Annotated in this window: 211 protein-coding genes and 3 pseudogenes (1 of these 214 cut by a window edge); 83 read left to right on the top strand and 131 right to left on the bottom strand. The window is 54.4% G+C overall.

What is annotated here, in order from left to right:
• Positions 1–196: 196 nt before the first annotated feature.
• A complete protein-coding gene (galE, locus tag H5P17_RS02330) occupies positions 197–1,213 on the bottom strand; it encodes a UDP-glucose 4-epimerase GalE (RefSeq protein ID WP_182821009.1) in 1,017 nt (338 codons plus the stop codon).
• 313 nt (positions 1,214–1,526) lie between these two features.
• On the opposite strand from galE, the pseudogene H5P17_RS02335 reads away from it, so the two are divergent.
• Positions 1,527–1,812: pseudogene (locus tag H5P17_RS02335) on the top strand (transposase); the annotation flags it as partial.
• Positions 1,813–1,904: 92 nt separating this feature from the next.
• On the opposite strand, the gene H5P17_RS02340 reads toward H5P17_RS02335, so the two are convergent.
• Genes H5P17_RS02340 through H5P17_RS02350 form a run of 3 tightly spaced genes read right to left on the bottom strand, consistent with a single transcriptional unit; the run spans position 1,905 to position 6,439 of the window.
• Positions 1,905–3,284 carry a TolC family outer membrane protein gene (locus tag H5P17_RS02340; protein WP_182821010.1) on the bottom strand — a complete coding sequence of 460 codons (1,380 nt, stop codon included), beginning with the start codon at positions 3,282–3,284 and terminating at the stop codon, positions 1,905–1,907.
• A gap of 2 nt (positions 3,285–3,286) precedes the next feature.
• Positions 3,287–4,618 carry an HlyD family type I secretion periplasmic adaptor subunit gene (locus H5P17_RS02345; protein WP_020826026.1) on the bottom strand — a complete coding sequence of 444 codons (1,332 nt, stop codon included), beginning with the start codon at positions 4,616–4,618 and terminating at the stop codon, positions 3,287–3,289.
• Between the two features lie 54 nt (positions 4,619–4,672).
• The gene (locus tag H5P17_RS02350) at positions 4,673–6,439 is read right to left on the bottom strand and encodes a type I secretion system permease/ATPase (protein ID WP_020826025.1); all 1,767 of its coding nucleotides are present in this window, start codon (positions 6,437–6,439) and stop codon (positions 4,673–4,675) included.
• A 658-nt stretch (positions 6,440–7,097) separates the two neighbouring features.
• Here H5P17_RS02350 and H5P17_RS02355 point away from each other — a divergent pair.
• Positions 7,098–10,085 carry a DUF4214 domain-containing protein gene (locus tag H5P17_RS02355; RefSeq protein WP_182821012.1) on the top strand — a complete coding sequence of 996 codons (2,988 nt, stop codon included), beginning with the start codon at positions 7,098–7,100 and terminating at the stop codon, positions 10,083–10,085.
• Between the two features lie 262 nt (positions 10,086–10,347).
• Here the strand turns inward: H5P17_RS02355 and H5P17_RS02360 are convergent, their stop codons facing one another.
• The 18 genes from H5P17_RS02360 to galU all read right to left on the bottom strand — a co-directional run bounded on the left by H5P17_RS02360 (position 10,348) and on the right by galU (position 32,761).
• Positions 10,348–11,682 (bottom strand): cellulase family glycosylhydrolase, encoded by a 1,335-nt coding sequence (locus tag H5P17_RS02360; protein WP_255477850.1) that lies wholly within the window; start codon positions 11,680–11,682, stop codon positions 10,348–10,350.
• Positions 11,683–11,782: 100 nt separating this feature from the next.
• Positions 11,783–13,177 (bottom strand): undecaprenyl-phosphate glucose phosphotransferase, encoded by a 1,395-nt coding sequence (gene wcaJ / locus H5P17_RS02365; RefSeq protein WP_182821013.1) that lies wholly within the window; start codon positions 13,175–13,177, stop codon positions 11,783–11,785.
• A gap of 126 nt (positions 13,178–13,303) precedes the next feature.
• Entirely contained in the window at positions 13,304–14,677 is a 1,374-nt protein-coding gene (cpsG, locus tag H5P17_RS02370; protein ID WP_182821015.1) for a phosphomannomutase CpsG, read from the bottom strand.
• Between the two features lie 62 nt (positions 14,678–14,739).
• Positions 14,740–16,155 (bottom strand): mannose-1-phosphate guanylyltransferase/mannose-6-phosphate isomerase, encoded by a 1,416-nt coding sequence (locus H5P17_RS02375; RefSeq protein WP_220496693.1) that lies wholly within the window; start codon positions 16,153–16,155, stop codon positions 14,740–14,742.
• A 90-nt stretch (positions 16,156–16,245) separates the two neighbouring features.
• A complete protein-coding gene (locus tag H5P17_RS02380; protein ID WP_182821018.1) occupies positions 16,246–17,310 on the bottom strand; it encodes a glycosyltransferase in 1,065 nt (354 codons plus the stop codon).
• Entirely contained in the window at positions 17,307–18,365 is a 1,059-nt protein-coding gene (locus H5P17_RS02385; protein ID WP_182821020.1) for a glycosyltransferase family 1 protein, read from the bottom strand. Before H5P17_RS02385 ends, H5P17_RS02380 begins: the two co-directional genes overlap by 4 nt.
• 32 nt (positions 18,366–18,397) lie before the next feature.
• Positions 18,398–19,732 carry a hypothetical protein gene (locus H5P17_RS02390; protein WP_182821022.1) on the bottom strand — a complete coding sequence of 445 codons (1,335 nt, stop codon included), beginning with the start codon at positions 19,730–19,732 and terminating at the stop codon, positions 18,398–18,400.
• A 2-nt stretch (positions 19,733–19,734) separates the two neighbouring features.
• Positions 19,735–20,871, bottom strand: a complete 1,137-nt coding sequence (locus H5P17_RS02395) for a glycosyltransferase family 4 protein (protein ID WP_182821024.1) — start codon at positions 20,869–20,871, stop codon at positions 19,735–19,737.
• A 30-nt stretch (positions 20,872–20,901) separates the two neighbouring features.
• A complete protein-coding gene (locus H5P17_RS02400) occupies positions 20,902–21,918 on the bottom strand; it encodes a hypothetical protein (protein ID WP_182821026.1) in 1,017 nt (338 codons plus the stop codon).
• A gap of 48 nt (positions 21,919–21,966) precedes the next feature.
• Entirely contained in the window at positions 21,967–22,473 is a 507-nt protein-coding gene (locus H5P17_RS02405; protein WP_182821028.1) for a DapH/DapD/GlmU-related protein, read from the bottom strand.
• Positions 22,470–23,708, bottom strand: a complete 1,239-nt coding sequence (locus tag H5P17_RS02410; protein ID WP_182821030.1) for a lipopolysaccharide biosynthesis protein — start codon at positions 23,706–23,708, stop codon at positions 22,470–22,472. Before H5P17_RS02410 ends, H5P17_RS02405 begins: the two co-directional genes overlap by 4 nt.
• A complete protein-coding gene (locus H5P17_RS02415) occupies positions 23,709–25,949 on the bottom strand; it encodes an N-acetylneuraminate synthase family protein (protein ID WP_182821033.1) in 2,241 nt (746 codons plus the stop codon).
• A gap of 3 nt (positions 25,950–25,952) precedes the next feature.
• Positions 25,953–26,642 carry a cytidylyltransferase domain-containing protein gene (locus H5P17_RS02420; protein ID WP_182821034.1) on the bottom strand — a complete coding sequence of 230 codons (690 nt, stop codon included), beginning with the start codon at positions 26,640–26,642 and terminating at the stop codon, positions 25,953–25,955.
• A 91-nt stretch (positions 26,643–26,733) separates the two neighbouring features.
• Positions 26,734–28,881: a tyrosine-protein kinase Wzc gene (gene wzc, locus H5P17_RS02425; RefSeq protein ID WP_182821036.1), complete on the bottom strand. Its 2,148-nt coding sequence runs from the start codon at positions 28,879–28,881 to the stop codon at positions 26,734–26,736.
• A 12-nt stretch (positions 28,882–28,893) separates the two neighbouring features.
• Positions 28,894–29,328: a protein tyrosine phosphatase gene (locus tag H5P17_RS02430; protein WP_182821038.1), complete on the bottom strand. Its 435-nt coding sequence runs from the start codon at positions 29,326–29,328 to the stop codon at positions 28,894–28,896.
• A 14-nt stretch (positions 29,329–29,342) separates the two neighbouring features.
• Entirely contained in the window at positions 29,343–30,479 is a 1,137-nt protein-coding gene (locus H5P17_RS02435; RefSeq protein WP_182821040.1) for a polysaccharide export protein, read from the bottom strand.
• Between the two features lie 450 nt (positions 30,480–30,929).
• Positions 30,930–31,817, bottom strand: coding sequence for a sugar phosphate nucleotidyltransferase (locus tag H5P17_RS02440; RefSeq protein ID WP_182821042.1), 888 nt, complete (start codon positions 31,815–31,817; stop codon positions 30,930–30,932).
• A 44-nt stretch (positions 31,818–31,861) separates the two neighbouring features.
• On the bottom strand, positions 31,862–32,761 hold the full coding sequence (gene galU, locus H5P17_RS02445) for a UTP--glucose-1-phosphate uridylyltransferase GalU (RefSeq protein ID WP_182821044.1): 900 nt from the start codon (positions 32,759–32,761) through the stop codon (positions 31,862–31,864).
• A 683-nt stretch (positions 32,762–33,444) separates the two neighbouring features.
• Here galU and H5P17_RS02450 point away from each other — a divergent pair.
• Positions 33,445–35,031, top strand: a complete 1,587-nt coding sequence (locus H5P17_RS02450) for a TerC family protein (RefSeq protein ID WP_044549344.1) — start codon at positions 33,445–33,447, stop codon at positions 35,029–35,031.
• A 28-nt stretch (positions 35,032–35,059) separates the two neighbouring features.
• On the opposite strand, the gene dcuC is transcribed toward H5P17_RS02450, so the two are convergent.
• The 4 genes from dcuC to udk form a co-directional block, all read right to left on the bottom strand.
• Positions 35,060–36,418 (bottom strand): anaerobic C4-dicarboxylate transporter DcuC, encoded by a 1,359-nt coding sequence (gene dcuC / locus H5P17_RS02455; RefSeq protein ID WP_044549343.1) that lies wholly within the window; start codon positions 36,416–36,418, stop codon positions 35,060–35,062.
• A 192-nt stretch (positions 36,419–36,610) separates the two neighbouring features.
• Positions 36,611–38,446: an outer membrane assembly protein AsmA gene (gene asmA / locus H5P17_RS02460; RefSeq protein ID WP_182821046.1), complete on the bottom strand. Its 1,836-nt coding sequence runs from the start codon at positions 38,444–38,446 to the stop codon at positions 36,611–36,613.
• 44 nt (positions 38,447–38,490) lie between these two features.
• Entirely contained in the window at positions 38,491–39,072 is a 582-nt protein-coding gene (gene dcd, locus H5P17_RS02465) for a dCTP deaminase (protein WP_012006010.1), read from the bottom strand.
• A gap of 125 nt (positions 39,073–39,197) precedes the next feature.
• A complete protein-coding gene (udk, locus tag H5P17_RS02470) occupies positions 39,198–39,839 on the bottom strand; it encodes a uridine kinase (RefSeq protein WP_020826003.1) in 642 nt (213 codons plus the stop codon).
• Positions 39,840–40,083: 244 nt separating this feature from the next.
• Here udk and H5P17_RS02475 point away from each other — a divergent pair, with 244 nt between their 5' ends.
• Positions 40,084–40,713 (top strand): phosphatase PAP2 family protein, encoded by a 630-nt coding sequence (locus tag H5P17_RS02475; protein ID WP_182821047.1) that lies wholly within the window; start codon positions 40,084–40,086, stop codon positions 40,711–40,713.
• Between the two features lie 53 nt (positions 40,714–40,766).
• On the opposite strand, the gene apbC is transcribed toward H5P17_RS02475, so the two are convergent.
• Entirely contained in the window at positions 40,767–41,879 is a 1,113-nt protein-coding gene (gene apbC, locus H5P17_RS02480) for an iron-sulfur cluster carrier protein ApbC (protein ID WP_182821049.1), read from the bottom strand.
• Between the two features lie 160 nt (positions 41,880–42,039).
• On the opposite strand from apbC, the gene metG reads away from it, so the two are divergent.
• The 7 genes from metG (at position 42,040) to sanA (ending at position 50,577) form a co-directional block, all read left to right on the top strand.
• Entirely contained in the window at positions 42,040–44,067 is a 2,028-nt protein-coding gene (gene metG, locus H5P17_RS02485) for a methionine--tRNA ligase (protein WP_182821051.1), read from the top strand.
• Positions 44,068–44,272: 205 nt separating this feature from the next.
• Positions 44,273–45,496, top strand: coding sequence for an MFS transporter (locus H5P17_RS02490; RefSeq protein WP_182821053.1), 1,224 nt, complete (start codon positions 44,273–44,275; stop codon positions 45,494–45,496).
• A gap of 136 nt (positions 45,497–45,632) precedes the next feature.
• On the top strand, positions 45,633–46,040 hold the full coding sequence (locus H5P17_RS02495) for a CidA/LrgA family protein (protein WP_044549327.1): 408 nt from the start codon (positions 45,633–45,635) through the stop codon (positions 46,038–46,040).
• The gene (locus H5P17_RS02500) at positions 46,037–46,732 is read left to right on the top strand and encodes a CidB/LrgB family autolysis modulator (protein ID WP_182821055.1); all 696 of its coding nucleotides are present in this window, start codon (positions 46,037–46,039) and stop codon (positions 46,730–46,732) included. The genes H5P17_RS02495 and H5P17_RS02500 overlap by 4 nt, the downstream gene beginning before the upstream one ends.
• Before the next feature lie 135 nt (positions 46,733–46,867).
• Positions 46,868–47,752, top strand: a complete 885-nt coding sequence (gene cdd, locus H5P17_RS02505) for a cytidine deaminase (protein ID WP_182821057.1) — start codon at positions 46,868–46,870, stop codon at positions 47,750–47,752.
• Between the two features lie 222 nt (positions 47,753–47,974).
• Positions 47,975–49,672, top strand: a complete 1,698-nt coding sequence (locus H5P17_RS02510) for an NAD-dependent malic enzyme (RefSeq protein ID WP_020825995.1) — start codon at positions 47,975–47,977, stop codon at positions 49,670–49,672.
• Positions 49,673–49,839: 167 nt separating this feature from the next.
• Positions 49,840–50,577 carry an outer membrane permeability protein SanA gene (sanA, locus tag H5P17_RS02515; RefSeq protein ID WP_020825994.1) on the top strand — a complete coding sequence of 246 codons (738 nt, stop codon included), beginning with the start codon at positions 49,840–49,842 and terminating at the stop codon, positions 50,575–50,577.
• A 230-nt stretch (positions 50,578–50,807) separates the two neighbouring features.
• Here sanA and mglC read toward each other — a convergent pair whose 3' ends face one another.
• From mglC to H5P17_RS02550, 7 genes are all read right to left on the bottom strand, one after another.
• Positions 50,808–51,818, bottom strand: a complete 1,011-nt coding sequence (gene mglC, locus H5P17_RS02520) for a galactose/methyl galactoside ABC transporter permease MglC (protein ID WP_012005998.1) — start codon at positions 51,816–51,818, stop codon at positions 50,808–50,810.
• Positions 51,819–51,829: 11 nt separating this feature from the next.
• Entirely contained in the window at positions 51,830–53,338 is a 1,509-nt protein-coding gene (gene mglA / locus H5P17_RS02525; RefSeq protein ID WP_182821059.1) for a galactose/methyl galactoside ABC transporter ATP-binding protein MglA, read from the bottom strand.
• A gap of 164 nt (positions 53,339–53,502) precedes the next feature.
• Complete coding sequence (gene mglB, locus H5P17_RS02530; protein ID WP_020825992.1) at positions 53,503–54,495, bottom strand: galactose/glucose ABC transporter substrate-binding protein MglB; 993 nt, start codon at positions 54,493–54,495, stop codon at positions 53,503–53,505.
• A 254-nt stretch (positions 54,496–54,749) separates the two neighbouring features.
• Positions 54,750–55,787, bottom strand: a complete 1,038-nt coding sequence (galS, locus tag H5P17_RS02535; protein WP_182821061.1) for an HTH-type transcriptional regulator GalS — start codon at positions 55,785–55,787, stop codon at positions 54,750–54,752.
• 129 nt (positions 55,788–55,916) lie between these two features.
• Positions 55,917–57,098, bottom strand: coding sequence for a DUF418 domain-containing protein YeiB (gene yeiB / locus H5P17_RS02540; protein ID WP_304621572.1), 1,182 nt, complete (start codon positions 57,096–57,098; stop codon positions 55,917–55,919).
• A 68-nt stretch (positions 57,099–57,166) separates the two neighbouring features.
• The gene (gene folE / locus H5P17_RS02545) at positions 57,167–57,835 is read right to left on the bottom strand and encodes a GTP cyclohydrolase I FolE (RefSeq protein ID WP_041414357.1); all 669 of its coding nucleotides are present in this window, start codon (positions 57,833–57,835) and stop codon (positions 57,167–57,169) included.
• 247 nt (positions 57,836–58,082) lie between these two features.
• Complete coding sequence (locus H5P17_RS02550; RefSeq protein ID WP_182821063.1) at positions 58,083–59,240, bottom strand: YbfB/YjiJ family MFS transporter; 1,158 nt, start codon at positions 59,238–59,240, stop codon at positions 58,083–58,085.
• Between the two features lie 107 nt (positions 59,241–59,347).
• On the opposite strand from H5P17_RS02550, the gene H5P17_RS02555 reads away from it, so the two are divergent.
• From H5P17_RS02555 to fghA, 3 genes are read left to right on the top strand one after another with little or no spacing between them, the layout of a single operon-like run.
• Positions 59,348–60,265 carry a LysR family transcriptional regulator gene (locus H5P17_RS02555; RefSeq protein ID WP_044549310.1) on the top strand — a complete coding sequence of 306 codons (918 nt, stop codon included), beginning with the start codon at positions 59,348–59,350 and terminating at the stop codon, positions 60,263–60,265.
• 28 nt (positions 60,266–60,293) lie between these two features.
• Positions 60,294–61,421 (top strand): S-(hydroxymethyl)glutathione dehydrogenase/class III alcohol dehydrogenase, encoded by a 1,128-nt coding sequence (locus tag H5P17_RS02560; protein WP_044549308.1) that lies wholly within the window; start codon positions 60,294–60,296, stop codon positions 61,419–61,421.
• 14 nt (positions 61,422–61,435) lie between these two features.
• Positions 61,436–62,278, top strand: a complete 843-nt coding sequence (gene fghA / locus H5P17_RS02565; RefSeq protein ID WP_044549306.1) for an S-formylglutathione hydrolase — start codon at positions 61,436–61,438, stop codon at positions 62,276–62,278.
• A gap of 61 nt (positions 62,279–62,339) precedes the next feature.
• On the opposite strand, the gene H5P17_RS02570 is transcribed toward fghA, so the two are convergent.
• From H5P17_RS02570 to H5P17_RS02615, 11 genes and pseudogenes are all read right to left on the bottom strand, one after another.
• Complete coding sequence (locus H5P17_RS02570) at positions 62,340–62,531, bottom strand: hypothetical protein (protein ID WP_044549305.1); 192 nt, start codon at positions 62,529–62,531, stop codon at positions 62,340–62,342.
• A gap of 425 nt (positions 62,532–62,956) precedes the next feature.
• Positions 62,957–63,184 carry a hypothetical protein gene (locus H5P17_RS02575; protein WP_182821065.1) on the bottom strand — a complete coding sequence of 76 codons (228 nt, stop codon included), beginning with the start codon at positions 63,182–63,184 and terminating at the stop codon, positions 62,957–62,959.
• 27 nt (positions 63,185–63,211) lie between these two features.
• A pseudogene (locus tag H5P17_RS26615) lies at positions 63,212–63,295 on the bottom strand (hypothetical protein); the annotation flags it as partial.
• Positions 63,296–63,353: 58 nt separating this feature from the next.
• The gene (locus tag H5P17_RS02580) at positions 63,354–63,662 is read right to left on the bottom strand and encodes a CcdB family protein (protein WP_182821067.1); all 309 of its coding nucleotides are present in this window, start codon (positions 63,660–63,662) and stop codon (positions 63,354–63,356) included.
• 2 nt (positions 63,663–63,664) lie between these two features.
• Complete coding sequence (locus H5P17_RS02585; RefSeq protein ID WP_182821069.1) at positions 63,665–63,901, bottom strand: type II toxin-antitoxin system CcdA family antitoxin; 237 nt, start codon at positions 63,899–63,901, stop codon at positions 63,665–63,667.
• A 113-nt stretch (positions 63,902–64,014) separates the two neighbouring features.
• A complete protein-coding gene (gene gsiD, locus H5P17_RS02590; RefSeq protein WP_020825982.1) occupies positions 64,015–64,923 on the bottom strand; it encodes a glutathione ABC transporter permease GsiD in 909 nt (302 codons plus the stop codon).
• A gap of 9 nt (positions 64,924–64,932) precedes the next feature.
• Positions 64,933–65,853, bottom strand: a complete 921-nt coding sequence (gene gsiC, locus H5P17_RS02595) for a glutathione ABC transporter permease GsiC (protein ID WP_182821071.1) — start codon at positions 65,851–65,853, stop codon at positions 64,933–64,935.
• Between the two features lie 50 nt (positions 65,854–65,903).
• Positions 65,904–67,442 (bottom strand): glutathione ABC transporter substrate-binding protein GsiB, encoded by a 1,539-nt coding sequence (gene gsiB, locus H5P17_RS02600; RefSeq protein WP_182821073.1) that lies wholly within the window; start codon positions 67,440–67,442, stop codon positions 65,904–65,906.
• 23 nt (positions 67,443–67,465) lie between these two features.
• Positions 67,466–69,343, bottom strand: coding sequence for a dipeptide ABC transporter ATP-binding protein (locus H5P17_RS02605; protein ID WP_182821075.1), 1,878 nt, complete (start codon positions 69,341–69,343; stop codon positions 67,466–67,468).
• A 19-nt stretch (positions 69,344–69,362) separates the two neighbouring features.
• Entirely contained in the window at positions 69,363–70,319 is a 957-nt protein-coding gene (locus tag H5P17_RS02610; RefSeq protein ID WP_182821076.1) for an isoaspartyl peptidase/L-asparaginase family protein, read from the bottom strand.
• 409 nt (positions 70,320–70,728) lie between these two features.
• Positions 70,729–71,265, bottom strand: coding sequence for a DUF924 family protein (locus tag H5P17_RS02615; RefSeq protein ID WP_182821078.1), 537 nt, complete (start codon positions 71,263–71,265; stop codon positions 70,729–70,731).
• A 92-nt stretch (positions 71,266–71,357) separates the two neighbouring features.
• Here H5P17_RS02615 and moeA point away from each other — a divergent pair, with 92 nt between their 5' ends.
• Entirely contained in the window at positions 71,358–72,596 is a 1,239-nt protein-coding gene (moeA, locus tag H5P17_RS02620) for a molybdopterin molybdotransferase MoeA (protein WP_182821080.1), read from the top strand.
• Positions 72,597–72,598: 2 nt separating this feature from the next.
• Positions 72,599–73,354, top strand: coding sequence for a molybdopterin-synthase adenylyltransferase MoeB (gene moeB / locus H5P17_RS02625; RefSeq protein ID WP_182821082.1), 756 nt, complete (start codon positions 72,599–72,601; stop codon positions 73,352–73,354).
• Between the two features lie 99 nt (positions 73,355–73,453).
• On the opposite strand, the gene H5P17_RS02630 is transcribed toward moeB, so the two are convergent.
• From H5P17_RS02630 to cynR, 3 genes are all read right to left on the bottom strand, one after another.
• Positions 73,454–75,046, bottom strand: coding sequence for an ABC-F family ATPase (locus H5P17_RS02630; RefSeq protein ID WP_071827008.1), 1,593 nt, complete (start codon positions 75,044–75,046; stop codon positions 73,454–73,456).
• A 191-nt stretch (positions 75,047–75,237) separates the two neighbouring features.
• Entirely contained in the window at positions 75,238–75,633 is a 396-nt protein-coding gene (gene mchS3, locus H5P17_RS02635; RefSeq protein ID WP_220496694.1) for an MchS3 family protein, read from the bottom strand.
• A 103-nt stretch (positions 75,634–75,736) separates the two neighbouring features.
• Positions 75,737–76,639, bottom strand: coding sequence for a transcriptional regulator CynR (cynR, locus tag H5P17_RS02640; protein WP_182821085.1), 903 nt, complete (start codon positions 76,637–76,639; stop codon positions 75,737–75,739).
• Between the two features lie 114 nt (positions 76,640–76,753).
• Between cynR and H5P17_RS02645 the strand changes: the two genes are divergently transcribed.
• Both H5P17_RS02645 and cynS read left to right on the top strand, forming a co-directional pair.
• Positions 76,754–77,407: a carbonic anhydrase gene (locus H5P17_RS02645; protein WP_182821087.1), complete on the top strand. Its 654-nt coding sequence runs from the start codon at positions 76,754–76,756 to the stop codon at positions 77,405–77,407.
• An 18-nt stretch (positions 77,408–77,425) separates the two neighbouring features.
• Positions 77,426–77,896, top strand: coding sequence for a cyanase (gene cynS, locus H5P17_RS02650; protein WP_044549279.1), 471 nt, complete (start codon positions 77,426–77,428; stop codon positions 77,894–77,896).
• Positions 77,897–77,971: 75 nt separating this feature from the next.
• On the opposite strand, the gene H5P17_RS02655 is transcribed toward cynS, so the two are convergent.
• Both H5P17_RS02655 and H5P17_RS02660 read right to left on the bottom strand, forming a co-directional pair.
• Positions 77,972–78,466: an ATP-binding protein gene (locus tag H5P17_RS02655; RefSeq protein ID WP_182821088.1), complete on the bottom strand. Its 495-nt coding sequence runs from the start codon at positions 78,464–78,466 to the stop codon at positions 77,972–77,974.
• Positions 78,467–78,650: 184 nt separating this feature from the next.
• Positions 78,651–79,544, bottom strand: a complete 894-nt coding sequence (locus H5P17_RS02660; RefSeq protein WP_044549276.1) for a LysR family transcriptional regulator — start codon at positions 79,542–79,544, stop codon at positions 78,651–78,653.
• 129 nt (positions 79,545–79,673) lie between these two features.
• On the opposite strand from H5P17_RS02660, the gene H5P17_RS02665 reads away from it, so the two are divergent.
• A complete protein-coding gene (locus H5P17_RS02665; protein ID WP_182821090.1) occupies positions 79,674–80,408 on the top strand; it encodes an isochorismatase family protein in 735 nt (244 codons plus the stop codon).
• Between the two features lie 36 nt (positions 80,409–80,444).
• Here H5P17_RS02665 and H5P17_RS02670 read toward each other — a convergent pair whose 3' ends face one another.
• Positions 80,445–80,792 (bottom strand): antibiotic biosynthesis monooxygenase, encoded by a 348-nt coding sequence (locus tag H5P17_RS02670; RefSeq protein ID WP_182821092.1) that lies wholly within the window; start codon positions 80,790–80,792, stop codon positions 80,445–80,447.
• A gap of 96 nt (positions 80,793–80,888) precedes the next feature.
• Between H5P17_RS02670 and H5P17_RS02675 the strand changes: the two genes are divergently transcribed.
• The 6 genes from H5P17_RS02675 (at position 80,889) to H5P17_RS02700 (ending at position 87,484) form a co-directional block, all read left to right on the top strand.
• A complete protein-coding gene (locus H5P17_RS02675; RefSeq protein ID WP_182821094.1) occupies positions 80,889–81,572 on the top strand; it encodes a helix-turn-helix transcriptional regulator in 684 nt (227 codons plus the stop codon).
• Between the two features lie 63 nt (positions 81,573–81,635).
• Complete coding sequence (locus H5P17_RS02680; protein WP_044549272.1) at positions 81,636–82,343, top strand: glutathione S-transferase N-terminal domain-containing protein; 708 nt, start codon at positions 81,636–81,638, stop codon at positions 82,341–82,343.
• A 139-nt stretch (positions 82,344–82,482) separates the two neighbouring features.
• Entirely contained in the window at positions 82,483–83,910 is a 1,428-nt protein-coding gene (gene phoA / locus H5P17_RS02685; protein WP_182821096.1) for an alkaline phosphatase, read from the top strand.
• 188 nt (positions 83,911–84,098) lie between these two features.
• The gene (locus H5P17_RS02690; RefSeq protein WP_044549269.1) at positions 84,099–84,653 is read left to right on the top strand and encodes a GNAT family N-acetyltransferase; all 555 of its coding nucleotides are present in this window, start codon (positions 84,099–84,101) and stop codon (positions 84,651–84,653) included.
• Positions 84,654–85,243: 590 nt separating this feature from the next.
• Positions 85,244–86,821, top strand: coding sequence for a malate dehydrogenase (quinone) (gene mqo, locus H5P17_RS02695; RefSeq protein WP_044549268.1), 1,578 nt, complete (start codon positions 85,244–85,246; stop codon positions 86,819–86,821).
• Between the two features lie 204 nt (positions 86,822–87,025).
• Entirely contained in the window at positions 87,026–87,484 is a 459-nt protein-coding gene (locus H5P17_RS02700; protein ID WP_044549267.1) for a helix-turn-helix domain-containing protein, read from the top strand.
• Positions 87,485–87,545: 61 nt separating this feature from the next.
• On the opposite strand, the gene H5P17_RS02705 is transcribed toward H5P17_RS02700, so the two are convergent.
• From H5P17_RS02705 to H5P17_RS02720, 4 genes are all read right to left on the bottom strand, one after another.
• Positions 87,546–88,592 (bottom strand): fimbrial protein, encoded by a 1,047-nt coding sequence (locus tag H5P17_RS02705; protein WP_044549266.1) that lies wholly within the window; start codon positions 88,590–88,592, stop codon positions 87,546–87,548.
• An 11-nt stretch (positions 88,593–88,603) separates the two neighbouring features.
• Positions 88,604–91,219 carry a fimbria/pilus outer membrane usher protein gene (locus H5P17_RS02710; RefSeq protein WP_044549265.1) on the bottom strand — a complete coding sequence of 872 codons (2,616 nt, stop codon included), beginning with the start codon at positions 91,217–91,219 and terminating at the stop codon, positions 88,604–88,606.
• 28 nt (positions 91,220–91,247) lie between these two features.
• Complete coding sequence (locus H5P17_RS02715) at positions 91,248–91,931, bottom strand: molecular chaperone (RefSeq protein WP_044549264.1); 684 nt, start codon at positions 91,929–91,931, stop codon at positions 91,248–91,250.
• A 71-nt stretch (positions 91,932–92,002) separates the two neighbouring features.
• The gene (locus H5P17_RS02720) at positions 92,003–92,530 is read right to left on the bottom strand and encodes a fimbrial protein (RefSeq protein ID WP_012005952.1); all 528 of its coding nucleotides are present in this window, start codon (positions 92,528–92,530) and stop codon (positions 92,003–92,005) included.
• Positions 92,531–93,046: 516 nt separating this feature from the next.
• On the opposite strand from H5P17_RS02720, the gene H5P17_RS02725 reads away from it, so the two are divergent.
• The 3 genes from H5P17_RS02725 to H5P17_RS02735 all read left to right on the top strand — a co-directional run bounded on the left by H5P17_RS02725 (position 93,047) and on the right by H5P17_RS02735 (position 96,181).
• Complete coding sequence (locus tag H5P17_RS02725; RefSeq protein WP_044549263.1) at positions 93,047–93,763, top strand: EAL domain-containing protein; 717 nt, start codon at positions 93,047–93,049, stop codon at positions 93,761–93,763.
• 22 nt (positions 93,764–93,785) lie between these two features.
• Positions 93,786–94,376 carry a LuxR family transcriptional regulator gene (locus tag H5P17_RS02730; protein ID WP_020825955.1) on the top strand — a complete coding sequence of 197 codons (591 nt, stop codon included), beginning with the start codon at positions 93,786–93,788 and terminating at the stop codon, positions 94,374–94,376.
• Between the two features lie 182 nt (positions 94,377–94,558).
• Complete coding sequence (locus H5P17_RS02735) at positions 94,559–96,181, top strand: FMN-binding glutamate synthase family protein (protein WP_182821098.1); 1,623 nt, start codon at positions 94,559–94,561, stop codon at positions 96,179–96,181.
• A 130-nt stretch (positions 96,182–96,311) separates the two neighbouring features.
• Here the strand turns inward: H5P17_RS02735 and betA are convergent, their stop codons facing one another.
• The 3 genes from betA to betI form a co-directional block, all read right to left on the bottom strand.
• Entirely contained in the window at positions 96,312–97,979 is a 1,668-nt protein-coding gene (betA, locus tag H5P17_RS02740; protein WP_182821100.1) for a choline dehydrogenase, read from the bottom strand.
• Positions 97,980–98,203: 224 nt separating this feature from the next.
• Positions 98,204–99,676 (bottom strand): betaine-aldehyde dehydrogenase, encoded by a 1,473-nt coding sequence (gene betB / locus H5P17_RS02745; RefSeq protein ID WP_182821102.1) that lies wholly within the window; start codon positions 99,674–99,676, stop codon positions 98,204–98,206.
• 20 nt (positions 99,677–99,696) lie between these two features.
• Positions 99,697–100,293 (bottom strand): transcriptional regulator BetI, encoded by a 597-nt coding sequence (betI, locus tag H5P17_RS02750; protein WP_044549259.1) that lies wholly within the window; start codon positions 100,291–100,293, stop codon positions 99,697–99,699.
• A 414-nt stretch (positions 100,294–100,707) separates the two neighbouring features.
• Here betI and H5P17_RS02755 point away from each other — a divergent pair, with 414 nt between their 5' ends.
• Entirely contained in the window at positions 100,708–102,747 is a 2,040-nt protein-coding gene (locus tag H5P17_RS02755) for a choline transporter (protein WP_182821103.1), read from the top strand.
• Positions 102,748–102,794: 47 nt separating this feature from the next.
• Here H5P17_RS02755 and H5P17_RS02760 read toward each other — a convergent pair whose 3' ends face one another.
• The 4 genes from H5P17_RS02760 to H5P17_RS02775 all read right to left on the bottom strand — a co-directional run bounded on the left by H5P17_RS02760 (position 102,795) and on the right by H5P17_RS02775 (position 105,124).
• Positions 102,795–103,265, bottom strand: a complete 471-nt coding sequence (locus H5P17_RS02760) for a YkgB family protein (RefSeq protein WP_182821105.1) — start codon at positions 103,263–103,265, stop codon at positions 102,795–102,797.
• Positions 103,266–103,334: 69 nt separating this feature from the next.
• Positions 103,335–103,655, bottom strand: coding sequence for a pentapeptide MXKDX repeat protein (locus H5P17_RS02765; protein ID WP_182821107.1), 321 nt, complete (start codon positions 103,653–103,655; stop codon positions 103,335–103,337).
• Positions 103,656–103,713: 58 nt separating this feature from the next.
• Positions 103,714–104,502 (bottom strand): molybdopterin-dependent oxidoreductase, encoded by a 789-nt coding sequence (locus H5P17_RS02770; RefSeq protein WP_182821109.1) that lies wholly within the window; start codon positions 104,500–104,502, stop codon positions 103,714–103,716.
• 10 nt (positions 104,503–104,512) lie between these two features.
• Positions 104,513–105,124: a cytochrome b/b6 domain-containing protein gene (locus H5P17_RS02775; RefSeq protein WP_182821111.1), complete on the bottom strand. Its 612-nt coding sequence runs from the start codon at positions 105,122–105,124 to the stop codon at positions 104,513–104,515.
• A gap of 150 nt (positions 105,125–105,274) precedes the next feature.
• Between H5P17_RS02775 and H5P17_RS02780 the strand changes: the two genes are divergently transcribed.
• Both H5P17_RS02780 and H5P17_RS02785 read left to right on the top strand, forming a co-directional pair.
• A complete protein-coding gene (locus H5P17_RS02780) occupies positions 105,275–105,988 on the top strand; it encodes a response regulator transcription factor (RefSeq protein ID WP_044549251.1) in 714 nt (237 codons plus the stop codon).
• A 3-nt stretch (positions 105,989–105,991) separates the two neighbouring features.
• On the top strand, positions 105,992–107,458 hold the full coding sequence (locus H5P17_RS02785; protein ID WP_182821113.1) for a HAMP domain-containing sensor histidine kinase: 1,467 nt from the start codon (positions 105,992–105,994) through the stop codon (positions 107,456–107,458).
• 7 nt (positions 107,459–107,465) lie between these two features.
• On the opposite strand, the gene H5P17_RS02790 is transcribed toward H5P17_RS02785, so the two are convergent.
• The 9 genes from H5P17_RS02790 to H5P17_RS02830 all read right to left on the bottom strand — a co-directional run bounded on the left by H5P17_RS02790 (position 107,466) and on the right by H5P17_RS02830 (position 118,472).
• The gene (locus H5P17_RS02790) at positions 107,466–108,131 is read right to left on the bottom strand and encodes a fimbria/pilus periplasmic chaperone (RefSeq protein ID WP_182821115.1); all 666 of its coding nucleotides are present in this window, start codon (positions 108,129–108,131) and stop codon (positions 107,466–107,468) included.
• Positions 108,132–108,141: 10 nt separating this feature from the next.
• A complete protein-coding gene (locus H5P17_RS02795) occupies positions 108,142–109,776 on the bottom strand; it encodes a hypothetical protein (RefSeq protein ID WP_182821116.1) in 1,635 nt (544 codons plus the stop codon).
• Positions 109,766–112,228, bottom strand: coding sequence for a CS1-pili formation C-terminal domain-containing protein (locus H5P17_RS02800; protein ID WP_255477854.1), 2,463 nt, complete (start codon positions 112,226–112,228; stop codon positions 109,766–109,768). The genes H5P17_RS02795 and H5P17_RS02800 overlap by 11 nt, the downstream gene beginning before the upstream one ends.
• 140 nt (positions 112,229–112,368) lie before the next feature.
• Positions 112,369–113,031 (bottom strand): hypothetical protein, encoded by a 663-nt coding sequence (locus H5P17_RS02805; protein ID WP_182821118.1) that lies wholly within the window; start codon positions 113,029–113,031, stop codon positions 112,369–112,371.
• A 79-nt stretch (positions 113,032–113,110) separates the two neighbouring features.
• Positions 113,111–113,698, bottom strand: a complete 588-nt coding sequence (locus tag H5P17_RS02810) for a common pilus major fimbrillin subunit EcpA (protein ID WP_182821120.1) — start codon at positions 113,696–113,698, stop codon at positions 113,111–113,113.
• Between the two features lie 463 nt (positions 113,699–114,161).
• Positions 114,162–114,791: a LuxR C-terminal-related transcriptional regulator gene (locus H5P17_RS02815; RefSeq protein ID WP_182821122.1), complete on the bottom strand. Its 630-nt coding sequence runs from the start codon at positions 114,789–114,791 to the stop codon at positions 114,162–114,164.
• 204 nt (positions 114,792–114,995) lie between these two features.
• Entirely contained in the window at positions 114,996–115,835 is an 840-nt protein-coding gene (locus tag H5P17_RS02820; RefSeq protein WP_182821124.1) for a winged helix-turn-helix domain-containing protein, read from the bottom strand.
• Positions 115,836–116,379: 544 nt separating this feature from the next.
• Positions 116,380–117,804 carry a heavy metal sensor histidine kinase gene (locus H5P17_RS02825; protein ID WP_182821125.1) on the bottom strand — a complete coding sequence of 475 codons (1,425 nt, stop codon included), beginning with the start codon at positions 117,802–117,804 and terminating at the stop codon, positions 116,380–116,382.
• A complete protein-coding gene (locus tag H5P17_RS02830) occupies positions 117,801–118,472 on the bottom strand; it encodes a heavy metal response regulator transcription factor (protein ID WP_020825935.1) in 672 nt (223 codons plus the stop codon). Before H5P17_RS02830 ends, H5P17_RS02825 begins: the two co-directional genes overlap by 4 nt.
• Before the next feature lie 140 nt (positions 118,473–118,612).
• Between H5P17_RS02830 and H5P17_RS02835 the strand changes: the two genes are divergently transcribed.
• From H5P17_RS02835 to H5P17_RS02855, 5 genes are all read left to right on the top strand, one after another.
• A complete protein-coding gene (locus H5P17_RS02835) occupies positions 118,613–119,239 on the top strand; it encodes a hypothetical protein (protein ID WP_044549240.1) in 627 nt (208 codons plus the stop codon).
• 14 nt (positions 119,240–119,253) lie between these two features.
• The gene (locus H5P17_RS02840; RefSeq protein WP_182821367.1) at positions 119,254–119,862 is read left to right on the top strand and encodes a cytochrome b/b6 domain-containing protein; all 609 of its coding nucleotides are present in this window, start codon (positions 119,254–119,256) and stop codon (positions 119,860–119,862) included.
• Positions 119,852–120,619, top strand: a complete 768-nt coding sequence (locus H5P17_RS02845; protein WP_182821127.1) for a molybdopterin-dependent oxidoreductase — start codon at positions 119,852–119,854, stop codon at positions 120,617–120,619. Before H5P17_RS02840 ends, H5P17_RS02845 begins: the two co-directional genes overlap by 11 nt.
• Before the next feature lie 123 nt (positions 120,620–120,742).
• Entirely contained in the window at positions 120,743–121,228 is a 486-nt protein-coding gene (locus tag H5P17_RS02850; protein ID WP_182821129.1) for a hypothetical protein, read from the top strand.
• Positions 121,212–121,412, top strand: coding sequence for a hypothetical protein (locus H5P17_RS02855; protein ID WP_182821131.1), 201 nt, complete (start codon positions 121,212–121,214; stop codon positions 121,410–121,412). The genes H5P17_RS02850 and H5P17_RS02855 overlap by 17 nt, the downstream gene beginning before the upstream one ends.
• Before the next feature lie 24 nt (positions 121,413–121,436).
• On the opposite strand, the gene ygbI is transcribed toward H5P17_RS02855, so the two are convergent.
• Positions 121,437–122,201, bottom strand: coding sequence for a DNA-binding transcriptional repressor YgbI (gene ygbI, locus H5P17_RS02860; RefSeq protein WP_182821132.1), 765 nt, complete (start codon positions 122,199–122,201; stop codon positions 121,437–121,439).
• 283 nt (positions 122,202–122,484) lie between these two features.
• Between ygbI and ltnD the strand changes: the two genes are divergently transcribed.
• From ltnD to H5P17_RS02890, 6 genes are all read left to right on the top strand, one after another.
• On the top strand, positions 122,485–123,399 hold the full coding sequence (ltnD, locus tag H5P17_RS02865) for an L-threonate dehydrogenase (protein WP_182821134.1): 915 nt from the start codon (positions 122,485–122,487) through the stop codon (positions 123,397–123,399).
• Positions 123,399–124,661, top strand: a complete 1,263-nt coding sequence (gene otnK, locus H5P17_RS02870; RefSeq protein ID WP_220496695.1) for a 3-oxo-tetronate kinase — start codon at positions 123,399–123,401, stop codon at positions 124,659–124,661. Before ltnD ends, otnK begins: the two co-directional genes overlap by 1 nt.
• Before the next feature lie 5 nt (positions 124,662–124,666).
• Complete coding sequence (gene otnC / locus H5P17_RS02875) at positions 124,667–125,290, top strand: 3-oxo-tetronate 4-phosphate decarboxylase (protein ID WP_044552851.1); 624 nt, start codon at positions 124,667–124,669, stop codon at positions 125,288–125,290.
• Positions 125,291–125,293: 3 nt separating this feature from the next.
• Positions 125,294–126,070, top strand: coding sequence for an HPr family phosphocarrier protein (locus tag H5P17_RS02880; protein ID WP_182821136.1), 777 nt, complete (start codon positions 125,294–125,296; stop codon positions 126,068–126,070).
• A gap of 105 nt (positions 126,071–126,175) precedes the next feature.
• Entirely contained in the window at positions 126,176–127,546 is a 1,371-nt protein-coding gene (locus tag H5P17_RS02885; protein ID WP_182821138.1) for a GntP family transporter, read from the top strand.
• Positions 127,547–127,597: 51 nt separating this feature from the next.
• Positions 127,598–128,128, top strand: a complete 531-nt coding sequence (locus H5P17_RS02890; RefSeq protein ID WP_182821139.1) for a GNAT family N-acetyltransferase — start codon at positions 127,598–127,600, stop codon at positions 128,126–128,128.
• On the opposite strand, the gene H5P17_RS02895 is transcribed toward H5P17_RS02890, so the two are convergent.
• The gene (locus H5P17_RS02895) at positions 128,123–129,010 is read right to left on the bottom strand and encodes a LysR family transcriptional regulator (RefSeq protein ID WP_182821141.1); all 888 of its coding nucleotides are present in this window, start codon (positions 129,008–129,010) and stop codon (positions 128,123–128,125) included. The two genes, H5P17_RS02890 and H5P17_RS02895, sit on opposite strands and share 6 nt — an antisense overlap.
• A 94-nt stretch (positions 129,011–129,104) precedes the next feature.
• Here H5P17_RS02895 and H5P17_RS02900 point away from each other — a divergent pair, with 94 nt between their 5' ends.
• On the top strand, positions 129,105–130,088 hold the full coding sequence (locus H5P17_RS02900; RefSeq protein ID WP_182821143.1) for a nitrilase family protein: 984 nt from the start codon (positions 129,105–129,107) through the stop codon (positions 130,086–130,088).
• Positions 130,089–130,190: 102 nt separating this feature from the next.
• Here the strand turns inward: H5P17_RS02900 and ompX are convergent, their stop codons facing one another.
• Positions 130,191–130,709 (bottom strand): outer membrane protein OmpX, encoded by a 519-nt coding sequence (ompX, locus tag H5P17_RS02905; RefSeq protein WP_012005917.1) that lies wholly within the window; start codon positions 130,707–130,709, stop codon positions 130,191–130,193.
• Positions 130,710–131,105: 396 nt separating this feature from the next.
• On the opposite strand from ompX, the gene rhtA reads away from it, so the two are divergent.
• Together rhtA and H5P17_RS02915 are read left to right on the top strand one after the other, a co-directional pair.
• Complete coding sequence (gene rhtA / locus H5P17_RS02910) at positions 131,106–131,993, top strand: threonine/homoserine exporter RhtA (RefSeq protein ID WP_044549221.1); 888 nt, start codon at positions 131,106–131,108, stop codon at positions 131,991–131,993.
• Between the two features lie 143 nt (positions 131,994–132,136).
• Positions 132,137–132,604: a YhcH/YjgK/YiaL family protein gene (locus H5P17_RS02915; RefSeq protein WP_182821145.1), complete on the top strand. Its 468-nt coding sequence runs from the start codon at positions 132,137–132,139 to the stop codon at positions 132,602–132,604.
• Positions 132,605–132,640: 36 nt separating this feature from the next.
• Here the strand turns inward: H5P17_RS02915 and H5P17_RS02920 are convergent, their stop codons facing one another.
• Positions 132,641–133,180 (bottom strand): adenylate kinase, encoded by a 540-nt coding sequence (locus tag H5P17_RS02920; RefSeq protein WP_182821147.1) that lies wholly within the window; start codon positions 133,178–133,180, stop codon positions 132,641–132,643.
• Between the two features lie 395 nt (positions 133,181–133,575).
• Here H5P17_RS02920 and dps point away from each other — a divergent pair, with 395 nt between their 5' ends.
• The 6 genes from dps to ybiO all read left to right on the top strand — a co-directional run bounded on the left by dps (position 133,576) and on the right by ybiO (position 139,463).
• Positions 133,576–134,079, top strand: coding sequence for a DNA starvation/stationary phase protection protein Dps (dps, locus tag H5P17_RS02925; RefSeq protein ID WP_020825918.1), 504 nt, complete (start codon positions 133,576–133,578; stop codon positions 134,077–134,079).
• Positions 134,080–134,238: 159 nt separating this feature from the next.
• Entirely contained in the window at positions 134,239–134,505 is a 267-nt protein-coding gene (locus tag H5P17_RS02930) for a DksA/TraR family C4-type zinc finger protein (protein WP_044549215.1), read from the top strand.
• Between the two features lie 359 nt (positions 134,506–134,864).
• A complete protein-coding gene (gene glnH / locus H5P17_RS02935; protein ID WP_020825915.1) occupies positions 134,865–135,608 on the top strand; it encodes a glutamine ABC transporter substrate-binding protein GlnH in 744 nt (247 codons plus the stop codon).
• A gap of 105 nt (positions 135,609–135,713) precedes the next feature.
• Complete coding sequence (gene glnP, locus H5P17_RS02940) at positions 135,714–136,373, top strand: glutamine ABC transporter permease GlnP (protein ID WP_012005911.1); 660 nt, start codon at positions 135,714–135,716, stop codon at positions 136,371–136,373.
• Complete coding sequence (gene glnQ / locus H5P17_RS02945; RefSeq protein WP_020825913.1) at positions 136,370–137,092, top strand: glutamine ABC transporter ATP-binding protein GlnQ; 723 nt, start codon at positions 136,370–136,372, stop codon at positions 137,090–137,092. Before glnP ends, glnQ begins: the two co-directional genes overlap by 4 nt.
• 154 nt (positions 137,093–137,246) lie before the next feature.
• Positions 137,247–139,463 (top strand): mechanosensitive channel protein, encoded by a 2,217-nt coding sequence (ybiO, locus tag H5P17_RS02950; protein WP_182821149.1) that lies wholly within the window; start codon positions 137,247–137,249, stop codon positions 139,461–139,463.
• Positions 139,464–139,466: 3 nt separating this feature from the next.
• Here the strand turns inward: ybiO and H5P17_RS02955 are convergent, their stop codons facing one another.
• The 8 genes and pseudogenes from H5P17_RS02955 to fimA all read right to left on the bottom strand — a co-directional run bounded on the left by H5P17_RS02955 (position 139,467) and on the right by fimA (position 147,489).
• Positions 139,467–140,477, bottom strand: a complete 1,011-nt coding sequence (locus tag H5P17_RS02955; protein ID WP_182821150.1) for a S9 family peptidase — start codon at positions 140,475–140,477, stop codon at positions 139,467–139,469.
• Between the two features lie 308 nt (positions 140,478–140,785).
• The gene (locus H5P17_RS02960) at positions 140,786–141,748 is read right to left on the bottom strand and encodes a fimbrial protein (RefSeq protein WP_182821152.1); all 963 of its coding nucleotides are present in this window, start codon (positions 141,746–141,748) and stop codon (positions 140,786–140,788) included.
• A 17-nt stretch (positions 141,749–141,765) separates the two neighbouring features.
• Positions 141,766–142,269 (bottom strand): fimbrial protein, encoded by a 504-nt coding sequence (locus tag H5P17_RS02965; RefSeq protein WP_182821154.1) that lies wholly within the window; start codon positions 142,267–142,269, stop codon positions 141,766–141,768.
• Positions 142,270–142,281: 12 nt separating this feature from the next.
• Positions 142,282–142,806: a fimbrial protein gene (locus H5P17_RS02970; protein WP_182821155.1), complete on the bottom strand. Its 525-nt coding sequence runs from the start codon at positions 142,804–142,806 to the stop codon at positions 142,282–142,284.
• A 21-nt stretch (positions 142,807–142,827) separates the two neighbouring features.
• Positions 142,828–145,419, bottom strand: a pseudogene (locus tag H5P17_RS02975) (fimbrial biogenesis usher protein).
• 119 nt (positions 145,420–145,538) lie between these two features.
• Positions 145,539–146,210, bottom strand: coding sequence for a fimbria/pilus periplasmic chaperone (locus H5P17_RS02980; protein ID WP_182821370.1), 672 nt, complete (start codon positions 146,208–146,210; stop codon positions 145,539–145,541).
• A 121-nt stretch (positions 146,211–146,331) separates the two neighbouring features.
• A complete protein-coding gene (locus tag H5P17_RS02985) occupies positions 146,332–146,871 on the bottom strand; it encodes a fimbrial protein (RefSeq protein WP_182821157.1) in 540 nt (179 codons plus the stop codon).
• A gap of 69 nt (positions 146,872–146,940) precedes the next feature.
• Positions 146,941–147,489, bottom strand: a complete 549-nt coding sequence (gene fimA, locus H5P17_RS02990) for a type 1 fimbrial major subunit FimA (protein ID WP_182821159.1) — start codon at positions 147,487–147,489, stop codon at positions 146,941–146,943.
• A gap of 683 nt (positions 147,490–148,172) precedes the next feature.
• Between fimA and H5P17_RS02995 the strand changes: the two genes are divergently transcribed.
• Entirely contained in the window at positions 148,173–148,436 is a 264-nt protein-coding gene (locus tag H5P17_RS02995) for a FaeA/PapI family transcriptional regulator (protein WP_182821161.1), read from the top strand.
• Between the two features lie 88 nt (positions 148,437–148,524).
• Here the strand turns inward: H5P17_RS02995 and H5P17_RS03000 are convergent, their stop codons facing one another.
• Both H5P17_RS03000 and rlmF read right to left on the bottom strand, forming a co-directional pair.
• Positions 148,525–149,829 (bottom strand): PAS domain-containing methyl-accepting chemotaxis protein, encoded by a 1,305-nt coding sequence (locus H5P17_RS03000; RefSeq protein WP_182821163.1) that lies wholly within the window; start codon positions 149,827–149,829, stop codon positions 148,525–148,527.
• A gap of 305 nt (positions 149,830–150,134) precedes the next feature.
• Positions 150,135–151,100: a 23S rRNA (adenine(1618)-N(6))-methyltransferase RlmF gene (rlmF, locus tag H5P17_RS03005; protein ID WP_182821164.1), complete on the bottom strand. Its 966-nt coding sequence runs from the start codon at positions 151,098–151,100 to the stop codon at positions 150,135–150,137.
• A 119-nt stretch (positions 151,101–151,219) separates the two neighbouring features.
• Here rlmF and H5P17_RS03010 point away from each other — a divergent pair, with 119 nt between their 5' ends.
• Complete coding sequence (locus tag H5P17_RS03010; RefSeq protein WP_182821166.1) at positions 151,220–151,858, top strand: flavin reductase family protein; 639 nt, start codon at positions 151,220–151,222, stop codon at positions 151,856–151,858.
• A 164-nt stretch (positions 151,859–152,022) separates the two neighbouring features.
• Entirely contained in the window at positions 152,023–152,283 is a 261-nt protein-coding gene (locus tag H5P17_RS03015; RefSeq protein ID WP_182821168.1) for a YdgH/BhsA/McbA-like domain containing protein, read from the top strand.
• Positions 152,284–152,345: 62 nt separating this feature from the next.
• Here H5P17_RS03015 and H5P17_RS03020 read toward each other — a convergent pair whose 3' ends face one another.
• Genes H5P17_RS03020 through H5P17_RS03035 form a run of 4 tightly spaced genes read right to left on the bottom strand, consistent with a single transcriptional unit; the run spans position 152,346 to position 157,368 of the window.
• A complete protein-coding gene (locus H5P17_RS03020; protein ID WP_182821170.1) occupies positions 152,346–154,202 on the bottom strand; it encodes a M3 family metallopeptidase in 1,857 nt (618 codons plus the stop codon).
• 49 nt (positions 154,203–154,251) lie between these two features.
• Positions 154,252–155,211, bottom strand: a complete 960-nt coding sequence (ybiB, locus tag H5P17_RS03025) for a DNA-binding protein YbiB (RefSeq protein WP_182821172.1) — start codon at positions 155,209–155,211, stop codon at positions 154,252–154,254.
• A gap of 39 nt (positions 155,212–155,250) precedes the next feature.
• Positions 155,251–155,883 carry an FMN-binding negative transcriptional regulator gene (locus tag H5P17_RS03030; protein ID WP_182821174.1) on the bottom strand — a complete coding sequence of 211 codons (633 nt, stop codon included), beginning with the start codon at positions 155,881–155,883 and terminating at the stop codon, positions 155,251–155,253.
• Positions 155,884–155,943: 60 nt separating this feature from the next.
• Positions 155,944–157,368, bottom strand: a complete 1,425-nt coding sequence (locus tag H5P17_RS03035; protein ID WP_044549197.1) for an MFS transporter — start codon at positions 157,366–157,368, stop codon at positions 155,944–155,946.
• Positions 157,369–157,468: 100 nt separating this feature from the next.
• Here H5P17_RS03035 and H5P17_RS03040 point away from each other — a divergent pair, with 100 nt between their 5' ends.
• Complete coding sequence (locus tag H5P17_RS03040) at positions 157,469–158,305, top strand: helix-turn-helix transcriptional regulator (RefSeq protein ID WP_182821176.1); 837 nt, start codon at positions 157,469–157,471, stop codon at positions 158,303–158,305.
• 2 nt (positions 158,306–158,307) lie between these two features.
• On the opposite strand, the gene H5P17_RS03045 is transcribed toward H5P17_RS03040, so the two are convergent.
• Together H5P17_RS03045 and H5P17_RS03050 are read right to left on the bottom strand one after the other, a co-directional pair.
• Complete coding sequence (locus tag H5P17_RS03045) at positions 158,308–158,937, bottom strand: LysE family translocator (RefSeq protein ID WP_116690910.1); 630 nt, start codon at positions 158,935–158,937, stop codon at positions 158,308–158,310.
• 73 nt (positions 158,938–159,010) lie between these two features.
• Positions 159,011–159,925 carry a LysR family transcriptional regulator gene (locus tag H5P17_RS03050; protein ID WP_182821177.1) on the bottom strand — a complete coding sequence of 305 codons (915 nt, stop codon included), beginning with the start codon at positions 159,923–159,925 and terminating at the stop codon, positions 159,011–159,013.
• A gap of 112 nt (positions 159,926–160,037) precedes the next feature.
• On the opposite strand from H5P17_RS03050, the gene H5P17_RS03055 reads away from it, so the two are divergent.
• Positions 160,038–161,390 carry an MFS transporter gene (locus tag H5P17_RS03055; RefSeq protein ID WP_182821179.1) on the top strand — a complete coding sequence of 451 codons (1,353 nt, stop codon included), beginning with the start codon at positions 160,038–160,040 and terminating at the stop codon, positions 161,388–161,390.
• Here the strand turns inward: H5P17_RS03055 and H5P17_RS03060 are convergent.
• Positions 161,349–162,263: a DMT family transporter gene (locus H5P17_RS03060; RefSeq protein ID WP_182821181.1), complete on the bottom strand. Its 915-nt coding sequence runs from the start codon at positions 162,261–162,263 to the stop codon at positions 161,349–161,351. The genes H5P17_RS03055 and H5P17_RS03060 overlap by 42 nt on opposite strands.
• A gap of 136 nt (positions 162,264–162,399) precedes the next feature.
• Here H5P17_RS03060 and H5P17_RS03065 point away from each other — a divergent pair, with 136 nt between their 5' ends.
• Positions 162,400–162,834, top strand: a complete 435-nt coding sequence (locus H5P17_RS03065) for an Lrp/AsnC family transcriptional regulator (RefSeq protein ID WP_044549187.1) — start codon at positions 162,400–162,402, stop codon at positions 162,832–162,834.
• Here the strand turns inward: H5P17_RS03065 and dinG are convergent, their stop codons facing one another.
• The 3 genes from dinG to H5P17_RS03080 all read right to left on the bottom strand — a co-directional run bounded on the left by dinG (position 162,835) and on the right by H5P17_RS03080 (position 165,804).
• The gene (gene dinG / locus H5P17_RS03070) at positions 162,835–165,033 is read right to left on the bottom strand and encodes an ATP-dependent DNA helicase DinG (protein ID WP_182821183.1); all 2,199 of its coding nucleotides are present in this window, start codon (positions 165,031–165,033) and stop codon (positions 162,835–162,837) included.
• Positions 165,034–165,095: 62 nt separating this feature from the next.
• Positions 165,096–165,482, bottom strand: a complete 387-nt coding sequence (locus H5P17_RS03075; protein ID WP_044549183.1) for a tautomerase family protein — start codon at positions 165,480–165,482, stop codon at positions 165,096–165,098.
• Between the two features lie 4 nt (positions 165,483–165,486).
• A complete protein-coding gene (locus H5P17_RS03080; RefSeq protein WP_044549181.1) occupies positions 165,487–165,804 on the bottom strand; it encodes a carboxymuconolactone decarboxylase family protein in 318 nt (105 codons plus the stop codon).
• A 380-nt stretch (positions 165,805–166,184) separates the two neighbouring features.
• On the opposite strand from H5P17_RS03080, the gene ompC reads away from it, so the two are divergent.
• The 3 genes from ompC (at position 166,185) to H5P17_RS03095 (ending at position 169,192) form a co-directional block, all read left to right on the top strand.
• Positions 166,185–167,282: a porin OmpC gene (ompC, locus tag H5P17_RS03085; protein WP_044549180.1), complete on the top strand. Its 1,098-nt coding sequence runs from the start codon at positions 166,185–166,187 to the stop codon at positions 167,280–167,282.
• A gap of 209 nt (positions 167,283–167,491) precedes the next feature.
• The gene (locus H5P17_RS03090) at positions 167,492–168,340 is read left to right on the top strand and encodes a GNAT family N-acetyltransferase (RefSeq protein ID WP_182821185.1); all 849 of its coding nucleotides are present in this window, start codon (positions 167,492–167,494) and stop codon (positions 168,338–168,340) included.
• A 33-nt stretch (positions 168,341–168,373) separates the two neighbouring features.
• Complete coding sequence (locus H5P17_RS03095; protein ID WP_370570022.1) at positions 168,374–169,192, top strand: 5'-nucleotidase, lipoprotein e(P4) family; 819 nt, start codon at positions 168,374–168,376, stop codon at positions 169,190–169,192.
• A gap of 100 nt (positions 169,193–169,292) precedes the next feature.
• Here H5P17_RS03095 and H5P17_RS03100 read toward each other — a convergent pair whose 3' ends face one another.
• The 3 genes from H5P17_RS03100 to H5P17_RS03110 form a co-directional block, all read right to left on the bottom strand.
• On the bottom strand, positions 169,293–169,811 hold the full coding sequence (locus H5P17_RS03100) for a GNAT family N-acetyltransferase (RefSeq protein WP_182821188.1): 519 nt from the start codon (positions 169,809–169,811) through the stop codon (positions 169,293–169,295).
• A 2-nt stretch (positions 169,812–169,813) separates the two neighbouring features.
• On the bottom strand, positions 169,814–170,383 hold the full coding sequence (locus H5P17_RS03105; RefSeq protein WP_182821190.1) for a helix-turn-helix domain-containing protein: 570 nt from the start codon (positions 170,381–170,383) through the stop codon (positions 169,814–169,816).
• A gap of 124 nt (positions 170,384–170,507) precedes the next feature.
• Positions 170,508–171,995 (bottom strand): MFS transporter, encoded by a 1,488-nt coding sequence (locus H5P17_RS03110; protein ID WP_370570023.1) that lies wholly within the window; start codon positions 171,993–171,995, stop codon positions 170,508–170,510.
• Between the two features lie 104 nt (positions 171,996–172,099).
• On the opposite strand from H5P17_RS03110, the gene H5P17_RS03115 reads away from it, so the two are divergent.
• The 5 genes from H5P17_RS03115 to H5P17_RS03135 all read left to right on the top strand — a co-directional run bounded on the left by H5P17_RS03115 (position 172,100) and on the right by H5P17_RS03135 (position 175,247).
• On the top strand, positions 172,100–172,753 hold the full coding sequence (locus tag H5P17_RS03115; RefSeq protein ID WP_182821192.1) for a metalloregulator ArsR/SmtB family transcription factor: 654 nt from the start codon (positions 172,100–172,102) through the stop codon (positions 172,751–172,753).
• A 167-nt stretch (positions 172,754–172,920) separates the two neighbouring features.
• The gene (gene yedA, locus H5P17_RS03120; RefSeq protein WP_182821193.1) at positions 172,921–173,835 is read left to right on the top strand and encodes a drug/metabolite exporter YedA; all 915 of its coding nucleotides are present in this window, start codon (positions 172,921–172,923) and stop codon (positions 173,833–173,835) included.
• A 193-nt stretch (positions 173,836–174,028) separates the two neighbouring features.
• Positions 174,029–174,205: a hypothetical protein gene (locus H5P17_RS03125; protein ID WP_162838007.1), complete on the top strand. Its 177-nt coding sequence runs from the start codon at positions 174,029–174,031 to the stop codon at positions 174,203–174,205.
• Positions 174,206–174,505: 300 nt separating this feature from the next.
• Complete coding sequence (locus tag H5P17_RS03130) at positions 174,506–174,844, top strand: hypothetical protein (protein ID WP_255477851.1); 339 nt, start codon at positions 174,506–174,508, stop codon at positions 174,842–174,844.
• A gap of 25 nt (positions 174,845–174,869) precedes the next feature.
• Complete coding sequence (locus H5P17_RS03135) at positions 174,870–175,247, top strand: transcriptional regulator (RefSeq protein WP_182821195.1); 378 nt, start codon at positions 174,870–174,872, stop codon at positions 175,245–175,247.
• A gap of 19 nt (positions 175,248–175,266) precedes the next feature.
• On the opposite strand, the gene H5P17_RS03140 is transcribed toward H5P17_RS03135, so the two are convergent.
• From H5P17_RS03140 to H5P17_RS03175, 8 genes are all read right to left on the bottom strand, one after another.
• On the bottom strand, positions 175,267–176,046 hold the full coding sequence (locus H5P17_RS03140) for a phosphate/phosphite/phosphonate ABC transporter substrate-binding protein (RefSeq protein ID WP_255477852.1): 780 nt from the start codon (positions 176,044–176,046) through the stop codon (positions 175,267–175,269).
• A gap of 9 nt (positions 176,047–176,055) precedes the next feature.
• Positions 176,056–176,832 carry an ABC transporter permease gene (locus tag H5P17_RS03145; protein WP_044549165.1) on the bottom strand — a complete coding sequence of 259 codons (777 nt, stop codon included), beginning with the start codon at positions 176,830–176,832 and terminating at the stop codon, positions 176,056–176,058.
• Positions 176,829–177,764: an ABC transporter ATP-binding protein gene (locus tag H5P17_RS03150; protein WP_044549163.1), complete on the bottom strand. Its 936-nt coding sequence runs from the start codon at positions 177,762–177,764 to the stop codon at positions 176,829–176,831. Before H5P17_RS03150 ends, H5P17_RS03145 begins: the two co-directional genes overlap by 4 nt.
• Positions 177,761–178,915 (bottom strand): ABC transporter permease, encoded by a 1,155-nt coding sequence (locus tag H5P17_RS03155; RefSeq protein ID WP_182821376.1) that lies wholly within the window; start codon positions 178,913–178,915, stop codon positions 177,761–177,763. The genes H5P17_RS03150 and H5P17_RS03155 overlap by 4 nt, the downstream gene beginning before the upstream one ends.
• 79 nt (positions 178,916–178,994) lie before the next feature.
• Complete coding sequence (locus H5P17_RS03160; protein ID WP_020825872.1) at positions 178,995–179,927, bottom strand: ABC transporter substrate-binding protein; 933 nt, start codon at positions 179,925–179,927, stop codon at positions 178,995–178,997.
• Between the two features lie 29 nt (positions 179,928–179,956).
• Positions 179,957–181,024, bottom strand: a complete 1,068-nt coding sequence (locus H5P17_RS03165; RefSeq protein WP_044549161.1) for a fatty acid desaturase — start codon at positions 181,022–181,024, stop codon at positions 179,957–179,959.
• 159 nt (positions 181,025–181,183) lie between these two features.
• Positions 181,184–181,570 carry a cell envelope integrity TolA C-terminal domain-containing protein gene (locus H5P17_RS03170; RefSeq protein WP_044549160.1) on the bottom strand — a complete coding sequence of 129 codons (387 nt, stop codon included), beginning with the start codon at positions 181,568–181,570 and terminating at the stop codon, positions 181,184–181,186.
• Between the two features lie 38 nt (positions 181,571–181,608).
• Positions 181,609–182,517, bottom strand: a complete 909-nt coding sequence (locus H5P17_RS03175) for a LysR family transcriptional regulator (protein WP_044549159.1) — start codon at positions 182,515–182,517, stop codon at positions 181,609–181,611.
• Positions 182,518–182,658: 141 nt separating this feature from the next.
• Between H5P17_RS03175 and H5P17_RS03180 the strand changes: the two genes are divergently transcribed.
• Genes H5P17_RS03180 through H5P17_RS03190 form a run of 3 tightly spaced genes read left to right on the top strand, consistent with a single transcriptional unit; the run spans position 182,659 to position 185,788 of the window.
• Positions 182,659–183,303: a hydrolase gene (locus H5P17_RS03180; protein ID WP_020825867.1), complete on the top strand. Its 645-nt coding sequence runs from the start codon at positions 182,659–182,661 to the stop codon at positions 183,301–183,303.
• Positions 183,304–183,349: 46 nt separating this feature from the next.
• Positions 183,350–183,895 (top strand): antibiotic biosynthesis monooxygenase, encoded by a 546-nt coding sequence (locus tag H5P17_RS03185; protein WP_044549157.1) that lies wholly within the window; start codon positions 183,350–183,352, stop codon positions 183,893–183,895.
• Positions 183,896–183,916: 21 nt separating this feature from the next.
• Positions 183,917–185,788, top strand: a complete 1,872-nt coding sequence (locus H5P17_RS03190; protein WP_182821197.1) for an amidohydrolase — start codon at positions 183,917–183,919, stop codon at positions 185,786–185,788.
• Between the two features lie 104 nt (positions 185,789–185,892).
• On the opposite strand, the gene H5P17_RS03195 is transcribed toward H5P17_RS03190, so the two are convergent.
• The 3 genes from H5P17_RS03195 to H5P17_RS03205 all read right to left on the bottom strand — a co-directional run bounded on the left by H5P17_RS03195 (position 185,893) and on the right by H5P17_RS03205 (position 188,071).
• The gene (locus H5P17_RS03195; protein ID WP_020825864.1) at positions 185,893–187,023 is read right to left on the bottom strand and encodes a Gfo/Idh/MocA family protein; all 1,131 of its coding nucleotides are present in this window, start codon (positions 187,021–187,023) and stop codon (positions 185,893–185,895) included.
• 238 nt (positions 187,024–187,261) lie between these two features.
• Positions 187,262–187,885, bottom strand: a complete 624-nt coding sequence (locus H5P17_RS03200; protein WP_044549153.1) for a glutathione S-transferase family protein — start codon at positions 187,883–187,885, stop codon at positions 187,262–187,264.
• The gene (locus tag H5P17_RS03205; protein WP_182821199.1) at positions 187,886–188,071 is read right to left on the bottom strand and encodes a DUF1127 domain-containing protein; all 186 of its coding nucleotides are present in this window, start codon (positions 188,069–188,071) and stop codon (positions 187,886–187,888) included. It lies immediately after the preceding gene.
• A gap of 179 nt (positions 188,072–188,250) precedes the next feature.
• Here H5P17_RS03205 and H5P17_RS03210 point away from each other — a divergent pair, with 179 nt between their 5' ends.
• The 5 genes from H5P17_RS03210 (at position 188,251) to H5P17_RS03230 (ending at position 192,950) form a co-directional block, all read left to right on the top strand.
• On the top strand, positions 188,251–189,705 hold the full coding sequence (locus H5P17_RS03210) for a PLP-dependent aminotransferase family protein (protein ID WP_044549149.1): 1,455 nt from the start codon (positions 188,251–188,253) through the stop codon (positions 189,703–189,705).
• A gap of 83 nt (positions 189,706–189,788) precedes the next feature.
• Entirely contained in the window at positions 189,789–190,673 is an 885-nt protein-coding gene (locus H5P17_RS03215) for an oxidoreductase (protein WP_182821201.1), read from the top strand.
• Positions 190,674–190,681: 8 nt separating this feature from the next.
• The gene (locus H5P17_RS03220; RefSeq protein WP_182821203.1) at positions 190,682–191,707 is read left to right on the top strand and encodes an AraC family transcriptional regulator; all 1,026 of its coding nucleotides are present in this window, start codon (positions 190,682–190,684) and stop codon (positions 191,705–191,707) included.
• A complete protein-coding gene (locus H5P17_RS03225; protein WP_182821205.1) occupies positions 191,704–192,378 on the top strand; it encodes an epimerase in 675 nt (224 codons plus the stop codon). Before H5P17_RS03220 ends, H5P17_RS03225 begins: the two co-directional genes overlap by 4 nt.
• A gap of 71 nt (positions 192,379–192,449) precedes the next feature.
• Positions 192,450–192,950, top strand: coding sequence for a DUF523 domain-containing protein (locus H5P17_RS03230; protein WP_182821207.1), 501 nt, complete (start codon positions 192,450–192,452; stop codon positions 192,948–192,950).
• Here H5P17_RS03230 and H5P17_RS03235 read toward each other — a convergent pair.
• Positions 192,947–193,363 (bottom strand): NUDIX hydrolase, encoded by a 417-nt coding sequence (locus tag H5P17_RS03235; protein ID WP_182821209.1) that lies wholly within the window; start codon positions 193,361–193,363, stop codon positions 192,947–192,949. The two genes, H5P17_RS03230 and H5P17_RS03235, sit on opposite strands and share 4 nt — an antisense overlap.
• A gap of 103 nt (positions 193,364–193,466) precedes the next feature.
• Between H5P17_RS03235 and sseA the strand changes: the two genes are divergently transcribed.
• The gene (sseA, locus tag H5P17_RS03240) at positions 193,467–194,312 is read left to right on the top strand and encodes a 3-mercaptopyruvate sulfurtransferase (RefSeq protein WP_182821377.1); all 846 of its coding nucleotides are present in this window, start codon (positions 193,467–193,469) and stop codon (positions 194,310–194,312) included.
• Here sseA and H5P17_RS03245 read toward each other — a convergent pair.
• A complete protein-coding gene (locus H5P17_RS03245; protein ID WP_044549139.1) occupies positions 194,309–195,178 on the bottom strand; it encodes a LysR substrate-binding domain-containing protein in 870 nt (289 codons plus the stop codon). The two genes, sseA and H5P17_RS03245, sit on opposite strands and share 4 nt — an antisense overlap.
• A gap of 318 nt (positions 195,179–195,496) precedes the next feature.
• Here H5P17_RS03245 and H5P17_RS03250 point away from each other — a divergent pair, with 318 nt between their 5' ends.
• On the top strand, positions 195,497–196,711 hold the full coding sequence (locus H5P17_RS03250) for an FAD-dependent oxidoreductase (protein ID WP_182821211.1): 1,215 nt from the start codon (positions 195,497–195,499) through the stop codon (positions 196,709–196,711).
• A 62-nt stretch (positions 196,712–196,773) separates the two neighbouring features.
• On the opposite strand, the gene H5P17_RS03255 is transcribed toward H5P17_RS03250, so the two are convergent.
• Together H5P17_RS03255 and H5P17_RS26540 are read right to left on the bottom strand one after the other, a co-directional pair.
• On the bottom strand, positions 196,774–197,412 hold the full coding sequence (locus tag H5P17_RS03255) for an RES family NAD+ phosphorylase (RefSeq protein WP_182821213.1): 639 nt from the start codon (positions 197,410–197,412) through the stop codon (positions 196,774–196,776).
• The gene (locus H5P17_RS26540; RefSeq protein WP_053225530.1) at positions 197,405–198,181 is read right to left on the bottom strand and encodes a hypothetical protein; all 777 of its coding nucleotides are present in this window, start codon (positions 198,179–198,181) and stop codon (positions 197,405–197,407) included. The genes H5P17_RS03255 and H5P17_RS26540 overlap by 8 nt, the downstream gene beginning before the upstream one ends.
• A 105-nt stretch (positions 198,182–198,286) precedes the next feature.
• Between H5P17_RS26540 and H5P17_RS03265 the strand changes: the two genes are divergently transcribed.
• Entirely contained in the window at positions 198,287–198,799 is a 513-nt protein-coding gene (locus H5P17_RS03265) for a GNAT family N-acetyltransferase (protein WP_182821215.1), read from the top strand.
• A gap of 21 nt (positions 198,800–198,820) precedes the next feature.
• Here H5P17_RS03265 and acpA read toward each other — a convergent pair whose 3' ends face one another.
• Together acpA and H5P17_RS03275 are read right to left on the bottom strand one after the other, a co-directional pair.
• Complete coding sequence (gene acpA, locus H5P17_RS03270; RefSeq protein WP_182821217.1) at positions 198,821–200,533, bottom strand: acid phosphatase; 1,713 nt, start codon at positions 200,531–200,533, stop codon at positions 198,821–198,823.
• Between the two features lie 170 nt (positions 200,534–200,703).
• Positions 200,704–201,216 (bottom strand): DUF2165 family protein, encoded by a 513-nt coding sequence (locus H5P17_RS03275; RefSeq protein ID WP_182821218.1) that lies wholly within the window; start codon positions 201,214–201,216, stop codon positions 200,704–200,706.
• Positions 201,217–201,356: 140 nt separating this feature from the next.
• Between H5P17_RS03275 and H5P17_RS03280 the strand changes: the two genes are divergently transcribed.
• Entirely contained in the window at positions 201,357–201,620 is a 264-nt protein-coding gene (locus tag H5P17_RS03280; RefSeq protein WP_182821220.1) for a type II toxin-antitoxin system ParD family antitoxin, read from the top strand.
• On the top strand, positions 201,605–201,904 hold the full coding sequence (locus tag H5P17_RS03285) for a type II toxin-antitoxin system RelE/ParE family toxin (RefSeq protein ID WP_182821222.1): 300 nt from the start codon (positions 201,605–201,607) through the stop codon (positions 201,902–201,904). The genes H5P17_RS03280 and H5P17_RS03285 overlap by 16 nt, the downstream gene beginning before the upstream one ends.
• Before the next feature lie 9 nt (positions 201,905–201,913).
• Here H5P17_RS03285 and urtE read toward each other — a convergent pair whose 3' ends face one another.
• From urtE to H5P17_RS03330, 9 genes are all read right to left on the bottom strand, one after another.
• Positions 201,914–202,612 (bottom strand): urea ABC transporter ATP-binding subunit UrtE, encoded by a 699-nt coding sequence (urtE, locus tag H5P17_RS03290; RefSeq protein WP_182821223.1) that lies wholly within the window; start codon positions 202,610–202,612, stop codon positions 201,914–201,916.
• A gap of 9 nt (positions 202,613–202,621) precedes the next feature.
• Positions 202,622–203,428: an urea ABC transporter ATP-binding protein UrtD gene (gene urtD, locus H5P17_RS03295; protein ID WP_182821225.1), complete on the bottom strand. Its 807-nt coding sequence runs from the start codon at positions 203,426–203,428 to the stop codon at positions 202,622–202,624.
• The gene (urtC, locus tag H5P17_RS03300) at positions 203,425–204,501 is read right to left on the bottom strand and encodes an urea ABC transporter permease subunit UrtC (RefSeq protein ID WP_182821227.1); all 1,077 of its coding nucleotides are present in this window, start codon (positions 204,499–204,501) and stop codon (positions 203,425–203,427) included. The genes urtD and urtC overlap by 4 nt, the downstream gene beginning before the upstream one ends.
• Positions 204,501–206,081: an urea ABC transporter permease subunit UrtB gene (urtB, locus tag H5P17_RS03305; protein WP_182821229.1), complete on the bottom strand. Its 1,581-nt coding sequence runs from the start codon at positions 206,079–206,081 to the stop codon at positions 204,501–204,503. The genes urtC and urtB overlap by 1 nt, the downstream gene beginning before the upstream one ends.
• 64 nt (positions 206,082–206,145) lie before the next feature.
• Entirely contained in the window at positions 206,146–207,414 is a 1,269-nt protein-coding gene (gene urtA, locus H5P17_RS03310; RefSeq protein WP_182821231.1) for an urea ABC transporter substrate-binding protein, read from the bottom strand.
• 107 nt (positions 207,415–207,521) lie between these two features.
• Positions 207,522–208,220 carry a GntR family transcriptional regulator gene (locus H5P17_RS03315; RefSeq protein WP_044549125.1) on the bottom strand — a complete coding sequence of 233 codons (699 nt, stop codon included), beginning with the start codon at positions 208,218–208,220 and terminating at the stop codon, positions 207,522–207,524.
• Positions 208,221–208,274: 54 nt separating this feature from the next.
• Positions 208,275–211,898, bottom strand: coding sequence for an urea carboxylase (gene uca, locus H5P17_RS03320; RefSeq protein ID WP_182821233.1), 3,624 nt, complete (start codon positions 211,896–211,898; stop codon positions 208,275–208,277).
• A 2-nt stretch (positions 211,899–211,900) separates the two neighbouring features.
• Positions 211,901–213,733 (bottom strand): allophanate hydrolase, encoded by a 1,833-nt coding sequence (gene atzF / locus H5P17_RS03325; protein WP_182821235.1) that lies wholly within the window; start codon positions 213,731–213,733, stop codon positions 211,901–211,903.
• 215 nt (positions 213,734–213,948) lie between these two features.
• Complete coding sequence (locus tag H5P17_RS03330) at positions 213,949–215,835, bottom strand: sigma-54-dependent Fis family transcriptional regulator (RefSeq protein ID WP_182821237.1); 1,887 nt, start codon at positions 215,833–215,835, stop codon at positions 213,949–213,951.
• Between the two features lie 273 nt (positions 215,836–216,108).
• Here H5P17_RS03330 and ssuD point away from each other — a divergent pair, with 273 nt between their 5' ends.
• From ssuD to H5P17_RS03350, 4 genes are all read left to right on the top strand, one after another.
• A complete protein-coding gene (gene ssuD, locus H5P17_RS03335) occupies positions 216,109–217,269 on the top strand; it encodes an FMNH2-dependent alkanesulfonate monooxygenase (protein ID WP_182821238.1) in 1,161 nt (386 codons plus the stop codon).
• A gap of 16 nt (positions 217,270–217,285) precedes the next feature.
• Positions 217,286–218,377 (top strand): dimethylsulfone monooxygenase SfnG, encoded by a 1,092-nt coding sequence (gene sfnG / locus H5P17_RS03340; protein ID WP_044549117.1) that lies wholly within the window; start codon positions 217,286–217,288, stop codon positions 218,375–218,377.
• Complete coding sequence (locus H5P17_RS03345) at positions 218,370–219,764, top strand: FAD/NAD(P)-binding protein (RefSeq protein WP_182821240.1); 1,395 nt, start codon at positions 218,370–218,372, stop codon at positions 219,762–219,764. The genes sfnG and H5P17_RS03345 overlap by 8 nt, the downstream gene beginning before the upstream one ends.
• Positions 219,765–220,246: 482 nt before the next feature.
• On the top strand, positions 220,247–221,893 hold the full coding sequence (locus H5P17_RS03350; RefSeq protein WP_044549114.1) for a methyl-accepting chemotaxis protein: 1,647 nt from the start codon (positions 220,247–220,249) through the stop codon (positions 221,891–221,893).
• A 103-nt stretch (positions 221,894–221,996) separates the two neighbouring features.
• On the opposite strand, the gene H5P17_RS03355 is transcribed toward H5P17_RS03350, so the two are convergent.
• The 7 genes from H5P17_RS03355 to H5P17_RS03385 form a co-directional block, all read right to left on the bottom strand.
• Complete coding sequence (locus H5P17_RS03355) at positions 221,997–222,461, bottom strand: DUF1456 family protein (RefSeq protein ID WP_044549113.1); 465 nt, start codon at positions 222,459–222,461, stop codon at positions 221,997–221,999.
• A gap of 189 nt (positions 222,462–222,650) precedes the next feature.
• Positions 222,651–225,218: a putative mucin/carbohydrate-binding domain-containing protein gene (locus H5P17_RS03360; RefSeq protein ID WP_182821242.1), complete on the bottom strand. Its 2,568-nt coding sequence runs from the start codon at positions 225,216–225,218 to the stop codon at positions 222,651–222,653.
• Positions 225,219–225,490: 272 nt separating this feature from the next.
• Complete coding sequence (phnE, locus tag H5P17_RS03365) at positions 225,491–226,390, bottom strand: phosphonate ABC transporter, permease protein PhnE (RefSeq protein WP_182821243.1); 900 nt, start codon at positions 226,388–226,390, stop codon at positions 225,491–225,493.
• Positions 226,387–227,250 (bottom strand): phosphonate ABC transporter, permease protein PhnE, encoded by an 864-nt coding sequence (gene phnE / locus H5P17_RS03370; RefSeq protein WP_044549108.1) that lies wholly within the window; start codon positions 227,248–227,250, stop codon positions 226,387–226,389. Before phnE (H5P17_RS03370) ends, phnE (H5P17_RS03365) begins: the two co-directional genes overlap by 4 nt.
• Before the next feature lie 58 nt (positions 227,251–227,308).
• Positions 227,309–228,241: a phosphonate ABC transporter substrate-binding protein gene (gene phnD / locus H5P17_RS03375; RefSeq protein ID WP_020825829.1), complete on the bottom strand. Its 933-nt coding sequence runs from the start codon at positions 228,239–228,241 to the stop codon at positions 227,309–227,311.
• A gap of 51 nt (positions 228,242–228,292) precedes the next feature.
• Entirely contained in the window at positions 228,293–229,126 is an 834-nt protein-coding gene (gene phnC / locus H5P17_RS03380) for a phosphonate ABC transporter ATP-binding protein (RefSeq protein WP_182821245.1), read from the bottom strand.
• Positions 229,127–229,247: 121 nt separating this feature from the next.
• Entirely contained in the window at positions 229,248–230,273 is a 1,026-nt protein-coding gene (locus H5P17_RS03385; RefSeq protein WP_182821247.1) for a zinc-binding alcohol dehydrogenase family protein, read from the bottom strand.
• 141 nt (positions 230,274–230,414) lie between these two features.
• Here H5P17_RS03385 and H5P17_RS03390 point away from each other — a divergent pair, with 141 nt between their 5' ends.
• Positions 230,415–230,686, top strand: partial view of a GntR family transcriptional regulator gene (locus tag H5P17_RS03390; RefSeq protein ID WP_182821249.1) — the 5' portion only. Its footprint extends 634 nt past the window's final position; the window shows 272 of its 906 coding nt (coding positions 1–272); it begins with the start codon at positions 230,415–230,417; its stop codon lies beyond the right edge, outside the window.

Here is a 230,686-nt window from a genome sequence, read left to right on the forward strand (position 1 = left end):
TAAAAGAAAAAGATAAAATCTAAAAATGATAAATCCCATGATTGAAAGTAAAACACAAAATTCCAAATTTCACTTTGAAACACAATGTAAACAAAAATAATAAAATTATATTATTCGTACCTTCTTATAAAGATTACATCCTGATTGAAATATATATTGGCGCGATAAAATAATTACCGCACCAATTAAATTTATGTTAGTTGCGATATCCTTTTGGATTATTTTTTTGCCAATTCCAAGCATCACGCATCATAGTGCCCAGATCACGTTTCGCTTTCCATCCCAGCTTTTCAGCCGCCAATTCAGGAGCAGACCAACATTCGGCTATATCCCCGTCACGGCGCGGTACGATCTGATAGCTCACCGAGCACCCTGAAGCATTCTCAAATGCATGCAACATTTCTAACACTGAGTAGCCGATACCGGTCCCCAAATTGTAAACGGTAAAGCCTTTTTGATCATCAATATGATCGATTGCCTTGAGGTGGCCTTCAGCCAAATCCATCACATGGATATAATCACGCACGCCGGTACCATCAGGCGTTGGGTAGTCATCACCATAAACAGACAATTTTTCCAATTTACCGATCGCCACCTGAGAAATATAAGGCAACAAATTATTAGGAATACCGTTAGGATCTTCACCGATCATGCCAGACTCATGGGCACCGACCGGATTGAAGTAACGCAGCGCAGTAATTGAAAACTGAGGTTCCGCTTTCGCGAAGTCTTGCAGCATCTGCTCTGCCATCAGTTTCGACGTTCCGTATGGGTTTGTGGTTCCGCCAACACGGGAAGTTTCAAGCAACGGGACATGCTCCGGCATGCCATAGACCGTCGCGGAAGAACTGAAGATAAATTTAGTTACGCCGGCACGACGCATTTCGTCCAGGAGCACCAAAGTGCCGGAAACATTATTCTGGTAGTATTCGAGCGGTTTACGAGTCGACTCCCCCACCGCCTTCAATCCAGCGAAATGTATGACGGCAGAGATATCATGCGCATCGAATATGCTACGCAAAGAGTCGCCATTTTGGACATCACCCTGATAAAAAGTAGCCGCTCTGCCCATTAACTTTTCGACACGATGCAGTGATTCTTCTGACGAGTTCGACAGATTATCCAGTACGATCACTTCTTCACCGCGTTCCAGCAAGGCTAATACCGTATGAGAACCAATATAACCGGCGCCACCGGTAACTAAAATTGCCATTCACCACTCCTTATGCGCGCCTGCAGCGCTAACGACATAAATTCTATCACTATCTCAAACCGATTGCCTTGGGGGGTTCCAGCCCAAAATGGACAAGACAGCAAAGTTGATAACACTAACTGCCATCGAAGTCATTGTCTTTAGGATAAATCATATGTGCTCGATAGCAACGCCCATTATTGAGCCCGTATTCATTGATTACAGTTCTGCTTATCAAACTCATTCAATCCACAGGGCTGCGAAATGCAGCCCTGTGGATTGACCCAGAGCCCGTAGACAAATCTGGCCTATATTTTGAGCATAGGAGGAGTCTATGGTCACACCACGATTCTCCCCTGAATTTAAAGAAGAAGCTATCCGCCAGATCACTGAGCGGGGCGATTCTGTTGCCGATGTTTCAGAAAGGCTTGTCGTGTCGGCACACCGTCTTTATAAATGGTTGCGCTCAGTAAAACCTGATAACAACGGGCACCAGGCCAGGATTTACTGGATGCCAGAACGGAGATCCTTAAGCTGAAAGCGCAACTTAAACGATCTGAGGACGAACGAGATATTATGAAAAAGGCAGCGCGGTACTTTGCAAGAAAGCCCGACTAAAGTAATAACGTATTGAGACAAAAAAGAGCAGCTTGAGGCTGCTCTTTCAGACAAATACTCATGGTGAGTATTTGAACCATTTATCCCTACCCGGTCAGCGATTCATAGAGAAATACTGCGCCACTCGTTTCACATCCTTTTCGTCAAGCGTTCCTGAGTCGCTCAACAGGGTGATCCAGGACTTTATGTAGGTATACTTGGCCGAAGCCAGGTCTCGCTGCGCGCTGTAAAGTTGTTGCTCGGCATTCAGCACATCGACGTTGACGCGCTGCCCTGCCAACACGCTCTGGCGGGTGGCCGTTACCTGCGTTGTCGCCGATTTTACCGCCAGTTCATACGCCGCTAATTTTGCGCGACTACTGATGCAAAGATTGAACTGCTTACGCAGATCGTTCAGCGTGGTACCGACCTGCGCATCCATTTCATACATCGCCTGCCCATAGCGGGATGCCGCCTGGCGAGTCGATGCTGACACACCACCGCCGGCATAGATCGGCACGCTCACCTGCACGCCGATACTGTCGGTGCGGTATTTTTGGTTAACCGTGTTATCACTGCTGGAATCATTTTCCGAGTGCGAAGCATAGAGCTGAACCTGCGGCATGAAGCCCGCACGGTTTCTCTCCACCTCATACTTGGCGGCATCAACACCATGGCGCGAGGCAGCCAACATCGGGTTATTCTCCAGGGCAATTTTTTGCCACTCTTCAAATTTGGAAGGGATTAGCGGCGCCACCTGGAATTTACCGGGGCGCAGTACCTGCAGCTCGTCCAGTTGATCGAGCGGTACGCCAATTATTACCTCCAGCTCGCGTTGTGCCGCATCCAGGGCATCACGTGCCTCGATTTCCTGCGCCTCTGCCAGACTGTAGCGCGCCTGGGTTTCTGAAACGTCGGTAATGGTACCTTCACCCGCGCTCATTAATCGATCGTTCAGCGCCAATTGCTCTTTGTAAGCCGCCTTTTGCGCTGAGGCCAGCGCAATCTGGTCTTTGGAGTAAGCCACTTCAACATAGGCAGATATCACCCGCACAGCCAGATCCAGATACTTACTGCGGTAACGCTCATCCGACATCAGCGTTTGCGCCACGCCGGCCTTGTAACGCGCGTAGGCTTCGTAATCGAACAACGGTTGCGTCAGCGTTATCGAGCTGGAATGGCTGCGATACTGTTGCCGCTTGGTCGCCTCACCAAGGCTATTGCCAAAAATGTCACTCGCCGGATACTTTTGCGTCTGCCAGTTACGCGGTGAATTCTGGTAATTGGCCGACACCTTCGGCAGCAGCCCCGCTCTGCCGATGTTTTCGTTTTCATCCCCCGCTTCTTTCTCTTTTATAGCCGCCCGAAAGGTCGGATCTATTTCAAGTGCCAGCGAATATGCGTCTAGAATCCCTATCGAATGAACCGGCGCAGCTATCGCAAACAAGAGGGTACTGATAGCAAGGCCAGCAACCTGTCGTTTAAATTGAATCAAAATTATTCCTCGGTTAATGAAGTATGAGCGCGATCCAAAATAGGTTTAAACAAATAGCTCAGCAGTGAGCGCGACCCCGTCTTCACAAACACCTCAACAGGCATGCCCGGCTTAACATCCTCCCCGCCCAGCATTTTCATGCCTTCAGGAGAAACCGTAACCTGCATTTGGTAGTAGGGTTCACCATTGGCCTTGTCCACCAACCGGTCGGCAGAAACCAACGTCACCGTCCCCGGGATTTTCGGGGTTTTGTTCTGGTTGAAAGCGGTAAACATCAAATCCACCGGCAACCCGTTGTACACCTTGTCAATCAGCTCCACCTTCAGGCGGGAATCCACCACCAGCGTAGCCTGACTGGGTACAACGTCCATCAGGTGGTCACCCGCTCCCACGACGCCCCCCTGAGTAAAGATATTCAATCCGACTACGGTGCCATCCACCGGCGAAGTGATAGCGGTGTTGCCGAGATCAAAATTCGCCATTTCCAGCTTGTTTCTGAACTCGCTGGCATCCATCTGCGTTTGCGCCAGTTGGGTTCTAACCTCGCGCTGATAGTCGGCAAAACGCTGATCGATCCGCTGCTGAGATTCCTGCAGCTGTTTTTGTACCTGGCCGATCCGCCCGACGGTTTCATCGATGCTGCTGTTAACTTCCGCAAACTGACGCTGCACTTCAAGATAACGGTTACGCGGTAAATAGCCGTCGGCAGCCAGTTGTTTCATGCTGTTCATCTGCTCACGCAGGCTGGAAAGCTGGATCTGTTTATTGACCCTGGAATCCTGCAGGCCTTTCAACTGGAAACGCATACCGTCCATCGACTGTTTATAACCGTCGACTTCGCTTTGCAGCCCCTGACGGCGCGAGGAGAAGAGCTGGGTTTGCAGCGCGATGATCTCGGCAACCCGCGGCTGAGCCTGAAGTTGTTCGAAGACCGGCGAGAAAGTCACTTTGCTTAATCCATCACGTTCAGCCAGCAGGCGGCCTTCAGTGGCCAGGGTGGTGTAATATTGATCGCGCAGAGAATCAACCTGCGCCTGCGCCTGTACCTGACTCAGTTGCACCAATACTTCACCGGCTTTAACCCTGTCGCCTTCTTTTACGGTGATGCTTTTAATGATGCCGCTGGCTGGCGCCTGCACGGTCTTGCGGTTGCCGGAAACGATCACCGAGCCTGGCGAAGCAACCCCTTTATCCAAAGGCGCAAAGGCAGCCCAGGCGAAAAAACCAAACAGGCCCAGCCCCACCACCAACCACCCCATGCGGGTAAAACGCCGCTCGTCTTGTGGGATCTCTTCTGAATACGAGTCTTGCGGCTCGCCAATGTGCGTAGACATACCAACTCCTTCGACTGCAGGCGGCGCTGTTGCCCCGCCCGGCAAGTTCACGGCTTAATTAATTTGAGTTTTTGGGATATTGCCTTCGTCCGGCTCGGAATTGACCGCACGTACGGCTTGCTGTGGAGTCTGCGCTTTTTGCGCATTGGCCAGGGCTTGCAGAACCTGCTGCGTTGGGCCAAACGCATTGACGCTACCGTTGACCAACAGCAGCAGCTTGGTGGTCATCGACAGCAGGTTGGTGCGATGGGTAATCAGAATCACCGTTTTATTACGCTGCTTGAGGAACAAAATGGCCTGATTCAGCGCTTTCTCACCGGCGTCATCCAAATTGGAGTTAGGCTCGTCCAACACAATCAGAGATGGATCGCCATACAGCGCACGCGCCAGGCCAATACGCTGCTTCTGCCCGCCGGATAACCCGGCCCCGCCATTACCGATGATCGAGTCGTAACCATTAGGGAAACGCAGGATCAGCTCATGCACCCCAGCCAGCTTGGCAGCTTCAATGACTTTCTCGGAGTCGATATCGTTAAAGCGAGCTATGTTTTCGGCGATGGTGCCGGCAAAGAGCTCGATATCCTGAGGCAGGTAGCCAATGTAGGGCCCCAGTTCATCTTTATTCCACTGGTAGATATCAGCGTTATCAAGGCGCACAATACCCTCACTGACCGGCCAGATGCCGACCAGTAAACGCGCCAGCGTAGACTTGCCGGAAGCGCTTGGCCCGATAATCCCCAGCACGTCGCCCGGTTGAATAGCAAAGCTGACATTGTGCAACACCGCATCGGCTTTTGATCCCGGAGGGGTGGCGGTGACGCCTTCGACCGAGATGATCCCTTCAGGACGGGGAAGCGACATCCCCATTCCGCGCGGAGGATGCTTATCAAGCAGTTTGACCAAACGCTGATAGGACAGTTTGGCTGAGCTCCAGCTTTTCCAGACGTTAATCACCTGCTCGATGGGCGCCAGAGTACGTCCCATCAAAATAGAGCCCGCGATCATCATGCCGGGGGTGATATGCCCATCAATCGCCAACCATCCCCCGAGCCCCAGGACCAATGACTGCAAAGAGAGACGAACAAATTTGGTGATGGAACTGACGGTGGTCGCGCGCTCGCTGGCAACACGTTGGCTATTCAGAAATCGCTGATGCAACCCAAACCAACGTCGTTTTAAATTAGGCAGCATGCCCAAGGCTTCAATCACTTCAGCATTGCGCAAATTGGTACTCGCCAGGCTGCTGGACATGATCGACAACTTGCTCGCTTCGCCCAAAGGTTGCTTGGACACCATTTCGTTGACCACAGCCAACGCAACCAGCAACAACGAGCCAACCAGAGCAAACAACCCCAGCCACGGGTTGAACAGGAAAATCACCAGCAGGTAAATCGGGAACCAGGGCGCATCGAAGAAAGCAAACAATGCGCTGCCGGTCAGGAATTGCCGTACCGTAGTCAAATCGCCCAGCATCTGCCCTGCATCGGAAGAACCATTCTTAAGGTTAGATTCGTACGCAGCCGTATAAACCCGCGTATTCAAACGCATGTCTAATTGGCTACCGATACGGATCACGACCATGCTGCGCACATACTCCAGCAACGCCATCATGCCGAACATTCCCAGCATAATCAGCGTCAGCATCAGTAAGGTGATTTCATTGCGCGAAGGAAGCACCCGGTCATAAACCTGGAGCATATAGATTGAAGGAACAAGCATTAACAAGTTAATAAATGCGGTAAATATGCCAACGGTCCAAAAAACTTTACTGCGTGTCCGTATAACATCCGCAATTTCATTACGCGGTATAAATTGATTCACATTCTGCCCTTACATCATGTGCACTGTCAGCCAAATCCGCATTGATTCGCATAGATAAAACCACACGAAAAATCACCCCAAATATGCTCAGGACTGCAGTCGCATTTTTATTAACTATAGTTACATAAACCCCGTAACGGCAAGGCACGAAGTTAAAAAAAAACACGGACAAAGTCTCATTTTTTCACAATGAAAAACAGCAAGTTAAAACATCCGACATCACAAAAAGAAAAACCATCAGTTATTATATGGTTTTAGCATATCCCATACCCACTTTACCCTATGAAATTTCAACCTGAAAATGATTAGATATCTAATCATTTCACTCTTAAACCAAGCAATAACTAATTATTATAATTAATGAAAAAATATATAACCAACATATACATAATGTAAGTTGTTACTTTGACGAACATTTAAGAGCAATTCAATGGAAAGAAAATAAAAAAATCCTACCGCCTTGACAAAATACCTGTTAACTCCTTTGCTTAAATTGCGAAAACAGAAAATGGCTATTTATGCGTCATCTTTACATGTCGCTGTTTTTGCATGTGTTAACACTAAAATTCCGACCGAATCTCTTCCTGTTAACGGTACTGGGATCAAGGTCACGACATACTTTTGACTACATAAATGGGTACATCCAAAGGGGTAACGTATGGCCACATTAGTATCACAGCAAAAAGCAGCGGCTTTATTTCTAGCCATTTCTGGAAAGAACATTGATACCGCGGGCTTAGATTACTATTCACAAAAAATCGAAACTTCTGCCCTTTCACTTGAACAAGTTGCCCAAAAGTTCATTGCAGGTACTGCCAGCCTGAATGGTCGCACGGCCTCTGAGATCGTCACTACCATCTACACCTCCGTTTATGGCAGTGCCCCTTCCAATCAGGTTCTAACCGATCTGCTAGCTGGTAACCCGACGACCGCATCAGTTGTTGCGAAAGTTATTTCTGATTTACTGGACTACAATGGCTTTGATTCCACTTTATTAACACAACAAACAACTTTCGAAACTAAAGTTGAAAAATCACTGTTCCCTGTAGCCAGCGCATCAGCTACAGCAGGGGCAGGTGATGTTCAGGGGATTTTCCACGTTGTGGGACTGACTCAAACTCAGGATGGGATCAACTATTGGGGTACGGTGTTGGCTCAGGGGTCAAAAACTCTGGCAGCTATCGCACAATCGTTTGTAAACTCCAGTCCATTAAAAACATTGAGTGACAGCGCCTTCGTGAATGCTATTTTCCAAAATAGCTATGAGCGTGCACCAACTACTGCCGAAAGTAACAGCTATCTTGCATTGTTAAGCGGTGGCGCTACCCGTGGTGATATCGTCGCTCAGGTTATTAACTCATTAAAAGGCACGGTAGCCGCCGGTGACACTACCGCGCAGCAACATTTCCAAGCAGCAACCCACGTCTATCAACCAGGTGAACTTCCTGCCTTGAGCTTCCAAGAACAAGCAGCAGCAGTGTTCCTCGCAGTACCGGGCCGAGGGATTGACTCAAGTGGTCTAGACACCTGGAGCAAAGCTCTTTTCGCAGGAAAAACCTACGCTCAGGTTATCACCACTCTAATAAACTCAGCGGAATCACAGCAAAAAGGCGGCCAGTTAACGGGTGATGCCTTTGTTCAGCACGTCTTTACACTTGTGCACGGTGTAGCGGCCACGGCTCAGCAATTAGCCACCTACGGCGCATTGGCTAACAAAACATCAATTACCCAAGCCATTATTAATGACCTGCGAACGTCTGTAGCCACCGATGCCGCTACTGTTACTCAACAGCACGGGTTTGAATTCGATATCGGCACCAGCTTGCTATACAAAACAGCAGCTTCACTCACAGCAACCGCCGCTGGCGGCAATGCCACCGGTACTGTTAACACCGGTTCTTCACACCAGATCAGTAATGCTGAAACCGCCGTACTGCAAAACGTGTTGTTAAACGCCAACGCGGCCAGTGTAGTTAACCTGAAGTTCGCCGATCACCTGGCGAACCTGACCATTAACGGCACCAGTGCAGCAACGGTTAACCTGTCGGACAACGGCGTGAACCCGGGCGTAGGTATTACCGTCAACAATGGCAATGTCATTTTGAACGCTAGCTCGGGTGCGGATGCAGTGGTTGTTACTTCAACCGCCAATATTGCTACTGGTACCGGTCAGTTTAACCTTGGTGCGGGTAACGATAGCCTGAAGTGGGCGGGTAATGGGGTATCAAACGGCGCTAACACGGTAGCGACCACCATTAAAGCTGATGGTGGGTCAGGTATTGACTCTATCTCCGCTAACTTTATCACCAAGTCTGTCGTTACTAACCAAAACGCCCTGGGCATTCGTAGCAGCGTTGTAACCAGTAACGCCAATAACTTCTCGAATTTTGAGAAAATTGACCTGACAGGATTTATCGGTAAATCCGTTGGTACCCTGATTACCACGCCATTGATCGGTTCACCGACCACTACCAGCGTAACCACACCGACGCACGTCTTTGATTTTGGTTTAACCAACGGAACGGCGTCAGTTGAAGGGACTACTGGGGGCACGGTAACTCAAGGCGCAGCTGCAACCAACTTGGGTTCTCAAGGTTTTGTGATCTCTGGCTTAACCAATGCCAGTGTCATTAACGCTGCGGGCGGTAACGCTGCACAACTGGAAGTGAAGGGCGATGCAACATCTGCAAGCACCCTGGGCTTCACTTTTGTTCAGAATGCGACCGACCATTTCAATATCAATTTTGATGCAGTAAGTTCTTCAAACGTCAATGCTGGCGCTATCAGTCTGACCAGTAGCAGCAGTGCATTGTTGGGGACGGCATTGGGTACGGTGAATATTGCGTCTGGCGGTACGGGGTCGTTTAGCAATATCGTCTCATTGGCCGGTACCAACGCGCAGGTTCAGAACATAAACGTTACTGGTGATCATGTTCTGAATTTAACGCTGGGCAGCGGCTTCAGTAATGTACGTGATGTTAACGCATCCACCAATACTGCCGGTCTGAATCTTGATTCAAACCATGCGGGTACCGGCGACGGTATTATCGTTCAACTGCTGAACATCCTGCCGTTGAGTGCGGTAACTACAGCGCTGCTGACCCCACTGCTCAATACGCTGGGCCTGAACGGTTATCAACTGACTGTAGAAGGGACCGGCGCGGCTGACAGCTTCAACGTTCTGGGTAACACCACCCTGGCCGGTGGCAACGGTGTGAATACCTATGAACTGAAGTCCAGTACCACTCAGGCCGGTGTTACCATTACTGACTTTGACAGCGCCAAAGACAAGATTGTCGATGCGGCTTCTGCTTTGACCATCTCCGGCAATACCAGCGGCACCGCGGTGGCGGATTACGGCACCCGTGCTTCTGATACTCTGGACGCGCTGCTGGGTACTCTGGTTGGCGGTCTGACCAACGGCGTTATTGGCCTGTTGGGCGGTATCCTCGGCCTCGGTAGCAGCAACGCACTGACGGCTAAAGTGGGTGTGGCGTCAGTGGTGTTTGGCGGTACCGGCGATAACGCCAGCTCTTATGTGATTATTGATAACAACAATAACCACACGCTGGATGCTAACGACAGCGTCGTTTACCTGACAGGGCAGAACCATCAGCAACTGCTGGATACTCTGCATTACGCATAAGATATTCATTTGTGGATTGATGGCGTTCGTTAAAATCGCCAATTAAGATTAAATAAACAAATGCCAGCCAGTTAATTATGGCTGGCATTTTTAATTATTTTTTATATCGTACTAATAATGCCAAAAAGAATTAACAAATTAACGAAGAAAGCCTTATCTGACATTAGCAGCAAAAAAAAATCCGAAAACGGAAACGTTTTCGGATTTCATTAAAACCGCATTCAGAGAACCCTATTCCTTCGGTTAGCTACTATATCCATTATTACCAAGGTGAGTTAATCGGGGACGTAGAACGCATCATCACAGGAACATCGCCATCAGGCGTTGCTGAGTTACCCTGAACTTCTTTCAATGGCATAGCCTTTTGCTGCTGCGGAGCCGTATTGCTATTGATAAAGCTCCGCAAAGTTGAAGAAATTCCGTTTGAGGGCTGAGCTATCGGTTTCTCTTGCCAAAATAACATCGCGTGTTGATTGTTTCCCTTCAACGCAATCGAGATTTTTCCTCCTGGCAGAGTTTGATATTTCTCCACCGTATACGAACGAGCAATATCAGCCACCTTACTGAAGGCCAACATCGATGGCTTCGGCTGACCATCACGTGTCAACAAGCCAAAACGGTGCTCATTAATCTTCGGGTTATCGCCATCATCAAGTAGGTCATACCACCATACCCCTTTAATATATGGGCGTGACTTCGCCAGGAAGGTATATTTTACTATGTACTGCGCAGCCAAATCTTTCGAAAGCCCCCCTTTACCTTCATAAGTTGGCACTCCTATTTCGGTAATGTAAATGGGCACAGAACGACCTGCAGCCTTTGCAAGCTTAGCCTCAAATTGATCCACAACACTAAGATTTCCCTCAGGGGCTCGTACAGCATAACTGTCATTACCATAGGAGTATGGATGAATAGATAAACCATCGACATAATTGAGAACACCTAGTTTGACAATTTTATCTACCCAAGAAGGATCTCGTGTTCCCGTCGGATTGGCTGAGCCAGTCATAATAATCGCATCAGGATCAGCCTTTTTGACAGCGGCAGCAGTTGCTTTCACCAACGCAACAAAAACCTCTGGTGCTGGCGGCTTAGGTGGCTTAGGCTTAATCGCCGTAGAGTTTGTCCATTCGTTCCAAATTTCGTAGTACTTAATCTTGCCCTTGTATTTTGAGGCAGTCCAATACGCATAGTTAGCAAAAGCATTGATAGCTTCAGGTGTGGTTGGATAACCTGAAGGATCATACAACTTATTGCCATATGCCAAAACCAACAAACCGTTAAGCCCAAACTTTGTCTGGCCATCATTAAAGGCCTGGTCGGCCTTTTGCATATTCCCGGTTACTACATACTGACCTTTTTGTTGCTCAAGCCCACTCCACGGGAAGTCAGCACGATATGACGTAAAACCATAACGTTTAACCAACTCCAGATACTTGTCTGGATCGTTAGGATACCAGCGAAAATGCGTATGAACACCCACTTCAAACGCCATCGAACTAGTGCTAAAAGCCAATATTGATAAAGCGCCAAGGCGAAAAAAATTTATTTTTCGCTCCCTGAGCCTCGATTTATAACAGCTTGAAATAATTGGCATCTGACCTCCAGTTTTGAATGAAAGATTAACTGTCTCACGTCCCAGAGATCAGGTAATCCACACTCTGGTGTGTGGATTACCATTAACGCTATTCTTATAATTAATAAGCAGACTTATTAATAAAACCTTTGAATATGGTTAAGAACACAATCTTAATGTCCAACCAGACACTCCAGTTACGAATATAATCCAGATCGAACTCAACACGTTTTTGCATTTTCTCCAGCGTATCAGTTTCTCCACGCCAGCCATTGATCTGCGCCCAGCCGGTTATACCTGGTTTCATTTTATGGCGTAACATATAACCGTTAATCAATTTTCTGTACTGTTCATTATGCGCCACCGCATGCGGCCTTGGGCCAACGATGGACATGTCACCTTTCAATACGTTAATAAATTGTGGTAGTTCATCCAAAGAGGTGCGACGTAAAAAAGCCCCTACCGGTGTTAACCGCGTATCCCCTTTTGTTGCCTGAACCACTTTGTCTCCATCTTCCATCACGCTCATGGAACGGAACTTCCAAACTTCGATGGCCTTACCATCCATGCCATAGCGTCTTTGTTTAAAGATCACTGGTCCGGAAGAGGTGAATTTCACCATGGCAGCAATCAACAACAACACAGGAGAAATAAACAGCAAGATAAAAATTGACAAAATAATGTCTTCAATGCGTTTAATAACCTGATTAATACCGCTCATAGGAGTATCGAACAGCGAAACAACCGGCACACCGTTAATTTCTTCGGAGCGTGACTGTAATATATTGAAGGTGAAAATATCAGGAATCAACATCACTGAACAGGTGGTGTCGGAAAGATCGGCAACCGTGTCCTTAATTAGCTTCTCCTGCTCCATCGACATAGCTATATACACACGATCGATACGCCCACTTTTAGCATCTTCTACCAGTTGGCATAAGTCACCCCGGCGCTCAATTGTAGTATTTAGTTGAGAATTATCATTATCATAAATCCCAAGTACTTTAAATCCCATCCAATGGGCATCTCGAAGTGATTCAGCCAGGCGAATACCAACTGGCATCGCCCCCATTATCGCCACGTTTCGGGTATTAAAACCGATATTACGCATATAACCAAGAAACAAACGGATCACGCTACGCGAAATAACCAGCCCGCAAGACACCAACAAATACCATTGGATATAGACGGAATATTCATTGTTAAAAGAATTAACTAAGGCGACTGTTCCTGAGGTTAAAAGCAGACTCAACGACCAGTTTTGTAAGATGAGCTGGACCTCAAGACCCGCGCGAACCCCACGCCATGAGCGATAAAAATCGGTAATACCACCAATCATTTGGAAAATAACAATTGAAATCAATACCATGACCCAGTGCTGCATAATAAAGTCAGCACCAGAAATCAGGCAAGACAAGTACAATCCGGCAAAAATAATGAAAATATCGGAAAAACGCTGGATCATTGAGGTTAGGGATGCATTGGTATGCAATGTTCCTCGACGGAAACCGTTCATAGATAACTGCCTATTAACTATCATAGTATAGATGCCTTTTGTAAGTTTTCTCTGGTACCTATATCTCTTAATTTTACTGGGCCATCTATATAGCCCAGTTATACAATATAGCGTTAAACTCAGAGATCATCTGCGCAGCAAGGCCAGTATTTCTTCTGTTTTTTGTTGCATTAATAGAGGATTAGCACGGGACTCAACATTTAAACGTACTACGGGTTCAGTATTAGAACTGCGCAGGTTAAAGCGCCAGTCAGAAAACTCCAGACTAATACCATCGGTTGTGTCAAATACCAACGAAGTTGGCTGGTAACAATTTAAAACCCGCTCGATTGAAGCCTGCGGATCCTGCAATTTGCTGTTAATTTCCCCTGACGCAGGGTAGGCCGCCATACGGTCTTCAACCAATTGCCCTAGCGTCTTACCCTTAATGCACAACAACTCAGCCACCAGTAACCATGGGATCATGCCGCTGTCGCAGTATGAAAACTCACGGAAATAATGGTGTGCACTCATTTCACCACCATAGACCGCATCTTCCAAACGCATGCGTTCTTTAATAAATGCGTGGCCAGTCTTTGACATCACCGGCACCCCGCCTGCTTGAGTCACCACGTCAATGGTATTCCAGCTTAAACGTGGATCATGGATGATTTTTGCCCCACGTTCCTTTTCGAGGAACGCTTCAGCCAGTAAACCAACGATGTAATACCCTTCGATAAAACCACCGTGCTCGTCGAACAGGAAGCAACGGTCAAAATCCCCGTCAAAAGCGATACCCATATCGGCCTTATGGAGGCGCACAGCCTGGGCAGTATCCTCACGGCACTCCGGCAGCAATGGGTTAGGGATCCCGTTAGGAAAGTTACCATCCGGCTGATGATGTACTTTAATAAATTCAACGGGCACCTGAAGCTGTTTGAATCGTGCTTCAATAGCATCGATCACATGGCCTGCGGCACCATTGCCGGAGTTGACGACCAATTTCAATGGCTTCAGGTTAGCCGTATTCACATAACCCAACAGGTGATCCACATAATCTTTCTCGATGGAGATCTTTTCATAGCTGCCGCGTTTTTCCTTGTTCACCTGCGCAAAGTTGTTTTGCTCTGCCAGACGCTGGATATCACGCAAGCCGGTATCGCCACTGATGGGTTTGGCTTGGCTGCGTACCAACTTCATACCGTTATAGTTCATGGGATTATGGCTAGCGGTAACTTCAACCCCGCCATCTATTCCTAAATGGAAAGTCGCAAAATATATTTCTTCCGTCCCACTCACACCAATGTCCAATACATCCACACCAGAATCACGTAACCCTTCAGCCAGAGAAAGCTTGAGCTCCTCACTGGTCAGGCGAATATCGCCGCCAACAACAACGCTTTTAGGCTGTAAGAACTCTCCATATGCGCGACCAATACGATAAGCTATATCGGTATTCAGTTCTTCGCCCAGTTGTCCACGAATGTCGTACGCTTTGAAGCAGGTCAATGATTGTGACATGTTGAGATCCTTACCAAAATATAAATCCGGTAGCGCTGTGAAATGCCCACAGCGCTAAATTATTAGTTATGTTGAGCTGAATCACCAATACGAACGATATCATCCTCACCCAGATAGGCTCCTGATTGAATCTCAATCAGATCCAGCTCTATTTTTCCCGGATTTTCGAGGGAATGCTCAGCACCTAAAGGAATATAAATAGACTCGTTCTCGCTAATTAACTGTACTTTCCCATTGGTATTGACTTTCGCCGTCCCAGAAACAACTACCCAATGTTCTGATCGATGGTGATGCATCTGGAGAGACAGCTTTTCGCCGGGTTTGACAGTAATACGGCGTACCTGGAAACGTTCACCTTGTGCAATCGCATCGTGTTTACCCCATGGACGATAAACCTCACGATGCTGTTTGCTTTCGGAACGTTTCTGCTGCTTGAGTTGATTAACGATTTCCTTAACATCTTGAACTTTATCTTTGTTGGCAATCAATACCGCATCTTTGGTTTCTACCACTACGAGGTTATCTACCCCAACCATAGCCACCAATTTATGTTCCGCACGGATGTAGTTATTAGAACAATTATGTTCCAGAACGTCGCCAAAGGTAGAATTACCTTTTACGTCTTTCTCACTGATTTCCCATAAGGCTGACCAGGAGCCCACATCGTTCCAACCGGCGTCCAACGGTACAACCACGGCATCCGCTGTTTGTTCCATCACGGCATAATCAACCGACTCATCCGGACACGCAATGAATGCTTCGCGATCGACACGGATAAAGTCCATATCCGGAGACAGGTGCGCCAGGGATTTTTTGCAAGCGTCAAGAATGTCGGGACGGAAACGCTCCAATTCATCTAAATAGCGACTGGCTTTAAACAGGAACATACCGCTATTCCACAGATACTCCCCGCTATCCAGATACTGTTGAGCAGTTTCAAGATTAGGTTTTTCAACAAAACGCGACACGCCACAAATACTGGAACCATCAACGCTAGTGCCTTTTTGAATATAACCATAACCCGTTTCAGGCCCCGTCGGTACAATCCCGAATGTCGCTAACTTACCCGCTTCAGCATAGGGTACCGCCTGATTCACCGCGTCTCGGAAAATGGCTTCATCCTGAATAACATGGTCCGCAGCTAATACCAACATAAGAGGATCATCACCACTCGAAACAGCCTGCAGCGCAGCAAGTGCGATCGCAGGGGCTGTATTCCGTCCTACAGGCTCTAAAATGATATTATGCGACAAACGGGTAATTTTACGCAGTTGCTCTGCAACGATAAAACGATGTTCCTCATTGCAGATCACAAGAGGATTAATAATGTCTAACCCTTTAAGACGCATCACCGTAGTTTGCAGCATTGAAAATTCATTGCACAAAGCTAGAAACTGTTTTGGGAACAACTCACGAGAAAGTGGCCACAGACGACTCCCTGTCCCCCCAGCCATGATAACAGGATAAAGGTTACTCATTTTTACTCTCACTGATTAAATACAAAAGAAAATTAGAAGAAACACAAAGAAAACGTTATTAACTACAAGAAGTACATTCCAGGCTTAGAATTACCTGTAAAGATGATAAGTACTAGAAACCATTCTGTCAGAAGTGAAATTGGTGCTATAAAAATCCACACAGGCAGCTTTCATTGATGCCCAATCATCTTTACCACGTGTGCTCAGTATTTCTACAGCCTCATTGGCTTTATTGGTCGTAAACAGGTAGCCCGTAACACCTTCACAGACGACTTCAGGTAAAGAGCTGCAACGGCTGGCTACCACTGGCAGCCCGTAACTCTCAGCCTCAACCGCCACCAGGCCGAATGATTCCCAACGACTTGGCATTAACAAAACATCTGCGTAGGAAAAGTAAGGAGCTATCTCAGTAGAAGTCAGCCACCCTTTATAGTTTATTCTTGCATGAAGAGGGGGATGCTCTGTTGCATGTACATTGCCACCAACGACGGTAATTAAAAATCCATCGTCTAATCTATCCGCAATTTCTTTAACTAAATCGAAACCCTTTTGATAATCAAAACGCCCAACGAAAAGTATATTAATCTTATCTGATTGATAGGGCGTAACATGATTACCAGTAGGCAATGGCGGTTCGACCCCGTTATAAACCACGGTTAAATTATTTGAGTCCAGCCCTACGCCGAGAGCCACTCTCTTCTCATACTCACTGGTACAAATAATCACATCGGTTTTTTTTTGCAGTATCTTTTCTATCCGCGTATAAACTCTTTTTTTCTTCTCAGAAGTATCCATCAAAAAAGAAAATGCATGCGGACAATAAATTATTTTTGGTTGACAGCTCATTCTAATCAAAGGCGTAAGTAATCGACATATTACGCCTGCAAAAGTGCTGTGGATATGGATAACATCCGGCTTTTCTTTACGAACTATGCGAATATAATTCACGGCCAGTGAAATAAATGATGAAATATTTCGCCCAGAACGAGTGAATTTTTTCAACTTACTCTCAGGAAACGTGCCAATCTCGCTGTATTGGCTATCCGGCAGCAAGCAATAAAAATCAAACTCACCATTTGGTTGTACAAGTTGCCGGATAACCGTTGCGACTCCACCTTTCACCGTTTCAGCAACATGCAACACTTTTTTTTTCATTGGGTAGATCTCATAATGATTTTGTTTAAGTCTTCAGCAGAACGCCCCCAATCGAAACGTTTAACGTTCTCAAAACCCTTTTCAACCAGTGTTTGACGTAAAACATCATCTTGCATAATTCGATCCAAGGTTTGCCTCATTTCAAGGGTATTTTCTGGGTCAAAATACAACACGCTGTCAGCCAGTACCTCTGGCAGAGAGGCCCTATTGGATGCTACCACTGCGCAACCGCAAGCCTGTGCCTCCAATGGAGGAATTCCAAACCCTTCGTATAATGAAGGAAAAACAAAAGCTCTGGCATTCGAGTAAAGTTTAATCAGGCTCTCATCACTCACACGGCCAACAAATTGTATGTTCTCCGCCTGCATTGCCTCTGGAGAAAAATGCACCCCTGCAAAATTTTTATTTGCAGACCCAATGATTTTCAACACTACATCCTTATTACCTTCCATTTGCGAAAAGGCGGTAATTAGTCCGTGAAAATTTTTATGATAGTTCGGGGATGAAACCGCCAATAAATAAGGTTTCTCGTCACTAGTCACCTGAGGTTCAGCCCTAAACTTACCGGCAACGGCGTTATTAATTACATGAATATTGTTTAAAGGATAATTAAATGCTGCATAAAGTTCTTTCTTTGAAAATTCACTTACGGTCAACAATGCCTTGCTAGAACGCAACATCAAAGGAAAAATATTATTATAAACAAAACGAAACTTTGCAGAATAGCTTTGTGGGTAGCGTTTATAAATAACATCATGATGAGTTACAAATTTATTACTATAAAATACCGGAGCGGTATTGCATAGGTTAATCAATAAAGGGTTTCCTTGCTTACGTAAAAAAGCAGGTAACTCTAATTGTTCCCATAAATGCCCGCTTCGTTCACCTATAATTTGCACATTCAACTTTGAAGCGATATCAGTGTGAATAATATTTTTCGGGGAAATAAACACCACATCATTTCGAATGTTACTTAACGCCAGGCTTATCTCTTGAGCAAAACGTTGAACGCCCGTTAAATCTTGTGTTAAAAATCTCGCATTGACATAAATCATTATCTACCTCGTGCCATTCAAATAACAACGTGTCAATGTGCCAGATGAGCACGGCTAAGAGATTTCCCCGTTCTCTTGACCAAACTATTCTCTGGTCTTCTAACTGACAACAATAATATTGATATTATTATCGGGAATATATATCCGGGATAGTTGGTCAATGGGTTGTTATAAACAAAGTTCATTGACAACGATATCATCCAATACAGATATATACTGGGATTGAGCCCTCGCCGAGTGCGCTGATAAAGAATACCAAGAATAGCCGAAGCAACAATAACCAAGAAGATAATCCCAACGTTACCATAATTAGAAAGCATGTAGATATACATACTGTCTAAAGGTATAGAGTTCGTATTGTCATCACCAATTACGGCATTCCCATTAACAGCATATCCTGCCCCCGTGAAGGGTGAATAACCGCTATCTGCACGTACTGCCTCGATATTTACCGTTCTAAGCAGAATACTGTTCTCTGCATAGGCATTTTCTTTAGGAAAGATCATTTCATAAATGCTGTAATTCGTCGTGGTAACATAAAAGAACAATGATAAGACCATTGTCACCATGGTTACAGTATTCAAGCTAAAACGCTCGGAGAAGAAACGCCGAGACACCAAATACATAATATAAAGCAGCGCCATGATTATGGCTGTTTTAGAGGTTGAAAACGCAATCCCGACCATAATAAGAACGATGTATTTCTTACGATGCTTCACACTTACAAAAGGCGCCAATACCAATGAAAAGAACAGGTACTCACTTAAGCTGAATGGGCCGGTAAGCAAGCCAAAAGCTCTGAGTTGCCCCTGAATAGTTCGTAGCAGTAGACCGTACTCTTTACCAAACTGTGTCAGCTGAGGGCCAGGGTCGAAACCAATAACCGCGTATAATACACCCGCTAAACTTGACTCTGCGACGGCGAAAAGCGCATTGAGTACGGAAAAAATAATATAGTACTTGATGACTTTAGTGACAATTTCAACTCGTTCATCAAATTCAAAAAGGAGCAGGACAGCGGCAAAGAAAAATGAGCCAAAAGTTAATAATTCCAACCGGAATTGTACGATAGTGCGGAAAAGGTCAAATCTTCCTGATAGCATACTCAAAAGAATGAATACTAATGAAAATATAACCATCGATAAAAATAAAATCAATATACTCCGGCACTGAGCAGAAACCCGTGGATTTCGAGCGAAAAGAAGGATAAGCACAAAAACGGGGACGGCCATGGCAAAAAAATCTTTATACAGCAAAAGTGCCCTGGTCGACATGTACGCGATGACAGTCACAATCCCATTCAACGATAGCAGTGTCATATACGTTAATAATAGGAAAACAACCAGCGATTTCGTCGATACTCTCATTATTATCCTCTGTACACACTTTCGTAACTGCTCGCTATTTTTCCACTCTCAAAAAAAGAGCACCGCAGCTTATTATTATTTTCTCTAACGGCCTTAACTGCGCCTGAGACAGAAAAGTCTTTCAATTCTAAGATATTATCATAGAAAGCAGCGATTTCGGTCACTCCACCGCTGAAAGTAGTATACACAACCTTTCCAGAGATCGCCGATTCCGCAACCGCACGACCAAAAGGTTCGTTCCAGCGCGTTGGCAAAACCACTGCATCTACCTGCGCCATAAACTCATCAATCTTGATAAATCCGAGCAGCTTAACCCCAACCTCTGTTGCCAGTGCGTTCATCCGCTGACCACTTGCATCATTATTAAAGCGACCAGCAGCATAAAATTCTACCTGAGGATTCTGCAGTCCCTGTTTCGCCAACAAACAGAATTCATCGAAGCCTTTGTCCTCAGTCAAACGGCCGACGAAACCTATTCTTACTTTATCACTTATAGACGGAACAAAAGCTATAGCCGCTACTGGATTATAGATATAAGTATGTAACGCGTGACGCGCAAAGCCATTTTCCTGATGTAGGGTTGAAATGTACTTGCTGATGCCCACAAAAGCATCGACATGCTGACTGGCCTTTTTCTTGAAGTAGGAAGTAACAGTCACCGGCAGACTGTTTACATCCATATTTTGGCCATGCTTAAACAGAGTTCCGTTGGGATGAAACAAATAATAATCGCGGGTAGTGTGTACAACACGAGCACCCAGTTTTTTTGCCACGCGCCATACAGCAACAGAAAAACCACTCAAATTATTGGTATGCACCACTTTAGGGCCAAAAGCCGCCAACTCATCTCTAACCATACGCGCCATGAACGGATTATAAGAGTCCAGCAGGTGCCAGCCTGCTTTTTGCAGTTTGCCGGCTACCTGATTTTGGAACGGCCAATACAGATTCTTTAGCGGGAAATAAACAATGCTTACGCCATTAATTGAATCATATTTTATTTTATCACCATCATGAAGACAAAATACACGCACTTGGTGCCCGACCGTCTGCAGACTTTCAGCGAGCATTTGTACCGAGACCTCTGCGCCACCAATCTTATAGGGAGCATAAAGTGTATTTATTAAAGCAATCTTCATTTATTGGCCACCACAGAATAATTTATAAAATTAAAATTTATTTTTAATCAGAGTAATATCAGCACTCTCATAACTTTCATAATTTTTATAGATCGCATCAACAAAGCCCACCCACTCTGGAGAAAGAACTTTTTCATCAAGTACATACGCAGTTATTTTTATCTTTTCATCATAAATTTTTATTAGGTTGTCATACAATGATGAATAAAAACCGGCTATTGACGCTACATTCTCTCCCACCACGATGGGATAAACCTCAAACGGGAAATCAAGACGACGTACTTCCACATGTTGCCTGATCGCCTCGATTTTTTCTTCTCGCTCGCGGCGGTGCGGAATATAAACTAATTCGGCTCCTTCCTGGTTCTGCTTCAGATCTTCGATCATTTTTAGCGTCAGTTCGATATCATCAACTGAGGTTACTCCAGCCTCATAGAGTGGGGTGCCAATAATAAATATCTTATTGCCACCCTGTGGCAAACTTGCCAGCTTGATCTTGAATTTTTGATAGTTATGCCTAACTATCGTGTCCCGCTGAGCAATATTTCTCTCGATATTGTAAACCGAGAAAAAGGTCAATTTCTCTCGATCATTATTGACCATCCCCAGTGACTTAAGAAAGATCGACTTCAGAATATCTCTCACCGTAACGGTATTAGTACGCTTAATCCTTAGCGTAGCCGTCCCATCATCGAGCAAGACAATATCTCTTTTTGGATATTTATGTGCTAACATCCAAAACACTCTCGCGCGGTATTCGCCAGCGATCAATGTGACATGATCTTTCACGCAGACTTCAGATTTTACGTCCTTTAATTCACTCCTGATATCAAACACTTTACCTAGGTATCCTTCGACATCAATAGTTTTCAAAGTTTTGTGTCTGATCATCTGCAGCAAATATACAATCTGCCCATGATTCAATGCTGAATTTGCTGAACGTTTATTGACGATCAGTAAGTCGAGTGTGATGTTTTTCGCATCCAGATACTCGATCAGGTTAAAAGCCTGCAGTGGCGATTCGATATACGCAATGTGCTTACTCATATTTCTGATATCCGGTTAAGGCAACTAATACTAATTTCCAAGTACCACTTAGTGGAACTTACCTGCGGCTCTGAGCTGTAAATAATGATCAACATTGCGCTGCGAGAATTGCGCAGCCGGATGGCCGCCAGCGATAGCATAAGGTTGAATATCCTTAACCACAACGCTACCAGCCTGGATAATCGCACCTTCACCTATAGTGACGCCTGGCAGAATAATTACATTAATACCTAACCAAACGTTATCTCCAATATGAGTATCTTTAATGACATAAGTATGGTCATACGGAATTGCAGTGCCGTTGTGGTTATGATTTTCGGTGATTATTACACAACCGAAGCCACAGTGGAAATTATCGCCAATGACAACACTCCCCTTCCCCACCACCGTCAATCCGTTGGAGTTGAAGTTATTACCCAGAGTTGTTTTATTATTAACAAGAGTCAAAAAGTTAACCTTTGGATCGCGGCCACATTTCGCCACGGCATTGAGAACTTTAGACTTATAACGTTGCTTACGTAGACTACGTAACCATCGTTTAAAACTTGCTATCATCTTTTCCTCTCAATGTTAATTTGCCGCTTACCATAGATAAATGTCGCTGCACATGCAAAAAGACTTGAAACAGCATAAACGAAACAGAAATATTCGACCTTTATTGTCGTCATCGTGATGATAAATATACCGACTAAATGTGTAATCATTGAGCCCATGGTAATAATTGAAATGATTTTATTTTTTCGATAATAAAAGAGGGAATGCGTAAATATATAATAAATAGAAAGAAACGCCGTCCCAGGCAATAAAATATTAAAATAGTATATAGCGCGATAAAACTCAGCCTTAAAGAGATAAGGAAAAACAAATGGCATAATAAAGAAATAAATCACACAGGCTACGATCACTAAACCTGTATAGCCATATTGAATAAGCTCAACGCCTCTAAAATCATTTTCTTTCAACTTGCGGTAAATAAAAGGCTGAAATGCCTGGTTAATTACACCAAAGAACAACATCACGATAGAGGTAAGCTGAAATGCTAAACCGTAAACCCCTACTACGGCGGTGCTCATGTAATGAGCAATAAAAAAACGGTCTATTGATGACTTAATCCAGTAACTACCATGATGTGGCAACAATGACAAACCATAACTGACAATTTCTTTATAGCGTTTTCGTACGGGTTCACATGTAATACGCTCGCCCTTGATTTTCTTGTAAACAAAAAACTCATAGGCAAGCTGAATACTGAAAAACGAGGCCGCTATCGCTATCAACCGCTGTCCCGGGGTCGCCGCAATCATTTCGAAAAGCACGATCGTAAACAGAACGTTAAATGCGGACAGCAAAAACTGCCCAATCGCTGCAACCTTGTAAGTCTGGCTAATACGCAAGTGCGACAAATTGATAAAGTTAAGCGCCTGAGCTAAAGATGCCAAAACCACCAGAAAACCATCACTAAAACTTACAGATATATTAGCGACTAGCGTAACAATATAAAATATCGCCACTAATAACACGCTCGACGCCATGGCCAGAGTGATGTTATCTCTGCGGAACACCAGGGAACTCCCTTCCCCCTCCTGCATGTATTTGACCGGCAACAAACCCTGACCGCTAAATGAAATAAAAATGATCAACATCTGAATAACGGACAGATACAGAGTTAGCGCGCCGTATCCCGACGCGCCAAGGTGTGCTGTTAAATAAGGCAGTATGATGAAGCCTATGACCTTGCCAAGAATATCCCCTATCGACAAGGCCGCAGCGCCCATAATGACTTTGCTCATTTACAGATACTTTTCCAGGAAGTTAAGTGCGTGCCAGAATCCCTCTCCCTGATTTTTATGGCCCTGCCAAACTTCTGGAATAAACATCGCGCCGGGAGCATAGCGCAGCAGGTCATCGGCAAGCTCATCAAAGTTCACATCGCCTTTACCAATCTGTACACCCTCACCGTCAACGCCCAACGCATCAACGACGTGCATATGCGCCGTGTAAGCACCCACTTTCTGAGTAAACTCATGGAGGTCCCATTGGTAGTAATTACATGCCATCATCGAGTGAGATGTGTCATAGCAGATACGGTAGTTATACTTTTCGCAGAATGCCTTAATCTCATTTGGATCAACAAACAGGTTATGGTAGCTCTGTCCACCAAAGTGCCATGGGAATGGCGGCATGGTTTGGATAATGATTTCCACGCCTTCCTGGTTTATTTGACTCAATGCAGAGCCAATGCGCTCATACATTGCCTGGCGTGCTTCTTTAGGCAAGAAACCTGTGGTATTGAATCCACCAGCGTTAACTACGATAACCGGGCATTCAGTTTTAGGGAAATATTGCTTCAGTGCTCTGGTAACATCGCAGACACGCTGCAATTGCTTGATGGAATGTGCAAGATATGCCGGGTCCTCAGATGCCAGATCCAGTATATGATCGTTGGCGAACAGTTCAGGGCTATGTACGGCAAAACCAATGTCTTCTGCTCCTGAGAAGAACTCGGTTAAATCCAATTCCATATCCTGATAGCTCAGGTGGAACTCAACAAAATCCAGATTGGATTTGTTTTTCAATTTGCTGTAGTCGTGATAACGAACAGGAATACCGAATGGGCGATCAAAATCATAATCTTTAGCTTCAATCGCCTCATCATTCAGGTCTGATTCATAAAAGTAACCACCGGCCTCAAGATCTCGGATGGCTTTCTTACCCACCAATTGCTCCATATAAAGAGGCTGCAACCCCTGACCTGGGCTTTTCACTTCAATCATATCGCGAGTGATGATCTCGCCCTTTTTCAGGTCACGGTTTATGATCAAACTCTTCGCCAAGGTTTCGCGGTTGATCATTTCCCCCTGAGTGATGGCACGTTCGCCAGCCTGACCCATGGATTCTTCAACTTCACGAATACGCACGACCATCTCTTTAAATTCTGGTGGCAGCAATGAAACCTTATGGTCATTACCTTCCATTGATTTATCAATAGTGAAATGCTTCTCGATTACTCGAGCGCCAAGCGCGGCTACTGCGATGGGTACGGAGATCCCGCGCTCGTGGCCAGAATAGCCAACCAAGCAACCGGTCACTTGCTGCAGACGTTTAATATAAGCCAGGTTCACATCTTTAAACGGCGTCGGATAGGTTGAGTTGCAATGCAGAATGACAAATTCGGCACCTTTAGACTTCAGGAATTCAACCGAACTTTTGATTTCCGCTTCACTGCACATGCCGGTTGAACAAATCAACGGTTTGCCTGTAGCCGCCAATGCGCCTAGCATTTCATGGTTAGTGAAGTCTGCAGAAGCGACTTTATAACCTTCCATGCCATACTCTTCCAAAATCTCAAGGCTTCTCAGATCCCATGGCGTACACAATGGAGTTAGCCCCTTAGTTTTGCAGTAATCGAACACCTCGATGAGCTCTTCATTGGACAGCTGGAATTTTCTCAATAAATCAATTGTATATTGCGCACCAAGATCAGCAGATTGATCTTTCTCGTTGCCACCTTTATACAATGAACTAAGATCACGCATCTGGAATTTGACGCAATCAGCGCCAGCATCAACGGCCAGATCGACCAAGTGCTTAGCCAGCTTGATGTCGCCGTTATGGTTGTTGCCAATTTCTGCAATGATATAGCTCGGTGATGTATCTGTGATAGTGTGCTTACCAATGGTCAGCCCCTTCTCACTTTGCAGCGCTACAGCTACCAGGCGGCGATAGTCATCCACCAAAGGTAGAACGTCAACGCCGTTGGTGAAAAAGGCTTCAATTTCAGTACGCGGCGCATCAACTTTTTTGTAGCGAACGTTCTGGTTCATGACTTCAGACATTTCACGACTCAGGTCGAAATCACCACTGGTGATCCAGCGGCGGAAGTCGCCATCCGAGAAGGAACCACATAACTTACCGTCTTCAGTAACAACAAAGATAATGCGTTTTTTATTTGAGTTGATTTTTTCCAATGCTTTGATGATTGTTTCTGTTTCAAACACCAAAAAATCGGATATTTTTTTCTGAATTAACATTAATTATCTCCCATTCCAATTCTGCAAAATCACTTCAACAACCGCCCAATCGAGCATGGTATCAATTTCAAAGCTTTCTTCTTCTGACATCTTGTGCGCAACAACTTTTCCGCCAAGACGGTTACCGGTGCTCAAAAGAATCTCGCTTTTAGTTACGTAAATTGAACCATTTTCTTTCAACTTAATATTTTCCGGCTTAATATCTTGACGCCGTGGACGGTTTAAATAGTCATAATAAGCTTTCGGATTATCTTCATTTTCCCAAAGAAAATGCCAGAATTCACAGACACTCAGTAGAGAGTCGGCTTTTTTATCAATAATCTTTTTGATTGCGACATCAATCGCATCATCTTTACGGACTGGTGATGTTGCCTGCAATAATACGGTAAATTCAGGCTTATAATTCTCATGCTCTGCCAGCCACTCTAGCGTATGTAACAACGCAGGCTCGGTGGCTGCAGTATCTACCGCCAAGTGAGCTGGACGCATAAAGGGAACTTCAGCACCATACTCTCTTGCAATTGAAGCAATATCTTCGCAATCCGTTGTTACAATGACACGATCAATATTTGATGAATTAATCGCCTGTTCAATACTCCAAGCAATTAAGGGTTTCCCTGCTATTTCTTTAATGTTTTTCTTAGGGATCCCTTTCGACCCACCCCTTGCTGGAATAATTGCAAGATTACTCATGTGATATCTCCGAAATTGGAATCTATAATTTATTGAATAGGACAAAAGGCTCCTCAGAATAAGGAGCCTCTATTTAACACTAGGAAGGGGATTATTTATATTCGTACGCGTAGTAGCCGTAGGCACTACCGGATTTATGCTCAACGGCATTAAGGATAATACCTTTAATTTCCATGCCATTTTGCTCAAAGCGACGGATACTTACCTCGATCTCTTTCAACGAGTTAACCGCATAACGAGCAACCAAAAGAGTGGTCCCTACATTACGTGCCACGATTGCAGCATCCGTCACCGCCAAGATTGGCGGAGTATCGACTAATACGATGTCATATTCTTTGCCCGCCCACTCTAGGAACTCTGACAAACGGTTGTGCATCAGCAGCTCTGAAGGATTGGGTGGGATTTTACCGCGCGATATAAAACTCAGGTTCTCAATCGAAGTTTTCTTGATCGCCTGCTGCGCCGTTGCCTGCCCGGAAAGTACATCGGACAAACCGGTACCCAATTCACAGTTCAACAATGAATGTGCGTAACCTTTACGCATATCGGCATCCACGACCAGAATACGTTGTCCCGCCTGAGCAATAACTGCCGCCAGGTTAATACTGACAAACGTCTTACCTATGCTTGGGCTAGCACCCGAGATCATCAGAACGTTATTTTTTGCTTCCAGTGAGGCGAAGTGCAAACTTGTACGCAGGCTTCTAACTGCTTCGATAGCCAGATCCGCCGGGTTACCCACGGCAAGCAGCGTATAACTTTTGGTGCTGCTGCGCTTACCGGATAACATTGTTTCGCGGTCACTTTTCTGTTGCCATTCGGACAGAGGGATGCTGGCATAAACGTTAATGCCCTGCTGTTCCAACTGCTCGGGGCTTTCGATGCCGCGATGAAGCATGGTTTTTAACAGGACGAACCCGGTGGAGAACAACCCACCCAACAGAGTGACAATCAGGACGATAATTGTTTTTTGCGGTTTCACCGGCCGCGGCTGCGTTACTGCCGGGTCAACAATACGTACATTACCTACGGTACTTGCCTTGGTAATGCCCAGTTCCTGCTGTTTGTTCAGCAACTGCATGTAAATTTCTTGTCCAGCCTGAACATCACGGGTTAGACGCAAAATTTCCTGCTGGGTTTTCGGCATGCCGCTGACGCGTTTATTCAGTTTGTCCTTTTCCTTTTGCAAAGTAACGCGTTTTTCCATCAGTGCACGATAAGCAGGGTGCTCTTTAGTATAGAGCTTGGAGATTTCCGCTTCTTTGAAAGTCAGTTCATTCAACTGAGCTTCAACACCAACAATGGTATCCAATACCGATTTAGCTTCCAGAGACAAATCGACCGAATCATTGGCCTGGCGGAAACGGTTGAGTTTTTCTTCAGCGCTATCTAGAGAGCTCCGGACCTCTGGTAACTGCTCTTTCAGGAAGTCCAGACTTTTGGCCGCTTCCTCTGATTTGCGTTCAACGTTTTGCAGTAGGTAATTTTTACTTATGCTGTCCAAAATTTTACGCACCAGTATCGGATCGTCGCCGATCAAACTCAGTGCCAGGACACCGGTATCCTTACCTTTATCCTCAACGGTCAAAGCGTCCAACAAATTGTTGGTGGCAACCAAACGCTGCAATTTGGCTACTTCAAATACGGTGCCTGGCTCAGCAGAAATTTCACTGACCAATAACGTTATTCCGTGAGCACTGGCTGACTCACCGACCTTCCCTTTGATAATTTCAGTGCCATTTTTGTTCAGCACATAGTTTTTACCATCGATGACTTTCAGTTCAAGCTCAATGTCATCTGAGTTCGGCGGTACGCTCAAACGCGACAACGCTATGCGCCCTGGCTCAACGCCAGTTAAACGCGCCCAACCACGACCAAAAAGCGGGAAATATTTCTGCTGAATCACAGTGTCAAGATTCAAATCGTCAACAGTTTTACCCGTTACCATGCGCGATTTGATTAGTTCGATTTCCGTAGAAGAACCCGGCTGACTGTTCGGTAACATCTGGGATAAATCATTGACCAGTGAGTTCCCAACGTTTTGCTCAACCTGAACCATTGCATCGGCCTGGTAGATCGGGGTGGCAAACAGCGAATAAATGATAGCGGCAACAGAAAATAACGCTGTAATACCGATGATAAGCCAGCGATGGTCAAGTAAAGTACCTAGCAAACGACTTAGATCGATCTCGTCATGATTATTGGCCGTTGATAAGCCTGGTTTCGTATTATCAGTCATTGGAATCTCTGGTTAACGATTTAATGCCTGTGCCCATTTTTGGGCAGCATCATCAAGAAGGCGGTAAACAAATTCAAACGCTTCTGCGCTTTTTTTGTAAGGATCGGGCACTTCTTTTTGTCCCAGCCAGTGAGCAAAAAGCATCGTCTTCCCTCTGACTTCTGGCACAAGTCGACAAACCGCATCGATATGCCCCTTTTCCATCACCAGGATCAACGAATACTCCCGGCACATTTCTTTTGTCAGTTGCCTCGCTTCATGCTGGTCTAACGACAAATTGTGTTTTTCCGCAATGGCAATAGCACTTTTGTCGGCGGGTTTACCGACTAAAGCACTAATACCGGCAGAGGCGATCTCTTTATCTGGTAAATGCTGTTTCAGCAAACGTTCCGCCGTTGGGGAACGGCAGATATTACCAACACAGACAACCAGAATAGACTCAAACATTACCTACTCCCCTTCTACGGCCAATTACGAACACGCAATGCGCCTTCCGTGAGATTGTTAAAGCTGTCAATAGTTGGTGCTAATTGAACGATCAGACGGTTCCAACGAGCTACTGGCGCCGCTGTCACATAGACAATGTCATAAGGTTGCAGGTGGAATTCCGCCCCCATAACCAAGGCAGTCGCATCCGCCATGTTGAGCTGATAAATGTTTGCCAGCTTTTCACCTTGAGTGCCGTGTAGAGGGCGAATAACGAATACACCTGTCGCATCGGCCGCAGCCTGGCTGATCCCTTGGGTGTTGCCCAGAGCTTCTGTCAGAGTCATGCCGCTACGATCCATCTTAAGCGTCGCTGGCGTTCTGACCTCACCCATAACAAATACTTTCAAATCGTCATTTCGCGGAACATAAAGAATGTCACCCGGATAAAGCAGACGGTTCTGAGTCAAGTCGCCATTCTGCATCAGCTGTTGCAATGAGAGACTTGACTCTTTGCCGTTATGAGTCAGTACAATATTACGCCAATCTGCATTTTCCGTCAGACCACCCGCGGCATTTATCGCGTCCATCACAGTCAAAGGTACGTTAGTAATGGGCTGTTGGCCTGATTTGGACACTTCACCGGTTACATACGCTTTTTGAGAACGGAAAGCGGCAATATTGACATCAACCTGCGGACTCTCGATATATTGAGCCAAACGAGAGGCAATCTGATCGCGGATTTGAGTCACCGTTTTGCCTACCACGTTCACCTTACCAATGTAAGGGTAGAAAATGGTGCCGTCCGAGTGTACCCAGTTGCCAGTATCGCTGGCACTACGGTATTGTCCTGCAGGTGTGGTTAGTTCCGGGTGATCCCAAACTGTAACATTAAGTACATCACCCACACCGATCCGGTATTCATAGGTCCGTAAAGAGGCATCCAACTGACCATTAGTTTGCGCCACAATCTTGGCAGGTCGTAACTTGTCCAGCAACTTAGGCGTCATTGGGTAAATATTGACTAACTTGTCAATATCAAAATCCGCATCTTCTTGTTTTACAACATCTTTTCCACTTGTAGAAAGATGAGTACCAGGAAATACAGTACAACCACTGATTACGCTGATAGATATCAAGAGTGATATCATTTTCAATTGTTGTTTTGCCATCAAATTATCATCACTTTCAAAGTAAATGTATCCGCAAAGCTACAATGCTAGCCGACCATGGCTTCGACTCTGTAACCTTACCAAAATGCCTTGGTTCACGGTGTAGTCTTGAGACGAAGGTAAAACCTATCGCAATTAACCCACAACGTTTAGCTGTTGTTGATGAATACAAAGATATTATTATTAACGATATAAAGTATTCAACTTTGCTTGCACTGACTACTGCCATTAACGATCATTATCTTTACAAAACATAGAGTTGAATGCACTTTACACCCTGATTCACAAAGAAAAATCCCGAAGAGCAAGCGATAAAGCAGTCTGTAATAGAATGTATACTAATATAAAAAATGAAACAGCGAAATTACTTAGGATTCAATGGACACAGTAAATGTGATGTTTGATAGTGATTTCACTGCTGAGCGTTAGAATAGTTTAGTTTTTTTAAAGTTACAGTTTTTCCGCCCATTCGCGAAACGCTTGACCTTGGGTAGGATGGCGTAAGCCGTAAGTAACAAACGCTCTCAGGTAGCCCATTTTTTCGCCGCAGTTAAACGACTCACCCACCAGCTCCATCGCCTCGACCGGTTTGTGTTTTAACAGTTCAGCAATGGCATCTGTAAGCTGAATTCTTCCCCAAGCGCCTGGCTCTGTTTTCTCCAACAGTGGCCAAATATCCGCAGACAAAACGTATCGTCCTACTGCGGAGTAATTGGACTTCAGTTGAACCTCACGGCCAGGCTTCTCGATAATCGAAGTCATTCGCGAGCTCTCGCCAGGTTGCAAACTGTTAGTCTCGCATTCCACAACGGAGTAATCATGCAGCACATGCTCATCAGCAGCCTGAACCAGCACCTGGCTCAAGCCCGTTTGTTCAAAGCGAGCAATCATGTGCGGCAAGTTATCTTTCTTCAGATCGGCTTTTGCATCATCAAGCAAGACATCGGGTAACAACACAACAAAAGGCGAATCCCCAACCAAAGGTTTAGCACAAAGTACCGCGTGCCCGAGCCCCTTCGGTTGTCCCTGACGAATATGCATTAGCGTCACGCCTTTTGGCGTAATCGACTGCACTTCGTCCAGCAACTGGCGCTTTACACGTGCTTCGAGCATCGCTTCCAATTCGAACGAGGTATCGAAATGGTTTTCTATCGCATTTTTTGATGAGTGCGTCACCAAGATGATCTCTTTAATTCCGGCAGCGACGCACTCATTGACAATGTATTGAATCAACGGCTTATCAACGATCGGCAACATTTCCTTCGGAATAGCCTTGGTTGCAGGCAGCATACGCATACCCAGACCTGCAACAGGAATGACAGCTTTCAACTTAGTCATGATAATCCTCTATCGATCTTGTGATCGTATTTTAGCCGTAACTCTTACTTGCTGTTCAACGTCTGCTTCAACCATTGGGTAAAGCCTTCACCTTCCGAGGTGTGACGCAGACCATATTGTACGAATGCTTTCATATAGCCCAGCTTGTCACCGCAGTCATGTGATTTTCCGCTCATATGGAAAGCTTCTACGGTTTCCTGCCCCATCAGAGCCGCAATGGCATCGGTCAGCTGAATTTCATCACCGGCGCCCGGTAAGGTTTTTTCCAGCAGCGGCCAGATATCGGCAGACAGAACATAGCGGCCGACTACCGCCAAGTTAGAAGGTGCATCTTCCAGCGCTGGTTTTTCTACCACGGCTGTCATCGGGGTACTTTCCCCTGCCGACAATCCTGCACCGCCGCAATCGACGACGCCGTATTTAGAAACATCCTGTTCCGGTACCGGTTCCACCATGATTTGGCTGAAGCCGGTCTGCGCGAAACGTTCTATCATCTTGGCCAGATTCTCTTTACGCAGATCTGCCGTGGAGTCATCCAGCAATACGTCAGGCAGCAAAACGACAAAAGGTTCATCACCTACCATAGGTTTGGCGCACAACACCGCGTGCCCCAAGCCTTTAGCCTGCCCCTGACGCACTTGCATCACCGTCACATCTGCTGGGCAGATGGTCTGCACTTCTTCCAGTAACTGGCGCTTAACGCGCGATTCCAAAACGGCCTCAAGCTCAAACGAGGTATCGAAGTGGTTTTCGATGGCATTTTTAGAAGAGTGGGTGACCAGTACAATATCTTTGATCCCGGCCGCCACACACTCATTCACAATGTACTGAATCAGTGGTTTATCGACCACCGGCAGCATTTCTTTAGGAATGGCTTTTGTCGCCGGCAACATTCGGGTTCCCAGGCCAGCTACAGGGATCACAGCCTTTAATCTTTTTTGCATGTTTTTCATCCAAAATCAAATAACTACAATGTAGCCGACTTAAGCCTGTTCCCAGATACTTACGAAACCCGGGCCGTATGATTTAGACACGCTACCGCCCCTGGCTTTCAGCTACCAGTGCACTGTCATCGTTCTCTGTGGGGGGATTGGGGGTTCCAATCTCACTTTGATGTAAATTAGGAGCCGTACTCGTTTGTTAAGCGATAGGTAGATCACAGAAAAAACAAAATAAATACGCCCTTATAACCAAACGATGATACTTGTAAATGTTTATGTGGCTAAGATTCTTATACTATTACCTTATTGATACAAGCCTAAGATACCCGTTGGATGCCCTTTTCAGAATAAGACTACCCACTGGAGCAAACTGAACAAAGTGTAGCAGCCAACCAAACCTATAATAGTTTGATTTTTAAAATTTATATTCACGCTGGTTTTATCATCAAGCGTCTGATGCCATGTGACAACTGCCTACTCTCTTTTCCGAAAAACCACTTATTCCTCGCCACAGTTCATTCCGAACGCCCTTTAACGCGATGATTTTTTATGCATTATTTTCGTGATTTCCTTCATGTTGCATGCTTAGCCTTCCAGGCCATGGTTTTAAAGTTGAATTTTCCCGGCTCAACACCCATCATTCGCATGCGGGATAAGCCGTCGAACTTACAGGTGAAATTGGGCGTATGGAATGGATCGCGGATCCAACAATTTGGGCCGGCCTGGCCACTCTGGTCGTGCTGGAAATCGTTCTGGGTATAGACAACCTTATCTTTATCGCCATTCTGGCGGAAAAACTACCGAAACATCAGAGAGATAAGGCCCGTGTCGTTGGCCTGCTGCTGGCATTGCTGATGCGTTTGGCCCTGTTGGCCTCCATCTCATGGTTGGCCACGCTGACCCAACCGCTGTTTTTTGCCGCCGGACATCCGTTTAGCGGTCGCGACCTTATCATGCTGATTGGGGGGATCTTCCTGCTATTCAAAGCCACGATGGAGCTTAACGAACGGTTGGAGGGTAAAGATGAAGAGCAACATGGCTCGCGCAAGGGTGCCCGCTTCTGGCCGGTGGTGGCGCAAATCGTGGTGTTGGATGCCGTTTTCTCGCTTGACTCGGTGATCACCGCTGTCGGTATGGTCGACCATCTGGCCGTCATGATGATTGCGGTTTGTATCGCTATCGGCTTGATGTTGCTGGCCAGCAAACCCTTAACGCGCTTCGTCAACGCCCACCCGACAATCGTCATCCTGTGCCTGAGCTTCCTGCTGATGATCGGCTTTAGCCTGGTCGCTGAGGGCTTTGGCTACCATATTCCAAAAGGCTATTTGTACGCTGCCATTGGTTTCTCAGTGATGATCGAAGCGTTGAATCAGCTGTCGCAGTTCAATCGCCGCCGCTTTCTTTCCAAAGTCCGCCCCTTGCGCGAACGAACGGCAGAAGCCGTGCTGCGCATGCTGAGCGGCAAACATGAAGAAGCGGAAGTCGACAGCCACTCAGCCAACCTGCTGGCCGACAGCGACAGTGAGAGCGGCGAGATTTTCAATCAGCAAGAACGCCATATGATCGAACGCGTGTTGGGTATGGCCCAGCGTACGGTAAGCAGCATCATGACTTCCCGCCATGATGTGGAATACCTTGAGCTGAATGATCCACAGGAAAAGCTGACCCAACTGCTGGAAAAAAATCAGCATACGCGCATCGTGGTGGTAGAAAACAGTGCCAGCGATGAACCGCTCGGCGTCATTCACACCATTGACGTGTTGAAACAACAGCTGACCCAGGCCCCGCTAGATTTACGCGCGCTGGTGCTGCAGCCGCTGATTTTCCCCGAGCAGTTAACCCTGTTGAGTGCGCTGGAGCAATTCCGTCAGGCGCAGACGCATTTCGCCTTTGTGGTCGATGAATTCGGCTCGGTAGAAGGGATCGTCACGCTAACCGATGTGATGGAAACCATCGCCGGTAACCTGCCGGAAGCCGGTGAGGAAGTGGATGCCCGGCATGACATCCAGCAAAATGAGGATGGCAGTTGGACCGCCAACGGCTATATGCCGCTGGAAGATTTGGTGTTGTATCTGCCGTTGCCGTTGGAAGACAAGCGTGAGTATCACACGCTGGCCGGCTTGTTAATGGAGCACAGCCAGCGTATTCCTCAGGAAGGTGAGCAGTTGCAGATCGGTGACTACCTGTTTGAACCGCTGGAAGTCAGCAGCCACCGTATCTTGAAAGTAAAAATCACCCCGCTGTCGGTGCCCGAGCCGGACTACGAGGTGTAAAGCCTGGCCGGGTATGACCCGGCCCCTTTTATAAATGCTGGGGTACCAGCAACTCCGTCGCCACAATCACCACGATCAAACCGACAATGACCGGCACCGAAGTGCGTTTTACCACTTCGAAAGGCGATATTTTTGCCATGCCGGACACCGCCACCACCACGCCAGAAACCGGCGACAGGGTACGCCCCAGATTTGAAGCCTGCAGCATTGGGATCACCAGATACGCCGGATTAACCCCCATCTGCGCCGCCAGCTTGGGAATAAGCTCAACGAAAGCATAGAAAGGTGCGTTCCCCGAACCGGTCGTCATGGCCGCCAGCATGGTAATCACCACCAGTACCAGCATCATGATAATGCCACCGGTACCGAATGACTGCGCCAGACTGATAAGTCCGCTGATAAACCCGACGGTGCTAAGCCCCTGAGCGAAAACCCCGGCGGCCACCAACAGCATCACGACGCTGGCAAACGCATCAGCCATACCGCGATAGGCAACCTCCAATCCGGTGAACACCTGTTTGGCGCTGAAGCTGCGCAGGAATTCGATGACCGCCGCCAGCAACATGCATCCCACCAACACGGTGATGATATGCAGTTCCGGCCCCCATTTACCGTCAAATACCAACACCCCGAGGATCGGGGTGAAAGGCAGCACGGCGTAGAACCCCGGTGCGTGAGTAGTGATTTCGCTCACGTCCATAATGTGATGTTGTTCGTTGTTCTTTTTGTCCAGATAGCGCTGCCAGAAGAAATGCGCGATGGCCATGCAGACAATGGCTGCAATAGAGATCGGTAAGGTGGTTTTAAAAGCAAAATCGACCAGCGGCATTTCCGCCGCCTTGGCGGCCAACACCACGTCTCCCGAGGTTGGCGCCAGGATAATCGCCGCAGGCGAAGCACAAATAGCCGCCGCTGCACCACGACTGATGCCGACGTTCACCATCAACGGGAATAGCGTCGCCATCAGCAACACGCCCAGACCGGTCGCGGAAGACACCGCCAGTGACATCAGGCAAGCGACAAAGTAGGCTGCCACCATTAAAAGATAAGGAGAGTTGATCATCTGCAATGGACGTGAGGCCAACTTTACGACCACATCATTAGCACCAATGTGCGTCATATAAGCGGCAAAGCCACACAGCATCATGATCATCATGCCAAGATCGCCACCGCGGCTCATCAGCAAGATTTTGACGTACTCGATGATGTCGGTCGCACGCCATCCGGTAGAGGCGGCACTGGCAGGCAACAGGCTTTTGCCCATCAGGGCGCTGATTGCCAACAGCAATAAGCCCCCCACCATCAACACCCCGGTAGCGGAGTAGCCCTTGATGATGTAGCGGCCAACGCCCGCCGCGACGACCGCCCCAATCAGAAGCTCTATCATATTCCCTCAACTTATCATTATCGTTATTGACCATGCCAAAGCGTATAAATCGCTTTACTGCGCACACTCTGCACAAACTCAGCCAAATGCATCATGATGTTCGTCAATGTTACGGGAGGAAATTATTGGAGGAGAAACACTTTATGGGGTTTATCAAAAATGCGGGCCGAGAACCGACCCGCACAGTTAGGATCAGAGTTTATCGAGCAGCTTTTTCAGGTCCTGCCCTTCGCGTGAATCCTGGTTCTTTTCTGCCCATTTGTTCAGCGCGTCCTTCGCCCGGTCCTGCAGCGTTTTACGCAATATCTGATCGACCTGCAATTGGTAGTTAAGCTGGTTCCACGGGCCATAAACCCGCAGCGGGATCGGCGTTTTCTGCAGCTGTTGGATCAGCTCGCCGCGTCCCTGCCAACCGCCGGTTACCCGTACATTAAGCGCCATATCGCACTGTTTGCCCGGCATATCCACGCTACCGCCACCACTCAGGTTCAATAATGGGGAATCTGCGCCCAGCTCGGTAATTTTTACCGTGCCCCGGTTGAGACTGGCCTTCGCCGACAGCTGTTTCACTTCGGTATAACGTTGGTATTCGTCTTGTCCGCGTACGCTGCTGTCATTACGCGCCACCGCTTGCTGAATCAACTGCTGAATATTCAGGCCGTGCAACTGCGCGTCTTGCATCGTCATCTGAGCAGTCCCCTGCCAGCGTCGTTCAAATGACTGCGAGGTAAAGCGATCGCCGGTCAAATTCCCCTGCATGCTGAATTTGCCGGTCAACACCTGTGGCATATCGAACGCTTTCAGAACGGTGCCAAGTTCAACCTGTTTCACAACCGGCTGTACGGTGATGGCCGGGCGGTTTCCCCGCGCGTCCAACGTCCCTGGCAACGCAAAATCCCCCCCCGCCAACTGCCCGGAGAGCGAATGTGATGTCAACAACCCCTGCCGGTTATCTGCTTGCAGCACCAAATGAGCAATATTCATGCCGCGATAGGTCAGCTGATCCACATTCAAATTGAGTTGAGCATTAAAATCTCGCAGCACCTCAAGATTGTGCTGAGGATCGTCCATTTGGCTGGCAATGACCGGTGCCGAAGTCACAACCTGCGATCGCTGAGCTTGTGAACTGCTGGATTGCCAACCGGTAAAGGTATCCAAATTCAGTACAGTAGACGCCAGGTTAAGCGTATAGGCCGGGATTTCACCGAACTTAATGTCGGCGTCACCGGTGAACCTGCTGTCATTAGCGCTAACGCTAAGCTGGCTGAGTGCGACTTGCTGTGGCGTTTGCTGATATACCACCTGGGCGCTGCCATCGCCCTTAATGCCACCGGCCAGAATGTCTGCACCTTCCAGTTGATAACTGAACTGGTTCACATTGGCGGCAATGCGTCGGGGAAATTGCTGCAGATCGATATCTGCCGCCAAACTGAAACTCAGATCGCGCTGATTGCGGTTCACCCGGCTCGAAAGTTCCATTTGCGCCTGGCGTTTGGCATTTTGCTGCAGGGTCAGGTTGATATCGCGAACGTTAATCTGCTCGTTGTTGGCGCGCTGCCAGATCAGCAGACTGTCTACCACGCGAAGATTATCGATATCAAATTTCCACGGTGCCTCTGCCGACTCTTCGGAATGGCCCGCGGGGGCGATAGGTGCGTCAGGTTGAGTCTGCTCTTCACTGTCGGGCGTCAGGCGGATGACGGCGTTCTTGAGCATCACCTGTTTGACAAACAGCTGATGCGATAACAACGGCAGCAGTTTGACATCCAGCCGCATATTGTCAGCGCTCACCACCGGCGCAGTGGCCCCGGGGGCTGTCAGCGTCATGCGTCCGGCCAGGATGCTGAGCTGGGGCCAGATGTGCCAGCGCAGCTCACCGTCCAATGTCAGATGATAACCGCTCTTTTGTTCGACCTTCGTGACCATATAGGCGCGAAAATCATTCGGATTAACCAACAGCACCAGCGCAGACATTCCCGCCACCAGCACCACCAGCAAAATCACCAAAGTCGTCAGTAATCTTCTCATGCCATCCTCTTGTCAACGCCCCACCGACAGTGCTTCCAGCGCGGTTAGTCCTTGTCGATTCGACTGGCTACCGCACCCTGCTGATCGCGGTATTTTGCATCCTGCCGGCTGTTGTAAGGACGTGCCGCCGGCCCAGACAGCGGTTCAAAACTCAGCGCGCCAATCAGCATACCCGGGCGTAATGCCAATGGCAGCTTGCCTGAATTATAGAACTCCAGAACAATTCGGCCCTGCCAGCCTGGGTCGATACGGTGTGCGGTCACGTGAACCATTAAACCCAGACGAGCCAAAGAAGAACGCCCGTCCAGCCACCCCACCAGATCGTTTGGCAGCGTCACCGACTCCAGCGTCACCGCCAGCGCCAGCTCACCCGGGTGCAGGAAGAAGGCCTCGCCTTCCGGCAGAACGATTTCATCACTCATCACGCGATCCAATGCGGCACTGACTTCGTCTTTTGGCCCACTGAGATCGATAAACGCGGCGGTGTGGCCACGAAACACGCGGAACTGATTGCCTAAACGGACATCCACCGTGGCCCCGTTAATACGCTCAATCGGCGGGCGCGGCGAAATCACCAGTTTTTCGCAATCCAGCCAGGCTTCTATATCACGGTCGCACAGTCTCATTTGTTTATCTCCATCAGGCGTGTCACTAAAACAAAAATTGCCACACAACGGGCGAAAGGTCTACGCCGCAGCGTAAATAGTTGCCCGCTGGCCGAAAACACGGGGTTTCCGGCCATTGAACGGCATTATTCAAAGAATTGGCTGATTTTGGCTTTCAGAATATCGATCGCAATGCGGTTTTTGCCGCCACGAGGGACAATAATGTCGGCATATTGTTTGGAAGGTTCGATAAACTGCAGAAACATTGGACGAACGGTTTTCTGGTATTGCGCCATCACCGAATCCATGGAACGGCCACGCTCATTCACGTCGCGCTTCATGCGGCGCATCAGGCAAATATCCAATGGGGTATCGACAAAGATCGAGAAGTTCATTTCCTGACGCAAACGGATGTCCGTTAACAACAGGATCCCTTCCAAAATAATCACCTTTTTCGGTTCCAGGTGAACAGTCTCTTTTTTGCGCGTATGTTCGGTGTAGCTATACAAAGGTAACTCTATCGCCCTGCCCGATTTCAGCATTTGCAGATGCTGGAACAGCAGATTGTGATCCATGGCGCTCGGGTGGTCATAGTTGGTTTTGACCCGTTCTTCCATGGTCAGGTGTGTCTGGTCTTTGTAGTAACTGTCTTCAGGAATAACGCCGATATGTTCATCGCCAACCTGATCGCGAAGTTCACGATACAACGTACTGGCGATAAGGCTTTTTCCGGAGGCAGATGCGCCGGCGATACCAATAATGACGCACTGATGCGGCTTGTCAGTCATAAAATTAAAGACCTGATTTCGTAGTGTGAAGGGGGGGACTAAAACGCGACAATTATAGGGAGTTAGCGGGCATTGCGCCAGACTATATTGGCGCCGTTGGCCGCTATCTGCGGTTATTTCGCCTGAACGACGTCTTACAAGGTTTTAAGATTATTGCGTCTAGGGCAATTCCACGCTACGCGGTAAACTCCCAGATTCGCTCACCATCCTGCTAATAGAATGGTAAATTTCACCGGAGATTGACGTGCTGGACTGGCATTTTTTGACATTTTTTGGCGACAGCATGTTGCTGTTGCCCTGCTCGCTGATTTTATTTGCCGTATTGGTTGCCCCGCACGCCACCAGAACCGCCGGCTGGCAATGGGCGTTGATTTTCGGCTGCGCCGGCGCTGTGGTCTGCGCGTCCAAGCTGGCCTTTATGGGCTGGGGGATTGGCATCGAAAGTTATGACTTTACCGGTTTTAGCGGTCATTCAGCCCTGGCCGCCAGCATCTGGCCGGTATTTTTCTGGGCTCTGACCGGACGTTTTTCCCATGCCGTTCGCAGCATGGCGCTGGTTTTAGGCTTGGTCTTGCCACTCACCATAGGGCTATCGCGGTTGGCCATTCAGGTGCATTCACCTTCGGAAGTGGTTAGTGGGCTAGTGCTTGGCTATCTGGCCAGTACGTTATTTCTGCTGCTGCAACGTGGTAAGGTGCGGCCACAGCTTTCTTGGCCGAGAATTATCGCCGCTCTGGCCTTACCACTGGCGCTGATGGGCAATCGACAACCGGCGCCCACGCAAGGGCTGCTGGAACATATTGCTATAACCCTCGCGCACATCGAACACCCTTATACCCGCGCCGATCTGCACAAACACGTCACAGCACCATAAGAAAAACCCCGGAAATATCCGGGGTTTTATCTTTCTACCTACGACGATTACAACTACAACGCGCGGAAAGAAATTTCTGTTGGGATCGCTTCGCCCTGCCAGTACATTTGCGCAGCGACCCGGCCGGCAAGTTGGCGATACAGTTCGGCAAACTCGCTGTCCGGTCGGCTTATCACCGTCGGCGCACCGCGATCCAAATCCTCGCGCAGAGAAATGTGCAGCGGCAGTTGCCCCAACAGGCGGCTGTGGTATTTCTTCACCAGCTTCTCCGCACCGCCGGTACCGAAGATCGGCTCGTGGTGCCCGCAGTTGCTGCAAATGTGCACACTCATGTTTTCCACGATACCCAAGACCGGCACATGCACTTTTTCAAACATCACAATGCCCTTGGCAGCATCGAGCAGCGCGATATCCTGCGGCGTAGTGACCACCAGAGCGCCGGTGACCGGAATGTTTTGCGACAGGGTCAGTTGGATATCGCCGGTACCCGGCGGCATATCCAGTACCAAGTAGTCCAAATCCGGCCACAGCGTGTCCTGCAGCAGTTGCATCAACGCCTTGCTGGCCATTGGACCACGCCAAACCATGGCGTTGTCATCAGTCACCAGATAACCGATCGAGTTGGTCGCTAACCCGTGGGCAATGATCGGCGCCATGTGCTGACCATCCGGCGAGGTAGGTCGCTCGTTTTCGGTCCCCAGCATGTTCGGAATTGACGGGCCGTAGATGTCGGCGTCCAAAATACCGACCTTGGCGCCTTCCGCTGCCAGCGCTAACGCCAGGTTAACCGCCGTGGTAGATTTCCCCACCCCGCCCTTGCCGGAACTGATGGCGATAATATTGCGCACGCCCTTAATGCCGGCCTGATCGTTGGCACGTTTAAGCGTGGTGATATCATGCTTGAGTTTCCAGTCAATCGCCTCGGCGCCGGTCACGCGCAGCAGTTCTGCGCTGACGCTGTCTTTCAACGTCTCAAAACCGCTCTGCCAGGCAAAGGGCATGGTCAATTCAATATGCAGCACATGATCCAGCAGCGCGCAGTGGTGAATTGCCTTCAGCGCAGTCAGATTGTTTTTTAACGTCGGGTGTTCAAAGGCGGCCAGTACACCGGTCACCAGGGCACGCAGAACTTCGGGGTTGGTCTGCTCGGGGGATTTTTCGTTCATCCCGGCTCCTTGATTTTGAATGGATAGCTTCCCGCTAAGCATATCAGAACTGAGAGCCGGTCGGCGCATGTCCACACAAAGAAACCGCCCTAGCCGTGGCGGGCGCGATCGGGTAACATCGAAGACCCTTTTTATTCATTACAGAAACCAAGTTCTCACTATGGCTCAAGTCGCGAAAAAATTATTGGTGACGTGCGCGCTACCGTACGCAAATGGTTCCATCCATCTCGGCCACATGCTCGAGCATATCCAGGCAGATATCTGGGTTCGTTACCAACGAATGCGCGGCAACGAGGTTCATTTCATCTGTGCGGACGACGCACACGGCACGCCGATCATGCTGAAAGCTCAGCAACTGGGCATTAAGCCGGAAGAAATGATCGAGGAAATGAGCCAGGAGCACCAACAGGATTTCGCCGGTTTTGGCATCAGCTATGATAACTATCATTCCACCCATAGCGATGAAAACCGTGAGCTGTCGAGCCTGATTTACGGCCGCCTGAAAGAAAACGGCTTTATCAAAAACCGAACCATTTCCCAACTGTACGATCCGGAAAAAGGCATGTTCCTGCCCGACCGTTTCGTCAAAGGTACCTGCCCGAAATGTAAATCACCGGATCAATACGGCGACAACTGCGAAGTTTGCGGCGCGACCTACAGCCCGACCGAGCTGATCGACCCGAAATCCGTGGTTTCCGGGGCCACTCCGGTATTGCGCGATTCAGAGCACTTCTTCTTTGATCTGCCGTCGTTCAGCGAAATGCTGCAGGCCTGGACCCGTTCCGGCGCGCTGCAAGAACAGGTGGCAAACAAGATGCAGGAGTGGTTCGAATCCGGCCTGCAACAGTGGGATATCTCCCGTGATGCGCCGTATTTCGGCTTTGAAATCCCGGACGCGCCGGGCAAATACTTCTACGTCTGGCTGGATGCGCCTATCGGTTACATGGGTTCCTTCAAAAATCTGTGCGACAAGCGCGGCGATCTGGATTTCGACGAGTTCTGGCGTAAAGACTCCACCACCGAGCTGTATCACTTTATCGGTAAAGACATCGTTTATTTCCACAGCCTGTTCTGGCCGGCGATGCTGGAAGGCAGTAACTTCCGCAAACCGACCAATCTGTTCGTGCACGGTTATGTGACGGTGAACGGCGCCAAGATGTCCAAATCTCGCGGCACTTTCATCAAGGCCGGCACCTACCTGCAACACCTGGATGCTGACTGCCTGCGTTATTACTACGCCGCCAAGCTGTCTTCACGCATTGACGATATCGACCTGAATCTGGAAGACTTCGTGCAGCGGGTGAACGCCGACATCGTCAACAAAGTGGTCAACCTGGCTTCGCGCAACGCCGGCTTTATCAGCAAGCGTTTCGGCGGCCAACTGGCCGACAAGCTGGCCGATCCGGCGCTGTACCAGACCTTCGTTGACGCGGCACAAAGCATCGCCGACGCCTACGCCAGCCGTGAGTCGGGCCGTGCAATCCGTGAAATCATGGCGCTGGCCGATTTGGCTAACCGCTATGTGGACGAACAGGCTCCCTGGGTGGTGGCGAAGCAAGAAGGCCGCGATGCCGATCTGCAGGCCATCTGTTCCATGGGCATCAACCTGTTCCGCGTGCTGATGACCTACCTGAAACCGGTGCTGCCGTCACTGACCGAACGTACCGAAGCCTTCCTCAACTGCGAGCTTACCTGGGACAGCATCCAGCAGCCGCTGTTGGGGCATCAGGTCAACGCATTCAAGGCGCTGTTCAACCGTATCGACCTGGATAAGGTCAATGAAATGGTTAGCGCCTCGAAAGAAGACATGGTGGCAACGAAAGTGGTCACCGGGCCGCTGGCGGACGATCCTATTCAGGACACCATCACCTTTGACGATTTCGCCAAGGTTGATATGCGCATTGCGCTGATCAAGAGCGCCGACTTTGTTGAAGGCTCGGACAAATTGCTGAAACTGCAGCTGGATCTGGGCGGCGAATCACGTCAGATCTTCTCCGGTATTCGCTCCGCTTACCCGGATCCGAAAGCGCTTGAAGGCCGTCTGACCATCATGGTCGCCAACCTGGCCCCGCGTAAAATGCGCTTCGGGATTTCGGAAGGCATGGTGATGGCTGCAGGCCCGGGAGGGAAAGAGATCTTTCTGCTGAGCCCAGACAGCGGCGCTCAGCCAGGAATGCAGGTGAAATAATACCGTTTTTCCAAAGCCTTGAGGGTCGAGCTTGCTCGGCCCTTTTTATGTGCTTAGTCCAGCAGTGGTTCCTCAGACTACAGGCTAAAACGGGCAAGTAATCCGGATCCTGCATATACTCAGGCAGATTGTAGGGGCGCCGCATGCTGCGCCCCCTACGGTTACCCATACCAAGTTAATCGTTGTATGCATAAACAGGTCTGATATGAAGGGATTCCCACCGCTGATTAACGCCTTGCTGGTCAGTTCGCTGGTACTGACCATTGGCCGCGGCGTAACGCTGCCGTTCATTACTATCTATCTGACCGGGCATTTTCATCTGCTGCCCAAAAGCGTCGGCATCATTCTGGGTATCAGCCTGGCGATCGGCATTTTCGCCAGCCTGTATGGCGGCTACCTGGTAGACAAATTCAACAAAAATACGCTGATCCTGATTTCCATTCTGTTGTTCGCCCTGAGTTTTTTCGCTATCCCGTGGATCCCGCGGCCAGGCGGTATCGTGGTGGTTTTGGCTATTTTGCATACCGCCTATTCCGTATTGGGCATCACCATCAAAGCGTGCTTTGCCGACTGGTTGCCGGTCGCGCAACGCATCAAAGCCTTTTCAATAAACTACACGCTGGTCAACGTCGGCTGGGCGGTAGGGTCATCGTTGGGCGTCCTGGTGGCGGGTCTGGATCCGCTGTTGCCGTTTTACCTCTCCGGCGGATTGGCTTTGTTCACGGTGGTGACGCTGAATTTCATTCTGCGCAAGCAGCCCGCTACGGTGCCCGTCGCGCTAGATGCAACGCCCGCCGCGCGCCTTGATTTTCGCCAAACGCTGACTATCCTGCGTAACGATCGCCGGCTGATTTACTTCACCCTTGGCAGCACGCTGGGTGCGGTGGTTTTCGGCCAGTTCTCCGGCTATTTATCGCAATACCTGATTACCGTTTCCAATGCAGAGTTCGCTTATCGGGTCATTGGGGCGGTGATGATCGTCAACGCCTGTATCGTCATCGCCCTGCAGTATTTGCTCAGCCGCGGCATGCGTCAGGAAAATATGCTGCGCTGGCTGGCACTGGGCACGCTATTTTTCATTCTCGGGCTGATCGGTTTTTGGCTGGCCGGGCAATCGCTCTGGCTCTGGATCCTTGCCATGGCGATATTTACCCTGGGTGAAATCATAGTGATCCCGGTGGAATATATGTTTATCGATTTTATCGCGCCACAGCACCTGAAAGGCAGCTATTACGGCGTACAAAACCTGAGCGCTCTGGGCGGTGCCATCAATCCGGTGGTGTGCGGCTTTATTCTCAGCTATGCCGCACCGCAAATGATGTTCCTGATGTTGATTGCCGCTGCGCTGTTCAGCCTGCTATTCTTTTTTCTCGGGCATCGACTGGCGCAGAGGCAACAGCAAAATGCCAACATCGTCAGTGCAGAATAAACGTGCGTCCCCTTTCATCGCGGTTGTCAACCAGCCCCATAGGCATGGTAGCCATAGAGAGAATTCATGGTGTGATTTGTGGCGAAGATCACAGTTTAATTGTATGATGAATGCATCGGTTAAACGGGATTAAGTTATGGCCAAGCTACTCACTCTGTGCTGGAAATACCTGAGGGCATTCGCCCTTATCTACCTTTGTCTGTTCGCCGGAAATGCCATCGCGGCTCTGCTGCCGATCGCCATTCCCGGCAGCATTATCGGCATGCTATTGCTCTTCGCCCTGCTCTCCACCCAAATTCTGCCGGCCAAATGGGTCAAACCCGGTTGCCACCTGCTGATCCGCTATATGGTGCTGTTGTTCGTGCCTATCGGCGTGGGCGTGATGAAATACTATGACCAAATTATCGAGCATCTGGGCCCGCTGGTGGTGTCCTGCATCGTCAGCACCCTGATGGTGCTGGTGGTGGTCGGTTATACCTCACATTATTTCCACCGGGAGCGCCGCATCATTGGCAAGCCGGATGCGACGGAGGGCGAAAAATGATCCATGAAATCTGGTGGTCATTACCGCTGACGCTGGCTATCTATTTTGCAGCGCGCAAACTGGCACAATGGCTGAACATGCCGTTGCTGAACCCCCTGCTGGTGTCGATGGCGGTGATCATCCCCCTGCTGTTGCTGACCGGCATTCCTTATGAGCGTTATTTCCAAGGCAGTAAAACCCTCAATGACTTGCTGCAACCGGCGGTGGTAGCGCTGGCTTACCCGCTTTATGAACAACTGCATCAGATCCGCGCGCGCTGGAAGTCCATAATCGCCGTCTGCTTTATCGGCAGCCTGACCGCGATGATCAGCGGTGGTGCCATCGCTTTATGGATGGGGGCCACGCCGGAGATTGCCGCCTCCATCATGCCGAAATCGGTCACCACGCCTATCGCCATGGCGGTCGCGGAGTCGCTCGGCGGCATTCCGGCAATCAGCGCCGTTTGCGTGATTTTCGTCGGTATTCTCGGCGCAGTGTTCGGGCATATGCTGTTCAAAATATTGAAAATCACCACCCGCTCGGCACGCGGGCTGGCAATGGGGACCGCGTCGCATGCGCTTGGCACGGCACGCTGTGCGGAAATGGACTATCAGGAAGGGGCATTTGGTTCACTGGCTCTGGTGATCTGCGGGATTATCACCTCGCTGCTGGCGCCGTTTCTGTTTCCGGTGCTGCTGCACCTGTTTGCTTAAGGCCTAAAACTTGCGATATATCTCGCATTTATGGTTTTCATTGCATTGATTTCATCAATAAAGAGATTTGCATCACACTTTATTCACGCCGGGCTGCCTAGAATGTTATCCCGTTAACCTGTAGAGAGAGTTTCTATGCACCCGCGTTTTCAAACCGCTTTCGCTGAACTGCCCGCCACATTGCAATCCGCCCTGCTGCCTTATTTTGATGCGCCTGATTTTCCGGCCATGCTCAAGGCGGATCAAGTGGATGCTATCAAGCAGCGCTGCGGGCTGGATGATGATGCTTTGGCATTCGCTCTGCTGCCGCTGGCGGCGGCCTGCTCGTTAGCGCCGATTTCGCAGTTTTATGTCGGCGCCATTGCTCGCGGGCAGAGCGGGGCTCTGTATTTTGGCGCCAATATGGAGTTCAGCGGTGCGCCGATGCAACAAACCATTCATGCGGAACAGTGCGCGGTGACCCACGCCTGGCTGCGTGGTGAATCGGCTCTGGCCTCTATCACCGTTAATTACACCCCTTGCGGCCATTGCCGCCAGTTTATGAACGAGCTCAACAGCGGCACCGCGCTGAAAATTCGCCTCCCTGGCCGCGAACCCGCCACCCTTGGCGACTATCTGCCGGATGCCTTTGGCCCGAAAGACCTGAATATCGCCACGTTGCTGATGGACCGCGTCGATCATGGTTTCCAACTGACGCTGACCGACGAGCTGGAGATGGCCGCGCTGGCTGCCGCCAATCAGAGCCACGCGCCCTACAGCAATGCCCACAGCGGCGTCGCACTGGAAGCAGAAGACGGGAAGGTTTATAGCGGCCGCTATGCGGAAAATGCAGCCTTCAACCCTAGCCTGCCGCCATTGCAGGCCGCACTGATTCTGATGAACGTCTCCGGCGGCGACTGTCAAAAAGTGGTTCGAGCGGTGCTGGCCGAGCCCGACAGTGCCATCCTCACCCAATGGGATGCTACCCGCGCCACGTTGGCCGCGCTGGGTTGCCAAAATGTCAGCCGTATCACTTTCTAAGTCTGCCCCCTGGCGGTGCCGCCCGGCACCGCTGTTACCAGCCCCGCCAGCCGATTACAATGGCATTCACGTCTTAAAACACTTTCTTTAGTTAAATTAGGACTTGATCGTCGATAATTGCGCCAATTTACCTCATGATCCGATAACAATTGCTGTACATATTTTCCCGATCTTTTAGGATCTACCCCATAAAGTTATCCGATACGTTGAAGAGCAAAAGCCATGGAACTTGAATACGAAAGCAAACGCCCCCTCTACATCCCTTATGCCGGCCCTATTCTGCTGGAATTTCCGCTGCTCAATAAAGGCAGCGCTTTCACCGAGGATGAACGCAGCCATTTCAACCTGCACGGCTTGCTGCCAGAAGCGGTAGAAACCATCGAGGAACAAGCGGAACGTGCCTATCGCCAGTACCAGGATTTCAAAAACGACAGCGATAAACACATCTATCTGCGCAATATCCAGGACACCAACGAAACCCTGTTCTATCGTCTGCTGGAAGCACACCTGAGCGAAATGATGCCCATCATCTACACGCCGACGGTGGGTGAGGCCTGTGAGCACTTCTCTGATATTTATCGCCGGGCGCGTGGGCTGTTTATCTCCTACCCTAACCGTGACCGCATTGACGACATGCTGCAAAACGCCACCAAGCAAAACGTCAAGGTGATCGTTGTCACCGACGGTGAGCGTATTCTCGGCCTGGGCGACCAGGGTATCGGCGGCATGGGCATTCCAATCGGTAAACTGTCGCTGTACACCGCCTGCGGCGGCATCAGCCCGGCCTATACCCTGCCGGTGGTGCTGGACGTCGGCACCAACAACCCGCAGCGCCTGAACGATCCGCTGTACATGGGCTGGCGCCATCCGCGTATTTCGGGCGACGAGTACCACGCCTTTGTTGAAGAGTTTATCCAGGCGGTCAAACGCCGCTGGCCGAACGTGCTGCTGCAGTTCGAAGATTTTGCGCAGAACAACGCCACGCCGCTGCTGAACCGCTACCGTGACGAAATCTGCTGCTTCAACGATGACATTCAGGGCACCGCAGCCGTCACGCTGGGCAGCCTGATCGCCGCCAGCCGCGCCGCCGGCAGCCAACTGCGCGATCAGACCGTCACCTTCCTGGGCGCCGGCTCCGCGGGTTGCGGTATCGCCGAGCAAATTATCGCGCAGATGAAATCCGAAGGCCTGAGCGAAGACGAAGCCCGCGCGCGCGTCTTTATGGTCGACCGTTTCGGCCTGCTGACCGACAAACTGCCTAACCTGCTCGATTTCCAGAGCAAGCTGGTGCAAAAGAGCGAGAATCTGACTGCATGGCAGACGGAGAGCGATGCCATTTCCCTGCTGGACGTGGTGCGTAATGCCAAACCAACCATTTTGATCGGCGTTTCGGGTCAGCCAGGCCTGTTTACCGAAGAACTGATCCGCGAAATGCACAAGCACTGCCCGCGCCCGATCGTGATGCCGCTGTCAAACCCAACCTCCCGCGTGGAAGCCCGCCCGGAAGACATCATTAACTGGACCGAAGGCGCTGCATTAGTAGCAACCGGCAGCCCGTTTGCGCCGGTGAGCTACAAAGATCAGGTATTCCCGATTGCCCAGTGCAACAACTCCTATATCTTCCCGGGGATTGGGTTGGGCGTACTGGCTTCCGGCGCCACCCGCGTCACCGACGCGATGCTGATGGCCGCCAGCCGTGCGCTGGCCGACTGTTCGCCGCTGGCGACCGACGGGCATGGTGCACTGCTGCCGAATATCGACGATATTCAGGGCGTATCCAAGTGCATCGCCATGGAAGTGGGTAAAGCGGCGCAGCTGCAAGGCGTGGCGGTGGTCACCTCCGAAGAAGCGCTGTCGAAAGGCATCGAACACAACTTCTGGCGCCCGCAATACCGCAGCTACAAGCGCACTTCATTCTGATTTGCGCAGTTAAACATCAAGCCCGGCTCGCCGGGCTTTTTTTATGCTCAAACCGCCTAAAAATGCGGTGCAATGCTTGCTTGATAGGGCTTCAAGCTTGCGTCGGCCTGTCAGGTAAAGTAGCCTTGAGCCATCTTTTTTGGCCCCTGTGCGCGTAAGGCAATAACATGTGGAAACGCCTGATAATCAGCCTGTTCATCATCACTGCGCTGTTGATGCTTTCGGCTCTCGCGCTCGATCGTTGGATCAGCTGGAAAACCGCGCCTTACGTCTATGACGAACTGCAAGGCCTGCCTCATCGCCAGGTCGGTGTGGTGCTGGGCACCGCCAAATATTACCGCACCGGCGTGATCAACCAATATTATCGCTACCGCATTCAGGGCGCGATTAACGCCTATAACAGCGGCAAAGTGAAATACCTGCTGCTGAGCGGCGACAATGCCCAACAGAGCTACAACGAGCCGATGACCATGCGCCGCGATTTGATCGCCGCCGGCGTGGCGCCCAGCGATATCGTACTGGATTATGCCGGTTTCCGTACTCTTGACTCTATCGTACGCACCCGCAAGGTGTTCGACACCAACGACTTTATCATTATCACCCAGCGCTTCCACTGCGAGCGCGCGCTGTTTATCGCGCTGCACATGGGGATCCAGGCTCAGTGCTACGCAGTCCCTTCGCCAAAAGACATGATGACCGTACGGGCACGCGAAATCTTCGCCCGCCTTGGCGCACTGACCGATTTGTACATTCTCAAACGCGAGCCGCGCTTCCTCGGGCCACTGATCCCCATTTCCGCCATGCATACCGTACCGGAAGATGCCCAAGGCTACCCGGCAGTTTCGCCAGAGCAATTGGTCGAGCTGGAACACAAACTGGCCGCAGAAAAACAGAAGGCCAAATAAGCTTTATCCCGCTCTGGAAACAAAAACGGCCAGCATTTGCTGGCCGTCAAATTATTGACAAAGGGGGATAAAGCGTGGTTTTTCCCCCTTTGTGTTATCAGCCGAAAATCAATAAATTGCTTTTCCTGATCTATTTTCAATAACCTTTAGCACCTGCCGCCAAACATTATATGTTTGGCGGCGGTCTCAACGGCCAGCATTGGCTGGCCGTTTTCATCACTGACACATAGCTATTTTTTCTTGGCGTATTTTAAGGAGTCCAACGCCACGGCGAAGATAATGATGCCGCCCTTGATAATGTACTGCCAGTAAGGGTTAACGCCAATGTAGGTCAGGCCATAGTTGATAACGGTAAAGATGATGACCCCGGTCACGACCCCCAGCACCGTCCCGACGCCGCCGGCAAAGGACACCCCGCCCACCACGCACGCGGCGATGGCATCCAGTTCATACATAAAGCCCAGGTTATTGGTGGCGCTGCCGATACGGCCCGCTTCCAATAAACCGCCGAAGGCGTAGAACACCCCGGACAGCGCATAAATCATGATCAGGTTCAGCGGCACGTTCACGCCGGAAACCTTAGCCGCCTCAGGGTTGCCGCCGATGGCGAAAATATTTTTGCCGAAGCGGGTTTTATTCCACAGGATCCAGACAAAAATAATCGCAATGATGGCGTAGAAGGTGATGTACGACAGCTTAAAGTCGCCAAAACGCAGGAACCCTTGGGCAAAGGTGGAAAACTTGGGATCAAACCCCGCCACTGGCGATGCGCCAACGGAGTCGTAATACAGCGAGTTGATGCCGTAAACGATGATCATGGTGCCCAGAGTGGTAATAAACGGCGTCACATTCAGGTAAGCGATGATCAAACCGTTCACCAGACCGATCACCGCACCCACGGCGCACACCAGCAGGATCACCAGTGGGATCGACCAGGTTTCCATATGCGGAAAGACCTTGTTCACGTTGTCCATCGACTGCAACAGCGTCGCCGCGATCACCGCCGCCAGGCCAACCTGACGCCCGGCGGACAGGTCGGTCCCCTGGGTCACAATCAGCCCCGCCACGCCCAGTGCAATAATGATACGCACCGAAGACTGGGTCAGGATATTGCTCAGGTTCATTAAACTGAGGAAGGTCGGGTCCTGGATAATAATAATTGCCAGCAGCACCAGCAACACCACGTAAATGCCACCTTCCTTAAAATAGGTGAACAAAGTTTTTTTATTCAGCGCGTTCATAATTCTGATCCTTAAAGGTGCAGGGATGCGAGACGTAAAATTTCATTTTGCGAGGTCTGTTTGGTGTTAACGATGCCCGCAACCTGACCATTACTCATCACCAGTATTCTGTCGGTAATTCCCAAAAGCTCCGGCATTTCAGACGAGACAATAATGATCCCCTTGCCCTTCTTCGCCAGTTCGGTCATCAGCTGATAAATTTCGAATTTGGCGCCTACGTCAATGCCGCGCGTAGGTTCATCCAGCATTAATATTTCCGGCTGGGTCAGCAGCCAACGGCCGATGATCACCTTCTGCTGATTACCGCCCGACAGCGAACCTATGTGGGTATGATGGCCCGGGGTTTTGACCCGCATGGCATCGATCACCCACTGGGTATCGCTTTTCATGCGGGCGTTATCCAACAGGCCGATTTTATTTTTGTAGTTGCGAATATTGGAGATCAGCGAGTTGAACCCCACGTCCAGATAGGCATAAATCCCGGTGGAACGACGTTCTTCGGTGACCAGTGCGAAACCGTGGTTTATCGCCTCATTGGCGCTGTGGTTGTTGATGGTTTTACCGTGCAGCTTGATGGTACCCGCAATTTTTTCGCGGATGCCAAACAGGGTTTCGACGATGTCGGTACGTTTGGCCCCCACCAGCCCGGCAATGCCCAGGATCTCCCCCTGATGCAGATCGAAAGAGACGTCGCGAATCGAAGGCTGGCGCAAGGAGGTCAGGTTCTTCACCTCCAGGATCACCTCACCCGGCGTATTCTGCCGATCGGGGAAACGCTGGCTGAGCGAACGCCCCACCATCATCGAGATGATCTTGTCCATATCCAGCCCTGCCAACGGCTGGGTGGCGATCCACTGGCCATCACGCAGAATGGTGATTTCGTCGCACAGCTGGAAAATCTCCTCCATCTTGTGCGAGATATAGACGATGCCGCAGCCACGCTCCTTCAGCTTGCGGATAATGGTGAACAGGTGGTTCACCTCTTTTTCCGTCAGCGACGAGGTGGGCTCATCCATAATGACAATCTTGGCGTCATAAGAGAAAGCCTTGGCGATTTCGATCATCTGCATTTGCGATACCGATAGCGTGCCCACTTTATCCCGCGGGTTAATATCAATATCCAGCTCGTCGAATATCGCCTGGGTATCTTTCAGCATCTTGTCCTGATCGACAAACATGCCTTTGGTCGGGTAGCGCCCCAGCCACATGTTGTCCATCACGGTACGCTGCAAGACCAGGTTTAATTCCTGATGCACCATGGACACGCCGTGTTCCAGCGCCTCTTTAGAGCTTTTGAAATCTATTTCCTGGCCCTGAAAAATAATACTGCCGGCATCCTTTTTATAAATGCCGAACAGGCATTTTAATAATGTCGATTTCCCCGCGCCGTTCTCTCCCATTAATGCATGAATGGAGTGCGGACGAACGCGCAGATTCACATTATCCAATGCCTTGACGCCGGGAAATGATTTACTGATATCAGTCATTTCCAGCAAAAATTCGCGTGGGCTGTCGGCCATAAATACACCTGGCTATGTGACCCGACACCTTCCAAACCGCCACCTGATTAGCTGCAGCTTGAAACTCATCGGATCTGGGCTGTGATTTTAAGAAAAATTACCCCACCGGCGGCTTTCCTGGTGTTGGCGCTGGGCAGCGCACCGCCGGCGGGGCCATTCAGAACTTACTTAACAAATTTGGACAAATTGTCCTTATCTACGCCAACGTAAGGAATGCGCACCACTTTATTGTCGATTTTATATTGGGTGCCGTCGGCAGCAGGTTTGCCCGCCGCCAGGTTTTTCGCCAGCTCGAAGGTGGCTTTGGCCTGATTGTCGGCGTCATTCAGCACCGTCCCCGCCATTGCGCCGGATTTCACCATCGCCAGAGCCTCTGGCAAGGCATCGACACCGAATACCGGAATGCTGGATTTGTTGTGCGCTTTCAGCGCTTCGACCGCGCCCATCGCCATGGCATCGTTATTGGCAATGACCACTTCGATTTTGTTGGCGTTAGGGCCGGACAGCCAGGCATCCATCTTGTCTTTCGCCTGTGCGGTGTCCCACATCGCGGTGTCCATCTGCAGTTGCTGGGTTTTGATCCCATCGTCATTCAGCGTTTTCACCACGTAGGTGGTCCGCGCTTCTGCATCCGGGTGGCCCGGTTCACCTTTCAGCAACACGTACTGGATCTGACCGTCTTTATTCAAATCCCAGTTCGGGTTGGCCTTCCAGTGCTTCTCGATCAGTTGACCCTGGATCACACCGGACTCTTTGGAGTCGGTGCCCACGTAATAGGCTTTGTCATAGCTGTCCAACGCTTTACGGGAAGGCTCTTTGTTGTAGAACACGATAGGGATATCGTTTGCGCGTGCCTTATCAATCACCACCGGAGCAGCCGCTGGATCCACCAGGTTGATGGCCAACGCTTTAACGCCCTTGGCGATCAGCACGTCGATCTGGTCGTTTTGTTTGGATTGGTCGTTCTGCGAGTCATTCATCAGCAGGGTGACATCCGGAGAGGCCTTGGCGTCTTTCTCGATTGCCTTGCGCACCACCGACATAAAGTTGTCGTCATATTTATAAATCGTGACGCCAATACGGGTATCTGCGTGAGCTGCGGCGCCAAACATCATGGCTGCGGCCGTCGCGGCCAGGGTGAAAACCTTCTTATTCATTGTGTGTCTCCGGTTTATGTAGGGTCTTGCTCGGTATTAGGCCAAGGGTTACCGGCGGTGAATGCACGACCGGGCCTGGCAGTTTCCCTGTCATCCGTGAATCATGTTATTCCTGAAAAATGTGGCGCCAGCGTGAGATAAAACAGCAGCGGCAAGTGCCTTTACGCTGGAAAACGCCTAGAGCATAGACGGCGTGATGTTAATAATCTGTGAATTTTCTCACAGATTGAAAACGGTTACACAAGATTAAATGTTCAGAGAGTGACCGCCGCCTCACTTTGCCAAGGGGCCACAGAATGGCGTCGGACCAGGGTCGGCATAAACAAATGGCGGGCCTGCGGCTCCAGCTTGCCTGCTGCGCCCAGCAAGGCCAGTTCGGTGGCCAGCGTCGCCATGGTGACAATCGGATAACGTACCGTGGTGAGCTTGGGGCTGGTGTAGCGGGCGATGGGGATGTCGTCGAACCCCACCAGCGAGAAGTTTTGCGGTATTGTGATACCGTTTTCTTTCAGCACCGCCATCGCCCCGGCGGCCATGGCGTCGTTGTAGGCGAATACAGCACTAAGATGCAGGTTGCGGCCAAGCAGTTCGATCATCGCTTCTTCCCCACCCTGCAAGTCCGGCGAACCATAGGCGCGCCAGCTGTCGGGCGTTGCCAGCCCTGCCGTCGCCATCGCCTGCGTATAGCCTTGCTGGCGCAGCGGCCCGTCTTCGATTGGATGGTTCGAGCCCAGATAGCCAATACGCTGGTGGCCCTGCGACAGCAGCAAACGCATCGCCATCTGTGCGCCGCTGACGTTATCGAGTCCGACGCAGCGATGTTCATAGCCGGGTATGATTCTGTTGATCAGCACCATACCCGGTACCTGATCTAGAAAGGCGATCAGCTCGGCATCACACAGGGTTTTAGCATGAACAATCAAGGCGTTGCAGCGCTGGCGGATCAGTACCTCGATGGCGTGGCGCTCTTTATCCGCCTGGTGATAGCTGTTACCGATCAACAGGTATTTGTGGTGCTGCTGCGCCACGGTGTCTACCGCTTTCACCAGCGCGCCGAAGAAGGGATCGGAGACGTCCATCACCACCACCCCAAGGGTATCACTGCTCTGGGTAGCCAGGGCTTGCGCATTGGCATTGGGCCGATAGCCCAGTTCAGCTACCGCCTTCAACACCTGCTCGCGCGTCTCTTTGCTGGTCAGGGCGCTGTGGTTCAGCACGCGAGAGACGGTCGCCACAGACACGCCCGCACGCTTCGCCACGTCGCGAATGGTGGTTGGGTGAACAGAGGTCATGAAGGATCCTGAGGTCGGGGTAGTTGACAGTGGCGCTATCCTACCCCGTTTGTCATCCTCCCCTGCGTGAATTACGTCACAGGAAAGAAAACGTTTACATACATTTTTTTAACCTACCTGCGCCAGATCTCAATTCACCGCCTTGGGCTCCGCCTTGCCGGTAGCCAGGGCGGTAAGTTTGCGCCACAGCCACTCCACCGGCCCCTGCTCGAAATAGCGCAGCCACAGGTTTGAAAACAACAGATTAGCCAGCCAGACCAGCGGAACGAAGGCCAACAGCTGCAGGCGGTCAAACTGTTGATACAGGCCGAAGCGGTAGAACAGCGTGGTGCAGATCAGCGTTTGCAGCAGGTAATTACTCAGTGCCATACGCCCAACCTGTGTCAACCAATGCCCGAGGCGCAAGCGCGACAGCGTCGGCCAAAAACCGTAGCACAGCGCCAGATAGCCCATCGCCTGCAGCGGCGCGCCAAGCTCACGCGGCACCTGCAAGAGAAAACCGCTCCAGCGATAATCCCAGTGCAGATGCCACTGCAACGCCACGGCCGGCAGTTGGATCAGCAATGAAAGCGGTATCAACCATGCCGCCTGACGGCGGTAGTAGCTCGGCGAATAAGTACCGCGTAGCCAGCCACTGCGCATTAAACCGGCGCCGAACAGCATCAGCCCCGCCAACTCCCAACCGTATTGCGCGCCAATCGCCAGCAGGCTGGAGGAGAGAAGATCGGTGCGGCTGCGCCAGGCTTCCATACCGCCCTGCAGCTTCCAGAACTTCTCATACTGCAGTTCTGCCACGCCGGGTTGCCAGAAGCTGCCGGGCTCACCGTGCGAAATGAAGCCCAACAGCAACAGCACCCCGACGCCAATCAGGTACAGCACCACGCCGGTTTTCAGCAGTTGATAGGTTTCTTTCGCCTCGCGGATCATCCGCCAGCACACCAACCCGATCAGCCCGTAGGCCAGCAGGATGTCACCGTCCCAAAGGAAAATGGCATGCCCCAGGCCAAACAGCACCAGCCACGACAGCCGTGCGCGTATCCAGCCTTTGCCGCGGCGCAGCAACATCTGCAACCCGGCGCCAAACAACAGGGCGAACATTGCCAGGAATTTAGCCTGCGCGAAAATGTCCAGCAGCGCCCAGGTCCAGGCATCGCGCGTTGAGGGCAGACCCAGATAGGCCGGGTTGAGATAGGCCGCCTTCGGCAGGCCAAAGGCGCTGATATTCAGCAGCAAAATGCCAAGGATGGCGATACCGCGCACGCAGTCCAGCGTGGCGATGCGCGGCAAAGGAGCCGTTGAGCTAGTGTTCATTATTTTATCGCTGTATTCCGCTCATTAAAAAGGCGCCCGCAGGCGCCTGTTACCACTGTCTCGATCCATCACGACTGGTGATGGCGTACCGCACGCAGGAACTCCTGGCGGGTGTTCTGGCTGGACTTGAACAGCCCGCCCAGAGAGGTCGTGGTGGTGGCGCTGGTCGCGTCACGAATACCGCGCGCCTTCACACAATAATGGACCGCATCAATTGATACCGCCACATTATTGGTGCCCAACAGGGTTTGCAATGCCACCAGGATCTGCTGAGTTAAGCGCTCCTGCACCTGTGGGCGCTGCGAGAAGAACTGCACGATACGGTTGATTTTCGACAGGCCAATTACCGCATCCTTAGGAATGTAGGCAACGGTCGCCTTGCCATCGATGGTGACGAAATGGTGTTCGCAGGTGCTGGTCAGCGTGATATCACGCACCGTCACCATTTCATCCACCTTCATCTTGTTTTCAATGACGGTGATTTTCGGGAAGTTGGCGTAGTCCAGGCCGGAGAAAATCTCATCGACATACATTTTGGCGATGCGGTGCGGGGTTTCCGCCAGGCTGTCGTCGGACAGATCGAGATTAAGCAGCTGCATGATTTCGGTCATGTGCTCTTTAATACGACGTTTACGCGTCTCGCGATCCAGCACTTCGCCGCGTAACGGAGTTTCCAGACCGCGCTCTTCGAGCGCTGCATGAACCAGTGCAGCTTCTTTACTTAATGATGATGTCATTTCTTCTCTCCAACGGACTTGAACTCACCCATCCGGCTGTTTTACCGAGCAGAGGGATGAATTGCATACTCTCCTGACGACAGAAGTTTCCGCAGTTAATAACGTGAACCCAGTCAAGATTTTGCCCCCACTCTAGATGAGAGCGAGGGGATTATCCAGTGATTGTGTTTCATCCGCAGGTGAAATATTCGCATTTAGCACAATCAGGCCGGCTGCGGCTATTCCACGTTTTTTGTACGGAATTTAATCACTGCGCCATCGGTTTTCGCGCCAGTTCGCGGGCCGACGTATTGACCACCAGCAGGCCGGCCACAATCAGCGCCGCCACGGCCACGTACAATGCCGGTTCCAACCTGTGGGTCAATGCGGTTGACAACGCCGACAGAGTCGGGCCGACCAGTTGGCCAATCGCATAACCGGTGGTCAGCAGTCCCGCCATATAACGGGCATGGTTGGGTGCCAACTCACGGCCATGCTGGATCGACAGCTGCACCACGCTGAGGAAGCCGCCACCGGTCAGCAACGCGCCCAGTGCCAACCCGGCAACCCCCGGCACGATTTCCGCGCTTAACACCCCCAATGCCTGTACCCACAAGGTTATCGCCAGACGAGTTTGAGTGGTCAGACGGTGACGGGTCATAATGCCGATAGCAATCCCCAGCACCGCCGCACCGCCGAAGATTGGCCAGACAAATTGTGCGAACAGGCTGCCGGGAAAACGCGCAGCGGCCATTTGCGACAGAAAAGTCGCCGGCAGGATATAGCCAAAACCCGCCAGGCTATAGCTCCACACCAGGCGCTTCAGCGCCGGGGTCAGCAGCAGCGGCTCAGGTGCCACGTCAGGACGATGCAATTCGCCGGCCTTCGGCAGATTAATGCTGATCGCGCCAATCAATACCAGCGCCAGTACGCCATAGACCAACCAGGCCTGTGACGCGGTCAACGCCAGGCTGTGGATCCCCACCGCCAGCATGCCGCTGATAAAAATCCCGGCCCCAGGGCCGGCAAATACCGCCGCGCTGAGCGCCGGTCGGCCATAGTGCGCCAACCGCTCGTTGGTCCAGGCCGCCACCAGCACCATCGACCAGCCGCTGGCCCACCCAATGAAGAAACGCACCGCACCGTGCCACCACTCCCCCTGCACCCAGGCGGAAAGCAGCGTCAAGATCACCGCCCCCCACACGCCCAACCACAGCCGACGTTCCACGTGTCGGCTGGCGCGCATGGCGTCATAAGCGCCGCACAGATAGCCCAGATAGTTAATGGCGGCCACCAGCCCGGCGCCGGTCAGGGTGAACTGGTGCTCGGCTATCATCAGCGGCACCTGCGGAGTAAAGGCGAAACGCCCAATCCCCATGGCAACGATCAACGCAATAAAACCGCTCAGGGCAATTCTTAAGGCCATGTAGAGTTATCCATACTGTTAAAAGAAAGTTGCCAGTATCATGCAGCAGTATTACACTCACAAAAACTGAATAATACTCATCAAGTTCATCACGAAAAGAGAAGACAATGGATCTGACCCAGCTCCGCATGTTTTGCAGCGTCGCCGAAACCGGCTCCGTCGCCCGTGCCGCAGAGCAATTGCACCGCGTCCCCTCGAACCTGACCACACGCCTGCGTCAGCTCGAACAGGAACTGGGCACCGATCTGTTTATCCGTGAAAAGCAGCGACTGCGCCTGTCACCGATGGGCCATAACTTTCTCTGTTATGCCAACCGTATCCTGGCGCTAAGCGAAGAAGCCATGAGCATCACCCATGCCGGTGAGCCGGCGGGGAACTTCGCCATCGGCTCGATGGAAAGCACCGCCGCGACCCGGCTGCCCACCCTGTTGGCGGCGTATCATCAGCGTTTCTCGCAGGTGTCGCTGTCGCTGACCACCGGCACCTCCGGCGAGATCACCGAGCGAGTCCGCGCCGGTACGCTGGCGGCCGCGCTGGTCGACGGGCCGGTGCAGTATGACGAACTCAATGGCTGTATTGCTTTCCCCGAACACATGGTGGTGATTTCCTGTCTCGACCACCTGCCAATCCATAACGCCAAAGATGCCAAGGGCGAAACCCTGTTTGCCTTCCGCGCAAGCTGCTCTTACCGTCTGCGACTGGAGTCCTGGTTCAAGCGCGAAGGTGCGCTACCGGGGCAGATTATGGAGATCCAGTCCTACCACGCCATGCTGGCCTGCGTCGCCAGCGGTGCCGGGCTGGCGATGATCCCGCATTCGGTACTTAGCCTGCTGCCGGGCCATGAACGGGTGAAAGTACACACCCTGCCGGACGACATTGCCCAGACTGCCACCTGGCTACTGTGGCGACGCGACGCCTTTGGCCCGAATGTACGCGCCCTGAAAGAATTAATTATTGAACAGGCAGAAACCGTTACGGTTGAAAATACTGCCCATGACTTACCCGATGCTATCGACATAGCCTGATTTAAAAAATAGACCACTGGAGACTATGATGGAAATGATCAAAACCCGTGCCGCCGTTGCCTGGGGACCGAACCAGCCGCTGAAGATCGAAGAAGTCGATCTGATGCCACCGCAAAAAGGCGAAGTGCTGGTGCGGATCGTCGCCACCGGTGTCTGCCACACCGACGCCTACACCCTGTCCGGCGCCGATCCCGAAGGCGTGTTCCCGGCAATCCTCGGCCATGAAGGCGGCGGCGTGGTGGAAGCCATTGGCGAAGGCGTGACCAGCGTGGCGGTCGGCGATCACGTGATCCCGCTGTACACCCCGGAATGCGGCGAGTGCAAATTCTGTAAATCCGGCAAAACCAACCTGTGCCAGGCGATCCGCGCCACCCAGGGCAAGGGCCTGATGCCGGACGGCACCACCCGCTTCTTTAAAGACGGCAAGCCTATTTTCCACTACATGGGCACTTCAACCTTCTCCGAATACACCGTGGTACCGGAAATCTCACTGGCCAAAATCAGTAAAGAAGCACCACTGGAAGAAGTCTGCCTGCTCGGCTGCGGCGTTACCACCGGCATGGGTGCGGTTATCAACACCGCCAAAGTGCAAAAAGGCGATACCGTTGCCATCTTCGGCCTTGGCGGCATCGGTCTGTCGGCCATTATCGGCGCACAGATGGCCGGTGCAGGTCGCATCATCGGCATCGATATCAACACCAGCAAGTTCGATCTGGCACGCAAACTGGGTGCTACCGATCTGATCAACCCGAAAGACTACGATAAGCCGATTCAGGACGTGATCGTTGAACTGACCGACGGCGGCGTTGATTTCTCCTTCGAGTGTATCGGCAACGTCAACGTAATGCGTTCAGCGCTGGAATGCTGCCATAAAGGCTGGGGCGAATCCGTGATTATCGGCGTCGCCGGCGCGGGTCAGGAAATCTCTACCCGTCCGTTCCAACTGGTGACCGGTCGCGTCTGGCGCGGTTCTGCCTTTGGTGGGGTGAAAGGCCGTTCGCAACTGCCGGGCATCGTCGATCGTTATATGAACGGCGAATTCGCGCTGAATGACTTTATTACCCACACCATGGGCCTGGAGCAGATTAACGAGGCGTTCGATTTGATGCACGAAGGCAAATCCATTCGTTCCGTTATTCACTTCGACAAAAAATAAGCCAGGAGGCAGAGATGACCTTGTCATTAGAACTTCTCGAAGAGCACCGCATGTTTGGCGGCTGGCAACAGCGTTACCGCCATGCGGCGCAGAGCCTGAATTGCAACATGACTTTCAGCATCTATCTGCCGCCACCGCGCGATGATAACCCGCCGCCGGTGCTGTACTGGCTGTCGGGGCTGACCTGCAATGACGAAAACTTCACGCTGAAGGCCGGTGCGCAGCGTATCGCCGCCGAGCTGGGGCTGGTATTGGTGATGGCCGACACCAGCCCGCGCGGCGACGACGTGCCAAATGATGAAGGCTACGATTTGGGCCAGGGCGCTGGCTTCTATCTGAATGCCACCCAAGCACCGTGGGACAAGCATTTTCGCATGTACGACTACATCAGCGATGAGCTGCCGGCGTTGATTAACCAGCATTTCAGCGTCAGCGATCGCCAGTCGATTTTCGGCCATTCCATGGGCGGCCACGGCGCACTGATGATGGCGTTCCGCAATCCGCAGCGCTTCCGGTCGGTATCGGCGTTCGCACCGATCGTCAATCCCTGTCAGGTGCCCTGGGGACGTAAAGCCTTTGCCGCCTATTTGGGCGACGACGAAAGCCAGTGGCTGCAGTATGACAGCTGCCACCTGCTGGCCAACGGCGCGGAAAAAATGCCGGTATTGGTGGATCAAGGTGACGACGATCAGTTCCTGGCGGATCAACTGCAGCCGGCAAAACTGGCCGAGCTGGCACGCCAGCGCGACTGGCCGCTGATCCTGCGCATTCAGCCGGGCTACGATCACAGCTACTTCACCATCGCCAGCTTTATCGAAGACCACCTGCGCTTCCACGCCGAACATCTGTTCCGCTGATCATAAAACCGTAACGGTGCTTGCGAAAATTGCTATCGTAAGCACTTATTACGGCTACCGCTTATTCCCGGCCATTAAACCAATAATAAAAATTCTCAACTGAAGTCATTACCGCCTTCACGCCAAAAAAGGCGAAAACCGCCACGGCAATATCCACATAGCTATTATGAGGCTTCATAAGAGCCAGTGAAGAGTATTGAATTAAATCAAATGATATCCATATCCATAAAGCGACATATATAACGTCTTTCATTTGATATTCCATTGATGCGGGAGATATTACCAACGGCACTGACCATTCACACTATTAGGGCTATTATTTCCCCCCAGGGCATCCTGTCACCCCTCGGCCAGGAGTCAGCGTTACCGCCAGAAATTAAATCAAGATCATGCGATGTTAACTCACGAATAGTCATATTATTCACTCCATGAACTAAAGTTATTAACCTCTCACGAATAGACACATCGGACAACCATGGCGATAATATAATCATGAGAGAGAAGCGCAAACTTTAATTATTAAAAACGTGACGAGAGCAATAGATTAATCATGTATCCCTCGGTTAATTACCGACAATACTAAAACACTCTCTTTAATTAAAAAACTAAAAACTTAGCATAATAATATTGAGGTGAATTAATCTTATTCAGTACATTAGTATTCTCTAACGCTAAAAATCATGAAATATTTTCGATGCCGTTATACCAGCGGTAGAAGGCTTGCATCAGGTTACAAACCTTCCAGATACCAAAATACACCAGTAAACCAACAACCACATCGACATAGCTGATATCGGGGTAGGCTACCAGAAGCGACGAGTTGCGTACCAGGCTGTGCCCCCCCAGATAGGTGATAATATAAATCAGCATGCCTGTTTTAATTCCCTTTTTACTCATATTGCTCATAGCCAGCTCCTTTGGACTAAAAAACAGTTATCCCTTCAACTTCAGATCCAACGCATCGCGCAAGCCATCCCCCAGCAGGTTAAACGCCAGCACGGTAAGGAATATCTCCGCCACACTAAACATCACATACAATAATAAAAAATTAAGGCAAACTCACTACCGAGCGGGATCAGAAACCATCGATCAAAAAATCAATAGCACCCTTAATTTGATTTCTCTGTTCACTGGCACTGCCGGCGATATCTCCTATCTGCGATAGCCTTATGCTGGCCATTTCATGTGTCATCGCCAGGTAACGCTCGCCATTGACTTCAATTTCTGGACATAAACGCGCAGAAATTGGGGTTCTGACTCTGGCCATAGGGTAGAGAGGGATCACTAACCTCGTCGACAACGCATCAATGAGATCGCTTTGAACATCCAGCAGATAGGGATAGGCCGATGTGGGGTGAGTATTATGATAAACCGTGAACTGCATACTCAGAACACCCGATATTCATCAGATAACACACCATTCTCTTCGGAAATACGATTGAGTTCCTCCAGTGCAGGACGATTTTCCTCACGCCATTGTTGGATCTCAATATCGCGCACTCGCGCATGTAAAGCATCAGCCAGTACTGAAGATACATTGACGCCGAGAGACTTGGCTTTCTGGAAAAGCTCGCGGTCAACAGTCACGTTTACCGTTTTCTTTGCAGAGTTACTATTGACCATGGTGATACCTCACCCCTGTTGTATACATGGATTAAATTATCATCAATTATACTCGCAACACAGGGAGGTGCCAATCGGAGGGTACACCCAAACCGATCGCAGCCCACCGAAAATTATCCCTTCAACTTCGGATCCAACGCATCGCGCAAGCCATCCCCCAGCAGGTTAAACGCCAGCACGGTGATAAATATCGCCAGGCTGGGGAAAATCGCCACGTGCGGCGCAATCACCATATCCGCCCGCGCCTCATTGAGCATTGCGCCCCATTCCGGCGTTGGCGGCTGAGCACCCAGCCCGAGGAACGACAGGCTGGCGGCGGTGATGATTGAAGTGCCGATGCGCAGGGTAAAATACACCACAATCGACGAAATTGTCCCCGGCAAAATATGCCGCATGATGATGGTCCAGTCTGACGCGCCAATGCTGCGTGCCGACTCGATGTAGGTCAGATGCTTCAACACCAGGGTGTTGCCCCGCACCAACCGGGCAAATGCCGGAATGCTGAAAATAGCCACGGCGATAATCACGTTGGCCATGCCGCTGCCCATAATCGCCACCACGCCGATCGCCAGCAAGATGCCGGGAAAGGCGAACAGCACATCACAGATACGCATGGTAATGCGATCCCACCAGCCTTCGTAATAGCCCGCCAGCAGACCCAGCAGCGTACCGATCAGCCCGCCCACCAGCACCGAGAACACCCCGGCGGCCAGCGAAATGCGGGTCCCCATCAGAATGCGACTGAAGATGTCTCGCCCCAGCGAATCCACACCCAGCCAATGCATCAGGGAAGGGCCTTCGTTCAGGCGGTCGTAATCAAAGTAATTTTCCGCGTCAAAGGGAACCAGATAGGGTGCCAGCAGCGCAGCAACCACCAACAGCAGCACCAATAGCGCAGCGACCAGCGCCACGCGTTGCTGACGGAACCGCCGCCAGAATTCATGCCACGGCGTTCGCACCGCGTTAGGGTCAATTGTCGGCATCGCCTTCAGTGCAGCGTCGCGTCGCCAATGCTTAATCATGCAGCGCCCTCATTTGTATCGTATTGCCGGGTTAATTGCCGCATACAGCAGGTCCACCAACAGGTTAATCAGAATAAACTCCAGAGAGAACAGCAAGACTTCGGCCTGGATCACCGGGTAATCGCGCATCTCCACCGAATCGACCAGCAGCCTGCCCAACCCCGGCCAGTTGAAGACCTTCTCCACCACGATCGAGCCGCCGAGCAGGAAGCCAAACTGCAACCCCATCATGGTGACAACCGGGATCATCGCGTTGCGCAGCCCGTGCTTCACCACCACCATGGTTTCGCGTACGCCTTTGGCGCGCGCGGTACGCATGTAGTCTTCCTGCAGCACCTCGACAAACGAAGCGCGGGTAAAACGCGCCATCACCGCCGCAACCGCAGCTCCAAGGGTGATGGAAGGCAAAATATAGTGCCGCCAGCTGTCGGCGCCCACCGTCGGCAACCAACCGAGATTGACGGAAAACACCTGCATCAGCAGCATACCCAGCGCAAAAGCGGGGAACGAAATCCCGGAGACCGCCAAGGTCATGCCGAGACGATCGGGCCAGCGGTTACGCCACACGGCAGACACCATGCCGATGCCCATACCGAAAATCACCGCCCACAGCATGCTGCTCAGGGTCAGCCACAGGGTCGGTAGAAAGCGCGAGCCGATCTCTTCGCTCACCGGACGCTTGGAAACCATCGAGGTACCGAAATCCCCCTGCAGCGCATTGACAAAAAAGTGCGCGAACTGCTGCGGCAGCGGCTTGTCCAGCCCCAGATCCTTACGCACCAGTTGCACTACCGCTTCGTCGGCCTCCGGCCCTGCCGCCAGCCGCGCCGGATCGCCAGGCAGCATATGGACGAACAAAAACACCAACACCGCGACAATCAGCAGCGTCGGGATCAGGCCCAGCAGTCGTTTAAGAAAATAATTAAGCATCTTGGGTGCGTCCCTTCACCCCGCCCTCCAGGAGAGCGGGGATCGGTGCCTTATTTAAGATCGGCATTATCAAAGTTGAACGAGGTATCCGGCATCACGTAAAAGCCGCTCAGCTGTTTATTGTTAGCCGACAGCAAGCGCTCGGTGGCCAGGAAGATCCACGGCGCATCTGCCCAGATTCGATCCTGCGCGTCCTTGTACAGTTTCTGCTTTTCGGCACGGTCAGTGGTCGCCAGCGCGCCGGTCAGATCCTGATCCACCTGCGGATTACTGTAGAACGCGGTATTGAACTGCTTTGGCGGCGCTGCCTGGGTTGAGAACAGCGGTGACAAGGCCCAGTCCGCTTCACCGGTTGATGCTGACCAGCCGGTATAGAACATACGCACGCCGGTGTCTTTCACCCCAACGCTTTCCACCTGGGCCGCGCGCTGACCGGCATCCATCGCCGTCACCGTCACTTTCACGCCCACCTGCGCCAGCTGCTGCTGGGCAAACTGCAGCACTTTCTGCGCGGTGCTGTGGTTATGAGACGACCACAGGGTGGTGGTGAAACCGTTAGGATAACCGGCCTCTTTCAGCAGTTCGCGCGCCTTGGCCGGATCATAAGGCCACGGCTGGTAACGGGTGGCAAAATCGATCGCCGGCGGCACCGGGCCTTCCGCCGGAACGGCGTAGCCGGAGAACGCGACCTTGATCAGCGCATCTTTGTTGATGGCGTAGTTCAACGCCTGACGCACTTTCAGGTTATCGAATGGCTTTTGAGTCACGTTCAGGCTGATATAACGCTGCAGGATCGACGGCGCGGCCACCAAATCGAGCTTGGCATTGCCTTCCAGCACCTTGGCCTGCTCATACGGGATCGGGAAGGCGAAGGTCGCTTCACCGGTCTGCAGCATGGCGGCGCGGGTATTGTTATCCACGACCGGCCGCCAGGTGATGCTGTCGAGCTTCGGCAGCCCCGATTTCCAGTAACCGTCAAACTTTTTCACCTTGACGAAGTCGGTCTGGTTCCAGGTCACGAACTGATAAGGACCGGTGCCCACCGGGTGGAAGCCGATCTCTTTGCCGTACTGCTTCAGCGCGGCCGGCGAAATGATCACTGCCGCCGGGTGCGCCAGGTTGTTGATAAAGGCCGAGAATGGCGCTTTCAGCACGATCTTCACCGTATTGGCGTCCACCACTTCGGTTTTGTCGATCATTTTGAACAGGTTGTAGCGCTTGAGGTGGTTGTCCGGGTTGCTGGCGCGATCCAGGTTCACCTTCACCGCTTCGGCGTTAAACTCGGTGCCGTCATGGAATTTCACCCCCGGATGCAGCTTGAGGGTGTAAGTCAGGCCGTCTTTGCTCACCTCGTAGCTGTCCGCCAGCACGTTCACCAGCTTCATGTCTTTATCAAAACCGAACAGGCCCTGATAGAAGGATTTGGCCACCGCCTGCGACAGCGTGTCGTTGGCATCATAGGGATCAAGCGTGGTGAAATTGGACGCGACGGCGATCACCGCATCTTTCGCAGCCCAGGCTGGGCCGGCGACCGCGGCCGCCAGCAGCACGGCGCCCGCTAATGCCTTACGTTTGAATGAGTGCTTCATGGTGCTTGTCTCTCCTGAGGTCACTAAAAGGCACCGGCGATCGGATGGCGGGCGACAAAATGCCCCGGTCCAACCTGCACTAGCGGTGCGGTAACGGGTTCATCGCCCAGCGCGCGGATCGGGCTGGGGATTTCATCAACCAACAGCGGCTGGCGTTTATAAGCATGGTTAGGATCGGCCACCGGCACCGCCGCCATCAGCTTGCGGGTGTAAGCGTGCTGCGGGTTCTCAAACACCGCCCGACGTGGGCCAATCTCGACAATCTGCCCGAGATACATCACCGCAACGCGGTGACTGATGCGCTCTACTACCGCCATATCGTGCGAGATAAACAAAAAGGCGATGCCGAACTCACGCTGCAGATCGAGCAGCAAATTGACGATTTGCGCCTGAATCGACACGTCGAGCGCCGACACAGATTCGTCAGCGATCACCACTTTGGGATTAAGCGCCAACGCGCGCGCAATGCAGATTCGCTGCCGCTGGCCGCCGGAAAACTCATGCGGATAACGGCGCGCATGCTCTGGTTTAAGCCCGACGCGTTCCAGCAGCCAGGCCACGCGCTCTTGTGCCGCCTTGCCACGCGCCACGTTATGCACCAGCAGCGGTTCCATGATCGAGAACCCGACGGTCAGACGCGGATCGAGCGAGGCGTAAGGGTCCTGGAAGATAAACTGAATGTCCCGCCGCAGGTGCTGCAGCGCCGGGCCTTTCAACTGATTGATTTGACGACCGTCAAAGGTAATGGTGCCGCGCTGGCTGTCCACCAGCTTCAGCAACGAGCGGCCGGTAGTGGATTTGCCGCAGCCGGACTCTCCCACCAGCCCCAGCGTTTCGCCGGGGTAGAGATCAAAACTGACATTTTCCACCGCATGCACTTGCCGGGTGACGCGATTTAAAATACCGCTGCGGAGGTCAAAGCGCGTAACCAGATTTTCTACCCGCAGGATCGGCGTCGACCCTGGCGGTACGGTATCCTGTGGCCCGCCATTGTCTGCGCCGTTCGGCAACGGGAATTTCGCCGGGAAGTCCAACTCCGCCATGGATCCCAGCCTGGGCACCGCCGCCAGCAGCGCTTGGGTGTAGGGCTGCTGCGGCGCAGCAAACAGTTCGCGCACCGGCCCCTGCTCCACCTGTTCCCCCTGACGCATGACCAGTACCCGATCGGCAATTTCGGCCACTACGCCCATATCGTGGGTAATAAAAATCACCCCCATCTGCATTTCCTGCTGCAGTACGCGGATAAGCTGCAGGATTTGCGCCTGAATGGTGACGTCCAGCGCGGTGGTAGGTTCATCGGCAATTAATAAGGCAGGCTTGCAAGACAGCGCCATGGCGATCATCACCCGCTGGCGCATGCCACCGGAGAGCTGATGGGGATAACGGTTAAGTACGTCTTTGGCCTCGGGAATGCGCACCAGATCGAGCATCTGCAAAGCGGCTTGTCTGGCGGCGCGGTGGTCCATCGCCTGATGCAGGCGCAGAGATTCGGCGATCTGTTCCCCTACCGGGAATACCGGGTTCAGCGAGGTCATCGGTTCCTGAAAGATCATCGCCATATCGGCACCGCGCACCGTGCGTAAAGTGCCCTGACGTGCGTGGGCCAGATCGAGCACCTCGCCGTTACGCCGACGAAAGGGCATTGTCCCGCTGACGATGTTGCCACCGCCCTGTTCGACCAGGCGCATCAATGCCAGAGAGGTGACAGATTTACCCGAACCGGATTCACCGACGATCGCCAGCGTCTCGCCACGATCGAGATCGAATGACAGGTTGCGCACCGCTTCTACGGTATCGCCCTGCTGTTGAAACTGGACGCTCAGATCGCGCACCGACAGCACGCGCTGCGGCGGCAATAATAGCCCGGCGTCGGCCGCAAGCGGCATTAAGGCATCGGTCATGCACCCTCCTGGCGATCGGTCAGCGGTAAATCCCTACGGACGGCGCATCGCCGACATAACCGAAACCGCGGTACATGCCTTCACTGTTGAAAGGCAGCGCCACGTTGCCGTGACTGTCGATGGCAATCATGCCGCCGCTGCCGCCCATCGCCAGCAGTTTTTCCATCACCACCCGGTCGGTGGCCTGCTGCAGACTGAGCCCCGCGTACTCCATCAATGCGAAAACGTCATAAGCCGACACGCCGCGCATGAAGGTTTCCCCGGTACCGGTGCTGGAGACAGCCACCGTGGCATTGTTGGCGTAACAACCGGCACCGATGATCGGCGTATCCCCCACCCGACCGGCCTGTTTGTTGGTCATACCGCCCGTCGAGGTTGCGGCCGCCAGATTGCCCAGGGCATCCAGCGCCACCGCGCCAACGGTACCGAATTTACGATCGGGGTCAATCGGCTCAGCGCTTTGCGCTGCGCCATCATGATCGAGCAGCACGCGCCCCAATTCCGCCTGAGCGCGGTGCAGTTGGTCAAAACGTGGTTGGGTAAAGAAGAAATCGGGTGCGACCATTTCAAGCCCGTGGGCGGCGGCAAATTTTTCTGCCCCCTCACCGGCGAACAGCACATGCTGGCTGTTTTCCAGCACCGCGCGCGCAGCCAACACCGGATTGCGTATCCGGCTGACGCAGGCCACGGCACCGGCATCGCAGGTACGCCCATCCATCACGCAGGCGTCCAGTTCGTGGGTGCCCTGATGGGTGAATACCGAGCCTTTACCGGCATTAAACAGCGGGCACTCTTCCAGCAGCCTCACCGCTTCGGTGACCGCGTCCAGGGCGTTGCCACCCTGGGCCAGGATCTGCTGACCGGCGACAACGATGTCGGACAACGCCTGAATATACTCCTGTTCCTTTCCAGCACTCAGCGCCGCACGGGTAATTGCGCCCGCGCCGCCATGAATGGCAATCACTGGTTTGCTCATTTGCCTGTCACCCTGTGTTAATCCTGCCAATCCCGCCCCTCATTGAAGGGGAAATAGATTCACCTCGGCGGCAGCCCACAACGCGGCGGCCGGCAAGGCGACGGGTATAATTATTATTCGGCCTTTTCCCGACTATATTTAGCCGCGCAATCGAAGTAAAGCATAAAGTCTTCGCCCAGCTTTTAGCGTAGCCCGCTTAGATTATTTCGCACATTGAAATAGCTTAATGTAATAAAAACAGAGAGTTATGAAGTAGCAAAATCGCTTTGAATAACAGTTGGGATTTTTGGTAAAAACCCATAAGGGACACACAGTAATTACCGGAAAAAATAATCGATATCTCTAAATATCCAGCCGATGTGCGTTCAACCTGCTGTTTTTAAGCCGGCTGAACGCAGATGATCAATATTTAGAATCCTGACCCCGGCAACAGCAGAAATGCTTCTTCCTCCGGGGTTGAGACTCGGCCTAATATCGCATTGCGGTGCGGGTAACGGCCAAAACGGTCAATAATGGCTTTATGCCGCACTTCAAACTCCAACTGCTCGGCATTGCCCAATTCACTGTACAGCGCCAAAGCCTGTTGATGGATCAACGCCGACTCCGAATGCATAAACGGCAAATAGAGAAAGCCCCGTTGCTCTGGCGTGAGTCGTGCACATTGCCCACTACGCACCGCTTCCTGCGCCAGCACCAACGCCATACAGTCGCTGGCAAATGAACGCGGCGTGCCGCGGAACAGGTTGCGACTGAACTGATCGAGCACGATCACCTCGGCCAACCGCCCCTCGATGGTTTCGCGCCAGTGCGCCAGCTCACCGGCGGCGGCGGCCTGCCAGATCTGACCAAAGCGCGTATGCAACAGGCGATCGAAATCATCGTCCTTTTTGAACCACATTGCCGGTTCGATCTCGTCAAACCAAAAGTCTAATACCTGTCTGTGCATCACTGCCTCCCGTTGTTTACTTCAGCATAGCATCCTTCATAATACCCCCACTTTGCCGCTATTTGTCGCGCACCCTGATTACGGAGTTCTTTATGGATCATTGCCATACTTCCGATCTTATTTCCCTGGAGCAGGCGCTGGAGAAGATACTCAGCCAGATCTCCCCCCTTCAGCAAACCGAATCCATTGCCCTGACCGCCGCCGCCGGCCGCATTACCGCCGCGCCGGTCATTTCGCCGATTGATGTACCGCCCTTCGCCAATTCGGCCATGGACGGCTACGCCTTGCGCCTCGCCGACCTGCAAGCCAACGCGCCGCTGCCGGTCGCGGGCAAAGCTTTTGCCGGTGCTCCATTCGACGGCGACTGGCCAGCCGGTACCTGCGTACGCATCATGACAGGCGCGCCAGTCCCAGCAGGGGCCGAGGCGGTGATCATGCAAGAGCAGGCAGAAGTCGGCGATGCCGGCGTGCGCTTCACTGCCGAAGTGCAAGCCGGGCAAAATATTCGCCTGGCGGGGGAAGATATTCGCCAGGGTGCCGGGGTTTTACCTGCGGGTATCCGGCTGGGCGCGGCTCAGTTGCCGCTGTTAGCCTCGCTCGGCGTCGCCGAGGTGCAGGTAGTGCGTAAGCTGAAGGTAGCGGTGTTCTCCACCGGCGATGAGTTACAGCCGGTCGGGCAGCCGCTGCAGGCGGGTCAAATTTATGATACCAACCGCTTTGCCGTGCGCCTGATGCTGGAACAATTAGGGTGCGAAACGCTGGATTTGGGCATTATCCGTGATGATCAAAACGCGCTGCGCGCCGCTTTCGAGCAGGCGGATCGCCAGGCCGATGTGGTGATCAGCAGCGGCGGCGTCTCGGTCGGTGAAGCCGACTACACCAAGCAGATGCTCGATGAGCTGGGCGAAGTCGGCTTCTGGAAGCTGGCGATCAAGCCCGGCAAACCCTTTGCCTTCGGCAAGCTCAAACAGGCCTGGTTCTGCGGCCTGCCGGGCAACCCGGTTTCCGCTGCGCTGACCTTCTACCAACTGGTGCAGCCGCTGTTGGCGAAGCTGGCGGGCCACAGCGATTGGCATTTGCCACCGCGTTTGCAGGCTCGGGCCCTGACCCCCTTGAAGAAAGCGCCGGGACGCCTTGATTTTCAGCGCGGCGTATTTAGCAGCAACGCCCAGGGCGAGCTGGAAGTGAGCACCACCGGCCATCAAGGATCACACGTGTTCAGTTCGTTCAGCCAGGGTAACTGTTTTATCGTGCTGGAGCGCGAACGCGGCTCCGTGGCGGTGGGCGAAAAAGTGGACATTGAGCCCTTCAACGCCTTGCTGAGGAGCTGAGCATGCTGCCGGAATTAACCGATGCCGAAGCGCTGCGCTATAACCGCCAGATTATCCTGCGTGGTTTTGACTTCGACGGCCAGGAAAAGCTGAAGGCCGCCCGGGTGCTGATTGTCGGCCTCGGCGGGTTAGGCTGTGCTGCCGCCCCCTATCTGGTCGCGGCAGGCGTAGGCCACCTGACGCTGGTTGATTTCGACACCGTTTCGCTCTCTAACCTGCAGCGCCAAATCCTGCACCGCGACGCGCGCATCGGTATGGCGAAAGTTGAATCGGCCCGTCTCGAACTCAGTGCCATCAACCCACATACTCAGATAGAAACGGTTGACGGACAGCTGGACGACGACCAGATGGCGGCGCAGATTGCCGCCTGTGATTTGGTACTGGACTGCACCGACAACGTGGCGACGCGCAATCTGCTGAACCGCCTCTGCCATGCTCATCGCAAACCCCTGGTGTCCGGCGCGGCGATCCGCATGGAGGGGCAGCTCGGCGTCTTCACCTATCAGCCCGGTGAACCCTGCTACCGCTGCCTGAGCCGGTTATTCGGCGACAACGCCCTCACCTGCGTCGAGGCCGGGGTCATGGCGCCGCTGGTGGGCACCATCGGCACGCTGCAGGCAATGGAGGCGATCAAACTGCTGACGCAGTACGGCCAACCGCTCACCGGAAAACTGCTGATGTTTGATGCCATGACGATGCAGTTCCGCGAGATGAAGCTGCCGAAGGATCCGCAGTGCGAAGTTTGCGGCGGGGAATAGCAGGGACAAAAAAGGCGGGAATGCTCCCGCCTTAGTTTGATGACAGATTCGTCACCGATTATCTCTTCGGGCGCAGCATGCCGCGTCCCTGCCGCTGGGTTAAACGATACCCTGGCTACGCAGATAATCTTCGTAGTTGCCGGTAAAGTCGATCACCTTGGTCGGCGTCATTTCCAGTACCCGGGTCGCCAACGAGCTAACGAATTCACGGTCGTGGGAAACGAAGATCAAGGTGCCTTCGTACATTTCCAGCGCCATGTTCAGCGACTCGATGGATTCCATATCCAGGTGGTTGGTCGGTTCATCCATAACCAGGATATTAGGGCGCTGCATCATCAGCTTGCCAAACAGCATGCGGCCCTTCTCACCCCCAGACAACACCTTCACTTTCTTCTTGATGTCGTCCTGGCTGAACAACAGACGGCCCAGCACGCTGCGCACCGCCTGCTCGTCGTCTTTTTCCTGCTTCCACTGGCTCATCCAGTCGAACACCGTCAGGGTGTCATCGAATTCGTATTCGTGGTCCTGAGCGTAGTAACCGATCTTGGCATTTTCAGACCATTTCACGGTACCGCTGTCCGGCAACGTATCGCCCACCAGCGTTTTCAGCAGGGTAGATTTACCGATACCGTTCGGCCCCAGCACCGCCACTTTCTCGCCCACTTCAACCATCAGGTTGAACTTGCTGAACAGAGGACCGTTGTCGAAGCCTTTGGCCAGCGCTTCCACTTCCAGCGCGTTACGGAACAGTTTTTTGTCCTGTTCGAAACGGATGAACGGGTTCTGACGGCTTGAAGCCTTAATCTCTTCCAGTTGGATCTTGTCGATCTGGCGGGCGCGCGAGGTTGCCTGCTTGGATTTGGAGGCGTTGGCACTGAAGCGGCTCACGAATGATTGCAGTTCGTTAATCTGCGCCTTCTTCTTGGCGTTATCCGCCACCAGACGTTCACGCGCCTGAGTGGCCGCCGTCATATATTCGTCGTAGTTGCCCGGATACACACGCAGCTCGCCGTAGTCCAGATCCGCCATGTGAGTACAAACCATGTTCAGGAAGTGACGGTCGTGCGAAATGATAACCATGGTGCTGTTACGTTCGTTCAGCACCTGCTCCAGCCAACGGATGGTGTCGATGTCCAGGTTGTTCGTCGGTTCGTCGAGCAACAGAATTTCCGGATCGGAGAACAGCGCCTGCGCCAGCAATACGCGCAGCTTGAAGCCCGGAGCGATTTCGCTCATCGGGCCATAATGTTGTTCAACCGGGATGCCGACGCCGAGCAGCAGTTCGCCGGCGCGCGCTTCGGCGGTATAACCGTCCATCTCGCCGTAGGCCACTTCCAGATCGGCCACTTTATAGCCGTCTTCTTCGCTCATTTCAGCCAGCGCATAAATGCGATCGCGTTCTTCCTTCACCGCCCACAGTTCGTTGTGGCCCATGATGACGGTGTCCAGCACGCTGTATTGCTCGAAAGCGAACTGATCCTGACGCAGTTTACCCAGGCGCTCGTTGGGGTCGAGGAACACGTTGCCGCCGCTCGGCACCAGATCGCCGCCCAGGATTTTCATAAATGTAGATTTGCCGCAGCCGTTGGCGCCGATCAAACCATAGCGGTTACCACCGCCAAACTTAACGGAGATGTTTTCAAACAGCGGCTTACTGCCAAACTGCATAGTGATGTTGTTAGTGCTTAACACAGCGCTCGCTCTTCATATCATTGGGAATGTGATTTGGCGCGCATTATGCCATAACGGGCAACAGAGATCGCGGGAAGTTTCGGTGACAATTTGAGCAAAGGTGCGGTGGCAGCCGAAGCCAGACAATACTCGGTACCACAAGGCCGGATACAATAAATCCCATCCGCTGAGTTAAGGGGCAGCTAATACACTCACCAGCATCCGTGCTTTAAGATACTGAAATAGACATCTTTAAACTTTTCTTTCCTTAAAATATCCCCTTTCAATACCGAAACCGGTTGATCCCACACTGGGGTGAAATTGGGTTCGCCGGTTTTGTTATTGAGCTTTTTTAAGCCACAGGCAGCATAAAGTTTCGCTTCTGGGGTTGCCTGCGGGTTATTGGCAATACGCAAGAAAACGGCCCCCGCATCCTGGTAGGTTAGGATTTCTATTACATCGGTTTCTCCGGCACTGCCAATGCCAACAAACCCGTTCATTCCCAAAGAGAAATGAGTCACCTTGGATAAATTATTTTCTGTCGCTTCACGGTGTTGCTCAGCGGCGTAGCCGTTGAGGGAACAGAAAGAAACAAAAACCAAAGTCATAGCGCTCAAGATCCTTTTCACAAAAACCTCCCTATTCAGCCAAGAATGAAAGTGACGATCGGACCAGCTCGGTGCGCCACACTACCACGGTATTCAGCCGGTTTTATAGCGGACCGGAATGTGCCTGGCTAAATTTTTGTTGATGCAGAACCTCGACAAACGCCCGTGACGCCGCGCTACGGTAGGCGTCCTTACGCTGCAACAGCACCGCTCGGCGAGCGGGCATGACCTCGTTAAGCCGTACCGTGTGCAACTGCGGGTTTTCCTGCGCAACCGCTGCCGGTAGCAGGGTAGCCAGTTGGCCACGGCGCACAATTTCAATGATGGCACCAATTGCGTTGGCCTCCATTGCTACCCGGGGGCGGATCCCCTGTCGACGACAATAATCGTCGATAAATTGACGGGTAGCGAAGTCCTCGCTCAGTAATACCAGCGGTTGCTGTTCGAACACCTGCGCACTCAAAGGCTCACGCTGTTGAACCAGCGGGTGCTGAGCCCCAACCATCATATTCAGTGACTCGGTAAACAGCTCCTCGGCCACGATATCCACCGATTGCGCCTGACTGAACGCGATCCCCACATCCAGCCGGTCTTCCGCCAGAAGCGCCTCAATCCTGTCCTGCGTCATTTCATGAATACTCACTGAAACGCCCGGGTAGCGCCGATAAAAATCATCGATAACCGGCCCCACCAGATAAGCGGTAAAGGTTGGCGTCATCGCCAGCCGCAGATTGCCGCGTTCCAGCGTCGCCACGTCGTGGATCGCCCGAGTGCCAGCTTCCAGATCCTGTAGCGCCAACCGGGCATAGCGCATCCAGGCCATACCGGCGTCGGTCAGCCGCACCGTACGGCCGGAACGATCAAACAACGGCGTGCCGAGGGTTTCCTCCAACTGTTTGATTTGCTGCGACAGCGTTGGCTGCGAGACATGCAGTGCTTCGGCGGCGCGGGTGAAGTTGCCCAGTTCGGCAACGGCAAGAAAATAGCGGATGTGTCGCAGTAGCATAACGCCTCTACTATTAGTAATTCCTATGGTAACCATTATAAATGGGTCTTAGACCCTATAGCCAGAGCGGCGCATCATGCCCCCATCGCTTAACAGCATCCTGATGGAGACAGCATGAAAGAGGTTATCGAGGGTTTTTTGAAGTTCCAGCGTGAGGCGTTTGTCGAACGTTCCGAACTGTTCCGGCAGTTGGCCACCCGCCAGAACCCACGCACCCTGTTTATCTCATGTTCCGATAGCCGGCTGGTGCCGGAACTGATCACCCAGCGTGAGCCCGGCGACCTGTTCGTGATCCGCAATGCCGGTAATATCGTGCCTTCGTTCGGCCCGGAACCGGGCGGCGTGTCCGCTTCGGTGGAATATGCCGTCGCCGCGCTCGGCGTGGAAGACATCGTAATCTGCGGGCATTCCGACTGCGGCGCTATGACCGCCATCGCCAGCTGCCAGTGCCTGGATCATATGCCGACGGTGGCGAACTGGCTGCGCTATGCCGATGCCGCCAAAGTGGTCAATCAGGCCTATCCGCATGCCTCTGAAGGTGAACGCGTCAGTTCAATGGTGCGCGAGAACGTCATTGCGCAACTGACCAATATCAAAACCCACCCTTCCGTGGCGCTGGCGCTTGAACAGGGCCGGTTGAAGTTGCACGGTTGGGTCTATGACATTGCCAGCGGTTGTATCGACGCGCTGGATGGCGAAACCCGCCGTTTTATTCCGTTAGCCACCAATCCTGAGGTTACAGCAACCCCTGCAGCATCCCGTTTTTAATCTGAATAAGGAGACAACATGACACAATCACTGCATCACTCATCCCCTCGCGAAACCTTGACCGACACCATCATGGCCGCCAAGATCCGCAAAAACCTGACCTTCGAAGCCATTAACCAGGGTACCGGCCTGAGTCTGGCCTTCGTCACCGCCGCCCTGCTGGGCCAGCATCCGCTGCCAGAACAGGCGGCACTGGTGGTGGCCGAGAAATTGGATCTGGATGAAGACGCTGTCCGTCTGCTGCAAACCATTCCGCTGCGCGGCAGCATCCCAGGCGGCGTACCGACCGATCCGACCATTTATCGCTTTTATGAAATGGTGCAGATTTACGGCTCCACGCTGAAAGCCCTGGTGCACGAACAGTTTGGCGACGGCATTATCAGCGCGATTAACTTCAAGCTGGATATCAAAAAAGTGCCGGATCCGGACGGTGGTGAACGCGCTGTAATCACCCTGGACGGGAAATACCTGCCAACCAAACCTTTCTGATCCTGACGATGCCGGCGACTTTTACCGTCGCCGGCAACGGATATTGTTCTTGGCAGTCTCAGCGTTTCACCCCATCTATTCACCGTATCTGACAAGGGTCAGACACTCTTCCTCGGTGGGGGCCACAAAGTATTGCGTGAGCAGGTCGAAGGTCTCTTCACTGAGCACAAAGGGATGTTCACCCTGTTCATTTCTGTGTTTTATCCGGCTCTTGCACTGCGCATTGCTGACGTCCAGAAAATGCAAGCAGTGCGCCACACCGGCTTCCTCCGCCAATTGTCTGGCCCATAAGCGCCGATCCGGCGTATTCATCGGAAAATCCATAACGACCGACAGACCATTGCGCAGCAGTTGCACCAAATGCTCGCTCAGCGCCTGCCTCAGGTTGGCGGAATAGCGAACATAGTCCTGAAGCGTGGTCATTTGTTGATGGTACAGCGTCGCCAACCAGCTATCTTCAACCATCAGCAGCGTATGGGGCTGCTGCGCCAGTCGATTTGCCAGGGTTGATTTGCCGGAACCGGCCTTGCCGCACATCACATGTAAAACGGCGTGGGAGGAATTATTCATAGCGTTCTCCTGAAGGTGAGTACCGGCAGGAGGGAAAAGATGACCCGCCTTACCGGCGGGTTTTAGCATGACAGAGACGCGCTATCCCACCACTCCGAGAATGGTGATAATAATCTGCGCGAATGAAACCTTGTTTATGCTCATACATTATCAATAAGACAAAAAGCAGAATGCTGTCAACATGTCATCTGCTGCTTCCCCAGGCATCACGGATAAAATCAGTAAAGACCTGCACTTTAGACAGCAGGTATCGGCGCGTGGGATAAACGGCAAACACTTGATAAGGTTCGGCAGCATGTTCGGAAAACAGCGGCAGCAGTCGCCCCGCAGCGATTTCCGGATCGGCGACGAAAGAAGGCAACGAGCCGATGCCCAAGCCTGCGAGGATCATATCGCGCAACATCAGGCTATTATTGGCGGTTGCACGCGGATTGATCGCTACGATCAAGTCATCGCCGCCGGCTGCGAATTGCCATTGCCCGGCTTTCTCAGCCAGTGAATAAGCCAAACAATCGTGATTGTGCAATTCATCCAGGCCCAGTGGTGTGCCGTGCTGGGCTAAATAAGCTGGAGCGGCGCAGATCCGCTGATGTACTTTGCCCAAGGAGCGAGCGCTGAGTGATGAGTCCGGTAAATGGCGCCGGATCCGCAGTGAAATATCAAAACCGGCAGCCACCACGTCAAGCACCCGATCGTCCAGCGTCAGTTCCACCTGCAGCTGTGGGTAGTTTTGCATAAATTTTGGCAGCAGTGGCGATAACACCATCAGGCCAAATGACAGCGGCGCATTAACCCTCAGCGTGCCCGCCACTCGCTGAGCACTGTCAGCCACCGACTGTTCCAGCGCGTCAAACTCGGCGAGTAATCTGCAAGCCTCATGATAATACCCTTGCCCCGCCTCGGTCAGGCTCATCGTACGCGTGGTGCGAACCAACAACAGCGTACCCAGCCGGGCCTCCAGCTGTTTGATCTGCTTGCTGAGGGCGGCTGGCGTTACCGAGAGATCTTCAGCGGCTTTGTAAAAACTGTTGCGCTCAACCACGCGACGGAATGCCCGCATCGCCAGTAAAACATCCATATCATTTCCCAAAAGTTAATTATTAATTAAATTAACCACAGATTATTAACCCCATCAACGTAAGTAAACTCCTGATCAATCACTTCCGACGTGAAGTGCAACACCCATTTGATCATCAAGGAGTGAAAAATGAAAAAGACCCTTATCGCCCTGTTACTGGGCCTTGGCAGCACCGCGACCTCATTCACCGCGGTGGCGCAACCAACAGCAAGCCTCGATGCACGCCATGCAGGATACGTTCAGCCACTGACGGCGGAAAATAGCCTGTTGCTGCTGGTCGATCTGCAAGATATGTTCGGTATGACCATCTCATCTATCGATCAAACGAACCTGGTCAACAACGCCACCGGCATCGCCAAGGCAGCAAAAGTATTCAATGTGCCAACCATTTTGGCTTCGGCTAACGCCCAAAGCTTCGCCGGCCCGTTTTTCCAGCAGGTGACACAAGCCCGCGCCGATCTAAAGGTTTATGACCGCACTGCCATTAATGTCTGGCAAGACTCTCGCGTGGTAGAACAAATCAAGCAGTCGGGACGCAAGAAAATTATTATTGGCGGCCTGTGGACAGCCAGCTGTGTGATGCTGCCGGCGCTGTCCGCGTTGGGGGAAGGCTATGAGGTGTACATCTTGTCGGACGTTACCGGCGATATCACCCCGGATAGCCAACAAAATGCCATGCAACGTCTGGTACAGGCCGGCGCCACGCCGGTGAACTGGGTAGCGCTGATGCTGGAATGGCAACAGGACTGGAGTCACAAAAAAACCGCCGGCGGCGTGCTGAAAATCGCCAGTGAGCATGGGGCAAGCTGGGGCATGGGGGCCAACTATGCCAGCGCGATGAAAGTCGGTAGCGAAGCCAAATAGCCCTGCCCCTACTAATCGCCCACGCCAACGGGCTTTTTACCCTGCGTGATAGCCGCGGCTGTCATGCGGGGTCTGTTCTCGCTGATCCAGACCATAATCCCGCACTACCTCCGCTACCCGCAGGCGATACTGCGCCAACACGCCATGGCGACCCCGTTTCTGTGCGGCCCGGTGCTGCTCGATATTTCGCCATTGCTGCACCGCCGCCTCATCGCGCCAAAAGGACAGTGACAGCAGCCGCTGCGGATCGGCCAGGCTTTGAAAGCGCTCAATGGAAATGAACCCGTCAATTTCTGCCAGCAACGGCTTCAGATCGGCGGCCAATTCAAGGTAGGTCTCACGCTGGCCGTCAGCGGCCTGCAACTCAAAAATAACGGCAATCATAAGGCGCTCCTGTCAGAGGTAAATTCAGGTATTCGTGCGTTTTGTGAACCCATCCTAACGGTGGACGCACCGCCATACTTCGCCTAATCTCGAAGTATGAATAACATCGATATTGAAGATCGTCTTGCGGCACTGAGCGGCGCCATTGCCGACCGCACCCGGGCTTGCATGCTGTGCCTGCTGATGGACGGTCGTGCTTATACCGCCACCGAGCTCAGCGCCGCAGTGGATGTAGCGGCCTCTACCGCCAGCGGCCATCTGGCGCGCCTGCAAGAACAGCGATTGATCGCCTGCGTCAAGCAAGGGCGTTACCGCTATTTCCGTCTGGCGGGACCGGCGGTAGCCACCGCTCTGGAAACGCTGATGGCGCTGGCCGGTGTCGAGAAACCCGTGGTGAAAAGCACCACCCCGACTTCGTTGCAATTCGCCCGCACCTGTTATGACCATCTGGCCGGCGAGATAGCGATAAAACTGCATGAGCGCCTGCATCAGCTAACCTGGTTAGAGGGTGAGGAAGACTACCGACTAAGCGAGGCAGGCCTAACGGCACTTACTCGGTTAGGCGTCGACTGTTCCCCTGCGCCTTCGCGAAGGCGCTTCGCCTGCGGCTGTCTGGACTGGAGTGAGCGCAAGGCCCACCTGGGTGGCGCATTGGGCGCCGCGCTGCTGACGACTTTCATCAGTCGCGGCTGGATTAAGCGCCAGTTGGAAAGCCGTGAACTACAGCTCACCGCCAGCGGGAAAAAAGCGTTGAAAGCACATTTTGACCTCACGGTTTAACCCCACGGCAGGGTAGTTTTGGTGCAATACTCAATAGGCAAACCGTCAACCCGAGGACTCTCCATGCTCAGTCAAACCCAATTTCCCATCACCAAACTGTGGCCGGCGCAGCATCCGGAACGGCTGCAGCTCTATTCGCTGCCCACGCCGAACGGGGTAAAAGTTTCCATCATGCTGGAGGAGATCGGCCTGCCGTATGAAGCTCACCTGATCGACATCGGCAAAAACGAAACCTGGACGCCAGAGTTTCTGTCGCTGAACCCCAACGGCAAGATCCCGTCCATCATCGATCCCGATGGCCCCGGCGGCAAACCTCTGCCTTTGTTTGAGTCTGGCGCTATCCTGCTTTATCTGGCGGAGAAAAGCGGCAAGTTCCTGCCGCAGGATCCCGCCCTGCGTTACGAAACCATCCAGTGGGTGTTTTTCCAGATGGCCGCCGTTGGCCCGATGTTCGGGCAGCTCGGTTTCTTCCACCGCTTTGCCGGACGTGAATACGAAGATAAACGCCCGCTCGAGCGTTATAAGAATGAGTCCAAACGCCTGCTGGGCGTACTGGAGAGTCGGCTTGAAGGCCGCGACTGGATCATGGGCCAGGATTACACCATCGCCGATATCTCGCTTCTGGGTTGGGTACGTAACCTGATCGGCTTTTACGAAGCCCGTGAGTTGGTCGAGTTCGATAGCTTCCCGCGGGTAGGACAATGGCTGGAGCGCGGTCTGGCCCGTCCGGCAGTACAACGCGGCTTGAATATTCCCGCCCGCAGCGAATAATGGATAGCCTGGGATAGCCGCCCGGCTATCCTTTTTTTCCCATTTACCGTCATAAAACTGTCATACCTCTGCACTACCCTCCTTCGTAACAAATTGATGCCAATTATAATTTTGTATTTCGAAAAGGAGCTTTCCCCCTATGCAGCAGTCCCTTTCCCTGATCGCCGGAGCTGTGTTATCCGCCTTACTCTGTTCCACCGCCTTCGCCGATGAAACCCCGGTCAATACCGCCGGACTTTCCGAGCGTGCGGCTCGCGGCAATATCGTTGAACCCGGCGGAGCACGTCGCCTGAGTGGCGATCAAACCGCTGCATTGAAAGCTTCGTTGTCTGATAAAACGGTCAAGAATGTGATTTTGCTGATTGGCGACGGCATGGGCGATTCGGAAATCACTTCGGCGCGCAACTATGCCGAAGGCGCAGGCGGCTATTTTAAGGGCATCGATGCCCTGCCGTTAACCGGCCAATACACCCATTATTCGCTGGACAAGAAAACCCACAAGCCGGATTACGTCACTGACTCCGCCGCCTCGGCGACTGCCTGGTCCAGCGGCGTAAAAACCTACAACGGTGCACTGGGCGTTGACGTTAACGGCAAAGACCAGCCGACGCTGCTGGAAATCGCCAAAGCGGCAGGTAAAGCCACCGGCAACGTTTCCACCGCAGAGTTGCAAGACGCCACACCTGCGGCGCAGATTTCCCACGTCACCTCGCGTAAATGTTACGGCCCGGAAGAGACCAGTGAAAAATGCGCAACCAACGCGCTGGAAAATGGCGGCCGCGGTTCGATCAGTGAACAGTTGCTCAAAGCCCGCGCCGACGTCACCTTAGGCGGCGGAGCAAAATCCTTTAATCAGTTAGCAAAAAGTGGCGAATGGCAGGGAAAATCACTGAAAGAGCAGGCAACTGCATTGGGTTATCAGTGGGTGGAAAACCTCGATGCCCTGAACGCCGTTAACGTCGCCAATCAGCAAAAGCCGCTGTTGGGGCTGTTTGCCGCCGGCAATATGCCGGTACGCTGGCAGGGGCCGAAGGCCAGCTATCACGGTAATCTCGATCAACCGGCGGTCACCTGTCAGAACAACCCGGCACGTACGGCCGATATCCCGACGCTGGCGGTCATGACCGAGAAAGCCATCGACCTGCTGAAAACCAACAAAAATGGTTTCTTCCTGCAGGTTGAAGGCGCATCGATCGACAAACAGGATCATGCCGCCAACCCGTGCGGCCAGTTCGGGGAAACTGTCGATCTGGATGAGGCCGTGCAAAAAGCATTGGAGTTCGCCCGTGCCGATGGCAACACCCTGGTGATCGTCACCGCTGACCATGCTCACTCCAGCCAGATTATCGCCGCCGACGCCAAAGCGCCGGGCCTGACGCAAATGCTGACCACCAAAGATGGCGCGCCAATGACCATCAGCTACGGCAACTCGGAAGAGGATTCGCAGGGCCACACCGGCACCCAGCTGCGTATTGCCGCCTACGGCCCGCATGCCGCCAACGTCGTCGGGCTGACCGATCAGACAGATTTGTTCTATACCATGCGTGACGCCATGGCGATCAAGTAAGCTAACGACCCCGTCCGCTGATTAATTAAACCCTGTTCATCGTTGCTCACGCCGGCGATGAACAGGGTTTTCGCCGTTTGAAACCTCCAGACTACTGCTATATTGTGGGACCTGTATTCCTCGCAAAAATGTTCTGCCCTGTCCGTAAACAAACCAATGTGATCCCACCCGACAATAAGGATGAGCTCTTGCATTTGATTACCCTGCCCTTCGACACCGAACGCCTGCAACTGCGCCGCTTCACGCCCGACGATCTCGAAGCCTACTCGACTTACCACCGTTTGCCGGAGGTCTATCGTTATCTGTATGCCCCCACCCCGGACAACGCGCAACTGGCCGATCAGCTTGCTCAGGCGATAGCTTCGCGCTTCAGTCAGGACGGCGATATTTTTTATTGCGCCGTCACCCTAAAGGACAGCGGAGAGTTGATCGGTGAAGTGTTGTTGAAACTGGCTAACCGCGCAGCCTTGCAAGCCGAGATCGGTTATATCTTCAACCCGGCCTACGCCGGTAAAGGTTATGCCGCCGAAGCCGTGCAAGCGGTGCTGGATCGTGGGTTTAATCAAGTGGGCTGCCACCGCATTTTTGCCCGGCTCGATGCTGCCAATCAGGGATCTATCGGGGTCGTCGAACGTCTGGGAATGCGCAAAGAGGCGCACCTGCGACAAAACGATCGTTTCAATGGCCAATGGGGTGATGAACTGATTTATGCTCTGTTGAAGGAGGAGTGGCGGCAGGCTTGAGCGCAAAAATGCCGCTAAGGCTCACCCGGCCCATGGTCGCCCGGAAATGCCCGGCGGCCATTTTCATTTTGTTACCTGCTGCTATTTGCCATTATTCCATAAATATTGTGTGATAATGGCATATCGTTTAAATCAGCGGCAATTAGACCTTATTAATTTAGCGGTTATATTTAAATAAAAATAATAAATGAATGATTCCTGCCTTTAATGGGCTTTTTTTAGTTACAAAAGTAGTTTTTAACAATATTGCAAACAATAATATCCCCGCAGTAACCAGAGTTGAACAACCTGTCCCCAGACAGCCTGTAATAATCCACTTTTCGTTAAGAAAACGATTAACAAAAAGACATTATCACTGTCACTCGGCTTAGCCGGGCGGGTTAGTTTTACTTATTTACAGGGTAACTCCCGATAAATTCTTTCACCTGCAATGAGTAGAATTTATACCCTATGAATTTCAAGTTGCGGCTAGGCGCCCAGCTCACTCATCCCCAGGTGCTTACTAAAGTCAAGTCACTCGGGTGAGCGAGTGCAGGTAACAACGCTGCAACTTGAAAGGCGACGGGTATACACACAAGAGATTTGATTAAATGAAAAAATTACTCGTCCTGATCTTCTGTCTGAACCTGTTTGGCGTTACGCAACAGGCGACGGCGGAAGAGAATAAGTCCGTTGATGTGGTACTGATCGGCGGTGGCATCATGAGCGCCACGCTGGGGACCTACCTGCATGAGCTGGAGCCAAACTGGTCCATCGACATGTATGAGCGCATGAACGGCGTGGCGGAAGAAAGCTCCAACGGCTGGAATAACGCCGGTACCGGTCACTCCGCCTTCGCTGAAATGAACTATACCCCGGAAAAAAAAGACGGCACCATCGACATCAGCAAAGCCGTGGTGGTTAACGAGTCTTTTGAAATCTCTCGTCAATTCTGGTCTTATCAGGTGAAAAATAACGTCCTGAAAGATCCAAAATCCTTTATCAACAGCGTGCCGCACATGAGCTTTGTCTGGGGTGACGATAACGTCAACTTCCTGCGCAAACGCTATGCCGCACTGCAGCACAGCACCCTGTTCCGTGGTATGGAGTACTCAGAAGATCCTAACCAGATTAAACAGTGGGCACCGCTGGTGATGAACGGCCGTGACCCGGCACAAAAAATTGCGGCGACCCGCATGCCGCTGGGTACCGACGTTAACTTTGGCGTGATCACCCACCAACTGGTGGACACGCTGACCAAAAACCCGAACTTCAAGCTGAACCTGAGCCATGAAGTCCGCGACATCAAGCGCAACGCCGACAACACCTGGCGCGTCACCGTGGCCGATCTGAACCGTGACGGCAAAGAAACCACCGTGAATGCCAAGTTCGTGTTTATCGGCGCGGGCGGTGCTTCTCTGACGCTGCTGCAGAAAACCGGCATTCCCGAAGCCGACGGCTACGGTGCCTTCCCGGTCGGCGGTCAGTTCCTGGTCACCACCAACCCGGAAATCGCTGACCAACACCTGGCCAAGGTTTATGGCCTGGCCAGCGTAGGTTCACCGCCGATGTCCGTTCCGCACCTGGATACTCGCATGCTGGACGGCAAGCGTGTCTTGCTGTTCGGACCGTTCGCCACCTTCTCCGGCAAGTTCCTGAAAAACGGTTCACTGTTCGATCTGTTGCACTCCCTGAGCACCTCGAACCTGATGCCAATGACCCATGTCGGTCTGGACAACTTCGACCTGGTGAAATATCTGGTGGGCCAGTTGATGATGAACGACGACGACCGTTTCGCCGCGCTGAAAGAGTATTTCCCTGATGCCAAACAGGCGGACTGGAAGCTGTGGACCGCAGGCCAACGCGTGCAGATCATCAAGAAAGACGCTGACAAAGGCGGCTTGCTGCAGTTCGGTACCGAAGTGGTCAGTTCCCAAGACGGCAGCATTGCCGCCCTGCTGGGGGCATCGCCGGGTGCCTCGACGGCAGCACCGATCATGTTGCATCTGATGGAAACCGTGTTCAAAGATAAAGTGGCTACGCCGGAATGGCAGAGCAAGCTGAAAGAGATCATTCCGTCCTACGGCCACAAGCTGAACGGCGATATTGAAATGACCAACAAGATCCGCGGCTACACCAGCAGCGTGTTGCAGTTGGACTATATCGAAGTGAAGCCGGAAACTAACTGATCCCCATCTTTCCCTCTTTCCTCAAGGCCGCCACGTGCGGCCTTTTTTATATCCCTGCAACCCGAAGAGCACGTTTAGCCACCTTTTTCCCCCGGGTTAACACTTGCGTAACCCGTCTCCGCGGCCTATTATCAAAGAACTAGCTTGGATAATTACTCTTACCTACTGTGACCTGAATGTCGTACCCGCAGGAGAACTAAAAAAATGGATCGCGTTAATATCATTCACGATTTGCTGGACTGGATTGAAACCCATCTGGATCAGCCGTTACTGTTAGACAACGTAGCGGCGAAGTCAGGCTACTCCAAGTGGCACCTGCAAAGGATGTTCCGCAGCACTACCGGGCATGCTTTAGGCAGTTATATCCGCGAGCGTCGACTGTCGCAAGCCGCGCAAGCGCTGCGTTCGACCCCTCGCCCTATTCTCGACATCGCCCTGCAATTCCATTTTGATTCCCAACCGTCTTTTTCACGCGCATTTAAGAAACAGTTCGGCAAAACGCCGGCGGTTTACCGTCGCACTACCCGCTGGGACGTTGCAGAGATGCATCCACAGCCGATAGAGCCGCTGAACGGGCATCGCCATGAGTCCCCTGGCGTGCATCTGTGGTATGCCGGTAAATGCCTGGACAGTGTCTGTACCAACTGGGTTGGTCAACACTGAGAGAAGTTGCATTAAAAAAGGGGTTCAGCCTGCGCTGAACCCCTTTTTTTACGGCAAAATGTTACTTAAAGGTGACGTCGATATTGGCCGACGCGGTGAATGGCCCCACCTTCGGGTTGGTATTCAGCCATTTCAGGCTAGCCATGAAGTTCTTTTCAACGGTGCTACCATTGACCAGGCCCAGATCAACCGGGGAATTCATCTTGATTGGCGTGTTTGGTGTCGCCGCCTGCGAAATCAAGATACCAAATCCACTGTCGCTGGTTGGCAAGATCGTCGTAGCGTCCTGCACTGGATAAGTGGAGCTGAAACTGGCCTGCAGTGTCTCGCCCTTACAATCCTGACCGGTAGCCGGATCAGACATATTGGCGCTGACCGAGAACGGTACTTGTTTTTCTATCTTGCCAGCTACCGCATTCTGACGCGGAATGGTGCCAAAATTCACTGTTGAACCATTGTTAGCCACTACGGTGATTTTCGGATTGCAGGAAATAAACTGAATATTTCCCAGCCCGTTAATATAGGCATTGAAGTTGCTGCCAACCACGTTGTTGAGACCGCCGACCCCATCAACCTGAAATACGGAATAAGTGCCATTGTTGGTGATCTTCCCACCTGCAGGCGGTGCAGCCCCTGTCGCCTTGATATAAAGCGAGTAGGTCACCGTCACACTCAAGGATTGGGCTGGTTTGGCACAACCACCGCGACCATTTGGACGACATTGTGTACCCGGACCAACATCCTGTCTTGCGCCATTGGTCAGCTTATAATCCACGCTGTTGTAGTTGACGCCGACCTCGATAGACTTGTCGATATTGCGCATGTCCTTCTTCGGATCCCAATAAAGATAGGCATTTTCGCCCTTGGGATAATCACGGTCATCGATACATTGGAAAGTCGATGTGAAGGTTTGCGAGCGCCACAGCAGGGCCCCCGCCGCCGTATTAGCGGTTGACACTTTAATCGGCTTATCCAGCGTAATAATCTGACTGACGCTGCCATTCTGCTTACAAGACAGCGCAAAGCTGCTCTGCGAGAACGTCCCCAGCGTGACCAGCAGCCCTGCCGCCAGCCCGAGGTTTTTATGTTTTAACAACAAAGAAGACATATTCATTCCTTTTACGGTTTTCCGCAGGTCAGCGAAAGTTCCTGATAGCCCATCAGCTGTTCGGTCGCCGATTTCAGTTCCGGCACCACCAGTGAACAGCTGTCGCCGGCATCGCTGCCCCATTTAACCAACAGGCGATCCCCTGCGGATGCGCCGGAGATATAAATATCCCCATTGGTACCCACGGTACCGTTGTTCTTGCCGTCGGCGCTAAACACGTTGGCGCCGATTGGCGGTACGCTGCCGTCCAACAGTTTACTGTGTACCAGCAGGCTTTGGCCGGTATGCGTTTCAAATTTCACGCGGGTAATGGCGCCATATGTCGGTACCACGTCGCGGGCCGCCATCGGGATATCCAAGCCATTGCCGATATCTTCGGTGCGCAATGCCACACGGTTGTGACGATAAGGTGAGGCCGAAGTCATCACCGCGTAACCGAAGCGGTCGATAGCCACACCCGGCTGGTTTTCCAGACGGACGCCCTTGGCATCTTTGGCCTCTACCAGCACAAAGGTATTTTGCAGCGGCTGGGTCAACGTTACGCCGCCGGAGTGCGCCACGATACCGCCCGACACGCCCAGGGTAGACTGCTGATAGTCTTTGCTGTAGCTGTAACCGGCATTGACGGTACCCATGCTGCCCTGGTAGCCGACGTTAGCCGAGCTGGTTTGGCCGGAGTAACGATCGTGGCCACTTTGCACCGCATAGTTCAGGCGGTTATCGTCTAGCGCGGTGCCGCTCAGGCCGGCGCTGTATGTATTACCGCTCTGCTTGCTGTGACCGGCGTTGAAGCTGGCCGTCATATCAGACGAATCGCGGCTGAAGAAGCTGAACGGAATAGAGACGCTCATGTTGATGCTGCGATCTTTATAACCGTAGTTGCTGCGGCTGTCCTGATAGAACACGCCGTAGCTGATATTTTTGTAGCTGCTGTTAAAGCCGGTTTGAACCGTACGATCCTGACCGGAGCCGCCCCAATATGACTGGTTGCTGATATTGGTGTACAGCGTTGAGTTACCGGCAATACGCTGGTTGATCGACAACTCTACACGCTGGCGTTTGTTGTTGAAACGGCTGGTGTAATAGGTACGGCGACGTGATTCCGCCCAATCCGGCACGCCCAGATTGCGGTCATTCTCGTCGTAGTAATCGTTACGGTAGACGCCGTTTTCATAGCGATCGCGTTCCGCAACCGCATCAGAGAAATCATAGTAACCAGAGGTCGAGTAACGGTAACCGGCGATCTGGAATTCGGTGCCCCAGTCGTTGAGCGATTTGGAGTACAGGAAGCGGAAGCTCTCCCCCTGTTTGTCGTCACCGTTGACCAGGTTGGTGTCGGAATAGGACATATCGAAGGAAACTGCCCCCCAGACACCCATGTTTTTACCCATACCCACTACCGCCGAACGGTAATTTTCCGCGACCAGTACCCCACCATAAGGCGTGATGTCATACGCCATGCCGTGGGACAAGGTGCCTTGCACAAACTTTGGCTGGTATTTGGTGGTGCCGTCATGGTATTTACCGGCGGTCATCTGGTAGTCCCAGATCCCTTCGCGCAGCATGTTCGGCACGGAAGAGAACGGCACCACGAAAGAGGTTCTTGAACCGTTGGCCTCAATGACCGTGACGTTGAGGTTACCGCTCAGGGTGCTCGGGAAGATGTCGGTCAGCGCAAACGGACCCGGCGGCACGTTGGTGCTGTAAATGGTGTAGCCGTTTTGGCGGATCTCAACGCGGGCGTTGGTCGACGCCACGCCACGGACCACCGGCGCGTAACCGCGCTGGCTTTCTGGCAGCATATCGTTGGCGCTGGAAATCTGCACACCGCGGAACTGAATGCTGTCGAATACATTGTTATTGGTGTTGGTCTGGCCAATCACCAGACGGCTGCGCAGGGAAACAATGTCGGTTTCCGCCCAGCTTGAAACGGTATTCCAGTGCGTGCCGGCACCCGACTGCTGATTCAGCGTCGAGTTGTTACGCAGGCGCCAATTACCGACATTGATGCCGTTGTTCAGGCTCAGGAAGTAGTAGTCGGATGTTTTATCGTTGGCGTTATTACGGTAATTATTATGGTTGCCGCTGAAGTTATAGTTAACGAAACCGGCGTTAATCCCGCGATCGTAAACCTTCGGCGAGATAGCACCCTGTGGACGCGGCTCCAAGAATATCTGCGGCACTTCCAAATCCATACGCTGTATGGCTGCGTCATAGCTTAGCTTGGCACCCGAAATTTGCTGTGACAGAGCGTAGCACTGCGCGGCACCTTCGGTTTTCATATCGCCCGGCAGTTTTACACCGTAGTCCTGGTAATCCTGCGCAGTCAGGCAAGGCGTTACCGGCGTGTCTTTGGCGTCTTTTTTGAATTCGATGTCACGGTGATCGATACGCTGTCCGTTCAGGTAAATATCGAACGGATATTTACCTGGCAGAATATCATCGCCGCTGGACAACGCAGCCACCTGGGCAATGTTGTCATCGCCATGGATGAAGGAGGTGTTGAACTGCTCCTCCGCCATGGCCATATGAGAGAATGAAAATGGCACCGCAGAAAAATAAATTACACCATTAATCAGCCTGACCAAACGTTTTGGCGTGAGGGTTGTTATTCTTTTATGTGCCATTTTTTGTTCATTCCTTGAAGGGCTTAAATCAATTTAATGCAACGTTCTTAATCTCGGTGTGGCCGCCGTAATCGTTGATATAAGTGAACGACATATTGTTGGCCGACTGCGCGCCCTGTGGCAGAGCAATCCGCAGGCTATCTTGCGGTTTCACCATGTCGGCATTCACTTTCCAGCTCTTGCCACCGCTTTTCAGCGTCAGAACGCCCAGCGTCACAAACAACGGACCGTTGTTGGTCACCACCAGATTGCTGCCCTGGCGCTGCCATTTCAGTGCCTCTGCCTGTTGTTGCAGGTTGGCCTTCAAGGCTTCTGGGCGGTAGAACAGTTTGATACGGGTACGGATCGCCACCTGCAGCACGTTGTCTTGCTTAGGCGTTGGCGGAATTTCCTGTACGTTTACCCAGAGCAGACTTTCTCTGTCCTGCGGCAACCCGCTGCCGGAATAAATAAAGCGCAGAATTGCGTCTTTTTTGGCAGCCAGTTTTAAAATAGGTGGAGTGACCACGATCGGTAAATTCTTCGGCATCTGGCTTGAATCGCCAGTATCCAACCAGGTCTGCACCATATAGGTGTCGTCGCTGTCATTGCTGATTGAGAGCGATGCGGATTTACTTCCGCTGTTATAAATTACGCGCGTTGAATCAACTTGAATTCCGGCAAAAGCATTTACGGAAAACGCGAATAAAATACAAGAAAGCACTTTTTTCATCGGAATATCTCAACTCTCAGAATTTAGCCGTCCGTGGCCAATAGCTCTATCTATCCTGCCAGCGAATTAAATTACTTGTATTCGATGGTGAAGGTAGCGTTAGAGTTTGCCTGACCCGCAGTTACCAGATCCTGGTAAGATTTATAACGAGCGCGCAGGTTGAAAGTCGCAGAACCTGGGTTGTCGCCGTCAGCAGCAACAGAAACGGTCGCTGGAGTAGCAACTTCCTGAGAGATTGGCAGAGTTGCGCCGTTGTTATCCAGGATTTCAACGCCAACGCCGTTAGCGCCGCCAGTTACAGCCAACAGCTCTGGGTGGCCAGCTGGGGTGTTACCGTCGAAACGCAGGGTGTAGTTACCCGCTTCACATTTCTCCAGGCTAATATCGAAAGCTTTAGCACCGCTGGTAGAACCAGAAGTTGGGAATGCGGTAGTAGGATATTTACCCAGGTAAACTTCTTTATTCTGGTCTTTATCAACAACTTTACAGGTGGACTGTACGATTTCACCGGTGAATTTAACGTTGCCGCTTGCAGCAGTAGCGTTATAAGCAGTAGCAGACAATACCAGTGCAGCCAAAGGCAATAATACTTTTTTCATTTCCAGCTCCATAGAAAAACAATAAAATAATCGATTCAGTGACAGACGAATATATAGTTCCCCGGCACTGAGCATACACTCAGCGATAGCACTCCTTGCTTAAAAGGAGTGTTGCCTCGATGAACCCATTGCCGGACGAAATATAGACTAAGCGCATTCTTATTGTTAAATCGTTTAAAACATTCATAACACCCCTCTTGATAGGAATAAACTATCAACAAATACCTATCGATCGATGTTGACGATTCAATCGAATAGGAATAATCTGTGTTTTGGAAAGTCATGTAGTCAGACATTTTTCCTTAAGGCCTGATTAACAGCATATTATTCCATATATTTACATTTTGTTACTTTTAGAGCCCTTTGGACTTCACGACTAAATGCGCGTTAAATGGTCTGTAAGCGACATTTCACAACCGGGTCGCGCTAAATAAGACATTTACCCATAAACAGCTTGATCCTGATTTAATTTTAGTTAAAAAACAGCAAGTTACATACAAATCAAGGGATTGAGGAATGCGCAGTTCTTTTAGAGAGAAAAATAACGGAATTAATTATGTTTTCCAGCCAATGTTCGCAAAATCCGGACAATTGCTGGCCGTTGAGTGTCTATCACGATTCACTTTTAATAGTGAATATGCGCATTTTTCTCCTGAACAGTTCTTTCGCACGGCAGATAGCGAGACCCGAATTGAGATTCTGTTAGACCAGGTCAGTCTGATAGAGAAATATAATCACTGGTTTCATGAGAATCAGGTTATAGCTACGCTGAATGTAGACGACCATTCACTGCGGTCGTTGGCCAATAGCCATTTCGCAGAAAGAATCAGTGCCACTCGCTGTATTCATTTTGAAATCAGTGAGAACTCAACCCGCTTGGTTAAAGATCGTGTTCATGGCGATCCCTCACTGAAGAGCTATTCATTTTGGCTCGATGATTTTGGTTCCGGCTATGCGGGTTTCTCCGCGTTGTATAACAGCCAGTTCCGCTTCGTTAAACTCGACCGTTTTTTGTTATGGGACTTTATGAAGAAGTCTGGCGGCGAAGGTTTAATGCGCGCTTTATTGCGCTTTTTTTACCTTAATCATTACAAGGTAATTATTGAAGGGGTAGAAACCCCCGAGCATAAAAAATGGCTGGATGAAATGCCATATTACGCACTGCAGGGAAAGCTGTGGAAGGAATCCGACATCAAGGATTTGAACTCGCTTCTTACAGCTGAATACTTTTAACTCATTATGGGTGTTTGCCATTATGTCTAAAAACAATGTCCTTGTTATTAGTGAGTGTAAGTACAGCTATGTCGGCCTTTCGGTGTTACTGAAAAAACATTACGGCAAGTACGATATCAGACTGTTTTCAGATTTTATGCACGGTGGCGCCAAGGCGGAAAAAATAATTAAGCACGACATCGCCCTGATCTTCACCTCACAAAATCTGGAACAAAGCGTTAACGTCATTGAAAGCCTGGTGTCGTTGCATCAGCAATACAACTCCAAAACGCGCCTGTTGGTGTTTTATGACGACGAACGCGTGGTAAAACTATTGTCGATCCTGGGCATCTCCGTTGAGTTGGTGTCTACGCGCATTCCACTTTATTCACTGCAGGAAAAAATACAGAACCTGCTGGAAAGCAAAGAGCCCGGCGGAATAAAAATGCAGAAAACTCGCGAGCTTAGCCCAGCGGAAAGCGACGTTATCTTCAACCTGTTGCGCGGTGACAGCCTGCTGCACATTGCCCAAAAGCGTGGCACTCACCCCAAAACGATTTTCTCTCAGAAATACAGTGCAATGAAAAAACTGCGCCTGCGCAGCATGAGCAGTATCTTCGTCGCCAGCAAGTAATCCCTCCTCCCCCTCAGGTCGCCATCCGGCGGCCTGAGTCACGCGCACAACGTTAAATTAATGTAACAATCAACGATAAAGCAGTAACAGCCACATAACACTCCTGTCTATTGGTTAGGATCCGCTCAGCAAACTTTCTGTGAGCCATGTCGTCTGGACTAATAAAAACATCAGGAGATGTTATGAAGTCATCGTTATTCAGCCGTTATACCTGCCTTGTCTTGAGCATTCTGCTGACGCTGGCGTCATTGACGCTATTACCGCACCACCCTTGGTTCTGGCTGCCGACGATCGTTTTTGGTGACCTGAGCGCATTGGGGATTTACGATCTGACCCAACAACGCCACGCGATTTGCCGTAACTACCCGATCATCGGTCGGCTGCGCTTTTTCTTCGAGTTTATCCGCCCGGAAATACGCCAATATTTACTGGAAGAAGACAACGCGCAGATCCCTTTTTCGCGAACTCAACGCACGTTGGTTTACCGACGAGCCAAAAATGAGATGGGCGATAAGCCCTTCGGTACCCAGTTGGACGTTTATCAAACCGGTTATGAATGCATCGGACATTCCATGCGCCCGGTCGAGGTGTCCGATCCCACCAGCTTTCGCGTGACGATCGGCGGTCCAGGCTGCAGCCAGCCGTATTCCGCTTCTATTTTCAACATTTCCGCCATGAGTTTCGGTGCCCTGTCAGCCAACGCCATTCGCGCCCTCAATCTTGGGGCAGCAAAAGGCAATTTCTATCACGACACCGGCGAAGGCAGCATCAGCCGTTATCACCGCGAAAACGGTGGCGATCTGGTCTGGGAATTGGGCAGCGGCTACTTCGGCTGTCGCACTGCCGACGGTCATTTTGATCCGCATCGCTTCGCTGAGCAGGCCAAAAACCCGCAGGTGAGAATGATTGAAATCAAACTCAGTCAGGGGGCCAAACCCGGCCATGGCGGCATCTTGCCGGCCAAAAAAGTGGATGCGGAAATCGCCGCGACGCGCGGCGTGCCTGAAGGGGTCGACTGTATTTCTCCGGCCTCGCACAGCGCCTTCAGCACCCCAATAGAAATGATGCATTTCATCCAACAGCTGCGGGAACTGTCCGGTGGCAAACCCGTGGGCTTCAAACTCTGTATCGGCCACCCGTGGGAATTTGTCGCCATCGCCAAAGCGATGTTGCAAACCCAGATATTGCCGGACTTTATTGTAGTGGACGGCAAAGAAGGCGGGACCGGCGCAGCACCGCTCGAACTGTCCAACTATATGGGTATGCCGCTGCGCGAAGGGCTGTTGTTTGTCCACAACACCCTGGTGGGCTGCGGACTGCGCGACAAAATCAAGATTGGCGCCAGCGGTAAAATCATCAGCGCCTTCGATATCGCCAGCGTACTGGTGCTGGGTGCCGACTGGGTGAACTCAGCCCGTGGTTTTATGTTCGCCGTCGGCTGCATTCAGTCACAAAGCTGCCATACCAATCACTGCCCTACCGGGGTTGCCACCCAGGATCCGCTGCGACAGAAAGCCCTGGTGGTGCCAAACAAGGCCGAACGCGTTTATCACTTCCACCAGAATACGGTGAAAGCGCTGGCGGAAATGCTGGCGGCGGCAGGGGTCAGTCGCCCGGAGCAGCTGACTTCGCACCATATGCTGCGTCGCATCACCTCCACCGAAATCAAGGTCTACGCCGACATCTATTACTATCTGGAGCCTGGCGCGCTGTTGGAAAAAGAGATCGAAAGCGATTTTTATGCGCGCATGTGGCGCATGGCAACGCCAAACAGTTTCGATCAGGCGATCGCCCTGCCGGCTTAAGGGGTACGTTTGTACCTTGTGAGGTGAAAGACAACGGGAATGAATTGCCCCCTCGCCTCGGGGAAGGACATTGGAGAGGGGGTTGCTTGCTACAGCGGCCCTCCCCCTCAGCGGCGAGAGGGCATGTGGGTTATGGCTTACGCGCCGGGGCGTCGCCGGCCACGTAATAGTCGGCGTTACTGCGCGGCAACGGCGTGCGCTGGCGAATACGATCGGCAATCTTCTCGGCGATCATGATGGTGGTGGCGTTCAGGTTACCGGTAATGATCAGCGGCATAATGGACGCGTCCACCACCCGCAGACCTTCCATACCGTGCACTCGCCCCTGCCCATCCACCACCGCCATCTCGTCTTCGCCCATTTTGCATGAGCAGGAAGGATGGAAGGCGGTTTCGGCATGCTCACGCACAAAAGCGTCCAGCTGTTCGTCGGTCTGCACTTCTGGCCCCGGGCTTATCTCACGGCCGCGATACTCGTCCAATGCAGGCTGCGCCATGATTTCGCGCGTGATGCGAATGGCATCGCGGAACTCCTGCCAGTCCTGTTCGGTCGCCATATAGTTGAACAAGATGCTCGGATGTTGGCGCGGATCCTTCGATTTCACCTGCACCCGACCACGGCTCGGGGAGCGCATCGAGCCGACGTGTGCCTGGAAACCGTGCTCTTTCACCGCGTTGCTGCCGTTGTAGTTAATCGCCACCGGCAAGAAATGGTACTGAATGTTCGGCCAGGCGAACTCTTCGCGGCTGCGGATAAAGCCACCGGCTTCAAACTGGTTGCTGGCGCCCACGCCGGTACCGTTGAACAGCCATTCTGCGCCGATCTTTGGCTGGTTGAACCATTGCAATGCCGGGTACAGAGACACTGGTTTTTTACAGGCGTATTGCAGGTACATTTCCAGATGATCCTGCAAGTTTTCGCCCACGCCCGGCAGATCATGCACCAGATCGATGTCCAGACGGTTCAGCAGCGACGCCGGACCAACGCCGGAACGCTGCAAAATCTGCGGCGAGGCGATCGCCCCGGCACACAGCAACACTTCCCGACGCGCACGGGCGCTGGTGATTTGGTTACTCTCGCCCTGCAGGTAGTCAACGCCCACCGCGCGCTTACCTTCGAAACGGATGCGGTCGGTCAACGCGTGAGTCACAATCTTCAGGTTGGAACGGGAACGAGCCTGATCCAGATACCCGCGCGCGGTGCTGGCGCGGCGACCTTTCGGCGTGACCGTGCGATCCATCGGACCAAAGCCTTCCTGCTGGTAGCCGTTCAGGTCATCAGTACGTGGATAACCCGCCTGCACACCGGCCTCCACCATTGCGTGGAACAATTCATTATTGCCGGCTTTCGGCGTGGTCACGCTGACCGGGCCGTCACCGCCGTGAAAATCGTTCGGCCCGATATCGCGGGTTTCCGCCTTGCGGAAATACGGCAGGCAGTCCAGGTAGCTCCAGTCTTCCAACCCCGGTGCTTTTGCCCAGTTGTCGAAGTCCATGGCGTTACCGCGGATGTAGCACATGCCGTTAATCAGTGATGAGCCACCCAGCCCTTTACCCCGGCCGCACTCCATGCGGCGGTTGTTCATATGCGGCTCAGGATCGGTTTCATACGCCCAGTTGTAACGGCGGCCTTGCAGCGGGAATGCCAGCGCGGCCGGCATCTGGGTGCGAAAATCCATTCGATAATCCGGGCCGCCGGCTTCCAGCAGCAATACGCTAACGTCAGCGTCTTCGGTTAAACGGGTGGCTAAAACGTTACCGGCTGAGCCGGCACCGATAATGATGTAATCGTATTCCATACATTATCTCCTTAATATAGAGATGCCTGAATAAAGCGAATGGCTTGAATACCGCATGCTGAATATATCAATGCAGTTTTGGATGCAAAAAAGGATTATCCCCTATGGATTTCGAGTTACAGCTAGGCGGCAAGGGCGTGGAACCCCAGGAGCTTACTCAAGTAAGTGACTGGGGTCCGCGTTCGCAGCCAACAACGCTGTAGCTTGAAAGACGACGGGGATATTTAAAAGATGGAAATATATTCGCCCAGCTCGACCTGCACCGATTTGACCTGGGTGTAATGTTCCAGCGTGCTGAGGCCATTTTCACGGCCGACGCCAGACTGCTTATACCCGCCGACCGGCATTTCCGGCGCGGATTCACCCCAGGTGTTGATCCAGCAAATGCCGGCCTCCAACTGGTGGATTACCCGATGTGCCCGGGTCAGATCATTGGTCACCAACCCGGCAGCCAGGCCGAAGGTGGTGTCGTTCGCACGGCGTACCACTTCTTCTTCGCTGTGGTAAGTGAGAATGCTCATGACCGGCCCAAAGATCTCTTCGCGCACGATCTCCATCTCATCATCGCAGTCGGTAAATACCGTCGGCGCCACATAGGCCCCTTTGGCGTATTCACCCTCAGTCACACGTTCGCCGCCGCACAACAGGCGAGCACCGCTTTTCTTGCCGCTTTCGATGAAGCGTAATACCGACTCCATATGCGCGAAACTGACCAGCGGTCCAAAGTTGGTTTGTGGATCGGTAGGATCCCCCAGGCGAATGCGCTTAACGCGCTCGAGGATTTTGGCTTCGAACTCCGCCTGCAACGCTGCGGGGACAAATACCCGGGTCCCGTTGGTGCACACCTGGCCGGAGCTGTAGAAGTTGGCCATCATGGCGATATCGGCGGCGCGATCCAGGCAGGCGTCGTCAAAAATAATCAGCGGGGATTTGCCGCCGAGTTCCATGGTGACTTCTTTCAGCGTCGAACCGGAGGCATTGGCCATCACTTTCTTGCCGGTTTTCACACCGCCGGTGAAGGATACCTTGGCAATGCCCGGGTGATCGGTCAGGTACTGGCCGACTTCTGCGCCGCTGCCGGTGACCACGTTGAACACGCCGTCCGGCAAACCGGCTTCGGTGTAAATTTCCGCCAGCTTCAGCGCCGTCAGGGAGGTGACTTCACTGGGTTTGAAGATCATCGCGTTGCCTGCCGCCAGCGCCGGTGCGGATTTCCACAGGGCAATCTGGATCGGGTAGTTCCAGGCGCCAATACCGGCCACCACGCCCAGGGGCTCACGACGGGTATAAACAAAGGCGCTGTCACGCAGCGGGATCTGCTGGCCTTCGATCGCCGGGATCAGACCCGCATAATATTCCAGTACGTCGGCACCGGTAACGATATCCACCGCCGTGGTTTCCGACATGGCCTTGCCGGTATCCAGGGTTTCCAGCGCGGCCAGTTCGTCGTTGCGTTCGCGCAGAATATCCACCGCACGACGCAGAATACGAGAACGTTCCATAGCCGTCATCGCCGCCCACACTTTTTGTCCGCTGGCTGCACTGGCCACCGCACGGTTGACGTCTTCAGCGCTGGCGGACAGGATCTCGGCAACCACTTCGCCGTTCGCCGGGTTCACCGCGTTGAAAGTTTTTCCATCGGTACTGTCTACATAGGCACCATTAATATAGAGCTTCTGTAAGCCAAAACGGGACATAGGTTCTCCTTGGGTTGTCCTCAGGGTGGCGTTTGCCCCCGGAGTTGAAACGTAATGTATTCGGTCGTGAGCGCGATCGCCTGCGCCTGGTTGAACGCCGCACCGCGCAACGCGCTGCGCAGCCACAGGCCGTCAATCAGTGCCGCCAATCCTTTGGCTGCCAGTCGTGCCTGCGCCTTCGGCAGCTGGCGGCTAAATTCGGCACACAGGTTGGAATACAGCCGACGGCCGTTCACCTGTTGCAGCCGATTAAGCTGCGGCTGGTGCAAGCTGCTGGCCCAAAACGCCAGCCAGGTTTTCATCGCCGCACTGTTGATCTGGCTGTCGTCGAAGTTACCGGCGACGATCGCCTGCAGCCGTGATGCCGGGCTCTGGTCGCTCAACGCCTGTAGCCGCAGCTTCACCGCCTCGCCCAGATGGCTAATCAGATAGCGCATAGTGGCTTCCAGCAGGCCGTTCTTGTCCTTGAAATAATGGCTGATGATGCCGTTGGAAACCCCGGCCCGCCGCGCTATCTGCGCGATGGTGGCGTCATGCATTCCCACTTCATTCACCGCGGCCAGCGTGGCATCTATCAACTGCTGCCTTCTGATTGGCTGCATTCCTACCTTTGGCATAATTCGACTCTCACAAAACCGACCTCGGCCTCGTCTCAGCGGTGTGATTTCATGGCCTTTTCACCTGCTGAACTTGGTCTTCATGCTCACTATTAAACTTTTTTTTGATTGAACGTTCAATAAAAATTGCATATATTTTATTACCGCTTGGTTACAAATATGTACTTTTCGGTTGTGGAACTGGCTGATTTTTGTGAGGTATTTAACGAATCTGACCAAAATCAGTGTCTGTAAGCGGTTCCCACCACGAAACGATTTTCCGTTTCGTTAACAAGCAAAGCGGCAATCTTTGGCAAGCAGAACAGCGATTGCCGCGGCTTTATATCCGCACTTTTCCGGGCGGCGCCGATGCGTCCGTTCAGGCTGGTGTGTGGGCACGATTTTACTCAGTTGTTAAAAAAACAGAGGAAGACGATGACAACACGCGAAACCTCCTCAAAACCACAACAGGATGGCCTTAATCCGGTGGTTTTCTTTACCTCAGCGGGGCTGATCCTGGCCTTCTCGTTGATGACCATCTTTTTTACCGATTTCTCCGGGCGATGGATCACCCGCACCCTGAATTGGGTTTCAACCACCTTCGGCTGGTATTACCTGCTGGCCGCAACCCTGTACATCGTATTTGTGGTGTTTATCGCCGCTTCGCGCTTCGGTTCGATCAAGCTCGGGCCAGAACAGTCGAAACCCGAATTCAGCCTGATGAGTTGGGCAGCGATGCTGTTCGCCGCCGGCATCGGCATCGATCTGATGTTCTTCTCGGTCGCCGAACCGGTGACGCAATATATGATGCCACCGGAAGGCCAGGGCCAGACGATGGAAGCCGCCCGCCAGGCCATGGTGTGGACGCTGTTCCACTACGGGCTGACCGGCTGGTCGATGTATGCGCTGATGGGCATCGCCCTCGGCTACTTCAGCTACCGCTATAACCTGCCGTTGACCATCCGTTCGGCGCTCTACCCGATTTTTGGCAAACGCATCAACGGCCCGATCGGCCACAGCGTAGACATTGCGGCCGTGCTGGGCACCATCTTCGGCATCGCCACCACGCTGGGTATTGGCGTGGTGCAGTTAAACTACGGGCTGAAAGTGCTGTTCCACATTCCGGAAAACCTGACGGTTCAGGCCGCGCTGATCCTGCTTTCGGTGATCATGGCGACCATTTCGGTGACTTCGGGCGTTAACAAAGGCATCCGCATTCTGTCGGAGCTCAACGTACTGTTGGCGTTGGGGCTGATCATGTTCGTGCTGTTCTTCGGCGATACCGAATTCCTGCTCAATGCGCTGGTGCTCAACGTTGGCGACTACGTTAACCGCTTTATGGGGATGACCCTTAACAGCTTCGCCTTCGACCGGCCGGTGGAGTGGATGAACAACTGGACCCTGTTCTTCTGGGCCTGGTGGGTAGCCTGGGCACCTTTTGTCGGTCTGTTCCTGGCGCGCATTTCGCGTGGGCGCACCATCCGTCAGTTTGTGGTCGGTACGCTGATTATTCCTTTCGTGTTCACCCTGCTGTGGCTGTCGATTTTCGGCAACAGCGCGCTTTACCAGATCATTCACGGCAATGCCGCTTTCGCGCAGGAAGTGATGCAGTATCCGGAACGTGGCTTCTACAGCCTGCTGGCACAGTATCCGGGCTTCACCTTCAGCGCCTCGGTGGCGACCATCACCGGCCTGCTGTTCTACGTTACGTCGGCAGACTCCGGTTCTCTGGTGCTGGGTAACTTCACCTCGCGTCTGAGCGACATCAACAACGATGCGCCCAACTGGCTGCGAATTTTCTGGTCGATAACCATTGGCCTGCTGACCATCGGCATGCTGATGACCGACGGCGTGCCCGCGCTGCAAAAAACCACGGTGATCATGGGCCTGCCATTCAGCTTTGTGATCTTCTTCGTGATGGCCGGCCTGTATAAATCGCTGCGGGTAGAGGATTACCGCAAGGCCAGCGCGCTGAACACCAGCGCGCCAATGCCGGTGTCCAGCAATGACGTGCTCAACTGGAAACAGCGGCTGTCGCGGGTGATGAATTACCCTGGTACTCAATACACGCAGAAAATGTTGGATACCCGTTGCCGACCGGCGATGCAAGAAGTGGCGCGTGAGCTGGAACTGCGCGGTGCCAAAGTTGAATTCAGTGAGGTGCCACCGACCGAAGATGAGCGCTTGAGCCATCTGGAACTGCTGGTGCATCTGGGCGAAGAGCAGAACTTCATCTACCAGATCTGGCCACAGCGTTATTCGGTGCCGGGCTTTACCTATCGCGCCCGCTCCGGCAAGTCGCATTACTACCGGTTGGAAACCTTCCTGATGGAAGGCACCCAGGGCAATGACCTGATGGATTACAGCAAAGAGCAGGTGATCGGCGATATTCTCGATCAGTATGAGAAACACCTGAACTTTGTGCATATCCACCGTGAGGCGCCGGGCAATACCCTGACCTTCCCGGATATGTGATCCGTCCAACACGGACAAAGGGCGCAGTTTAAAAACTGCGCCCTTTTTTACGACATATCGTCAGGCAAGTCGGCTTTTAGCAGCAGTATCGACCCCGCCAATAGCACCAGATCCTTTAGCAGAAAGCTGGTGGCTCCGCCCATCGCCGGAAAGCCACCGGCCGAAGCTTCCCAGGCACCCGGCGTAGAGAAGATCAGCGTCAGGGTCGTCAGATAAGTCAGCGTCGATCCCACCGCCCCCAATAGCCCCAAACGTCGCGACCAAAAACCGGCCAGCAGCAAAAGACCAAAGCTCCACTCGGCAGCTCCTAACGCATAACTGGCACCGCGAATGCCAAACACATCGTGCATCCAGGCCAGCAGCGGGCTATTACCAATCAGAGGCACCAGCCCCTGCGCTTCATAATCAAACCACTTGGCATAGCCGAAAGCGGCGAAGATCACCACCAGCGCCAGCCGCATAAAGGCCACGTCCCAGTTCGAGCGCTTAAAGCGCTGCAGCCACATTGTCTGAACCATCGTCCCTCCCGTTGTGCTGCCCGCAGCCGGGATTAAACCAGCGGCCATCCGGCTGCGGGGCGCGGTGGCTTACTGCCCCATAGCGTCTTTTTTCATTGCGTCTTTACCCATACCGTCTTTCTTCATGCCGTCATGCTTCATGGCATCTTTACCCATGCTGTCTTTCTTCATGCCGTCGTGTTTCATGGCATCTTTGCCCATGCCGTCCTTCTTCATGCAATCCTTGCCCATGCACTCTTTTTTCATGCCGTCTTTGGCCATACCCTCGTGCGACATCTGGCTCATGCCGTCTTTTTTCATCGCGTCTTTGCCCATGGTGTCGGCGGCGCTGGCACCGAGGGAACCTAACATCAACGCGCTACACATCATTACTGCGAATAACTTTTTCATGGTATTTCCTTTTCTCATTTAAAAAGCACCAGTGTGCCGGGGACGGTTGCGGTAGCCGTTAGCTGCCGCCAAACCAGTTGTAACCTTGATCTTCCCAGTAGCCGCCGGGAAAGCGGTTGGTGACCTCTATGACCTGAATATGTTTCGGGTTCTTGTAACCGAGCTTGGTTGGCATGCGCAGCTTCATCGGATAGCCGTATTTACGCGGCAGGATCTTGCCATCGTAAGTCAGCGCCATAATGGTTTGCGGATGCAGCGCCGTGGCCATGTCGATGCTGGTGTAGTAATCGTCGGCACATTTGAAGCTGACATAGCTGGCGCTCAGGTCCGCGCCGATCGCCTGCAAAAATTGCGCAAAGGGTACGCCGCCCCACTTCCCGATGGCACTCCAGCCTTCAACACAGATATGGCGCGTCACCTGGCTGATTTGCGTCATGCTGTGCAATTGCGGCAAGGTCCAGGGTTGCTTATTCAGCACCAGGCCACTGACCTCCAGCCGATAGTCCTCGCCATTGATATCCGGCGCTTCTTCTTCGGCGTAAAACGCGTTGAACGGGAACGGACGCGTAATCTGCGACTCGGCATACACAGGTGCCAAATGGTCGGCGTTAAATAGCCACCCTTGTACCCGGTCGTTAAAGCGCGAAATACGGCTCAGCGCCTGTTCCACATGGGTGTTGTCGCTGAGATCGCAGCCGGTGAGCATCGCAATGCCACCGAGCGTCAACCCGTTACGCAGAAAACGGCGGCGTGAAGAGGAGGCCAATTGGCGCGCCAGCAACTGCTGTGCTTCCCTGACGATTTCTCGGCCTTCACTCAGGCTGATAGCGGGTTTATCTTTTTTCATCAGGTTCTCCTTAACGTCCGCGCAGCATGGCCAGCAGCGTGCGTGGTACCAGCGCCACCATGACCAGGTGCACCACTACAAACCCCACCAGCGCCGACATGGCGTAAAAGTGGATATAACGTGCCGCTTCATAGCCGCCGAGCAATTCGCGCAGCAGCGGAAATTGCACCGACTTCCACAACACCAGGCCAGACATCACCATCACTACGCCTGCTACCATCACAAACAGATAGGCTGCTCGCTGCACCATGTTGTAATGACGCAAATCGCTATGACCGAGTTTGCCTCGCAGCGCCGCCAGCAAATCACCCAACAAGGCTTTCGGGCTCAGCGGCCAGAATTTGCGTTTCAGACGACCGCTGAACAGATTGATCAGCAAATAGCACAGCCCGTTGAGCCCAAACAGCCACATGCCGGCGAAGTGCCATTGGAGCGCCCCACCCAACCAACCGCCCAGCGTCAGCTCATTGATAAAACTGAAGTTGAACAACGGTGAAGCGTTGTAGATACGCCAACCGCTGGTGACCATAATCAGCATCGCCAACGCATTCAGCCAGTGCGTCAGGCGTAGCCACAGCGGGTGAATCAGCGCAGGTTTCTCCGGCGTAATGGACATGGTCATGGTGTCTCTCCTGACGGTGGCGGTTTCGATGGGCTGAGTATCCGTCCGATTTGTTCCCCAAGACCTCACGCAAAGTTAAATAAAATGTGATAACTCCGGCTCCGGCGGTTGTGTAGACTTCACTAAGGACTGGCAATCAGCGGTGAGAGAATGGAAAAGCCAAAGAAAATTTTAATCGTCGAGGATGACGGCAATATCGCGGAGCTGCTGCAGTTACATCTGCGCGACGAGGGTTATGACATCAGCCATGCCGCCGATGGCAATCTGGGTATGGCGATGCTGGAACAGGGTGGCTGGGACGCGCTGATCCTCGATTTGATGCTGCCGGGGATCGATGGGCTGGAGATCTGCCGCCGCGCGCGCAACATGACGCGCTACACGCCGATCATCATCACCAGCGCGCGATCCAGTGAAGTACATCGCGTGCTGGGGCTGGAACTCGGTGCCGACGACTACCTCGCCAAACCCTTTTCGATGCTGGAACTGGTGGCCCGGGTTAAAGCGCTGTTTCGCCGCCAGGAAGCCATGAGCCGCAACCTGAGGATGGACGCCGGCACGCTGAGTTTTGACGGGCTGACCATCGACCCGATTGCGCGTGAAGTGCTGTTGAATCATCAAGCCATCGACCTGACGCCGCGTGAATTCGACCTGCTGTATTTTTTTGCCAAACACCCTGGCAAGGTCTTTTCCCGCTTGAGCCTGCTCAACCAGGTGTGGGGATATCAGCACGAAGGTTATGAGCACACCGTGAATACGCACATCAACCGGCTGCGCATCAAGATTGAAACCAACCCGGCGGAACCCGAGCGCATCCTCACCGTGTGGGGTATGGGCTACAAATTCGCGGCAGCGCCGCAAGAGTGAACCATGAAAAATCTTACGTTAACGCAACGTCTGACCCTGATCTTCGCACTGCTGATGGTGGTCAGCTGTGCCATATCCGGCTGGATGCAGGTGCGCAGCAGTACCCAGTACAGCCAGGCGGTGATCCAGCGGCTGTCCGGTAATCTGGCGCAGCACATTGCCGACAGTAACCCGCTGTTGGGGCAAAATGGGCTGAACGCCCCCTCGGTTCACAGCCTGTTCGATCAGCTGATGGCGGTAAACCCCAGCGTTGAGGTCTACCTGCTCGACAAACAGGGCAACATCATTGGCAACGCCGCGCCGGTCGGTCATCTGAAACGCCAGAAAGTGGATCTGCTGCCGTTGCAGGCCTTGCTCGATGGGGCCAGCATGCCGGTTTACGGCGATGATCCGCGCAACCTGAGTGCCAGGAAAGTGTTCAGCGCTGCACCGCTGAAGGTCAATGGCCAGGTTGAAGGCTATCTGTACGTGGTACTGCTGGGCGAAGATTACGACGCGCTGGCCAGCAACGCGCTGTTTAGCTCTGCGGTTTCCATGGCGCTATGGTCATCGGGCCTGATGGTGCTGTTCAGCCTGTTGGCCGGCGGATTCGCTTTCTATTGGGTCACCCGGCCTATCCGTCGCCTTACGCGCCAGGTCAGTGAACTGAACAGCGGCGGTATCGCAGCGGTTCAGGCCTATGCCGCGCTGCCGGTCAACGCCGCCGGGCGCGACGAGGTCAGCCGGCTGCAGCAAGCCTTCAACAGCATGGCGCAACGCATCGCCATACAGTGGCAGTCGCTTTCGCAGCAGGACCAACAGCGCCGCGAGTTTATCGCCAATATTTCGCACGACCTGCGTACCCCGCTGACTTCGCTGCACGGCTATCTGGAAACGCTTTCGGTAAAATCCGCCAGCCTGAGTGAAAACGATCGCCAACGCTATCTGGAGATCGCGCTGGCGCAGAGCCGCAAGGTCGGCCGGCTGGCGCAGGAGCTGTTCGAACTGGCGCGGCTGGAGTATGGCGTGGTGAAACCGCAGAAAGAGCCATTCTCGCTCAGCGAGCTGGTGCAGGATGTGTTCCAGAAGTTCGAGCTGGCGGCTGAGGCTCGTCAGCAACGGCTGCTGGCCGATATCGCGCCGGGCATCCCATTGGTGTTCGCCGATGTCAGCATGATTGAACGCGTGTTGACCAACCTGCTGGACAACGCTATTCGTCACACGCCACAGGGGGGCGAGATTGAAGTGCGCCTGTGGCAGCAGGCGGGCAAGGTGCTGGTTCAGCTTAACGACAGTGGCCCCGGTATCCCGCAGGAGCTGCGCGCAGATCTGTTCGTTCGGCCTTCGATTCTGAGCAGCGCGCGCCGCCATGCCAGCGGACTGGGATTGATGATCGTGCGGCGCATTTTGCTGTTGCACGACAGCGATATCCAACTGGTTGAGCGGCCGCAAAGCGGCGCCTGTTTCCGCTTCTCAATCCCGCTGCGCTAGCGCGTTATTACTCGTTTAGGCAGCTTTTATCGATGCTGATAAATTTGTCGTTATAGATGATAAATTTCTGACCTTTCAGGCGAATGCCGGCATGGGTCAGCGTATCGCCAGGGCGCAGGTACTCGGTTATTCCCTGTTCGTCGGTGCTGTCGCAGCCGGGCTTTAGCAGGAACTTAAAGTAGGTATTGCCGGTATTGGTGAGGGTGCCGCGCTGCGTATCGAGCCGATAGGCAAAATTGATCTGACGCGGCCGCACTACCAAAATAGTGTCCATCACCACGATCGGCTCCAGCGTCACGCCAGTCGCCTTTTGCCCTGCAGGATCGAATAAACGGGTCGGGATTTCTCGGAATGACACCCGGTAATAGCGCTCACGGTTATCCTGTGGCCCGCGGTAAAAGAACTTGTAATACTCGCCCTGCCCCGCCTGCAGCTGGAGCTGACGAGGGGCAAACAGCAGCTCGCCATCGGCCGGTTTGCTCCGGGTTTCGCTTTCTCCCGGTCGGTCAATGGCACGCAGCGTCACCTGATAAATACGCGCGCTGCGGTTATTGTTCAGTACGCGCTTGGCGGTGAACGATTGGTCCTGATCCATCGCAAACGTCAGGGTGCCGACGTTAATCGCAGTAGCGTGAAACGGCAGGCACAGCAGCCAGAACAGCAAGCTTCTCACGGCCCTTCCCCTAGTTGATATTGCGCCAGGTGGCTTCAACGTGGATCTCCCCGGCGGCGCTGACGTCACCGTACCAACCTGAACCGTCCACCGTTTTCAGCGAGATCGGGTTATTCATCGGAATACTGAATGTCACCCGGGTTTTGTTTAATACCCCTACCTCACCGGAAATGTCGTTCCACGGCGTACTGCTCCATAACGCATTGGTCATGTCATGCCACTGCCCGTCGCAGCCGGCGTCATAGCTCTGCTGACCGTTGGTGCTGGTGGTCACGCTGAGCGTGGCCGGAAAAGGCACCCTGGTGATGTTATCCGCCGAGGAGAACAGGCAATAGTTAATCCCGTTGATCGCCTGTGTCGGGCCCGTCGCCATCACCCTTACCTCATCGGCAGCGGTTTTGCCGCTGGTGGTGACGATATAGCCAAACTCCAACGGCGGTTCCGCCGGCCCGACGTAGCCTTCACGATGAGGGGTATTGTCATAATCGTCAGAAATGATGCTGATACTGAAATCACGTGGTTTGATAATCAGCTGATTGGAGGTGGAAAACTCATACCAGCCGGACTCCGGCGAAGTGGTGTTCTGGAAACGGAAGTTAATCAGGTCGCGAGTGCCACTGTCGGAGATCCCCAGTTTCACCATCTGCTTAAAGAAGTTACTGGCGAAAAAGACGTAGATGACGTTGCTGCTTTTCAGCTCGTTAAAGGTGTAATAGCTGCCGGTACCCGAGGTGTTTTTCCAGCTGTTGCCGTTCAGGCTGAACTGCAGGTCGGCGGCGTTCACCGCCGAGGACAGCGCCGCATGGTTAATGGCCGGAAACACGTGGATCGAGGTATTGCTGACGCTGCCGTCGGTCTGCAGATCGTAGCTGACCATTTTGCACATGATGCCGGAGCGCGCGCCTATAGTCTGGTTCTTGCAGTCGGCATTGCCCTCGCCGATGATCGGTACCCCGTCACTGTTCACAAACACTTCAGACACCGCGTTGGTATTAATAAAACGCAGATGGGCAGCCTTGCTGTGGGTGACGGTGCGCTTGTACCAGTTGCCGCTGGCCTGGTTCTGGCACCGCCCCCCAGCGCCGGCATCATAAGTGGCCGAAGTCTGGCAGCTGTTAATCTGCATGCTGAATGCATCGCCGGGGGCCATCTGTTGCAAGTATTGGTAGAAGCTCGGCGACATCATGCCGTGCATCCATTTGGCGCCGCCCGGCGTCACCACCGCGCCATAAAAACCCTTTTCATCGGTGCTTTGCGGCAGGATCAGGCTGGTGTCCATATTACAGCCCGCATACCAGTTAATGCAGCGCAGGCCGAGGAACGGATTCTTGATTGGCGCATTCTCCAGCCACATGTCAAAGCGGTTGTTCGCCGACAGGCCGGTGTTGTAGCCATTGTCCACATAACCGAGGCTTTGCTGATAGATGGTGCCGGAGCCGCCGTATTTCAGCCCGGTCCACTTGTTGGCGCCGGTCATGCGCGGATCCAGCACGCCGGATGGGGTGACGAAAAAATTGTCGTCCGCGTTATTTTCAACGAACACGAACTTCACCGTCGCGGCATTCGGCCAGTTGGTGACGGTAACCGCCGCGTGTAACGGCAACGCCATCCACAGCATGAGCAGCAGCGCAATATTAGCCTTCATTGATCGTTTCTCCCGCCTGCAGATTGCCGGCATAGGTTTTCAGCCCGGTACAGACCACGTCCCCCACCCACACGGCGCCCTGCGCCTTGCTCAGATCCAAATCCACTTCACAGCTCTGGTTGCCGCTGTGGGTAAAGTCGATAACCGGGAATTTCTTATCGACGTCCATAATGAATTCGCCTTTATCATCGGTGCGGGTGCGGCCGATATGGTTTTTGATGTAGGCATTGGCCAGCAGGGTGCCGTCTTCAGCCTTGATGCGACCGAATACCGTCACCATCTGTTTGATTTCAGGGGTGATCACCGCCACGTTACCCGGATACAGCGTCAGTTTGCTCTTGCGTTTGGTGACAATGTCGAAGCTTTCCGCCGAGTTTTTATTATTCATCAACTCCACTTCGTACTGACCGTACGGCGACAGCGGCACATAGTTTTTATTGCCGGTCAGCTTCACCGTCCGGCCGTCGACCCGGGCGGTCAGCATGCCGTCGTTTTCAATACCGGTATTAAAAATGATGCCCGCATTGCCCTCGTTTCTGCCGCTGACCGCAATATCGCGCCCCTGCCAACCCACGCTGCCGCTGGCGGACAGGCTTGAATTGACATAACCGTCGGCGGAGCTGCTGACGTTGATCGTACCGACGGAATACTTGGTATCAAAGCGCGCATAGGCACCGCCGTTAACGCTGTTGTCTCCATGGGTATCACCGGAGATCGCCCGCGACAGGTTGGCACCGAGTGTGCGGATCGGGCCGTTTTGAATGTCCTTGCGTGCCGCCAGATTCGCGGTGGTATAGCCGTTCTGGTTAGAGACACCGGCGCTCAGCCAGTTGCCCATCGGCAAAGAGAAATCGAGCGCAATATATTTGCCGGTATTCGAACTGTAGCCGCCGTTGTTGTAGCGCTGTACGCCGGCGCGTACGCCAAGCGTGCCAAAGCGGCCGGTAAACACATTTTGGTAGTAATCGGCGTTGTAGTAATGGCTGTTGTTCTTTTTATCGTCGTTGTAACTGAGGCTCAGGCTTCCCAGCGGCGACCACAGGGCGCCAAAGTTCATCGTTCCGCCGATGGCGCGGTTATGCGCATCGTTTTGCAACAGCCTGTCGCCAATCACCGTTTTTTCCTGATTGACCCACAGGCTGCTGAAACCACCGGGCAGTGCGGCACTGACGCTGTTGACCAGGCTCCAGGAGCTGTCGGATGCGGCCATGTTCTGCACATTAAACTGAATCGACTCGGTGAGCGGCACGCTGATACGACTCTCACCGACGGCGTTGCTGTCAAACGAGTAGCCGGACAGCGCCCAGTTGAGGTTTTGCGCATTGCCGGTGGCCGATACGCCAAGCAGATAAGAATCTTTTGCCGGTCGCTGACGTTGGTCATCGCCGCGCCAATCGTCCATTCGGATCATTCCCCCCCAAAACTGCCAGGCCAGCGGCGCATTGGCACCACGATTGGGGCTAAACAATTTATTGACCCGTTGCATGCGTTTATCCACCACCCTGCCGTTGACCACCACTTCGACTTCGACATCATAAATGCCGTAAGGCAAGTTACCGGTATCCACTTCATGGTTGCCCATGGCAAAGTTCTGTACGCTGAGCAGCCGCCCCTCGCGCGACAAATGCACTTCCCCCGCAGAAGGGAAGAACGCCACGATAGGCGTCAGCGACTGGCTGTTATCGAAGACGGTAGAGTTGGCACGGTTGCCGTAGGACAGACCGTAGATCTTGCTGGAGTTGATGGTAGTGACCGGCCCCAGCGACTGCAGGTTCCAGCTGTCGAGCATGCCGGCGGCAAAGCGGCGACCGGCAAAATCGCGCTCGTACATCGCCTTGTACAGCGTAGCATTCTCGTCGCCGCTGCCGATGCCATAAACCGAGCCGTTCACTTCCACATGGTGCTCACGCAGCGCGGTAACGCTGTTGAGCGACAGGTAGCTGGAGGTATTGCCCTCGCTGGCCCGGGTGCGGTTATCGTAAACGCCGAGGTTGTAATCCAGCGTGCTGCTGAGAGCATTGACGCTCGAAGCGCCGATGTCGCTGGAACGTGCACGCAACAGGGTTCCCATCGCGCTCTCTTTTACCACCAGCTGCAAATTAAGCTGACGGAAATCCAATGCCAACCAGGCGTCCGGCGTCAGGGCAATACGTTGCTGCCGATCAAAAGCGACTTCCTGCAACGCCTGTAGCTGCGTCACGGTTTCCGCGGTCAGCGGCGTACCTTCGTCGCCGTCTTCCAGCGTAATCTGACGGATTTTCAGTTGGTCGTTATCCAGGTACAAGAAAGCGTGACCGATACGACGATCGTCTTTTACACCGCTATTTTTCTCGAAGTGCAACAACAGTGGGATGCTCATGCCTTCGCGCAACGCCAGACTGAAGGTCTGCGGGATCAGCACGCCATCAATTTGGGTCAGCCCGGCAGCCATTGTCGTCTGACCAGGCAGCATCACGGCAGGAAGTACGATCGCGCCAGCGGCAAACAAGGTTTTCAACAGCACATCATCCAGCGCACCTTTCACTTCCCACTCCTTGAATTCTGGTTATGAGTTCCCTTTCGCATAGGCTTTGCCGTGGGTTCCGCAATGCGCTATTTCACTGGGATAAACTGTTCGCCGTGCCACAGCGCCACGCGGCCTTTCTTCTCACCGACGTTCACTTTGGTGAAGCCGCGCTCCTTGCCCGGCATGACGAAATAGTTTTCCTTGCAGTCATTGCCCTCTTTCTTGTCGCGGCAGTTGCCGTACGCCACCACCTTGAACGTGGCGTTGCCGGTGTTTTTGATCTGGCCGTTGGCAAACTGATAGTTGAATTGGTCCTGTCGTGGCGCCACCACCAAAATGGTGCCAATGCGTGCTGAAGTCGTCGCCACCGCATTGCGTTTAGCCGAGTTTTGCCCCGCATCGCTCAACGCCTGATCGAACCAGACAATGCGGTAATAACGTTCCTGGTTGTCGTTGGGGCCTTTGTAATAGAAACGGATCACGTCGCTGGCATTGGCCGGCAATATCAGGCTGGCCGGCGACAGCAACATTTCATCCTTGCTACCCATAGGAACCACGGTGCCGGACTCCAGCGGGCTGGAAATTCGCTCGATTTTTATGTTCACCAGACGACCGCTGTCGGTGGTGTTCCTGATTTCTTTACTCAGACGCGCGCTATCGCTGTGCATGAACGAGCTGATCTCACCGACATCGAGCGCGAAAACGGGTTGAGACAGCAGCAGGAGAGCGACGAGAGAGGATCGTTTCATGACGGTATTCCAATGGCGTTCTTCAGCGGTGGGGAATAAACAGGGGGTTGCCCCCCTGCTTTAAACCGGTGACTCGGGATTAAGCGGTCCAGGTGGCGTTGAATTCCACGCTCACGTCACCGCTCCAGATGCCTTCCGGCAGGGTGCTGAAGTCGGTCACGGCGGTGGTACCGTCAGAGGTGGCGCCAATGATGGTGAAGGTGAACTGGTCTTGCGCGCTGGTGCGGACAGCCTTATTGTACGCGTTGGACAACGTGCTCAGATTGCCGCCCAGAATACCGGCAGAGGTGTCGATCATGGTGGTTTCAGCCGTTTTCTCTACCGCTGCACCGTTGTAGTTCACGCCGACATTCAGGGTTGAACCCGAGGTATCGAGCTGAGTCAGGGTGTTGGAAACCAGTTTGGAGGTCAGTTTGAAAGCGGTTGCCGTAGCGTCCCCTTCCACGGTCACGTCAAACAGACCTTTCTGGCTGTTAAAGCCCTTGATGCCTTCCGCATAGTTGAAAGACAGGCTGCCAATGGGGGTAACAACCAATTTGCTGGTGGTGTCTTTTTTTGCAGTGGCAGACCAGGTAGCCAACGCCTGAGCAGTCACGTCGGCGGCTTGAGCAGTGCTGACCGCAGCGAAGGCGGAAATGATTGCCAAAGCCAGTGTAATTTTCTTCATGGTAAAACTCCCTTCAACTTTAAATATGATTGTGCGTCCATTAGCGTGACGTGCCTTAACCAGCCACTTACATGAGTGCTTTTAGCCAGTCTGCTTGACGGAGAAAAGAGTAACCGCATCAGATCAAAAAAGAATCATTAACTATCAATTGATAAATATTTAGTTTTATATTCTGATATTAATATTTATAACCTTTTCATTAAGTTAAAAAAACCAAGTCAGAACTTATTCAAGGACAAAACGCTTGTTGTTTTTGTCAGCCATACAACGCCAAAATAAGCATATAAAATGCGCCATTACGCCAGAGCAAAATAAGCGCGGCCGTTTTATTTTTGTAGGATGTTTAATTTGATGCAGATCAATTCATCTGGCAGTGAGGCGGGTGAATAAGGGAAAACTCCCCGATGGTAAAGTATTAAGCCGCCGGTGCAGCGAGTTGCCATGACAGACCGGCGGTTAATTCTTAAACTGGATGTTGAATTCTGAAGGCCAAAATCAGGCGCATAAAACCGGCCTGATTAAGGCCCAGCTTGCGCATGATATTCAACTTATGGCTACTGACCGTTTTGCAACTTCGATGGGTCACGCTGGCAATATGACGTGGATTTCCGCCGGCAATCATCATCGCCAATATTCGCCATTCGCTGCGGGAAAGGGGTTCTACTGACGAGGTCAGCGCCGTCTGAATGCCTGGGCTGCAGTATCTGTCTCCGTTGCCGGCAACCTCTATCGCTTCAACCAAACAATCCAGCGGATCTTCTTTTGCTACCAGGGATAAATGAGTTTCGGCTTCCAGAATGGCCAATATGCTGGCGTTGGTCACGCCCGTAAATATGATCAGGGATGTCTTTGGCCAAATATCATTTATGGTTAGAATGAAATGTAATACATCATACAAACTCTCATTTTCATTATACAGTTCCATAATGAGGATTTGTTGTTCATTCACCTTAAGTAAGGCCTCTATTTCCCTGATACTGTAGACAAATTGATAGCGCATGGGGTCGGGATCAATAAGAGCCCGTAATCCTTTTCTCACCCATGGGTTGGGTTCGAAAAAGAGAATGTCCTCCCTGAAAGAGATATTCTTCATAATCTATTACCATAATGAGGTATAAAAATAGCGGTTGATGCGAAAGTGCTGAACATCGCAGGCTAACAGAATATAAGGCCAGAGCCAGATAAATGCTGCATTATTAACCAGATGGTCGAAGTTAAGTATTTAATATCAAGACAATAAATTTGGCGGCATATTCCTTTCCCCCGGGGTGGCGTTCATCCTGACACCGATCGATGATTAATGGGTAATTACAGCGTTGTCGCTTTCGAGACCTGAACAAATTTCAACCCGGTGCTCACGCAAAATGCGACAGCGTAGAAAAAACAACCGGGAAATACCGGAAATGTAAGAGCGCACCTGATTGCTGCGCACCACCAACAGGAATTCATCACCGCTGCATTCTGCCGTCTGCGGGCCGGCATAGGCCAGAATGTCACGGTTCAGACCAGCACTGACCGCGGCCGAGGTACCGGGCATCGACATAAACACCTTGCAGCTGTTGACCTTGCCAAGGTAAACCTCCTGGCGGGGCGCAGAACCACTGAGATAGCTCGTAATCCCAACCACCAACATGATCACGCCCAGCGCCACCACGCTGGCCACCGCCCACCAGCGTCGGGAATAACCGGCATAAACAGCCTGGGTAACGGCGGTTTCGCCAGGCGCCGGGGATAATTCTTGCTGAGCGTTCGGGCGTGCGGCCACAGGTATTTCTGCGTCGGAAAAACGGTCTTCCTGGGCTTCACAGGACTCAACGATTATTTCGTAACGCAACATAAAACCGACCTTGGGGACAGTCGCAATCACCTCTTCTTCAATACCCAAATTTTTAATGACCCGGCGTAATTTACTCACGCACTGGTTAAGATTATTGTTTCCAGAAACCATCCCATAATCATCCCAAACCTTCTTGAATATCACCTCACGCCCGACGGCTTCACCATGATGCATAATCAATAGCAGCAGTAACCGCTTAGACGGATTAGAAATCGAGATGGGATCATCAGAAAACCCCGTTGGGCTCAAGGACCCCGTATCCACATCAAAAATGATATGGTCATTTAATCTATATTTCATTTTTCACAGGTTTCACTCTAGTGACTATTTATCGCCAGGCGTTAAATGTTAATAAAATATTAAGCGACATTTAATCAGGTTAATTATTCAAGCTCAGCTACCAATCGGAATGAAAATCAATTAACGCCACAAAATGGATGTGTTACATTTTATCGTATTTGATATAAGAATTTTCTCATAAGACATAACCAAAGATTATACAAACATCCCTACCATTGATATATTTATATGTAAAAGATCTTAAAGTTAGTTTTTTGTTTTGTAAATTACCGCCTTTAAGCTGAAAATTCTCATCATTCATTTAATGCAAGCAATTTTAATAGCAAAGTAACGGGGGGTGAATTTTGACAACGTCAGGCTAGCCCAGAAACTGGGGATCCCAGCGTCACATCGGCCTAATTGAGGGCAGAATTAATCTTTTAATGTGGGGGATATTGGGGAAAAAAAAGCCAAAATGAAAGTAACCGGTTCCGAATAAACCTCTTCACCGATAATGTCAGGTGCATCACATAACCGGTGAACAATTCTGGGTGACAGGGATAAATTAATCAGCGACAGGAAATACCAGGCTAAAGGTTATCCGGGCAGTGTTATCTCCCGCAGCACAGTGGGCATGTGCCGTACCGCCATGCAGCGTCATGATGGCGCGGACGATCGCCAACCCCAGACCGCTGGCGTGACTTCCCGCACTGCGTGCAGCATCGGCACGGTAGAAGCGATCGAACAGCTTATCCAGATGCGTCGGTGAAATGAGCGGCCCCTGATTGATAACCTGTATCACCAGCCCGCCATTGGCCTGGCTGACGGCCTGCAGCTGAATCTCGGTGTTTTCATCGGCATAACGTATTGCGTTCGACACCAGGTTGCTCAGTGCACGTTGAAACAGCATTGCATCCGCCGTACACAGCCCCTCGCCCCGACAAACCAACGTGATGCCCCGCTCTTCCGCCAAGCCTTCGAAATAGTCCGCCACTCGTTGCAGTTGTTGCGTCACATCAAGACGCTGATAGTTCAATACCGCCTGTCCTTCACCGGCGCGGGCCAGAAACAGAATGTTTTCCACCATGCGGGAAATCCGCTCCAGCTCCTCCATGTTGTTCGACAATAGCGTTTCATACTCTTCCACGCTTCGGGCCTGATACAGCGCAACCTGACAGTGCCCCATCAGCGCCCCCACCGGGGTACGGATCTCATGTGCCAAATCGGCAGAAAACTGCGTTAAACGCTGATAGCCTTCGTTCAGGCGATCCAACATGGCGTTAAACGAACGGGTCAGCTGTTGCAGCTCCTTCGGTGCTCCCTGTTCACTCAGCCGGGTCGACAACGTATTCGGCGTTATCACCGCCGCCTGCGCCGCCATGCGCCACAGCGGCTGCAATCCGCGACGCATCACCCAATACCCCAGTAATGCGATCAGAATGAAGGCCACCACCACGGCTGCCACTATCCGCCACAAATAACGCGCCAGCATTTTCTGCTCATTGATCATCACGTGGGCGGCGGAGATCTGAAGCAGGGTGCCGTCCTCCAGCCTGACCAGTGCCGATACGGCACGCAATGGCACGCCCTGCTCAGTCTGTCCACTTTGTACTGCGCTCAACCGCTGCGGTACACCGACCGGTGTTGGAGTCATCGGTGGCAGGCTCAGCCTGGCCGGATTAACGTTGATTAACGGCCTTTGCCCCGGCTGTTGAAAAATCAGTACGTCCTGTTCGTTGCCCAGCATATTTTCGAACAGGCCGGTATTCGCCGTCAGGCGATCCAACGGAAAACGCTGGCTGAGCAAATGGCGGTAGTACTCCACCCGGCCGGTGACCTGCAAATCGCTGCGGGTGGTCATTTCCTGGCGCATTGCGCCATACAGGTAGCCTCCCGCTCCGCTGACCACCAAAGCCGCCACCAACGCAAACAGCATGGCGCTGCGCAGCGTCAGAGAAAGCGCACGCCAACGTAGGGCCAAGGCCTTCATGAACGCGGCTCGCAAACGTAACCGATGCCACGCACGCTGTGGATCAGCTTGACCTCGAACGGCCGATCAATTTTTGCTCGCAGCCGCTTGATGGCAACATCCACCACGTTAGTGTCACTATCAAAGTTCATGTCCCAGACCTGGGAGGCGATCATGGTGCGTGACAATACCTCCCCCTCGCGCCGTACCAGAAGATGCAACAACATAAATTCTTTATTGGTCAGCGCGATCACCTGCTCCTGCCGCACCGCTTTACGGCGCAGCACGTCGAGCTGCAGGTCGGCTATCACATAGTGATCGGCTTCACGTACCGTGCCACGCCGCAGCAAAGTGCGCAGACGCAACACCAGTTCCGTAAAGGAGAAGGGCTTAATCAGGTAATCATCGGCACCCAGTTCGAGGCCATGAATGCGATCCTGCACCCCATCGCGCGCAGTCAGAAACAGAATGGGTACATCACTTTTCTTGCGTAGTACCTCGATAATCTGCCAGCCGTCCAGCCCCGGCAACATCACGTCCAGCACGATAGCGTCATAGCCGTGTTCCAGTGCCCGAAACAGGCCGTCGGTGCCGTTACGTGCCAAATCGACGCTGTACCCCGCCTCTCCCAGCCCCTTTTTCAGGTAATCACCCGTGCTGATGTCGTCTTCAACCACCAGTATTCGCATTATCGCCACCTCATGACTCTTGCGGAAATACTAGCAGTTCTGACGGACATTCTTGATGACATTAATGTCATCAAACGGACATGGTGCTGTCCCCGGTGTTCAACCATGCTTAACCGGCAACCTAAACAAAGGAGAACTTTATGATTACCCGTCATCGTTTTGCCGGTTTACTGCTTTCCACCCTCATGTTGTGCAGCGGTGCTGCCGCCGCGGCTCAACCCCAAGGCAAGGTGATTGCCCCACTGCGTGGCGTTATCGATCAGGTAAGCGACAGCAGCCTGCAACTCACCGACCGCAAAGGGGAAAAGGTCAGCGTCAAGCTCAATGACCAGACCCGAGTGCTGAGCGTGTCGAAAGGCACGCTGGATGATATCAAACCGGACAGCTTTATCGGCACCGCTGCCGTACCGCAGCCGGACGGCTCTTTGAAAGCGTTGGAAGTGCACGTGTTCGCAGCCAGCCTGCGCGGCACCGGCGAAGGCCACTCGGCCTGGGAATCCGCCGACGGCAAGGTCGACACCATGACCAACGGTACCGTGGGCAAACTGGTGAAGTCCAACGGACGCACCCTGACCGTGACCTACGGCAACCAGCAAAAAACCGTTAACGTGCCGGAGGATGTGCCGATCGTCACCCTGGATCCCGGCGATCGCAGCCTGTTGAAACCGGGCGCGCATATCGTGTTGTTCTCCACCACTGACGATAAGGGTGAACGCGTCGCCTCCCGCATTTCTGCAGGCAAAGACGGTACCGTTCCGCCGATGTAACTCAGGAGTGCATGATGAAAAGCAACGCGCCGCGGCCGGTGCATCCTTGGCCGGTTCGCCTTACCCACTGGATTAACCTGTTCGCCATGGTCTGCATGTTCATGAGCGGTTGGGAAATCTATAACGCCTCGCCGCTGTTCGGCTTCCGCTTTCCGCCACAGATCACGCTTGGCGGCTGGCTGGGCGGCGCGATTGGCTGGCATCTGGCGGTTATGTGGCTGCTGGCCTGCAACGCACTGTGTTATGTCTTGTGGAGCCTGTTCAGAGGCCACTTGCAGCGCGATCTGCTGCCGCTAGGCCTCGGCGCGCTGCGGCGCGATATCTGGCAAGCCGTGACGCTGCGGCTCAAGCATCGGCATGGCCATTACAACGCCATTCAAAAACTGATGTACCTCGGCGTCTTGCTTTTGGGGCTGCTGCTGGTGCTCTCCGGGTTAGCCATTTGGAAACCTGTGCAGTTGCAGGGTCTGGTGAGCCTGTTCGGCGGCTTTGACATTGCGCGTTACGTGCACTTTTTCGCCATGTCAGGCATTGGCTTATTTGTGGTGATTCACCTGCTGATGGTGATTATCGTGCCGCGCACGCTGTGGGCAATGATAACGGGTGGCAAACATGACGGATAAAAAACAACGCCCCATGGCACCGGGGCTGGAACCGGCGCAAAAGAAACAGCTGGTTAATTTGCAGCGCCGCTTGATGCTACGCTCCGGCCTGACGCTGGGTGGCGTCGCCATGCTGACCGGCTGCAATCTGCAGGACGGTGACCAGGTGGATAAAGTGCTGTGGGCAATGTCCCGCTGGAACGATCGGGTGCAGGCCTGGTTGTTCAACGGCCAAAAGCTGGCGCAGACCTACCGTCCGGATCAGATTACCCATCCGTTCCCGTTCAACGCGTATTACCCGGAATACAACGTTCCGGAAGTGGATCTCGCCAGCTACCGGCTGGAGGTCTCCGGTAAAGTAGAAAAAAAGGCCCCCTGGACGCTGGAACAGCTGCAACGCCTGCCGCAGCAAAGTCAAATAACCCGGTTGATCTGCATCGAGGGCTGGAGCGCCATCGGTCAGTGGGGGGGCGTGCCGCTGCGCAACTTCCTGCAGCACGTCGGGGCGGATCTTAACGCCCGTTATGTGGGATTCAAATGCGCGGACCGCTACTACTCCAGCATCGACATGGCCACCGCACTGCATCCACAGACCCTTTTGGCGCTGGATTTCGGCGGCAAGGCGCTGCCGGCAGATTACGGTTACCCGCTGCGCCTGCGGGTGCCGACCAAGCTGGGCTTCAAAAACGCCAAGCATATCGCCGCCATTTTCGTCAGCGATACCAATCCCGGCGGTTACTGGGAAGATCAGGGCTATAACTGGTTCAGCGGAATTTAATTTCTGCGTAGCGCTGTGCAGAGAACTCACCGCCCGCTGGCGCATTTATTCCGACGCTGTTAATAATCTCGCCAAGACAAGGAAGGTAACTATAGGAAAAGCAATAATAAAAAGGATTTTATTATGGAGATTGATATCACGGAGCATTATACGTTCCGATCGGATGAATTCAGATATCAGATTGCGATAAGTAAAGTCGACGGTAAAACAGCCAAATATTACCTTGATTTCAAAAAGATAACCCAAGACATGCGAGCATGGTTATCGCCTGTCTATACCGAGCAATGCATTTTAGATAATGCTTATGCTATAGAGTTTTATGATGTTAAAGCGCTAATTTTTGCTGCTCGGCAAGGGCGTTCCGCCTTCGATACTTATAGCCACATGGGTTATACCTTTTCTGAACGTGAGCGCCTATTCGTCGATGGAATAGGTAAAACTATTATCAACTTCGCCATACAGTATCAGGCCAGGCTCGTTTTTAGCGTTCCCTTGAGGCCAGCATTGGCCAAAATCTATGATCATCTATTGAAAAAACACGCTCATGGAGTACAGTATTTGTACAAAATGGAATTCATAAAGGACGGGCTATATGTCATCGAAATCTAACGTCTTGCAGCAAGGCCCCGAACAGGACTTTACCTCTTTAAGTATGAAAGAACAGCGCCTGCAAGCCATACAAGCTTTCCACGAAGCCTGGTGGGAACAAAGATGCCAGGAGTGGCGTGAACGAGGCCGTCTGGGTGAACCAGGGCCGGTCATCACCACTTCTCCCACCAACAAAACAACATAACCCCCTACGGGGTTATGGTCAGTTTTACTCCCCGGTTGTCATCAGCGTGATATCCGCCTGCAGGATTGCCTCGCGCGCTGCGGCAGGCAGATTGTCATCGGTAATAATCGCGTCAAATACCGCCATCGGCAGCGCCAGATAGGTGGCTATTTTGCCGTATTTTGAGGTGTCGCTGAGCAAAATGCAGCGACGGCTGGCATCAACGATGGCTTTCTTCACCATCACCTTGTCTTCATTGGGCGTCGACAGGCCGCGCATGCTCCATGATGAAGCGGAAACAAACGCCAAATCGATAAACAACCCGCGTAGCGCCTGAGCCGCCGCTTCACCAACGCAGGAACGGTTCTCGCGGCATACGGTGCCGCCGGTGTGAATGATCTTGCACTGGCTGTGTTCTATCAGATAGCCCGCAATCACAAAATCATTAGTGACCACCGTCAGATCTTCGCGCTCACTGAGGTGCTTTGCCAATGCCAGCGTAGTGGTGCCCGCGTCCAGATAAATGCAGCTGTTGGGGGGGACCTGTCGGGCAGCCAACTGACCGATGGCCGCTTTCTGCTGGCTGTACATCCCTTCCTTATCCTGATGCGAAGGTTCAATCGCCACCCGTTCTGCGGACTGCACGCCCCCTGACACCGCCAGTACCGCGCCCTGCTCCTCCAGCTTTTGCAGATCGCGGCGAATCGTCATATGCGATACGCCCAGCCTCTCGGTCAATTCGGCAATGCTGACCACCCCGCGTTCTGATACCAGCGCTAAAATTTGCTGATGGCGTTCTACAGGTATCACGGTTCCCTCTCTTTACCGCAGTGATAATAATTGTGATTTTACGTCAATTTTCGTTCGATGAAAGCAGCCATTTTACAGGCCGTGAGATCGCTCATGGTATCGATGACTTATTTTAAATATTTTTAAAACAGTGAGATAACTCGATACCAACCTTTTTAAGCGCATCTATTAAGGCTCCACTTAATGTTAATAATTGTGATAACGATCGCTGACCCTGCGTCACAACCCGCTTATATTTAACACAACAAAACAAATTATCACTAAAATTAACAAGGAGTACCAAATGATACAGCCAGGGGATTTTGCAGTTTGCGTCGTAGGGTTAGGTTCCATGGGAATGGGGGCGGCGAAGTCATGTATTAACGCCGGACTGACAACCTACGGTGTCGATCTTAACCCGCAGGCACTGGCGACATTGCAACAGGCCGGGGCAAAGCAGGCGGCTACCCGAGCAGACGATTTCGCTGCCGATTTGGATGCCTTGCTGCTGCTGGTGGTGAACGCTGCTCAGGTGAAGCAGATCCTGTTTGGCGAGAACGGCCTGGCGGCAAAGCTAAAGCCCAATACGCCGGTCATGGTCTCTTCCACCCTCTCCGCCGCCGATGCCAGGCAGATTGAACAACAGCTGCTGGCGCTCGGACTGAACATGTTGGATGCCCCGGTTTCTGGCGGCGCGGCCAAGGCGGCTGAGGGCCAGATAACGGTGATGGCATCCGGCGCAGGATCCACATTCCAACAATTGCAACCGGTGCTGGACGCCATTGCCGGCAAGGTCTATCGCATTGGCGAAGAGATTGGGCTGGGCGCTACGGTAAAAATCATCCACCAACTGCTGGCCGGAGTGCATATCGCCGCCGGAGCCGAGGCCATGGCGCTGGTTGCCCGGGCCGGTATTCCCCTGGACGTCATGTACGACGTCGTTACCCACGCCGCCGGCAATTCATGGATGTTCGAGAACCGTATGCGTCACGTGGTTGACGGCGACTATGCACCCAAATCGGCGGTGGATATCTTCGTGAAGGATCTGGGGCTGGTGACCGATACCGCCAAAGCGCTGCACTTCCCATTGCCGCTGGCATCTACCGCTTTCAATATGTTTACCGCCGCCAGCAATGCCGGTTTTGGTAAAGAGGACGACAGCGCAGTGATCAAGATCTTCACTGGCATCGACCTGCCGCAGAAGAAGGAGAACGCATAATGCTGCTCGGCGTAATTGCAGATGATTTTACCGGTGCGACCGACATTGCCAGCTTTCTGGTGGAAAACGGCCTGTCGACGGTGCAGCTAAACGGCGTACCGCATGATGACATGCCGATTGAAGCGCAGGCGGTCGTCATCAGTCTGAAATCAAGATCCTGTGCGCCATCGCAGGCCATCGAACAGTCGTTGCAGGCGCTGGCATGGCTGCAGCGCCAGGGCTGCCGGCAATTCTACTTCAAATATTGCTCAACCTTCGACAGCACCGCGCAGGGCAATATCGGCCCGGTAACCGATGCCCTGCTTGATGCTCTGGGCGAAAGCCAAACGGTGATTTCCCCGGCGCTGCCGGTCAACGGCCGGACTGTGTATCAGGGCTATCTGTTTGTGTTGGATCAACTGCTGTCGGAGTCCGGCATGCGCCATCACCCGGTGACGCCGATGACCGACAGCAACCTGCTACGGCTGATGGAAGCGCAGGCTCAGGGACGCTGCGGGCTGGTGACGGCCGCAGAGATGGATTGCGGTGCCGAAGCGGTGTCCGACAAGCTGCAACAGCTGGCGCAACAAGGCGTACGATATGCGGTACTGGATACGCTGAATGAGCAGCATTTGCTGACCCAGGGTGCCGCGCTGAAAAATATGAAGCTGGTGACCGGCGGATCGGGCCTGGTCATCGGTCTCGCACGTCAATGGGCTCAGCCGGGACAAGGCCGTCCGCAGGCCGCGGGGGCTCCACAAGGGGAAAAAGCCGTGGTCCTGTCCGGCTCCTGCTCCGTCATGACCAATCGACAGGTCGCGCGATACCTTCAACAGGCACCGGCCATGGCTATCGACGTGGCGCGCTGCCTTACCGAACCTGAGCGCGCAGCCTATGTTACAGAACTGGTCGATTGGGTACAGCGGCAGGAAAATGCCCCGCTGGCCCCGCTGCTGTACGCCACCGCCGAACCGGAGAAACTGCAGCAGGTTCAGCAACGATATGGCATGGCTGCCGCCAGTCAGGCAGTGGAGTCACTGTTTGCCGGGGTGGTACAACAGCTCCAGCAATCAGGGTACCGTCGCTTTATCGTTGCCGGTGGCGAAACTTCTGGCGTAGTGACGCAGGCGCTGGGGATTCGCGGTTTCCACATCGGCCCCAGTATCTCTCCCGGCGTACCCTGGGTTCGCGCCATCGAACAACCGGTTTCACTGGCCCTTAAATCGGGCAATTTTGGCGATGAAAACTTTTTCGCCCGGGCACAAACGGAATTCCCATTATGACAATGATGATCGAACAACAGGCGCGCGAAGAGATGGTGCGTCTGGGGGCCTCCTTCTTTCAGCGCGGTTACGCCACCGGGTCTGCCGGCAACCTTTCGCTGTTGCTGGCGGACGGCACGCTGCTGGCAACCCCGACCGGATCCTGCCTGGGCGAACTGCAGGCCGAGCGGCTGTCGAAAGTCAGCCTGAGCGGCGAATGGCTATCCGGCGACAAACCCTCGAAAGAGATCAGCTTTCACCGCGCGCTGTATCTGAATAACCCGGAGTGCAAAGCTGTGGTGCACCTGCACTGCACTTACCTCACGGCCCTGTCCTGTCTGCAAGGGCTGGACGTGGAAAACGCCATCAAACCCTTCACCCCTTATGTGGTGATGCGGGTCGGCAAGGTGCCGGTGGTACCTTACTACCGCCCCGGCGATCTGCGGCTGGCGGAGGATCTGGCCAAACTGGCGCCGACCCATCGCGCTTTTTTGCTGGCCAATCACGGCCCGGTGGTGACGGGCAAGGATCTGCGGGCGGCAGCGGATAATACCGAAGAGATGGAAGATGCCGCCAGGCTGATTTTCACCCTCGGCGACCGCCCAATACGCTATTTGACCGATGACGAAATTACCGAGCTACGGAGCTGAACCATGCCTAAGTTTGCCGCCAATTTATCGATGATGTTTAACGAACTGCCGTTTTTGGAAAGGTTCGAGGCCGCCGCCGCACAGGGTTTTCAAGCCGTGGAGTTCCTGTTCCCCTATGACTATTCTGCTGAACTGCTGGCAGAAAAGCTGCGCAGCAACGGTTTGCAGCAGGTGCTGTTCAATACTGCGCCGGGCAATGCCGAAGCCGGTGAGTGGGGGCTGGCGGCAGTACCAGGCCGCGAGCAGGATGCGCGTGCGGATATCGATCGTGCCCTGACTTACGCCATTGCGCTTAACTGCCCCTGCGTGCACGTAATGGCCGGCGTCGTTCCTCCGGGGGAGGACTGGCAGCGCTATCGCGCTACCTTTATCGACAATATTCGCTATGCCGCAGACCGCTTCGCCCAGCACGGCATCAAGGTGCTGATTGAAGCGCTCAGCCCACAGGTTAAGCCGCATTATCTGTTTTCCAGCCAGCACCAGGCAGCCGAACTGGTCGAGGCCATCGATCGCTCGAACGTCTTCGTACAATTGGACTTTTTCCATGCTCAGTTGGTGGACGGCAATATCAGCGGGCTGATGCATTCGCTGGCCGGTCGCTACGCACATATTCAGATTGCCTCGGTGCCGGAGCGGCATGAACCGGACGACGGCGAACTGAATTATCCGTGGCTGTTCGAGCAACTGGATGCCCTCGGTTATCAAGGCTGGATAGGCTGTGAATACCGGCCGCGTGGCGATACCGCCGCCGGGCTTGATTGGCTAAGACCCTATCAGTAAGGCGCTCCGCCAACCCAGGGATTTCCAAAACATAAAAATTAAACGCACCCGTATCGCCAGCCGACGATCGCGGTGCCTGACTCTTACCCGATTAAAGGCTATTTCATGTCTACCTCTCTGCTTTTGATGATTGCCGTATTAGGTGTGGTGCTGCTCTTGCTGATGGTCATCAAGGCCAAGATCCAGCCCTTTGTCGCCTTGCTGGTGGTCAGCCTGCTGGTGGCGTTGGCCAGCGGCATTCCTACCGGCGAAGTGATGAAGGTGATGACCGCAGGTATGGGCGGCGTACTGGGTTCCGTGACCATTATCATCGGCCTGGGCGCGATGCTCGGCCGGATGATCGAACATTCTGGCGGTGCCGAATCGCTGGCCCAGCGCTTCAGCAAAGCTTTGGGGCCGAAACATACCGTGGCCGCCCTGACCATTGCCGCATTTATTCTCGGCATTCCGGTCTTTTTCGACGTCGGCTTTATCATCCTGGCGCCGATCATCTACGGTTTTGCCAAGGTCGCTAAAGTTTCACCACTGAAATTTGGCCTGCCGATGGCCGGCGTAATGCTGGCGGTGCACGTCGCCCTGCCTCCCCATCCGGGGCCGGTTGCCGCAGCCGGGCTGCTGAACGCCGACATTGGTTGGCTGACCATTATCGGTCTCGCGATTTGCATTCCGGTGGGGGTTATCGGCTATTTCGCTGCCAAGCATTTGAATCGCAAAACTTATCCCCTGTCGATTGAGGTACTGGAACAGCTGCAGCTGGCGGCCCCTGAACCGGCACCGGAAGGCAAGGCGCCATTGAGCGACCGCATCAATCCGCCTGGCGCCGGGTTGGTGGCAGCGCTGATCGTGATCCCTATCGCCATCATCATGTTGGGCACCGTTTCGGCCACGTTACTTGAACCGGGTTCCGCGCTGCGGGATGCGCTTTCGCTGCTCGGCTCTCCCGCGGTGGCCCTGATGATTGCTCTCTTGCTGGCATTCTATTTCCTGGCCATCCGTCGCGGCTGGAGCCTGCAACACACCAGCGACGTCATGGGGGGCGCGCTGCCGACCGCCGCCGTGGTGATCCTGGTCACCGGTGCCGGTGGCGTATTCGGCAAAGTCCTGGTGGAGTCGGGTGTGGGCAAGGCATTGGCCGATGTGCTGACCACCATAGGCCTGCCGTTAATCCCGGCCGCTTTTATCATTTCGCTGGCGCTGCGCGCCTCTCAGGGGTCCGCCACCGTGGCTATCCTGACGACCGGTGGCCTGCTGTCAGAGGCGGTTATCGGGCTGAATCCGCTACAGCTGGTGTTGGTCACCCTTGCCACCTGCTTTGGCGGTCTGGGTTTGTCGCATGTGAATGACTCCGGCTTTTGGATCGTCACCAAATACCTCGGACTTTCGGTCGCCGATGGCCTGAAAACCTGGACGGTACTGACGACGATCCTCGGCCTGAGCGGTTTCCTGTTCACCTGGTTACTGTGGCTGGCGGTGTAATTTCTCTGGCATACTGCACAGACCGCCTCTCGCTCTGTGCAGGAAAACATAATGCCTCTTATCACTACCGCACCGCTGTTGCTTACCGAACGTTTACGCCTTGATGCACATACGCTGGACGACTTTGATTCGTTGGCCGCCATGTGGGCCGATCCTGAAGTGGTACGTTATATCGGCGGCACGCCGAGGGATCGTGAAGACTCCTGGGGCCGCCTGATGCGCTACGTAGGCCACTGGGCGTTGCTGGGTTATGGCTACTGGGCAGTGCGCGATAAAGTCAGCGGCGCTTACCTTGGCGGCATCGGTTTTTCCGACTTTCAGCGCGATATCCATCCGGCGCTTGATGTCCCCGAAATGGGCTGGACGCTGGTGACCTCGGCACAGGGTAAAGGCTATGCCACCGAAGCGCTGCGCGCGGCTTTGGCCTGGGGAAAAGACCATTTACCGGGCGATAAGGCGGTGTGCATTATCTCACCGGAAAATCAGCCCTCCCTGGCACTGGCGAAGAAAGTCGGTTTCCGCGAAAACCATCGCAGCGAGTACCATCAAAGCCCGATCCTGGTGATGCACTGCCCGCTATGAGCCGGCAACCTGACCCGACGCGGTAGCCAAAGCCACCTGAACAAAGTTATCCCGCAGCGCATCAGGCTGCTGCGGGTTCCAGGCGATACCGACTTGCCATTGGGTCTGTTCGCCGCTCAGCGGCAGAATATCGATGCCCGCCGGCGCAATATGCGTGACGCTGTGCGGCAGCAGAGCAACGCCAATGCCGGCGGCAACCAGCGCCAGCAAGGTTTGAATATCACCGGCCTGCTGTACCACGTTGGGTGCCAGTTGATGGGCGGCAATAAAGCGCAGCGACTGGTCGCTCAGCCCGCGTCCACGCTTGGGCGTCAACTGTAACAGCGGCAAGGTATTGAATTGCTCCATGATATTTTCTGCCCGCAGGGCCAGCGCCGAGGGCACCGCCAGCACCAATCTGTCACTCAGCAGCGCACTGGCACGCAACGGCGTACTGACAGGCAATCGCACGAATCCCACCTGCAGTTCCCCCTGCAATAGCAACTGGTATTGCCGCTCCGAAGGCAGATCTTCCAGGCCTACGGCAACCTCGGGAAAACGATGACGGAAAGCGGCCACCAGCTGCGGAGCCAGATGAAAGCTGGACAGGCCAAAGCCGATCGCCAACCGCCCTGCCTCCCCCTTGACCACCTGCAAGGCTCGCTGCTGAAACTGCAGATGCTGAGCGACTAACGTTTGAGCTTCAGGATAGAGCCGTTGGCCGCCGGCGGTCAGTTGCGCTCCCTGGCGACCACGGTTAAACAAACGGGCACCCAGCAGCGTTTCCAGCGCCTGGATCTGTTTGCTCAGCGCCGGCTGGGTGATGCATAACTGCTCCGCCGCCACGCGATAATTGCCCTGTTCGGCCAGCACCACGAAGGCGCGTAGTTGTCGTATATACATTCCATTCGGTTATCAAAAAAGGAATTTAATTGATTATACAGTAATCAATGGCTTTGCTGTAATCAACGCCAGATAACAGCCAAAAGGTAATCCTATGACAAACTCTCTACGCGCCGCGACGGTGCAATTTCAGCATCGCGCCAATGATAAAAACTACAACCTGTCGGTGATCGAGGGCTTTATCACCCGCGCCGCCGCCGAACAGATCCAATTGCTGATCTTCCCGGAAATGTGCATCACCGGCTATTGGCACGTACGCCACCTCAGCGCCGGCGAAATTGGTGCACTGGCAGAGCCCATCGCCGACAGCCCTTCGCTGGCGCGTATCCGCCCATTGGCCGAACGCTATAACATGGCGATCGGCGTAGGACTGATTGAACTGGGAGAGGATGGCAAGTATTACAATGCCTACGCCATCTGCCTGCCCGACGGCAAACTTCACGTTCACCGTAAACTGCATGCTTTTGAACACCCGGCGATAGCCAGCGGCGACAGTTTCACCGTGTTTGACACCCCATGGGGTATCCGAATGGGGGTGCTGATCTGTTGGGACAATAACCTGGTGGAGAATGTCCGTGCGACCGCATTGCTGGGGGCAGAGGTGTTGTTGGCGCCGCATCAGACCGGCGGTACTCATTCACGTAGCCCGCACGGCATGAAGCCGATCCCTCTGGAAATTTGGCAACGGCGGCAGGAGGATCCGGCGGCGATAGAGGCAGCTTTTCGGGGCGAACACGGGCGTGGCTGGCTGATGCGCTGGCTCCCGGCACGTGCTCATGACAATGGGTTGTTTGTGTTATTCAGCAACGGAGTGGGACGTGACGATGACGAAGTGCGAACCGGCAATGCGATGATCCTCGACCCCTACGGCCGCATTCTGGCGGAAACCTGGGCAGCAGAAGACAAGATGGTCACGGCCACGCTTGATTTGTCGCTGATCCCGCTCAGTACGGGCCGTCGCTGGATCCACGGTCGTCGACCGGCCCTGTACGACATTCTTACGCAGCCGCAAGGCTATGAGCGAGATGCCCGTAGCGCGCGTTTTTCATCTGAGCCGGCACAGAAACTGGGCAAGTGACCGACGCCGAATGACAGGCAAAAAAAAATCCGCCCGAAGGCGGATTTTTATCTGATGTGGCTGACTGCGCCACATGCTCATGCCCGCAGGCATGGAGAAATCTTAGAAACGGTAGCCTACGCCAACGCTCCAGATACCAACGTCAACGCTGCGGATACGGCTCTGCTCGTAACCAACGTCCAGCGCTACGTCCTGGATTGGGTTGAACTGCAGGCCAGCACCGTAGGTGAAGCCGTAGTCGCTGCTGCCGTTACGGTCGGAACCGTTTTGAGCGTTGTCGATGTTTTTACCGTAACCAACACCCACTACACCGTAGATGCTTGCCCAGTCGTTGAAGCGGTAAGCTGGACCGGCAGTGATAGAGTTGTACTGAGCTTTACCGTAGTAACCGTTCTCAGAACCGTTCTTCTCTACGTGGGTAAAGGAACCGATAACACCCAGTGGGTTGTTGTCGAACTCGTAACGGTATTTCAGGTTGAAACCGTCGGCTTTGTTAGCAACGCCTTGGAGATCACCCTGCGCATAGCCAGCGGATACGGTGCTCTGACCAGCGAATGCGGTACCTGCGGTTACTGCTAAGACACAGGCTGCTACTGCGGAAAGACATGCAATTTTTTTCATAACCACCTCAAACGCGTTATATTTTTAAGTAAATCCATTTGTTCATGCATTGAAAATATAACAAAAATTAGCGTGAAACTCTGCCTTAAAATGAGTGTCTAATGCTTTATATCGTGTAACATTAGATTTCAAGAACAGTGTATCTTCTTCATTTCGCTCTATTTTCGAGCCGCATTCTACGCGTTTCTGTGATAAGAATCACCTATTTAATATCCAGACAATTCTTAAAAAAAGCGCACTTTTTGACCATAAAAGCTGTCCTGGCGCCGTAAGCCAGCGCTTTTTTTCGTTGAAAATGCTTTTCTCAGACACATTTACCGCAATTCATTTACACTGCCGTCATCCAAACATCGACCTCTTCCCAAATCCTGGGAAATGCATAAAAGGCTCTAAAGGATGTCTTCCTCCGCAACCGCAAAAGCGTCTTCTACGCTGCTGCCAATCTGCCTGTTGATCATCGCTATGGTCTCCATCCAAAGCGGTGCCTCTCTGGCCAAAAGCCTGTTCCCGCTGGTCGGCGCAGAAGGCATCACCACGCTGCGTTTGAGTATCGGCACGCTGATCCTCTTTATTATCTTCCGCCCGTGGCGCATGCGATTTGCCGCCGGGAGCCGGTTACCGTTGTTCATTTACGGCCTGGCGCTGGGCGCGATGAATTACCTGTTCTATCTTTCCCTGCGCACTCTGCCGCTCGGCATCGCCGTGGCATTGGAGTTCACCGGCCCGCTGGCGGTCGCGATGTTCTCTTCACGCCGCGCGATTGACTTTTTGTGGGTGGCACTGGCGATCGCCGGGCTCTGGTTCCTGCTGCCGTTGGGCCATGACATGGGCAGCATCGATCCCTTCGGCGCCGCCTGTGCACTGGGTGCAGGTGCCTGCTGGGCGGTCTACATTATCTGCGGCCAGAAAGCCGGTGGCGACCACGGGCCGGGTACCGTCGCGGTGGGGTCACTGATTGCCGCCGTGGTGTTTTGCCCGATTGGCGCCTGGCAAGCCGGCAGCGCACTGCTGAACGTTGATATCCTGCCGGTCGCACTGGCCGTAGCTATCCTCTCCACCGCGCTGCCCTACTCGCTCGAAATTATCGCGTTGCCAAAAATACCGGCGCGGACTTTCGGCACATTGATGAGCCTGGAACCGGCACTGGCTGCGCTTTCCGGCATGCTGTTCCTGAACGAACACCTGACGACGATTCAATGGTTGGCGCTGGCAGCGATCATTACCGCCTCCATGGGGGCGACCCTGACCATCAAACCCAAACCGCAAATCGAAAACCTGTCCTGAGCATTGGCTACGCCTGCATTTGCCCAAAGCGGAATGCAGGCGGGTTAACTGTTTTCACACTGGCAAACAGGCATACTTTTCCCCGCAGTCCCCCCACGTTGTTATGGAATCAACCCGGCAGGGTTGCCACATGGAGAATTAAAGTGATTTATAACACTCTGTTTAACCCACGCTATGGCCGTGGGCTGTCACCGATACTGGTTGAGACCCTCACCGCTGTGCGTCAATACGATCTCGCCGAGCTGGCACTGGAGCGGCATGAGATAAAGGGTGAGAAGATCTTTATGGAAGTGATGACGCTAACCACCGGGCTAGCGGAAACCCGGCGTGCAGAGCTGCACCAGGAATATGCCGTCATCCATTTGCTCCTTAGCGGCGAAGAACGCATTGATTATGGTTTGCCGGGGGATTGGCAAAGTGAGTTGCCTTATGACGAACTGCACGATGTGCAACTGCTAGAGATCAAACGTCACCGCCAGACGCTGGCAATGTTTCCCGGCATGTACGCCATATTTTTGCCTCATGAGCCGCACAAAGTCGCTTGCCAACTAAATGCGCCGATGCCAATCAAAAAAGCGGTGATAAGCGTGCATTACGCCCTGCTGCTGTAACCGGCCGGTCTGTCTGGATGGCTGGCTTCTCATCGCTCAGTGCTGGGGCAAAGCGCGTAAAAACCTCGCCGCCTGCTCAGGAGAGCGCAACTGGATAAAGCGGATATGTCGATATCGGGCATCGTTCATGTCCGCAAGGTAGCCGGCCCGGTTTTTACGGTAGGTTTTGATGGTCCATAAAACGATAGAATCACGGCTGAAAAAGGAACGGCGGAAGCTCTCGCGGTTACCGGTGCCGGGCCACAACTCGGTATCTTGCCATGCACGTGTAGCGGCACGACGCACCGCCTGAAACAACGTACGACAGAAGCCGTAGTCTACCCACACCACCCAATCAACGCTTTCCCATTTAATCGTTTTGGTTCGGCTGTAATTGCCGTCAAGCACCCAGCCGGACTCTGCCGCGGCCAGCGCCTGCGCGAGCTGCGCCAAAAACTCGTCATCGGGTGCCCCCTGCCATTGCGGGCGCCAAAACAGCTTATCCAGCTCGATATGAGGCAGCGCAAACTTTGCCGCTAGCTGGCGCGCCACCGTGCTTTTGCCACTGCCACTGGTTCCAACGACGTTAATTTTCATGGGAGCGAATTCTGAAATGGGGGAAAATAGCTTAGCGAGATGTTATTCGTCTATCAATATGAATTATCAGGCAATTATTAAAATGAAATAAAAATGAATCAGAATGCGTAATCTTTATAAAAAATATAAATGAAAATGGTTATTAAACACCTTTCTGAAATTATTACCCTGCGGAACCACCTTCGCGAAAAGGTGCGTCAGTATATCCTTATAATTCATTGCATTGAGGAAAAAAACAAATATACCCCTATAACCTTACCCTTACTGGAGTTAATTTTCAATTCGTTAGAACCTATTTATCCGATAGCCATTTTCGACCTGCAAAGTGCTATATCGCTGCTATAATTACCCCCGTAACAAAAATAGGACAACGAACTAACGAGAGGATATCTGATATGAGTACCGCTAAACTGGTGAAAACGAAATCTTCTGAGCTGCTTTACACTCGTAATGACATGGACGAAAAAACCAAACTGGAAGCCATCAAGGCGTTGAACCATCAGGTTGTTCAATTTACCGACCTGTCGTTGATCACCAAACAGGCACACTGGAACATGCGTGGTGCCAACTTCATTGCCGTGCATGAAATGCTGGACGGGTTCCGTACCGCCATCATCGATCACCTGGACACTTTTGCCGAGCGCGTGGTGCAGTTGGGCGGCGTGGCATTGGGTACCGTGCAGGTCGTGAACGACAAGACTCCGCTGAAAAGCTATCCAACCAACATCCACAGCGTGCAGGAACACCTGAAAGCGCTGGCCGATCGCTACGGTGTGGCGGCGAACGACATTCGCAAGGCCATCACAGAAGTCGCCGATGAAGATACCGCGGATATGTTCACCGCAGCTTCACGCGATCTGGACAAGTTCCTGTGGTTTATCGAGTCCAACATCGAATAAATCTGCGCGACAGACAATCAAAGCGTTCCGCATTGCGGGATTGAACAGGCTGCGGGCTTTGCCCCAGCCTGTTTTTCTTTTGCGACGCTTGAATTGCTCAAAAAACAGCCCATAGTAGATAAAACGAACTGACGAAGGCCCAACACAAGCGAGGTGATCATGGCAAGCGGATGGGCGGCAGACGGTGCCGTGCAAGATCAAATCGACTCCACCGTCGACGATGCCGTACAGCGTGCAAGACAGGCGCTGGGTCAAGGTGAGAGTGAGCATTACTGTCAGGAGTGCGGGGAAGAAATCCCCTTGGCGCGGCGGCAGGCGCTGAAAGGCGTGCGTTATTGCCTGGCCTGCCAAACCGAGCTGGATAAAAAGCGGGCGGCGAGCAGTTTGTATAACCGTCGCGGCAGTAAAGACAGCCAACTACGTTGAGCTTATCAACGCAAAATATCCCTTCCTGACCTCTCTGACAGAACACTCCTGCACCAAATGCAACAACCTTGCGGCATAAAAGTTAGAGTTAGTTATCAATATTGAAGCGAAACCGTTAACTATCGGTTGTTTCAGCCCCATTATTTGGTTAATGATAGACCCGTGCACCAACAGGACGCCAAAAGCACCATTTTGGGGCCTCAATTTGGTGCATAAAAATAATAATTCGACCTTCAGACTCAACATCACACCACAACTCTTTGTTTTTATAGTAGTTGAAAACATGGCACGATTTTTTCATGGCACCAACTGCAATATAAAAAATGGGTAATCCGCAACCTGTACAGGAAATTCCTCTCATGAAGTCAATTTTTAAAGTCTCCCTGGCCGCACTTTCGCTGGCCTTTGCCGTAAGCTCCCACGCAGCAGACAAACTGGTCGTCGCCACCGATACCGCATTCGTTCCCTTTGAATTCAAACAAGGCGATAAATACGTTGGTTTCGATATCGACCTGTGGGCCGCTATCGCCAAAGAACTGAAACTGGATTACACCCTGAAGCCGATGGATTTCAGCGGCATCATCCCGGCACTGCAGACCAAAAATATCGATCTGGCGCTGGCCGGCATCACCATTACCGAAGAACGTAAAAAAGCCATCGAATTCTCTGACGGCTACTACAAAAGCGGCCTGCTGGTGATGGTTAACGCCAACGACGACAGCATCAAGGGCATTGACGATCTGAACGGCAAAGTGGTGGCGGTGAAGAGTGGCACCGGCTCCGTGGATTACGCCAAGCAGCACATCAAAACCAAAGACCTGCGTCAGTTCCCGAACATCGATAACGCCTATATGGAACTGGGCACCAAACGCGCTGACGCGGTGCTGCACGACACGCCAAACATTCTGTACTTCATTAAAACCGCCGGCGCCGGCAAGTTCAAAACCGTTGGCGATTCGCTGGAAGCACAGCAATACGGCATCGCCTTCCCTAAAGGCAGTGACGAACTGCGCGTGAAGGTGAATGGCGCGCTGAAAACGCTGCGCGACAACGGCACCTACAACGAAATCTACAAAAAATGGTTCGGTACCGAACCTAAATAACGGATGCAATCAGTCACTGATTCACTTAAGCACAGGGGTGGTGCCTTAGCCCCTGCGCTTTGTTGTATCTGATTCCCACGTTTGGGATCACCGGGAGAAAACACCATGCAGTTCGACTGGAGCGCCATCTGGCCCGCCATCCCTATCCTGTTAGAAGGCGCCAAAATGACCCTATGGATTTCGGTCCTCGGTCTGATTGGCGGCCTGATCATCGGCCTCGTTGCCGGTTTTGCCCGTACCTACGGCGGTTGGATTGCCAACCATGTCGCCCTGGTATTCATCGAAGTTATCCGCGGCACGCCTATTGTGGTGCAGGTGATGTTTATCTACTTCGCCCTGCCGATGGCTTTCAGCGATTTGCGCATCGATCCCTTTAGCGCGGCGGTGGTCACCATTATGATCAACTCCGGCGCCTACATTGCGGAAATCACCCGCGGTGCCGTGTTGTCGATCCACAGCGGCTTCCGTGAAGCAGGCCTGGCGTTGGGTCTGTCGCGCCGCGAGACCATCCGTTATGTCATCATGCCGCTGGCGCTGCGCCGTATGCTGCCGCCGCTGGGTAACCAGTGGATCATCAGCATTAAAGACACCTCGCTGTTTATCGTGATCGGGGTGGCGGAACTGACCCGTCAGGGCCAGGAAATTATTGCCGGCAACTTCCGCGCGCTGGAAATCTGGAGCGCCGTGGCGGTTATTTATCTGATTATTACCCTGGTGCTGAGCTTCGTGCTGCGTCGTCTGGAAAGAAGGATGAAAATCCTGTGATTGAATTTAAAAACGTCTCCAAGCACTTTGGGCAAACCCAGGTGCTGCACAATATCGACCTGAAAATTAATCAAGGTGAAGTGGTGGTGATTATCGGGCCGTCCGGCTCCGGCAAATCCACGCTGCTGCGCTGCATCAACAAACTGGAAGAGATCACCAGCGGCGATCTGATCGTCGATGGTCTGAAAGCCAACGATCCCAAAGTTGACGATCGCCTGATCCGTCAGGAAGCCGGCATGGTATTCCAGCAGTTTTACCTGTTCCCACACCTGACCGCTTTGGAAAACGTCGCCTTTGGCCCCATTCGCGTTCGCGGTTTGAAAAAGTCGGATGCGGAAAAACTGGCGCGTGAACTGCTGGCCAAAGTCGGCCTGGCGGAACGTGCCCATCACTACCCCTCCGAACTTTCCGGCGGTCAACAGCAGCGCGTGGCCATCGCCCGTGCTCTGGCAGTCAAACCGAAAATGATGCTGTTTGACGAACCGACCTCCGCACTTGATCCGGAACTGCGTCATGAAGTGCTGAAGGTTATGCAGGATCTGGCGGAAGAAGGCATGACCATGGTCATCGTTACCCACGAAGTCGGCTTTGCCGAAAAAGTGGCTTCGCGGCTGATCTTTATTGATAAGGGCCGGATTGCAGAAGACGGCAACCCGCATGACCTGATCAATCACCCGCCAAGCCCGCGCTTGCAGGAGTTCTTGCAGCACGTATCCTGATTTACCCTGCTCAACGGCGGGCCTGTTTCAGGTCCGCCGTTTCTATTTAGCACGCGTTATCACTCCCTGCCCCTCTTCATTTCCTACTATATTCTTTGTTTTTCTTAACATTTGTATTTAATCCGCCGATTTACAGAGCCCCAAGAGAGGATACATGCCCGCCACCGCATACTCCCGATTCGGTTCTCATCTGCGAGAACAGCTGTTCCCCCTGTTGCTGCTGCTGATAACCTGCACCCTTTCCCTGCAGGCTGCGGCGCAGCCCGCACAGAATACCGAGGCCAGTGCCCAAACTGAGCAGCAAAAAGCCTCTTACGCCGCGCTCGCAGACATTCTGCAAGACGACAAGGCCCGTGCCGGGCTGATTAGCCACCTCAGGCAGGCCGCAGGCGAATCTTCCACTGCGCAGCAGCCCAAACCCGAAGCGCCTGAGCCATCCGACTCGCTGAGTGACAACCTGACCAGCCTGGCTCAGGACAGCCTTAGCACCCTCGACAAGAAATTAAACTCGAGGCAAAAGCTGATCGACTCTGGGCCCAAACGCACTTTCCATCCGGACGTTTTCTTTCGGGCTTTGGGCTATTTTCTGCTGACGGTTGCGCTGACCTTCGCCCTCTTCCATCTGATCCGCCGGATAATCCGCCCGCTATACAAACGTATCGGCAACTGGGGGCACAACGCCAAACTGCAACATGATTCGTGGTACAAATTGCCAACGGCGATCCTCGGCGCCTTCGCTATCGATTTACTGGTGTTGTTGCTGGCGCTGACTGCCGGCAACCTGTTTGCCCGCCATGTCCACGCCGATAACGCCACCATATTGCGGCTGCAAACCCTGTTTCTTAGCGCCTTCGCGGTGATCGAATTCTTCAAGGCGGTGCTGCGGCTGATTTTTGCACCGAATTTCGATTACCTGCGTCCTTTTGCGTTCTCCGATGCCGTCGCTCATTACTGGAATACGCGCCTTGCCTGGCTAAGTGGCCTGATCGGCTACGGCCTGATGGTGGTGGTGCCGGTAGTGGCGACACAGATCAGTTACCCCGCAGCCGCCGCAGCTAATCTGGTCATCATGCTGGCACTGACGTTATACGCACTGGCGTTGATCCTGCGTAACCGCAAACCGATACAACTCCAGATTAACCTGCTGGCCGAACGATCGATGGCGTTCTTCAGCATCATTCTGCGCGGTTTGGGCCATGTCTGGCACCTGCTGGCGATCGCTTATTTCCTGGTGCTGTTTGCGCTGTCGCAGTTTGATATTGGCAACAGCTTGAACTTTATGATGACCGCAACGGTGAAAAGCCTGGTGGTTATCGGCGTCGGGGCTTTGATCTCCGGCCAACTGACCCGCTGGATTTTCCGCCGGATTTCGCTGCCGGATGATGTCAACCGGCGCTATCCGATGCTGGAACGGCGTATTAATTCCTATATTCCCAATGGGTTGAAAATATTGCGGGTGATGGTGGTACTGACGGTCACGCTGCTGCTGTTTGACGCCTGGCATCTGATCAACCTTTACCAGTGGGCAAGCAGCGAAAACGGGGAAAAAATCGTCGGCGGACTGGTACATATCCTGCTGATTCTGGTGGTTGCGGTAATCAGCTGGACTCTGATGGCCAGCATTATCGAGCATCGACTGGCGCTGGAGTTGAGCAACGGCATCCGCCCCAGCGCTCGCGAACGCACGCTGCTAACGCTGTTTCGTAACGTGCTGGCCATCGTTATCAGCACCATTACCATTATGATTGTGCTGTCGCAGGTGGGGATTAACATTGCGCCGCTGCTGGCCGGGGCCGGAGCGCTGGGATTGGCCATCAGTTTTGGCGCGCAAACGCTGGTAAAGGACGTGATCACCGGCGTATTCATCCAGTTTGAGAACGGCATGAATACCGGCGAGTACGTAACGGTCAGCGGCATTACCGGTACGGTAGAGCGCATGACCATCCGTTCAATCGGCCTGCGGGACGATTACGGCGTGTATCATATCGTCCCCTTTTCTTCGATCACGACGTTGGCAAACTACGCCCGCGAATTTGGCGTCTACCGCGCCAACTACAGCGTCAGCCGTGACGAAGATATCGATCATGTTCATGAGGTGCTGCATCAGGCCGTCGCCGCATTGAAACAAGACGAGCAGGTGAAGCATTTTCTGGTGGGTGAGCCGGTGTTCAACGGCGTGGTGGCACTGGGCGATCGCTCCTTCACCACCCGGGTGACCGTGCGCACCCAGGCGTTAAAGCAGTGGGTGGTGCAATATGCCCTCGACCGCCTGGTCAAAATACATTTTGATCAAGCCGGTATCGCCATGCCGCAGCAGGCCATTCAACTTTCTTATGCCGAAAACGCTGGCGAACAGCCTGCGGCGCAATGACGATTAAGACCCTTTGCTACAAGGCTGAGCGCCAAGGAAGGCCGCCACGTCCTGCAGATAAGCAGGGTCTTGAAGCGATCGCGGAGCAAACAGGCCGACTACATTGATCAGCCCCGGGTGACGAGCAAACAGCGGCTTTAACATCTTATGATCGGCAGGCCCGATACGGGTTACCGTCAACAAATTGGCGGCGATATTCTGCCGGTAGACACGTTCGGTTTCATCGACGTCCACGTTAAGATCGCGTCCTCCGACGATCAAGTGCACCGGCGTTTTGAAGTTACGCAATGCATCAGTGGCATCACTGGTCATATTGGCGCGAATAAACTGCCAACGATCGGCGCTGATGGCCACTGAAGCGCCATAAGTTTTGCGGTACTGCGCATAGCCGTCAGGCTGACTGAGCAGCAACAGCAAGCGTCGGTCCTGGGCCTCACGCGCCTTAATCTCTGACTCCGTTTTCCCCGCAGCCACCATTTCCGCCCGGGTGTTGTAGCGCCCCTGGCGAAGCCAGTTAATCGCCGGCGCCACCGCCAGCGTGAAGGCGACGTCCGGTCGTTCGGCGACGATTTCAGGCATCACCCAACCGGCCTGGCTGGCGCCCCACAGCCCGATGCATCGTGAATTAAATCGCCCATCGTTTCTTGCCCAATCAATAATATCGACCGCTTCCTTGGCCCTGTCTCGCAGGGTTTGATGCAACCAGTTGCCGGAAGATCCTCCAACACCCGCCTTGTCGAAGGCCAAAACGGCGTACCCTTGTTCAGCCATGGTTTCCCAGAGACTGTAGTAACCTTCATCCAGAGACGAATTGGCCGGACCATCACCATGAATAAAGACAATGACGCCCGGTTTACCCGACATTTTTTTCGGCAAGACTAACGAACCGGTAAGCCGATTGCCGCCCGCATTCAACGCAATGGGTTCGGCGACAAATTGATAATCGTTGGCATAGAGGATCCAGCCCAGCATCACCGCGAGCAGCGCCAGTGTGCAGGCGGCTATTTTCTTCATCACTTATCTCCGAGGGACTTTTCCATTCACCGCCTATCAGGCGGCCCACCCGAGGCTTGCGCCACTTTAATATGCTGAAAAATCAACTACTCCAGCAAGGTGTGGGGCCTGCCTCCCCCTGGTTTTCGGGATAGGCAATTCGTCTAGCGGGACGGGGTCGGTCCATTTTCAAGATTGTAATGCGCAGATAATAGCAGGTACTTATGACCATGCATGCAAAGCCCTGCGGATTTATCGGGCATTACATGATGGTCATGGACGAGGTAAACGCGCCTGGGGTTTATTAGCCAGCCGCAGATTAAGCGGCGTTACTCGTAAACGAACGTCATCCCGATAATCGACTGGATATTGCCTGCCACAACCTGACCCGTCGTTCGTGCATAGGAAGCCGTCAGGCCCAGACTGATCGGACTGGTTCCCACCGTTCCGAGAGACACATTTTTATTCGTGGCAACGACCCCATTGCGGTTAGATAGCTGTACACCCACGCCGGTTGCAGGATTGGATGATGAGGTATTGGTAAATATGGTGCTTGCGGTATCTGCCGTTGTACCGGTCAGGTAATAAGCCAACCGTTGGTTTTGCCCACAATGTACCGTAAGCGGCACAGCAGCCGTACCGGGGTAATCAGGCAGGGTAACCGTCACGTTACGCGATGACACGTCGCAACCGCCAGTAGGGACGACAACATTATTGTTTGCGTAAACATTCCATGTGAACGTTGCTATATGGGGATGCCCTCCGGTAGAAATATCAGTGCCGATTTGTCTCATGACTAATCGTGCAATAAGGTTACCCTGAGTCACAACGACCCCACCAGCTGCGGACACGGGTGAAAGGAACAATTGCGTATCCCACGGAACAAAAGAGCCAGACCTATTATTGACTTGTTTTGTTTCGGATACTGTAGGGAAAGGATAACTACTACCATAATACTTAACGGTGCCACTGAAATTCTGCAAAAAACCACTATAAGCAGAGCCAGACAATAAGCTGACCACATCGTTCCTGCTGTTAGGTTGATCATTTCTGCAAGTAATAGATTGAGAGAGATCTACGACCAAAACCTGTCCGGGTTGTACGCTGGGCGTTAGATTTGCGTAGACGTCTAGCGCACCACTTCCAGCGCCGCTATTTACCGTATTCCCTCGAGAATCGCGACACGTAAATGCATTAGCTCCGGATGAATATGCCATCAGGCATACTGAAACTACGAGGGCAGCAACCTCTTTTTTATTCAGCGCTGTTTTTAGTTTTGAAACCAGTGTCATTAAGTGACTCCTTCAATTTAGGCGTAGGTGTACGTGACATTAATCACGGCCTCAATGCTGCCTTGTTTGGCGTTGCCATTGACTGACAACGCACGAACCTGTAACGGCATACTCGCTGATTGTGTGGAGTCATCAACCTGAACCACCTTGGTTTTACCGTTGTTCAGGTTATTGCCGCTGGTATCCTGCAGCTCCAATTGAAGATTGGTCGCTCCACCCTGGTTTTTGTAATATCCCGTGCTGTCGGTTGTACCAGTGAATGTTGCTGTGATCCTCGAAGTGCCTATCGGACAATTGGTCAAATTCAGCGTGACGGGATGCCAGTCCGAGCCCGAGCCGGCCTGTACGTAATTGAACGAAAACAATTCACCCAAATTTACCGTCGCCGATGGCGTTGATACGGTGCAGGGCTTGGCCACCACGCGTCCGTTGACCGTAATGGTGACATCAGCGGCATGCAGGGTAAGTGTTGTAGTAAAGATCAACATCCCCGTCAGCATAATGTTCTTGATATTGGTCATCTTCAGGCTTCCTTACTGAAACTCCAGGGTGAAATTGGCCGTCGCTATCACTGTCCCCGCTGTCACGGGAGCGCGCGTTGCCATCAAACGTGCATAAAAACCCAGCGTGTTGGACTGGCCCGCCGTCAGCGTCGTCCACTTCAGGGAGTCCTGAGCCGCATTTAGCGGGATCGGAGTCTTGTCACGATCCAAAATCTGCACCCCTATACCGCTTGCCGCATTTGTTCCCCCATCAATCTTCAACAGGGTGGTGTTGTCGCTGTCAGAGGCCCCGACGTACCCCACTCGTACCGCCGCCGCGGAACTGCCGCACTTGTCGAAGACAATCTTGAAAGGTATGGCGGGCGTAACGGCCCCCACCCGGTTGAATTGCTTGGCTGCATTGCTCAGCAAATCCACAGTAAACCCCTGAGAGTCAACCGAGACCGAGCAGGCATTGTCTTTTAGATAACCTGTGATGGTGATCGTACTGTCCGCGGCATGGGCATACCCCGTAACCAACGGCAGCAAACACAGGATTGAAAGGTATTTTCTCATTGCGTCATCATCTCCTGCCTGTCACCGGCAAATGGCAGAGGCGTAGCTCAAAGCCTGGTTTTGACTGTCAGTCGGCAAACTGTAAGTCGCTGTGCAACGCTCGTTATCACCGTTGCCCCACTTCACGTTGACGGTGCCTTTTGGCGCAAGACCGGTAAGGTAAACCTGCCCACCGTCTGCCACGATGCTGCCTGACTGCCCCTCTCCGTAAGAGGCCACTGAGCCGAACGGGACAGGCTTGCCGTTATTTGTCAATGTCATGAGAACCTTCAGCCCGACTTTGGCCTTGAAATCTGCACGCACTACGGCCCCCCGAGTAGGGACTACGCTTAATACCGGCTCTTCCAGCTCGACGTTGTTCGCCAGCGTGTTCGTGTTCAGCGATATCCGATTCTCGCGGTAATCCATCGCATAGGGGAGAACGGCATAACCGCGCCAATCCGTACGCACCCCTGTCTGATTATCGACAGAAACGTGTTCCGCTCCAGGCGCCTTGATAAGCACCATGGTGTCATTGAGCGGCTGGCTGAAGGTGACACCATTTTCATGCGCAAGCACGCCCCCACTAACACCGTAGTAAACCTGCTTATAATCACCGCTGTGGCTGTAACCGACGTTGGCGTTACCGTAAGCACCACGGTAGTTCAGCGCGGCATTGCCCGTTGCGCCGGTGTAGCCATTACCGCCGCTGTTATAGCCGGATTGCACGCTATAACTCAGGTTATTGTCTTCCAGAAGCGTCCCGTAAAGACCGGCCGTATTCGTCGTACGTCCCTTGAGATCTGTCGACGTGTTGTAACTGGCATTGGCATTTCGGAACACTGATTGGGTATCCGAGCGCATCCAGTGGCTGAACGGAATATTGATGTTGAAAGCAAGCAGTTGGTCTTTATCGTCGGACCAGGCATTTTTGGACAGGCTGTAACTCAGGCTCCAGCTGATATCCTGAATGGTGCTGTTATAACCGATTTGGAGTTGCTCGTCCGAGCGGCTGGTATTCCAGTAGTTTTGATGACTGCCGGTCAGATATATCGTTGATGTCCGGCCAACCTGTTGCGTCATCGTCGCCTGCAGGCGGCCGCGTTTGCTGTAGTTCAGATTGTAATAGTCGGTCAGTTTTGGCTCGATATTCACGATCCTGTCTTCACTAATCACGGAATAGCCACTCATACGCCGCCATGCGGTATCAGCCAGAGAATAGAAGCCCTTGGTAGAATAACGGTATCCGACAAGTTGGAAATTGGTCCCTAACTCATTGAGGGACTTGTTGTAAAGAAAACGTAGAGATTATCCCTGATGTTTACTGCCGTCAGGCAGGGTGGCATCCGCCTGCGTGATATCGGTAGATACCGCCCCGAAGTAGCCCAGATTTTTCCCCACTCCGAGGTTGAAAGCACGATAGTCGTTTGAGGCACGTGTTCCGCCATAGGCCGTCCAGCCTTCGGGTAATCCCCAAAGCACCGTCCCCTGGAAAAATTTCGGCTTGTCTTGCTGCTCATTGCCACTGCGAAATTGCCCCGCAGTAACCGCGTATTTCACCTGTCCTTCACGCTGCAACATCGGTACGGATGAGAAAGGTACGGTAAAGACCTGAACGGAGCCATCAGCCTCTTTCACGGTAATCTGAAGATCGCCACTGTTTCCCGCCGCATACAAGTCATCGATAATGAATGCACCGGCGGGTACCGTAGCCTGATATATCTCATATCCGTTCTGCTTGACCGAAACGCGTGCTGTGCCCCGCGCTATTCCATGTATAACGGGCGCAAAGCCCCGTTGACTGTCGGGCAGCATATTATCGTCTGTGGCAACCTGAACGCCGCGAAAGTTAATGCCTTCAAAGATGTCACCTGCCGTATAGCCGTCCCCCATCGTCAGCCGGCTGCGCCAGGGCACAATGTCACGCTCAAGCCAGGTATTGACATGTTGCCAGCGGTTTTCGTTATATCCCATGCCACTGCTGTAGCTCCAGGTGGTGTTATCCCGTAGGCGCCACGCCCCCAGGTTGAGACCCGTTTGCAGATTGAGATAGGAGTAGTTGCGGGTTTCCCCGTTATGACTGCGCACTTCACTGCCGGTATAATTATAATTGAGCAAACCGGCCGTGATGCCATTGTCCCAAAGCTCAGGAGCGATGTAGCCTCTCGCCTGATTCCCCATAAAGACCTGAGGTATACTGATCGAAAGACGCTGGCGACCGACATCGAATGAACTTGCGGCATCGGCAATAAGCCGTGTAAAGGGCACGCAGATCGTGCTCGTCATTACGGCGATACCAGGAATTGTCAGGGTATTGACGCCAAGTGAAGCCAGCTGTGAGCGTGTAAGGCACGGCTCAAGCTTGGCGCCGTCATCACTTTTATCAAAGGTGATATCTCGCGTCGTCACGTAACCCTCGTTCATGTAAATGTCGACACGATAGGTACCTGGCGGTGCATCAAGCCCCTTTTCGAAACTGGACAGGTCGGCAACGGATGCCGGGTCATCCGCCAGGAAACGGGGATTGAAGTAATTGTCTGCTCGCGCGGAAAATGTCGAGGCTACCAAGAGCAATGCCAGCTGCGTAAGCATTGTTTTGTTTAGCGTCCGTTCCCGGATGTGGTGTTTATTCATGTTATCCGTGCCTGCTCCATAACCCAGGTAGACATGGTCGCCCCCACATGCCATTTTCAATGCCGGTGCTCCGTTACCTGCGTTGTTAAAATCCATTGTTGGGTGAATGACACGGGTCATCACTGCAAGGTGCCTTTCATCACTGACGTGAGCGCACCGTAATCGTTAATCGTGCGATACGTGATTGCACTGCCGGCATCGCCTGGCAGTTTCACCACCGCCGATCCCAGAGGAGGAACCATGACATTGGTTAAAATGCGTGTACCGGCATTCAATTCCGTGACGGTCAGAAAATAGGGGGTTGGATTATTAAGTACCAATGTGTTCGCATCACGTTTAAACGTCAGCTTCGCGGGTGCCTGATCAGGCGCCATGCTGAGGTTTTGTGGGCGATACAACAATTTAATTCGGCTGGTTATCGCCAGTTGAAGGGTATTTTCTTTCTGTTTAGCCTTGTCCAGAGAGGGAATGGCTTTGACGTTCACCCAGAAAAGACTCTCTCTGTCTTTAGGCAAGGCGTTATTGGTGGCATCAATAATGCGCAGCGTATTTTCTTTTTTCCCCTGCATGAGGAACAAAGGGGGAGTAATAACGAACCGACCCTCTTTTTGGCCGTCATTGTTCTCGACCCAAGACTGAATAAGAAACGTGTCTTTATCATTGTTATTACTAACACCCAGGGTGACCTGTTTCTGATCTGCCGGGTAAATAACGCGCGTTGCCCCAAGAGCTACGCCTGCTTCAGCACGCGGAGTGCAAAATAAGACTGCCAAAGCCAGCAGCGAACCCATGACGTTTCCGGTCGTTTTCTTTTTAATCACGTTAACCTCTTGGGCGGATAACCGCCGTTTTATTATTTTTCGCGCGTTTATCTCGTCGGAAATAAATGTGCCAGACGCTAAAGCGAGTATTTTATTGGTATGTCAAAGAGAACCAGGCCTGGGCATTCGCGGCACCACCAATGACCGTATTGCCGGTTGCCCGGTATTTAGCAACAAACTGCAAGATACGCGTTCCTTTGGTCAGCGGTTTCCATAACTGAGGTTCAGAATTGATCGGAATGAGTTGCCCCTGCTCATCGAACAGCGCTATGCCGACGCCAGATGCAATCCCCTCGCCTTCACCGACGGACAGTACATCAGGGTTTTTACCATCAGCTACGCCATGAAAGACGATGCCGACGCGATCGCTGACGTTGGTATTACAATCCTGGAGATGCAAACTGAACGGTACCGGATCGGCGTTGTCCCCTGCCTCCTTGAACCGATTGCTGCTGACCTGCCCCATGCGAACGACCAGTTGTCTGTCACCCGCTTCAACCGTACAGGCTTCGGCGATGAGCTCCCCCTGAAAGCGCATCTGTCCCCCGGGAAGCGTGACATTCCACTTATTACCGGCGATGGACAGGGGAGCAATGAAAAGCAGGAAGAGTCCCAGTCTGGTTTTGAACATCGCTTATTCCCTCTTCGATAACCGAAAATAGGCCATCCTGGCCTGATTAAGCATCCCTGCAGGCCGGTATTACTGGTACTGAACTTTAAAGTTGGCGTTCGCGTTGGCAGTACCTGGGGTGGCAGTACCGGTAGCGACGTAACGCGCCTGGAATGGCAGGGTGTTATTGCCGTCGCTCAGAGTGGCGGCTGTGCTGTAGGTAACGCCGTCGAAGGCCAGCGCTTTACCTGTACTGTCCAGAACCTGAATACCCACGTTGGTTGCGCTACCAGCAGAAGAACCTTCCAGAGCCAGAGCGGTTAGGTTCGCAGTATTGACAGCAACACCAGAGAATGCGATGGCCGCTTTGGTAGCAACGGTGGTATCGCAATCGTTCAGCTGAATGTTGAAACCTACTGAAGTGCTGGTTTTACCCGTTCCGTTAAGAGTGGCGGTTTTAACCTGCCCCAACTGAACGGTTTGGTCTACCGAACCGGCATCAACGGCACAGGCTGCGTTAACAACTTCACCTTTAAAGTGAACAGAACCACCATTAACAGTGGTTGTCGCTGCATGAGTTATTCCTGCAGTCAGCAGAGATGCAGCAATCAGGCTTTTGATATATTTAGTACTACGCATTTTACTACTCCTTTTTTTGGTAAAAAAATATAAGCAACATACGGGAACATTTTCCTACCATAATTCCCTATTCTCGTCGGCCAGCAGACAAAACCAATAGTATTTTCAGCACCAACCTGGATTTAATCACTTTTGCAAAACTAGATAACTTTCTGCCAAAAAGCGTACACACCCATTCTATTAAACAGGTATTAGATTCAGTTTTTACAGATAAAAACACATCACCGACAGATAATTCAACCCATATTAATAAGACACAAAAAAAACAGGTTAAATATCAAAAATACAAATCAAAAACCCAATTTAATTTCATCCATAGCACTGTTGACGCGAAGAAGTATGACAAAACATCTTCATAGTTAAAAATAAAATTTACATCATGATTTCATTACGCCAGATTTATCCGCTACCGTATTACAAAGGCATGTTTCACGATCTTTATATCTAAAAAAGCCTACTTTTCACACAAAAAAACCAAATATCAAAGCACGGCATTATTTTATATCTGAAAATAATATTTTTTCGATATAATAGCGCCATTGCCGTAACACATAGGCCTCATACCAAATCGGGAGAATGCGGTAAGAATACCGCCATGCAGAACCATTACCCGCCGATCCTCCCACGGGAGGAGTAACAGGGCGCAGCTGTTTATTCTTTGCTGAAAAGAGGAAAACCCAGACATGGAAGTCAGTGAAACTAAAAAGAAGAAAATAATAAAAAAACGGCTCATAAGCTCTTTATCTGAGCTCTGCGCAGTCAGGTGCATCTTGCCGGAAACGCCGCCGGAAAAATGGTTGAGTACCCGAGAAATCGCCGATCAATGTCAACTGGGCATTTACCAGGCTCGCTATTTTTTACTGCAGCTGGCAGAAGAGCAATTAGTGGTGACGACTTCAGGGTCGGTGAATAACGCATTGAGGTGGCGAATAACGGATCAATCATGATACCCAGTCAGCGAACCGCCAACAGAAAGCCGGCTCCGTTATAAAAAAGAGGCGCTAACCTGCCCATTGCCAGCTAGCGCCTGTTGCCTCAATGGGCGGTTTCCCCCTGTTGCACCGTGGTAAACGTCTGCATCAGTTTCACCACATCCTGCATACCAACGTTCACCCGATTAATCACTTCCCCGGCATCGTGCGTCAACGCCACGCCACCGCCAGCCTGTTCCACACAGACGGCCATCCCGGCGATGGCCGCCGCTACCCCCTGCTGAATGGCTTGAGTGATGCGCTCAATCTCGGTCGCCGCCTGACGAGACTGCTCCGCCAGGGTTCGCACTTCGTTAGCGACAACGGCAAATCCTCTCCCGTGCTCGCCCGCATGTGCAGCCTCAATCGAAGCGTTAATCGCCAACAGGTTGGTTTGAGAGGCGATTTTGCGGATGGCCTCCACCATGGTACCTATCTGCTGTGAACCAATGCCCAGTTCACTAACCACCGCGGAAGTATCGCGCGCAGCTGCTTCAACCTGTTGCATGCCCGCCACGGCCTGCTGAACGATCACCGCTCCCTGCGCCGCAGTTCTGTCGGTATCCAATGATAGATGGTGCGCATTACGTACCATTTCTTCTTCGTGCTGCTGCTGGATCATCTGTTGGGTGATGTCCTGAGCGATTTTCACCACCTTCACCACCTGTCCGTCATCGTCGATGATCGGGTTGTAACTGGCCTCCAGCCATACCCGCTCTCCGCGTCGGCTCACCCGTTCAAAACGCCCGGTGATAAACTCACCGCGTGCGAGACGTCGCCAGTGCTGGCGGTAATCGTCAGAGTGGGCAAACTCGGGTAGGCAGAGCACCGCATGCGCTTGTCCACGCGCCTCCTCGATTCGGTACCCCATCAATTTCAGCATATTGTCGTTGGCGGCAAGGATCTTGCCCTGCGCGTCAAAGGTGATCATTGCCATCGAACGGTTTAGCGCCGACAGCAGGCTCCGATGCTCCTGTGCCTGGATGACGCGTTCCGTCACAACGCTGGCGATCTTGACGATCTCCACCACCCGCCCCTGTTTATTCATGACCGGAGTATAGGTACCCTGCAGCCACACGGCCTCTCCGTCTTTGCGAATGCGTTTTATATTATCGGTAATGGATTGGCCATTATTTAACATATCCCAGTGTTTTCGGTATGCCGGGCTGGCGACATATTCCGGGGAACAAAAGAGGCGGTGATGCTGGCCTATAACTTCCTGTCGTTGAAATCCCATCGTTTTTAGAAATAAATCGTTAGCGCGCAGCACGGTGCCATCGGGTTTGAATACGATCATGGCAACGGCATTTTCTATCGCGCTCAACTCGGCACGGCTGTGGGTATTTAACTGACTGAATCGTAACAGCATAGGGTTAAAATCCTTCTGGCAGATGATTTAGCAGACAAGTGCTTTTCATTTTATTTTTTCTGCACGCAGCGCCCACACGCAAACGTGCATCACCCAGAGAAACAGGCAGGCCTTATTCTCCTGGCAGGTAAAACTCACCGGATTAAAATATCAATTAAGTAAGGTAACTATTGTGTTTTGAATAAATAACTTATTTAAGATTTTTAGTATTGGAAGACGTATTGAGAATAACGCAACATGCGGAAATTGAAAGGGAAACGCGAAGATTTATGGGTGCCGGCTAAATAACCGGCACCCAGGGGGAATTAACGCCAGCGTTCTGCCGCCCAGGCAGCCTGCTGTTCCGCGTCGTGGAAGGTCCAGGCTACAAAACGGCTGATTTTTTGCCCCTGCGCCATCTCAATGGTGCGCACTTCGGCAGCCCCCGCCAGCTTCAACGCGTGGTAAATCGACGGCAAAGTGGTGTTCTTGGAGATAAGCGAGGTGAACCACAGGCAGTTTTGCGCCTTACTCACGCTTTCCTCTACCATTTTACGCACGAAGGCTTCTTCACCGCCCTCACACCACAGCTCGTTATTTTTGCCGCCAAAGTTCTGTACTGGCTTATCCGCCACCTCACCCTTGCCCAGCTTATGCAGTTTGCGGCGGGTACTGGCCTGCGCTTCCTGCTCTGAACCGTGGAACGGGGGGTTACACAACGTGGCATCGAACTTCTCCGCCACGCCAATGATGCCGTTAAAGATAAACTCAGGCTGTTTTTGCAGACGTAACCGCACGCTGTTTCTCAGCATCGGGTTCATCTCGACAATCATTTTGGCCGAATTGAGCGACACCGGGTCGATCTCCGAACCGGTAAAGCGCCAGCCGTATTCACGCAGGCCTACGATCGGATAAATGCAGTTGGCGCCAATGCCCACGTCGAGGATTGCCACGCCTTTGCCCCGGGGGATCTCGCCGCCGTTGCTGGTCGCCAACAAGTCGGCCAGGTGATGCAAATAGTCGGCGCGCCCTGGGATCGGCGGGCACAGGTAGTCGGCGGGAATATCCCAATGTTCGATACCATAAAAATGTTGCAGCAACGCACGGTTGAGCATTTTAACCGCCGCCGGATCGGCAAAATCTACCGAAATATCGCCCCAGGCATTCGGCTTGACGAACGGCTCCAGCGCAGGGCAACTGGCGATCAGCGCCGGGAAATCATAGCGCGAGCGATGACGGTTACGCGGGTGCAGGCCGCTTTTCTGCTGCGGGAAGGTTTTCTTTTTTTCCACCGTGACGGGCTCTCTTAAAGGTATTTCTGGCGCGTAAGATACCATAAAGCAGCGGTAAACTTGCAGCCGACGGGAAACCCGTCAGAATAAAAGTTCTGTTTAGCCACCCCAGGTCACTTATGAGCAGTCAGCCCCGTTATTACTACGAACCCGCTACAGGTCATGGTCTGCCGCACGATCCCCTGAACGCCATCATCGGCCCACGCCCCATCGGGTGGATCTCATCGGTCAGCGCGACCGGCCAGCGCAACCTGGCCCCCTACAGCTTTTTCAACTGCTTCAACTACCGCCCGCCGATCATCGGTTTCGCCAGCAGCGGTTGGAAAGACAGCGTGGCAAACATCGTCGAGACCGGGGAGTTTGTCTGGAATCTGGCGACGCGCCCGCTGGCCGATGCCATGAACAACAGCTCGGCCAGCCTGGCCCGCGGTGAAGATGAATTTGCCTTTGCCGGCGTGACACCGCTGCCCAGCCGTCGGGTAAAAGCGGAAAGGGTGGCGGAAAGCCCGGTGAACTTTGAATGCCGCCTGTCGCAGTGCATTCAGTTGCAAAGCGCCGCGGGGAAAAAGGTGGATACCTGGCTGGTGCTGGGGGAAGTGGTCGCAGTACATATAGATTCGTCACTGCTGGACCAACACGGCGTTTATCAGACCGCAGCTGCCGAACCTATCCTGCGGGCCGGTGGGCCCACCGCCTACTATGGCATTTCGGAGCAACACCGTTTCGATCTGGTTCGCCCGGACGCGCAAAAGCGATAATAAACGGCCCTTTCTCTCGTTGGAGGAAGGGCTTAATTAATAATCAAATAAATTGAATAATATTATCAATACTCTCCGATTTCATCCTTCCTGTCGCTGCGCAATAATCACTCCATCGAAAGGCAAACGCCTTTCTCCCTTAAAACCAGACAGGAATGACCATCATGAAAAACATCAAAACTTTTGCTGCTGTTATCGCTCTGAGCGCCGTCTCTTTCACTTCTTTTGCTGCCGACTACGTCAGCGCACAAGATGCCACCCAGTTTGAGAAGGCCGGTGTGATCTCTGCCAGTGGCGCGACCGACCTGAGCAGCCTGAAAGCGCAACTGTCCGCCAAAGCCGATGCGGCCGGTGCCAAAGCGTTCACCATTACCTCCGCTGGCGGCAACAACCTGATGCACGGCACCGCGGTAATCTACAAGTAATTAACGGATTACAATGAAAAAGCCCGCCGATACGCGCTATCGGCGGGCTTTTTTATGGCTATTTAATTCAGGCGGGCATTAATCGCCGCGGCGAAATCACGGCACATCTTTTCATCGCCTTCGGCGTTATCGGCCAGCACGCGATCGCCATCCACCACGCGGATATGTGCCGCCAAATCGAAGTCTGCCGCCGGCTGTGGCCGGGCAACCGCAGCCGCTATGGTTTGCTGTGCAGCCTGCCAGGCCTGCGCCACGGTCTGGTTGCAAGCCTGCGCCAGATAGTCCGGGTTGAAACCTTCACCGGTCAAGCTGCGCAACGTGTCGTCGTGGCTGACACCGTTACCCGGCAGCCAGTAATGACGCGCCAGATCCGGACCAATTGCCGGGTTATCGGTAAGGTAACCGTCGCGCTGCAAGAAGAAGTGTCGCGTCTGCTCAACCGCCATCAGCGCCAGCAGATAACCCTGATACGAGCAGGCCGATTCCAGCGACAGCAAATGCGGGATTGCCAGCGTCGGCCGCGGGCTGCCGCTGATGCCCAATATTTTTTGCTCAACTTCACGTGCCAGTGCGGTTATCGCTTCCGGGGTGCGCTGTTCGTCATCCCACTGATACAACGCCCACTCAAAGTAAGGTACCAGCAAAATATGACGTTCGTTGAACGCACGCATCGGCTGACGCGCAGCAAGGCTGGCCTCAATCAAGCTATCCGGCACCGGCTCGCCGGCCGCGTTTTTCGCATAGCGTTTCAACCAATCGGCGTCGTCCAGCAGGCTGTCACAGAACATCGACTGGGTTTCGGCATAGGCCATGGACGTCGGTGGGAATTCCTGCGAAAAACAGGGCGCATTCTGGCAAATATTGGCAAAGTGCGCGGCGTGACCGCCTTCGTGGAACAAGGTATTTAAACCATGAGCCCCGCTGCCGACCTGATCCGGCTGCGCCAGGCTGGTAAAGTTAATGCGTGCCGGTAGCCATTTACCCTGCTGGATAAACGGCGGCACTGGCCCATGCATAAACCCGTTTTCATACTTGCCCTCGCGCACCAGCAGGTCAAGATCCATCTGCGCACCGCGAAACCCGATATGCAACCGTTTAAAGCTGTTGATCCAACGCTCCAGCGACTGTGCAAACGGGAAGTAAGGATCCAGTTGGCGGGTCACATCACCGGCGCTGGCAAAACGCACGTTCCAGGGCTCCAGCGCCTGTTCGCCTTTCTCCGCCGCCAGCTGCTGCAGGCTGCGTGAATTGGCTTCGCGAGTTTGCTGCTCGAAGCGATCAAGGATGGCGAACAGCTGTTCCGGCGTCATACGCTCGGTTTTGTTCACCTTGTAGTCAAAATAGTTACGAAAGCCCATCTGGCGAGCAAAACGGTTCCGCAGGCTAATCAGCTCCGGCAGGCCGTTATGCAACAGCCACTGCTCCAGTTCACGCAATGCGTTCTGCGAGCTGCGGCGATACTCTTCATTTTCATTGGTCGCCTGATTGGTCAACAGCTCGCCGAGCGAGGCATTTACCCGCTGCCCGGCGGCGTTCAGGTGGCTGACCGGGTTAGCCTTGCGGCGGGTATAAAGATCCGCCTCTGCGCTGATGATTTGATCCAACAGCGTTTGAGCTTCGGCATCTTCAATCGCGTTGCAATCAAAAAAGCGCAGCCAACCGTTCAGCCCGTGCTGCAGCGCATCTCGCTGAGCATCCTGCGGCAGGGCCTCCAGCCCGGCCAGCAATTGGCGGATCTCCGCCAAGCGACGCGGCTCGGCAATAAAACGTTTATAGGCGCTTTCCGCCGCCGAGAAGCGGGCCGAAACGCCCTCACCGCCAATGCCCATATAGTTCTGCCAAAACAAATCTTCTTTGGTGCGGTGCACCTCAAGATAGTCCTGATTCAATTGATTGAAGTAATCGAGAGCCTGTTGCATAACCATCCTTTCAGCCGATTAGCGAAATATTCCAGTATAGCCAAGGGTTTTACGCGCTGTGTAAACGTTCAAGTCCCTGTTCCAGTGTGTCGACTTCACCGGCTGCCAACAGGCAGCAGGCAATCTGACGTTGGATCGCCAGCGGGATCGCCACCTCTCCCGCCAGGCAACGCTCAGTCCAACGCGCGGTGGTTTCCGCATCCTTGGCCGCCGGCAGCTCCGGCGTGGGATCCTGCTCCGGACGCTCCAGCAACACTTGCTGCTCGCCGTTAACGATGTAATGGATCTGCGGGCAGCGCTGAGGATTGGCGTACGCTTCCCCTTCGGTGCCGTGCATCAGCAAGCCACGGGCGCCGATTTGGCGGAAGAAAGAAGCCACCCGACCGACATACTCCGGATGCGACACGCTGGCGATGCGCAACACATCCTGTTCACCAAACGGCGTTGCCAGTTTGGCCAGCGTATGGGCGCTGTTACGTACCCCCATGCGCCAGCGCAGGCCAAGTTGCAGATCCAGAGGGGCTGACAGCGCCGAGACAGGGATAAACACCGTTTCGCCGTTATCCAAACGCTGTTGAGCATGGGCAGCGTCTTGCGACCAGGGCAGGCCCAGCGCCTGAAAAGTTTCCGCGCTGGTGACCCGGGTACTGTCGTCCAGCACGCCGTGCACCACTACCGGCAACCCGACGCGCGTCAGCAACAACGCCAACAGCGGTGTCAGGTTCGCCTGCTTGCGTGCGCCGTTATAGCTTGGCAGCACCACCGGCATCGGTCGTCCCTTTGGCGCCTGCAAACGCATCACCTGTTGCTGCATCGCCTGATAAAAACCAAGCATTTCCTCTTCGGCTTCGCCTTTAATCCGCAGGGCGATCAGAATACCGCCCAACGCCAGTTCGCCCACCTCACCGGCCAGCATCTTTTGATAGAGCTGGAAAGCGGTTTCCCGATCCAGATCGCGCGCATGGTTTTTGCCACGGCCGATTTCTTTGATAATTTTGGTGTAATCCATCGTCTGCTGTCCCCTGATCCAATCTGGGATCAGCATACCCTATCCGCGTCGACGCTCAACCTCATCCGCCAGTTGCTGCTGGCCCAAATCACCGGCCCGCAGCCCGGCAATCACCCCATCAGCGTCTTCGGCACTGCGGTTTTGGCTCATTTTCCATTTGCCCAAACGTTCGGTTACGGCTATCTCGATGCCGACAATGCCCTGGATCTGTCCGGCAATATATTGGGCCGGAGCATCCTCTATTCGCCAGGGTTCAGGCTGACGCCCCTCCTGAAGCGCAGTTAAACCTTCCAGCTGTTGCCGCAGCCAACTTGCATCTTGCGTTACCCGTGGCGTACCGCGCAGCTGTACCACGCTGTAATTCCAGGTGGGTACCACTTTGCCGCTCCGGCGTTTGGTCTCATACCAACCAGGGGAAATATATCCGTCACTTCCCTGAAAAATCACCAGGCACTCACTGACGGCCTGCAACAGCCGCCAATGGGAATTGGCACGGGACAAATGCGCCCGCAGCAGGACGTTGCCCTGCTCATCGGCATCGATTAAAAAAGGCAGCGGATCCGCCACCAGGCCCTGCTCCCCCTGGCTGATTAACATGCCGAGCGGGTTAGCGCGCACCAGCGCAATTTGAGCGTCCAGTTGGTCTTCACGGAATGAGGCGGGCAGATACATTACCTTGGCTCCTTGGGGATTTACGGTTGGCGGTAAATAGCAATAACACCCGCCATGGGTTTACTGAAGGGCCAGTTTGCGTTGTTTTTGGATGATCCACCTTAGCAAGCCGAAGGCAACGGCCATCGCCAGCAGGTTGTAAACCATCGCGCCGGCAAACGCCTGTCCGTAACGTTCTGCACCAGCACCGCCCGCCAGCAGGGGGACAAAAAACGCGCCGCTGGCGGCAATCCCCAACGCCCCACCTACCTGCTGCACGGTAGAAATCACTCCGGCGGCCATGCCGGCCTGCTGTTCTTTCGCCAACCCGAGCACCAGATTAAGCAAAGGCGTCATGCTCAGCGCCTGGCCGAAGCCCAGGATCACCAACCCCGGCAGCAACCACAGCGGTTGCTGCAATGCCGCGCCCCACTGCACCTGCACCACCAGCAGCGCCATTCCAGCGGCATAGACCGCTACGCCCAGCGCCAGCACGCCGTTACCCCAGCGTTGCACCAACCCCGGTGCCAGGAATGAGGCCAACATAAATGCCGCGCTGGCGGGGGCAAACAGGCTACCGGCCTGAAACGGCGTCAGGCCTATTCCCGCTTGCAGCAGCAGGGCAAAACACAGAAAGAATGAAGAAGCGGTCGAGTAAATCGCCAACACCACGGCCACCCCAGGGGCAAAACTACCCTGCCGCAACAGCGCAGGATCCAGGACCGCATCCCCAGAACGCTGCGCCAGACGCCGCTCCCAGCGAATAAAAGCCCACAGTATGCCAAGTCCGCAAGCCAACGCAGGTAACACCCACCAGGGCCAGCCGCGCGACGGCCCTTCCAACAAGGGGACTAACAGCAACAGCAAACCGGCCGCCGCCAACAGCAAGCCCATGCCGTCCAGCCGCTGTGCTTGTTCAAGACGTGACTCGGGGATGCGACGCGCCGCCAGCATCGCCAGCACGCCAACCGGCAGATTGATCAGAAAAATCATGCGCCAGCCGCTGCCGAAAATGTCGGCTTCAATAATAAAGCCGCCGAATATCTGGCCGAAAATCGCCGCCAGCCCCAGCGTCATTCCCAGCCAGGCAAAGGCTCGTCGCCGCTGATGTGGACTGTACAATACGCGCATCAACGCATATATCTGCGGAAACAGCAGTGCTGCCGCCGCGCCCTGAAGAAAACGCGCAACGATCAGCATGCTCAGTGACGTGGCCATCCCGCACAGCGCCGACGTCAGCGTAAACCCCAGCATGCCGAGGCTAAACATACGCTGTCGCCCGAAGCGATCGCCAAGACGTCCACCGGCAATCAACAACACGCCGAATGCCAACTCATATCCGGCAATGATCAACCCCACGCCGGCAAAGTCGGCCGAGAACTGCTGCTGGATCACCGGTGCCGCGACGTTCACCACAAACAGGTCAAACACCGTCACAAAACCGCCTAACAGCAACACCGGCAACCCCACCAGACGACGATTACCTTGTGTTAATGACTGTTCCATACCTGCCTCCAAAGATTGCGATGGCAGCAGTATGGAACATGTCTTAAACTGTTACTATATAGCCAGTTATACTATTACTAACAGCAACAGGACGGCCGCTATGCCACCGCGTACCCTCAACCGAACCCGTCAGGATCTGGCGGATTTCCTGCGTCAAAAACGCGAGAAGCTGTCACCGCAGGCCGTCGGCTTACCGAGCGGCACGCGTCGCCGTACGCCGGGGTTAAGGCGCGAAGAGGTCGCCGCGTTGGCAGGCGTAGGATTGACCTGGTACACCTGGCTGGAACAGGGGCGGGAAATCAACGTTTCGGTCGATTTTCTGGAAAATCTGGCGCGGGTATTAAAGCTGGATGCGACCGGGCGCTACCATCTGTTTTTGCTGGCGCATCAACGCCCGCCGGTACCGGTCGGTCATCAGTGGTGTCAGGTTTCACCGCTGGTGCGCCGCTTGCTGGACGATCTGCAACTGCGCCCGGCTTACGTGATGAATCTGAGCTGGGACATCATCGCCTGGAACCCGGCGGCGGAGCGGCTATTCTCGATTGGCGATCGCCCGGCGGATCAGCGCAATATGCTGTGGATGCTGTTTGCCGATCCCCAACTCAATCAACGGCTGGTGGAATGGCAAGCGCAGGCACCGCAAATCCTCGCCAGCTTCCGCCGCGACTATGCGCGTGCGCCACAAGACGCCACCATGCAACAGCGGGTGCAGGCGCTGGAGCAGGTTTCGCCTCAGTTCCGTCAGCTGTGGCAACAGCATGACATTCACGGTCGCTGCCAGGGAGAACGCACGTTCATTGTGCCGGGCGCCGGCCAGGTAACCTTCGAACATGCGTCGTTTATTGTCGATGAAGAAAATCATTTGCGGCTGGTGATGTACAGCGCGCTGCCGCAATGCCCGGCCAGCGCGGCTTTTGAGGCCGCCTTGCAGGCGTAAGGCTATTTGCGGCTGTCAAAAATCAGCTTGCAGGCCAGCCCGGCGAACACGCCGCTCAACAGGTAATTCGGCCAGCGCGCACTGAAGCGGCGGCCGACAAAACGGTTTTTCATGCCGCTGACCGCCAGGATCAACCCACCGTTAATCACCAACCCCACCAGATTTAACACCGTCGCCAGCAACAGCATTTGTACCACCAGCGAACCGGCGTGTGGATCGATAAACTGTGGGAACAGCGCTAAAACGAACAGCGCCATTTTTGGGTTAAGAATGTTGGTGAATAATCCCTGCCGGAAAATGCGTGCAGCCGGTACCGCCGCCAACCCCGCAGAAGCCTGCAAACTGCTGCCGGATCGCAGCGTTTTCCACGCCAGATACAGTAAATAGGCTGCCCCCAACATGCGCACCGCATCATAGGCCAGCGGGACCGCGACAAACAGTTGCGACAGGCCTAACGCCGCCGCCAGCGCGTGGCAATAGGTACCCAGTTGGATCCCCGCCAGTGACGCGAAACCGGCACGGCGCCCCTGGCTAACGCTGCGCGAGGCAATCAGCAACATATCCGGCCCAGGGGTCACCGTCAGCGCCAGACAGGCCCCGGAAAACAGCAAAATGGTGGAAGCATCGATCATAAGTCACCCGTACGCAGCATGGTGGGAAGCAGGCTTTATCATAGCCGCGCCACCGGCGTTTACCAGCGCCAAATCATTGCCACGGCGCTTGGGGAGTGAAGGCCGCCAGCAGGGCATCAATGGCGACCCTCACCCGTAACGGCATGCCGGTCCCTTTTAGCCAGACCACGTTAATCGCCAGCCCCGCACCGCAGCTGCCGGGTAAAACCTCACGCAACGTCCCGGCCGTCAGCGCATCATGCGCCAGCCAACGCGGCAGCATGGCAACCCCCTGACCGGCGCAGGCAGCCCCCAGCACCGCCTCCATATTGCCCAATCTCAAACGGGCCGGTGGCAACAGTCGCTGAGATTTCCCCTGTTCATCCAACAAATGCCACGGCTGGCTACGCCCATCACGCAGTAAGCCAATCGCCTGATGCTGCAACAGTTCTGCTAGCGTGCTCGGTTCCCCCTGTCGTGTCAGATAACCCGGTTCAGCACAGAGTATTTGCCGCTGCTCACCCAGTTGCCGGGCGGTGATGGCCGCGGCATCACCCGGCGAACCGATACGCACTGCCAAATCGATCCCCTCTTCCGCCAAATCTGCCGCACGGTTGGAAAACAACGCTTCGATGTGCAATTTCGGGTAACGGTCCGCCAATGCCAACAGCGGCGGCATCACCCACTTTTGGCCGAACAGCACCGGCAGCGATACCCGCAGTCGTCCCTCCGGCGTTTGGGCCCGAACCGCCAGCTGATTTTCCGCCGCTTCCAGTGCCGCCAGCGCCTTCAGGCAATCGTCATAGAACAACTGCCCTTCATCGGTCAGCGACAGGCTGCGCGTGGTGCGTTGGAACAACCGCACCTGCAGCCGCTGTTCCAACCGAGCCACGGCTTTACCCACCGTTGAACGCGAAAGGCCCAGTTGCTCGGCGGCACGGCTAAAACCACCGGCCTGCACCGCCTGCACAAAGGCGCGGATTGCATGTAATCGTTCGCTGGAAATCATCAGGCCTGCCCTATTGGCGATATTAATTCGCCTATTAAACGATGAAACAACGCCACTGGCTACCGCCTTCGCTGAGTAAACTGGACGCACTCTTCTCTGCCAGGAAACCCCTATGAGCGAACGCAGTGAAATTCTGACCGACAGCGGCACACCCCAACTATGGCGTCTGCTGATTGGCATCAGTATCGCCAGCTTTTTGGGCTGTATCGATTTCACCATCGTCAATACCGCCATCCCCGCGATCCAGCGTGAGCTGGCCGCCAGCCTGAGCAGCGTACAATGGGTGATGACGTTGTTCGTGATGGCACTGTGCGCCTTTATGGTCAGCGCCGGGCGGCTGGCGGATCTGTATGGCCGTCGTCGGGTGTTGTACTGCGGAATGCTGACGTTCGCCGCCGCGTCGTTGGGCGCCGGGCTCTCAGGCAGTATTGAGCTGCTCAACGTCTGGCGTTTTGTGCAGGGCGCCGCCTGCGCGGTACTGTACACCGCCACTACGGCCATTGTCGCCGATGCCTGGCCGCCGCAGCAGCGCGGTCGTGCAATCGGCATTTTACTGGCGGTCAACGGCCTGGGTCTGGCGATCGGCCCGGTGGCCGGTGGCCTGTTGGTCGGTTCCCTGGGCTGGCGCTGGGTGTTTCTGTTGAACGTGCCGCTGATTGCGCTGAGTTTCGCCTTCTGTCTGGGAACCGTTCGAGAGTCTCGCGCCCAACAAGGCAGCAGGCTGGATATCCCCGGTTTATTGCTGTTGGTGATCGGCGTTGCCGGGCTGCTGCTGGCCATTAGTCAGGGCAGCCAATGGGGATGGCTGAGCGCAAAAACCGGGTTAATGGCTGCACTGGCGCTCGCCGCGCTCGGCCTGCTACTGCCGGTTGAACGACGGGCACATTCGCCGCTGGTACCGCTGGTTTTGCTGCGGCGTCCCGCCTTTTTGCGCGTTTGTCTGATGAGCGCGCTATTGGCCTTTTTCTACTGTGCCGCTTTCTTTCTCATGCCGATTTACCTGGAAAATACCCGCCACTACCAGGGAACGATGCTGGGGCTATTGTTGTTGCCGACCACCGCGGTCATGGCAGCCCTCTCGCCCTGGGTCGGCAGATGGGTGGATAAATCCGGCCCGCGCGCGGCGCTGCTCCTGGGTTTTATCGCCCTTGCCGGCTCTGCGGCCCTGCAAAGCCGGTTTAGCGTCGACAGCCCGCTGCCGCTGCTGCTCGGGGCCTTCGCCCTGATGGGACTGGGCTGGGGCTGCATTCTCGGCCCGCTGGTGTTGGCGACGCTCAACAGCGTCAGCAAGTCGCAAAGCGGCGGCGCGTTAGGCATCACCTGGACACTGCACAATCTCGGCGGTGCCGTTGGCCTGGCGGTGGCGACCCTGGTTTACCCGAGCTATGGCTACACGCCGGTGATGCTGTTGCTGTTGGCGCTGTCACTGTTCGGAGGCCTGCTTGCCGCCTGGCGCAGCCACTAGCCTAACGCGGCGCTCCCCCAGCAGATTCATGCCCGCCGCCGCCAGCAGAATGAGGGCCGCGCCGGCAAACTGCAGCGCCACCAGCCGGTGACCGAACGCCAGGCGATCCACCAGCATGGCGGCGATCGGATAAATAAACGACAGCGAGCCGATCAGATTGGTCGGCAACTTTTGGATCGCGCCATACAGCAACACATACATGATCCCGGTGTGCAATACGCCCACCGTCACTAGCATGCCCCACTGTCCGGCATTGGCCCGCGCGTGGAAATCTACCATCGGCAACAGCATCACCGCGCCGACCGTTACCTGGATCAAGGCGATCAGGTGCGGTGGCGTCCCTTTCAGCCGTTTGGCGGCCAGCGCCATCAGCGCGTAAAAAAATGCCGCGCCCAGCGACAACAAAATGCCCATCAGGTAGTTGTTCTGTCCACCGGCCTGCTTGGGCTGCGCCAACACCACCAGCGTCATGCCGATAAACGCCAATGCCAGCCAAAACAGCTTACGCAGGGTCAACTTCTCGCCGAGAAACAGCGCCCCCAGCGCCACCAGCATGAACGGCTGCGTGTTATACACCGCCGTAGCGATGGAGATCGACGCATAGGAATAGGCAGCAAACAACAACAGCCAATTGATCACCAGCGCTACGCCGCCGGCGATTGCCACCAGCAACGTAGTACGCGTCAGGCTGTCGCGTCGCAGCTGCCCCAGCGCAGCACAAATGGCCAGCAGCACCAGCGCCCCCACCGCACAGCGCCAGAACACCACGTTGATCACCGGCTGGCCGGACATCAGCACAAACCAGCCGATGGTACCGGAAATCAGCATCGCGGCGATCATCTCCAGCGAGCCGCGTTTTATCTCTGCATTCATCTTGGTTTCCTCACGGTAAGCCTATGCACTTAGCTTGCAGCTTTCCCGCGCCGGTTTCTATGGCATAAAAAAGGCAATAATGCTTAACTTCCTTTTTAATTAAGGTATTAGTTTAAAAAAACCTAATGGGGAGACTATGGACGCTATCGATCGTCAAATCCTGAACCTGCTGGCAGAGGATGCGCGAATGTCGCTGAAAACCCTCAGCGCCAGCGTTGGGTTGTCGTCACCCAGTACGTCGGAGCGGCTGCGGCGGCTGGAAGAGAACGGCGTGATCCAGGGCTACACCCTGAACGTCAATTTGCAGGCATTGGGCTACGCTTTTCAGTCGCTGGTGCGCATCAAACCGCTGCCGGGCATGCTGAAAAAGGTCGAGCAAATGATCCAGGAGATCCCGGAGGTGGTTGAGTGCGACAAGGTGACCGGTGAAGACTGTTTTATCGTGCGCCTGGTGGCGCATTCGATGGAGCAGCTCGACCAGATCCTCGATCGGCTGGCCGAGCGCGCGCAAAGCAACACTTCTATCGTGAAAACTACGCCGGTGAAGCGTCGCCTGCCACCGCTGCTGTGACTAGCGGGTACGTTTGCGGGCGAACGAGCTCTTGCGCTTCTTGGCTTTCTTCTCTGCATCGGCCGCGGATTTGAGGGCCGCCTGGTGCGCCTTGTCGGCTTCAGGCACCTCACGCTGTTCGATGGGGAACACCGGCAATGCCGCCAGCAGGCGCGAGCCGTAGCTTTTGGTCAGCAGCCGGCGATCGTAAATCACGATCTCGCCGTGGCATTCATTGCTGCGGATCAGTCGGCCTACCTGCTGGATCAGGTTGAACGAGGCGCTCGGCAAACTCTGTACCTCAAAGGGATATCGCTTCAGCGACTTCAGCCACTCGCCCTCGGTCAGGATCACCGGGCTGTCGATCGGCGGAAAAGCGATCTTGTGAATATGGACCTGGGTCAGCAATTCCCCTTTCAGATCCAATCCTTCAGCGAATGACTGCAGACCGATCAGCACGCTGGCAGTGCCTTTTTCGACCCGCTTGCGGTGCTCTTCCACCAGGCGATAACGCGGTTGATCGCCCTGCACCAACAACATCAGGCGCAAATCGGTCACGTAGCTGAGGAAGGTCTGCATCGCCCGATGACTGCTGAACAGGATCAGCATGCCCTTGTGCTTGCCGCTGGCCTGTTCGGCGCGGAAAAAGCGCGCCATTTCTTCCAGATGCTCAGCTTCGTTGGCCATCGCCGGCTCGAAACGCATGTTCGGGATGACAATTTTGCCCTGCTCAACGTGGTTAAACGGCGAAGACAGGGTTTCGAAACGATCGCCGGCTTTCTCACTCAGCCCGCTCATTTCCTGCAGGCGCGCAAAGCTGTTCAACGAACGCAGGGTCGCAGACGTGACGACCACATGCGGCACCTTGCGCCACAACAGCTTTTCGAGCTGGTCGCTCACGCGAATGCCTACGCAGTGCAAATACAGGTGCGTCACGTTATCGCGCAAATCGCGCGTGACCCATTTGGAGATCGGCGCATTGGAAGACTTGTCCAGCGCCGCCAGCCGCCACAGTTTGCTCATCGCTTCCAGGTAGCCCAGGGTGCGGCTCATCTGAATGATTGAACGGTGCAGCCGCACGATGTCGTGCTTTCCGGTTTGCTCGCTGAGATCGTTGAGGATAAATTCCGCCACCCCACGCAACGCGTCGGTCAGCTTGAACAAGCGTGCGCTGGTTTCCACCATCTCCGCAGGCAGCTCGCCCATTTCGAACCGGTGTTCGGCAATCACGGTGTCGGTCGGCAGATAGGCACTGACCTGATGCTCGAAAATCTGGATCAGTTCGCGCATCTCTTCACAATGGTTTTTCAAACGTTCGTCGTTGGTCAGCCCTGGCGGGCTCTTCGGGCGATATTGCGTCATGCACTGTTCAACCTGACGCACGATCATGTCCAGTTGCAGATTGGTCGACAACGCGGTGATTTCGCCGTCAATCTCCAGCGCATCGCGTGCCACTTCCGGCAGATGATGGCCTTCGTCCAGCACCAGCAACAGCTCTTTCGGGTTCGGCAACACCGATTCCGTTTCCAACGCCGCCATCACCAGGGCATGGTTAGCCACCACCACGTCGGCGGTTTCAATCTCTTTGCGGGCAATATAAAACGGGCATTCGCGGATGTAATGGCAGTTGCGCCCCAGGCAGTTGGCCTTGTCGGTGCTCAGTTTGATCCACAGCGGATCGTCAATCGTCCGTTGATAATGATCGCGCAGCCCATCCCACTCATGGCGGCTGAGCGCTTTGCTAAGTTGCTGACACAGCGCCTGCTCTTCCCCGCTGGAAGGGGCCAGTTCGTCATCCAGGAACAGCGTCAGATCGCCCTGCTCGCTGACGTCAGTGCTCAACGCCGCCAGGTTGCGCGGGCAAACATAGCGCCCGCGACCGAAGGCGCCGGTGAATTTCAGATCGGGAATGATCTTCTTCAGCAGCGGTAAATCCTTGCTGTAGATCTGATCCTGCAACGCCACGTTGGCGGTACTGACCACCAGGGGTTTGCTCTCCGCGCGGCCTACGGCGATCCCGGGGATCAGGTACGACAGGGTTTTGCCCACGCCGGTCGGGGCCTCGATCGCCAGGTGACGCGGATAATCTCCGGCCAGGGTTTTCGCGACTTCGGCGATCATCTGCCGTTGCGGTGCACGGGAAATAAAATCCGGTATTTGTTGCTGCAGGGCTTTGTACCACTGACCAATCTGATCTTTAACTGCGGGGGAGAGCGCCATTCAACTCTGTATCTCAACGAAATGATGGCGCTATTGTCCCACAGACCGTCGGCTGCGTCAGCCTAGCCTTCGATCATTGAGGCGCGACCCGCACTGAACGACCACTCATCCTGCTGGGTGGTGGCGATCACCACCATCACATCTTGCGGGCTCAACTGCAGGTTTTCTTCCAGCAATGCCGCCAACCGCTGATAAAAACGCTGCTTGGTGACGGTATCGCGCGGGCGGCCAATGGTGATGTAAAACAGCACATAATCCGCCGAACGCGGGCCGCCGAGATAATCGGGATCGTAAATCAGCTCGCCGGGACGGTATTGATCAATGGCCTGAAACTTGTCGGCCGGCGGCACGTTGAAGGTGTCGACCAGCGCCTGGTGCAGGCTGTCTGACAGGGTTTTCAGGTATTGAGCTGACTTGCCCTGATGCAAGGCGATACGGCTGAATGGCATGGGACTACTCCTGTTTCAATTCGCGCAGACGCGCCACGGCAGAGGCCGCCGCTGGCCAACCGGCATAAAACGCCAGATGGGTGATCGCCTCGGCGAGCTGCTCAAAGCTCACGCCATTGCGTTCGGCCAGTTGCAGGTGAAACGGCATCTGCTCCACGCGGTTGAGCGCCACCAGCGCCGCCACGGTGATCAGACTGCGCTCGCGCGGCGTGAGCCCCGGACGCTGCCATACGTCGTCGAATAATACGCTGTCGCTGAGCTGCGCCAACTTGGGGGCAATGTCACCAAACGCCTGCTGGCCAGCCTGTTGGGAAGGTTGCATCTTGCACTCCTGCTGCTTAAGGGAAGCTCTACGCTACCCTCAACCCGCATGGGTGAAAATCGGGATTTTTAACATTAACCATTCACATAAACAGGACAATCAGCCCTCCTGATGCAAAGACGGAAGCCGTCAACGCATAAATCTCGCGCATGATTTTTGGCAGCTACCTGATGGGCATTACGGGGAATTTTAGGCGGCCGTAGAAGAAATAGACGTTTTCCGCGAGATTTTTAATCGTTCGACATGGAAATGAATATTTTGTCATAAATAGATCACATAACTACGGTAAAAAATCCTCGCTGCAAACAAACAGGCGGCACAGTGAAACAGCAGTACTACTGATGATAAGCGTCTTTCAATCGAATAAAGCAGGGTAAATCATGAAACGTAATCTTCTGGCCGTTATTATTCCGGCACTTTTAATTGCGCAGGCAGCACAGGCAGCAGAAATCTACAATAAAGACGGCAACAAACTTGATTTTTACGGCCGCGTAAAAGCAATGCATTACTTCTCTGACGATACCGGCAACGATGGCGATAAAACCTATGTGCGTATTGGTTTTAAAGGCGCTACTCAAATTAACGATATGCTGACTGGTTATGGCCAGTGGGAATATCAGATCGCAGCCAACCATTCTGAATCTGACGGCACGAAAGATACCAAAACCCGTTTGGGCTTCGCCGGTCTGAAATATAAGGATATCGGTTCATTCGACTACGGTCGCAACTACGGCATTATCTATGACGTGGGCGCCTGGACGGATATGCTGCCTGAGTTCGGTGATGACGCCTACGTCAAAACCGACAACTTTATGAACGGCCGTACCAACGGCGTAGCCACCTACCGTAACAATGACTTCTTCGGCCTGGTCGAGGGTCTGAAGTTCGCGGTACAGTACCAGGGCAAAAATGAAAACGACGGTCGCTCCAGCAGCAAAGCGAACGGCGACGGTTGGGGCCTGTCTTCCAGCTACGAGATCATCGACGGTCTGAGCGTGGGCGCTGCCTATGCCTCTTCCAACCGTACCGCCAGCCAAAAAGCGGGCACCTTCGGTAAAGGCGACAAAGCCGACATTTGGGCCGGCGGTCTGAAATACGACAACAACGATGTTTACCTGGCAGCGACCTATTCGCAAAGCCGTAATATCGCGCCAATCTCCGGCACCGCCACCATCAACAATAATTCCACTTCCGTAAGCGGCTTTGCCAATAAGGCGGAAGGTCTGGAATTGGTCGCGCAATACCAGTTCGACTTCGGTCTGCGTCCATCGCTGGGTTATGTTCAGCAGAAGGGCAAAGATATTGAAGGCATCGGCGACGCCGACCTGGTGAAATATATCGATGTTGGCGCTTACTACTATTTCAACAAGAACATGTCGACCTATGTCGATTATAAAATCAACCAACTCGACAGCGATAACAAGCTGGGTCTGAAAGACGACAACGTGATTGCCGTCGCGCTGACCTACCAGTTCTGATGTGATGAATAACCACCACTGCAAACCTTAGCTTCACTTTATACCCAGAGTCACTTCGCCGGGCGGCAACGCCCGGTTTTTTCATAGGTGCCTTTTACCACTTTTTCCTGCCTATTTTCCGCCAGGTGTCCCGTAACCGCACGCGGAAACTTGCCTTACAAAACAATCGGGTCTAGATGTATAACTTCCTCCTTAGACAGGGAAAGCTTATGCACACCGATGAACGCTTCGAATATCAAAGCGCCCTGCGCTACAGCAGCGACGAGCTGGCGCAGATCCTTTGCCACTGTTTTGAAAACTACATTGTGCGTTTTGTGATTGACGGTGAAACCTTCGCTCGCCGTTTTGGTGCCGAAGACCTCAGCCTGAACGACAGCATTGTCGTTACCCATCAGCAGCAACCGGTAGCGCTGGCGCTGATCAGCCGCCGTGGCTTGCACAGCCGCATATCGGCGCTGTCCATCCGCCCGGAAATGCGCGGCAAAGGGTTGGGAAAAGCGTTAATGAAACGTCTTGTTGCCGACGCGCATCAGCGCGGCGATCGCCAATTTTCATTGGAAGTGATTGAAGGGAACGAGCCCGCGCTGGCGCTCTACCATCAGGCCGGGTTGCAAATTGTCCGCACGCTGACCGGGCATCAGGCAGAGATGCCGGTACTTGCCGAGGTTGCGCAGCTGCAAGAGATCGATCCGCTGTTCGTCTCTCACCGCCTGATTGCCGAGGGTGCCACCGACCTGCCCTGGCTGATCGCGCCGGAGTCGTTGTTCAAACTGCCCGGCAAACCCCATGCTTTCAGCCTTGGCCACCAGGCCTATGCAGTGGTGCAGTTGGGCGCCGACAAGTGCTTTTTGCGCATGATCTACGTGCCGCCGCAGCACCGCAGCCAAGGCCATGCCCGCACCATGCTGGCCGCACTACAGGCGAAGTTTGCGCCGTTACCGCTGGTAGCCAACGTTTACGTTCCTGAAGTGGCGGCCCCCTTCTTCGACCGACTCGGCTGGCAGCAGGACGCGCTGCGCCAGTTTGAAATGACGATGACCTTGAACACACCACAATAACAACCAGAGAGTGATTCATTTATGGCAGGAATAATGAGACAAAAAATGGCCCTCGGCGCGGCAATTGGCATTGCGCTGGTGACCCTGACCGGCTGCGTGCAGCCAGCAAAGACCGATCGCCAGGCCCAACAGCAGTTGGCTGACCAATCCGTGCTGGCGCTGAACTGGTTCCAGCAATCCGGCGAATATCAGGCGCTGACGCACCAGGCCTTCAACAGCGCCAGGCTAGCCTTCGATCAGGCCAAGGCTGCGCCGGGCAAGAAGAAGGCCGTGGTCGTGGACTTGGACGAAACCATGCTGGACAACAGCCCTTATTCCGGCTGGCAGGCGCAGCAGGGCCAACCTTTCGCCGCCGCCACCTGGGCGAAGTGGTCACAGGCGCAACAGGCCGGCGCGGTGCCAGGCGCCGTGCAGTTTGCCCGCTACGTCAACAGCCATCAGGGCACCATGTTTTACGTCTCCAACCGCAAACAGTCTGAATACGCCGCCACGCTGGCCAATATGCAAAAATTGGGCTTCACCGGCATGTCGGAAAAAACCGTACTGTTAAGCGGTGATACCTCCAACAAGCAGGCTCGCTTCGACGCGATCAAAAATGCAGGTTACGACATCGTGGTTTACGCCGGTGACAACCTGAACGACTTCGGCGCCGCGACCTACCACAAAGATAACGCGCAGCGGCGGGCGTTCGTCGCCGACAACCAAAGCAAATTCGGCACCGAGTTTATCGTGTTGCCAAACCCGCTGTACGGCGATTGGGAAAGCGGCATGGCGCAGGACTATAACAAGCTGACGCCAGAGCGAAAGCTGCAGATTCGCCAACGGGCTATCAAGGCCTGGAACGGACAGTAACTTCCTGAAGCCTTGCAGGGGCGGCGCAGGCTGCGTTCTGATTATGGGGGCGATACGTTCGCCCCCTTAGGCGATAACACTTGAAAGACGACGGGGAAAATTACAGCAATTTATACATATAGCTGGTGGCATCCAGCGCACCGCCATTGCTGGCGCGAGCGTATTGCGGAATGCTCCCCGCCAGTTGAAAGCCCAGCAGACGATACAGGCCTTCCGCCGTGTCGCCGGTCAGGGTATCCAGCACCAGTAAATGCCGTCGATGCTCAACCGCCAGTTGCTGCACCTGCAACATCAGGCTGCGCGCAATGCCCCGGCGGCGGGCTTGCGGATGTACCATCAACTTCACCACCTCCGCCCGGTGACGGCCATTGTCCGGCATATCCAGCAGCAGTTGCACCGTACCGACCACCCGTCCGTCATCTCGAGCCACCAGCAGCAGCCTTTCTTCACGTTCAATCGCCGGCAATAGACGCTGCCAGAACGCCTGCGCCTGCTCAAGGCTAAACGGCATGACAAAACCGATGCTCGCCCCCTGTGAGACGCTGGCATGCAGCATCGCCGCCAATTCAGGGATCGCACTTTGTACCGCATCGACGTTCAATTGCTGTATCTCAATCATGATCAGGGCCTGCAGATAACGAGGGTGTAATGAGCCGGCTCGGGGCCGGGTGCATGAAACCTTGAAGCGCCGAACAAGCGGTAACGCAGGCAGTCACCCGGCTCGAGCTGAAAAGTTCGCGCCTCCAGCGTCAATTCAAGCCGGCCTTCCAACAGCCATAAATGGTGCTCAAGCGCGTGTATCGAAGGAGCGTCATAAGCGATCACCGCGCCGGCCTCCAGCGTGCCCTCGATAAATTCCGCCTTATAGAGGGCGGCGGGCGGCGATACCGAACGACGATGAAAGCCGCTGGCGCGATCAACCCACACCGTCTGCTGGTCGCGGTGCAGCAACTCTGGCGGCTCGTCCTCAACCTCACTCAGCAGCCGTGACATGGTCAGCCCATACGCCGCGCACAGTTTGTTCAACAACGAGGCGGTAGGGCTGGTTTCCGCGCGCTCTACTCGCGATAGCGTTGCCCGGCTGATGCCGGTTTGCAGCGCCAGCGCTTCCAGTGACCAGCCCTGCTGCTGGCGTAAATCAGACAGCCGCTGCGCCAACCGAAGGTCGGCGTTATCCACTACGTTATCCATGATCTCTCTGGCCCTGACATGAAAAAAATCCCATATAAGAGAAATAATCTCAAATACGGGATTCGTCAATCAGATTTTAAAGCAAATCCTGCGAAGTTATAAAAACCAGCAGGCGGCCTCTGCCTTATTCAGGACGAACACATTCGTTCACCGGGGTGACAGAGAGCGCCAATGCCGGCACGGCTTCGGCATCGCCGGTTGCCACAGCAGGGGGAGTAATCGCCGCACAGCGCCAGGCACTGAAGACCGCCAGCAGCGGCGCCAGGGCAAACAGCAGGAACAGCCAGCGCGCGGCAGAAGCGGCCCCCGGAGCTCCGCCCGGCACGTTCAGTCCGGCCAGATTGGCTATCATCCCTGCCAACGCGGCACCGAACGCGGTGGCAAACAGTTGCACCGTAGTGATCGACGCGCCGGCAATATCCTTATCCGCCTCTGGCGAGACTTGCAGAATACGCGTCAGCAGATGCGGCCAACCGAAGCCGATGCCAAATCCCACCAGGGTCAGGGCAACGACAATCGGCGTCAATGCTGACCAGTGCCCACCGGAAGGCATTGGCATCAAAACCCCCAGGGCCAATAGCCCGACCAACACAAACAGCGGCCCGCTGATAATGGCCCGACGGATACCCGCACTGCGCCAGCCCGAACTGAGGATCTCCGACAGCGTCCAGCCCGCCGCCATGGTGGCGGCGATATAGCCGGAAATCAGCGGTGACTGGCCGTGCAGCGTTTGCAGGAAGTAAGGCACGAAGATTTCGCTGGTCATGCCCACGACCAGTAGCGACACGGTGATATACAGCGAAGCCAGAGGGGAACCGCGGCGCAGGGCGCCCTGGGGTAACAAACGGGCGCGGGAATGCGCTTCACGCCGTATCAACCAAATCATCATCAGCACGGCCAATGCAATACCGCCCAAATTGATCCAGGCGCTGTCGGCCAGACTGCCGGCGGAGACCACCAGCACCGCCACCGCCAGCAGCAGCAACTGGGCAACCGGCAGCGGTGCAGCCTGTTGCTGAGGTTTACCTTTCGGCAAGATCAGGAAGGTGAACCCGGCGTACAACACCATGATCGGCAACAGGATGCCAAAGGCCCAGCGCCAGGCGTCCAGTTCGGCAAAAATGCCGCCCACCGCCGGGCCAACCAGGGTCGCTATACCCCACATCGCCGAAATCAGCGCCATCGCACGCGGCCACAGTTTTTGCTCAAACACCAGGTTGATCATGGCGTACGAAAGCGCGAAAATCAGCCCGCCGCCGAACCCCTGCACGGTGCGACCTATCAGCATCACCGGCATCGACGGTGCCATCGCACACAGCATTGCCCCGGCAATAAAGAACAGCGACGCCACCAGATAAGCACTGCGGGCGCCGTAACCACTGAGCAGGCGCGCAGATAGCGCCGACCCCAGAATCGACGCCACCACAAACAGCGTGGTGTTCCACGCATACAGATTCAGGCCGCCAATATCCTGCACCACCGAGGGCAGAATGGTGGTGGCGACCAGAATATTGATCGCATGCAGTGCTACGCCGAGTGAGAGCGCGATCGCACTGGCGCCATTTTTGCCGGAAAATAAGTCGGCCCAGCGGCTATCATCGTTGGTTATCACGGTTGTCGTCCTGTTTTCAGAGGAAGGGCATTGAGTTAGTAGTGATATTGCGTTAAATTTAACAAGAGTTAACTTGGAATAATGGTAGGGCGAGGCGGAGAAATATGTCAAGAATAAACTTGGAAAATGGCGGTAGTCCCGCACAATCGGTCAGTGACCGTTTGCTGACACTATTAAAAACCCGCGGCCCACAACAAGCGTCTGATGCAGGAAAGGTTCTTGGCACCACAGGTGAGGCTGCTCGCCAGCAGTTCGTCAAACTGGCCAAAGACGGGCTGGTTGAAGCCGTGGCGGAAACCCGCGGCGTCGGCCGACCGGTGCAGCTCTGGCACCTGACCGCCGCCGGCAATGCGCGCTTTCCGGATACCCATTCAGAATTGACGGTACAGTTGCTGCGTACCGTACGCGACAAGCTGGGCGAACAGGCGATTGAGTTATTGATCGACACCCGCGAGCAAGAAACGCGGATTAATTACAAACAGGCGATGATCGGTGCCAACGATTTGCAGGAGCGGGTTCAGCGCCTGACGGCCATCCGCTGCCGCGAAGGCTATATGGCTGAATGCCGCATGCAGGAAGACGGTTCCTTTCTGCTGGTGGAAAACCACTGCCCTATCTGCGCCGCCGCCACCGTTTGTCAGGGGTTCTGCCGTGCGGAACTGAGCATTTTTACCGAGGTGCTCCAGGCGCAGGTTGAACGTTCCGAACATATTCTGGCCGGCGCACGCCGCTGTGCCTATCGCATCTCGTTGCTGTAACCGACACTCGGCTCGAAGCTATCTGCAGGCTGGCGTTCGCTCTTGATTCTCATCGGTTCGCCAGCCGACCTTGCCATTAAAAAAATGGTGAAAAGCGTTGCTAATCTTCGGTGCAATCGGGTTTACTGAGGCCTCTAATAATAACCTTCCCTACAGAATAAAAAGCCATGCTGAGCCAAAGTAGCCGTAACGTCCTGCCGTTAATCGGGGCGCTGTTCACGTTATATATTGTCTGGGGTTCGACCTACTTCGTTATTCGTCTGGGCGTGGAGAGCTGGCCACCGCTGATGATGGCCGGGATCCGTTTTTTGGTCGCCGGCATTGTCCTGTTCAGCTTTTTGGCGCTGCGCGGCCATGCGTTGCCTACCCCCAAACAGTGGCTGGCCGCCGGCACTATCGGTATCTTGTTACTCGCGGTGGGTAACGGTCTGGTGACCGTGGCGGAACACCAGCATGTGCCTTCCGGCATTGCCGCCGTAATGGTCGCTACGGTACCGCTGTTCACGCTGTGCTTCAGCCTGTTTTGGGGCATGCGCAATACCAAGCTGGAGTGGGCAGGTATCGCATTGGGCCTGGTGGGGATCGTATTGCTCAATACCGGCAATAACCTGGTTGGCAATCCTACCGGCGCGTTGCTGATCCTGCTGGCTTCCGCCAGTTGGGCCTTTGGCTCGGTGCTGGGATCGCGTATTTCGCTACCGGCCGGGCCGATGGCGGGCGCGGCGGAAATGCTGGTCGCCGGCGTGGTGCTGCTGGTTGTCAGCCAGCTCAGCGGCGAACGCCTGACGCAGATGCCCAGCGCCAAAGGCTTCTTCGCGCTGGGATACCTGATTATCTTCGGCTCGATGTTGGCCATTAGCGCCTATATGTTTTTGCTGAAAAACGTGCGTCCGGCGGTAGCCACCAGTTATGCCTATGTCAACCCGGTGGTGGCCGTGCTGCTCGGTATCGGTTTTGCCGGCGAATCGCTGGCACCGCGTGAATGGGCGGCGCTGGTGATTATCGTTGCGGCGGTAGTGCTGGTGACGCTGGGCAAGTTCCTTTTTGCTCGCCCGGTCAGTCGCGTAAGCAGGGAAAGGTAGGGGCGCTGCATGCTGCGCCCGAATTAATCGGGGCGAATGTATTCGCCCCCTACAATGACTGGAGTGACAAATCCACCGGAAGCAGATTTAAACGCTGCAGCTTGAAAGACGACGGGTATTAAAACGATTCTTGTTTCATATTACGAAGCGTCTATAATTCCCGTTGTTCCTGGCAACCTGCGAAATCATCTCCATGCTGAAAAAATCGTTCATTATCGTTATCTTTCTGTGTGCCTTTGGTTCACTCGGCGGCGTATTCCTTGCCGGGCTGAATATGTACACCCGCTCCACCACGCCGCTAGAAGAGACCGCCACGTCACACGAAGCCGCCGCCACTGCCACTCCGGCAGAGAGCATTCAGGCCAAGTGATGCGTCATCCCGCGCTGGCAGCGTTGTTGTAAAAAAGCGCTGCAGTCGCGCGGAAACCGCGTTATTTCTCCATTTCAGCAGCTGTTCCCCCTTCTCTTCTTTCGCCATCTGTTGTTACGATTTTTTTGCGTGCCATCGCCGTAATAATCGCTATGAACATCAACAAATTGCCTCTGTTTTCAACTCCATTCTGCGGACAAAGTTTTTTCTATTCGCTCTGCCAAACTTCCTGATGAAATAGCGTTGACCCTAAAACACCCAAGAGTTATGGTTAGGTCATAACTTTCTGGAGTACTGAAAATGGATGCAAGCAATGGACTGGAGTACATCCTTAGCCTTCATGGCACCCGAGTAAACCGTGAAGATGGCTACTGGTGGAAAATAGAAGCATGGAAGGTAACCAAAACGGCTTTTATTCCCCATGGCATACGCTACAACATGACGCTGCATGATAAATACAACACCCGAGTGTTTGGCATCGACATTGCCCATGCCATTAAAGTCCCTAAGGGCGATTTTCAGGCCGAATACTTTACGACCACCAACATCAGACGCCCACGGATAAAGGCTCGCCCTATGAGTTTCATTCCGCTTTTCAGTTGGTGGAAGATTTCTTCACTAAAATCGATGAAGTCATAAGCAAGAGAGAAAACCGAGGTTGAAGATGAAAGCACTGATTGGCGTAATGCCTGAAGAGTTGATCCGCAAACGGATACTGGCAATTGCAAAAGGTGAATACCAGCCGCAAGAGCGTGAACCGCAGGTCTGGTTCACCTCAATGATTGCTTTGGCCCAGGTGCTCAGCAATGAAAATATTGCCTTGCTGCGGATGATAGATACGGAAAAACCGGAAACCATGAGCCGATTGGCGGAACTCTCCGGTCGTCAAATAAGCAATCTCTCGGCCACGCTGAAAACGCTCAGCGGCCACGGTCTGGTATCGCTGGAAAAAAGCGGCCGAACGGTCAAACCCAAAGCCTTATTTACTGACTTCGAGATCATTGTTGACCAAAAATTGAACGCCCGCTTTAGCGCCGCCTGAACAAGCTCTAGTCATAAGCTTACAGCGCCGTCACCCCATGGGCGGCGGCCTGCTGCTCCAGCTCGGTGATTATTTGGTATGCCGAACGCGGCACCAGGCTGAAATCGCCGATCAGTAGGTTATCGCTTACCGCTTCGCCCAGCATCGCCTTCGCCCCGGCACGCAGTATTTCCAACTGTTCCGGTGGGGTCTGGGACGAGGTAATCAAGGGCAGCCCCGGAACGCTGGCTGTTCGCCCAATAATTTTCAGCCCGGCCAACGCCTCTGGCTGCGCCCGTTTCAACAGTTCCAGGCTGACACAATCGACGGCGGCAATGTCGGCCTGTCGGTTTTGGATTAACCTGAGCGACTGATAATGCGCTCCGGAGGCGACGGCAGCGCTGAAGAATCTGCCGTTCTGCGCCAAGGGCGCAATCAGCGCACGCAAGCTGTTATGCCCTGACTGAGAGTCGGTGCTGTTGTAAGCCGCAGTCCGGCCGCGAAAATCGGCCAGCCGCTCGCCTGGGTCGTCGTCGCGCACCACCAACCAACTGCTGTAATCGGCGCCTTCACAACCCTCGACGCGGTAGTGATAAGTCCCGATCAACTGCACCTGCGGCAGGCTGCTGACCAGCGGATAGCCGCAGGTTTGGCTGAGCAATAAATTATCCTGTAGCCAGTGCTGAGCCAGGTCGTGCGGCCAGACGAGCTGTTCAGGGGCTAGCGGCAATCCCAACTGCAGCAATTTGCCGCGCAGGACTCGCCAGAAAGATTCGGCCGGCTGATGAGTGACGCCGTACATCGGTAAAGATACTTGCATCCTATTCCCTTACCCCGCAGAAGAAGCCACCTGCGTCTGCTGACGCCAGGCGGTGAGATGGCGCACCCAGCGCTCAAACAGCATATCGATGATGATGGCCAGCAGCGCCACCACCACCGCCCCCTGGATCACATAGGCGGTATTAAAACCGCTCAGGCCAATGATAATCGGCGAACCGAGCGTTTTGGTACCGACGGTGGAAGCGATCGCCGCGGTGCCGATATTGATGATCACCGAGGTCCGAATACCGGCAACAATCACCGGCGCCGCCAGCGGCAGTTCGACGCGCCACAGAATTTGCCTGGCGCTCATTCCTACCCCCTGCGCAACCTCACGGGTAGCGCTGGGTACCGATTCAATGCCCGTCAGCGTGCCCTGCAAGATCGGCAGCAAACCGTACAGGACCAGTGCGATGATCGCCGGCTGTTCGCTAAAGCCCATCACGGGTACCGCCACCGCCAGCACCGCCACGGGCGGAAAAGTCTGGCCGACCGCCACCACGGTTTCCACCAGCGAACGGAACGCCTTGCCGGCAGGGCGCGTCACGCCGATCCCGGCCGCTACGCCAATCACCACGGCGATCAGACTGGAGACCGCGACCAGCAACAGATGCGCCCACGCCAGCGAGATAAAACTGTCTTGCTGATACACCGGCCGTTCCAGCTCAGGGAACCAGGCGGCAAACACCCCCTGCAAATGATTCATGCCAAACACCAGCGCCAGCAGCAGGGCAAAGGTCCAGGGCAGCGGATCGCGCAGCCAACGCAGGGCTTTAGGCGCACTCATGACAGCGCCTTTTGAGCGATCAGGTCGTTGAAATGCAGCACGCCGAGTGCCTCTCCTTGCTCCCCCACCACTGGCAGGCAGTCGCTGCCGCGCGCCACAAACACCGACAACGCCTCACGCAGGTTCATGGCGGCGGCGATCGGCTCGCCCTCCGCATGGCCAGGACGCACCCGTTCCGCTACCGTGCCTAAAGACAGCAGTTTGATGCCGCGATCGCTTCGGCCAAAGAAATCGCGTACAAAATCGTTGGCCGGCGCGGTCAACAACTCCAGCGGCGTACCCTGCTGCACAATGCGGCCCTGGTCGAGCAACACGATGCGATCGGCCAATGCCAGCGCTTCGTCAATGTCATGCGTCACCAGCACGATGGTGCGCCCGGAGAGATGATGAATACGCGCAATCTCCGTCTGTAACGCAGTGCGCGTTACCGGATCGAGAGCGCCAAAGGGTTCGTCCATCAACAAGACTTCCGGATCGGCTGCCAACGCGCGCGCCACCCCCACCCGTTGCTGTTGCCCACCGGAAAGCTGGTGCGGATAACGGTGTCGGAACAGTTCCGGCTCCAGGTGCAGCAGCTCCAGCAGTTCGGTCACCCGATCGCGAATACGCGCCCGCGGCCATTTCAGCAATTGCGGTACGGTGGCGATGTTCTCCTCCACCGTCCAGTGCGGAAACAGGCCTATCGACTGAATGGCATAGCCCATACGGCGCCGCAGATCCTGCGGTTTGAATTTTTGGATCTCTTCATCGGCAAAGTAAATTTTGCCCTGATCGTGCTCGATCAGCCGGTTGATCATTTTTAATGTGGTGGATTTACCGGAGCCAGAGGTACCGATCAGTACGGCAAATTCACCCTTGGCAATCTGCAGCGTCAGATCGTCCACCGCCGGCTTGCCCTGAAAAATCTTGCTGACCTGATTAAACTGAATCATCGGCGTGACACTTCCAAAATTGAAACCATGAATTTAAACAGCGAATCGACGATTACCGCCATCACGATCACCGGGATCACGCCCAGCAGCACCAGATCCAGCGCGCTGCTCAGCAGGCCCTGGAAGACGATGGCGCCAAAACCTCCGGCACCGATCAACGCGGCCACCACCGCCATGCCGACGGTCTGCACCGCCAGAATGCGCACGCCGGTCAGAAACAGCGGCAAGGCCAACGGCAGCTGGACGCGAAAGAAAATCTGGCCGCGCGTCAGCCCCATACCGCTGGCAGATTCGATCACGCTGGCGGGCACGCTCTGTAACCCGGCCACCACGCTGCGCACCAGCGGCAACAGGGCGTACAACACCAGGGCGACTATCGCCGGCGCCATGCCAATACCGCTGACGCCGTGTTCCGCCAGCCAGGGCACCGCCTTCGCCAGTCCGGCCAACGGCGCGATCAACAGGCCGAACAGGGCAATTGACGGCACGGTCTGGATAATGTTCAGCGTGGAGAAGATCGGGGTTTGCAAGTGGGATGAACGAAAACACAGCACCCCGAGCGGCACGCCGATCAGCAGCGCCGGGACCATCGTCGCCAACAAAATAGTCAGGTGCTGCAGCAGCGCGGCATCAAACACGTCTTGCCGGTTGTAATACTCTTTCAGCAGCGAAAGCTGATCCAACTGATGACCGAACAGCAGCGCCAGCGCAGGCACTATTACCAGCAGGTTGCCGAGCATGCGCCATAAATGCGAAGACGTAATGCGGGTGATGGCATCCGCAGCCATCAGCAGACTCAGCGCCAGCATCAGCCAGCAACCGCTGCCCCAGGAGGTACGCGCCAGTTTGGAGCCTTCCTGCGCCAGCTGCTGGGCAGCATGACCGCTCAACCAGAAGATCAGCGCCAGCAACGCCGACGCCGCCAGCGTGGTCAAAAACGCATTGCGCCTGAGCGGTGCCAACAGGCTGAGCACTGCCAGCACTAACAGAGGGGCCAATAGCCACAGCGCCGGGCCGTGCAGCAGGGAAATCAGGGAAATGCTCTTGCCCGACAGCAGGCGATTGGGGGCATAACTGAGGAACGGCAGGCCAAATGCGGCCAGCAGCAACAGAACAAGCAGCGTCAGTAATACGCGGTTTTTTACGGCAATAATCAAAGAAACTCTCCGGCTCCATAGTCAATGGGCCCTGTTCTCCCTCTCCCCCATTGAGAGAGAGGGAACATCAGCGCTATCCCTTAACCAATCCTTTTTCTTTCAGATAAGCGGCCGCAACCTGTTTGGCATCCTGACCTTCCACCGCGATCTGCGCATTGAGTTTTTGCAGCGTCGGACCGTCCAGCGTTGCAAAGACCGGCTTCAACAGTTCGGCGATATTGGCGTGCTGTTTCAGCGCGGCCTCACGAATGATCGGTGCCGGTGCGTAAATCGGCTGCACCCCTTTTGGGTCTTCCAGCGTTTGCAGCCCCAGTGCCGCCACTGGGCCATCGGTGCCGTAAGCCATGGCCGCGTTCACGCCGGAGGTTTGCTCCGCCGCCGCTTTGATGGTCACCGCCGTGTCCCCTCCGGCCAGCGACAGCAGCTGATCCTGGTTCAGCTTAAAGCCATAGGCATTCTGGAATGCCGGCAGCGCGTCCGGGCGTTCGATAAATTCCGCCGAAGCCGCCAGTTTGAACTTGCCGCCGCCGTTGATCCATTTACCCAGATCGGCCAGCGTCTTCAGGTGGTTGGCGTCCGCCACGTCCTGACGGATGGCGATAGTCCAGGTATTGTTGGCCGGCGAAGCATCCAGCCAGACAATCTTGTTCTTGTCGTAATCGAGTTTTTTGACCTTCTCAAAACCGGCCTGGGCGTTCTTCCACGCCGGGTCTTTTTCATCGGAGAAGAAAAATGCGCCGTTGCCGGTGTATTCCGGGTAAATGTCAATCTCGCCGGAGGTGATCGCCCCGCGCAGTACCTTGGTGGTACCGAGCTGTAATTTGTTGGTGGTTTTGATGCCGTTGGACTCCAGCACCTGCACGATAATGTTGCCCAGCAGCGAGCCTTCGGTATCGATTTTTGAGCCCACGCGCACCGTATCGGCCGCCTGCGCCACGCCGATGCTCGCAGCAAGTAAACCCAGTGCCAAAGCGAAAACGCGACCACGTAATGGGGTGATTGCCATACTTTTTCCTCTTGTTGTGTATTTTCCGGCTATTTGGCCAGATCGATTGGAAAATCCTGAGACGCGCGTTTCCATCGCACGATAAAAGTCTCCGCCGGCCAGGCTTCGGTTTCGCCCTGAACTTCCTTTAGCGGCTCGCCGGCGTTAAACGGATGAATCTCAACGGCGACCGGGGTAAAGGCGTATTCGCTGACCCATTGGCCATAGCCCTGAACCACAAATCCCTGGCTGCGCTGCTGGTAGGCACTGCGCTCCGCCAGATACACCTGCCTTAAACCGTACCACGGCAAGCCGGGGAGATCATGGTGAACTAAATGATAGTTCAGATTGAGAAACAGCAGCCGCCACGGCCAAGCCGCCTCATTAATAATAGAACGTGCCTGAGGAGCTTCAACGGCGCGGTGCTCAAAAAACGATCTTACCTTGGTCAGCGCCAGCGCTGGATAGCCGATCGCCAACAGGTAAAACGCCGCCCCAATGCCATGTTGCTTCAGCCAAACCAGCACTGCCGCCAGCAGCAGCAGATGCACCAACCACATCACCAACGTGCGCAGTTCACCGGCGGCAATCGCTTTCAGCGCATTAACCCCCGTCGCGACGATATCCAGCGCCGGACCGAATACAATCCGCCCGAACAGCGTATTGCGCACTTTGGCCAACAGCGGAAACAGTCTGGGAAAGCGCTGCCACTGCGCCAGGCTGAAGTAATAACTTTCCGGATCTTCATGCGGGTCGGTTAAATGCTCATTGCGGTGGTGCTGAATGTGCGAATCTCGATACAGGCCATAGGGATACCACACCGCCAGCGGCAGCAGGCCAAAGAGTTGATTGATACGAGGCCAACGCGTCGGATGGCCGTGGATCAGCTCATGCTGCAACGACATATACCAGGTGGCCAGCAAAATCAGCAGCGGCCCCCCCAGCCACGGCCCCAGCGACTGCCAGTAGTGCACCACGCCAAACCAGCCGCCGTACACCGCCGCCATGATGCCCCAGGTTGGTAACTCGCATCGCCAATACCAGCGCTGGTTAAGCTGTTGGATCCAAAGGCGTTGTGCAGAATGTAAATAGTGGCTGTGGCTTTTGGCTGAGGACATGCGGCGGCTCGCTGTGGGTCATTTTCCTCAGTATCTGCGAGCAGCGCAGGCGCTCAAAATAACGAAAGCGGTAAAGCAAAGTTAAAAATCAGCTATTTATGCCGTACTTTTGATGCCCAGCACACTCGCGAGCTCATTCAATGCGGTCAGTCACCGACGTCAGGGCACAAAATCCAGCACCGAGCTGTTGAATAAGGCGTATTCGGTCTGACTGGATATTTTCGGCAGTTTGGCCCGCTGTACTGCCTGGCTCGCCGCTGCGCATAACTCTGCATCGCCCTCCAGCACCTTGAAATCCTTCAATGAACCGTCCGGCAACAGATGAATGCTGATTGAGCAAGTTTGAGACTTATATTTGCCGGGCGTCGGCATTTCTTGCGTAATGGCACGACGCATTCTTTCCGGATACGTGCCGTGTTCAAGCGGTGCCGACGAGCCGGCAACCACCTGACTCTTCGGTTCTGCCACCGCGGCGCTATGCGCGTCCGTATTGCAGCCAGCCAGCAACGGCAGCAGCGCTCCCCATAACCACATCCCTGTTCTCATCGTTCTGCATCCTTGTCGTACCGCACAAAGGCGGGGCATCAAGATGCCGGGTACAGGCTCCCGGCATCGGCACACTGCTGCAAGCGTTCACGCCACCATTTGGACGCCAGGCCGGCGTTATTCTCACGCCAGCCAAAATAGGCGACATCGCTGCAGCGCTCCGATTCAACATTTTTCGCTACCAGTTCCCCACTTTTCAGGTAAGGTTCGGCCAGATAGCGCGGCAAATAACCACAGCCTAGACCGCTGAGTTGCGCCCGCAACTTGGCGTCAAAGCCGAATACCGTCAAGGTGTCCTGCTCCTCAAGGATATTCAGGTTCTGCGGTGCATTCACCCTTGAGGTATCGCGCACCACCACGGCTCGATGCTGGCGGATCTCCGCCTTCGGCAAGGGTTCAGTCATCATCGCCAGGGGGTGTTGCGACGCGACGGCGAACACGTAGTCCAGCCGCCCCAACTGACTAAAAGCATAGCCTACCCGCGACGGGGGTTCACAAATCGCACCAACAATAATATCCGCACAGCCGTAAACCAGCGACTCCCAGGATCCCGCCAGCACCTCATGACTAAAGCGCAGCCGGGTATGGTGATTCTGCTGATAAAACTCTTCAATCAGCGGCAACAGACGTTCAAAGGGAAATGAAGCATCGATGCCAAGCGTAATTTCGCTTTCCCAGCCATTTTCCACATAGCGTGCCTGCTGCTCCAAATCCTGCGCCGCGCGCAACAGCACCCGGCCCTTTTCCAGCATCAGCTTGCCGGTATCGGTAAATTTCGCCCGATGCCCGGAGCGGTCCAGCAGGGTAATATCGAGATCGTTCTCCAGTTTTTGCACCATGTAGCTCAGCGCAGACGGCGTTTTAAACAGCACGGCGGCCGCGGCCGCAAAGGATCCGTGCCGGTCAAGCGCATCCAAAATCAGTAATGCTTCCAGGTTTAATCTCATCGCTCCCCTCCGTGTATAAAAAAACTCAACAAGACGGCAAAAATTCTGCGCTATCTTTGAAATCAGCCCCTGCCTACCATGCGGTTTATCGGCGTTACATTCACCCGTTGTTAAACCGAAGTCCTACTGGGAAGGTAAATCATGTCTAAATTTCAATTACTTGACAAAGACAACTCTGCGCTAATTTTTATTGACCACCAACCGCAAATGTCTTTTGGCGTGGCCAATATTGATCGCCAGCAGCTGAAAAACAACGTGGTCGGTCTGGCGAAAGCCGGCAAGATTTTCAATGTGCCCACCCTTTTCACCTCGGTTGAAACCGAAAGCTTCAGCGGCTATATCTGGCCAGAACTGCTGGCGGTTCACCCTGAAATCACCCCGATTGAACGCACTTCAATGAACTCCTGGGAAGATGCGGCCTTCGTAAAAGCCGTTGAAGCTACCGGTCGCAAAAAACTGGTGATTTCCGCGCTGTGGACCGAAGTGTGTCTGACTTTTCCGGCGCTGATGGCGCTCGAGGCAGGCTATGAAGTTTACGTGGTCACCGACACTTCCGGCGGCACCTCTGTGGATGCGCATGAGCGTTCTATCGACCGCATGGTGCAGGCCGGCGCCATCCCGGTCACCTGGCAGCAGGTGCTGTTGGAGTATCAACGCGACTGGGCACGTAAAGAGACTTACGACGCGGTTATGGAACTGGTACGCGAACACAGCGGTGCTTACGGCATGGGCGTTGACTACGCTTACACCATGGTGCATCACGCTCCGGCACGAGTGGCAAAATAAACCTTAACCCCGGCCTTATCGCCGGGGTTTTTCTGGAGTCGGTGCTATGGCCCATCCGCAGCATGTCACGTTAGTCATCACTCATCGTTTGGCGCCTGGGCAGGAAGCGGCCTATGAGGCCTGGCTGAAACGCATTATGCCCGAAGCCGCCAACTTTACCGGGCATCTGGGCGTTAACGTGATCCGCCCCAGCGGCAACGAACAGGCCTACACCGTACTGGTCCGTTTTGACAACCTCGACAATCTGTCCCAGTGGGTTAACTCACCGCTGCGCAAACGCTACGTCGAGGAGGTTTCACCGCTGCTGCTGGAGAGCGACAGCATTGAAATTCGGCCCGGTGCAGAATTCTGGTTCACGCCGCCGAGCGCCAATACCCGCCAACCCGCCCAGTGGAAACAGTTTTTGATCACCCTGCTGGTGATTTTCCCATCCACCAACTTGGTGCCTTGGGTCTGGGGCAAACTGTGGCCACCGTTGAACGGCACGCTGGCCGGCCATTTTCTCAATGACGCCACCGTAGTCGCCCTGGTGGTTTACCTCTGGATGCCAATAGTGACTCGTCTATTTCATCAATGGCTCACCCGCCGTTAGGCGGCCTGCCTGGAGAACGTTATGACTAACACCGCTTCCCTGATTATCACCAACGGTAAATTTCACACTGTCGATCGCGAGGCGCCAACCGCTCAGGCGGTCGCTATCCGCGACGGTAAATTCCTCGCCGTCGGCAGTGAAAACGACGTTATGCAGCACGCAGGGCCTGAAACCCAGGTGATTGACCTGCACGGTCACACCGCCGTCCCCGGCCTTAACGACTCGCACCTGCACCTGATACGCGGCGGTCTGAACTACAATCTTGAGCTGCGTTGGGAAGGCGTGCCGTCGTTGGCCGACGCGCTGCGCATGCTGAAAGAGCAGGCGCTGCGCACCCCCAGTCCACAATGGGTGCGGGTGGTCGGCGGCTGGACCGAATTCCAGTTCGCAGAGCGGCGGATGCCGACGCTGGACGAAATCAATCAGGCGGCGCCGGATACCCCGGTGTTTATTCTGCACCTGTACGATCGCGCTTTACTCAACCGAGCGGCGCTGAAAGTGGTGGGCTACACCAAAGATACGCCAAACCCGCCGGGGGGCGAGATCCAGCGCGATGGCAACGGCAACCCAACCGGAATGCTGATTGCCAAGCCCAATGCCATGATCCTGTATGCCACGCTGGCCAAAGGGCCCAAGCTGCCGCTTGAGCAACAGGTCAATTCCACCCGCCAGTTTATGCGCGAGCTCAATCGCCTTGGCCTGACCAGCGCCATCGACGCCGGCGGCGGCTTCCAGAATTATCCCGATGACTATCAGGTGATTTCCGAGCTGCACGAGAAGAAACAGCTGACTCTGCGTATCGCCTATAACCTGTTCACCCAGCGACCGAAGCAGGAGCTGGAAGATTTCCAACTGTGGACCGACATGCTGAAACCGAGCCAGGGTACCGATTTTTACCGTCATAACGGTGCCGGCGAGATGTTGGTATTCTCCGCCGCCGACTTCGAGGATTTCCTCCAGCCGCGTCCGGATCTGCCGGAAGGGACGGAGGACGAGCTCGAGCGCGTGGTACGTCATCTGGTCGAGCACCGCTGGCCATTCCGTCTGCATGCCACCTACGACGAGTCCATCAGCCGCATGCTGAACGTGTTCGAAAAGGTGAACCGCGATATTCCCTTCAACGGCCTGCACTGGATCTTCGACCACGCGGAAACCATCTCCGAACGCAATATCGAACGGGTGAAAGCCCTGGGCGGTGGCATTGCCGTGCAGCACCGAATGGCGTTTCAGGGGGAGTATTTTGCCGAACGCTACGGCAAAGAAGCCACCGGACAGACGCCTCCGGTCGCGAAAATGCTGGCGGCCGAACTGCCGGTTGGGTTAGGCACCGACGCCACCCGCGTGGCCAGTTATAACCCGTGGACGGCGCTGTATTGGCTGGTGTCCGGCCGTACCGTTGGCGGTATGGCGATGTACGACGACAGTGCGCGCTTGGATCGCGAAACGGCACTGATGCTGTGGACCCAGGGCAGCGCCTGGTTCTCAACCGAACAGGGTAAGAAAGGGCAGATTAAGGTCGGTCAGTTGGCCGATTTGGCCGTGCTGTCGCAGGATTATTTCAGCATCCCCGAGGAGCAGATCAAGGGGATTGAATCGGTGATGACGGTGGTGGACGGCAAGGTGGTTTACGCCGCCGGCAGTTTCTCACCGCTGGCGCCGCCGGCAATCCCGGTGCTGCCGGACTGGTCGCCGGTAACGCAGGTGCCGGGGCATTATCGCTCTGCTCCCCCTTCAGCCGCGACCCGAGTCGGGGTGCTGAGCCAGGCGCACCAGTGTTGCGGCCCTTGTGGCGTGCACGCGCATCAACATGACGTCGCCCGCCGTTCCAGCATTCCTGTTTCAGAAGACCATGCCTTTTGGGGCGCATTCGGTTGTTCTTGCTTTGCCTTTTAATCACCAAGCTACCAGCCTGGCAACTTATTAAGCTAGTAACAAATTAACTTATTGACCCATTAACTTCTGATGCTCGCAGCTTGCGAGCATCAGAGTCCCTGGGATCAGTCGCGGTTGATTTCCAACCAACGCCGCTGTTCGGCGGAAGCGGCTATCGCATCCAGAACGCAAGAGACTTTCCAGCCCTCCTCAAAGTCCGGCCACATACGATCACCGGCGGCAATGCCGTTAACCAGGTCGCGGATCTCCACCGTTTTCTGATCGTTAAAACCGATGCCGTGCCCTGCGCTAATACAGAAGGCGGCGTAATCCGGATGCTTAGGTCCTACCAGCAGCGTTTTAAACCCCTGACGCTCCGCCGGCTCATCGTGACGATACAGCTTCAGCTCCGCCATTCGCTCCTGGGTGTAACTCAACGTGCCCTTGGTTCCGGTAACCACGTAGGTCAGCCCCATCTTGCGCCCGCAGGCAATGCGTGAAGTCTCGATGGTGCCCATGGCGCCACCGGCAAAACGCACCAGCGCGCTGGCCTGATCCTCATTTTCCACCTGGTGCATCAGCGTAGGGTCTTTCGCGTCCGGGCGCTGTTTGATGATGGTCTGCATATCGCCGGAGACCGCCACGATATCACCCACCAGGTAATGCGCCATGTTAACGATATGCGCCGCCAAATCGCCCAACGCGCCTAACCCGGCAGTGGCCTTGCGGCAGTGCCAGTCGATAGGCGTTCGCGGATCGGCGAGATAATCTTCATTGTGCGTGCCGTAAAAATGCACCACTTCGCCAATCTCGCCATTGGCGATAATTTCGCGCGCCAGCTGGCTGGTCGGGTTCTTCATATAGTTGAAACCCACCAGCGTTTTAACCCCCTTGGCGCGAGCGGCCTGCACCATTTCAGCGGCGTCTTTGGCGTCCAACGCCAGCGGCTTTTCCGAATAAACGTGTTTGCCGTGGCGAATCGCTTCCAGCGCCATCTCTTTATGCAGGAAATTTGGCGCACAGATATCCACCACGTCAATAGCCGGATCCGCCACCAACTGGCGCCAGTCGGCGGTCGAACGAGAGAAACCAAATTCCGCAGCGCGCTGCTGCGCAAGCTCCGGCGTCACTTCCGCCAGCATTTCCAACACCAGTTCACCCTTCAGTGGAAATACCGTGGCAGCCTGCGCATAAGCAATAGCATGGCAGCGCCCAATGTAGCCGGTGCCAATTAAACCAACGCGTACCTGTTTCATCACCCTCTCCCGTTGCCCGTATCCGTAATCTGGTCAGCGCGCCACTCAATGAAACGCGCCATCTGCGGTACGGTTATATGAAATATAAATTTCAATAACAAGCAAAGAGGAAAATAAAACTCATATCCGTGATGCCGTTCATGAAACCTTGCAGACGGGAATGTAACGAGGCAGCCTCAAAGGTACGCTGCGGCTTCTGCTCAGAGATACCAAGCCAAAATGAATATTTTATTTCATATCACGGCAAACCGTTGGCACCGTACAGCAAGAAGCCCGGCCGCTGTTTCAGCCGTTGCCAATACTCCTGCAACCTTGGGTAATCCGGACGTACAAAGGGAGTCATCAACCAACGATTCAGCGACACCCCAATCACCACGTCTGCCAGGCTAAAGGTCGCGCCAGCAATATAAGTTTTCCCCTGCGCCAAATGCTGTTCGAGCATGCCCATTAACCTGTTCCACTCCCGTTCCGCCGCCGCCAGCCGCTGCGAGTCCTGATAAGCGGCATCCTGGCGAACTCGCGACATAAAAACATAGCGCCAGGCGTTATTGAGTTCGGTAGCCTGCCAGTCCATCCAGATTTCCACCTCGGCCCGCGCGCCCGGTTCTGTCGGTAGCAGATCCTGACGCCCTTCCCGGCCCGCCAGATAACGGCAAATAGTGTTGGATTCCCACAGCACCCGTTCGCCGTCAATCAACACCGGCACCAGGCCGTTGGGGTTGAGGGCTAAAAACTCCGCGGTTTGTGTGGAGCGAAAACCACTGCCCCAGTCTTCTCTGGTCAGCGGCAACGCCAGCTCGTGACTGGTCCACAGTACCTTGCGCACATTGATCGACGAGGCCTTACCCAGCAATTTCAACATCTACGCCCTCCAAAAAGGCTTGCGCCCTTCTTTCATTGCCTGTGCGCGTGACAGGCCAATACCCGCCAGTTGAGCTTCGTCCAACTGCAACAAACACCTACGGGTGCGGTAACGTTGCAGGTACAGTCGCCAGAGTGGAAATATCGCCCGGCGTTGTACCGGTTTGCTTTCGACAGAAACGCTCATCAGCGGCTCCTCCTTCTATTCAGCCTCGGGGGCAATGATGCTGTGCGGGCGAAAAACAATACAGATTCACGGCGGTGATATTTTTTCCATACAAAAGCTGTCTCTGCCTGTCTGAATGGTCTAATTTATTCTCATCTGTACCGGTATTTTCCTTAACCACTCTCGCCTTGGGTATCTGTATGACACGCTACGCCACGCTGGCCGCGATCCTCAGCCAACGCATCGAACAGGGTCTCTATCCGGCCGGCGATCGTCTGCCGTCGGTCCGCACGCTAAGCCTGGAACACGGCGTCAGCATCAGCACGGTGCAACAGGCCTATCGCCTGCTGGAAGAGAGCCAGCTGGTGGAAGCACGCCCCAAATCCGGCTATTTCGTACAAAGGCGACGCACTCTGGCCGAGCTTCCCGCCGTCACCCGCCCGGTGCAGCGGCCGGTAGATATTTCGCAGTGGGAGCAGGTACTGGAACTGATCCGTAATAAGCCGAGCGAAGACGTGATCCAGCTCGGCCGTGGCATGCCGGATATCAGCGAACCTACGCTGAAGCCGTTGACCAAAGCGCTGGGCACCATGGGCCGTCACGGCGATCTGCGCAGCCTGCTCTATGACAGCATTCAAGGCGTTATCAGCTTGCGTGAACAAATCGCCCGGCTACTGCTGGACTCCGGTTGCCAGATTAGCGCCGACCAGTTGGTGATCACCACCGGCTGCCACGAAGCGCTTTTTACCGGCCTGCGCGCCGTGTGTCAGCCGGGGGATATCGTGGCGGTGGATTCACCCTGCTTCCACGGCACCATGCAGACGCTGAAAGGGCTGGGTATGAAGGCGCTGGAAATCCCTACCGATCCGCTGACCGGTATCAGCCTGGAGGCGCTGGAACTGGCGCTGGAGCAGTGGCCGGTGAAAACCATTCTGTTGACGCCCAACTGCAACAACCCCTTGGGTTACATTATGCCGGAGGAGCGTAAACGGCGTTTGCTGATGCTGGCGCAGCGCTACGATGTGACGATCATCGAAGACGACGTATACGGTGATATCGCCTACCAATACCCAAGGCCTCGCACCATCAAATCCTTCGACGATGACGGCCGGGTGCTACTGTGCAGCTCTTTTTCCAAAACGCTGGCTCCCGGGCTGCGTATCGGTTGGATTGCCCCTGGTCGCTATCTGGAACGCGTGCTGCACATGAAATACATCGGCACCGGTTCTACCGCCACCCAGCCACAGCTGGCGATTGCCGAATTCATCCGTCACGGCCACTATCTGCAACACCTGCGGCGCATGCGTCTCCGCTACCAGCAAAACCGGGACGTGATGACCGGGTGGATTATGAAGTATTTCCCGCCCGGCACCCGCGTCAGCCAGCCGCGCGGCGGCTTTATGCTGTGGATTGAGCTGGATGAAGAGTTTGATACCCTGCGATTGAATCGCCATTTGGAGCAACAGGGCGTGCAAATCGCCGTCGGCAGCATCTTTTCCGCCTCCGGCAAATACCGCAACTGCCTGCGCATCAACTACGCGCCCAAACTGACGTCAGAGATCGAACAGGCGGTGCTACGGGTCGGCGCGACTATCCAAATGCTAATGCCGGTACCTTCGACGGAGCGTGAAAACACATTGGCGCGATCGGATTAAACTCTGTCGCAATCGGATTATCCGCGCACAGACTAACCTCCTAAAGTAGAACCTCCTCAACAAGCAGGTACAGGAAGGTGGTTATGTCTCAGTCTCAGGTATGGTTAATTACCGGCAGTTCACGCGGTTTGGGCCTGCAGTTGGCGCAGGCGGTTCTGGCCGCCGGGCACCGTCTGGTTGCTACCGCACGCCAACCGCAGCAGTTGCAGCCGCTGGTGGAACAGTACGGTGAACAAGTGGTCACCGTGGCGCTGGACGTCACCGACGCCAGCGCTGCCAAAGGCGCGGTGCAGGCTGCATTAGACAGCTTCGGCCGCCTGGACGTGGTGGTCAACAATGCCGGTTATGGCAACATCGCGCCGGTGGAAGATGCCGATGAAGCCGATTTCCGCGCCCAGGTCGACACCAATTTCTATGGCGTTTTTAACGTCACCCGCGCGGCGCTACCGGTGCTGCGTCAACAGGGCAGCGGCCATATCATTCAGATCTCCACCATAGGCGCACGCCTTGGCGTGCCGGGCCTGAGCGCTTACCACACGGCCAAGTGGGCAGTCGAAGGTTTCTCCGAATCGCTGGCAAAAGAAATTGCGCCCTTCGGCGTAAAAGTGACCCTGGTTGAACCCGGCGGTTTCCGCACCGACTGGGCCGGTTCATCAATGACCATCGCCCCTGTCAGCGCCGCTTATCAGGCAACGCTTGGGCCCATGCTAGACTACTTGCAACAGCATAATGGCCATCAACCCGGCGACCCGGCCAAGGCCGCGCAGGTTATCTTGCAGCTCGCAGAGCTGGATGAACCCCCGCTGCGCCTGTTGCTCGGCAGTGATGCGGTGTTTATCGCCGGACAGGTGCAGGTCGAACGTGAAGCGGCAGATGCCAAATTCCGCTACCTCAGCCTGAGCACCGACCGGGACGATAGCCAACCGGATCACGAAACCATGGCGGCGTTGGTGGCCGGCAAATCATAAGGAACACCATGAGCAGCGATCAAATCCCGGTCTCCAGTGCATTAGCCATCCGTCTCAAGGCGCTGGGAGTGGATGTTGAAAAGCTTGGTCAACTGGCCGGCCTCCCCAGCGGGCTGCTCAGCCACGGGCGCGAAAAGGTCAAGCTTTCCACCAGGCAGTTCTTTGATATCTGGCAGGCGCTGCCGCGCCTGACCGACGATACGGCCTTTGGTCTTCGCCTCGGCAGCGACGTCGCACCGGAGCATTACGATATCGCTTCGGTCGCGGCGCTGCATTCGGCGACGCTGGGGGAAGCCTTACAAAAAGTCGCCCGCTACAAGCGGCTGGTGTGTCCCGAAGAACTGACGCTGACGGAGGACGGCGAGGCCGTGCGATTGCACACCCGCTGGACCATGGCCCAAGGTCATGCCCCTGAGCTGTTGGTGGACGCCATGTTTGCGTCCATCACCACCCTGTGCCGTCGTGGCACCGGCATGGCAATTCAACCGAGGGCGATTGAACTGACGCGGCACCACGATCCGGTCTCACCGTTGCTGCGCCATTTTAGCTGTCCGATCCGCTTCGATGCCCCGTTGGACGTGCTGGTGTTTGACCGTGCGCTGATGCAGCAGCCCTTTATCACCTATAACCAGGACATGCTGGCCGTGCTGCTGCCCGGGCTGGAAGCCGAGTTGGCCAAGGTCGAGCAGGACGACAGTTTGCCCGCGCAGGTGATGGCGATCCTCACCCGTAGCATGCGCGGACAACGGCCCAGCGTGAACAGCGTGGCTGCCGAGCTGTACCTCAGCCCACGCACCCTGCAGCGTCGTCTGCAACAGCACGGCTATAGCTATCAGCAACTGTTGGATAAAACCCGCCACCGTACGGCCTGCCATCTGCTGTCGGACACCGATCTGGAACCCGGTGAAATTGCCTTCGTGCTGGGGTTCGAAGAACTGAATTCGTTTAGCCGTGCCTTTATGCAATGGGAATCCCAAACGCCGAACCGCTGGCGTCATCAACGCATGGCCGGGCGTCAGGAGAACAGGTTATGAAAGTGATAATATTCGGCGCCAGCGGCATGGTGGGGCAAGGCGCACTGCGCGAATGTCTGCTCGATCCGCAGGTGACGGAAGTGCTGAGCATCGGCCGCAGTGAACTGACGCAAAGCGATGCCAGGCTCCGCCAACTGACGTTGTCCGATCTGAGTGATTTGTCCGCCGTGGAGACTCAGCTCAGCGGTTACGACGCCTGCTTCTTCTGCCTTGGCGTATCTTCCGCCGGCATGAGCGAAGCACGCTACCGTGCCCTGACTTACGATCTGACGCTGGCCGCAGGCCGCCCCCTGGCTCGGTTAAACCCGAACATGGTCTTTATTTACGTCTCCGGCGTCGGCACCGACAGCAGCGAGCAAGGCCGCAGCATGTGGGCGCGGGTCAAGGGCGCTACCGAAAATGCCTTGTTGGCGCTGCCGTTCCATGCGGTGATGTTCCGCCCCGGCGTTATCGTGCCGCAGCACGGCATCCGCTCCCGAACCCGGCTTTATGACCTGCTGTACCGGCTTTTTAAACCGCTGTGGTTTGGTGCCCAACGGCTGTTCCCCAATCAGGTCACCACCACCGAACGTATCGGACTGGCAATGTTGGCCGTGGCACGGCGTGAGACAGACTTGCGCATTCTTGAACCGGTGGAGATTAACCGTTTGGCCCTGCCCTCGGCGGGCTGATTCTGTTATGTTAAAGCCGCGCGCGTGGGCCGCCTGTGCCACGCTTTCGCTACTGCGACAGAGACAGACCCATGCCGTCAAAAATTTTATTCAGCGCCTGCCTGGCCGGTTTTAAAGTTCGCTATAACGGTTCCGATAAACCGTTGCCCCATCCCACCCTGCTGCGCTGGCAGCGCGAAGGCCGTTTGGTGGTTTGCTGCCCGGAACTGGCCGCCGGTTTCTCCACGCCACGTCCCTCAGCAGAAATCACGCCGGCCGCCGAAGGGGCCACGGTGCTCGCGCAACGGGCTCGGGTGATGGAGATCAGCGGCGGTGACGTCACCGACAGTTACCTGCTTGGCGCCCATCTGGCCCTGGAAACCGCACGGCGCCACGGCTGCCGCTTTGCCCTGCTCACCGACGGCAGCCCGTCCTGCGGTAGCCAATTTATCTACGACGGTTCTTTCAGCGGCCAGACCAAACCCGGCAGCGGCGTCACCGCCGAGCTGCTGCGTCAGAATGGCATTGAGGTCTATTCCGACCGTCAGTTGGAGGCGCTGATCGCCCGGGTGGAGGCCGAGGAACGCCCCTAACGCTGCAGGTGCTCCGCCAGCCGCCGTTGAAGATGCGAGATCCCCTGCGGGTGGTGGATAAAGCGGTCGAGAGCCATCATCTGCCAGCGCTGCCCTTCATCGCCAAAGCGGATGGCGGCAATCTGTCGTGGGGTGATTTCGCCCAGCATAAACCAGGTCGGTGGATAGCCGGCGAAAATCCCCTCGTAGCGCTGCTGGTGACGGATCTGCCCCGCGGCAATCCGCAGGCCGAACTCTTCCAGGGTTTCCCGCTGCACACATTGCAGTGGCGTTTCGCCGTTTTCGCGCCCGCCACCGGGCAGATCCCAACAGCCAGGCCAGGGAATGTCGGGCTTGTCGTCTCGCTGATAGGTCAGCACGCTGTCGCCGTACAACAACGCAATTTTCGCACCGCCAAAATGCTTATCCGTCATCGCGTCAGGCTCCCGTTTTCGCCATTGAGCTAACATCTTACCTCATCGGAGTGCGCGCTGGTGTATAGTGAAAACCCGTTTTCACCACAGGCGAACAATGACGATGAACTCTCCGTTTCTGGTTACTCCCCAATGGCTTGCACAACATATCAACGATGAAAATCTGGTTGTGGTCGATGTCAGAATGTCTCCGGTCGGCCTGGTACCGAAAAAAGATATGCTTGCCGAATTTGAACGCGGTCATATCCCGGGCGCGGTGTACTTCGATATCGATGACGTCGCGGATAAAAACACCGATCTGCCGCATATGCTGCCCACGGCGGAAGCCTTCAGCACGGCGGCAGGCAAGTTAGGTATCAGCGACCGGCAGACCATTGTGTTCTATGACGAGGGCAATCAGTTCTCCGCCCCGCGCGGCTGGTGGACCTTCCGTAACTTTGGCGCACAGCAGGTTTATGTGCTGGAGGAAGGCCTCAACGGCTGGACTGCCCTGGGACAACCGCTGGAAACCGGCGCGACGCAACGCCCATCGCAAACCTTCAACGCCCGCTTCAATGCAGACGCGGTGGTCACTATGCAGCAGGTGGAACAGGCGCTGAACACGCAGGTGCAGATCCTCGACGCACGCGCCGCGCCGCGTTTTTACGCTGAAGCCCCAGAGCCGCGCCCCGGCCTGCACCGTGGCCATATTCCCGGCAGCATCAATATTCCTTACGGCGAACTGCTGGAAAACGGCCGTTTCAAATCGCTGGAAGCCCTCAAGAAAACGTTCAGCGACAAGGGCGTCGATCTCAACGGGCCAATCATCACCAGCTGTGGCTCCGGGGTAACCGCAGCCGTTCTGGCGTTTGGCCTGCTGTCACTTGGTGCAGACCAGGTGAAACTGTACGACGGCGCCTGGACCGAATGGGGCGCACTGAGCGGCAATCAGCCGATCGAGCAGGACTAGTCTTTGATTCTGTCGGCCACGATTTGCGCCAACCGCTGAATGGCCGCCGCCGGGGTTTCTTGTGCGCGATGCAACACCACGCCAAGCGGGCTCAACGCCGGTAACATGCCGGGCGGCAAAAGGGATAATCCCGACGGCAGCCCGGCATCGGTGCGTACCGTGACGCCCAGCCCGGCGCTGACGGCGGCCCATACGCCATTCAGGCTACGACTGGTAAAGGCGACACGCCACGCAATCCCGGCGCGATCCAATGCCTGCGTCGCCGCGCTGCGCATCAGGCAAGGGGCGTCGAACATCACCAGCGGCAACGGTTCATGCCCACTGCGCCAGAGCGACAGATCAAAATCAGGCGAGGCGATCCAGTGCATTTGCCTTTGCCCCAGCGCCTGGTGAAATGGCGTGCTGATGCCCCCGTCCCACGCCAGTGACAAATCCAGCTCCCCTTTCAATACCCAGTCGATCAGCTCGGCATTGCGGGCGATCCGCGCTTCGATGCGCACACGCGGATGCGCGCGAGTGAAACTGCCCAACACCTGCGGCAAAAAGGTTTCCCCGAAGTCTTCCTGTAACCCCAATCGCACTCTGCCATGCAAATCCAGCCCGCGCACCGCCGCGGCAGCCTCCTCGTTCAGCTCCAGCAGCCGGCGGGCATAGCCCAACAATGTCTCGCCGGCTTCGGTCATCACCATGTTGCGCCCGACCTTGCGCAAAATGGGGGTGCCAACCTGTTGCTCCAGCTTTTTCAGGTGTGCGCTGACCGCCGAGGTTGAACGCCCCAGCCGCTCCGCCGCTTTAGCGAAACTGCCCAACTCAATACCGGTAACGTAACTGCGCAGATCTTCCAGATCAAAGGTGACACGCCCCATGCTGACCGTCCCGTTTTTAAGAACCATTAAGCAAAATAATACCGATTTATGGATAAAGATGGCGCGTCAGGCATCGCGGGTCAACCGCTTTCAGCAAGGCGTTCGGGAATACTCTTCTCGCTGCCCACCGGTGACGACGGGCAGCCATTCAGGATGAGGTAAAGCCTGAAGCCAGGCGAGCACGGGCCAAAAAAATCGGTTTTCCCTCTTTGACCACACAGTGCCACGGGTTGACAGTCATATTTGATATTGATAATCATTATCAAAATAAAGTTTTCAATAACGATTTGCAGGATGCGACTCGTTGAGGTCACCGCTATGCCACAGTCCCTGATCACGCCTTATGTCACCCGTTGTTGTATCGTTGGCGGCGGCCCCGCCGGGCTGATGCTCGGCTATCTGTTGGCACGGGCCGGCATTAACGTGATGGTGCTGGAAAAACACGCCGATTTTTTGCGTGATTTTCGCGGCGATACCATTCACCCCTCGACGCTGGAAATCATGCACCAGCTTGGCCTGCTGGAAGAATTGCTGGCTCTGCCACACCAGCGTGCAGAAACGCTGCATGCCGAGATCGCCGGACGTGACATTCGGCTGGCCGACTTCACACATCTGCCTACCCGCTGCAAATTTATCGCCTTTATGCCGCAATGGGAGTTTCTCAACTTTCTGGCAGAAAAGGCCGCCGCCTTTCCCGAATTCACACTGATCAAGTCCGCGCAGGTACACCAGCTGTTGTACGATCGCGGCCAGGTCTGCGGCGTGCTGGCGGACACGCCCGAAGGGCCGATCCGCGTTCGCTGCCAGTTGGTGATAGGTACCGACGGACGCAACTCGGTGGTGCGCGAACAGGCTTCTCTCAGCAGCCACAGCTTTGGCTCACCGCGCGACGTGTTATGGATGAAGATCGATAAAAAGGTCGGCGACCCGGCCTGGTCGATGGGCCACACCGGGCCGAAGCAAAACTTCATCATGATCGACCGGGGTGAATACTGGCAGTGCGGCTATTCGATCGACAAAGGCAGTTTCGAGGCGATCCAACAAGATGGGCTGGAGAATTTTTTGCTGCAGATTGCCGAGGTGGCGCCGTTCCAGGATCATCGCCTGCAGACGATCGTCAGTTGGGAACAGGTGAAGCTGCTCAGCATCCGCATCGATCGTCTGGATCAGTGGGCCAAGCCGGGCGTGCTGTGCATAGGCGATGCCGCGCACGCCATGTCACCCATCGGCGGCGTTGGGGTGAATTTGGCAATTCAGGATGCGGTCGCAACCGCCAACGCAATCATTGCCCCGCTGCGCAGCCAGCGCTTGCAGCTAAAACACCTGCTGCAGGTACAGCGCCGCCGCAATTTCCCCACCAAAGCCACCCAGTTTCTGCAAATCAAAATGAGCCAGCGCCGGCCGAAAAAACGCCGCGCAAGTGAGGGCTCCAAACTGATGGCCCGGGTAGGCAACAGCCGTTGGTTGCCACATTTATTTGGCCGGATCATCGGTCTGGGGTTCAGGCGCGAAACGCCGAAGCATTTGGACTGATCGTGCTCTGCCAGAATCAGGAAGAAGAGAGGAAAAATGCTAAACCGATAATATTGGCGTGCTCAATCCCCCTCCAGAAGCGTAATCCCCATGCTATCGGCCAGTTCGAATAGATGTATTAAAACGCTTTTATCTGTTACTGATACCGTGTTAACAGCAATAGATAACTCGTTTCCATTAAAGCGGTCGCCAAACAGAACATAGGCATTGCCCGGATGCTGTTTTGACGGCCAAACCAATCCCTGAATTTCCTTATGCTGCGCATGGATAGCCTCAGCCCATTTACGCGTCACCTGATAGTGTACGGCGTCACAATGCGCAACTTTTTTAGACGCCCTCATCTTGGCCAAACCAGGTTGATCCAGGACGGCAAGTTGCAACTCGGCCTTCACTATCAGCTCAGTGTGGACCAACCCCGCCAGCCGTCCAACATTAAACCCGACATGTCGCAGCGAGAAATCGAGATCGTGCAAAGGCACTTCGCACAGGGCTACTTTGGTATTGTCACCAGCATAAACGGTTGCGATAACTTTATTACTTTGATCGCGAATCGGGCTGAACCGCGCATCTCCCTCCGTGCTGCCATTAAAAGCGTCGCCGGCGTATTTTTCTCTGTGGATACGATATAGCGGCGTCCCTGCCTTAAGGGTTCTCTTGTTGATATTGATCTTTCCGGCCGGCGGCATTAACTCATCAGCCATGCTGCGCCCCCGCCTTTTCTTTAAGGGCGGCATGCAAAACCGCGGCAGGCTGTTGCTTCAGTACGTCTTTGGGTTTTTTGCCTCCCAGCCAGCTATTCGTCGTCCCCATCCAACTCGCAATCGACCATGGACTGGCAGTTTCGCCGAACAGGGCCAATATCTCTTTAAGGATTTTTAGCGGCTGGTAAGCCTCATCCAGCGCGTAAGCCGGATAACGGTCGTGGCCCTCAACGTTAATCGCAAAAATTTTTCCGCGTTGCTTCCACCCATTTGGCCCGGCGCTGCGGTTACGATTTTTGAAACCCGCCTTGTCGGAAAGATCGGATGACGTCAGCCAGGTGGCATCTGCCAAAATATATTGGCGAAGATCCTGTTTCCGCTCTTCATTTCGGGCTCTGAATTCGTCAAAACCGGCAAAAATATCGGCGTCAGGTTTACTGGCTTCGCTTTCAATGTCGACTGCAGTTACCGGAACCTTCACTCCAGCAGACTTTGTCACCATATCCCACGCAATCTCCAGCATTTGCATCGCCGTATTCGGATCCACCGCGGGGTCATTGACCATGTCCGTCAATTTTTTACGCAAAGCGCTATTACCGACGTTTCCCCGGCCTCTCGCTTTCGGTTGATGGGCATCGGGATCAATTTCAACTACCAGGAATCGCGTCGAACCGTTACTTGGCTTAAGATGCTGTAGCTGATCGGCAGTGAGCATCTGCATGGCCACGCGATGCCCCTGTCGACGGTGGGTGTGTTGTTTCTCGGTCATACTCCCTCCGGTATGCGGATATTGAGTATATTGAGTATATATCGTATGCGACAGATTGTCTAAATCCTCGCCAACGGCCCTGTTACTATCCACCAAGAGGTCTACATGTTCAGTATTCGCCAGGCTTTACGCCATGATTTAGCGCTAGTTCGTGACGTCGGTATTCGTACTTATCAGGCCCATTTTGGCGAACTTTGGCACCATCAAGCGGAATTGGATGCTTTTTTGGCTCAGGACTTTGCGGTCGAAGCCCTGGAGCAGACCCTGCAGGATCCGGACGTGTGCTGGCTATTGGGCTATGAAGACGAGCGTCTGGTGGGCTATGCACGGCTGAACTTCAACAGCCTGCTGGCCCCCACTCAGCAGACGGGCGCAGAGCTGCAGAAAATCTATTTCCTGCCGGAATATGCCGGCCAGGGTTACGGCCAGCGTTTTTTTGAACAGGTACAGCAGCGGGCACTCGAACGCCGGCAGACAACGCTGTGGCTGGAGGTGCTAAAGCGCAACACCAGCGCCCAACGTTTTTACCAACGTCAGGGGCTGAGCATTTGCGGCGAGACCTGCTACACCAGCGCCCAAGGTTCCATCGGCATCTGGTATATGTCGAAAGCGCTGTAACTCCAGCCTTGATGCGTTCAGTTACCCCGGAAACTCCAGCGTGCCGGTCAGATCCCCCAAGGGTTTCTGGCCACGCGTCGCCATTGCCTTATCGCGCTCGGTCAGCCCTTCCAGCGTTGGCAAATCAAACACCCGACTGATGAATCGCAAGATGGATCCGGTATCGTACACTTGGTGATCGACATATCCCTTGCGGGCGAACGGTGAGATCACCAACGCCGGGATGCGCGAGCCAGGTCCCCAACGATCCCCCTGCGGCGGTGCAACGTGATCCCACCAGCCACCGTTTTCATCGAAGGTAATCACCACCACGCTGTTGTCCCACTGCGGGCCATTACGCAGACTGTTGATGATATGGGCAATATGGCGGTCACCGGCTTCGACATCCGAATAGCCGGCGTGCATATTGAGGTTGCCCTGTGGCTTGTAGAAAGCGACCGGCGGCAAGGTGCCCGCTTCCACCGCTGCCAGGAATTTATTGCCGCTGGTTGAATCGCCAATACCGCCATCACGCAAATGGGCTTCGCGCGCCTGCGGGTTGGCCGGCCCCAGATTTTCGAAGTAATTGAACGGCTGATGATGATATTGAAAATCCGGTGCGCCGGGAAAATCGCCCTGATCTTTGCGGTTGTCCAGCGCGTACTGCCAGCCACCGGCGTACCAGGCCCAATCGATCCCTTTCTGGCTGAGCAAATCGCCAATGTGCGGGTGTTGCTGTGGCGGCATAACGTTGGGCATGGTGACATCCGCCAGCGTCGGATCTTTCTCATCCTGCGTCCATGACGGCCAGTACGGCGGCGCCATGGTATTGACCGCGTAACCGTCCGGCGTCAGCAGGCTTTTGCCGAACAGCGGAATGCCGAACGAAGCGCTGACCGGCGAATCGCTCAGCGGCTTCAAACGCCAGTCCGCCACGTCGTCGCTTTCAAGCTGAGCAATGCCGTCTTTGGCGACAGAATTTTGCACGTCGGGATAAAACGGTGGACGGGCGCAAATCAGATACTGGTGGTTGAGGAAGGAGCCGCCAAAGGCTCCCTGGAAGAAGTTATCGCACAGGGTAAACTCCTGCGCCAACGTCCACAACCGCAGGTTGTATGCGCCGTCGCCGTAATAGCCCATGGTCAGAGCACCGGAATCGGCCCAGGCGACGAATTTGTCATTTTTGCCGCCGTTGATCTGCATCTGGTTCTGATAAAACACGTGCCACAGATCGCGGGTTACCACGCCATGCGGCAGGTTTTCGCCCTGCGGCCCGGTCAGGACAAACGGCTGATTCGGCAGTTGAGTGGTAAAAACCGCATCTTCGTCGATTTTGTAGTTAACATGCCCGACTTCCTGAGCCTTCGGCACCAGACCTTTCCAGATCGGCGGCAGCGTATCCAGCAGTTGACCATCGCGATCGCGTTGCTGGTACTCCTCCGGCTTGAGCGCCGACAGCGGTTTTTCTACCCCGGGGAAATTGGCGAACAGGTTGTTGAAGCTGCGGTTTTCGGCGTAAATCACCACCACATTCTTCACATAGCGCCGCAGCAACGAGTTTTGCGCACTTTGCGGCAAAGCGTTTAGCAGCACTTTTTTGTTTCCCTCCGTCGCGGCTCCGGCCAAGGGGACAAGGGAGGCGCCAACGCCCAATGCCGTCGCCCCCGCCAAAAAGCGGCGACGCGCCGGGTTGCTCGGTTGCTGCTGTTGATCCTGCGCCGACGGCGGCAAATCATTCTGTGGTTTATCGCTCATGCCTGTTCCCTCAAAAATAATTAACCTTTTGATTTATTGTCAATTTATTTAAGAGTCATTATGCTATGGCACAATTATGAACGAAATGTGACAGACTGCGGCAGGTTAGCATTTGGCAACACTTTCGCGAACTTCGCCGCAGTTTTATTAAAATGCCGCCCCCTCAGCGCCTATCGCGAGTCCCGTTGCAGCATCAACAACATCAGCGCCAGCGTATTGGGCACCATATACAGCAGGGCACCCAGTTGTACCGCCAGCGGATCCTCTTTGGCCTGCCAGGCCATAAACCAGTCGCCGGCGACCACCATAAAACCGATGCCCCACACGGCAATCGCACATAGCGCACCCAGCATGGCCCAGGCTTTGCCTCTGGCGAACGTCGCATAAGGGTGACCCATATGTTTCACCATCAACACTATGCCCAAGGTTGCCGCGATCCCGGCCAGAGACTCCAGCAGGGTAATCAACGCCAACCCGACCATTCCGGCCCAGGGCGCGGTGATGGCACGCCACATCAGACCGGGCACCTGATAGGTATTTTGCATAGTTAGCAGGGGCCCCACGGCATGCCGGGCGGTATTGACAAAATCAGCAGTATTGTTCAGCAGGCTGAAAAGCCCCCACAGGGCCGGAAACAGTGACAGGACGATACAAGACAGGCGTGAGATATTGATTTCGTTCATAATTATCCTTAATTATTTTAGGTGTATCCCCGATTATCCAAACGGACCGAGGTTTGCAGTCGGTCAGTTCCTGGAGTATCTTAGCAACTATATTGTAAGAACAAATCTTACAAAAGAGACATAATTGATGGAGGCGCACAATGGGCAGAACATTAACGGTAGACCTGGGTGAAGAGCTGCGTGGTTTTGTCGAAGGCCTGGTCGCCAGCGGCGACTACCGAACCCCAAGCGAGGTCATCCGCGAATCGGTACGTACCCTGCGCGAACGTACCGCTGCATCAAAACTGGAAGAACTGCGCCGCTTGATCGCCGAAGGTGAAAATAGTGGCGAAGCCCTAGAGTGGGATCGCGATGTGTTCATGGAAAGAATACGGAGTAAAACAAAAGGATGCGAAGAAAAATAGTCGTCCGCCCAAAAGCGCTGGATGACATGGAAGATATTTATTTCTATGGCCTGGAGCGGTATGGATTACAAGCCGCCGAAGACTACCTTAGCCATATTCATAAAGCATTTGATAATCTTAGCCATTTTCAGCTTGGCAGAAATCTAGCCTTGATTAAGCAAGATCTCTGCGTTCTGCCAACGGCTGGGCATCTCATTTATTTTCGTGAAGATATCCATTGGGTAAGAATCATCAGGGTTTTGCATCACTCCCGGGATCCCACCCGCACGCAATTTATTGGGTAATCCTTACGTTTATATCGCCACCAGCCCGCGTACGCCGTCCTGCTCCATCGCGCTGCCTGCCCCGCGCTGAATTATGCTGCCACGCGACATCACCAGATAGCTGTCTGCCAGTTCGGCAGCAAAATCATAGAACTGCTCCACCAGCAAGATAGCCATATCGCCACCTGCCGCCAACTGCTTGATCACTGCGCCGATCTCTTTGATCACCGAAGGTTGGATCCCTTCGGTCGGCTCGTCGAGGATCAACAACTGCGGCCGACAGGCCAGCGCACGCCCAATCGCCAACTGCTGTTGCTGCCCGCCAGAGAGATCGCCACCGCGCCGATCTTTCATCTGCAGCAAGACGGGGAATAACTCATAAATATGTGCCGGCACCTTACGTGCCTCCGTGCCGGAAAAACGCGCCAGCCCCATCAGCAAGTTTTCCTCTACCGTCAGGCGCGGAAAAATCTCCCGCCCCTGCGGCACATAGGCGATGCCCGCCTGCACCCTTTGATGCGGTTTTTTGCCGTTAAGGGCCACCCCCTGCCAGTTGAGGGTGCCGCTTTTAGCCGGGATCAGCCCCATCAGGCATTTCAGCAGCGTGGTTTTCCCCACGCCGTTGCGCCCCAGCAGGCAGGTCACCTCACCGATGCGGGCCTCAAACGACAGGCCGCGTAAAATATGGCTGCCGCCGTAGTATTGATTCAGCTCGTTAACTTGCAACATAGTGGTTCCTCAGCGCCCCAAATAAACTTCAATCACCTGCTCGTTGGCCTGCACCTGCGCCAAAGAGCCCTCCGCCAGCACCTGGCCCTGATGCAGCACGGTGACATGATCGGCGATGGTTTCGACAAAGCCCATGTCGTGCTCTACCACCATCAGCGAATGCTTGCCCGCCAACGCGCGGAACAGCTCGGCGGTGTACTCGGTTTCTGCATCCGTCATCCCTGCGGCCGGTTCGTCGAGCAGCAACAGGTGCGGCTCTTGCACCAACAGCATGCCAATCTCCAGAAATTGCTTTTGCCCGTGGGACAGCAGCCCGGCGGGCCGATGGCGCTCATGACCCAGCCGCAAGGTTTTCAGCATCTCATCGATACGGTCGCGCTGCTCACCGCTGAGCCTGGCGCGCAGGCAGGCCCACACCGATTTCTGCGCCTTCTGGGCAATCTCAAGATTTTCGAACACCGTCAGCGCCTCAAACACCGTAGGCTTTTGAAACTTGCGGCCAATGCCGGCCTGGGCTATCTGCATCGGATCCAACGCGGTCAGATCGACCGTTTGATCGTAAAACACTCTGCCGCTGTCCGGCCGGGTTTTGCCGGTGATCACATCCATCAAGGTGGTTTTCCCTGCCCCGTTTGGCCCGATTACACAGCGCAGTTCCCCTACGCCAATCTGCAGCGACAAATCACTCAGCGCACGAAAACCGTCGAAGCTGACGTTGATGTTGTCGAGCAGCAGCACGGGATCGGTTTGCTGACGGTGCCTATCCGCCGGCAACGGTTGGGTGAACAACTCGTCGGTCATTTGCAGCGAATTCATTGTGATTTCCTTCTGCGTAGCAGGCCGATAACCCCCTTCGGCAAGAACAGCGTGACGATGATAAACATCAGGCCAAGGAAGAACTGCCAGTATTCAGGGATTGCCATGGTGAACCAACTTTTGGCGCCGTTGACGATACCGGCGCCGAGCAGTGGCCCCACCAAGGTGCCGCGCCCGCCGAGTGCCACCCAGATAGCGGCCTCGATCGAGTTGGTCGGCGACATTTCACCGGGGTTGATGATGCCCACCTGCGGCACATATAACGCCCCGGCCAGGCCGCACAGCACCGCCGACAGCGTCCAGACGAACAGCTTGAAACCTTTGGGATCGTAGCCGCAAAACGTCAGGCGATTTTCCGCATCGCGCACCGCGGTTAACACCCGGCCAAACTTGCTGCGAGCCAGAGCAAAACCGATCGCCAAACTGGCCGCCAGCAACAACACCGTTGCCAGAAACAACGCCACCCGCGTGCCGGTCGCGACGATCGGAAAACCCAGCAGCGTGGTGAAACCGGTAAAGCCGTTGTTACCGCCAAAGCCGGTTTCGTTGCGGAAGAACAGCAGCATACCGGCATAGGTCAATGCCTGAGTCATGATGGAAAAATAGACGCCTTTGATTTTTGAACGGAAGGCGAAGTAGCCGAACACGAAGGCCAGCACGCCCGGCACCAGCACGATCAGGCACAATGCCCAGGCGAAATACTGAGTGCCGCTCCAAAACCAGGGCAATTCGCTCCAGGACAGGAATGCCATAAAGCTCGGCAAGCCCTCTCCCGCCGCCTGGCGCATCAGGTACATGCCCATCGCATAGCCGCCCAGGGCGAAAAACAGCCCATGTCCCAGAGACAACAACCCGGCATAGCCCCACACCAGATCAAGCGCTACCGCCACCACGGCATAGCACAGAATTTTGCCTACCAGCGTCAGGGTATAGGTGGAGATCGCCAGCGGGTGACCCGCCGGTAACAGCGCGAGAAAAGGCATGATTAACAGCGTCAGCAACGCCAGCCCGCCGATGCCCAGCGCCAGTCGGGGGGCCTTTTGCACCCCGGTTACAGTCAAAGGTTGGCTCATCAGTCGTTCACCCTGCCCTTGAGGGCAAATAGCCCCTGAGGACGCTTTTGAATAAACAGGACAATCAGCGCCAGGATCAGGATTTTACCCAGCACGGCGCCAATCTGTGGTTCAAGAATTTTGTTGAGGATACCGAGGCCAAAAGCCGCCACCACCGTACCGGCCAACTGGCCCACACCGCCAAGCACCACCACCAGGAAGGAGTCGATGATATAGCCCTGCCCCAGCTCGGGCCCGACGTTGCCCAGTTGCGACAAGGCTACGCCGCCCAACCCGGCAATGCCGGACCCCAACCCGAACGCCAGCATATCGACACGACCGGTGGGGACACCGCAACACGCGGCCATGGCACGGTTTTGCGTCACGGCCCGCACGTTCATGCCCAGTCGGGTTTTATTCAGCAACAGCCAGGTGAGGGTCAGCACCAGTACCACAAACACGATGACGGCAATGCGGTTCCATGGCAGCACCAGATTCGGCAGTAGTTGAATGCCGCCCGACAGCCAGGCCGGGTTCGCGACCTCCACGTTTTGCGCACCAAACAGCACCCGTACCCCTTGGATCAGCACCAGGCTAATGCCCCAGGTGGCCAGCAGCGTTTCCAACGGTCGGCCATAAAGGTGGCGGATCACCGTGCGCTCCAGCGCCATGCCGATGCAGGCCGTGATGGTGAACGCCGCCGGCAGTGCCACCAGCGGATACAGCGCCAGCCACTGCGGCGCAAACTGCTGAAACAGCCCCTGAACCAGATAAGCCGAATAGGCGCCGAGCATCAGCATTTCGCCGTGCGCCATGTTGATCACCCCCAGCAGGCCATAGGTGATTGCCAAACCGAGCGCCGCCAACAGCAGGATCGACCCCAGCGACAGGCCGGTAAAGGCCTGGCCGATCAGGTCACCGATCATCAGCCGATGTTTCACGCTGCTCAGGCTTTTCATCGCTTCGGCACGTACCGCGGCGTCTGGCTCATGATCTGTCTCCGTCAACGCCTGCAGGCGCGTTTGCGTTTCAGGATCGCCCGAACTGCCAAGCAAGCGCACCGCGTTGAGTCGCACCCCGGCGTCGGCATCGTTCAGTTGCAGATTCGCCAGCGCGATGCTCAACGCCTCATGCACCCGGCTGTCTTGTTCCAGCGCCAAACGCTGGGTCAGCAGCGGCAACTGATCGCTTTGCGCCTCGCGCTGCAGGGCCTGCGCCGCCTGTAAACGCACTGCCGGGTCCTCGCTGACCAGCCGATGCGCCGACAACGCGTTGGCAATCAGGATGCGCAGCCGGTTGTTCAACCACAGCTTCTTCGGCGTGCCGACCGGGGCCGCGCTGCCAGACAAGGGCTGGTAGTTTTCGCCCTGCTGAACAAAGGCATGTTTGGCCTGGTCGATCACCAGGTTTTCCTGCTTCAACGCTTGCAGCAGCGGCAGGCGCGAAGCCTCAGGCGCGGTGGCCCACGCTTGCAATAATGCGGCTTGCTGCGTGCGGCTGGCCGCAGCAAAATCATCGGCCGGCCCCGCCTGCGCAAACATGGGCAGGCAGCACAGCAGAAAACACAGAGGCCTGAGTCGGCTTAAAGAGAAAAGTTTCATCGGATGTCTCGTCGCAATGGGGCGTTACGCAGCCAGCCCCCCGCCGCTGCGGGGGAACCGGATTTTACTGACCGCCTTTTACCGGGTGATCCGGCTTTTTGTCGTTGCCGGCAATGTACGGGCTCCACGGCTGAGCGCGGACCGGCGCATCGGTCTGCCACACCACGTTGAACTGACCGTTGTCTTCAATCTCACCGATCATCACCGGCTTATGCAGGTGGTGGTTGGTGGCGTCCATGGTCAGGGTAAAGCCCGATGGCGCAGCGAAAGTCTGCCCGGCCATGGCGGCGCGCACCTTATCAACGTCGGTAGTTCCGGCCTTCTCAACTGCCTGCGCCCACATGTGGATACCGACATAGGTCGCTTCCATCGGGTCGTTGGTCACGGCGGTGGCATAGTTCGGCAAGTTATGGGCCTTGGCGTAGGCTCGCCATTCGCTGACAAACTGCTTGTTGGTCGTGTTATCCACCGACTCGAAGTAGTTCCAGGCCGCCAGGTTGCCCACCAGCGGTTTGGTGTCGATACCGCGTAGCTCTTCCTCACCGACCGAGAAGGCAATCACCGGCACATCGGTAGCCTTGATCCCCTGGTTAGCCAGCTCTTTGTAGAAGGGAACGTTGGAGTCACCGTTGATGGTGGAGATCACCGCAGTTTTGCCACCGGCGGAGAATTTCTTGATGTTGGCGACAATGGTTTGGTAGTCGCTGTAACCGAACGGCGTATAGACTTCTTCAATGTCTTTATCCTGGATCCCTTTCGAATGCAGGAAAGCGCGCAATATCTTGTTGGTGGTGCGCGGATACACGTAGTCGGTCCCCAACAGGAAGAAGCGTTTGGCCGCTCCGCCGTCTTCGCTCAGCAGATACTCCACCGCCGGGATTGCCTGCTGGTTAGGCGCGGCACCGGTGTAGAACACGTTCGGCGACATCTCTTCCCCTTCGTACTGCACCGGGTAAAACAGCAGGCCGTTCAGCTCTTCAAACACCGGCAGCACTGACTTGCGCGACACCGAAGTCCAGCAGCCAAATACCGCCGCCACCTTGTCCTGACTCAGCAGCTGGCGCGCCTTCTCGGCGAACAGCGGCCAGTTGGAGGCCGGATCCACCACCACCGGTTCGAGCTTTTTACCCAATACGCCACCTTTGGCGTTGATATCGTCGATGGTCATCAGCGCCACGTCTTTCAGCGGCGTTTCAGAAATCGCCATGGTGCCGGACAGCGAACTCAGGATGCCGACCTTGATGGTGTCGGCGGCCTGTACGCCCCAGGCCATACCCATGCCGACCACGGTGGCGGACAACGCAAAAGCTTTTATAAAGTGACGACGTTGCATAATTCAAACTCCTGATGTTGATGTTAGAAAACCCACCTTGTTAAGCAGAATTACCCCTATGAATTTCGAGTTGCCGCTAACCGCCCCACCGCTCGAAAGACGCCGGGTTATGGCTGACGAAGCCGGGCCTGATGCAGCATATGCAGAGTTATTTTTCTTACTTCAGCCTTGCTGACGGCAATATGGTGACTGAGCTGCGTTTGCGCCTCCTCGGTTCGGTGTTGCAAGATCGCCCGCAAAATGGCGGCGTGCTCGTTGTAGGTCGCCTCAACCCGGCTTTCCTGGGTGAAATCGAGCCGACGAATGATGCGAATTTTCTCGGTCAGATCGCGATGAATACGCGCCATTTCTCCATTCCCCGCTGCCTCGACCAGCGCCATATGAAACTGCTCGTCGTGCACGGAGACGGTTTTCCCCTCCTCCAGCCGCGGTTCGTCGATCCAAAAACGGGTGAGCGCCGCCAACTGCTCAGGCACCTCGCCCATTGATCGGGCGCACAGCCGTTTTACCGCTTCGCACTCCAACACGATGCGCAGGTCATACAGCTCCTCGAAGTAGGCAAAATCGAACGGGCGCACCTGCCAGCCGCTGCGAAAATGCACCTCTACGTAGCCCTCGCGCTCCAGCCAGAACAACGCCTGACGCACTGGCGTACGGCTGACGTCCATACGCACGGCAATTTCGTTTTCGCTGAAGCGATCGCCCGGCAGCAGGTGAAAATCAAAAATGTCGTCCTTGAGCTGCAGATAGATACGTTCCGCCAGCCCCTCCGGCCGTGCCTTGCTGCGGTTATTGGTGATTTGCATCGCATGCCTCTCTGTGGGGGCCACATACCACGCCCCGACGTGAATGATTGAGCGTCAGCTGGCGTGTTCCAGCCACAGCAGCGCATCGCCCGGCCCCACCGGCCGCCCCTGCTGGCAACTGATGCGCTTGACGATCCCGGCACGCGGCGCGGTGACCGCCAGTTCCATTTTCATTGCCTCGACCACGATCAACAGCTGACCGGCTTCCACCCTTTGCCCCGGCTCGACCAGGATCTTCCACACGCTGCCGTTCAGGTCGGCGCTGACCAGGTCGCCATCCACCTCTTCCTCATCCGTCGGCGGTGGCAACAATTGGGCCTCGGCCTCCTCCTCTTCCGCCTGCCAGCGCGTCACTTCGTGGCTGAATGCTTGTTGCTGGCGCTGCTGGAAGGCGCTGATGTCTTCCGCGTTGTCCGCCAGAAAACGGCGGTAATCGGCAAAATCGAATTCGCTGTCCTCAATGCGGATCTGCGCGCGCCCTTCGCGGAACGCCTCTCGCTGCTCATCCAGCTCCTGCTCGCTGACCGGGTAGAAACGCACCTGATCGAAGAAGTGCAGCAGCCAGGGCTCACCGGGGTTGAACTGCGGGTTTTTGAGAAATTTGTTCCAAATCGGTAACGTGCGTCCGACCAACTGATAGCCGCCCGGCGAATCCATGCCATAAATGCACATGTACATGCCGCCGATGCCGACCGTGCCTTCGGCGGTATGGGTGCGCGCCGGATTGTATTTGGAGCTGAGCAAACGGTGCCGCGGGTCGATCGGCACCGCACAGGGCGCGCCCAGGTAGACGTCGCCCAGCCCGAGGATCAGGTAACTGGCGTCGAAGATGATGTCGCGCACCTGCTCGCGGCTGCCGAGCCCGTTGATGCGCTGGATAAAATCGACGTTGTTCGGCAACCAGGGGGCCGACGGACGCACCGTCTGCTGGTAACGTTCCACCGCGCCCAGCGTGGCGGAATCTTCAAACGCCATCGGCAGATAAACCGTTCGCGTCGGCACTTTCAGTTGGCTGACATCACCCAGCGCCTGTTCGCGCGCCAACAAGCGCTGGAGTAAATCAGCCTGACCGAGAATGCGGCTGTCATAACGGATCTGCAGCGATCGCACGCCGGGTGCCAACTCCTCCACGCCGGGGATCGCATCCTGCTTGAGCGACTGCATCAGCAAATGGATGCGCAGCCGCAGCGCCAGATCGAGCACGTTGTCGCCGTACTCCAGCAAAATGTATCCATCCCCCGCCTGGCGGTAGACCACCGCTGGCCGACTGTCGGTGGCCGGTAACGCCGCCACTATGGTGGCGGAGGCGGTGGTGCCCGGCATCAGATCCGGGGGTGCCAGGGTGATGGCCTTCACCGCCGCCAGGGCTTCGATACTGCCGAGCTGCGCCTGCTCCAGCGACTGCGCCTGCTTGAAACCGATAGGATGAAAACGGATGCGATCGCCCGGTTTCACCTGACCGACCTTCCACAGCTCCGCCCTGGCGATGGTCACCGGGCAAACAAAACCGCCCAGGCTCGGTCCGTCGCGGGTAAGGATCACCGGGAAATCGCCGGTGAAGTTAATCGCACCGATGGCGTACTCGCAGTCGTGCACGTTGGACGGGTGCAGCCCCGCCTCGCCGCCGTCCTGCCGCGCCCACTCCGGTTTAGGCCCGGACAGGCGCACGCCCAACCGGTTGGAGTTGTAATGCACCTGCCATTCGGCTGCAAAGAAACGTTCGATGGATGCCGGGGTAAAGAAGTCGGGTGCGCCGTGCGGACCATACAGCACGCCGATATTCCACAGATTGCCGTACTGCGGGATCAGGCTTTCGTCCATTACCTGCGGGGCCGCAATCGGCGCCGGAGTAGTGGTGGCTGCCAAACCCGGTTGCGATACCGCCAGCATGTCCGCCACGCGCAGGGTGCGGCCGGCGTGGCCGCCAAACTGCCCCAGCGCAAAGGTCGAACGGCTGCCCAAATACACCGGCACGTCGAAGCCATTGCGCACCGCCAGATAGGTGCGGCAACCCCGCTGCGCCCGTCCTAATCGCAATACCTGGCCGGCGCTAACCGCTATCGGCTGCCAGTAGGCCAGGAGTTCGCCGTCCAGATCGGCCGGGCAGTCCGCGCCGGTCAGGGCAATGATGGCGTCGCAATGAAAGCGCAGGGTCGGCCCCTGCAGCGTAAACTCCAGCCCGGCGGCGCTGGGGTGGTTGCCGACAATGCGGTTGGCCAGCCGGAAAGCGAAGTCGTCCATCGGCCCGGACGGCGGTACGCCGATATCCCAATAGCCGAGGCGACCAGGGTAATCCTGCACGCTGCTGTAAGTCCCCGGCTGCAGCACTTCAATGCTGTGGGGTTGGAACCGGAAGCTGTCCAGCATGCGGGTCCAGACGCTGCCGCTCTGAAATGCCTCCGTTGCAATGACTTGTCGCAGGTAGTCCAGGTTAGTGGCAATCCCGTGCAGCCGGGTTGCATCCAGCGCGACACGCATTTTCTCCAGCGCCTGGCGACGGTCTTCGCCATGAACAATCAGCTTGGCGATCATCGGGTCATAAAATGCCGAAACTTCGCTGCCGGTGGCTACCCAACCGTCGACTCGCACGTCATCCGGAAAGTGCACTTCAGTCAGCACGCCGGGGCTGGGTTGGAAATGCTTCAGCGGATCTTCGGCATAAATACGGACTTCAATCGACGCCCCCTGCGGCGCTCGTTGCAACGCCGCCCAGTCCAGCACATCGCCCGCCGCCACCTGTAACATGCATTCGATCAGATCCAGCCCGGTGACACATTCGGTCACCGGATGCTCCACTTGCAGGCGAGTATTCACCTCAAGAAAATAAAACTCGTCACGTGCAGCGTCGTAGATAAATTCCACGGTGCCGGCGCTGCGGTAGTTGACCGAGGCCCCCAGCGCCACCGCCGCCTGATGCAGCGCCTGCCGGGTAGCGGCCGGCAGGTTCGGTGCCGGGGTTTCCTCCACCACTTTCTGGTTGCGGCGCTGTAATGAACAGTCGCGCTCGCCAAGCGCCACCACCCAGCCCTGACCGTCGCCAAATATTTGCACTTCCACGTGCCGGGCCTGATCGACAAAGCGCTCGATAAAGGCCCCAGAGTCGCGGAAGAACTGCTCGCCCAGGCGTTTTACGCTGTCATAAGCCTCACGCAGTGCGGCTTCATCGTCGCAGCGCGTCAGGCCAATGCCGCCACCACCGGCGGTGCTTTTCAACATCACCGGATAGCCAATCCGGCCAGCGGCGCTGACCGCCTCCTCGACGCTGTTCAGCAGGCCCGTACCCGGTGTCATCGGCACCTGCGCCACCGCTGCCAGCTCGCGAGCGCGGTGTTTCAGGCCAAACTCGCGGATTTGCGCCGCCGTCGGGCCGATAAAAGCGATGCCCGCCGCTTCACAGGCATCGGCAAACTCAGCGCTCTCGGAAAGGAAGCCATAACCCGGATAAATCGCCTGCGCGCCGGTTTGCGCCGCGGCCGCCAGGATCTTGTCGATGCACAGATAGCTGTCAGCGGCTTTGTCGCCGCCGAGCGGTATCGCCAGATTAGCCTCGGTCACGTGCGGCGCATTGCGATCGGCGTCGGAATAGACCGCTACGCTGGTGATGCCCAGACGTTTCAGGGTGCGGATCGCCCGGCAGGCAATTTCGCCGCGGTTGGCAATTAATACGGTAGTAAACATGATCAGGCCCCCTTCTGGCTGGCGATATAGTGGCGCCATCCGCCAAATTCAGTGATGTCCGTCGCGCCCTCTAGCGCCCAGGGTTCGCAGATAAAGCCTTTCACCCGCCGCCCGTCTGCCAGCAGCAAGGTGCCCATGCCCAGCGGCGCCGGGATCTCGGCCACGAATTCGCCAAAATGCGCCAACGGGATATCCCATAGCTCGACGCTGATGGCGGCACCCTGAGCGGCTTTGACCAACCCCGGCTTTGGCGGTTGGCTATTGGCGAGGGCGTACAGGCGATAGCACGGCGCGGTGGTGGTTTGCTCTACGCGGGTTGCCCCGCGTTGCACGAGCTGGAAATTCAGCGGCATATCGCTGAGGTGCGCACCGACCACGGCTACCCGCACGTGCTGGCTGGATGGCGTCAAGCATTGAGGAGCAGGTAACCGGCGACCCGTTGCGCCAAGCGGCAGATCCTGAGCCTGCTGCCAGCGCAGGCCGAACGCCGCCAACGCACGATCGTGCCAGGCGGGGGCAATCAGGGTGATACCGGCAGGCAATCCGTCGTCACGCATCGGCGCGGGCAGCGCCAGTGCACTCAGATCGGCCAGGTTGGTGAAATTGGTGTAGGTGCCGAACTGCGAGTTAAACAACACCGGCTCTTGCTCCATTTCCGCCAGGGTGCGGATCGTCGGCGAGGTCGGCACCACCAGCGCATCAAAGGGAGCCAGTCGCTGCTCAATCTGCCGCGTCAGTTCGGCACGCAGATATTCCGCCTTGTAAGCATCGCAGGCGCTGTACTTCAGGCCGTTATTGACGATGCCGCGCACCACCGGGTTGATGGCCTGCGGGTTGGCGCTCAGCATCGCTTCGACCGCCACTGTGCGCTCCGCCACCCAGGGGCCGTAGTAGAGCTGCTCCGCCAGCACGCGAAACGGCGTAAAATCGAGGGTTTCCAGCGTCACGCCGCCGCTTTTCAACTGCGTCAGCGCCCGCTGAAATGCCCGCTCGGCCTGCACATCGCCGAAAAATTCGAGTTGCGCAGGCACCGCGAAACGCGGTGACGCAGGTAAATCCGCCGGGGCGGTACGGGGGTTAATGCGGGAATAGGCATCGGCTGGGTCATAGCCGCCGGCCAATTCGGCCACCAGCGCCGCGTCCGCCACCGTGAGGGCAAACACAGATACGGTGTCATTCAATCGGCAAGCGGGCACCACGCCACGGTTCGACAGCCCGCCTTTGGTCGGTTTCAGGCCGACAATATTGTTGAATCCGGCCGGCACGCGGCCCGACCCTGCGGTGTCGGTGCCCAGAGAAAACGGCGTCAGGCCGCGCGCCACTACCGACGCCGACCCGGAGCTGGAACCGCCGCTGACGTAGCGGCTATCGAAACTGTTGACCACCGCGCCGTGTGGCGAACGGGTGCCCACCAGCCCGGTCGCGAACTGATCGAGATTGGTTTTACCGATCACGATGGCACCGGCAGCGCACAAATTGGCGACCACGGTGGCGTCCGACGCCGCCAGATAAGCGAACTCCGGGCAGGCCGCGCTGGTCGGCCAGCCGCCGACGTCGATGTTGTCTTTTACCGCAAAGGGTACGCCAAACAGCGGAAGCTGGCTGATATCGCCGGCGATCGCTTCAAGCCGCTGCGCCAATCTTTGGTACTGCACTTCACGCTGTGCGGCGCTGGCAAGATACAGCCAGGCGTTGTCATCCGCCGGCAGCTCGGCGGCCAGTGCAGTCAGGGTAGCGCGCACGCAGGCAATGCGCTCGTCGGCCGGGCGGGTGTGATAGTGGTGTTGCCATTCGCTGAGGGTGAAACCGCGTAGCTTATTATCAGGCTGGGTCATCGGCTGAATTCCATCTAGTACACAAGATGGGATTCAATAGAGCAACCGACGTGCCAATTTTTAATCGTCTGATTTCAATAAATTATAATTAAAACTTATGGAAATAAAATCATCATCCTGCACCAGCGCGGCACAATCGGCGAGCAAAAAAGGTGCAGCCCACTTTGATGAATGAATTAGCGTCGAGAACAGGCTTGATGACGGGGGTTAACCCGTCACTGCCATATCGCCTCGCGAACTTTAATCGCTCGGGGTAACAGCCCCAAAGCGTAAAAGCGATCGGCTATCGCCTGCTGCTGTCGAATGATGTTTAAATCCATGCGGCGTGTCTGATGGCTACGACGAGCCAGAGCGTGGGTGAGCGAGGAGATACCTTGCCCCAATTCGGTCGACAATAGCGTTGCCGCTTCGTCGCGATGGGCGTCAATATAGCGCCCGGTTTGTTCCAACGCCGCCATCAGTCCGTGCAGTAAATCGGAAGAGTGGCCGGCGAAATCGCGATGAGCAAGATAGAACTGATGGTTGCTGACCCGCCCTACGCCGTTGGCGATGACCCTGAACTGCCCGCTTTGTTCGGCATCGCTCAGCAAGGGATCCCACATCATCCAGGCATCTACCGCATGATGATCGCTGGGGGTCAGCGGGTATTTCGGCGGCGCATACACCACCCGTACGTCTTCCAGCGTCAATCCGGCTTCATCAAGGATCTGCAACAGCAGATAATGCACATTGGAGCCTTTATTGACCGCAATCCGCTTTCCGCGCAGGTCGGCAAGCGTGCGGATCGGGCTGTCGTCGGTGACCAGCAACGCCACGCTTTGCGGTGCTGCCGGTTCCCAGGCAACGTACAGCAATGGACTGTTGCCGGCCTGAGCAAATAAAGGAGGCACCTCGCCGGTGGTGCCAAAATCGATCTCTCGGTTAGTCAGGGCATGCAGTAATTGAGGACCGGCAGGAAACTCGCTCCACAATACGCTCACCCCACTGTCGGCCAGGCGCGCCTCCAGCGACTGACGGGCCTTGAGTATTCCCAGGTTGCCAAACTTCTGGTAACCAATACGCAGTTCGCGTTCGCGACCGCCGGTCTCCCGCTCAGATTTTAACGCCGTGCCGCCGGTGCTTCTCCTGGCTTTGATTAAGCCAAGATGCCCCAGATGGGTACGCAGCGTATTGCGGCTGATCCCCAACAGCGCCGCGGCCTGCAACTGGTTACCCTGGCTCAGTTCAAAAGCATTGCGCACCAGCGAGTCGATCACCCGCTGGTAGATCGTGCCATCGTTACCCGCCAACTGCTGGCGCAGGAAACTGTCCAGCGAATCATCCCCCGCAGGCGGCAAGCCGGATATTCCAGCGCTTAGCCTCAACTGCTGCGGCGTAATCAATGGCGCTTTGCTGAGCAGCACTGCATTATGCAGGGTGTTTTCCAGCTCGCGGATATTCCCCGGCCACGGGTAATCCATCAGCGTGGCCAGCGCCTCTGCGCTGAGACGCAGCTGAGGGCGCCCCAACCGCCGCGCGTACAGCGTCAGGAAATGCTCAGCCAACAGTGGAATATCCTGCCGCCGCTGGCGCAAAGGAGGCAGAGTCACGGCGGCCACGTTAAGCCGGTAGTAAAGATCTTCACGAAAGCGACGTTCGTGGATGGCATTAGCCAGGTCAACATGGGTGGCGGCCACAACGCGGACGTTCACTTTTACCGGCCGGTGGGAACCCACCCGGGTCACTTCCCGTTCTTGCAATACGCGCAGCAGCTTTACCTGTAGCGGCAGGCTTAACTCACCGATTTCATCCAGCAGCAAGGTGCCCCCTTCTGCCGCCTCGAACCACCCCTGGTGGCGATCCACCGCCCCGGTGAAGGCACCTTTCTCGTGTCCAAACAGTTCCGATTCGGCAAGGCTCTCCGTCAGCGCCCCACAGTTCACCGCCAGAAAGGGACGATCGCGCCTTAGGCTGTGATGGTGCAGATAACGAGCCACCACCTCCTTACCCGTGCCGGTTTCGCCCACGATAAGCACGGTGGCGTCCGTCGGGGCCAGCCGATCCAGAACGTTCTGGAAGGCAAGAGAAGCGGGATCAATTAACCGGGGGCCGGAGCTTTGCATCGTCGATACCTTTAAGAGAGCAGTACAGAAACAATACCGACAGGGGGCGGACAAGACGAGAGGCTCAACCACCGCCTTGCTGCAAATGCAACAGCCCGCCATCAGTCACTGCTGCATTTGCAGCAAAACCGCCCACGGCAAAAATCGCTAACTCATTAATAAATAAAAACAAAAAAACCTCATCATTTTGGCATGCTTTCTGCTTGGTTGTTTATAACCAAGCATGGAAATTCTATTGAATAAATTAAGATATCGTTATATAGGAAATGGATAATGAGCGAACAGCAGGCGCACAACATCAACGTATTCTGGTTCTTACCGACCCACGGCGACGGGCGCTATCTAGGCACGACCGAGGGCGGAAGAGCGGTAGATCTGCCTTATTTGCAACAGGTTGCGCTGGCGGCGGACAACCTTGGCTATTACGGCGTGCTGATCCCAACCGGCAAAAGCTGTGAGGACTCCTGGCTGGTCGCTGCCGCACTCGCCCCCCTCACCAAGCGTCTTCGCTATCTGGTCGCCGTGCGCCCTGGATTGCAGCCCCCGAGCCTTGCCGCGCGGATGGCCGCCACGTTGGATCGCCTTTCGGAGGGCCGCCTGTTAATCAACGTGGTTACCGGTGGCGATCCCGTCGAGAACAAAGGCGATGGGATCTTCCTCAGTCACGCCGAGCGCTATCGGGTCACGCGCGAATTTCTGGAGGTCTATTCCCGCCTGCTGAAAGGCGAAAAGGTCGATTTTCAGGGCGAATACTTGCGGGTGGAAGGCGCTGAAGTGCTGTTTCCGCCGGTGCAGGAAAACGGGCCGCCGCTATTTTTTGGCGGCTCGTCAGAGGAAGCGCTGGAGGTGGCGGCGAGCCAGATCGACACCTATCTCACCTGGGGCGAACCGGTTGAGCAGGTGGCGGAGAAAATTGCCGTGGTGCGTCAGCGCGCACAGGAGCGCGGACGCACGCTGGACTACGGCATTCGCCTGCACGTCATTGTTCGGGAAACGGAAGAGCAAGCCTGGGCTGCCGCCGACAAACTGATTGCCCATTTGGATGATGACACCATCGCCGCCGCACAGAAAATTTTCTCGCGTATGGACTCGACCGGACAGGCCCGCATGAGCGCACTGCACGGCGGCTCGAAGGACAGCTTGCGCATCGCCCCAAACTTATGGGCAGGCGTGGGGCTGGTGCGCGGCGGCGCAGGTACCGCGCTGGTCGGCAATCCACAACAGGTTGCCGACCGCATCCGTGAATATCAGGCATTGGGGATCACTAATTTTATTTTCTCGGGTTATCCGCATCTGGAAGAGGCTCACCGGTTTGCCGAACTGGTGATGCCGCTGTTGCCACTGGCGGGCAACGTCGAAAAACGCCAGCGCACGGTCAACACCGGGCCATTTGGAGAAACCATCGGTGGCGATCGTCGTCCGGTGAAAAAGTGAAACTGAGGAGAAAACCATGAGCAATGAACCGATCAAGTTCGCCTACTGGGTCCCTAACGTCTCGGGTGGCCTGGTGATCAGCCAAATCCCTCAGCGTACCAGCTGGGATGCAAACTATAACCGCAAGCTGGCGCAAATTGCCGAGCGCGCCGGGTTTGACTATGCCCTGACGCAGATCCGCTTTACCGCCGGCTATGGCGCAGATAATCAACATGAGTCGGTGACATTTTCACAGGACCTGCTGGGAGCGACGGAGAAGCTCAAGGTCATCGCCGCCCTGTTGCCGGGCCCATGGAACCCAACGCTCGCCGCCAAACAGATTGCCACCATCAGCCATCTGTCCAACGCGCGTATTGCGGTCAATATCGTCAGCGGCTGGTTCCGGGGCGAATTCAAGGCCATCGGCGAACCCTGGCTCGATCACGAGGAGCGCTACCTGCGTTCGGAAGAGTTCATTCGCTGCCTGCAGGGCATCTGGCAGCAGGACAGTTTCACTTTTGCCGGTGATTTTTATCGCTTCCGCGACTATTCGCTGAAACCGAAACCGCTGGATCCGCAACCGGAGATTTTCCAGGGCGGCAGTTCAAGAGCCGCACGGGATATGGCCGCGCGCGTGTCCGACTGGTACTTCACCAACGGCAACACCCCGGAAGGCATTCGTCAGCAGGTTGAAGATATCCAGCTAAAAGCCGCTGAAAACCAACACAGGGTCAGGATCGGCGTCAATGGCTTCGTCATTGCCCGCCAAACGGAGCAGGAAGCGCAAAGCGTACTGCGTGATATTCTGGATCATGCGAATCCGGATGCGGTGAAAGGGTTCCAGTCTGAGGTGAAAAATGCCGGTAGCGCCTCCCCTGAAGGGGAAGGTAACTGGGCGAAATCGACGCTGGAGGATTTGGTGCAATATAACGATGGCTTCAAAACAAACCTGATTGGCACCCCGCAGCAGATAGCGGAGCGGATCATCGAACTCAAGCAGGCCGGCGTGGACCTGATGCTGCTGGGCTTCCTGCATTTTCAGGAAGAGGTGGAGTTCTTTGGTCGCGAAGTGATCCCGCGGGTTCGCGAGCTGGAACGCCAGCAGCAACCGGTGTTAAGTCATGGCTGATCGGCAGATTGTCATCATTGGCGGTGGCTTTAGCGGTACCGCGCTGGCTATTCATCTGGCGCGGTTGGGCAGCGCCGGCCTGAAGGTGATCGTGATCGAGCCTCGCGCCCAGTTGGCTCAGGGCGTGGCTTATAGCACGGTCGACCCGGCGCATCGCATTAACGTCCCTGCCGCCCGTATGCAGCTTTCCGCCGCAGAAGAAGGCGATTTCGATCGCTGGCTGAGGGCGGAGGGAGGCCTCAAACAGGATGACAAAGCGCTCTGGACGGATGGCAGCCTTTATCCGCAACGGGGACGGTTCGCCGCCTATATCCTCGATAAGCTGGCCGCCGCGCTGGAAACATCGCCGGTACAGGTCATTCATGTTCAGGATTATGCCGTGGCGCTGAAAAATGCAGAGGTGCTGACGGCCTCCGGGGATAAATATCACGCGGATCAGGTGGTGCTGGCCATCAGCCACCCTCCCCCTGCCGTACCAAGACAACTACAGCAGGTGCTGCAAGACCATCCTGGCCTGATCGCCAACCCATGGCAGACAGATGCCTTGAGCGGGGTGGAGAAGAGTGCGCGGGTGGCTATCATCGGTTCCGGGTTAACCATGTCCGACGTGGTGGCCTCGCTTTACCGTCAGGGGCACCGTGGGCCGATCCTGGCATTCTCGCGCCGCGGCCAGCTTCCCCGGCCAAATCTGACCGGTGAGTCCCCGCCCCGCCCGCTTGACTATCGGCGTCCACAGGCGGAAAGCGCCCGTGCCTGGCTGCGACGGGTTCGACAGGAGGTGGCGCAGGCTGCCCTGGAAGGCCTGCCCTGGCAAGGAGTACTGGATGACATCCGGCTGAACGGACAGCAGATTTGGCAACGGCTTTCGCTGAAAGAACAGCAACGCTTTCTGCGCCATCTGCGCCCATGGTGGGACGTGCACCGTTATCGCATCGCACCGCAGGTCAGCGAGGTGTTGTCCCTATTACAGCAGAATGGGCGTCTTAAGGTCCTGGCCGCCAGCCTTAAGCAGGTTGCGACAGACAAAGAAACGATCATTCTGACGCTGAAGGCCCGTGGTCAAGCCGCCACGGAAACCCTGCGGGTGGATAAACTGATCGTCACTACCGGCCCAGCGCACGGTGCGTTGCTCAAGAGCGATGCGCTGTTGAAGCAGCTCGCAGCGGAAGGGGCTATCCAGCCCGATCCGCTGGCGCTGGGAATTTGGGTTGATGCTCACTCGCGAACGATTAATCGCCAGGGGAAAAGTAACGATGGTCTCTACGTGGCAGGCCCCGCCGCCCGCGGACGCTTCGGTGAACTGATGGGATTGCCGCAGGTGGCGCAACACGCAGAATCGCTGGCGCAGCAATTGCTCTGTGGTTCGCCAATCAGCCCTGCGGGCTGAAGCCTTTGGCAAAGTGCTCTGTTGTTTAATGGTAGGGGCGCTGCATGCTGCGCCCAATAGCATAATCAATGAATTAAATCGGGTCGAACATGTTCGACCCCTACCGGTTTAGCCTTTTCGAGCGTTTGTCAGCAGTCTGAGCCCTGTTTGGGTTTGGCTGCACCGCCATTAAAATAGAATCATGATTAATAATCACCAGAAAAAATAAAGACGCTCCGTTACAAACCTTAAGTTATTCCGCCGCGAGGAATTGCTTTCACTTTACTGCAGGGCTTTGGATAATAGATCTCAGGCCAGATCATGTTATCTGTATGTTTCAACTAAAAACGAAAAGTTAAAAACAAAGATAATATAGCCCTTAGAAACCGCCCCCAATTAATCACTAAAGTTTTACCGTAATCTGCCGAAAACAAACAGCACTTCTCGCGGCAAAAGCGTGTTATTTGCCGCACTGGCACCTCACTGAAATCTCAGGTTGTACTATGTTTGAACGATTAAAAATCTCCCACGGGCTAATGGGGATTTTAACCCTATTCTGTATTATTCAGATATTCTCCGGCGCGTGGAGCATTCTGGACGCTTCAGGTACCAATACCCGCCTTACACAAATCTCCTCCGGCTTTAATCAAATCATGGCAATGGATAATGCCTACGCTTCCGTTACCGAGATCCGTGAAGAAGTGCTTAAAGATGCTCTGATGCTCAGCACGCAGCCACAAAGCAACGAGGCGAAAAAATCCCTTGGCGAACTTCGCCAACGCCTGGTGGACGTTGATAAGCTGATGGAGAAATTTTATCAACTGTCGCTTGCTGACCAGGATGAGCAAGCGCGTACCAACAACGTCAAAACTCTGTATGAAAAAGCGCGTGGCGATCTGCTTAAATTGATTGTCAGCCTGGAAGATGGCGATATCCCCCGTTTCCAGTCAATTATGCACAATAGCTCAGCAACGCATTTCATGTCTGCGCTCGACGATACTTCTGCCTACGTTGCCAACGATATTATTACGCCTGCGGCCGCTGCGGCCCAGGCCAGCTATCGCCAAATGGTGCCTTTATCGCTGACGTTTATTTTTATCTTTATCTTGCTGACTGGCGCGGTATTGGTCTGGATCAGAAAACATGTGATAAACAAAATAAATCAGATTATCGACCATCAAGCAGAAATAGCGCACGGAAATTTAGCGATTGAAATTAATGCCAATGGGAATAATGAAATTGGCAAGCTGATGCAAGGTCTTTGCAATATGCGCGATGAGCTGGCTAATACCGTCAGCGCCGTCCGTGCAGGCACGCAAAACATTTATACCGGCGTGCAGGAAATTGCCGCGGGTAACAACGACCTCTCAAGCCGCACGGAAGAACAGGCAAGCTCGCTGGAAGAAACGGCGGCCAGCATGGAGCAACTGTCGGCTACGGTGAAAAACAACGCAGAGAGCGCCGGTGCAGCTACCTCGTTAGTGAAAAGCGCTTCGCAAAGTGCCATCAACGGCGGTGAGATTACGCGTAAAATGGTCGTCACCATGAGCGATATCGCCGACAGCTCACGTAAAATTGGTGATATCACCAGCGTCATCGACGGTATCGCCTTCCAGACCAATATTTTGGCCCTGAATGCGGCGGTGGAAGCCGCGCGTGCGGGTGAACAAGGCCGTGGATTTGCCGTGGTCGCCGGTGAGGTTCGCAACCTTGCACAGCGCAGCGCTCAGGCTGCAAAAGAGATTAAAACGCTGATTGATACGTCGGTGCTGCGCGTCAGTCAGGGCAACGATCTGGTGGAGAACGTTAACGGCGCCATGACGGAGATTGTTACCGCCATCGGTCAGGTGACAGAAACCATGCAGGAGATCTCAAGCGCTTCAGAAGAGCAAAGCCGTGGCATCGCTCAGATTGCGCAGGCGGTTAACGAAATGGATAAGGTGACCCAGCAAAACGCCGCGCTGGTTGAACAATCGGCCTCTGCCGCCAGTGCGCTGGAAGATCAGGCCAATCACCTGAACCAAACCGTCGCCGTTTTCAAACTCTCCACGTCCGCGCCAGCCGCGATTAATGTCCGGCCGCAGGTGATTACCGCACCGAAAGGACCAACGGTTGCCGATGATGACGCTGAGAATTGGAGTCGTTTTTAAGGGCTGAATAAAAGCCAGGCTTGATATTGGTTTAGATCGCAGAAATAACAACGCCAACAGGATGTTGGCGTTGAGAAGCGGGTTTCATCAATGGTGGCGTAATTTATGCGCCGCGCAGGCGTTGCGCCAACCCTTTGAGGAAATAACGCAGCATCTGATCGCCGCACGGACGGAAGTTTTTGGTGCCTTCTTTGCGGAACAGCGCACTCAGCTCCGGCTTGGAAATGCGGAAATCAACGGCGGTGAAAATCTGATGCATGTCGGTATCTTTCAACTCGAACGCCACGCGCAGCTTTTTCAACACCAGGTTGTTAGTGATCGGCAGTTCCACTTCCGGCGCCGGGAACTTGTCGTCCTTGCCGCGCTTGAAAAACACCAGACCGTTCAGGAAGTGAGCCATCACTTCGTCCGGGCACTTCTCGAAACCTGGCTCACCTTCTTTGATGACGTAAGTGCCCATCGCCGAGACCGCAACGTCAAAATTATCCAGTTTGATAATCTCGACCATTTTCGCGTCGTTAATACCCAGCATGTAGCGCACGCTGCGCAGCACGTCATTGTTGATCATAGAATTGCCTTTAGCTTGTAAACCGGAAGGCGTGCTCGCGTTGTTAAATGAAATGAGTGCCGCACGCCTTGAATATGTGCGGCAGTATAAGGATCAGTGCGGGGTTTCTCAATCGATTTGGCCTTTGGGCTCTTAAACTAAAATGGCGCCGGGCAATCAACCCGGCGCCATTAACCAGCTTGCTACAGGTTATTCAGCCATCCGCTCCAACCCCACCGACGTGAGGCAATAGCTCTGCTGCTTGCCCTTTTCAGCCAGACGGACATGCTGCATCTCGTTGGTGATAATCAGACGGTTATCCGGTTCCTCATGCCGCAGTTGAATCACCTCGCCGCCGTAGCCTGAAATGGGCAACACCACCGAACGAGCCTGTTGCTCCTGGCTACCCACTACCTCATCGCTATACAGTACGTTTCCTTCCGCATCCGTGTAGCTAACGGCCGCATAAACATCCGTGAAGTAATGATGTGCAATCCCTGCCTCAATCGACAGGGTGCAAGTTTTCTTCACCAAATCGACCGTACCGGTCAGGAACTGACGATCGCCAATGCCTTTGCCGGCAAGGGTAAAGGCATTGCCCAAGAGGTCTCCCGGCCGGGTATTGTGAGCCGGAATGCAGTCCTGATAGCTTGCCGATAACTGTTCGCGCTGTGGGCTATCGAAGGTATTGATCGCCAGATAGATATCGTCTTTAAACTCACTGAACGGCGCTAAATACGCCTGACGGTAGCCGCGCAAACGCTGAACGGCTGACTCAAGCCGGACCAACAAAGCCGCCTCAGGACTGCCTGACAGCGCTTCGTTTTTCAACCCGGCCCGGGTGATCGACAACAGATTGGTTTTATTCTTTACATCAATGATATCTGGAGAGGCCGGGGTCACCCGTACGCGTCCCGGTTCCACATGATAGATTTCAATTTTGTCGCCAACGGCAAGAGGCAACTCGTCATGGCTCAGGCTTGCGGCGGTACCCTGGATATCCTTGCTGAAGAGCACCGCATTTTGTGCATTGCGCAGGGTGATTTTGGCATAGGTCTCACCGGGGAAATAAGAGTGCGGCTCCTTGCTGGTAACGTCAATCACCACTTTGCCCCTGCCATGATCGGCCACAACCGTGGCGAAAACGGCATCGCTCAGCCCCAACAGGTTAATTTCCTGCGAGACGATCGGCGACGCGGCTTTTTTAACGAAGCCGAGCTTCAGCGCGTTATCACCCTGTTTCAGCACCAGGTACCCCTGGGCCAACTGATACTTGCGGTCTTTACCGGTAGGCAGCCGCAGGGTATAAACGCCAATCGGCAGATCTTTCAACACCATTGTTGGGCTGCTAATCCGCACTGTGCGAACGTATCGGGCTCCTTCCAGCAGGATCAGATCTTCGCCGTAAATCTGGGCGAAATCGTCAATGTCAAAGCTCAGGGTAACGCTGCCTTTCAGGCCGGTGGCCTTCAACTGGGCTGAATCCACCAGACGCAGGGTAGAGTCCAGCTTCAACTGTGTTTTCACCGTTTCAAGATCCTGCGCCGCAACCAATTGATAGAGAGGATAAACCGCTTTCGCATGGCTAAAGGCATGACGCTTCTGCTGGTCTGGCGTGACGTAGCCGCCAACCAGTTGGATAAATGGCGTAACGTCAACTTGCCCGCCGGAGACCGCAAAACTTTCGCTCAGCATATCCAGCAGCGCATGTTCGGAAGGAACAAAGCCCGGGGTATTGCAACTTTTACGGTATTGCTGGTTGAAGTGGGTGAAGGCATTTTTTCCCGCCTTATCCACCATCAGAACGGCAAAATAGAGTTTGGAACGCAGGTCCCATTGGTTAAGCGGAGTGGCTTTGGCGATAAAATCGACAATGACCTTCTCCACGCCGGCCATATCGCCATGCGCATACAACCAGCCTTCTTGATATTTGCGCGCCCCCAGCATCACATCCTGATAACAGGCAGCATAGATATTGTTCCACATCTCACCGGTAGCGAAGTATTTATCGCCCATAAAATGGCCCTGATACCCATGGGCAATTTCATGCAGGCTTCCCCAGTTATTGTCTTTCGGGGTCAGCCAGAAACTGCTGACAGAATTACTGGTTTCCGCTGTCCAACGGCCACCGTAATAAGCCGCTCCGGCGCCATTTTTGTCGGCCTTAATAAAGTAGCGGTTTTTAATATTAAGATCCGAAGCATGCTCAGCCTCGAATGACACCCCCGCCAGCGCATTATAGAAAGTGAAAATGCGATCGTAATAGGCGATCAGACCGTCGATATTTTTAGCTTCGCCCAGCGCCTTCAGCTCTTTTTTGCTGATTTTTGGCACCAGCAGCGCCGCGTAGTCGGACTCGACAAATGCAAATTCCGCATCCTGGTTATCCCAGCGGGCGAAGAACGCCGTTTCGTTTTCGCCTTTACGGTAGACCGGCAAGATTTTCGACGTGTCCGGGTACTCAACCTCCACGACGGGCGCCCCAGCCACATAAGGCGTGTCGATAAACGGCACGGATACGGCCTTCACGCTGGCCTCAACCCAACTGCTGCCGATAGTGAATTCGGCCTCGGTTTTGCTGTCGTCGTTCAGCAAGCGCAGCTTCAGCTTGCCGCTAAAGGCCGCATTGGTCTGGCGAACTCGCACCACTTGGCCGGCGGCGAGAATAATCCCCAGATGTTGACGATCGTGGTCGATCCCTTTGCTCATGCCCGCCGCATCTAACCAAACGGGTCGCGTCAAAGTATAAAGTGATTTTGATTTAGTGATAGTTGGCATCCTGCATTCCTCAAGGTTATTTTGTCCTCTAACAGACCTGGATAAAATAATTAAGAATGCGCTTATGCACTAACTGATAGCGATTACTGAAGTACCACACAACACATCGAGCAGCGAGGGGGGAAAACACCATCAAAATAAAAAGGCGCAACGGTGACATTGCGCCTTAATCATAATTACCTGGCTATTTATATGCTGCGTTAATCCTGTCAGGGGATAACGCAGCATCAGAAGCCGAATATGCCCAACCGCCTGTGGAACAGCGTCGGTTATTAATCGATTTGGCTTTTCTGCTGATACAACGGAATGTCTTCGCCGATAATGTATTTATTGCGCAGAATCGACGACACCTTATCCATGATCATCACCACAACCACCAGGATCAGGGTGATAAACATCACGACGTCCCAATTCCACAGCCGCATGTTTTCCGCATACACCAACCCTATGCCGCCGGCCCCCACAAAGCCCAGCACCGCCGCCGAGCGGGTGTTGGATTCAATCTGGTAGAGGCTTAACGCCAGAAAGGTCGGGAAGGACTGGGTGAAGATGCCGTAGCGGTGCTTTTGCAGACCGTTGGCCCCCACGGCCGTCAGGCCACGGCTCGGGGATTTATCGACCGCCTCGTGCCCTTCCGCATACAGTTTGCCCAGCAGCCCAACGTCCTGCATCACGATCGCCAGCACCCCGGCCAGCGGCCCCATGCCAACCGCGCGGACAAAAATAAGCCCCCAGATCGCCATATCGATGCCGCGAAAAATATCTAAAAACCGCCGTACCACCACCGATATGGGCCGCAACAGCGGCGTTGACATCACGTTGCGCGCAGCGAAAAACGACAGCGGCAAGGCGATCAACGAAGCGGTAATGGTCCCGGCAAACACGATGCCGATGGTGATGAAAATCTGCTGGAAATAGTACATGAACGGCCAGTTGACGAAATCATGCCAGACGAACATGCGCATAAAATAGCGGCCAAGCTGATGGCACCCGTTAACGAACTGCGGCCAGGAGATGCCGAAAAACTGGAAGAAGAACAGGTAATACAGCGCGATCGCTACCGCGATAATGCCGACGGTGCGCAGGTAGCGGCGCTGCTGCGAGAATATCTCCGGATGCTGCTGCTTGAGCGCCTGCAGCCCTTCCGCCGTGAGCGTTGGTCCCGTGATCATTTTTTCCCCTCCACGACCCGTTTACGCAGTTCGCCTGAGGCATAATCCAGCAGCGAAACCACCAGAATAATCAGCAGCAGCGTCATGCTGACCTGGTCATAGCGATCGAGTTTGATATTGGTCATCAGCTCCTGGCCGATACCGCCCGCCCCCACCAGCCCCAAAATGGTCGACTGACGGAAGTTGATTTCCAGGCGCATAAAGCTGTACGACAAGAAGACCGGTTTTACCTGAGGCCACAGGCCAAACCGCATGCGCTGCAGCGGCGTTGCGCCACAGGCCGCCAACCCACGTACCGGCTTGTTGGACGAGGTTTCGATCGATTCATAGAACAGCTTGGTCAGGCTGCCGATGGTGTGCAGCGCCAGGGCTAAAAAGCCCGGAATGGCACCGATGCCAAACGCCATCACGAACATGACCGCCCAAGCCAGCTCCGGCATGGTGCGCAAAAACGCCACCAGCGTCCGGATTGCCAACCGCAACGACGCCGGGCTGTGGGTATTGTTGGCCGCCAGGAATGCCAGCGCCCCCGCCACCAGCACCGAAAGAATGGTCGCCGCCAGCGCCAGCTGCAGCGTTTCCCAAATCAACGGCAGTTGGATATTCAACCGATAACCCCAGTAGGCCAAAGAGCCTTCGGTTCGGCCATCGGCGAACAGCAGATTCCAATGCAGGGTGGGGATGGTTTCCGCCAGATAATCAAAGAAGTGAGGAATGGAGACCCACACGGTGTGCAGGTTAAACTCGGCAATGTTGCCGGCGCCCAGGTAGAGCGCCACCAGACCGAGCGACCAAAACAGCGTCTCGCGCTTTTGCTTGCTGCGGATCTGTTGGTAGTAGTGCGCAAAATCTGTATTCAAAATAGGTTTCCGACGAGAGGAATTCAGCGGGGCTCGGCCAGGCCGAGCCCCGTCAGCATTAACGGTCGCCTTTGGTCAGCTCACGTTTCATATCGATGATGTTCTGGTATTCCGCCAGAGTGGTGTCACCGATGTGCTGTTTACCGCCCATGGCCTTGATGAAGCACTGGTGATCGTCCTTATCCAGCTTCTTGATGGCCGTCACGACCTTGGCTTTGAAATCAGCCGGCAGCGAGTTGCTCACCAGGATTGGGCCATTCGGGATCAGCGGCGACTGCCAGATAATGCGCAGCTGTTTCATCAGATCAGGATGGTCCATGCGGATCATGCGGTTGAACGCGCCGCTGGTATAGCCGGTGTTGTAGTCGCCGATCATCGACGCCCAGGTCACCGCGCCTTCGAACTGACCGTTCAGCACGCCAAGGATGTCCTGCTCATGGCCACCGGAGAAGGTCACGCTGGAGAAGGCGTTGTTGTATTTGTTGTCTACCGTGCCGCCGAACAGTTTCTTGAATTCCTGGTTCGGGATCAGGAAACCGGAAGTGGAATCCGGATCGGCGAAGCCGATGGCCTTGCCCTTCAGATCTTCCAGCTTTTTATACGGGCTGCCGGCTTTGACCACCACCACGGAGTGATAACCGCGAGATTGGTCAACGTCGTCAATCGCGATGCCGACGATATCTACCGCTTTCGGATCCTTGATATAGACCGAGGCAAACGACGATGGCGACATGCTCAACACCAGATCGATTTTGCCGCCCAGCAGGCCCTGGATCACGCCAGAATAGTCAGACGAGTTGCGCAGCTTGGTGTCCACGTTCAGTTCCTTGTCCAGGAACTGCTTCACGCACTGGTTGTCGCCGATTTGCTGGGTGGCGTTTTGTCCGCCGAGAATGCCCAGGTTCAGTTCTTTAGGTGCATCCGCTGCGGCAGCATTAAATACCATCATCGCGCCGGCCATCACTGTGGTCAGACTCAATACTTTTTTCATTACAATGCCTTGTGTGTGTAAAGGTAAAAGTGAAGATAAAGGTTCTGGTGGTTAATGGATCTGATTGGCTTCCTCGCCGTACAGCTGGTGCAGTATCCGTTCGTTCAATTGCGAAGGGTGTCCGTCAAACACGATCTTGCCCTGTGCAATGCCGATCACCCGGGTGCAATACTCTTTTACCAACTCGACCGAGTGCAGGTTCACCATCACTGCGATGTCGTTTTCGCTGACTTTTTGCAGCGCATCCATGATGCGACGGGTATTTTTCGGATCGAGCGACGCCACCGGCTCATCGGCCAGCAGGATTTTGGGGTTTTGCATCAGCGCCCGGCAGATCGCCACTCGCTGCATCTGACCGCCCGACAGGTTTTCGGCGCGCTGCAGGGCATGCGGCAGCATATTGAGCCATTGCAACAGCTCGATAGCACGGGCGCGGTCGGTATCGTCAAACAGTTTGAAGAAGGATTTCAGGGTAGAGGTGTGGCTCAGTCGCCCCAACAGCACGTTGGTCATCACGTCCAGCCGTGGTACCAGGCAGAAGTCCTGGAAGATCATGCCGCAGCGGGCACGCCATTGCCGCATCTGACGAGGGGAAAGCTGCGCGATATCCTGAGCTACGCCGTCATCCTCAAAGTGCAGCATCTCGCCACAGCTCGAAGGAATGGTGCCGTTCAGGGTATGCAGCAAGGTGGATTTGCCGGCGCCGGAACGCCCGATCACCGCCACGAATTCACCGACGTGCAGGTCGAAGTTGATGTCATCCAGCACGCGATGCTGAGATTTATACGCTTTTCCCAAACCTTTAACCGATAACACTTTTCGTAGTTGAACCGGTTGCTGCCCTGGAAAATCGGTTGGTGCCAGTTTTAACAGTGCCTGAGCCATATGATTTCTCTGGTTTCAGTGACTAATCATTATGGGCACCTATTAACGGATAAGTTTATGACAACGGGATGATGCTTTTATGGCCGGGAAATGACGCGTGCCATCATTTCCCGCTGGGGGCTTATTGAAAGTGAATGACACCCTTAATTAACTGCCTGTTGTTGATCACCTGTGCTTCGTAATGCTCCGCCAGGGTATCGAAATCAAAATGGTGCGAAAGCATCATCTGTGCGGTGATTTTCCCTGCTGCCATCAGCCGTCCCACCTTGGCAAAGTCTTCGCCGGTCGCGTTGCGGCTGCCCATCAGGGTGGTTTCCTTTTTATGGAACTCCGGATCGGAGAACTGCAGGTCGCCCTTAAACAAGCCGACAAACACGATGCTGCCGCCGTGACGAATCAGATCGACGGCGTGGTTCATCGCCTGCGGGTTGCCGGTGGCATCAATCACCTTGGCGGCCAATTTGCCGTCGAACTGGCCGCGCAGCGCCGCATCAAAGCGTTCATCCTGCGGATCAAGCGTTGGTAACTGCAACACCTGCTCGACGTGCCGCCGACGCTCGGCGCTGGTATCCGCCACCACCACCTGCGCGCCATCGGCTTTGGCGATCGCCGCGACGCCCAGCCCGATAGGCCCGGCACCGACTACCAGCAGCTGATCGTCCGCCGCAATCCCGGCACGACGCACCGCATGAGCGCTGATGGCAAAAGGCTCAATCAGCGCCGCCGCTTCAGGGGCCAAATCGTCCACCGCCAGCAGGTTGCCGATCGGCACGCTGAGGTATTCGCAAAAACCGCCATCCTGATGGACGCCAATCACCGAAATCTTCTCGCAGCAATTGGTTTTGCCGCTTTGGCAGGCGCCACAGCGATGGCAAGAAATATAGGGCATGACCGCCACCCGCTGGCCCACCTGCCAGCCGGTGGTGTTATTGCCGACGCTGACAATCTCACCGCATATTTCATGGCCCAATACGCGTGGATAACTGAAGAAAGGCTGATGACCGGACCAGGCATGAATATCCGTGCCGCAAATGCCGACGGTGATTATTTTGATCACCACTTCCTGCGCTGCAGGGAAAGGCACCGGACGTCGTTGATAAACTAATTTTGTCGGCTGCTCACACACTAAGGTTTTCATTGTTGTCATCGTTTTTCCTCCACTCATGATGAGGAGGTTATTAAATAAAAACCGGAGCGCTGCCGATATGTTCAGACAAATCTGTGAGGTATCGCTAAATAAACCGATTTAAATTGGTTTTAAATGCATAAAAAACCCCTGAGGCACAGCATGAGCAGAACCCAAAACCTGCGGCAAAACGTGGTAAACCAGATGATCGACAGCATCAATAACGGTCACCTGCGCTCGCCGCTGCCGTCTCAGGCCGCCCTGGCTGAAATGTACAACATCAGCCGCACCACCGTGCGCCATACGCTGACGCACTTATCCCAATGTGGCGTGCTGGAAAAAGTCGGCGATGACTACGTTATTTTACGCCGGGCGCAACCGACAGATGGCTTCGATTGCCAGAGCCTTTCTCTTGATGAACAGGGGAAGAAGTT

Origin of the sequence: Serratia sp. OS31, assembly GCF_014164835.1 — a bacterium.
In the GTDB taxonomy this organism is placed as follows: domain Bacteria; phylum Pseudomonadota; class Gammaproteobacteria; order Enterobacterales; family Enterobacteriaceae; genus Serratia; species Serratia liquefaciens_A.

Coding starts and splice junctions, on each gene's coding strand:
- galE (WP_182821009.1), bottom strand. CDS start 1,213: ATGGCAATTTTAGTTACCGGTGGCGCCGGTTATATTGGTTCTCATACG.
- H5P17_RS02345 (WP_020826026.1), bottom strand. CDS start 4,618: ATGTCTACGCACATTGGCGAGCCGCAAGACTCGTATTCAGAAGAGATC.
- H5P17_RS02355 (WP_182821012.1), top strand. CDS start 7,098: ATGGCCACATTAGTATCACAGCAAAAAGCAGCGGCTTTATTTCTAGCC.
- H5P17_RS02360 (WP_255477850.1), bottom strand. CDS start 11,682: ATGCCAATTATTTCAAGCTGTTATAAATCGAGGCTCAGGGAGCGAAAA.
- wcaJ (WP_182821013.1), bottom strand. CDS start 13,177: ATGAACGGTTTCCGTCGAGGAACATTGCATACCAATGCATCCCTAACC.
- cpsG (WP_182821015.1), bottom strand. CDS start 14,677: ATGTCACAATCATTGACCTGCTTCAAAGCGTACGACATTCGTGGACAA.
- H5P17_RS02375 (WP_220496693.1), bottom strand. CDS start 16,155: ATGAGTAACCTTTATCCTGTTATCATGGCTGGGGGGACAGGGAGTCGT.
- H5P17_RS02380 (WP_182821018.1), bottom strand. CDS start 17,310: ATGAAAAAAAAAGTGTTGCATGTTGCTGAAACGGTGAAAGGTGGAGTC.
- H5P17_RS02385 (WP_182821020.1), bottom strand. CDS start 18,365: ATGATTTATGTCAATGCGAGATTTTTAACACAAGATTTAACGGGCGTT.
- H5P17_RS02390 (WP_182821022.1), bottom strand. CDS start 19,732: ATGAGAGTATCGACGAAATCGCTGGTTGTTTTCCTATTATTAACGTAT.
- H5P17_RS02395 (WP_182821024.1), bottom strand. CDS start 20,871: ATGAAGATTGCTTTAATAAATACACTTTATGCTCCCTATAAGATTGGT.
- H5P17_RS02400 (WP_182821026.1), bottom strand. CDS start 21,918: ATGAGTAAGCACATTGCGTATATCGAATCGCCACTGCAGGCTTTTAAC.
- H5P17_RS02405 (WP_182821028.1), bottom strand. CDS start 22,473: ATGATAGCAAGTTTTAAACGATGGTTACGTAGTCTACGTAAGCAACGT.
- H5P17_RS02410 (WP_182821030.1), bottom strand. CDS start 23,708: ATGAGCAAAGTCATTATGGGCGCTGCGGCCTTGTCGATAGGGGATATT.
- H5P17_RS02415 (WP_182821033.1), bottom strand. CDS start 25,949: ATGTTAATTCAGAAAAAAATATCCGATTTTTTGGTGTTTGAAACAGAA.
- H5P17_RS02420 (WP_182821034.1), bottom strand. CDS start 26,642: ATGAGTAATCTTGCAATTATTCCAGCAAGGGGTGGGTCGAAAGGGATC.
- wzc (WP_182821036.1), bottom strand. CDS start 28,881: ATGACTGATAATACGAAACCAGGCTTATCAACGGCCAATAATCATGAC.
- H5P17_RS02430 (WP_182821038.1), bottom strand. CDS start 29,328: ATGTTTGAGTCTATTCTGGTTGTCTGTGTTGGTAATATCTGCCGTTCC.
- H5P17_RS02435 (WP_182821040.1), bottom strand. CDS start 30,479: ATGGCAAAACAACAATTGAAAATGATATCACTCTTGATATCTATCAGC.
- H5P17_RS02440 (WP_182821042.1), bottom strand. CDS start 31,817: ATGACTAAGTTGAAAGCTGTCATTCCTGTTGCAGGTCTGGGTATGCGT.
- galU (WP_182821044.1), bottom strand. CDS start 32,761: ATGCAAAAAAGATTAAAGGCTGTGATCCCTGTAGCTGGCCTGGGAACC.
- H5P17_RS02450 (WP_044549344.1), top strand. CDS start 33,445: ATGGAATGGATCGCGGATCCAACAATTTGGGCCGGCCTGGCCACTCTG.
- dcuC (WP_044549343.1), bottom strand. CDS start 36,418: ATGATAGAGCTTCTGATTGGGGCGGTCGTCGCGGCGGGCGTTGGCCGC.
- asmA (WP_182821046.1), bottom strand. CDS start 38,446: ATGAGAAGATTACTGACGACTTTGGTGATTTTGCTGGTGGTGCTGGTG.
- dcd (WP_012006010.1), bottom strand. CDS start 39,072: ATGAGACTGTGCGACCGTGATATAGAAGCCTGGCTGGATTGCGAAAAA.
- udk (WP_020826003.1), bottom strand. CDS start 39,839: ATGACTGACAAGCCGCATCAGTGCGTCATTATTGGTATCGCCGGCGCA.
- apbC (WP_182821049.1), bottom strand. CDS start 41,879: ATGAACGAAAAATCCCCCGAGCAGACCAACCCCGAAGTTCTGCGTGCC.
- metG (WP_182821051.1), top strand. CDS start 42,040: ATGGCTCAAGTCGCGAAAAAATTATTGGTGACGTGCGCGCTACCGTAC.
- H5P17_RS02490 (WP_182821053.1), top strand. CDS start 44,273: ATGAAGGGATTCCCACCGCTGATTAACGCCTTGCTGGTCAGTTCGCTG.
- H5P17_RS02495 (WP_044549327.1), top strand. CDS start 45,633: ATGGCCAAGCTACTCACTCTGTGCTGGAAATACCTGAGGGCATTCGCC.
- H5P17_RS02500 (WP_182821055.1), top strand. CDS start 46,037: ATGATCCATGAAATCTGGTGGTCATTACCGCTGACGCTGGCTATCTAT.
- cdd (WP_182821057.1), top strand. CDS start 46,868: ATGCACCCGCGTTTTCAAACCGCTTTCGCTGAACTGCCCGCCACATTG.
- H5P17_RS02510 (WP_020825995.1), top strand. CDS start 47,975: ATGGAACTTGAATACGAAAGCAAACGCCCCCTCTACATCCCTTATGCC.
- sanA (WP_020825994.1), top strand. CDS start 49,840: ATGTGGAAACGCCTGATAATCAGCCTGTTCATCATCACTGCGCTGTTG.
- mglC (WP_012005998.1), bottom strand. CDS start 51,818: ATGAACGCGCTGAATAAAAAAACTTTGTTCACCTATTTTAAGGAAGGT.
- mglA (WP_182821059.1), bottom strand. CDS start 53,338: ATGGCCGACAGCCCACGCGAATTTTTGCTGGAAATGACTGATATCAGT.
- mglB (WP_020825992.1), bottom strand. CDS start 54,495: ATGAATAAGAAGGTTTTCACCCTGGCCGCGACGGCCGCAGCCATGATG.
- galS (WP_182821061.1), bottom strand. CDS start 55,787: ATGACCTCTGTTCACCCAACCACCATTCGCGACGTGGCGAAGCGTGCG.
- yeiB (WP_304621572.1), bottom strand. CDS start 57,098: ATGAACACTAGCTCAACGGCTCCTTTGCCGCGCATCGCCACGCTGGAC.
- folE (WP_041414357.1), bottom strand. CDS start 57,835: ATGACATCATCATTAAGTAAAGAAGCTGCACTGGTTCATGCAGCGCTC.
- H5P17_RS02550 (WP_182821063.1), bottom strand. CDS start 59,240: ATGGCCTTAAGAATTGCCCTGAGCGGTTTTATTGCGTTGATCGTTGCC.
- H5P17_RS02555 (WP_044549310.1), top strand. CDS start 59,348: ATGGATCTGACCCAGCTCCGCATGTTTTGCAGCGTCGCCGAAACCGGC.
- H5P17_RS02560 (WP_044549308.1), top strand. CDS start 60,294: ATGGAAATGATCAAAACCCGTGCCGCCGTTGCCTGGGGACCGAACCAG.
- fghA (WP_044549306.1), top strand. CDS start 61,436: ATGACCTTGTCATTAGAACTTCTCGAAGAGCACCGCATGTTTGGCGGC.
- H5P17_RS02570 (WP_044549305.1), bottom strand. CDS start 62,531: ATGAAAGACGTTATATATGTCGCTTTATGGATATGGATATCATTTGAT.
- H5P17_RS02575 (WP_182821065.1), bottom strand. CDS start 63,184: ATGAGCAATATGAGTAAAAAGGGAATTAAAACAGGCATGCTGATTTAT.
- H5P17_RS02580 (WP_182821067.1), bottom strand. CDS start 63,662: ATGCAGTTCACGGTTTATCATAATACTCACCCCACATCGGCCTATCCC.
- H5P17_RS02585 (WP_182821069.1), bottom strand. CDS start 63,901: ATGGTCAATAGTAACTCTGCAAAGAAAACGGTAAACGTGACTGTTGAC.
- gsiD (WP_020825982.1), bottom strand. CDS start 64,923: ATGATTAAGCATTGGCGACGCGACGCTGCACTGAAGGCGATGCCGACA.
- gsiC (WP_182821071.1), bottom strand. CDS start 65,853: ATGCTTAATTATTTTCTTAAACGACTGCTGGGCCTGATCCCGACGCTG.
- gsiB (WP_182821073.1), bottom strand. CDS start 67,442: ATGAAGCACTCATTCAAACGTAAGGCATTAGCGGGCGCCGTGCTGCTG.
- H5P17_RS02605 (WP_182821075.1), bottom strand. CDS start 69,343: ATGACCGATGCCTTAATGCCGCTTGCGGCCGACGCCGGGCTATTATTG.
- H5P17_RS02610 (WP_182821076.1), bottom strand. CDS start 70,319: ATGAGCAAACCAGTGATTGCCATTCATGGCGGCGCGGGCGCAATTACC.
- H5P17_RS02615 (WP_182821078.1), bottom strand. CDS start 71,265: ATGCACAGACAGGTATTAGACTTTTGGTTTGACGAGATCGAACCGGCA.
- moeA (WP_182821080.1), top strand. CDS start 71,358: ATGGATCATTGCCATACTTCCGATCTTATTTCCCTGGAGCAGGCGCTG.
- moeB (WP_182821082.1), top strand. CDS start 72,599: ATGCTGCCGGAATTAACCGATGCCGAAGCGCTGCGCTATAACCGCCAG.
- mchS3 (WP_220496694.1), bottom strand. CDS start 75,633: ATGACTTTGGTTTTTGTTTCTTTCTGTTCCCTCAACGGCTACGCCGCT.
- cynR (WP_182821085.1), bottom strand. CDS start 76,639: ATGCTACTGCGACACATCCGCTATTTTCTTGCCGTTGCCGAACTGGGC.
- H5P17_RS02645 (WP_182821087.1), top strand. CDS start 76,754: ATGAAAGAGGTTATCGAGGGTTTTTTGAAGTTCCAGCGTGAGGCGTTT.
- cynS (WP_044549279.1), top strand. CDS start 77,426: ATGACACAATCACTGCATCACTCATCCCCTCGCGAAACCTTGACCGAC.
- H5P17_RS02655 (WP_182821088.1), bottom strand. CDS start 78,466: ATGAATAATTCCTCCCACGCCGTTTTACATGTGATGTGCGGCAAGGCC.
- H5P17_RS02660 (WP_044549276.1), bottom strand. CDS start 79,544: ATGGATGTTTTACTGGCGATGCGGGCATTCCGTCGCGTGGTTGAGCGC.
- H5P17_RS02665 (WP_182821090.1), top strand. CDS start 79,674: ATGAAAAAGACCCTTATCGCCCTGTTACTGGGCCTTGGCAGCACCGCG.
- H5P17_RS02670 (WP_182821092.1), bottom strand. CDS start 80,792: ATGATTGCCGTTATTTTTGAGTTGCAGGCCGCTGACGGCCAGCGTGAG.
- H5P17_RS02675 (WP_182821094.1), top strand. CDS start 80,889: ATGAATAACATCGATATTGAAGATCGTCTTGCGGCACTGAGCGGCGCC.
- H5P17_RS02680 (WP_044549272.1), top strand. CDS start 81,636: ATGCTCAGTCAAACCCAATTTCCCATCACCAAACTGTGGCCGGCGCAG.
- phoA (WP_182821096.1), top strand. CDS start 82,483: ATGCAGCAGTCCCTTTCCCTGATCGCCGGAGCTGTGTTATCCGCCTTA.
- mqo (WP_044549268.1), top strand. CDS start 85,244: ATGAAAAAATTACTCGTCCTGATCTTCTGTCTGAACCTGTTTGGCGTT.
- H5P17_RS02700 (WP_044549267.1), top strand. CDS start 87,026: ATGGATCGCGTTAATATCATTCACGATTTGCTGGACTGGATTGAAACC.
- H5P17_RS02705 (WP_044549266.1), bottom strand. CDS start 88,592: ATGTCTTCTTTGTTGTTAAAACATAAAAACCTCGGGCTGGCGGCAGGG.
- H5P17_RS02710 (WP_044549265.1), bottom strand. CDS start 91,219: ATGGCACATAAAAGAATAACAACCCTCACGCCAAAACGTTTGGTCAGG.
- H5P17_RS02715 (WP_044549264.1), bottom strand. CDS start 91,931: ATGAAAAAAGTGCTTTCTTGTATTTTATTCGCGTTTTCCGTAAATGCT.
- H5P17_RS02720 (WP_012005952.1), bottom strand. CDS start 92,530: ATGAAAAAAGTATTATTGCCTTTGGCTGCACTGGTATTGTCTGCTACT.
- H5P17_RS02725 (WP_044549263.1), top strand. CDS start 93,047: ATGCGCAGTTCTTTTAGAGAGAAAAATAACGGAATTAATTATGTTTTC.
- H5P17_RS02730 (WP_020825955.1), top strand. CDS start 93,786: ATGTCTAAAAACAATGTCCTTGTTATTAGTGAGTGTAAGTACAGCTAT.
- H5P17_RS02735 (WP_182821098.1), top strand. CDS start 94,559: ATGAAGTCATCGTTATTCAGCCGTTATACCTGCCTTGTCTTGAGCATT.
- betA (WP_182821100.1), bottom strand. CDS start 97,979: ATGGAATACGATTACATCATTATCGGTGCCGGCTCAGCCGGTAACGTT.
- betB (WP_182821102.1), bottom strand. CDS start 99,676: ATGTCCCGTTTTGGCTTACAGAAGCTCTATATTAATGGTGCCTATGTA.
- betI (WP_044549259.1), bottom strand. CDS start 100,293: ATGCCAAAGGTAGGAATGCAGCCAATCAGAAGGCAGCAGTTGATAGAT.
- H5P17_RS02755 (WP_182821103.1), top strand. CDS start 100,708: ATGACAACACGCGAAACCTCCTCAAAACCACAACAGGATGGCCTTAAT.
- H5P17_RS02760 (WP_182821105.1), bottom strand. CDS start 103,265: ATGGTTCAGACAATGTGGCTGCAGCGCTTTAAGCGCTCGAACTGGGAC.
- H5P17_RS02765 (WP_182821107.1), bottom strand. CDS start 103,655: ATGAAAAAGTTATTCGCAGTAATGATGTGTAGCGCGTTGATGTTAGGT.
- H5P17_RS02770 (WP_182821109.1), bottom strand. CDS start 104,502: ATGAAAAAAGATAAACCCGCTATCAGCCTGAGTGAAGGCCGAGAAATC.
- H5P17_RS02775 (WP_182821111.1), bottom strand. CDS start 105,124: ATGACCATGTCCATTACGCCGGAGAAACCTGCGCTGATTCACCCGCTG.
- H5P17_RS02780 (WP_044549251.1), top strand. CDS start 105,275: ATGGAAAAGCCAAAGAAAATTTTAATCGTCGAGGATGACGGCAATATC.
- H5P17_RS02785 (WP_182821113.1), top strand. CDS start 105,992: ATGAAAAATCTTACGTTAACGCAACGTCTGACCCTGATCTTCGCACTG.
- H5P17_RS02795 (WP_182821116.1), bottom strand. CDS start 109,776: ATGAAGGCTAATATTGCGCTGCTGCTCATGCTGTGGATGGCGTTGCCG.
- H5P17_RS02800 (WP_255477854.1), bottom strand. CDS start 112,228: ATGCTGCCTGGTCAGACGACAATGGCTGCCGGGCTGACCCAAATTGAT.
- H5P17_RS02805 (WP_182821118.1), bottom strand. CDS start 113,031: ATGAAACGATCCTCTCTCGTCGCTCTCCTGCTGCTGTCTCAACCCGTT.
- H5P17_RS02810 (WP_182821120.1), bottom strand. CDS start 113,698: ATGAAGAAAATTACACTGGCTTTGGCAATCATTTCCGCCTTCGCTGCG.
- H5P17_RS02815 (WP_182821122.1), bottom strand. CDS start 114,791: ATGAAGAATATCTCTTTCAGGGAGGACATTCTCTTTTTCGAACCCAAC.
- H5P17_RS02820 (WP_182821124.1), bottom strand. CDS start 115,835: ATGAAATATAGATTAAATGACCATATCATTTTTGATGTGGATACGGGG.
- H5P17_RS02825 (WP_182821125.1), bottom strand. CDS start 117,804: ATGAAGGCCTTGGCCCTACGTTGGCGTGCGCTTTCTCTGACGCTGCGC.
- H5P17_RS02830 (WP_020825935.1), bottom strand. CDS start 118,472: ATGCGAATACTGGTGGTTGAAGACGACATCAGCACGGGTGATTACCTG.
- H5P17_RS02835 (WP_044549240.1), top strand. CDS start 118,613: ATGATTACCCGTCATCGTTTTGCCGGTTTACTGCTTTCCACCCTCATG.
- H5P17_RS02840 (WP_182821367.1), top strand. CDS start 119,254: ATGAAAAGCAACGCGCCGCGGCCGGTGCATCCTTGGCCGGTTCGCCTT.
- H5P17_RS02845 (WP_182821127.1), top strand. CDS start 119,852: ATGACGGATAAAAAACAACGCCCCATGGCACCGGGGCTGGAACCGGCG.
- H5P17_RS02850 (WP_182821129.1), top strand. CDS start 120,743: ATGGAGATTGATATCACGGAGCATTATACGTTCCGATCGGATGAATTC.
- H5P17_RS02855 (WP_182821131.1), top strand. CDS start 121,212: ATGTCATCGAAATCTAACGTCTTGCAGCAAGGCCCCGAACAGGACTTT.
- ltnD (WP_182821134.1), top strand. CDS start 122,485: ATGATACAGCCAGGGGATTTTGCAGTTTGCGTCGTAGGGTTAGGTTCC.
- otnK (WP_220496695.1), top strand. CDS start 123,399: ATGCTGCTCGGCGTAATTGCAGATGATTTTACCGGTGCGACCGACATT.
- otnC (WP_044552851.1), top strand. CDS start 124,667: ATGATCGAACAACAGGCGCGCGAAGAGATGGTGCGTCTGGGGGCCTCC.
- H5P17_RS02880 (WP_182821136.1), top strand. CDS start 125,294: ATGCCTAAGTTTGCCGCCAATTTATCGATGATGTTTAACGAACTGCCG.
- H5P17_RS02885 (WP_182821138.1), top strand. CDS start 126,176: ATGTCTACCTCTCTGCTTTTGATGATTGCCGTATTAGGTGTGGTGCTG.
- H5P17_RS02890 (WP_182821139.1), top strand. CDS start 127,598: ATGCCTCTTATCACTACCGCACCGCTGTTGCTTACCGAACGTTTACGC.
- H5P17_RS02895 (WP_182821141.1), bottom strand. CDS start 129,010: ATGTATATACGACAACTACGCGCCTTCGTGGTGCTGGCCGAACAGGGC.
- H5P17_RS02900 (WP_182821143.1), top strand. CDS start 129,105: ATGACAAACTCTCTACGCGCCGCGACGGTGCAATTTCAGCATCGCGCC.
- ompX (WP_012005917.1), bottom strand. CDS start 130,709: ATGAAAAAAATTGCATGTCTTTCCGCAGTAGCAGCCTGTGTCTTAGCA.
- rhtA (WP_044549221.1), top strand. CDS start 131,106: ATGTCTTCCTCCGCAACCGCAAAAGCGTCTTCTACGCTGCTGCCAATC.
- H5P17_RS02920 (WP_182821147.1), bottom strand. CDS start 133,180: ATGAAAATTAACGTCGTTGGAACCAGTGGCAGTGGCAAAAGCACGGTG.
- dps (WP_020825918.1), top strand. CDS start 133,576: ATGAGTACCGCTAAACTGGTGAAAACGAAATCTTCTGAGCTGCTTTAC.
- H5P17_RS02930 (WP_044549215.1), top strand. CDS start 134,239: ATGGCAAGCGGATGGGCGGCAGACGGTGCCGTGCAAGATCAAATCGAC.
- glnH (WP_020825915.1), top strand. CDS start 134,865: ATGAAGTCAATTTTTAAAGTCTCCCTGGCCGCACTTTCGCTGGCCTTT.
- glnP (WP_012005911.1), top strand. CDS start 135,714: ATGCAGTTCGACTGGAGCGCCATCTGGCCCGCCATCCCTATCCTGTTA.
- ybiO (WP_182821149.1), top strand. CDS start 137,247: ATGCCCGCCACCGCATACTCCCGATTCGGTTCTCATCTGCGAGAACAG.
- H5P17_RS02955 (WP_182821150.1), bottom strand. CDS start 140,477: ATGAAGAAAATAGCCGCCTGCACACTGGCGCTGCTCGCGGTGATGCTG.
- H5P17_RS02960 (WP_182821152.1), bottom strand. CDS start 141,748: ATGACACTGGTTTCAAAACTAAAAACAGCGCTGAATAAAAAAGAGGTT.
- H5P17_RS02965 (WP_182821154.1), bottom strand. CDS start 142,269: ATGACCAATATCAAGAACATTATGCTGACGGGGATGTTGATCTTTACT.
- H5P17_RS02970 (WP_182821155.1), bottom strand. CDS start 142,806: ATGAGAAAATACCTTTCAATCCTGTGTTTGCTGCCGTTGGTTACGGGG.
- H5P17_RS02980 (WP_182821370.1), bottom strand. CDS start 146,210: ATGGGTTCGCTGCTGGCTTTGGCAGTCTTATTTTGCACTCCGCGTGCT.
- H5P17_RS02985 (WP_182821157.1), bottom strand. CDS start 146,871: ATGTTCAAAACCAGACTGGGACTCTTCCTGCTTTTCATTGCTCCCCTG.
- fimA (WP_182821159.1), bottom strand. CDS start 147,489: ATGCGTAGTACTAAATATATCAAAAGCCTGATTGCTGCATCTCTGCTG.
- H5P17_RS02995 (WP_182821161.1), top strand. CDS start 148,173: ATGGAAGTCAGTGAAACTAAAAAGAAGAAAATAATAAAAAAACGGCTC.
- H5P17_RS03000 (WP_182821163.1), bottom strand. CDS start 149,829: ATGCTGTTACGATTCAGTCAGTTAAATACCCACAGCCGTGCCGAGTTG.
- H5P17_RS03010 (WP_182821166.1), top strand. CDS start 151,220: ATGAGCAGTCAGCCCCGTTATTACTACGAACCCGCTACAGGTCATGGT.
- H5P17_RS03015 (WP_182821168.1), top strand. CDS start 152,023: ATGAAAAACATCAAAACTTTTGCTGCTGTTATCGCTCTGAGCGCCGTC.
- H5P17_RS03020 (WP_182821170.1), bottom strand. CDS start 154,202: ATGCAACAGGCTCTCGATTACTTCAATCAATTGAATCAGGACTATCTT.
- ybiB (WP_182821172.1), bottom strand. CDS start 155,211: ATGGATTACACCAAAATTATCAAAGAAATCGGCCGTGGCAAAAACCAT.
- H5P17_RS03030 (WP_182821174.1), bottom strand. CDS start 155,883: ATGTATCTGCCCGCCTCATTCCGTGAAGACCAACTGGACGCTCAAATT.
- H5P17_RS03035 (WP_044549197.1), bottom strand. CDS start 157,368: ATGGAACAGTCATTAACACAAGGTAATCGTCGTCTGGTGGGGTTGCCG.
- H5P17_RS03040 (WP_182821176.1), top strand. CDS start 157,469: ATGCCACCGCGTACCCTCAACCGAACCCGTCAGGATCTGGCGGATTTC.
- H5P17_RS03045 (WP_116690910.1), bottom strand. CDS start 158,937: ATGATCGATGCTTCCACCATTTTGCTGTTTTCCGGGGCCTGTCTGGCG.
- H5P17_RS03050 (WP_182821177.1), bottom strand. CDS start 159,925: ATGATTTCCAGCGAACGATTACATGCAATCCGCGCCTTTGTGCAGGCG.
- H5P17_RS03055 (WP_182821179.1), top strand. CDS start 160,038: ATGAGCGAACGCAGTGAAATTCTGACCGACAGCGGCACACCCCAACTA.
- H5P17_RS03060 (WP_182821181.1), bottom strand. CDS start 162,263: ATGAATGCAGAGATAAAACGCGGCTCGCTGGAGATGATCGCCGCGATG.
- H5P17_RS03065 (WP_044549187.1), top strand. CDS start 162,400: ATGGACGCTATCGATCGTCAAATCCTGAACCTGCTGGCAGAGGATGCG.
- dinG (WP_182821183.1), bottom strand. CDS start 165,033: ATGGCGCTCTCCCCCGCAGTTAAAGATCAGATTGGTCAGTGGTACAAA.
- H5P17_RS03075 (WP_044549183.1), bottom strand. CDS start 165,482: ATGCCATTCAGCCGTATCGCCTTGCATCAGGGCAAGTCAGCTCAATAC.
- H5P17_RS03080 (WP_044549181.1), bottom strand. CDS start 165,804: ATGCAACCTTCCCAACAGGCTGGCCAGCAGGCGTTTGGTGACATTGCC.
- ompC (WP_044549180.1), top strand. CDS start 166,185: ATGAAACGTAATCTTCTGGCCGTTATTATTCCGGCACTTTTAATTGCG.
- H5P17_RS03090 (WP_182821185.1), top strand. CDS start 167,492: ATGCACACCGATGAACGCTTCGAATATCAAAGCGCCCTGCGCTACAGC.
- H5P17_RS03095 (WP_370570022.1), top strand. CDS start 168,374: ATGAGACAAAAAATGGCCCTCGGCGCGGCAATTGGCATTGCGCTGGTG.
- H5P17_RS03100 (WP_182821188.1), bottom strand. CDS start 169,811: ATGATTGAGATACAGCAATTGAACGTCGATGCGGTACAAAGTGCGATC.
- H5P17_RS03105 (WP_182821190.1), bottom strand. CDS start 170,383: ATGGATAACGTAGTGGATAACGCCGACCTTCGGTTGGCGCAGCGGCTG.
- H5P17_RS03115 (WP_182821192.1), top strand. CDS start 172,100: ATGTCAAGAATAAACTTGGAAAATGGCGGTAGTCCCGCACAATCGGTC.
- yedA (WP_182821193.1), top strand. CDS start 172,921: ATGCTGAGCCAAAGTAGCCGTAACGTCCTGCCGTTAATCGGGGCGCTG.
- H5P17_RS03125 (WP_162838007.1), top strand. CDS start 174,029: ATGCTGAAAAAATCGTTCATTATCGTTATCTTTCTGTGTGCCTTTGGT.
- H5P17_RS03130 (WP_255477851.1), top strand. CDS start 174,506: ATGGATGCAAGCAATGGACTGGAGTACATCCTTAGCCTTCATGGCACC.
- H5P17_RS03135 (WP_182821195.1), top strand. CDS start 174,870: ATGAAAGCACTGATTGGCGTAATGCCTGAAGAGTTGATCCGCAAACGG.
- H5P17_RS03140 (WP_255477852.1), bottom strand. CDS start 176,046: ATGCAAGTATCTTTACCGATGTACGGCGTCACTCATCAGCCGGCCGAA.
- H5P17_RS03145 (WP_044549165.1), bottom strand. CDS start 176,832: ATGAGTGCGCCTAAAGCCCTGCGTTGGCTGCGCGATCCGCTGCCCTGG.
- H5P17_RS03150 (WP_044549163.1), bottom strand. CDS start 177,764: ATGATTCAGTTTAATCAGGTCAGCAAGATTTTTCAGGGCAAGCCGGCG.
- H5P17_RS03160 (WP_020825872.1), bottom strand. CDS start 179,927: ATGGCAATCACCCCATTACGTGGTCGCGTTTTCGCTTTGGCACTGGGT.
- H5P17_RS03165 (WP_044549161.1), bottom strand. CDS start 181,024: ATGTCCTCAGCCAAAAGCCACAGCCACTATTTACATTCTGCACAACGC.
- H5P17_RS03170 (WP_044549160.1), bottom strand. CDS start 181,570: ATGAGAACAGGGATGTGGTTATGGGGAGCGCTGCTGCCGTTGCTGGCT.
- H5P17_RS03175 (WP_044549159.1), bottom strand. CDS start 182,517: ATGAGATTAAACCTGGAAGCATTACTGATTTTGGATGCGCTTGACCGG.
- H5P17_RS03180 (WP_020825867.1), top strand. CDS start 182,659: ATGTCTAAATTTCAATTACTTGACAAAGACAACTCTGCGCTAATTTTT.
- H5P17_RS03185 (WP_044549157.1), top strand. CDS start 183,350: ATGGCCCATCCGCAGCATGTCACGTTAGTCATCACTCATCGTTTGGCG.
- H5P17_RS03190 (WP_182821197.1), top strand. CDS start 183,917: ATGACTAACACCGCTTCCCTGATTATCACCAACGGTAAATTTCACACT.
- H5P17_RS03195 (WP_020825864.1), bottom strand. CDS start 187,023: ATGAAACAGGTACGCGTTGGTTTAATTGGCACCGGCTACATTGGGCGC.
- H5P17_RS03200 (WP_044549153.1), bottom strand. CDS start 187,885: ATGTTGAAATTGCTGGGTAAGGCCTCGTCGATCAATGTGCGCAAGGTA.
- H5P17_RS03205 (WP_182821199.1), bottom strand. CDS start 188,071: ATGAGCGTTTCTGTCGAAAGCAAACCGGTACAACGCCGGGCGATATTT.
- H5P17_RS03210 (WP_044549149.1), top strand. CDS start 188,251: ATGACACGCTACGCCACGCTGGCCGCGATCCTCAGCCAACGCATCGAA.
- H5P17_RS03215 (WP_182821201.1), top strand. CDS start 189,789: ATGTCTCAGTCTCAGGTATGGTTAATTACCGGCAGTTCACGCGGTTTG.
- H5P17_RS03220 (WP_182821203.1), top strand. CDS start 190,682: ATGAGCAGCGATCAAATCCCGGTCTCCAGTGCATTAGCCATCCGTCTC.
- H5P17_RS03225 (WP_182821205.1), top strand. CDS start 191,704: ATGAAAGTGATAATATTCGGCGCCAGCGGCATGGTGGGGCAAGGCGCA.
- H5P17_RS03230 (WP_182821207.1), top strand. CDS start 192,450: ATGCCGTCAAAAATTTTATTCAGCGCCTGCCTGGCCGGTTTTAAAGTT.
- H5P17_RS03235 (WP_182821209.1), bottom strand. CDS start 193,363: ATGACGGATAAGCATTTTGGCGGTGCGAAAATTGCGTTGTTGTACGGC.
- sseA (WP_182821377.1), top strand. CDS start 193,467: ATGAACTCTCCGTTTCTGGTTACTCCCCAATGGCTTGCACAACATATC.
- H5P17_RS03245 (WP_044549139.1), bottom strand. CDS start 195,178: ATGGGGCGTGTCACCTTTGATCTGGAAGATCTGCGCAGTTACGTTACC.
- H5P17_RS03250 (WP_182821211.1), top strand. CDS start 195,497: ATGCCACAGTCCCTGATCACGCCTTATGTCACCCGTTGTTGTATCGTT.
- H5P17_RS03255 (WP_182821213.1), bottom strand. CDS start 197,412: ATGGCTGATGAGTTAATGCCGCCGGCCGGAAAGATCAATATCAACAAG.
- H5P17_RS26540 (WP_053225530.1), bottom strand. CDS start 198,181: ATGACCGAGAAACAACACACCCACCGTCGACAGGGGCATCGCGTGGCC.
- H5P17_RS03265 (WP_182821215.1), top strand. CDS start 198,287: ATGTTCAGTATTCGCCAGGCTTTACGCCATGATTTAGCGCTAGTTCGT.
- acpA (WP_182821217.1), bottom strand. CDS start 200,533: ATGAGCGATAAACCACAGAATGATTTGCCGCCGTCGGCGCAGGATCAA.
- H5P17_RS03275 (WP_182821218.1), bottom strand. CDS start 201,216: ATGAACGAAATCAATATCTCACGCCTGTCTTGTATCGTCCTGTCACTG.
- H5P17_RS03280 (WP_182821220.1), top strand. CDS start 201,357: ATGGGCAGAACATTAACGGTAGACCTGGGTGAAGAGCTGCGTGGTTTT.
- H5P17_RS03285 (WP_182821222.1), top strand. CDS start 201,605: ATGCGAAGAAAAATAGTCGTCCGCCCAAAAGCGCTGGATGACATGGAA.
- urtE (WP_182821223.1), bottom strand. CDS start 202,612: ATGTTGCAAGTTAACGAGCTGAATCAATACTACGGCGGCAGCCATATT.
- urtD (WP_182821225.1), bottom strand. CDS start 203,428: ATGAATTCGCTGCAAATGACCGACGAGTTGTTCACCCAACCGTTGCCG.
- urtC (WP_182821227.1), bottom strand. CDS start 204,501: ATGAGCCAACCTTTGACTGTAACCGGGGTGCAAAAGGCCCCCCGACTG.
- urtB (WP_182821229.1), bottom strand. CDS start 206,081: ATGAAACTTTTCTCTTTAAGCCGACTCAGGCCTCTGTGTTTTCTGCTG.
- urtA (WP_182821231.1), bottom strand. CDS start 207,414: ATGCAACGTCGTCACTTTATAAAAGCTTTTGCGTTGTCCGCCACCGTG.
- H5P17_RS03315 (WP_044549125.1), bottom strand. CDS start 208,220: ATGCAAATCACCAATAACCGCAGCAAGGCACGGCCGGAGGGGCTGGCG.
- uca (WP_182821233.1), bottom strand. CDS start 211,898: ATGTTTACTACCGTATTAATTGCCAACCGCGGCGAAATTGCCTGCCGG.
- atzF (WP_182821235.1), bottom strand. CDS start 213,733: ATGACCCAGCCTGATAATAAGCTACGCGGTTTCACCCTCAGCGAATGG.
- H5P17_RS03330 (WP_182821237.1), bottom strand. CDS start 215,835: ATGCAAAGCTCCGGCCCCCGGTTAATTGATCCCGCTTCTCTTGCCTTC.
- ssuD (WP_182821238.1), top strand. CDS start 216,109: ATGAGCGAACAGCAGGCGCACAACATCAACGTATTCTGGTTCTTACCG.
- sfnG (WP_044549117.1), top strand. CDS start 217,286: ATGAGCAATGAACCGATCAAGTTCGCCTACTGGGTCCCTAACGTCTCG.
- H5P17_RS03345 (WP_182821240.1), top strand. CDS start 218,370: ATGGCTGATCGGCAGATTGTCATCATTGGCGGTGGCTTTAGCGGTACC.
- H5P17_RS03350 (WP_044549114.1), top strand. CDS start 220,247: ATGTTTGAACGATTAAAAATCTCCCACGGGCTAATGGGGATTTTAACC.
- H5P17_RS03355 (WP_044549113.1), bottom strand. CDS start 222,461: ATGATCAACAATGACGTGCTGCGCAGCGTGCGCTACATGCTGGGTATT.
- H5P17_RS03360 (WP_182821242.1), bottom strand. CDS start 225,218: ATGCCAACTATCACTAAATCAAAATCACTTTATACTTTGACGCGACCC.
- phnE (WP_182821243.1), bottom strand. CDS start 226,390: ATGATCACGGGACCAACGCTCACGGCGGAAGGGCTGCAGGCGCTCAAG.
- phnD (WP_020825829.1), bottom strand. CDS start 228,241: ATGAAAAAAGTATTGAGTCTGACCACAGTGATGGCCGGCGCGATGATG.
- phnC (WP_182821245.1), bottom strand. CDS start 229,126: ATGGCTCAGGCACTGTTAAAACTGGCACCAACCGATTTTCCAGGGCAG.
- H5P17_RS03385 (WP_182821247.1), bottom strand. CDS start 230,273: ATGACAACAATGAAAACCTTAGTGTGTGAGCAGCCGACAAAATTAGTT.